214 protein-coding genes and 1 pseudogene (2 of these 215 running past the window's edge) are annotated in these 230686 nt (G+C 45.5%); 187 read left to right on the forward strand and 28 right to left on the reverse strand.

The window, feature by feature from the left end; all coding sequences use genetic code 11:
* The 10 genes from essC to MKZ12_RS11905 all read left to right on the forward strand — a co-directional run.
* Positions 1-3691, forward strand: the 3' portion of a protein-coding gene (essC, locus tag MKZ12_RS11860; RefSeq protein ID WP_339260510.1) for a type VII secretion protein EssC. 314 nt of this gene lie to the left of the window's left edge; only the last 3691 of its 4005 coding nucleotides appear in the window; its start codon lies beyond the left edge, outside the window; its stop codon occupies positions 3689-3691.
* 16 nt (positions 3692-3707) lie between these two features.
* Positions 3708-4538, forward strand: a complete 831-nt coding sequence (locus tag MKZ12_RS11865) for a hypothetical protein (RefSeq protein WP_339241715.1) — start codon at positions 3708-3710, stop codon at positions 4536-4538.
* Positions 4539-4544: 6 nt separating this feature from the next.
* A complete protein-coding gene (locus MKZ12_RS11870; protein ID WP_339241716.1) occupies positions 4545-5093 on the forward strand; it encodes a WXG100 family type VII secretion target in 549 nt (182 codons plus the stop codon).
* Between the two features lie 184 nt (positions 5094-5277).
* Complete coding sequence (locus MKZ12_RS11875; RefSeq protein ID WP_017689071.1) at positions 5278-5553, forward strand: WXG100 family type VII secretion target; 276 nt, start codon at positions 5278-5280, stop codon at positions 5551-5553.
* 158 nt (positions 5554-5711) lie between these two features.
* On the forward strand, positions 5712-7787 hold the full coding sequence (locus MKZ12_RS11880; protein WP_339260513.1) for a hypothetical protein: 2076 nt from the start codon (positions 5712-5714) through the stop codon (positions 7785-7787).
* A 28-nt stretch (positions 7788-7815) separates the two neighbouring features.
* Positions 7816-8568, forward strand: coding sequence for a vWA domain-containing protein (locus tag MKZ12_RS11885; RefSeq protein WP_076330724.1), 753 nt, complete (start codon positions 7816-7818; stop codon positions 8566-8568).
* 10 nt (positions 8569-8578) lie between these two features.
* Positions 8579-9421 (forward strand): protein phosphatase 2C domain-containing protein, encoded by an 843-nt coding sequence (locus MKZ12_RS11890; protein WP_339260515.1) that lies wholly within the window; start codon positions 8579-8581, stop codon positions 9419-9421.
* A gap of 186 nt (positions 9422-9607) precedes the next feature.
* On the forward strand, positions 9608-10414 hold the full coding sequence (locus MKZ12_RS11895) for an SDR family NAD(P)-dependent oxidoreductase (RefSeq protein ID WP_339241720.1): 807 nt from the start codon (positions 9608-9610) through the stop codon (positions 10412-10414).
* A 153-nt stretch (positions 10415-10567) separates the two neighbouring features.
* The gene (gene hrpB, locus MKZ12_RS11900) at positions 10568-13087 is read left to right on the forward strand and encodes an ATP-dependent helicase HrpB (protein ID WP_339260517.1); all 2520 of its coding nucleotides are present in this window, start codon (positions 10568-10570) and stop codon (positions 13085-13087) included.
* Between the two features lie 1066 nt (positions 13088-14153).
* Complete coding sequence (locus tag MKZ12_RS11905; protein WP_339241724.1) at positions 14154-14756, forward strand: general stress protein; 603 nt, start codon at positions 14154-14156, stop codon at positions 14754-14756.
* A 173-nt stretch (positions 14757-14929) separates the two neighbouring features.
* On the opposite strand, the gene MKZ12_RS11910 is transcribed toward MKZ12_RS11905, so the two are convergent.
* A complete protein-coding gene (locus MKZ12_RS11910; RefSeq protein WP_339260519.1) occupies positions 14930-15331 on the reverse strand; it encodes a DUF202 domain-containing protein in 402 nt (133 codons plus the stop codon).
* A gap of 67 nt (positions 15332-15398) precedes the next feature.
* On the opposite strand from MKZ12_RS11910, the gene MKZ12_RS11915 reads away from it, so the two are divergent.
* From MKZ12_RS11915 to MKZ12_RS11940, 6 genes are all read left to right on the forward strand, one after another.
* Entirely contained in the window at positions 15399-16547 is a 1149-nt protein-coding gene (locus tag MKZ12_RS11915) for an acyltransferase (RefSeq protein ID WP_339260521.1), read from the forward strand.
* Positions 16548-17050: 503 nt separating this feature from the next.
* Positions 17051-17425, forward strand: a complete 375-nt coding sequence (locus MKZ12_RS11920) for a helix-turn-helix transcriptional regulator (RefSeq protein ID WP_036609188.1) — start codon at positions 17051-17053, stop codon at positions 17423-17425.
* Between the two features lie 2 nt (positions 17426-17427).
* Complete coding sequence (locus tag MKZ12_RS11925; RefSeq protein ID WP_339260522.1) at positions 17428-18435, forward strand: Gfo/Idh/MocA family oxidoreductase; 1008 nt, start codon at positions 17428-17430, stop codon at positions 18433-18435.
* Positions 18436-18699: 264 nt separating this feature from the next.
* Positions 18700-19140: a ribonuclease gene (locus MKZ12_RS11930; RefSeq protein WP_339260524.1), complete on the forward strand. Its 441-nt coding sequence runs from the start codon at positions 18700-18702 to the stop codon at positions 19138-19140.
* 418 nt (positions 19141-19558) lie between these two features.
* Positions 19559-20848 (forward strand): MFS transporter, encoded by a 1290-nt coding sequence (locus tag MKZ12_RS11935; RefSeq protein WP_339260526.1) that lies wholly within the window; start codon positions 19559-19561, stop codon positions 20846-20848.
* Positions 20849-20982: 134 nt separating this feature from the next.
* Entirely contained in the window at positions 20983-21675 is a 693-nt protein-coding gene (locus tag MKZ12_RS11940) for a helix-turn-helix domain-containing protein (protein WP_339260528.1), read from the forward strand.
* A gap of 214 nt (positions 21676-21889) precedes the next feature.
* On the opposite strand, the gene MKZ12_RS11945 is transcribed toward MKZ12_RS11940, so the two are convergent.
* Positions 21890-22456: a TraR/DksA C4-type zinc finger protein gene (locus MKZ12_RS11945; RefSeq protein ID WP_339260530.1), complete on the reverse strand. Its 567-nt coding sequence runs from the start codon at positions 22454-22456 to the stop codon at positions 21890-21892.
* 202 nt (positions 22457-22658) lie between these two features.
* On the opposite strand from MKZ12_RS11945, the gene MKZ12_RS11950 reads away from it, so the two are divergent.
* The 59 genes and pseudogenes from MKZ12_RS11950 (at position 22659) to MKZ12_RS12240 (ending at position 74871) form a co-directional block, all read left to right on the forward strand.
* Positions 22659-23036, forward strand: coding sequence for a DivIVA domain-containing protein (locus MKZ12_RS11950; protein ID WP_253434023.1), 378 nt, complete (start codon positions 22659-22661; stop codon positions 23034-23036).
* 42 nt (positions 23037-23078) lie between these two features.
* Positions 23079-23513 carry an Rrf2 family transcriptional regulator gene (locus MKZ12_RS11955; RefSeq protein WP_339241736.1) on the forward strand — a complete coding sequence of 145 codons (435 nt, stop codon included), beginning with the start codon at positions 23079-23081 and terminating at the stop codon, positions 23511-23513.
* 36 nt (positions 23514-23549) lie between these two features.
* Positions 23550-24050 (forward strand): metallophosphoesterase, encoded by a 501-nt coding sequence (locus MKZ12_RS11960; protein ID WP_339260532.1) that lies wholly within the window; start codon positions 23550-23552, stop codon positions 24048-24050.
* A 252-nt stretch (positions 24051-24302) separates the two neighbouring features.
* On the forward strand, positions 24303-25217 hold the full coding sequence (locus MKZ12_RS11965) for a sugar phosphate isomerase/epimerase family protein (protein WP_339261382.1): 915 nt from the start codon (positions 24303-24305) through the stop codon (positions 25215-25217).
* The gene (locus MKZ12_RS11970; RefSeq protein WP_076330735.1) at positions 25214-26386 is read left to right on the forward strand and encodes a Gfo/Idh/MocA family oxidoreductase; all 1173 of its coding nucleotides are present in this window, start codon (positions 25214-25216) and stop codon (positions 26384-26386) included. The genes MKZ12_RS11965 and MKZ12_RS11970 overlap by 4 nt, the downstream gene beginning before the upstream one ends.
* Before the next feature lie 235 nt (positions 26387-26621).
* Complete coding sequence (locus MKZ12_RS11975) at positions 26622-27719, forward strand: Gfo/Idh/MocA family oxidoreductase (protein WP_339260534.1); 1098 nt, start codon at positions 26622-26624, stop codon at positions 27717-27719.
* 331 nt (positions 27720-28050) lie between these two features.
* The gene (locus MKZ12_RS11980) at positions 28051-28431 is read left to right on the forward strand and encodes a VOC family protein (RefSeq protein ID WP_339260535.1); all 381 of its coding nucleotides are present in this window, start codon (positions 28051-28053) and stop codon (positions 28429-28431) included.
* 316 nt (positions 28432-28747) lie between these two features.
* Positions 28748-29230: a hypothetical protein gene (locus tag MKZ12_RS11985; protein WP_339260537.1), complete on the forward strand. Its 483-nt coding sequence runs from the start codon at positions 28748-28750 to the stop codon at positions 29228-29230.
* Between the two features lie 176 nt (positions 29231-29406).
* A complete protein-coding gene (locus MKZ12_RS11990) occupies positions 29407-29988 on the forward strand; it encodes a histidine phosphatase family protein (protein ID WP_339260539.1) in 582 nt (193 codons plus the stop codon).
* A gap of 353 nt (positions 29989-30341) precedes the next feature.
* On the forward strand, positions 30342-30782 hold the full coding sequence (locus MKZ12_RS11995; RefSeq protein WP_339260541.1) for a hypothetical protein: 441 nt from the start codon (positions 30342-30344) through the stop codon (positions 30780-30782).
* Positions 30783-31141: 359 nt separating this feature from the next.
* A complete protein-coding gene (locus MKZ12_RS12000) occupies positions 31142-31591 on the forward strand; it encodes a hypothetical protein (RefSeq protein WP_339261384.1) in 450 nt (149 codons plus the stop codon).
* A 116-nt stretch (positions 31592-31707) separates the two neighbouring features.
* Positions 31708-32103: a contact-dependent growth inhibition system immunity protein gene (locus MKZ12_RS12005; protein ID WP_339260543.1), complete on the forward strand. Its 396-nt coding sequence runs from the start codon at positions 31708-31710 to the stop codon at positions 32101-32103.
* 176 nt (positions 32104-32279) lie between these two features.
* On the forward strand, positions 32280-32837 hold the full coding sequence (locus MKZ12_RS12010; RefSeq protein ID WP_339260545.1) for a shikimate kinase: 558 nt from the start codon (positions 32280-32282) through the stop codon (positions 32835-32837).
* A gap of 203 nt (positions 32838-33040) precedes the next feature.
* Positions 33041-33832, forward strand: coding sequence for a GNAT family N-acetyltransferase (locus MKZ12_RS12015; protein ID WP_339260547.1), 792 nt, complete (start codon positions 33041-33043; stop codon positions 33830-33832).
* Between the two features lie 253 nt (positions 33833-34085).
* Positions 34086-34463 carry a hypothetical protein gene (locus tag MKZ12_RS12020; protein ID WP_339260549.1) on the forward strand — a complete coding sequence of 126 codons (378 nt, stop codon included), beginning with the start codon at positions 34086-34088 and terminating at the stop codon, positions 34461-34463.
* 61 nt (positions 34464-34524) lie between these two features.
* The gene (locus MKZ12_RS12025) at positions 34525-35142 is read left to right on the forward strand and encodes a Type 1 glutamine amidotransferase-like domain-containing protein (protein ID WP_339260551.1); all 618 of its coding nucleotides are present in this window, start codon (positions 34525-34527) and stop codon (positions 35140-35142) included.
* A gap of 66 nt (positions 35143-35208) precedes the next feature.
* A complete protein-coding gene (locus tag MKZ12_RS12030) occupies positions 35209-35976 on the forward strand; it encodes a nucleotidyltransferase domain-containing protein (RefSeq protein WP_339260552.1) in 768 nt (255 codons plus the stop codon).
* Between the two features lie 193 nt (positions 35977-36169).
* Positions 36170-36802 carry a hypothetical protein gene (locus MKZ12_RS12035; protein WP_339260554.1) on the forward strand — a complete coding sequence of 211 codons (633 nt, stop codon included), beginning with the start codon at positions 36170-36172 and terminating at the stop codon, positions 36800-36802.
* A 133-nt stretch (positions 36803-36935) separates the two neighbouring features.
* Positions 36936-37478, forward strand: a complete 543-nt coding sequence (locus MKZ12_RS12040; RefSeq protein ID WP_339260555.1) for a GrpB family protein — start codon at positions 36936-36938, stop codon at positions 37476-37478.
* 196 nt (positions 37479-37674) lie between these two features.
* Positions 37675-38466, forward strand: a complete 792-nt coding sequence (locus MKZ12_RS12045; protein ID WP_339260556.1) for an HAD family hydrolase — start codon at positions 37675-37677, stop codon at positions 38464-38466.
* A 229-nt stretch (positions 38467-38695) separates the two neighbouring features.
* Entirely contained in the window at positions 38696-39271 is a 576-nt protein-coding gene (locus MKZ12_RS12050; protein WP_339260558.1) for a dihydrofolate reductase family protein, read from the forward strand.
* Between the two features lie 162 nt (positions 39272-39433).
* Entirely contained in the window at positions 39434-39757 is a 324-nt protein-coding gene (locus MKZ12_RS12055; RefSeq protein WP_339260559.1) for a hypothetical protein, read from the forward strand.
* 69 nt (positions 39758-39826) lie between these two features.
* Positions 39827-40372, forward strand: coding sequence for a GNAT family protein (locus MKZ12_RS12060; protein WP_339261386.1), 546 nt, complete (start codon positions 39827-39829; stop codon positions 40370-40372).
* A 1-nt stretch (position 40373) separates the two neighbouring features.
* Positions 40374-40775: pseudogene (locus MKZ12_RS12065) on the forward strand (NUDIX hydrolase).
* A 77-nt stretch (positions 40776-40852) separates the two neighbouring features.
* Entirely contained in the window at positions 40853-41836 is a 984-nt protein-coding gene (locus MKZ12_RS12070) for a phosphotransferase (protein ID WP_339260561.1), read from the forward strand.
* A 122-nt stretch (positions 41837-41958) separates the two neighbouring features.
* Positions 41959-42642, forward strand: coding sequence for a response regulator transcription factor (locus MKZ12_RS12075; protein ID WP_339260563.1), 684 nt, complete (start codon positions 41959-41961; stop codon positions 42640-42642).
* 11 nt (positions 42643-42653) lie between these two features.
* Positions 42654-43691, forward strand: coding sequence for a sensor histidine kinase (locus tag MKZ12_RS12080; protein ID WP_339260565.1), 1038 nt, complete (start codon positions 42654-42656; stop codon positions 43689-43691).
* A 161-nt stretch (positions 43692-43852) separates the two neighbouring features.
* Positions 43853-44632, forward strand: coding sequence for an ABC transporter ATP-binding protein (locus MKZ12_RS12085; RefSeq protein WP_339260566.1), 780 nt, complete (start codon positions 43853-43855; stop codon positions 44630-44632).
* Positions 44629-46557 (forward strand): ABC transporter permease, encoded by a 1929-nt coding sequence (locus tag MKZ12_RS12090; protein ID WP_339260567.1) that lies wholly within the window; start codon positions 44629-44631, stop codon positions 46555-46557. Before MKZ12_RS12085 ends, MKZ12_RS12090 begins: the two co-directional genes overlap by 4 nt.
* Before the next feature lie 14 nt (positions 46558-46571).
* The gene (locus MKZ12_RS12095; protein ID WP_339260569.1) at positions 46572-46901 is read left to right on the forward strand and encodes a YxeA family protein; all 330 of its coding nucleotides are present in this window, start codon (positions 46572-46574) and stop codon (positions 46899-46901) included.
* Positions 46902-47082: 181 nt separating this feature from the next.
* Positions 47083-47610 carry a YfiT family bacillithiol transferase gene (locus MKZ12_RS12100; protein WP_339260571.1) on the forward strand — a complete coding sequence of 176 codons (528 nt, stop codon included), beginning with the start codon at positions 47083-47085 and terminating at the stop codon, positions 47608-47610.
* 34 nt (positions 47611-47644) lie between these two features.
* On the forward strand, positions 47645-48040 hold the full coding sequence (locus MKZ12_RS12105) for a VOC family protein (protein ID WP_339260573.1): 396 nt from the start codon (positions 47645-47647) through the stop codon (positions 48038-48040).
* A gap of 52 nt (positions 48041-48092) precedes the next feature.
* Positions 48093-48632 (forward strand): helicase, encoded by a 540-nt coding sequence (locus tag MKZ12_RS12110; RefSeq protein WP_339260575.1) that lies wholly within the window; start codon positions 48093-48095, stop codon positions 48630-48632.
* Between the two features lie 54 nt (positions 48633-48686).
* Positions 48687-49343, forward strand: coding sequence for a DUF4367 domain-containing protein (locus tag MKZ12_RS12115; RefSeq protein WP_339241786.1), 657 nt, complete (start codon positions 48687-48689; stop codon positions 49341-49343).
* Positions 49344-49373: 30 nt separating this feature from the next.
* Positions 49374-49856: a DinB family protein gene (locus tag MKZ12_RS12120; RefSeq protein WP_339260577.1), complete on the forward strand. Its 483-nt coding sequence runs from the start codon at positions 49374-49376 to the stop codon at positions 49854-49856.
* 54 nt (positions 49857-49910) lie between these two features.
* Positions 49911-50450: an AAA family ATPase gene (locus tag MKZ12_RS12125; protein WP_339260578.1), complete on the forward strand. Its 540-nt coding sequence runs from the start codon at positions 49911-49913 to the stop codon at positions 50448-50450.
* Between the two features lie 54 nt (positions 50451-50504).
* Complete coding sequence (locus MKZ12_RS12130) at positions 50505-51299, forward strand: AAC(3) family N-acetyltransferase (RefSeq protein ID WP_339241793.1); 795 nt, start codon at positions 50505-50507, stop codon at positions 51297-51299.
* 38 nt (positions 51300-51337) lie between these two features.
* Positions 51338-51817 (forward strand): DinB family protein, encoded by a 480-nt coding sequence (locus tag MKZ12_RS12135; RefSeq protein ID WP_339260580.1) that lies wholly within the window; start codon positions 51338-51340, stop codon positions 51815-51817.
* A gap of 82 nt (positions 51818-51899) precedes the next feature.
* Positions 51900-52838, forward strand: a complete 939-nt coding sequence (locus tag MKZ12_RS12140; RefSeq protein WP_339260581.1) for an acetamidase/formamidase family protein — start codon at positions 51900-51902, stop codon at positions 52836-52838.
* Between the two features lie 48 nt (positions 52839-52886).
* Positions 52887-53468, forward strand: coding sequence for an HAD-IA family hydrolase (locus MKZ12_RS12145; protein ID WP_339260582.1), 582 nt, complete (start codon positions 52887-52889; stop codon positions 53466-53468).
* A gap of 379 nt (positions 53469-53847) precedes the next feature.
* The gene (locus MKZ12_RS12150) at positions 53848-55242 is read left to right on the forward strand and encodes an extracellular solute-binding protein (protein ID WP_339260583.1); all 1395 of its coding nucleotides are present in this window, start codon (positions 53848-53850) and stop codon (positions 55240-55242) included.
* Between the two features lie 42 nt (positions 55243-55284).
* Positions 55285-56691: an extracellular solute-binding protein gene (locus MKZ12_RS12155; protein WP_339260585.1), complete on the forward strand. Its 1407-nt coding sequence runs from the start codon at positions 55285-55287 to the stop codon at positions 56689-56691.
* 122 nt (positions 56692-56813) lie between these two features.
* Positions 56814-59726 (forward strand): extracellular solute-binding protein, encoded by a 2913-nt coding sequence (locus MKZ12_RS12160; RefSeq protein ID WP_339260586.1) that lies wholly within the window; start codon positions 56814-56816, stop codon positions 59724-59726.
* A gap of 72 nt (positions 59727-59798) precedes the next feature.
* Entirely contained in the window at positions 59799-60704 is a 906-nt protein-coding gene (locus tag MKZ12_RS12165) for a sugar ABC transporter permease (RefSeq protein ID WP_339261388.1), read from the forward strand.
* Between the two features lie 3 nt (positions 60705-60707).
* On the forward strand, positions 60708-61571 hold the full coding sequence (locus tag MKZ12_RS12170) for a carbohydrate ABC transporter permease (protein ID WP_339241806.1): 864 nt from the start codon (positions 60708-60710) through the stop codon (positions 61569-61571).
* 17 nt (positions 61572-61588) lie between these two features.
* Positions 61589-63028, forward strand: a complete 1440-nt coding sequence (locus tag MKZ12_RS12175; RefSeq protein ID WP_339260587.1) for a gluconolactonase — start codon at positions 61589-61591, stop codon at positions 63026-63028.
* Positions 63015-63638, forward strand: coding sequence for a Yip1 family protein (locus MKZ12_RS12180; protein ID WP_339241810.1), 624 nt, complete (start codon positions 63015-63017; stop codon positions 63636-63638). The genes MKZ12_RS12175 and MKZ12_RS12180 overlap by 14 nt, the downstream gene beginning before the upstream one ends.
* A gap of 21 nt (positions 63639-63659) precedes the next feature.
* Positions 63660-66314 (forward strand): DUF5696 domain-containing protein, encoded by a 2655-nt coding sequence (locus MKZ12_RS12185; protein WP_339260588.1) that lies wholly within the window; start codon positions 63660-63662, stop codon positions 66312-66314.
* A complete protein-coding gene (locus MKZ12_RS12190) occupies positions 66311-67210 on the forward strand; it encodes a sugar ABC transporter permease (RefSeq protein ID WP_339241813.1) in 900 nt (299 codons plus the stop codon). The genes MKZ12_RS12185 and MKZ12_RS12190 overlap by 4 nt, the downstream gene beginning before the upstream one ends.
* A 32-nt stretch (positions 67211-67242) precedes the next feature.
* On the forward strand, positions 67243-68256 hold the full coding sequence (locus MKZ12_RS12195) for a carbohydrate ABC transporter permease (protein ID WP_339241815.1): 1014 nt from the start codon (positions 67243-67245) through the stop codon (positions 68254-68256).
* 95 nt (positions 68257-68351) lie between these two features.
* The gene (locus tag MKZ12_RS12200) at positions 68352-69902 is read left to right on the forward strand and encodes a glycoside hydrolase (protein WP_339260590.1); all 1551 of its coding nucleotides are present in this window, start codon (positions 68352-68354) and stop codon (positions 69900-69902) included.
* Between the two features lie 144 nt (positions 69903-70046).
* A complete protein-coding gene (locus tag MKZ12_RS12205; protein ID WP_339260591.1) occupies positions 70047-70517 on the forward strand; it encodes an NUDIX domain-containing protein in 471 nt (156 codons plus the stop codon).
* A gap of 103 nt (positions 70518-70620) precedes the next feature.
* Positions 70621-71397: a class I SAM-dependent methyltransferase gene (locus MKZ12_RS12210; protein ID WP_339260592.1), complete on the forward strand. Its 777-nt coding sequence runs from the start codon at positions 70621-70623 to the stop codon at positions 71395-71397.
* A 59-nt stretch (positions 71398-71456) separates the two neighbouring features.
* Positions 71457-71645 (forward strand): hypothetical protein, encoded by a 189-nt coding sequence (locus MKZ12_RS12215; protein WP_339260593.1) that lies wholly within the window; start codon positions 71457-71459, stop codon positions 71643-71645.
* A 3-nt stretch (positions 71646-71648) separates the two neighbouring features.
* Complete coding sequence (locus tag MKZ12_RS12220; RefSeq protein ID WP_339260594.1) at positions 71649-72281, forward strand: methyltransferase domain-containing protein; 633 nt, start codon at positions 71649-71651, stop codon at positions 72279-72281.
* 90 nt (positions 72282-72371) lie between these two features.
* Positions 72372-73310, forward strand: coding sequence for a hypothetical protein (locus MKZ12_RS12225; RefSeq protein WP_339260595.1), 939 nt, complete (start codon positions 72372-72374; stop codon positions 73308-73310).
* A gap of 182 nt (positions 73311-73492) precedes the next feature.
* The gene (locus MKZ12_RS12230; RefSeq protein ID WP_339260596.1) at positions 73493-73939 is read left to right on the forward strand and encodes a GNAT family N-acetyltransferase; all 447 of its coding nucleotides are present in this window, start codon (positions 73493-73495) and stop codon (positions 73937-73939) included.
* 45 nt (positions 73940-73984) lie between these two features.
* Positions 73985-74284 (forward strand): hypothetical protein, encoded by a 300-nt coding sequence (locus MKZ12_RS12235; RefSeq protein WP_339260597.1) that lies wholly within the window; start codon positions 73985-73987, stop codon positions 74282-74284.
* Between the two features lie 62 nt (positions 74285-74346).
* Entirely contained in the window at positions 74347-74871 is a 525-nt protein-coding gene (locus MKZ12_RS12240) for a GNAT family protein (RefSeq protein WP_339260598.1), read from the forward strand.
* 457 nt (positions 74872-75328) lie between these two features.
* Here the strand turns inward: MKZ12_RS12240 and MKZ12_RS12245 are convergent, their stop codons facing one another.
* From MKZ12_RS12245 to MKZ12_RS12255, 3 genes are read right to left on the reverse strand one after another with little or no spacing between them, the layout of a single operon-like run.
* Entirely contained in the window at positions 75329-76294 is a 966-nt protein-coding gene (locus MKZ12_RS12245; RefSeq protein ID WP_339260599.1) for a substrate-binding domain-containing protein, read from the reverse strand.
* Positions 76287-77885, reverse strand: a complete 1599-nt coding sequence (locus tag MKZ12_RS12250) for a response regulator (RefSeq protein WP_339260600.1) — start codon at positions 77883-77885, stop codon at positions 76287-76289. Before MKZ12_RS12250 ends, MKZ12_RS12245 begins: the two co-directional genes overlap by 8 nt.
* The gene (locus MKZ12_RS12255; protein ID WP_339241837.1) at positions 77882-79693 is read right to left on the reverse strand and encodes a sensor histidine kinase; all 1812 of its coding nucleotides are present in this window, start codon (positions 79691-79693) and stop codon (positions 77882-77884) included. The genes MKZ12_RS12250 and MKZ12_RS12255 overlap by 4 nt, the downstream gene beginning before the upstream one ends.
* A 242-nt stretch (positions 79694-79935) precedes the next feature.
* Here MKZ12_RS12255 and MKZ12_RS12260 point away from each other — a divergent pair, with 242 nt between their 5' ends.
* The 30 genes from MKZ12_RS12260 (at position 79936) to MKZ12_RS12405 (ending at position 107741) form a co-directional block, all read left to right on the forward strand.
* Positions 79936-80958: an ABC transporter substrate-binding protein gene (locus MKZ12_RS12260; RefSeq protein WP_339241839.1), complete on the forward strand. Its 1023-nt coding sequence runs from the start codon at positions 79936-79938 to the stop codon at positions 80956-80958.
* 85 nt (positions 80959-81043) lie between these two features.
* Positions 81044-82555 carry a sugar ABC transporter ATP-binding protein gene (locus tag MKZ12_RS12265; RefSeq protein WP_339260602.1) on the forward strand — a complete coding sequence of 504 codons (1512 nt, stop codon included), beginning with the start codon at positions 81044-81046 and terminating at the stop codon, positions 82553-82555.
* Between the two features lie 4 nt (positions 82556-82559).
* Positions 82560-83603 (forward strand): ABC transporter permease, encoded by a 1044-nt coding sequence (locus MKZ12_RS12270; protein ID WP_339241842.1) that lies wholly within the window; start codon positions 82560-82562, stop codon positions 83601-83603.
* Positions 83593-84567 (forward strand): galactofuranose ABC transporter, permease protein YjfF, encoded by a 975-nt coding sequence (gene yjfF / locus MKZ12_RS12275; protein WP_339241843.1) that lies wholly within the window; start codon positions 83593-83595, stop codon positions 84565-84567. Before MKZ12_RS12270 ends, yjfF begins: the two co-directional genes overlap by 11 nt.
* Positions 84568-84679: 112 nt before the next feature.
* Positions 84680-85732, forward strand: coding sequence for an ABC transporter substrate-binding protein (locus MKZ12_RS12280; RefSeq protein WP_339241845.1), 1053 nt, complete (start codon positions 84680-84682; stop codon positions 85730-85732).
* A 220-nt stretch (positions 85733-85952) separates the two neighbouring features.
* Positions 85953-87017, forward strand: a complete 1065-nt coding sequence (locus tag MKZ12_RS12285) for a polysaccharide deacetylase family protein (RefSeq protein WP_339260604.1) — start codon at positions 85953-85955, stop codon at positions 87015-87017.
* A gap of 187 nt (positions 87018-87204) precedes the next feature.
* On the forward strand, positions 87205-87732 hold the full coding sequence (locus MKZ12_RS12290) for an AAA family ATPase (protein WP_339260606.1): 528 nt from the start codon (positions 87205-87207) through the stop codon (positions 87730-87732).
* Between the two features lie 64 nt (positions 87733-87796).
* The gene (locus MKZ12_RS12295; protein ID WP_339261389.1) at positions 87797-88282 is read left to right on the forward strand and encodes an N-acetyltransferase family protein; all 486 of its coding nucleotides are present in this window, start codon (positions 87797-87799) and stop codon (positions 88280-88282) included.
* A 12-nt stretch (positions 88283-88294) separates the two neighbouring features.
* Positions 88295-88825, forward strand: a complete 531-nt coding sequence (locus MKZ12_RS12300) for an AAA family ATPase (protein ID WP_339260607.1) — start codon at positions 88295-88297, stop codon at positions 88823-88825.
* A gap of 51 nt (positions 88826-88876) precedes the next feature.
* Positions 88877-89344, forward strand: a complete 468-nt coding sequence (locus MKZ12_RS12305; RefSeq protein WP_339260608.1) for a DUF2691 family protein — start codon at positions 88877-88879, stop codon at positions 89342-89344.
* A gap of 396 nt (positions 89345-89740) precedes the next feature.
* The gene (locus MKZ12_RS12310) at positions 89741-90619 is read left to right on the forward strand and encodes a class I SAM-dependent methyltransferase (protein WP_339260609.1); all 879 of its coding nucleotides are present in this window, start codon (positions 89741-89743) and stop codon (positions 90617-90619) included.
* Between the two features lie 37 nt (positions 90620-90656).
* Positions 90657-91013 carry an NIPSNAP family protein gene (locus MKZ12_RS12315; RefSeq protein WP_339260610.1) on the forward strand — a complete coding sequence of 119 codons (357 nt, stop codon included), beginning with the start codon at positions 90657-90659 and terminating at the stop codon, positions 91011-91013.
* Between the two features lie 26 nt (positions 91014-91039).
* Complete coding sequence (locus MKZ12_RS12320; protein ID WP_339260611.1) at positions 91040-91537, forward strand: GNAT family N-acetyltransferase; 498 nt, start codon at positions 91040-91042, stop codon at positions 91535-91537.
* 145 nt (positions 91538-91682) lie between these two features.
* A complete protein-coding gene (locus MKZ12_RS12325) occupies positions 91683-92162 on the forward strand; it encodes a hypothetical protein (protein WP_339260612.1) in 480 nt (159 codons plus the stop codon).
* Positions 92163-92247: 85 nt separating this feature from the next.
* Complete coding sequence (locus MKZ12_RS12330) at positions 92248-92706, forward strand: GNAT family N-acetyltransferase (RefSeq protein WP_339260614.1); 459 nt, start codon at positions 92248-92250, stop codon at positions 92704-92706.
* A 59-nt stretch (positions 92707-92765) separates the two neighbouring features.
* Positions 92766-93209, forward strand: coding sequence for a GNAT family N-acetyltransferase (locus MKZ12_RS12335; RefSeq protein WP_339260615.1), 444 nt, complete (start codon positions 92766-92768; stop codon positions 93207-93209).
* A gap of 84 nt (positions 93210-93293) precedes the next feature.
* Positions 93294-93569, forward strand: a complete 276-nt coding sequence (locus MKZ12_RS12340) for a hypothetical protein (protein WP_339260617.1) — start codon at positions 93294-93296, stop codon at positions 93567-93569.
* 24 nt (positions 93570-93593) lie between these two features.
* Positions 93594-94061: an NUDIX domain-containing protein gene (locus MKZ12_RS12345; protein WP_339260619.1), complete on the forward strand. Its 468-nt coding sequence runs from the start codon at positions 93594-93596 to the stop codon at positions 94059-94061.
* A 42-nt stretch (positions 94062-94103) separates the two neighbouring features.
* The gene (locus tag MKZ12_RS12350) at positions 94104-94637 is read left to right on the forward strand and encodes a GNAT family N-acetyltransferase (RefSeq protein ID WP_339260621.1); all 534 of its coding nucleotides are present in this window, start codon (positions 94104-94106) and stop codon (positions 94635-94637) included.
* Positions 94634-95272 (forward strand): hypothetical protein, encoded by a 639-nt coding sequence (locus MKZ12_RS12355; RefSeq protein WP_339260622.1) that lies wholly within the window; start codon positions 94634-94636, stop codon positions 95270-95272. Before MKZ12_RS12350 ends, MKZ12_RS12355 begins: the two co-directional genes overlap by 4 nt.
* Before the next feature lie 49 nt (positions 95273-95321).
* Positions 95322-96350, forward strand: a complete 1029-nt coding sequence (locus MKZ12_RS12360; RefSeq protein ID WP_339260623.1) for an alpha/beta hydrolase — start codon at positions 95322-95324, stop codon at positions 96348-96350.
* A gap of 289 nt (positions 96351-96639) precedes the next feature.
* Positions 96640-97827 carry a glycoside hydrolase family 5 protein gene (locus MKZ12_RS12365; RefSeq protein ID WP_339260625.1) on the forward strand — a complete coding sequence of 396 codons (1188 nt, stop codon included), beginning with the start codon at positions 96640-96642 and terminating at the stop codon, positions 97825-97827.
* A gap of 205 nt (positions 97828-98032) precedes the next feature.
* On the forward strand, positions 98033-98572 hold the full coding sequence (locus MKZ12_RS12370; RefSeq protein ID WP_339241872.1) for a GNAT family protein: 540 nt from the start codon (positions 98033-98035) through the stop codon (positions 98570-98572).
* 464 nt (positions 98573-99036) lie between these two features.
* Positions 99037-99843 carry an aminoglycoside phosphotransferase family protein gene (locus tag MKZ12_RS12375; RefSeq protein WP_339260626.1) on the forward strand — a complete coding sequence of 269 codons (807 nt, stop codon included), beginning with the start codon at positions 99037-99039 and terminating at the stop codon, positions 99841-99843.
* Between the two features lie 234 nt (positions 99844-100077).
* Entirely contained in the window at positions 100078-100959 is an 882-nt protein-coding gene (locus MKZ12_RS12380; RefSeq protein ID WP_339260627.1) for an AraC family transcriptional regulator, read from the forward strand.
* 22 nt (positions 100960-100981) lie between these two features.
* Positions 100982-102253 carry a sugar ABC transporter substrate-binding protein gene (locus MKZ12_RS12385; protein WP_339260629.1) on the forward strand — a complete coding sequence of 424 codons (1272 nt, stop codon included), beginning with the start codon at positions 100982-100984 and terminating at the stop codon, positions 102251-102253.
* A 92-nt stretch (positions 102254-102345) separates the two neighbouring features.
* The gene (locus tag MKZ12_RS12390; RefSeq protein ID WP_339241882.1) at positions 102346-103251 is read left to right on the forward strand and encodes a sugar ABC transporter permease; all 906 of its coding nucleotides are present in this window, start codon (positions 102346-102348) and stop codon (positions 103249-103251) included.
* A complete protein-coding gene (locus MKZ12_RS12395; protein ID WP_339260631.1) occupies positions 103251-104075 on the forward strand; it encodes a carbohydrate ABC transporter permease in 825 nt (274 codons plus the stop codon). Before MKZ12_RS12390 ends, MKZ12_RS12395 begins: the two co-directional genes overlap by 1 nt.
* Before the next feature lie 5 nt (positions 104076-104080).
* The gene (locus MKZ12_RS12400) at positions 104081-106636 is read left to right on the forward strand and encodes a hypothetical protein (protein WP_339260632.1); all 2556 of its coding nucleotides are present in this window, start codon (positions 104081-104083) and stop codon (positions 106634-106636) included.
* Positions 106637-106670: 34 nt separating this feature from the next.
* Positions 106671-107741, forward strand: coding sequence for a glycoside hydrolase family 88 protein (locus tag MKZ12_RS12405; protein ID WP_339260633.1), 1071 nt, complete (start codon positions 106671-106673; stop codon positions 107739-107741).
* Between the two features lie 171 nt (positions 107742-107912).
* Here the strand turns inward: MKZ12_RS12405 and MKZ12_RS12410 are convergent, their stop codons facing one another.
* Positions 107913-110189 (reverse strand): FAD-dependent oxidoreductase, encoded by a 2277-nt coding sequence (locus tag MKZ12_RS12410; protein ID WP_339260635.1) that lies wholly within the window; start codon positions 110187-110189, stop codon positions 107913-107915.
* Positions 110190-110340: 151 nt separating this feature from the next.
* Here MKZ12_RS12410 and MKZ12_RS12415 point away from each other — a divergent pair, with 151 nt between their 5' ends.
* From MKZ12_RS12415 to MKZ12_RS12470, 12 genes are all read left to right on the forward strand, one after another.
* Entirely contained in the window at positions 110341-111108 is a 768-nt protein-coding gene (locus MKZ12_RS12415) for a helix-turn-helix transcriptional regulator (protein WP_339241892.1), read from the forward strand.
* Positions 111109-111305: 197 nt separating this feature from the next.
* The gene (locus MKZ12_RS12420; protein WP_339241894.1) at positions 111306-113126 is read left to right on the forward strand and encodes a histidine kinase; all 1821 of its coding nucleotides are present in this window, start codon (positions 111306-111308) and stop codon (positions 113124-113126) included.
* 26 nt (positions 113127-113152) lie between these two features.
* Positions 113153-114004, forward strand: coding sequence for a helix-turn-helix domain-containing protein (locus tag MKZ12_RS12425; protein WP_339260636.1), 852 nt, complete (start codon positions 113153-113155; stop codon positions 114002-114004).
* Between the two features lie 170 nt (positions 114005-114174).
* Positions 114175-115491, forward strand: coding sequence for an ABC transporter substrate-binding protein (locus MKZ12_RS12430; protein ID WP_339260637.1), 1317 nt, complete (start codon positions 114175-114177; stop codon positions 115489-115491).
* A gap of 289 nt (positions 115492-115780) precedes the next feature.
* On the forward strand, positions 115781-116662 hold the full coding sequence (locus MKZ12_RS12435; protein ID WP_339260640.1) for a sugar ABC transporter permease: 882 nt from the start codon (positions 115781-115783) through the stop codon (positions 116660-116662).
* Between the two features lie 17 nt (positions 116663-116679).
* Entirely contained in the window at positions 116680-117576 is an 897-nt protein-coding gene (locus tag MKZ12_RS12440; RefSeq protein WP_339241901.1) for a carbohydrate ABC transporter permease, read from the forward strand.
* Between the two features lie 196 nt (positions 117577-117772).
* On the forward strand, positions 117773-118321 hold the full coding sequence (locus MKZ12_RS12445; protein WP_062833964.1) for a glutathione peroxidase: 549 nt from the start codon (positions 117773-117775) through the stop codon (positions 118319-118321).
* A gap of 71 nt (positions 118322-118392) precedes the next feature.
* Entirely contained in the window at positions 118393-119250 is an 858-nt protein-coding gene (locus tag MKZ12_RS12450) for an AraC family transcriptional regulator (protein WP_339241903.1), read from the forward strand.
* A 136-nt stretch (positions 119251-119386) separates the two neighbouring features.
* Positions 119387-119635: a hypothetical protein gene (locus MKZ12_RS12455; RefSeq protein WP_339260642.1), complete on the forward strand. Its 249-nt coding sequence runs from the start codon at positions 119387-119389 to the stop codon at positions 119633-119635.
* Positions 119636-119788: 153 nt separating this feature from the next.
* A complete protein-coding gene (locus MKZ12_RS12460) occupies positions 119789-120388 on the forward strand; it encodes a nitroreductase family protein (protein ID WP_339241906.1) in 600 nt (199 codons plus the stop codon).
* 215 nt (positions 120389-120603) lie between these two features.
* Positions 120604-122235, forward strand: a complete 1632-nt coding sequence (locus MKZ12_RS12465) for an S-layer homology domain-containing protein (protein ID WP_339260644.1) — start codon at positions 120604-120606, stop codon at positions 122233-122235.
* A gap of 165 nt (positions 122236-122400) precedes the next feature.
* Positions 122401-123312: an NAD(P)/FAD-dependent oxidoreductase gene (locus MKZ12_RS12470; protein ID WP_339241910.1), complete on the forward strand. Its 912-nt coding sequence runs from the start codon at positions 122401-122403 to the stop codon at positions 123310-123312.
* Between the two features lie 135 nt (positions 123313-123447).
* On the opposite strand, the gene MKZ12_RS12475 is transcribed toward MKZ12_RS12470, so the two are convergent.
* Positions 123448-123657: a hypothetical protein gene (locus tag MKZ12_RS12475; protein WP_339260646.1), complete on the reverse strand. Its 210-nt coding sequence runs from the start codon at positions 123655-123657 to the stop codon at positions 123448-123450.
* 255 nt (positions 123658-123912) lie between these two features.
* On the opposite strand from MKZ12_RS12475, the gene MKZ12_RS12480 reads away from it, so the two are divergent.
* The 5 genes from MKZ12_RS12480 (at position 123913) to MKZ12_RS12500 (ending at position 127119) form a co-directional block, all read left to right on the forward strand.
* Complete coding sequence (locus tag MKZ12_RS12480; RefSeq protein WP_310334611.1) at positions 123913-124266, forward strand: DUF3243 domain-containing protein; 354 nt, start codon at positions 123913-123915, stop codon at positions 124264-124266.
* 289 nt (positions 124267-124555) lie between these two features.
* A complete protein-coding gene (locus MKZ12_RS12485) occupies positions 124556-125122 on the forward strand; it encodes a hypothetical protein (protein WP_339260649.1) in 567 nt (188 codons plus the stop codon).
* A gap of 157 nt (positions 125123-125279) precedes the next feature.
* A complete protein-coding gene (cyoE, locus tag MKZ12_RS12490) occupies positions 125280-126137 on the forward strand; it encodes a heme o synthase (protein ID WP_339260651.1) in 858 nt (285 codons plus the stop codon).
* Positions 126138-126407: 270 nt separating this feature from the next.
* Complete coding sequence (locus tag MKZ12_RS12495) at positions 126408-126890, forward strand: tetratricopeptide repeat protein (protein ID WP_339241920.1); 483 nt, start codon at positions 126408-126410, stop codon at positions 126888-126890.
* 31 nt (positions 126891-126921) lie between these two features.
* Positions 126922-127119 (forward strand): hypothetical protein, encoded by a 198-nt coding sequence (locus MKZ12_RS12500; protein ID WP_339260653.1) that lies wholly within the window; start codon positions 126922-126924, stop codon positions 127117-127119.
* A gap of 48 nt (positions 127120-127167) precedes the next feature.
* Here the strand turns inward: MKZ12_RS12500 and MKZ12_RS12505 are convergent, their stop codons facing one another.
* Complete coding sequence (locus MKZ12_RS12505; RefSeq protein WP_339260655.1) at positions 127168-128043, reverse strand: LysR family transcriptional regulator; 876 nt, start codon at positions 128041-128043, stop codon at positions 127168-127170.
* A 165-nt stretch (positions 128044-128208) separates the two neighbouring features.
* Between MKZ12_RS12505 and MKZ12_RS12510 the strand changes: the two genes are divergently transcribed.
* The 4 genes from MKZ12_RS12510 (at position 128209) to MKZ12_RS12525 (ending at position 135283) form a co-directional block, all read left to right on the forward strand.
* Positions 128209-129156, forward strand: coding sequence for a DMT family transporter (locus MKZ12_RS12510; RefSeq protein WP_339260656.1), 948 nt, complete (start codon positions 128209-128211; stop codon positions 129154-129156).
* Positions 129157-129342: 186 nt separating this feature from the next.
* Entirely contained in the window at positions 129343-130374 is a 1032-nt protein-coding gene (locus MKZ12_RS12515) for a LacI family DNA-binding transcriptional regulator (protein ID WP_339260658.1), read from the forward strand.
* Between the two features lie 246 nt (positions 130375-130620).
* Positions 130621-133167 (forward strand): glycoside hydrolase family 2 protein, encoded by a 2547-nt coding sequence (locus MKZ12_RS12520; RefSeq protein WP_339260660.1) that lies wholly within the window; start codon positions 130621-130623, stop codon positions 133165-133167.
* Between the two features lie 205 nt (positions 133168-133372).
* Positions 133373-135283, forward strand: coding sequence for an AraC family transcriptional regulator (locus MKZ12_RS12525; RefSeq protein ID WP_339260662.1), 1911 nt, complete (start codon positions 133373-133375; stop codon positions 135281-135283).
* A 136-nt stretch (positions 135284-135419) separates the two neighbouring features.
* Here the strand turns inward: MKZ12_RS12525 and MKZ12_RS12530 are convergent, their stop codons facing one another.
* A complete protein-coding gene (locus MKZ12_RS12530) occupies positions 135420-137414 on the reverse strand; it encodes a beta-galactosidase (RefSeq protein ID WP_339260664.1) in 1995 nt (664 codons plus the stop codon).
* A gap of 169 nt (positions 137415-137583) precedes the next feature.
* Between MKZ12_RS12530 and MKZ12_RS12535 the strand changes: the two genes are divergently transcribed.
* Positions 137584-138447, forward strand: coding sequence for an AraC family transcriptional regulator (locus MKZ12_RS12535; protein WP_339260666.1), 864 nt, complete (start codon positions 137584-137586; stop codon positions 138445-138447).
* Positions 138448-138583: 136 nt separating this feature from the next.
* Here the strand turns inward: MKZ12_RS12535 and MKZ12_RS12540 are convergent, their stop codons facing one another.
* Entirely contained in the window at positions 138584-139255 is a 672-nt protein-coding gene (locus MKZ12_RS12540) for a hypothetical protein (RefSeq protein ID WP_339260668.1), read from the reverse strand.
* 43 nt (positions 139256-139298) lie between these two features.
* The gene (locus MKZ12_RS12545) at positions 139299-139820 is read right to left on the reverse strand and encodes a hypothetical protein (protein WP_339260670.1); all 522 of its coding nucleotides are present in this window, start codon (positions 139818-139820) and stop codon (positions 139299-139301) included.
* A 228-nt stretch (positions 139821-140048) separates the two neighbouring features.
* Between MKZ12_RS12545 and MKZ12_RS12550 the strand changes: the two genes are divergently transcribed.
* The 5 genes from MKZ12_RS12550 (at position 140049) to MKZ12_RS12570 (ending at position 144094) form a co-directional block, all read left to right on the forward strand.
* The gene (locus MKZ12_RS12550; RefSeq protein ID WP_091016984.1) at positions 140049-140726 is read left to right on the forward strand and encodes an SOS response-associated peptidase; all 678 of its coding nucleotides are present in this window, start codon (positions 140049-140051) and stop codon (positions 140724-140726) included.
* A gap of 203 nt (positions 140727-140929) precedes the next feature.
* Positions 140930-142060: an NADH-dependent flavin oxidoreductase gene (locus tag MKZ12_RS12555; RefSeq protein WP_339241941.1), complete on the forward strand. Its 1131-nt coding sequence runs from the start codon at positions 140930-140932 to the stop codon at positions 142058-142060.
* A 137-nt stretch (positions 142061-142197) separates the two neighbouring features.
* Positions 142198-142965: a DeoR/GlpR family DNA-binding transcription regulator gene (locus tag MKZ12_RS12560; RefSeq protein WP_339260671.1), complete on the forward strand. Its 768-nt coding sequence runs from the start codon at positions 142198-142200 to the stop codon at positions 142963-142965.
* 21 nt (positions 142966-142986) lie between these two features.
* The gene (locus MKZ12_RS12565) at positions 142987-143445 is read left to right on the forward strand and encodes an OsmC family protein (protein WP_339260673.1); all 459 of its coding nucleotides are present in this window, start codon (positions 142987-142989) and stop codon (positions 143443-143445) included.
* Positions 143446-143503: 58 nt separating this feature from the next.
* Positions 143504-144094: a DUF2062 domain-containing protein gene (locus MKZ12_RS12570; RefSeq protein ID WP_339241946.1), complete on the forward strand. Its 591-nt coding sequence runs from the start codon at positions 143504-143506 to the stop codon at positions 144092-144094.
* Here the strand turns inward: MKZ12_RS12570 and MKZ12_RS12575 are convergent.
* Positions 144072-145001, reverse strand: coding sequence for an AEC family transporter (locus tag MKZ12_RS12575; protein WP_339260675.1), 930 nt, complete (start codon positions 144999-145001; stop codon positions 144072-144074). The genes MKZ12_RS12570 and MKZ12_RS12575 overlap by 23 nt on opposite strands.
* A 215-nt stretch (positions 145002-145216) precedes the next feature.
* Between MKZ12_RS12575 and MKZ12_RS12580 the strand changes: the two genes are divergently transcribed.
* The 13 genes from MKZ12_RS12580 to MKZ12_RS12640 all read left to right on the forward strand — a co-directional run bounded on the left by MKZ12_RS12580 (position 145217) and on the right by MKZ12_RS12640 (position 161385).
* Positions 145217-146299, forward strand: coding sequence for a lactonase family protein (locus MKZ12_RS12580; protein WP_339260676.1), 1083 nt, complete (start codon positions 145217-145219; stop codon positions 146297-146299).
* Between the two features lie 377 nt (positions 146300-146676).
* Complete coding sequence (gene hxlA, locus MKZ12_RS12585) at positions 146677-147309, forward strand: 3-hexulose-6-phosphate synthase (protein ID WP_036670570.1); 633 nt, start codon at positions 146677-146679, stop codon at positions 147307-147309.
* Between the two features lie 4 nt (positions 147310-147313).
* Complete coding sequence (hxlB, locus tag MKZ12_RS12590; RefSeq protein ID WP_339260678.1) at positions 147314-147877, forward strand: 6-phospho-3-hexuloisomerase; 564 nt, start codon at positions 147314-147316, stop codon at positions 147875-147877.
* Positions 147878-148143: 266 nt separating this feature from the next.
* Positions 148144-148503, forward strand: a complete 360-nt coding sequence (locus MKZ12_RS12595; protein WP_062833989.1) for a helix-turn-helix domain-containing protein — start codon at positions 148144-148146, stop codon at positions 148501-148503.
* Between the two features lie 500 nt (positions 148504-149003).
* Entirely contained in the window at positions 149004-150806 is a 1803-nt protein-coding gene (pepF, locus tag MKZ12_RS12600) for an oligoendopeptidase F (RefSeq protein ID WP_339260680.1), read from the forward strand.
* A 109-nt stretch (positions 150807-150915) separates the two neighbouring features.
* Positions 150916-151431 carry a DUF2500 domain-containing protein gene (locus MKZ12_RS12605; RefSeq protein ID WP_339241954.1) on the forward strand — a complete coding sequence of 172 codons (516 nt, stop codon included), beginning with the start codon at positions 150916-150918 and terminating at the stop codon, positions 151429-151431.
* Between the two features lie 233 nt (positions 151432-151664).
* Positions 151665-153158 (forward strand): rhamnulokinase family protein, encoded by a 1494-nt coding sequence (locus MKZ12_RS12610; protein ID WP_339260682.1) that lies wholly within the window; start codon positions 151665-151667, stop codon positions 153156-153158.
* A 2-nt stretch (positions 153159-153160) separates the two neighbouring features.
* Positions 153161-153922 (forward strand): DeoR/GlpR family DNA-binding transcription regulator, encoded by a 762-nt coding sequence (locus tag MKZ12_RS12615; RefSeq protein WP_339260684.1) that lies wholly within the window; start codon positions 153161-153163, stop codon positions 153920-153922.
* A 243-nt stretch (positions 153923-154165) separates the two neighbouring features.
* Complete coding sequence (locus tag MKZ12_RS12620; protein WP_339260686.1) at positions 154166-154894, forward strand: (Fe-S)-binding protein; 729 nt, start codon at positions 154166-154168, stop codon at positions 154892-154894.
* On the forward strand, positions 154891-156411 hold the full coding sequence (locus MKZ12_RS12625) for a LutB/LldF family L-lactate oxidation iron-sulfur protein (protein ID WP_339260688.1): 1521 nt from the start codon (positions 154891-154893) through the stop codon (positions 156409-156411). The genes MKZ12_RS12620 and MKZ12_RS12625 overlap by 4 nt, the downstream gene beginning before the upstream one ends.
* Positions 156401-157126, forward strand: coding sequence for an LUD domain-containing protein (locus tag MKZ12_RS12630; RefSeq protein WP_339260690.1), 726 nt, complete (start codon positions 156401-156403; stop codon positions 157124-157126). The genes MKZ12_RS12625 and MKZ12_RS12630 overlap by 11 nt, the downstream gene beginning before the upstream one ends.
* Positions 157127-157339: 213 nt before the next feature.
* On the forward strand, positions 157340-157894 hold the full coding sequence (locus MKZ12_RS12635) for a glutathione peroxidase (protein ID WP_339260692.1): 555 nt from the start codon (positions 157340-157342) through the stop codon (positions 157892-157894).
* A gap of 317 nt (positions 157895-158211) precedes the next feature.
* Positions 158212-161385, forward strand: a complete 3174-nt coding sequence (locus MKZ12_RS12640; RefSeq protein ID WP_339260693.1) for a bifunctional cytochrome P450/NADPH--P450 reductase — start codon at positions 158212-158214, stop codon at positions 161383-161385.
* A gap of 200 nt (positions 161386-161585) precedes the next feature.
* On the opposite strand, the gene MKZ12_RS12645 is transcribed toward MKZ12_RS12640, so the two are convergent.
* Positions 161586-162008, reverse strand: coding sequence for a hypothetical protein (locus tag MKZ12_RS12645; protein ID WP_339260695.1), 423 nt, complete (start codon positions 162006-162008; stop codon positions 161586-161588).
* Between the two features lie 124 nt (positions 162009-162132).
* Here MKZ12_RS12645 and MKZ12_RS12650 point away from each other — a divergent pair, with 124 nt between their 5' ends.
* Positions 162133-162477 (forward strand): hypothetical protein, encoded by a 345-nt coding sequence (locus MKZ12_RS12650; protein WP_339260697.1) that lies wholly within the window; start codon positions 162133-162135, stop codon positions 162475-162477.
* 72 nt (positions 162478-162549) lie between these two features.
* On the opposite strand, the gene MKZ12_RS12655 is transcribed toward MKZ12_RS12650, so the two are convergent.
* From MKZ12_RS12655 to MKZ12_RS12685, 7 genes are all read right to left on the reverse strand, one after another.
* Positions 162550-164205, reverse strand: coding sequence for a hypothetical protein (locus tag MKZ12_RS12655; protein ID WP_339260698.1), 1656 nt, complete (start codon positions 164203-164205; stop codon positions 162550-162552).
* Between the two features lie 23 nt (positions 164206-164228).
* Positions 164229-165557 (reverse strand): extracellular solute-binding protein, encoded by a 1329-nt coding sequence (locus MKZ12_RS12660; protein WP_339260700.1) that lies wholly within the window; start codon positions 165555-165557, stop codon positions 164229-164231.
* A 39-nt stretch (positions 165558-165596) separates the two neighbouring features.
* Entirely contained in the window at positions 165597-166436 is an 840-nt protein-coding gene (locus MKZ12_RS12665; protein ID WP_339260701.1) for a carbohydrate ABC transporter permease, read from the reverse strand.
* Positions 166437-166441: 5 nt separating this feature from the next.
* Positions 166442-167356 (reverse strand): sugar ABC transporter permease, encoded by a 915-nt coding sequence (locus MKZ12_RS12670; protein WP_339243034.1) that lies wholly within the window; start codon positions 167354-167356, stop codon positions 166442-166444.
* A 116-nt stretch (positions 167357-167472) separates the two neighbouring features.
* A complete protein-coding gene (locus MKZ12_RS12675) occupies positions 167473-169032 on the reverse strand; it encodes a response regulator (RefSeq protein ID WP_339260703.1) in 1560 nt (519 codons plus the stop codon).
* Entirely contained in the window at positions 169004-170821 is a 1818-nt protein-coding gene (locus MKZ12_RS12680) for a sensor histidine kinase (protein ID WP_339260705.1), read from the reverse strand. The genes MKZ12_RS12675 and MKZ12_RS12680 overlap by 29 nt, the downstream gene beginning before the upstream one ends.
* Positions 170822-170938: 117 nt before the next feature.
* Positions 170939-172228, reverse strand: a complete 1290-nt coding sequence (locus MKZ12_RS12685) for a Gfo/Idh/MocA family oxidoreductase (RefSeq protein WP_339260706.1) — start codon at positions 172226-172228, stop codon at positions 170939-170941.
* Between the two features lie 127 nt (positions 172229-172355).
* Between MKZ12_RS12685 and MKZ12_RS12690 the strand changes: the two genes are divergently transcribed.
* The 18 genes from MKZ12_RS12690 (at position 172356) to infC (ending at position 191658) form a co-directional block, all read left to right on the forward strand.
* Complete coding sequence (locus MKZ12_RS12690) at positions 172356-173258, forward strand: AraC family transcriptional regulator (RefSeq protein ID WP_339260708.1); 903 nt, start codon at positions 172356-172358, stop codon at positions 173256-173258.
* Positions 173255-173701, forward strand: coding sequence for a RidA family protein (locus MKZ12_RS12695; protein ID WP_339260710.1), 447 nt, complete (start codon positions 173255-173257; stop codon positions 173699-173701). Before MKZ12_RS12690 ends, MKZ12_RS12695 begins: the two co-directional genes overlap by 4 nt.
* Positions 173702-173709: 8 nt before the next feature.
* A complete protein-coding gene (locus MKZ12_RS12700) occupies positions 173710-174300 on the forward strand; it encodes a GNAT family N-acetyltransferase (protein WP_339260711.1) in 591 nt (196 codons plus the stop codon).
* A gap of 14 nt (positions 174301-174314) precedes the next feature.
* Entirely contained in the window at positions 174315-175127 is an 813-nt protein-coding gene (locus MKZ12_RS12705) for an aminoglycoside phosphotransferase family protein (RefSeq protein ID WP_339260712.1), read from the forward strand.
* A 72-nt stretch (positions 175128-175199) separates the two neighbouring features.
* Positions 175200-177419, forward strand: a complete 2220-nt coding sequence (locus tag MKZ12_RS12710) for a class I SAM-dependent methyltransferase (protein ID WP_339260714.1) — start codon at positions 175200-175202, stop codon at positions 177417-177419.
* Complete coding sequence (locus MKZ12_RS12715; protein ID WP_339260716.1) at positions 177416-177994, forward strand: histidine phosphatase family protein; 579 nt, start codon at positions 177416-177418, stop codon at positions 177992-177994. Before MKZ12_RS12710 ends, MKZ12_RS12715 begins: the two co-directional genes overlap by 4 nt.
* Before the next feature lie 60 nt (positions 177995-178054).
* Positions 178055-178717, forward strand: a complete 663-nt coding sequence (locus MKZ12_RS12720) for a 3'-5' exonuclease (protein ID WP_339241992.1) — start codon at positions 178055-178057, stop codon at positions 178715-178717.
* 22 nt (positions 178718-178739) lie between these two features.
* Entirely contained in the window at positions 178740-179114 is a 375-nt protein-coding gene (locus MKZ12_RS12725; protein ID WP_339241994.1) for a hypothetical protein, read from the forward strand.
* Between the two features lie 186 nt (positions 179115-179300).
* Positions 179301-180299: an ABC transporter substrate-binding protein gene (locus MKZ12_RS12730; RefSeq protein ID WP_339260718.1), complete on the forward strand. Its 999-nt coding sequence runs from the start codon at positions 179301-179303 to the stop codon at positions 180297-180299.
* Between the two features lie 161 nt (positions 180300-180460).
* On the forward strand, positions 180461-182068 hold the full coding sequence (locus MKZ12_RS12735) for a helix-turn-helix domain-containing protein (RefSeq protein WP_339261392.1): 1608 nt from the start codon (positions 180461-180463) through the stop codon (positions 182066-182068).
* 84 nt (positions 182069-182152) lie between these two features.
* Positions 182153-182470, forward strand: coding sequence for a hypothetical protein (locus MKZ12_RS12740; protein WP_339260720.1), 318 nt, complete (start codon positions 182153-182155; stop codon positions 182468-182470).
* Positions 182471-182761: 291 nt separating this feature from the next.
* Entirely contained in the window at positions 182762-185128 is a 2367-nt protein-coding gene (locus MKZ12_RS12745; RefSeq protein WP_339260722.1) for a putative PEP-binding protein, read from the forward strand.
* 116 nt (positions 185129-185244) lie between these two features.
* Positions 185245-187182 (forward strand): LTA synthase family protein, encoded by a 1938-nt coding sequence (locus tag MKZ12_RS12750; protein WP_339260723.1) that lies wholly within the window; start codon positions 185245-185247, stop codon positions 187180-187182.
* A gap of 246 nt (positions 187183-187428) precedes the next feature.
* Entirely contained in the window at positions 187429-188436 is a 1008-nt protein-coding gene (locus tag MKZ12_RS12755) for an LLM class flavin-dependent oxidoreductase (RefSeq protein WP_339242002.1), read from the forward strand.
* A 101-nt stretch (positions 188437-188537) separates the two neighbouring features.
* The gene (locus MKZ12_RS12760) at positions 188538-189290 is read left to right on the forward strand and encodes a metallophosphoesterase family protein (RefSeq protein ID WP_339242004.1); all 753 of its coding nucleotides are present in this window, start codon (positions 188538-188540) and stop codon (positions 189288-189290) included.
* A gap of 101 nt (positions 189291-189391) precedes the next feature.
* Positions 189392-189715, forward strand: a complete 324-nt coding sequence (locus MKZ12_RS12765) for a (2Fe-2S) ferredoxin domain-containing protein (RefSeq protein ID WP_339242005.1) — start codon at positions 189392-189394, stop codon at positions 189713-189715.
* A gap of 399 nt (positions 189716-190114) precedes the next feature.
* Positions 190115-191047: a manganese-dependent inorganic pyrophosphatase gene (locus MKZ12_RS12770; protein WP_339242006.1), complete on the forward strand. Its 933-nt coding sequence runs from the start codon at positions 190115-190117 to the stop codon at positions 191045-191047.
* A gap of 119 nt (positions 191048-191166) precedes the next feature.
* Positions 191167-191658 carry a translation initiation factor IF-3 gene (gene infC / locus MKZ12_RS12775; RefSeq protein ID WP_339242008.1) on the forward strand — a complete coding sequence of 164 codons (492 nt, stop codon included), beginning with the start codon at positions 191167-191169 and terminating at the stop codon, positions 191656-191658.
* A 185-nt stretch (positions 191659-191843) separates the two neighbouring features.
* On the opposite strand, the gene MKZ12_RS12780 is transcribed toward infC, so the two are convergent.
* Complete coding sequence (locus MKZ12_RS12780; RefSeq protein WP_339243037.1) at positions 191844-192668, reverse strand: protein-glutamine gamma-glutamyltransferase; 825 nt, start codon at positions 192666-192668, stop codon at positions 191844-191846.
* Between the two features lie 271 nt (positions 192669-192939).
* Between MKZ12_RS12780 and MKZ12_RS12785 the strand changes: the two genes are divergently transcribed.
* Positions 192940-195687: a PAS domain S-box protein gene (locus tag MKZ12_RS12785; protein ID WP_339242010.1), complete on the forward strand. Its 2748-nt coding sequence runs from the start codon at positions 192940-192942 to the stop codon at positions 195685-195687.
* A gap of 49 nt (positions 195688-195736) precedes the next feature.
* Here the strand turns inward: MKZ12_RS12785 and MKZ12_RS12790 are convergent, their stop codons facing one another.
* Both MKZ12_RS12790 and MKZ12_RS12795 read right to left on the reverse strand, forming a co-directional pair.
* On the reverse strand, positions 195737-195949 hold the full coding sequence (locus MKZ12_RS12790) for a hypothetical protein (protein WP_076249592.1): 213 nt from the start codon (positions 195947-195949) through the stop codon (positions 195737-195739).
* A gap of 118 nt (positions 195950-196067) precedes the next feature.
* On the reverse strand, positions 196068-196823 hold the full coding sequence (locus MKZ12_RS12795) for a hypothetical protein (protein WP_339260725.1): 756 nt from the start codon (positions 196821-196823) through the stop codon (positions 196068-196070).
* A 607-nt stretch (positions 196824-197430) separates the two neighbouring features.
* Here MKZ12_RS12795 and MKZ12_RS12800 point away from each other — a divergent pair.
* The 15 genes from MKZ12_RS12800 to MKZ12_RS12870 all read left to right on the forward strand — a co-directional run bounded on the left by MKZ12_RS12800 (position 197431) and on the right by MKZ12_RS12870 (position 218473).
* The gene (locus tag MKZ12_RS12800) at positions 197431-199125 is read left to right on the forward strand and encodes a M3 family oligoendopeptidase (protein WP_339260726.1); all 1695 of its coding nucleotides are present in this window, start codon (positions 197431-197433) and stop codon (positions 199123-199125) included.
* 250 nt (positions 199126-199375) lie between these two features.
* Positions 199376-200527 (forward strand): iron-containing alcohol dehydrogenase, encoded by a 1152-nt coding sequence (locus tag MKZ12_RS12805; protein ID WP_339260729.1) that lies wholly within the window; start codon positions 199376-199378, stop codon positions 200525-200527.
* Positions 200528-201092: 565 nt separating this feature from the next.
* Positions 201093-202262, forward strand: coding sequence for a glucose-1-phosphate adenylyltransferase (locus MKZ12_RS12810; protein ID WP_339261394.1), 1170 nt, complete (start codon positions 201093-201095; stop codon positions 202260-202262).
* 26 nt (positions 202263-202288) lie between these two features.
* Complete coding sequence (gene glgD / locus MKZ12_RS12815; RefSeq protein ID WP_339260731.1) at positions 202289-203392, forward strand: glucose-1-phosphate adenylyltransferase subunit GlgD; 1104 nt, start codon at positions 202289-202291, stop codon at positions 203390-203392.
* Between the two features lie 499 nt (positions 203393-203891).
* A complete protein-coding gene (locus MKZ12_RS12820; protein ID WP_339260732.1) occupies positions 203892-206324 on the forward strand; it encodes a glycogen/starch/alpha-glucan phosphorylase in 2433 nt (810 codons plus the stop codon).
* A 263-nt stretch (positions 206325-206587) separates the two neighbouring features.
* Positions 206588-207457 (forward strand): AraC family transcriptional regulator, encoded by an 870-nt coding sequence (locus MKZ12_RS12825; RefSeq protein WP_339260733.1) that lies wholly within the window; start codon positions 206588-206590, stop codon positions 207455-207457.
* A gap of 41 nt (positions 207458-207498) precedes the next feature.
* The gene (locus tag MKZ12_RS12830; protein ID WP_339260734.1) at positions 207499-207957 is read left to right on the forward strand and encodes a VanZ family protein; all 459 of its coding nucleotides are present in this window, start codon (positions 207499-207501) and stop codon (positions 207955-207957) included.
* Between the two features lie 371 nt (positions 207958-208328).
* Positions 208329-210020 (forward strand): alpha-glucosidase, encoded by a 1692-nt coding sequence (locus tag MKZ12_RS12835; RefSeq protein WP_339242026.1) that lies wholly within the window; start codon positions 208329-208331, stop codon positions 210018-210020.
* 96 nt (positions 210021-210116) lie between these two features.
* Positions 210117-210809 carry a metal-dependent hydrolase gene (locus tag MKZ12_RS12840; RefSeq protein WP_339242027.1) on the forward strand — a complete coding sequence of 231 codons (693 nt, stop codon included), beginning with the start codon at positions 210117-210119 and terminating at the stop codon, positions 210807-210809.
* Between the two features lie 238 nt (positions 210810-211047).
* Entirely contained in the window at positions 211048-212403 is a 1356-nt protein-coding gene (gene dctA / locus MKZ12_RS12845) for a C4-dicarboxylate transporter DctA (RefSeq protein ID WP_339260736.1), read from the forward strand.
* Positions 212404-212780: 377 nt separating this feature from the next.
* Complete coding sequence (gene treC / locus MKZ12_RS12850) at positions 212781-214502, forward strand: alpha,alpha-phosphotrehalase (RefSeq protein WP_339260737.1); 1722 nt, start codon at positions 212781-212783, stop codon at positions 214500-214502.
* A gap of 28 nt (positions 214503-214530) precedes the next feature.
* Complete coding sequence (treP, locus tag MKZ12_RS12855) at positions 214531-216549, forward strand: PTS system trehalose-specific EIIBC component (RefSeq protein WP_339260738.1); 2019 nt, start codon at positions 214531-214533, stop codon at positions 216547-216549.
* A 414-nt stretch (positions 216550-216963) separates the two neighbouring features.
* Complete coding sequence (locus MKZ12_RS12860; protein WP_339260739.1) at positions 216964-217815, forward strand: chemotaxis protein; 852 nt, start codon at positions 216964-216966, stop codon at positions 217813-217815.
* Between the two features lie 99 nt (positions 217816-217914).
* Entirely contained in the window at positions 217915-218193 is a 279-nt protein-coding gene (locus tag MKZ12_RS12865; protein WP_339242037.1) for a YkgJ family cysteine cluster protein, read from the forward strand.
* 76 nt (positions 218194-218269) lie between these two features.
* On the forward strand, positions 218270-218473 hold the full coding sequence (locus MKZ12_RS12870) for a hypothetical protein (RefSeq protein WP_339260740.1): 204 nt from the start codon (positions 218270-218272) through the stop codon (positions 218471-218473).
* 139 nt (positions 218474-218612) lie between these two features.
* Here the strand turns inward: MKZ12_RS12870 and MKZ12_RS12875 are convergent, their stop codons facing one another.
* Both MKZ12_RS12875 and MKZ12_RS12880 read right to left on the reverse strand, forming a co-directional pair.
* Positions 218613-219926 carry an MFS transporter gene (locus tag MKZ12_RS12875; protein ID WP_339260741.1) on the reverse strand — a complete coding sequence of 438 codons (1314 nt, stop codon included), beginning with the start codon at positions 219924-219926 and terminating at the stop codon, positions 218613-218615.
* Positions 219927-220003: 77 nt separating this feature from the next.
* Positions 220004-220708: an O-methyltransferase gene (locus MKZ12_RS12880; protein WP_339260742.1), complete on the reverse strand. Its 705-nt coding sequence runs from the start codon at positions 220706-220708 to the stop codon at positions 220004-220006.
* Positions 220709-220845: 137 nt separating this feature from the next.
* Here MKZ12_RS12880 and MKZ12_RS12885 point away from each other — a divergent pair, with 137 nt between their 5' ends.
* Complete coding sequence (locus MKZ12_RS12885) at positions 220846-221742, forward strand: LysR family transcriptional regulator (protein ID WP_339260743.1); 897 nt, start codon at positions 220846-220848, stop codon at positions 221740-221742.
* Between the two features lie 61 nt (positions 221743-221803).
* On the opposite strand, the gene MKZ12_RS12890 is transcribed toward MKZ12_RS12885, so the two are convergent.
* Both MKZ12_RS12890 and MKZ12_RS12895 read right to left on the reverse strand, forming a co-directional pair.
* A complete protein-coding gene (locus tag MKZ12_RS12890; protein WP_339260744.1) occupies positions 221804-222523 on the reverse strand; it encodes a YoaK family protein in 720 nt (239 codons plus the stop codon).
* Between the two features lie 85 nt (positions 222524-222608).
* On the reverse strand, positions 222609-223487 hold the full coding sequence (locus MKZ12_RS12895; protein ID WP_339260745.1) for a prolyl oligopeptidase family serine peptidase: 879 nt from the start codon (positions 223485-223487) through the stop codon (positions 222609-222611).
* A 256-nt stretch (positions 223488-223743) separates the two neighbouring features.
* On the opposite strand from MKZ12_RS12895, the gene MKZ12_RS12900 reads away from it, so the two are divergent.
* Both MKZ12_RS12900 and MKZ12_RS12905 read left to right on the forward strand, forming a co-directional pair.
* Positions 223744-224487, forward strand: coding sequence for a GTP pyrophosphokinase family protein (locus MKZ12_RS12900; RefSeq protein WP_062834047.1), 744 nt, complete (start codon positions 223744-223746; stop codon positions 224485-224487).
* 6 nt (positions 224488-224493) lie between these two features.
* On the forward strand, positions 224494-225729 hold the full coding sequence (locus MKZ12_RS12905) for a multidrug effflux MFS transporter (protein ID WP_339242052.1): 1236 nt from the start codon (positions 224494-224496) through the stop codon (positions 225727-225729).
* 94 nt (positions 225730-225823) lie between these two features.
* Here MKZ12_RS12905 and MKZ12_RS12910 read toward each other — a convergent pair whose 3' ends face one another.
* Positions 225824-226420 (reverse strand): hypothetical protein, encoded by a 597-nt coding sequence (locus MKZ12_RS12910; protein WP_339260746.1) that lies wholly within the window; start codon positions 226418-226420, stop codon positions 225824-225826.
* Positions 226421-226687: 267 nt separating this feature from the next.
* Between MKZ12_RS12910 and MKZ12_RS12915 the strand changes: the two genes are divergently transcribed.
* From MKZ12_RS12915 to MKZ12_RS12930, 4 genes are all read left to right on the forward strand, one after another.
* Positions 226688-227680, forward strand: a complete 993-nt coding sequence (locus MKZ12_RS12915) for an iron-hydroxamate ABC transporter substrate-binding protein (protein WP_339260747.1) — start codon at positions 226688-226690, stop codon at positions 227678-227680.
* A gap of 165 nt (positions 227681-227845) precedes the next feature.
* Complete coding sequence (locus MKZ12_RS12920) at positions 227846-228466, forward strand: flavin reductase family protein (RefSeq protein WP_339260748.1); 621 nt, start codon at positions 227846-227848, stop codon at positions 228464-228466.
* Positions 228467-228706: 240 nt separating this feature from the next.
* Complete coding sequence (locus tag MKZ12_RS12925) at positions 228707-229861, forward strand: type III polyketide synthase (protein ID WP_339242059.1); 1155 nt, start codon at positions 228707-228709, stop codon at positions 229859-229861.
* 108 nt (positions 229862-229969) lie between these two features.
* A protein-coding gene (locus tag MKZ12_RS12930) for an MMPL family transporter (RefSeq protein ID WP_339260749.1) crosses the window boundary here: on the forward strand, positions 229970-230686 show its 5' end (the start). Its footprint extends 1509 nt past the window's final position; 717 of the gene's 2226 nt are visible here — the first part of the coding sequence; it begins with the start codon at positions 229970-229972; the stop codon falls past the right edge of the window.

The raw sequence follows: 230686 nt of genomic DNA on the forward strand, positions 1-230686 counted from the left end.
AATGTATCTTGCCCAACTGGACAAACACCGGGAAGAACTGAAAGAAGCTCAGGCGGAGCAAGTGAAGAGCCTGTATGAAATTCATGGGGATCCGGGTGTGTGCCTTCAAGTGGTGAAGAACCGGAACAGTTCCTTGTGGGAGCGTTCACCAGAGGATGATGATTTCCTTCAGGTGCGCATTGGTACGGGAGAGATTCCATTCCGTATCAAACTTCAGGTTCCACGGATTGATGGTTATGAGAAGGATGAGCTAATTGAAGCCGCCCATGAACTTGCGGGTGAATTCCAGACGGTACCGGATGCTTCCATTACATTGCCTTTGTTCCAATCGAAGGTTATGGGACTGGTCGGTGATCGAGAGGAAGTGCTTGCTTCCCTGCGAGTCATCATCTCACAACTGACGGTACGTCACTCCCCGGATGAACTGAAGCTTGCTGCTTTCTATGAAGAAAAGGACAGCAAGGAATGGGATTGGCTTCGCTGGATGCCCCATATCTGGGATGAAGACCAGGGACAACGCTATATGGCCGACAGGCACAGCGGTGCGCATCAATTGGCGGACAGCTTGTTTTCCGTGTTGAACCGGCGCCGCAACAATAAGGAAGACCGCTACAAGAAAAGCATACAAACGCCGTGTTACGTTGTGATTCTCTCCGATACGCAATTAATTGAAGAAGAACCGTTGCTCCCACTGCTACTGGAATCGGCTCAGGACATCGATGTATGCACCATCATACTGGCTAATCGCAAGGAGTCTCTACCAATGCATTGTCAGTTGATTATGGAAGCCTCCAAAGGCAAAGGGGTATATATCAAAAAAACGGAAGATGCGGATGTTATTCAACAAACGTACAAGCCTGATGTGATCTCGAAGGAAATGGCAGAGGCGCTTTCCCGTTATATGTCACCGATCCGGTTAAAACGGTCATCTGCATCAGATATCCCGCAAGTGCTTCCGTTATTCGATATGCTGAGCACATCACGCGTGGAAGATCTGGATGTGGTATCCAGATGGGGGCAGACGAGATATCCGGACACGCTGCCCGTACCAATGGGTGTACGAGCTGGAGGCAAAAAAATAGCGATAAACCTGCATGACAAAATTGAACGTCAGGGTCATGGTCCCCATGGTCTGATTGCAGGTACAACCGGTTCAGGTAAAAGTGAAGTCATCCAGTCCATCGTAGCTTCACTGGCTGCTGAATTCCATCCGCATGATCTGGCCTTCATGCTGATTGACTACAAAGGTGGCGGTATGTCCAATACATTTGTTGATCTACCTCATGTGGTAGGGACAATCACCAATCTGGATGGAAATCTGATCGAGCGGGCGAATATCTCACTTCGTGCCGAACTGGTCAGAAGGCAAAAAATATTAAATGATGCGGGAAATCTCCAGCACATTGATGAATACTATAAAATTCTGCGTTCCAGACATGAGCAACCGCTCCCGCATCTCGTCATTATCATTGATGAGTTTGCTCAATTGAAACGGGACCAGCCAGAGTTCATGGATGAACTGATTAGTATCGCGGCCATTGGCCGAACACTTGGGGTTCATCTAATTCTGGCAACCCAGAAGCCAGCCGGTGTTGTGGACGATAAAATATGGAGTAATTCGCGCTTCCGGATCTGCCTTCGCGTACAGAGTGAGGGAGATAGCAGGGACATGATCAAGATTCCAAATGCTGCCTGGATTACGAAGCCTGGTCGTGGATATTTTCAGGTGGGTAGTGATGAAGTATTTGAAGAAATGCAATTCGCCTGGAGTGGTGCACCGTATAACCAACAGGAGGATTCAACGACGGTATTGCCTGTCATGGAAGTACGCCTAAACGGTAAGCGGGAGCCCCTGTTAACGGGAGAGCGCAGAGCCGTTCTCAAAGGTGAAGATGTTCCGAAACAGCTTCAAGTATTTATTGATTATGTTGCTCAGTCTGCAGCGGATGCGGGCATCCGTCGGTTGCCAGGACCATGGTTGCCACCTTTACCAGAAACACTGGAATGGGAAGGTCTTCAGGAATGGCAGGAAGAAGAGAATCGGGATCTGCTGCTTGATGGTGGGGCAAGTGGTCTGAAACCCCTGGTTGGTTTGCTGGATGATCTCCCCAATCAGCGCCAACAACCGCTCGCATTGCCTGTGGATCAAGGCCATCTGGTCGTTTACGGCATGCCGGGACTGGGAAAAACAACATTTGTTCAGACCTTGCTTATGTCTCTGGCCCGTTCTCACAGAACTGAGCCTTGGCATGGTTACATTATCGATATGGGCCGCATGATGAAGGACTTTGCAGGACTACCACAGATCGGTGGCGTGATGATGGCGGAGGAGGAAGACCGGATCAAACGGTTATTCCGTTATATCCTCAAGCTGTCAGCACAACGCAAAGATATCATCTCGGAGGCGGGTGTTAAAACGATCTCGGCCTACCGACGGACAGCTCATGCGGCTGTCCCGCAGGTTGTGGTGGTTATCGATGGTTATCTTTCATTCCGCAATGCCTATCCGGAAGAAAATGAACTTCTGGAGACGATCCTGCGTGAAGGCGGAAGTCTGGGGATTACCTTTGTACTTACTGCGAATCGGGTAACAGATGTATTTGAGAAATTCAGAAGCAATATTCCCAATGCGGTTTCATTTGAGTTATCTGATCCAAGTGATTATTATTATGCCGTGGGAAGACCTTCCAAAGCACCAAGCCAACTTCCGCCAGGAAGAGGTCTGGTCAAAGGGCAAGTGCCTCCGTTGATGTTCCAGGCGGCATTACCTTCTTCCGGGGCAGATGAAGGCAAACGTTCATCGGCATTGCGCCGCACGATCGCTGAGATTCGCCAAGGCTGGACAGGGGAAGAAGCACCTCAAATTGCTCCGCTTCCGGAAGAGATCAAACTCAAGGATCTGCTCATTCAGATAGGATCATATGGTCAGGCATGGGATACATCATCTGTAACTGTCCCTGTAGGACTGCTTACGGATGATCTTGAACCATTCCAGCTTAATCTGCGTGAAGGTCCACATTTCATGGTGACGAGTCCGATGGAAGGCGGAAAAACGACATTTTTGTTGACATGGATGTTATCACTGGCTTATCATGCTTCTCCAGAAGATGTACAAATATACACAGTAGATATGCGTTATGGCGCAGGTGGGCTGGGGGAAATCAGCAGTTTGCCCCATGTCCGTGGACATGTATCGCGAGAAGAACAGCTTGCACCTGTGATTCAACAGTTGTACGATGAAGTTCTGAAAAGAGGCGAGATTTCCGGTGGACCGGAACTTGTGCTTGTTATCGATGATGCGGACACCTTGTCCAAACAGCTAAACGATTTTAATGTAAAAGATCAATTGGGAGCGATTGTTCGTCAAGGAAGGGATCGTGGTGTACACGTGATTCTGTCCGGGGTTCCGGCAGACTTCCCGACCTTCGGTTCGGATTGGGTAACGGATGTGAAGGCTTCCCAGAGCGGAATGCTGTTCGGGACTTTAGACCCTAACGATCTCTCGTTCTTCCGTATACCTTATTCGGAATCCGGAGGTAGTTCAGGTGGGCTGAAGGTACTGCCTCCAGGTCAAGGTTATTATGTAAAACGTAAATATTCCAGGGTTAAAGGTGCAGTTCCATGTGATGACAGCTGGAAAATGACCGATTGGATTTCTGAAATTCGTGACCGATGGCATGTTGTAGTTTGAGGGGAGGTGGCTCATAATGTTGACGGTTCATGATTCTAAGCAAAAGGTAGTCACGTTGCAAACAAAAGAACTTTTTTTCCTGGCGGGTATTCTCGGTTCAGACCGACTGCTTGGTGTGGAAGATCCGTTTCGCGGCTATATGGCGGAGGATATCGCGATGGAGTGGGAGCGTGTGAAAACCTCCCTGCTTGACAAAGGATATCTGATTCGGGATCAGGATACCGATGAGCTGATCATGACACCGACCGTTTTCTCCAGGGTAGCCATTGCCGGATTGTCCGACAGAGCTTGTTGGATTCGATACACGATCAACGGCAAGTCGTATGAAAGTTATATACATTGCACGGATGAGCGGGTCGTTGAAGTTTCCCGTGTTGACGACGTACCGGACTCGTTCCGGCTTAGCGATCTGGGAAGTGTTCGTGAAGCCATTGATGTTCTGATAGAGCGGATGAAATGGAGCGGCCATTCTCCTGCGGAGAAACCGGCACTAATGTGCTCCAAGAAAAAATTTTATGATGTCATGAATGAGCTTGAGAACAGCGGGGTACAGACCGTAGCAGATGAACTCGCACAGGAGACAAGTGATCCTGAGGGCTCGCTTGCGCTGGCACGCTGTCTGGTGGGTAAGGAGTCAGATGGGGAGCTTCGTTTGCTCGTATGGAATGAAGACGGGTGGAAGTCGCAGTCTGCAGCATTTGCTGCAAGTGCGGTATCCAATTGGTTGTTCCGGATGAGCACTGCGGCTTCAGATGATTGGCTAGTTGCAGCACTGACGACTAGAGAACAGTTTCACGAGATGCTGCTGGACTGGCTTAAACAGCCTGCAGGGGAAGAGGAAAGGTGATGGTAAATGCGCATTCGTGTGGAACCGGATGTGCTTCGGGCACTGAGCAAGCAGATTCAGTATGCAGCGGAGCAAATACAGCAAAAGATGACAGTGTTGGATCAGGCGATTCATTCGCTGGAGTGGGAGGTTGAATCCCGCGCAGCGGTGATGAGTGAATGGAATCACAGTAAACGACTGGGCGAGGATGCGCTTCGTCGATTAATGGACTTAAGCGTACAGCTGGGACGCAAAGCATTGTTATTCCAGCAGGCAGACATGGAGTATCGTTCCGTGCTGAGTCATGTGAACACAGCCTATGGTAATGCGGTCAATATGCTGAATGTTCTTCAGAACAATCGTACAGGAGAAATCATGCCTGCACATTCTGCAACTGTAGCTGTAGTATCCGATCCCCTTTCCGCAATGGCGGCCGTATATCGTGTACAGGATGCCGCACCGCCTGATGGCTCCCCTGCTACATTGGTTCAGGCCATGCAGCCTGAGCCGGTAGCATGGAGATTCACTGATCCTTCCTTTCGGGGAAGAAGAGGAACCGAGCCTGTGGTTTCCTGAAAAGGGTGAATAAAAGTAACAGCAGGAAGTGAATTTTTTTGTAAATAGGCTGTTAGGAGAAGTTTCAAGGACTGAAAATGGGGTAAATAGGATTAGGTCCTTCGACTTTTGTTCGATCGATCCTGGTATAGTACAATTTGAACAAGTCAAAATTTAATTGCACAAACCAAGGAGGAATTTACCAATGGCAGGACGTATTTTAGTTACCCCAGAGCAGCTTGATCAGGTTTCCAACCAATTTAAACAAAGCGGTGAGCAAAGTCAGCAAATCGTATCCACATTGACTCAATCCATCACAAGCATGGAAGGACAATGGGAAGGTATGACAAAGCAACGCTTCTTCCAGGAGTTCCAAGAAGCTAGCAAACAAATGCAATCGTTCGTTCAAACGCTGAACAGCATCAGCGCTGAACTTACAGCTATTGCTAACAAATTCCGTACAGCTGACCAAGCTCGTTAATCTGCTTTACATAGATCAGGCCGAGTTGAAGTCTGAATTCGCCCTGAATCATTGGCGGGTAGCAAGCTGAAGATGTACAACTACAGCAAAAACCGGGCGTTGTCACAACACCCGGTTTTTGCTGCAACTATGACACTAGGACAGAGAGAGGGATAAGCATGTCTTTTCAACCGAATCCCGGGGATGAAGTGGTGATTAACGACATTGCCTATACGATTGGGCAACATCCGGCTGCGCCGGGTCTAGCTTATGCCCAAGCTGGAAGGCAGGGGATTGTTTATCAGTTGTTACCCCGAAACGGTTCCCTTCATGGGGCCAAAGCACTAAAAGTATTTTTTCCTAAATTCCGTATTCCAGCTATGGTATATCAGTCTGAGCATATGGAGTCTTATAGTGAACTGCCAGGTTTGCAAGTATGCAAGCGTGATGTGCTCACTCCGGAAAGAAACGGAGCGCTCATTGGAAAACATCCCGATCTGTTATATGCGGTGTTGATGCCATGGGTGCAAGGTCAGACCTGGTTCGATGTGATCAGTGATCAGAGACAGTTGACGGCTGAGGAGAGCCTGAAGCTGGCCAGAGCGCTTGCTGGGACGGGTTCGGCCATGGAACAACGTGGACTAGCTCATTGCGATATGTCCGCTCCCAATGTAATGATTCCGTTTTTTTCCGAAGTGGAGAACCTGGGGAAGACGTCTGCGGTAGAACTTGTGGATGTCGAGCAGATGTACGGTTCCAAGATGGATCGTCCGGATGCCCTGCTTGCCGGGTCACCCGGTTATGCAGCCCATCGCACAGTGCACAGCGGTTTGTGGAGTTCATATGCTGACCGATTTGCCGGAGCTGTTATCATTGCTGAAATGTTAAGCTGGTCGGACCCTGTGATTGTAGAGAAAGCGTGGGGCGAAAGTTATTTTGACCAGCATGAAATGCAGACGGTGAGTGAACGGTATTATGCAATGCGGGAGTCCCTTGAGAAGCGTTGGGGTTCCAAACTGTCCGATCTGTTTATTCGAGCTTGGGAAAGTCACGATCTGAGCAGTTGTCCAACGTTTGGTGAGTGGTATGTTGCATTGGCTGCGGTAGACGTGGATCAGGCCAATGCGGCAGCTGCTGCATCGTCGGAAGAAGAAGCTGGCAATCCGTCCGAAGCGGATGGGATTCTGAAGGAGAGCTCAGAACCGGTAAGTGAACCTGGGAATACGCAAGAGGGGGACATTCCCCAAACGCCGCACTCTCCCGATCAGGAAGCGATTGTGAACCGTCTGTTCTTACAGGCAAGATCCTTGGAGGATGAAGATAAACCAGCTGCTGCACTGGAAGTGTATCGTTCGCTGTATCATTTCATTCCTCATAACAGCGCGATGCAGATGGAAGTGGAGGCTGCAATCAAGGAACTGGACGCCAAGCTTAATCCAAAAGAAGACACAGATAAGCCTGTACCTGTGCCATTCTACCGATCCAAGAAGTTCATGATTTCTTCCGCTGTGCTTATTGTATTGCTGGCAGGTGGTGTTCCAACGGTCAAAATACTGGCAGATCAGGCAGAAGTGAAGCAGAAAGAACAGCAGGAAGCTACACGACTGGCAGAGGTCAAGGCTGCGGAAGAGGCTGAAGCTGCAAAGGCAGCTGCGATCAAGCAGCAGGAAGAGCAAGAGAAGCAAAAGGCCGCAGAAGCTGCAAAACTGGATGCTGAGGAAAAGAAAAAGCTTGCTGAAGCCAAACAGAAGGAAGCAGAAGCGAAGAAAAAAGAAGAAGAACGCAAGGCATTACAGGCCAAGTACGACAAACAGGCGAAATATGAGGCCTATCTGGTGAAGCAGGAACAGCAGAAGAAAGAAGCTGCCAAGAGAGCACAGCAGGAGAAGTACGATAAACAGGCAAAATATGAAGCTTATCTCGTCTGGAAAAAAGAGAATGATGCCAAGCTTGCAAGACAGGAAGCGGAGCGTAAAGCGGCAGCTGAAGCTAAACGTCAACAGGAGATTGCTCAGAAAGCCGCGCTCAAGAAAAAGCGTGCCGAGAATGTGGTCACGTTGATTGCTCATTACAATAAAACGTATAACGCACAAAAAGGCAGAAAAATTGAAAATGCGGAAGCGTATGCCCGTGATTTTAAAAATCTATACAATACCGATGCGGCTTATTTCAAAGGAGTTGGCAAAGTGGCCGCTCGAATGAGTGCCATTAACAAATTCCTGAGCAACACCAGTTATACGTTGCCTAACTTATAAAGTAATTGACGGAGGTGACTCATCCTAGATGAACTACACAATTCAAGCATCACAGCGTACACCTGCACTCATTATCTATTTAATTGATATTAGCGCCTCCATGAACATGGTTCTGGAAAATCGTCGGCGGATTGACGTCGTCTATGATGCCTTATCTCTCGCGATACGCCAAATGGTATTTCGGTCCACCAAGGGAAATCGTCTGACACCTCGCTATCGCATAGCCATATTGGCTTACAGCGATGATGTATATGACTTGTTGAACGGCATCAAAGGAATCGACGAGATCGCTGCAGTTGGATCTTTGCCTGACCTGACCCCGAAACGGTTCTCGGACTCGGCAAAGGCTTTTCTGCAGGCGGAAAAGATTCTCCAGGCCGAAATTCCGAATATGCAGGATTGTCCTGCTCCACTTGTATGCCACATGACCGATGGGGTAGCCACAGGTGAAGATCCCGAGCCCATTGCGAAAAGAATCATGGGCATGAGTGTACCTGATGGCAATGTGCTGGTGGAGAATATTTTTATATCCGATCATCTGCTGGAAGGACCGATTGCTGAACCTAGAAGATGGAAGGGAATCTCTTCCGAAACAAATCTACAGGATGAGCATGGAGAGAAGCTGCGGAATATGTCTTCCGTTTTGCCTGAAAGTTATCGGGAAATGCTTGTTGAAGCTGATTATTTGCTTGCACCCGGTGCACTCATGATGCTGCCAGGTACATGTGCAGAATTGGTATCGATTGGATTCCAGATGTCCGCTGCTACGCCTGTGAGATAGGAGGGGAATCATGAGAGCAATGCGTTTGGCAACATTGTCTGCTGGAGATAAGGGGGGCCATGCCGAGCAGCGGCATGGCAACTTTCGCTATGTGAGTGTACAGACGGGAGAACAGCCACTAACTCGCTATCAGGGCACATTTAAGTGCAGATATGGTTATGGAAGGGCGGCTGAGACGGTACATCAGGGAGATACCGGACAGGACTTTGCTGCGGTGCGTATGAAAGGAAATATCTGTAATTTCGTGCTGTGTGATGGGGTAGGCATGAGTTATCTGGGAGACTTTGCAGCGCGTTTTCTGGGGAATGCTTTACTGGATTGGTTGGAAACGACGCAACACCCGACAGAAGAGGGCGTTGAGCGACTGCTTCGGGATCTGACCCTTCCTGCATCTGAGCAGCTGGAGAAATTACAGCCGCTGGAAAGCTCTCCTTTGTTGCTGCGTGAAGTGTTGATGGAAAAGCGAAGTCGAGGCAGCCAGGCCATGTATGTGTGTGGACGGATTGAGCTTACGGGAGGCGGTCGCAAAAGTCGGGTGTGGCTTGCTTGGCAAGGAGATTCCCGTATTCGCCTGTGGCGGAATGGCCAGGAAGATTCTGAATTATTTCAGACTCACTGCAAGACCAATGAGCGTTGGTCTACACTTGAAGGCCCTCTTGGTGGTAAGCCGCACATCTACGAGACCAAAGGGTCCGCCAACGATTCACTGCGTCTTCAGTTATATACGGATGGATTAAACGACTTGGATGCGATTCAGGCCTATGTCCCCGATGAACACATTCAGGTACTGCTGGATGCTACACATACCGGCGGTCTTGAAGATGATGCCGCTTTCATTGAGCTGGAATGGTGAGCGCCGGATATCAAATTGTGCATTGATCCGAATGATGCTGTGACTTTGTTGAAGTCCAAACGTGAAAAAACTTGTTGGTGTTGATTTAAAAGACACTCTTTTTGGGTAATCTTGTGAAGAATTGGCTAATGATAGCTTCAACGTACATTCTTACATAATTGCTAAAATGAAGGAGTGGAATGGATAATGACACAACATAACGGCAAGTCACGGTTTCAAGGTAAGGTTGCGATTATTACCGGAGCAGGTTCCGGTATTGGGAAGGCGACTGCGGTCAAGCTGGCAAAAGAGGGTGCACATGTTGCATTGTTTGATCTGGTGAATGATCGGATCTCGGAAACGGAAGCAGAGATTAATGCGCAGCACCCGGGTGCGGCAAGAGCATTTGATGTTGACATTTCCGACCCGGCACGTGTGGAAAAGGCTGTGCTGGAAACCGTTGAGTTATTCGGCGGTTTGGATATTGTTTTTGCCAATGCGGGCATTAATGGTGTATCAGCACCCATTGAGGAAATTTCGGTTGAAGATTGGCAGCAAATTATCACAACCAACTTGAACGGTACATTTTTCACCGTAAAATATGCTTTGCCTCACGTGAAGAAACGGGGTGGCGGCAGCATTATCATTACAAGTTCGATTAACGGCAATCAACGCTTCTCAAGCTTTGGCATGTCGGCGTACAGCACATCCAAGGCAGGACAGGTTGCTTTTGCAAAGATGGCTGCGCTTGAGCTGGCGAAGTTCAAGATACGTGTGAACGTGATCTGCCCAGGAGCGATTGCGACGAATATTGATCAAAGTACGGTCAAAACGGATGATCTGCAACAGATCATTATCCCGATGGAGTTCCCGGAAGGACAGCAGCCGCTTGCGGACGGACCGGGTCAGCCGGAACATGTTGCCGATCTGGTAAGTTTCCTTGCATCGTCCGAATCCAGACATATTACCGGAGCAGAGATCGTCATTGATGGTGCAGAGTCATTGCTCAGCTAAGTGAGCATTCTGGAGAATTTTCATTTATACTAAGGCGTATCTTAGGGTGTGTCTGCGATAGTCGTTCCTCTGGAACGGCTTTTTTTGTTATAATGCTAACATTCGAATAGAAATACTGAAAAGCAGTAGGGTACATTCATTAGGAGCGATTATATGCATATAGAGTTACCGATACAAGAGGTTATTCCGGAGTTAAGACAATTATTTCGGGATCAAGATACAGGGGTGTTAATTGCAGAGCCCGGAGCGGGAAAAACAACTGTTGTACCGCTGGCTTTGCTGGAGGAGCCATGGGTCGCGGGACGGAAAATCATCATGCTGGAACCCCGAAGACTCGCCGCGCGTTCGGCTGCATCAAGACTGGCAGCTACGCTTGGGGAAAAAGCGGGGCAGACTGTAGGATATCGTGTGCGCATGGATACCCGGGTGAGCCAAGGGACACGTATCGAAGTTGTGACGGAAGGGGTATTGACCCGAATGTTGCAGCAGGACCAGGGTCTTGAGGATACGGCAATGATTATATTCGATGAATTCCATGAGCGTCACTTACATGGAGATTTGGGTTTGGTTCTGGCACTGGAATCCCGAGCGATGTTACGTCCGGATCTGAAATTGCTGGTCATGTCGGCTACTTTAGATCCAAATCCTGTCTGTGCATTACTGGGCGAAGGTACAAGATCGATTCATTGTCCGGGACGTACGTTTCCGGTGGATACACGATATGTGCCAAGACCGGTATCTATGCCACTGGAACAGTTCACAGCTCAGACGGTCAAGAGGGCATTAGCCGAACAGGAGGGGGATGTGCTTGTTTTCCTTCCTGGCGCAAAAGAGATACATCGTACAGAACGGGAGCTATCGAATGCTTCTCTGCCTGCACATGTGAACGTCTATTCTCTTTACGGCAGCATGCCCGTAGAACAACAGGATGAGGCCATACGTCCTGCGGCTGAGGGCACGCGCAAAGTTGTACTGTCCACCTCCATTGCGGAATCCAGCCTCACCCTCGCTGGAGTGAAGATTGTGGTGGATGCAGGGCTGAGCAGAGCATCGGCATTCTCGCCGCGCACGGGTATGAGCCGGTTTGTCACCCTGCCGGTGTCCAAGGCGTCAGCCGATCAACGGCGGGGTCGTGCGGGGCGAATTGCCCCGGGGGTGTGTTACCGGCTATGGAGCGAAGAGGTTCATGGGGGGCTGCCTGAGGCAGCTCGCCCGGAGATCACCTCCGCGGATCTTGCGCCGCTGGCGCTGGAGCTTGCCGTCTGGGGTGTCCAGTCCCCAGCAGAGCTGCAATGGCTGGACACCCCGCCTGACGCCGCCTACGGCCAGGCACAGGCGCTGCTGCGCCAGCTGGGCGGCCTGGATGACGAAGGCCGCATCACGCCCTTCGGGCGGCGGATGAACACGCTCGGCGTGCATCCGCGACTGGCCAGCATGTTGCTCCGCGCGGCGGAGCTTGGGCTGGCCAGCTACGCCAGCATGCTGGCGGCACTGCTGCAGGAGCCTGCGGGCCTCCGCAGCAGTGGCAGTGCAGGCGCGGGCACGGACCTGCGCCCGCGCGTAGAGGCGCTGCTGACTGCGGACAGCAGCGGCAAGCCGCAAGCGGCAGCGGCTGCCCTAGACGGCGCGGCCGTGCGGCGCATGCTCCAGGAGAGCCGCCAGCTGCGCTCGGCGCTCGGCCCGGCGGCCGATCCGGTACGGCCGGATGAAGACAGCTGCGGATTGCTGCTGTCCTTCGCCTATCCGGACCGGATCGGGCAACGCCGGGAAGACGGCCGCTATCTGCTGAGCAGCGGCCGCGGTGTACGGCTCGTAGCGACAGAATCGCTGAGCCGTTCAGCGTATCTGGTCGCAGCCGAGGCAGACGACCAGGGCGCAGATGCGCGTATCCTGCTGGCTGCGCCGTTGCAGGAGCAGACATTGTTACAGGCAGCTCAGCACCTGCTGCACGATGAAGTGCAAGTGGCCTGGGATTCCAATACTCGCAGCGTGCGAGCGCATAAGAGACTTCGTATTGGAGCCCTTGTGATGAAAGAGAGCAGTATTGCACAGCCACCTGAAGATCAGGTGCTGGAAGCACTGTTGGCCGGAATACGGATGGAAGGGCTGGATTGTCTGCCATGGACTAAAACGTCCAGACAACTTGCGGACAGGCTGCGGTTCCTGCATCTCCATCTACCTGAGTGGCCCGACCTGATCGAAGATGATCTGACCGAAGAGCTGGCTGAGCATCTTACACCTTATCTGACAGGCATGCGATCGGCAGCCGACCTCAAGAGATTGTCGATGCAAGATGTATTGCTTGGTGGTCTGAGCTGGGGGCAACGACAACAACTGGACGATGAAGCTCCGACGCATATACAGGTGCCCAGTGGATCGCGTATTCCCGTGGACTACAGCCGTCCCGAGGCTCCTGCTCTGGCGGTGAGATTACAGGAGATGTTTGGACAACAGGAGACACCGCGTATAGCTGGTGGGCGAGTCCCAGTGACCATTCATTTGTTATCGCCGGCTCAGCGACCTGTACAGGTCACACGAGATTTGGCCAATTTCTGGCGTGAGACCTACTTTGACGTCAAAAAAGATCTGAAAGGACGTTATCCGAAGCATTACTGGCCGGATAATCCACTTGAAGCGGTGGCCACTAATCGGGCCAAACCACGGGGGAAATAGATGAATGATTTCGTTTTTTTAGATATCAACACCGGGTTCCCGAAGGGTACGTGTACGTTTCATCAGGCTTAGATTCGGATGAACCACAACAATCCGTATTGTAACTGATCGAATCATACTCTACCTTAACTAAGTAATCACCTTCTAATCAGGATGTGTCTCCAAACTCGCTGAGTGCATATTGTACTGTCTTTGTGCCCAATGCTACGTCACTTTGCCTTTTGTTCTATATTACGTCGCTTTTCCTTTTCTCTACATGCTGCGTTACTTTGCCTTTTAAGCCCATGTTGCGTCACACTCGCTTCGCGTGCCCTCGGTTCGCTTGTGGCAAACTTCCGGCATAGAACGATATTTGGGCAAAATCTGCTTTTTTAGAGGTTGAAGCACGTCCCGGTGTGTTTTCAAACCTAAAGAGAGTCGGGAGGGGCACTGGATGGATAAGATGTTTTGGAACCGCCATCCTTCAACCTATGATCGATCGACCATGAATCGGAGGCTAACGAACCTGTGACGTCTTATTCAGTGATTTGAAGCGCCCGCAACATTCTAAGGAATCTGAAACACGTTATAGTTGAACAACAAGCCATTTAGAGCGTCTTTTCCAGGTGATTTTGATAAATAACGTGTCTCAAGTTCGTTACAAAATAGAATGTGGACCAAAAGGCCAAATAAGACGCCCTCAGTTCCTTAGAAAATTTCCGTAGAACATCTCTTGGAACATCCCTTTGGAGATCTTCTTAGAAAATCTCCAGAAAAATTGTCTTTAGATTCACCAGAGTTACACAGCCTCTACTTCAATATGATTTGGCCCCGGTCATATTCTGCAATGTATCACCAGAACATGGATTGGAGCGCTAATGAACCTGTGACATCTTATTCTGCGATTGGAAATGCCCGTAACATTCTAAGGAATCTGAAACTCGCTATCGTTGACACTCTATAGTTGGTTGAATAACGAGCCGTTCATTGCTATTAACACATACTATATTGCCTTGCAAGCGTTTGAAAGAAAATAAGGCGGGTAATAACATAGCGAACCACTCAATCAGATGAGGAGGGATTCATTATGCAAAAGAAAATCGTAGGTGTGTTTAATACAGAACGTGAAGCATCGCAGGCTATCGAGGGTCTGAAAGCACAAGGATTTACTTCAGACGAAATCTCCGTTGTTACCCAGGATCGGGATGAACTGAAGGCGATTCGGGAAGAGACAGGTACAAAAGCCCCTGAAGGCGTGGCTGCGGGTGCAGCAACAGGTGGTGTACTTGGTGGCGTAGCCGGTCTGCTCGCAGGTATCGGTGCACTGGCTATACCCGGCATAGGACCCATTCTGGCCGCAGGCCCTATCGCAGCAGCATTTACCGGTGCAGCTGTGGGTGCAGGAGCTGGAGGACTGGTTGGTGGCCTGGTAGGTCTTGGTATCCCGGAAGAGGACGCTAAACAGTATGAGGAGTATGTACAGAACGGCAAAATTCTGCTTCTCGTAGACTCCACGGATCGGGACACCGATGTGTACGATGTGTTTAGCAGCAACAGCCAACTTAATCGGGACAGAGCTCAAGTTCATGGTACAGAAGTACCTGCTGAACGTCCAGATCTGGATATGGAAGAACGCAGATTGGATGCCCAGAGCAAGGCCGCTCGATTGGGTAACAATACATTCTTGTAATCTTCCTGCTGAGCTGGTTGATAAGAGATCGAACCTAATGAGTTAATACCTGCAAAATGGAATGAAATAGATGATCCACAAGATGGTCATTAGCCGGTTTCCTTAAGGGAAGCCGGCTTTTGTCCCTGTGTTGCATGTTTGAGTCAATAATGGGGGTTGGTGTTTTTACCCAGTCAAGCAGGGAATAACAATACATATAACAGTACAGCCAAAGCGAGTCCTATGACCAGTAGCATCAATGTGAGAAACCGAATTAAGCCGGTCGATGCTTCAAACGTCTGCTCATTAATTTGAGTACGCTTCCGATGATAGGCTGCTGCCGAATACAGAATGATGGATATACCGCCAATCAGAGATGTGATACCTGTAATAATCGCGGCAATATGTGCTAGTCGATCATACGCCGAGGAGTTGAAGCCGAATCCAGCTGCAAGAAAGCCGATGCCTGCCATGGCAATACCCGTGCGTACCCAGGCCAGAAAAGTTCGCTCGTTAGCCAGGTGCTGTTGGACATATTTGGAATCGATGGTGGTTATGTCTGTGTCTGTTCTAGAAATGTGAATCACCCCGCTCATTAAGATATACGGCTTCATTGTACTTTGTTTTTATTGTAAAACCAAGCAAGAAAGGACGGCTGAATGTATGCCTCGCAAAGAACGAATTACAGAAATAGAGAGCTTGCGGGGAATCGCCTTTGGAGCGGTGGTTCTCCAGCACTCCATTGCACATTACTCTTTGGTCCCGGAAACGAGACTGGAGGATGGCGTGTTGCTGGCCATACTGCTGATGCTCTCCAAATTTGCAGTTCCTTTATTCATATTCATAACAGGTATGGTGCTTTTTTATAACACGGGAGACAAGCTGCATTATGGCAAGTTTATGAGAAAAAGAGTAAATGATGTTATCGTGCCTTACCTGATCTGGTCACTCATTTACTTTACACTTGCACCACGAAGCTGGACCGGTTTCGGATGGAATGATATCCCCGATCTAGGATTGAAGCTGATTACGGGCAAAACGACTTCACACTTCTGGTACATCATTATGCTGATCCAGTTTTATCTGTTATTTCCGCTCTTCTTGCGTGCAATTCGTTATGTATATAACCGATATGAGGCCAAGGGACGCATGATCGCATTATTGATTTCGGGTGTGGTGTATCTTGTGCTTGCGGATCAATTAAGAAACATCGCCAAGTTCATGGAACGACTGAATATCCCGGTACTGACAGATGCTTTTACAACGTATGCAGATCGCAATTTCCTCTATTTCTTTATTTATTTTGTGCTCGGTGCAGCAGCGGGGTTATCCGTTCAGCACTGGAATGAATGGATTTATCGATTGCGCTGGATATACTGGACTGTGTTTATTGTTCTGGGTCTTCGGTTTACTTATTTATTAATGCTGGAGTTTCAAAAGCCGGAGGGCATCAAAATTACGTTTTACACGGTCAGCCTGATCCGCCCTGATATGGCACTCTTTCTGATTGCGTCCATTATGGTCATGTACCAGCTAGCCGGGAAACTGCACAACCTTAGGGCTACACGATTGCTAGGGTGGATTGGTGGTGTATCGTATGGCGGTTATCTGATGCATATGTTGATGCTTCGGTATAGCTATATTCCAGATGAATTGTTCTATGTTGCGATGGGCTGGAACCCTGTCGTTCGCATGATCATTACTTGGTTGCTCGCTCTTGCATTATCCTGTGTACTGACATGGCTCATCTCTCGCGTAAGCTGGGGGAAATGGATTGTGGGAGCCGTGCCAAAATCTGTCCACAAAAAATGAATATATCATCATATGAAAAATTCTCAACAGAATCGCAGCAGTACAGATTGTACAGGATATATGCCGGTACAGAAATAAAGAACTCAGTAATATAGGCAACAGAGAACCCATTAATGCAGGCTACACAGGATTCAATAATAAAGACAACAGAGAAACTCAGTAATACAGGCCACTCAGGATTCACGTATGCAGGATAAAGGATTCAGGAGTAACTATGTATGTAACAGCCTTTGCTCAGTCTTATGATTAAAATTCGATTGAACGAATCGCTAAGTTCCTGAAATAAAACAAACTTTTGAGTATGAATTAAAATTTCAATGCATGAAAAATTCACAATAGAAAACCTTTTTTCCTGCTCCCACAAGTCATTCCGTATTCTCACGATTTCTTGCTCGTCCTCTATGAAGATGGATAAAGGGGAGACCAAGCGGAGAAAGATGGCAGAACCCGAACATAAGTTTTATAATACTAGATATATAGGTTCTGATAGGAGGGAAATGAACGTGGCCTTTATGATTGCACAGCGGGCATTTATCAAGCTGTATTTAATTACGATGGTTGAACAGCACAGGGGATATGGTTATGAGATGCTGGAGGCGATGAAGCAGGAGTTCAAAGACTACGGTTATGTTCCACCCCAGAGCGAGGTATATCGGGCACTGCATGAACTGGTACAGCAGGGGGTATTTTATCGAACGAAGAAGCTGAAGGGCAATGATCCGAAGGTCGATTTTCAGGAAATCGTTCTATATCATTTCACGGATGATGGTGCGGAGAAAGCTGAGTTATACAAGAAACAGGTCAAAACGGATCTGGATCGTTGTCTCGGCATGTTACACAAGGCAGAAGAGGACAATTACGGTACGAAAGGAAGATGAGCATGAACAGACAGTTACAGTGGGGGGTACTCGGTACGTCAACCATTGCCAAAAATGCAGTCATTCCGGCGATCCAGCAGTCCGAACGCGGTGAGGTGTTAGCGATTGCCAGCCGCAGCAAAGAAAAGGCGGAGTCCCTTGCCAAAGAACTCGACATTGCCAGATCGTATGGCAGTTATGAAGAGCTCATCGCAGATCCCGATATCGAAGCCGTCTATATTCCTTTGCCTAACCATATGCACAAAGAATGGACCATCAAAGCGGCACAGGCTGGCAAACACGTGTTGTGTGAGAAACCAGCTGCCCTGAATGCTGATGAATCGGCAGAAATGATTGAGGCGTGTGAGCAGCATGGCGTTCTTTTTGCAGAAGCGATTATGTATCGATATCATCCCAAGCACAGACGTGTGCAAGAGATTATAGCCAGTGGAGAGATTGGTATCGTCAGAGCCATCCATGGCAACTTTACCTGTAATACCGCTGATGACAAGGAAAATGTAAGGTTCAAAAGAGAGATGGGCGGCGGATCCTTATTCGATCTAGGCGTATATCCGATCTCTGCAGCCCGGATGTATCTGGGACAGGAACCCGAAGCGGTGACGGTGCACGCTCTATTCTCGGACGAACATGATGGCGTCGATATGATGGCGTCGGGACTGGTAGAATTTCCGAATTCGGTCGCTTTAACTTTTGACTGTGGCATGTGGGCTTCAGGACGAGCGGAGATGGAGATTCTCGGGACGGAGGGGCGGATTGAACTGCCCAAAGTGTTTGGCTGGGAGAACAGTGATATTCCACCTCAGATTATTGTGCACACCGATTCTGTCAGCCGTGAGGAACGTGTATCGGTATCTAATTCCTATGTGCTTCAGGTGGAGACGTTTGCAACGGCTGTGCTTGAAGGAGCAGCACTACCTTTCAGTCCGGAAAATACCATTCAAAACATGCGGGTAATTGATGCGTGCCTGGAATCGGCTCGGACTCGTCAACGTGTTCAACTGATCGATTAGGTCAGGTCCTTTTAAATATATCAGAACGTGCAGACTCCATCTTCAGGGATGAGAGTCTTTTTTTATGTCACAAAATGTTATAATTATAATATTTTACAATTTAAACGTTCGAATTTGATATTTCTACCAAATTGATGTGATATAAATAGTCATGAGATGACTTGTTTACTATAATCTAGCAGAACGTGCAACTAGACAGTTACCGTTTGCAGTACGCATATCGAGACAATGTTCATCTACTTTGAAGGTTTGGGAGGCCAGATTATGAAAAAGTTGTTATCGACCGCTTTACTGGCATTCTTGTTAACGTTTGTTTTCTTCACAGGTTCACAGTTCACCCCAGCCCCACAGCAGAAAGCATCTGCTGCAACATGTACCATCATCAATACGTTTACCGGTGTGGCCAACTATTTGAGTGCAAACGGAACGTTGCCATGTAACTTTATTACCAAATCACAGGCCACAGGACTCGGCTGGGTAGCGTCACAAGGGAACTTGGCTGTAGTGGCTCCTGGGAAAAGCATCGGCGGAGACGTATTCGGCAATCGGGAAGGGCTACTGCCGGCGGCCAGTGGACGTACATGGCGTGAAGCGGATATTAACTACACATCCGGCTTCCGTAATTCCGATCGGATTGTGTACTCCAATGATGGACTCATCTACAAAACGACAGATCACTATGCATCATTCACACGCATGAAATAGAGGAAGGAGCAGTCGTGAACACCGTGATTCTGGATGGAGGATGGACCAACTACCGAATCAGCGAGGAACGCACATGGAGTATGAAGCAGGACAGGTGCGTGATCTGATGATGGAGGTACAGGCGGAACAGTCTGGATTTATATTGCGTGTTGAGAAGTAGCAGCAAATAAAGGAGTTTCAGATACATTCATTCCAGCAGGCAGACCACATGTGGTCTGTTTTTTTGTGTTGTAGCAGATTGTTCAAAAAGGTTGTTCAAAAAGCCCTTGTGTTGATTACGATTGATCTGAAAGCAGAGTGAGATTTTACTTTGCTCACCTAACGTTAAAATTATTTTCACGGAGGTATTGATTTCTGCATAACTTACGTTAAAATAAAATTAACATGAAAAATATTTTAACGTTGGGGAGTGGAATTCGTGAACGATAACACAGCAGTTGGCAAACAAGGTATGGGTGAGCTAATACGAATCAGACCGTATATGCAGTTTATGCTTAGTAAAGTAGTATCCAGATTTGGTGATTCCATTGATTCGATTGCATACAGCTGGATGGTGTACATTCTGACCGGTTCAAAAGTGCTGATGGGGACATTGCTGGCGGTGAATTTTTTGCCGAGTATCTTTCTGGGTCTGTTCGCCGGGGCTTTGGTAGATCGCATGTCTCTCAAAAAAGTAATCGTGATTACGAATACCGGTCGCGGGTTGTTCGTAGGGATTACAGCGCTGCTGTTTGGATTGGGTCAACTTGAAGTCTGGCATCTGTTTGTCATTACCATTCTGAATTCTTTGCTGGAATGCTTCACTGTTCCTGCAGAAGTGTCCAGTGTCCCCAGATTGCTTCCCAAATCGATGTTGCTCTCGGGTAATGCCATGTCCTCTTCCGCAACCAGAGTGGCTGAACTTGCAGGACTTGCATTGGCTGGTGCGCTAATTGCCACAATAGGTATTGCTTGGACGATCCTGATTGATGCGGGGTTGTTTGCGCTAAGTGCGTTAATAATGAGCCGAGTGGGCTATCCTCAAGGTTCATCATCCGCTAACAATGAAGATAAATTATTATCTGAAAAGGATTCTGTTCCATCCAATAAACGTAGTATATTCTCCGAAATGGCGGAAGCTTTTCATTTTCTCCGTAAACATACCTTATTGTTAATCGTTTCCTTCCTGTTTGCATTCGTTAATTTCTGTCTGATGCCCTTCAATGTTCTCCGCACACCCTATGTTATTGAAACGTTGCACGCTGGCGCTTGGGGATTAAGTCTGCTTAGTGGGCTGATGGTGGGAGGCATGCTGTTAAGTGGTGTGTGGTTGACTCAAAAAGGGGCACATTATCGTAAAAGTGTGCTGGTGATCAGCGGTATTGTCATGCTGGGTCTCAGTTATGCCATGACGGCACTACCCGCCTATATGACGTCCTTCCAATTGCCCGTTGCGGCTGCCTTTTGTCTTCTGATGGGCATGGGGATTCCACTGGCTACGACCCCTCTAGGTACCTATCTAATGGAAGTTACTCCTTCGGAGATGCTAGGCAGAGTGTATGCTCTTCAGAGTATGCTCGTCGTGAGTGTCGCACCACTTGGGAGTCTGGTTTCGGGAGCACTTGCAGATTGGATGAGCATGCCTGTTCTGTTTATCGTCTTTGGGATTATGCTTGCCATGTCCGCAGGTATGCTGTTATTTAGCAAAAGCTTTCGGAGTGCGATGTGAAGGATATTTAGAAAGAACCTGATCTGATTATGTGATAACATGTCATCGCCGGCTTGCTTTGACCGAAGTCCTGACGCAGCGGTATAATAGAGATATCGATGGACAATAGGTACCCCGGAAATGAGGATACAGGAATGGAGCACAAGGTTCTTTCAACCATTGAAGAAATTAAGATCTACTCCGATCCGTATCGGATACAGATTATGAATATGTTTAACAGGCAGGGCAGACCATCCACTGTCAAAGAAATTGCCGACCAGATGGGTGAGGTTCCAGCCAAAGTTCATTATCATGTAAAAAAGCTGGAGAAAATTGGTCTGCTGACGATCGTTTCCACGCGTGAGATTAATGGCATTATCGCAAAATACTACGAACCATTCTCCGGAGAAATCCATCTTCGTCATGAAGATGAAGACAATGAGAGCTCACCACTGAAACAGGTGTTTCGGTCTGAAACACTCAAATTATTAAATGAGATGTTCGAACAGAGTCGTCAGCGATTCATGCATCAGGCGGAAAACGAAGATCGGATGTTTCTCTCGGACATGACGCTGTATGCAACTCGTGAGGAAGTAGAGGAGTTATATAACAACATCATAAAACTCTGTCAACCCTATACAACAAAAGAGAATCAACAAGGGGAACAAGAGGTCTTTCAATTATTTTCTGCCCTCTCTAAACCTATAATGCAGACACCTGCTTCAAAGACAGATGTTAAACAGAATAAGAAATCTTCGTCGGGTAAGGGTAAATCAACTTCGAAAACGTCTAGCTCTGTTGCTAAGGGTCAGAAATCTGCATCATCTGATCGTGAATCAGAAGAATAAACAGACGTATGCATGAGTTCAATGTTAGTTATACCTCGAAGACAAGTAAGCCTTATGTGCCAGACATGTTGGAGATAACAAGAAAAAGCCGCCATAGGCGGCTTTTTATCGCATGATACGAGGGAGAAACGGTCGTGTGATGTGTATTGTATTGAATTCATTACAACATTAATTTCATGAAGGCACATAACCGTTTCAGTTCGCTATCATGTTATTACATGTTCTCATCATAGTCTTTTACATCACGTTTGGCAGCGGTTGCGGGTGAATTGGAAGTACCGTATTCTTCGACCGCTTCCCAAGCATCTGCGTTGTCGAACTTGCCGGCGTTCTGCTGTCTTCCTTCGCCAGCACCACTCGGAGGCATGGTCATGACTTCTTCTTCAATGGGCCGATCGTTGCTGGTCTCCCGGTTAGGCGTGTCATCAATACAGTAAGCGGTATATGGGATAGCTTCAAGGCGTTCAAAAGGAATATCTTCTCCGCACGTTACACAGGTTCCGTATGTACCTTGTTCCATACGTTCCAATGCATCGTTCACTTGATTGAATTCGTCTGTTAATGTATCGTCGATCGCCAGATCACGGCTGCGTTCAAATGTTTCCGTACCGGCATCTGCCGGATGATTATCATAGGAGGACAGCTCACCAGTTGAATCTTTCAGCGACTGGGCCGGAGCACCGTCTTCCATGCTGGATTCAAAATGGCGCTGCAAGTTTTCACGTTGCTCCAAAAGGGCCTTTTTCAATTCTTGGTGTTGATCTTTGGTTAATGTACTCATAAAAAACACGCTCCTTTTCCCGTTGTGGGGTGTAGTGAGTCTTTACCCCAATTGCATGAAAAGCAATCATTTTCGAGAGGAATAGGGCCGTAGCGTTTTATATCTGACGAATAATGTGTTATAAAAAATAGAGAGAGAAAATGCCGCATGTTCTTCACTGGATAAAGGAACCACGGCTTGGCTTATAATGGAGGTTGTCAATATGGATGAACATATGAAACGAAGATTGGATAAACAGAAACAATTGTTCAAACAATTGGGAGTACAGCTTGATGCGTTATCGATTCATGAAAAACAATTTAATTATAAACTTCGTGGTTATGATCCGGATGAGGTAGATGCTTATCTCGACTTGGTCATCAAAGATTACGAACGTTTTTATGCCAATATTGCAGATCTGATGGACAAATGGCAAGAACAGCAGTTAACGATTCGAGATCTCAAATCATCCGCGAAGCCGGTGGAAGATCCAACCAAGATTGATCGCAAACAGCTGGATGATATTGTGAAACAACTGGAATACAGTGTGCGGCAGCTCAAGATCAGAGCACGTCCCGAGAAGGATCTGTTCTCTGAATAAGCTCAGCAACTCTAGGATTATATTAAATAAAGGTGGTTAATCATGAGTACTCATTTTTCGGTCAGTGTGCATTGTTTGTTGTTATTGTCACTCAGCGCGCCTGAACGAATCACGTCTGCACATATTGCAGGTAGCGTGAATACCAACCCGGTCGTCGTCAGACGTATTCTGGGCGGGCTGAAAAAAGCGGGATTAGTGAACTCTTCTCCTGGAACAAGAGGTTTCTATCTGGCCAAGCCGGCAAGTGAAATTACGTTAGCCATGATCTATCAGGCTGCCAAGGACGAAGGTCCATTATTTCCGATTCACGGCAACTGTAACCCGGATTGTGAAGTGGGCTTGCATATAGACAGCTTGCTGACCAATCTGTATCAGGTTGCCGAGGAGAAGGTGGAGCAATTCTTTGCATCGATTACACTTGAAGATATGGAACGTTCCAGTTCCCAGATGCAAGCTGTGTCATCGCAGACAGAGTAGATTTTAATCAGAGGTAAAGGAAAGGTGGGTTGTGATATGAAAAAAATTGTTGTCATTTCTGATACTCATTGTTCACGTAAATCACAGAAGTTACCTGCCAGGCTCGTTGATGTGCTTGCGAGTGCTGATCTCATTCTTCATGCGGGTGACTGGTCGGATTGGAGCGTATACCCATTGCTTAGCGAGTATGCGCCTGTTGAAGGGGTAGCTGGCAATACAGACCCGTCCGAAATTGCTGAAAAACTGGGGTATTCCCGTATTGTTGAAGTGGAAGGTCTTCGTCTGGGTCTTGTGCATGGGCATCTGGGATCAAAAGGTACGGAGCAAAATGCAATTCATACCTTTGCAGGTCAGCATGTGGATGCTGTGATCTACGGACACTCGCACATCCCGGTGATGCATACCGTGGACAACACACTAATATTTAATCCTGGGTCGCCTACGGATAAACGTTTTCAGAAGCAATACTCATTTGGCATCATGACAATAGATCAGGGTAAAATACAGGCTGAGCACGTTTTTTTTGATCGGGATTAGAGAGAGAGGATTTCATCCTATATATAGTTATGGTACAAGGCATCTTTGAACAGAATTGAATTCTGTTTCAGGGATGTCTTTTTGATATGCGATCACATCATTCTCTTGGAAGTTATCTCTGAATGGGGAATGTGCTCTGTTCGTTATCTGTCATTCATCTGTTGCGGTTTTCCCCTATGGTGACGTTCAGTGGAGTGATACAATGCCTTTACGACATAAAATGAATACGTTTACATAAGGAGATGGAGCATGATGAAACTGTCTGTATTCACTGTGGCTACCCCTGATCTGAATGCAGAAGAACTGGCATCTGCTGCGGCAGCAGCAGGGATTGATGGAATAGAGTGGCGTTTCCGCGGAATTCCTGAGGATGCCATGTCCGAAGAGCCGTCTTATTGGAGAAATAATCGATGCTCGGTAGATCCAAGCCGTTGGCAGGAACAGGTTCCTGTTTTTCGTGAAGCTGCGGTAGGGCAAGGCAGGAAATCTATTGCACTCGTACCGTATCTGAACTGCGGAGATATTTCTGCCACCGAGCAGGCGTTTCAGGCTGCGGCTGGGTTGGGAGCATCCATGATGCGTGTGGGTGTTCCTGGATATGATCGCAAGACCCATTATTCTGAGTTGTATCGCAAAGCCGTTGATTACCTGAGTGAAGTACAGGATTTGGCCAAACAGTACAACATCAAGGCAATTGTAGAGACACATCATCAGACGATTGCACCGACGGCATCGCTTGCCTATCGTCTTGTTGAGTCGCTCGACCCACAGCATGTGGGTGTGCTGTACGATCCAGGCAACATGGTGCATGAAGGCTATGAGAATCATCGGATGGGGCTTGAGTTGCTAGGTCCATATCTCGCTCATGTGCATGTGAAGAATGCCGGGTGGTTTGAACCCGAAGTTAAGGATACGCAAAAGGATAATGTAACTGAGAAGAATAGCGGATTGACTCTGAATACAGCATGGAAATGTCAATGGACTCCCCTGACTGAAGGCATGGTCGATTGGGTACAGATGGTGCGGGATCTTCGTGCCGTCGGGTATGACGGATATTACGGAATTGAAGACTTTAGTGGGGCCTTGAAATCCAAGGCGATGTTACAGCATTTTGCAGACGTTTTTGCCGAAATTGAGCGTCGTGTGGACGAGGAGGAGCAGTCATGAGTATCGTACGAGTAGCGGTGATTGGTATAGGCAACATGGGGGCAGCTCATGCCAGAACATTGGTTGCCGGAGAAGTACCGGGTGCAGAATTGGTCGCTGTATGTGATGTAAGAAGAGAAATGGAGAGCTGGGTATCCAGTCATCTTCCGGCTACGGTCACCTATTGGCAGGATGCAGAGCAGATGATGGCTTCGGGTACGATTGATGCGGTCATTATTGCAACGCCGCACTACGATCATCCCGAACAGGCGATTCAGGCTTTCCAGCATGGCTTGCATGTCATGATCGAGAAGCCAGCCGGTGTGTATACGAAACAGGTACGCAAGATGAATGAAGCGGCCGCAGCCAGCGGTAAAGTCTTTTCCATGATGTACAACCAGCGGACCAACCCACTCTACATTAAACTAAGAGATTTGATCGCTTCGGGGGAGCTGGGTGAGGTACGGCGTACCAACTGGATTATTACGAACTGGTACCGATCCCAGAGTTACTATGATTCCGGCGGCTGGCGGGCAACTTGGGCAGGCGAAGGTGGAGGTGTACTGATTAATCAGGACCCGCACCAACTGGATCTGTGGCAGTGGACCATCGGCATGATGCCGGTAAGAATGCGTGCGTTCTGTTCGTTTGGCAAGTATCGGAACATTGAAGTGGAAGATGATGTAACCGCTTATGTGGAGTATGAAAATGGAGCAACAGGTGTCTTCGTAACGACTACGGGCGAAGCACCAGGTACGAACCGATTTGAGGTTAACGGAGACCGGGGTAAAATCGTCATCGAAGATGGAAAGCTTACGTTCTGGCGACTTCGTGAATCTGAGCCGGAATTCAATCAGCGGTTTACCGGAGGTTTTGGACAGCCGGAATGCTGGAAATGCGAGATTCCAATTACAGGTGTGGAAACGGGGCACCCGGGTCTGATTCGTAACTGGGTGGATGCGATTCGTACAGGCGCACCCCTTATTGCTCCCGGTGAGGATGGTATTCACGGATTAACATTATCGAATGCAATGCTGCTGTCTACCTGGACGGATAACTGGGTGGATCTGCCGATCGATGAGGATCTGTTCTACGAGCATCTGCAGGAACGCATTGCGGGTTCCACGACGAAGAAAGACAAGGCATTCAGTGGCAGTCAACCTGCTGATCTGAGTCAGACGTTTAAATGAAGATGAAAACCTGAAAAAGCGAAGCGTTCGCCTAAAAGCTTTCTGAAAGAAAGCTACATCGGAAGCATACGCTTATCCCCGGATTTTCCCCTATGGAAAAGAGAATCGAAAAATCTGGGGATAACAGCGATTGGAAGGTAATTATGTCGTCGTAGTATCAGTGTAGATAATCTTTAGTTCAGCTTATATAGGCGAGTTCATTGTAAACAAAATTTTATAATAAGGATGGGATGACATGGCTAAAGACGGAATGTTCTATGCACCGAAAAGTGTTACCAAAGAGGTCGTATGTGGTCCGGGTGAGTTCACGATTGCTGCTGTTGCGCTGGATCATGGACACATCTACGGCATGGTTGGGGGATTGTTGGAGGCAGGGGCTACCCTCAAGTGGGTATATGATCCGGACCCGATGAAGGTAGAGGCATTTCAAAAGCAGTTCCCACAGGCTCAAGCCGCTGGATCTGAAGAGGAAGTGCTTGCAGATAATGAGGTGTTATTGGTGGCAAGTGCAGCGATCACTTCAGATCGTGCGCCGCTTGGCATGAGAGTGCTGGCCGCAGGCAAGGACTATTTTACAGACAAAGCCCCATTCACCACGCTGGAGCAATTAAAGCTTGCACGAGAAGAAGTGAAGCGAACAGGCAAAAAGTACATGGTGTATTACAGTGAACGACTGCATGTAGAAAGTGCGATCTATGCCGGACAACTCATTGAACAAGGGGCAATCGGCAAAGTCGTGCAAGTTATGGGTACAGGCCCGCATCGACTGAATGCAGGAGGAAGACCTGACTGGTTCTTCAAGCATGAGCAGTACGGCGGCATTCTCTGCGATATAGGAAGTCACCAGATCGAACAATTTCTGACGTTTGCATCATGTACGGACGCTGAGGTAGGGTTCAGCCGGGTGCATAACTTCAATCACCCACAGTTCCCGGAATTGGAAGACTTCGGCGAAGCTTCGCTGATTGGGGATAACGGTGCTTCCGGTTACTTCCGAGTGGACTGGTTCACACCGGATGGTCTGGGCACATGGGGCGATGGACGTACCGTTATTCTGGGAACGGACGGTTATATCGAGCTGCGGAAGTATATCGACATCGCAAGGGAATCTCAGGGGGATCAAGTGTACTTGGTCAATCATGAAGGAGAGTACCGCTACAATGTAAAAGGAAAGGTCGGTTACCCGTTCTTCGGCCAACTCATTCGCGATTGTCTGGATCGCACCGAGACAGCCATGACACAGGAACATGCCTTCAAAGCGGCAGAACTCTGCCTGATTGCACAACATAAAGCCATGAGCGAGCGTGTGGTTTGGAGTGGTGGAGCGAAGTAAATGCTTTGTGTGAAGGAACGCAAAGTGAAGAAAGTTTGATCACTGAAGACTATCGGTGATTCTTCTATTGTTGAGTGAGGAAAGAGCAGCCCAAATGTTAATCTGCATCCAAAATGTTAGTTATGGCTAACATGTGGGACAGTTTACTCGGGCTGCTTTTTTGAGTACGTTGGTGACTTCGCAGATGGATTATTATGGGTTATATTATATGTAGTTCGGATATTCGTAAAAAGGAGAGATATTTACGAAGTTCGTAGATATGATGTATCAGAAACCAGTGCAACTTATTATACCAACAATTTATTCGAGTTTTCAGGGGAGGTTAATATTAATGAGAAGTCCAATTGCAAACAGGGTAGATACAATCTTTATTCATGTAAGAAACTTAGAGAAGTCTGTATACTGGTACAGCAAACTTCTTGGAATTGAAGTGAAAAATGAAATCCAGGGACCAATTTATACCTTCGATATGGGACCTGGACGTTCGGGGATAACACTTGATAATCATTGTTTTGATGAGATATACGAACTGAAAACGTCGAATCAACCCTTATTTACTTTGAGTGCGGTTGATATCAATGCAGCATATCAGTTTGTGAAAGAATTGGACGCAGAGATTGTAACTGAAATTCAAACATACCCTGATTTATCGGATTTCACATTTAAAGATCCCGATGGAAATATACTAATGATTTGTACTTGTTTTAGTTAATGCCGAGATAGATTTGAATTAAGTAATTTTGGAGAAGGCACTGTCATCTGATAACACGATATTCACGCATTGGGTAAATCACCCCCTCGGTCTGGACCGGAGTTAAAGTGGATTCGATCGGAGAAATTTCGGCTACAAGGAAGCGGAAGCCGTCGGACTGCAGATCTCCCTAAGATCGATAGGAATCTTAGGGAGATCGATGTCGTGAATATACAAACGTTATATGTAATCGAGGCAAGTGAATATAATAATTTTCAAAACCTTAGCTTTATAAACATGAATGATCGTTCTCATCTTTATTAAGAGGGTGTGTATAATGAATGAAACAGGTGGAAGTTATGTGACATACACAAAACAACACGAAGAAATAGTTAACAGTGGTGCTGTAGCCATTAATGAATTTTTGACTAATGCTAATTCTGTTGAGAAACGGAGCTTGTTGTTTTGTTTAGATAAATATCTAGATCCTTACTTTGGATATAACTTAACTTACTTCGATGAGATTATTATAGTATTGGAGATGCATTTGTTCGTCGATCATAACAAGGAAGTTAAAGAAGATATTTTTCAACTAATTACTGATTTTTCGAGGAATTCGTTGGATTATTTAGCAGACAATATAGAACAAATTAATTCTGAATTACTTCCAGATGCGATTTATGCTTTAGGTTTAACCTTTAACAAGAAATATTTATCGTTAGTAAATAATTATGGAAACCACCAAAACGAAAGGATACGAACAATAGCCAAAGAAGCTATTGAAACAATTAAATCTACAAATAGTGGGAGTATTACGTAGAAGGACCTAAATGTGTATAACAACGTATTTACGCGGCGGATCTAACAGCCCTTGGTCTGCAGATTCTTTTCGAGGAAGTGGATTCAGCAGATAACCCCTTCGAGTTTCGTGAATACAGGAACTTTAGGTGAAAGATCGGCAGTACCTTAAAAACATAAAATGAAAGAGGAAAAAGTATGACATTGATAGGACTTATAAGACATGGAGTAACAAACTGGAATGATGAATACAGGGCACAAGGACAAGTCGATATACCTTTAAATGATGAGGGACGAAGACAAGCTGAATTACTATCTAAGAGAATGGAGAACGAGGAGTGGGATTATATTTATTCAAGTGACTTATCAAGAGCACTCGAAACAGCAGAAATGATAGGAAGGATTAAGAATGTTGAAGTGAGAACTGATCCACGATTAAGAGAAATGAACTGCGGTCTTATTGAGGGAACAACTGAACAAGATAGAGTTAGTAAGTGGGGATACGGATGGTCCAAACTAGATCTTGGTATAGAATCAAACGCTGAGATAATCACAAGAGGAATGGAATGCCTAATGGACATTTCTGAAAGACACCCCGACAAAAAAATATTGATAATAAGTCATGGAGCACTAATTGGACTGACTTTAAAGAAACTAATTCCGCACATCGATACAGAAGAACACCTCCATAATACATCGGTAACAATTTTAAATAAAGACCAATTCAGATGGGATTGTGAACTATATAATTGTATCAGTCACTTAAACGTTGAATATTAGGAATAGTATAAAAACGAAGAAGGCCAATTAATTATCTAACATAATATTTACGCTGCGGACATTCGTCCTTGGCCCGCCATTCGCCGGACTTCCGAATACAGAAACATTACCCCCCCTTAAAAATGTTAAAACCGTGCAACCAATTAATAACAAATAATAAATATAGGTGAAAGAATACATTTACGACGTAGCAGTTGAAAACCAGGATGAACGGAATATTAGAAGGTGTACCATATAACAATAAATTTCCAAATCGTTAGTTATGCCCCTTGGTCATCAAGAGGAAAACCAGAAAAACGGATTCATAATAAAGTGCAAACTAAAGAATATTTTTTTGCGAAAGAGAGGATCAAATGAATTATCATTTTGGTTTTTCATGGAAGGGTCTGCTAATCTTTTTATTGCCAATGATGCCAAATATATTTTATTTTTTAATTCCTACGTCAGATATATCAGGAAACCATGCAAATAGTCATTTGATTTTAGATGTTTTGGAGCACGGAAGTCAGGCGATATTTTTCTTTCTTCTGATATTTGTTGTAAGAGAACAAGCATCGGAAATGCGATTTCCATATATAATTGGTATGGCAATAATGTTGATTTTTTATTATGGGCTATGGATATTGTATTTTACAGGCAACGCAAACTCGATTATTTTTTTGGGGATGGCCGTTCTCCCGGTACTATATTTTATCTTAGCTGAGATTTGGCTTCAAAATTATCTGGCTATTATACCAACAGTACTTTTTGGTATTGTGCATGTCATTAATACATATTGGTCTATTGCGAATTAAAGGGAGGACAACAATCCTCTTAAATTTTGATTGTGCGTTCAGCATGTAACGGATTTGATAGCAACAAAAGAGAGAACCAAAAGATAAAACACGTAAAGACATATTAAAGACATAAAACACACAAGACATATAAGGATGTGAAATCGAAGAAGAAGGGGTAACGTTTAACAATGCATTAATGCTTCGTCGCTGACGCTTCTCGGTCTTCAAAAGGGATTTCGGAGAAGTGGAATCAGGCGACACAACTGTATCATCGCGGCCGTCCCTTGGCGGGACTTATGTCGGTGGGACGTCGTGGATACAGGGCGTTAGGCGAAACCGATGCAAGTGTGATAAAGATAATAAAGGAAGTGAGTCATTTGGAGTATTCTGATTTGTTCAATTTAAAGAATATTTATCTCGATCAAATATATGAATCTGAGGAGAACACCCTTAGATTACTCTTCAGTCGAAGTAGAACTAGTGAAACTCCTGAAACGATAACAATTGGGGAAATTGAAATTAAAGATATATATTCGATTGATGCAGATGAAACATTACCTTTATTACAAATTGATTTTGAATGGTACATTGGATATTCAATTCGAAATGAAAGTTACACTTCATGGGATGATTATGAAGAATTTGAGGGCAAGATCTTTAGGATCTATAGTAAATCTAGATACTTAGACTTTATTAAAGTAGGAACATTTGCTTCTGAGGATTACCCAGGTCCCTTTAAGCATTATGGCATCGCATGTCTTAACCATATCGTGGATGTTATATCAGTTTCTGAACCAATTATTAAGGAAGTTCAACGAACTAAATAAAATTAATGAATGTATCTCAAGAAGGCATGGGGCTCAGATAATATTATGTTCACGCTCCTGGCCAATTGGCCCTCGGTCCACCAAGGAGATCTCAAAGAAGAAGAGAGGGTGAAACCATGCTTCAAATAGATCTAGCCAATAACCTTGAAGAGCTTGAAGGTGAATATTGGAGTGAACCGAATTTTGTTTCTTCATTAGTAATTCAAGTGCATAATTTAAGAAAGAAACCTCTTCGTGATTTGAATGATGAAGATTTAAGACTATTGATTGGGCAACGAATGAGTCTAACTTTTCTTATACCTCTAGCCTTGGAGAGATTAATACAGAACCCATTAAGATCAGGGGAATTGTATACAGGCGATTTATTTTGTTCAGTACTCAAGGTAGGGAAAGAATATTGGAAAGAGCATAAAGAATTAAAGAACGAAGTAGATGAAGTAATTAGAGCATATGAAGAAGCAAGAGAGACATTAGAAGAGCACATAAGTAAGTACAGAAGCGATCATTTTTAAGTAGATTCAAGAAACACGGTACTCCACATAACATAATATTCAAGCAGCGGCTCCGCTGGAGCCTTGGTCTGCGGGAAGAATTCAGAGAGGCAATTCAGCAAAACTCCTGTGGGGTTCATTGAATACATAAACGCTATAAAAATATGGCGCAAGATATTAAGAACAGGGGGATAGCTATGAAGTTCATACTGATCTTTGGCCCACAGGCCGTCGGGAAGATGACGGTTGGTCATGAATTAACGAAAATAACGGAATTGAAATTGTTTCACAATCACATGTCGATCGAGCTGTTTCATCCCTTTTTTGGTTTTGGTAGTGAAACTTGGAGGTTATCAAGTATCGTAAGAAGAGAGCTTTTTGAATCGTTCGCAAGCAGCAACCAGTATGGACTTATTTTTACTTACCTTTGGGGGTTTGATCTTCAGAAGGACTGGGAATTCGTCAAGCAAACATGTAACTTGTTTGAATCGAAAGGGGCAGAAATTTATTTTGTTGAATTAGAGTCAGATATAGAAGAACGATTAAAACGAAATAAAACGGCGTTTAGACTTGATCAAAAACCAACAAAAAGAAATGTTGAATATTCTGAAATGGACTTAATCAAAACGATGGAAGAACATCGACTCAATTCTAAAGAGGGAGAAATTACTAGAGAGAACTATTTGAGAATCAATAATACAAATTTAAGTGCAGATGAAGTCGCAAGATTAATTAAAGATGAATTTAATTTATAGTACGTGTGAGTAATTCAAGAAGGCGCCAACTTTATAACAATATATTCAAGTTGCGTCTCCTTCGGAGCCCTGGTCTGGAATGGATTTCGAAGAGGAATTTCAGCAGACAACCTCTTTAGGGTTCATGAATACAGGAACGTTAACTGATCTCGCCCAGGAGTAATTGTATAATGATATGAGGATCAAGGAAGGGGATAAATTGAATGATATTGAATTTGGAACTAGCAGATAGGTTAGAAAAATCTGAAATTAATTATATGGTTGATCGAATGACTGCAATTAGAGAACGAGAAGGAAATCCTGAGGGAATTGAAATTAAACGATTCGCAGAGAGCACAGCGTTTTATAGTAAAACCATGCCCTGGGGTCTATTTAATAATGTTAAGGGCAGAATTTCTGAAGATGTTATTGAAGATATCTTAGACTTTTATCATGAGCGGGAGCGGAATTTTGAGATTCAAGTCATCCCCGGTAAGATAGATCAAAAAGTAATGAAAACGCTCCATAATAAAGGCTTTTATCAAACAGGATTTCATACAACGCTTTTTTGTGAACCTGGGAATCTAAACTCGTATGATAATCAGAAGCTGGACATTCGTGAACTACACGAAGATGAGTTCGATACATATGCAGAAATTCATTGTTTAGGTACAGGATTGTCTCTTGATGGGAAAGAACACGTAGCTGCAAATAACCGAGTATTGTTTTCCCGTCCGGGATGGCACTATTATCTGGGGTTGGATCAGGGGAAGCCAGTTGCAGTAGCTGTGATGTATATAGATGACAATGTTGCTTCATTAACATTTGCGACAACACTGCCGGAATATAGAAATAAAGGATTTCAAACAAACTTATTGCTTAGACGAATTCATGATACCTACAAGAATTGTAATCTCGTTGTTAGTCAGTGCTCATATGGTTCGCAAAGCCACAGGAATATGGAAAGAGTAGGTATGAGAATCGGATATACCCGGGCAACGTGGACTAGGGATTAATTGTAATAGGGAGATCAGGCCGGCATCGTTCTACTGAGGGCATTCGCCCTTGATTCGCTAAGTAGTAATTCCAATAAGTATATTCAGGCGATACATTAAACCAGCTAAGTCTAACGACACGTTCCCTATGGTCACTTAAATTGAATGTCAGTAATGCCAAACTTTATCAGCAATACCCTAAAGCCAAAACCGAAGAAATTGAAGGACAAGTATAAAGAAGAAAGATAATAAAACTTAATTGAAGGTGATAATTATGAAAGAATGGGACTACAGTAAGCCTTGGTTCCATGGTTCTCCAATGCTCTTAGATGAACTACTAGTCGGAAGCACAATAACTCAGGATCGAGAGTTAGCAAGAATCTTTTCACACAAACCTTCTATTGTTGCTTTGGATGAGCACGGCACAAGACTCCATAATGGTAAGTTATGTGGATACATTTACATACTTGATGAAGAAATTACAAGTGAGGATGTATACCCACATCCAGCAACTACAATGAATCCTGGTGAAGAATGGCTCATCAAAAGAGGATTAAAAGTACGAAAAATAGATGAAACAAAAACAAGAACGGAAGAACAACTTTCAGAGGAAGAGGAGGTAGATTTATTGGATAAGCTAAAAAACAGATAGCGAATAGTTTGTTCGTAGAAGAGGCTGCTGCGTATACTATTAGTTAAGGACGGGGATTTCTATGAGTAGATTGTTACTAACCTCTTGTGGTTTTTATACTGAAGATATTAAAAATCAATTTTTGGAGTTTATTGATGGAGATATTTCTAAATTAAGAGTCTCAATTATTACAACAGCATCCCCTTCAAAAGAAACTAATAGATATGCACAAAGAGCATTGCAAGAGTTTAAGGACATGGGATTTCAGCATATCCATTTTGTAGATATTGAATTTGATGATCCACAAATTCTCCTACATAGCGATGTTATATATATCAATGGTGGAAATCCATATACATTATTGTATTACGCTAAGAAAAGTGGTGCTGATGAAATTATCAGAACACTGGCCGCACAGAATGTAATTATCGTTGGAGTAAGTGCAGGAACGCTATTATTGGGACCGAATATTAAGTTAGTGGATTGCTTTACTCCACAGATGAACACAATGAATTTAACGGATTTGAAGGCATTAGGAGTAACCGACAAGCTTATTTTTCCTCACTATGATCGAGATGACCTATTTAAAGATAGTACTAATAAAACAATTGAAGAGAGAATAGTAGAATTTGAAGCCAATGAGAACTGTAAGGTGACAAGGCTTAAAGATGAAGAATATATCTCAATCTTAATAAAATAAGAACATTGAAAGTCGTAAATTCAATATAAGTAGCTCGAAGGAGCCCATTGTTTAGGAGGAGTCTACATGATATTAGAAAAAGTTATAAATAGAATTGCAATACAAAGTGAATATAAGGATTTGGTTGATAAGTATGTGGATCATATCCTTAACGAATTCAAAGATAAGATTCATAGCATTTATATGTGTGGCTCGATTCCCAAAGGAACCGCTCAACCTTTTAAGTCAGATGCAGACTTTACTATTGTATGTGCAAATCCCGAAGATATTGATTACGAAAGATTGTCCATTATGAAAGACAGGCTTTTGGAAGAATATCCATTCGTCACTAAGATGGATACGATCATTTGCTCGATTGATGATGTATTAAGTAGACCAAATGATTGGGGGTTTTGGATTAAGATCATTTGTGTTTGCCTACATGGGGAGGACATTGGTGAAAAAGTACCCCCGATCATAATTTCTCCAGAATTCATTGTAGACTTGAATACAGATACCAAGGATGAAGTAGATCGTGTACGTCGTTCACTTTCTAATGTTAGTGATCACTCATTGAAAACTAGATATATTAAAGGTTACTCTAAAAGATTAATTCGTGCATTATACTCTTTGATTTTAGAAGATACAGGGATATGGGAAGATGAAATCTTTAAGATGAAGGATGCCATAATAAACTATTGCTCGATTGACGGCGCTTTAGTTGAGTATCTGTATGCTTGTTACTTGGATAGCGATGTATCTGTTAAAGAGTTTCTGGAAATTGCAGATGAAGTATATAGCTACTTTGAGAACGCCTTAAATACAATGGCTGCTTCCAGGGCTTCCTCGGGTTAACAACATTTTGACGATATTGGTCACTCTGAGAGGCGATTTCGTCGTATAACATAATATTCAAGCAGCGGCTCCTCACGGAGCCTTGGTCTGCTATATATATATTGAAAGCGCTTTATAAAAACCATTCAACTAATGTTGAACGTTATGAATACAGGAACGTTAGTAAAATAATGGTTAGTGAGAGGAGAATGAAATGCATATTAGAGGAGTAATTCTTGAGGGGTACTCAAATGCCGGGAAGACTTCAGTATTAAAAGCGATTAAACGATATCAATCACAAGAAGAAACCTCAGAACGGAGCGTAGTTATTCTTGGAGAACATTATTCTCAAATTTTGAATAATAAACATGGAGAATATGTGAGTCTAACGCGAGAAGAACACATTGAGTTACTTAAAGAGCGGGTTGAAATGTTAAAGAAACTTAACGATTGGGCAATTCAACTTGGTCCTGCATCTAGAGCATCTAGGGGACTATTTTATGTGCTGGAGAGATTTCACTTAAATCATAGAGCTGCATTTGCAGATTCGGATGTGGATGAGATCAATAAAATAGAAGAACAGCTCGAGTCTTTAAACGCCAAGTGTATTTTGCTTACAATCTCGCCCGAAGTCGTAGAAGAAAGAATCAAAAGCAGACAACCCGAAGAATGGATCTATAAAACAGAAGAAGAAGTAAGATCGTCGGTAAATGAATTATTAAAAGTCCAAAATGTATTAAGACATCAAGCTCAAATCTCAAGAGTGCCAACACAAGAAATCAATACAGACGGTAAGGATTGGGATGAGTATGTAAGGGTAATCATGGAGGGCAACGACATTGCCTAACTGAATGTTCAAGCATCGTCGCTAGTGCTCCGCACAAAACGTAAAACTAAACCAGAAGGAGTGATCATTTGATTATTATGATTAATGGGAACATTATCGTAAACATTCGTTTTTTGCGGGGGGGATCTCAAGGATGCGTATAAAGTCAATAATTATTGAAGAATACAACAATGAATGGCCTGTAATGTTTTTTGATCTGAAATCTATCTTAGAACATAAACTCGGGGATCTAGTACTTAGAATCGAGCACGTTGGTAGTACTGCAGTACCTGGACTAGCGGCAAAACCTATTTTAGATATTGATGTGGTAATTGATTCTATGGCTTTGCTCCCAGATGTAATTCAAGGATTAGAAAGTTTAGGTTACGATCATGAAGGAAATTTGGGCGTTGAGAACAGAGAAGCTTTTGCAAGGAAAGATGCAAATGTTCCCTATAGTATAGTGAAAATAAAGAAACCTGAACATCATCTATATGTTTGTAATAAAGAGAGCAAAGAGTTATTAAAACATATTTCATTCAGAGATGCATTAATTAGCAATTCCGAATTTGTAGTCGAATATGCCAATCTAAAGCAAGAACTTGCTATTAAATATAGAGAAAATCGTCAGTCTTATACGGCTGGGAAGACCGAATTTGTAAATAAAGTACTTAATGAATGTGGAAAGAATTTGTAGGTAGTTCATGGGTCATGGTTATAAAAAACACTTTGCATTTGCCCTGGATCATTTATAAGAAGTTCAAAGAAATCGGTATAAGGCGATACATTCAACGGGCTAAGTCTATCGACCTATTTAAGCCGCTTGACGCTTGAACCTCAGGAAATGCACAAACATTAGATGAAAACCCGATGAATTATGAGGAGGCATTTCATTGAAGTATTCTACAGTTGTTTTAGATTTGGACGGTACATTTTTAAATTCTAAAAACCAAGTCTCTGAAAGAAACTTTGAAGCCGTACTTTCCTGTTATCAGAGGGGGATGAGAATAATCTTTGCAACAGCACGCCCTCCTAGAGCTGTAAAGTTTTTTCTTCCTAAAGAGTTGTTGGATATTGGAGCGTTTGTGTATTATAACGGAGCACAAACAATATGTAATAAATCCAGGACCGAATTTTATGAATCAATTCCATCTGATTTAACTTCCGAAATCATCGATTATTGCTTACATCATTATCCGCAACTCGATCTGACAATGGAAGTAAAAGATGAATGGTTTGGCTTACGCCAATATGACTATACTACCACAATGAATGCAAGGTCTAACCCAATAGTTAAATCATTGAGAGAATTAAAACAATATGAAGCTACAAAGATATTGCTCTCAGGCAAACATCAGATTCCAGGACTTATTTCTAAGTTTGGACAGCAAGTAAATATACTGATTACGGATAAAAATCAACTGATTCAAATAATGCCACTTCAAGCATCGAAAGAGTTAGCAATTACTAGACTTTGCAATATATACAATGAAGAACTGGATTCATTGATTGTATTTGGTGATGATCACAATGATGTAGGATTGTTCAAGTCAGCTGCATATGCAATAGCAATGGGGAATGCAGTAGTTGAATTGAAAGATATTGCAGATGAAATAACAGAAACTAATGATAACGATGGAGTAGCAATAATCTTAGAAGGATTGTGTGGGAAACAGAAACTCTAGGTTTCATCATCTAACACAACATTCGCATTCAAGCCATTGGGCTCTTGATCTGGCAGAAATATATTGAAGATGAATGATATATATATACATCTATTCCCCTAAGATAAGAGCTATCTAAGTCGGCTTGGGTCGTGAATGCAGGAATGTTAGATGAAATCAGTACAAGAATAAAAAAACATGGTATCTTGTAGTCAATACATTACATCATATTAACAAAGGAGATCTGAAAATGAGAAAACTCGTTTTATTTCTGCACGCTTCACTTGATGGGTTTGTAGAAGGACCGAACGGTGAAATGGACATTGGCTGGGTTTCCTACGATGCTGATTTGGAGAAACACGCGCAAGAAGTTTTGAGTACTGCTGACACAGTCCTTTGGGGACGTGGAACTTATCAGATGATGCATAGTTACTGGCCATCTGTGTCTTCAGACCCATCAGCTTCGCAGTATGAACGGAATCATGCCGAGTGGATCGAAAAGACAGCCAAAATCGTATTTTCCACAACGCTGGAGAAAGTGGAATGGAACAATTCCAGACTGGTGAAAGAAGATGTCGAGGAAGAGATTAGGAACCTCAAACAGCAGCCAGGCAAGGATATGGTAATCCTCGGCAGTCCAAGGTTTGCGCATCACATGATGGGTCTTGATCTAATCGATGAGTACAAAATCACAGTGTCTCCTGTCCTGATCGGTAGCGGGTTGCCATTGTTTCAAGGACTCCAAGAGAAGACCAATCTTAAACTTATTGAAAATAAAACTTTCAAGTCGGGAGCCATTGGTCTCTGCTACCAGACGGTTAGATGACTAGCCTCGTAAAGTAGTTTGCATCACCCAATCAGTCAACGGGACTTACTAACAGACCGATAGTTAAAAATGCAGTTTTAATCTAGTGATGCGTCGTGAATGCGCAACGTTATGCAAAAGGCCAAGAAACGTATCAACCATGAAAATCAAAGGACGAAAGTAATGAATAAGAAGACATATCTTGTAAATATAGCTTATCTAATTGACTTAACTGACGATGAATATAAAGAAATCGATGGGGATTTGACTCCTGTACTAGAGAACGAAATTACAATAAGGAAAGATCTGAAATTACAATGGGAGAGTAGTTCCTCTGTGTATCTCGATCCAGAAGTAATGAATTGCGGAAGGTGTGCAAAATGTAATTCATGGGCAACGGATAGAGAGAAACCAAATCATATGGATGAACTTAATAATGGAGCAGTTATTGAAGGGCAATTACTTTGTGATGAGTGTTTGCCAGAGGAGCATCGCTGGGCTTTTTAAATCATGGATAATGTTAGTAATTCGCAGAAGTCCATCTACAACAGAAAATCATGGAAAGGATGATTAATGTTGTCATATATTTTTGGTGACAGGATAACACTTAGAGATTATCAAAATGAAGACTTAGAACATATTCGAGGATGGGTAAACGATCCGGATATTACCCATACCTTATCTGATCAATTTTTATATCCTCATTCGAGGAATGAGACGGAGTCCTTTTTTAGAACAATGGTTGAAGGTAAGTCGAGTAATAGAAGTTTTATTATAGCGTTTAGAGAATCACTCGAATATTTGGGTCAAATAGATCTATATAGGATAGATTGGAAGAATCGATTTGCATATTTGGCTATCGTTATAGGGAAAAAAGATCAATTGGGAAAAGGTTATGGTAGTGAAGCAATAAAAGTACTACAGAAATTTGTCTTCGAGGAATTAAACTTAAATAGGTTAGAGCTTGAGGTATACGAATATAACGAGAGAGCATATAAAAGTTATGTTAAATGTGGGTTTAAGGAAGAAGGGAGATCTAGAAATAAGATATATAAGAAAGGTAAATATTGGGATGTTATTTGTATGAGTATTTTAAAAGATGAATTTGATAGGAGGAATTAGAATGAAATTTATCGTGTCTGCAAGTGTAATCGTTCTCAATGAACATAATGAGATTTTACTCATGAAAGGTCGAAGAGGCTGGGAAATGCCTTAAGGTTGTGTTGAAGAAGGAGAGACTATTAGGCAGGCAGCAGTTCGCGAAGTGAAAGAGGAGACAGGGATTGAAATTGAATTAATTAAATTTTGTGGGTTGTATCAGAACATAACGCGTGGCGTATGCAACAATATATTTACTGGAAAACCGATTGGTGGAGCTTTAACTACGAGTGATGAAAGTGAAGAGGTGGGTTACTTTACTTTAGAAGAAGCTGGGCAAATGATAACATGGGGAAATTTCTATGACAGAATTCATAATGCATTAGATGAGAAAAGCCATCCATTTTTGATTGAATTTTCAGAATAAGGGCATCCATAAGATCTCAATACATTAAACGTATCGGGTTTGCTCCCTCGGTCCGGCAATAGAAAAGGAGAATCATTTTGCTCGGTAATGAAATACTTTCTCAATCAGCTAATTCATTTGGATTTGATACTAATTCGTTAAAGTTCGTAAGCAATTCTTGTAATGAAGTATACAGGTTTAATAGAGGGGATAAGGAATATTTTTTACGTTTATCAGAAAAACCAGTTGAATTTGAACTTAATATTAAGGCAGAAGTCCATTGGGTACGGTATTTAGTTGAAAGAGGCATTCATGCATCATTGCCAATCCAGACTTTTGAAGGTGAATTAACTGCTGTATGTAAGCACTATGAAAAGTGCTATATTGCGACTGTGTTCGAGGGAGCCCCTGGCATTTTTTTCGATAGCAATCCAGAATTATGGGGACCAAGCTTGTTTAAAACATGGGGCGAAACAATGGGGGCAATGCATCGGTTGACCAAATCTTATGATCCTGGCGATTTGAAATACAAAAGGATGGAATGGGATGTAGCGGAAATAAACAATCCACATTTACATTTTGGTAATTATCAAGTACTCCTCAACAAACTCAGAACAATTGAAACAGAAATGAAAAATCTGCCTAAGGGCAAAGAATCATATGGTCTGATTCATTATGATTTTCATCCTTATAATTTTCTTATCGATCAAGGAGAAATAACTGTTTTTGATTTTGATGATTCGTTGTATGGATGGTTTGCACTTGATATTGGAATCGCCGCTACTCACGCTGTTTGGTGGGGTTCTCATTTCAAGGCTTGGAGATCGAAAGATGAATTTGCAAAGCATTTCTTAAATGAGTTTCTAGAAGGTTATATCAAACAGAATAACATAGAGCAAGAATGGATCCAGAGGATCCCTTTGTTTATGGAATATAGAAATATTAGTTCCTTCTTTTGGTGGCTTACCAATTGGGATGGGAATGAAGAGAATCTTAATGATAGTCAAAAGAATGCTATTATTGAAACGGTAAACCGTATTGAAAGTGGCAAACCTCTTGATGGATGTGACATTCAATTATAGGTTGTGAGGGCTGACGTAAAGACTCACCTTAAACTCGCTCCTTTCTTGGTCGGTGATGTTTTAGATAAACACCATTTGACCCAAGATCGGGGCTACTGCGATATAAGATAAGGAGGTAATACATGAATATGAATATCTTCATTATTGAGGATGACCTTCTTCTCCTGGAAGCACTTCGAGAAGCGTTAAGTCAGTGGTCATATGAAGTAAGTTACCCAAGTGATTTTTCTCATGTGATGGATTCCTTTGTTGATCATTCGCCACACTTAGTGATTATTGATATACAGCTTCCCAAGTTTGACGGTTTTCATTGGTGTAGAGAAATACGTGCCGTGTCCAAAGTTCCGATTATCTTTCTTTCATCCAGAGATCATCCGACAGATATGGTGATGGCCATGAACCTAGGGGCGGACGATTACGTTCAGAAGCCTTTTCATATGGATGTACTTCTAGCCAAGGTTCAGGCTATTCTTCGTCGAGCGTATACGTATGAAGAAGTGTCCTCCGATGTAATGGAATGGAACCAAGCAATTATTGATTTGAAAAGTTGTGAAATACATAAGGATGGGAAGACGATTGGCCTGACAAGAAATGAGTTTTTTATTCTTTCGATTCTAGTAAGGTCCAATAATAAGATCATCTCACGTCATGAACTGATGAAAAGGCTCTGGGATGATGATCAATATGTGAATGACAATACACTCACTGCCAACATCACAAGATTACGGCAACAGCTCGCTTCTCTCCATTTAGCCGAAGGGATTGTAACTAAAAAAGGTCTGGGGTATATGGCCGTTACGCTTTAGGAGGTTTCTCATTGTTCATCGCTTATCTTGTTTATAAAAAAAGTTGGATCGGCTTAATTGGGTTACTGCTGCTGCTCACCAATGCTTTGATACAATTTGACGCCGGTATAGATGTGGAGCCGCATTCACTTATCTATTTGAATACGTTGTTTCTAACCATCTGTATTGTTTTTTTGATCTGGAGATATAAGAAGGAAACAGCCTACTATAAGTCTTTACATACCCTTACTAACGATGTGGGAGATGACTGGTTTGAAAACATTCCCCAACCCCAAAGTCGTTTTCCTGACGAGGTGATGTATACCTTTCTGCAAAATATTCATGAGCATGATCTGAACAAACGTCGTGCGGATCAGTTAACCCAACGAATGGAACATGATGACCTTTCCTCATGGGTTCATGAAGTGAAAACGCCGCTTACCGCAATGAAGATTATCCTTGATGGCCACCGTTCTAATGAGTTAGCACAAAGGTTAAATTCACCCTGGTTGAGAATGCATTTATTGATCGACCGGCAGCTATATATTTCACGATTAGCTAACTTGGACTCAGACTTGCTCCCGGACAAGTTGAAAGTGCAAGATTTGATAAGAGAAGAGGTGCGTGAGCTATCCACATGGTGTATGGAAAAAAATATAACCATCGAGGTTATGGGGAATACCGGTGCTGCCGTGTATACGGATAAAAAGTGGTGCGGATTTGTGATGAGGCAGCTTTTAACAAATGCGATTAAATACAGTCCAACCGATGGAAAAGTATCTATCCATATTGATTTCCAAGATAATAAATATGTCACTGTCTCCGTTAAAGATGAAGGGCCCGGCATTCAAGTACATGACCTGCCACGTATATTTGATAAAGGCTTTACTGGAGAAAATGGAAGGGTTCAGCACACAGCCACCGGTATGGGGCTCTATCTTGCCAGAGAAATAAGCAAGAAGTTACGCATTCGACTTGAGGTTGCTACGACTGTTGGCGAAGGTACATCGATTGGGATGGTATTCTCTAGTGACAATCCATTCGAACGAATTAGACGATCACCGATTTAATAAGCAATGAAGCAGTTAGGAGATGTAAACCTGACTGCTTTTTATTTTGGCAAAGTGACAAAAATATCACATTAGATCTTATTTTATCACCTAAAGCTTACGACCAAGAGACACAAAAGAATTACACTGTGTATAGAACAACTGGATTGGAGTGTAATGGAATGAAAGATCAGATCACACCGAAGACCGTTTTACTTGCTGAGGGACTACGTAAATCATATGGTTCAAAAGGAAATGCCCAACAGGTGTTACAAGGCATCAACCTTCGCGTGACAGAAGGAGAGTTTGTTGGCATTATGGGACCATCTGGCTCAGGCAAAACCACGCTTCTCAATACATTGGCTACTATTGACCGTCCCACGGATGGCGAAATTTTCATACAAGCGTACGAGATTTCCAAAATGAAGGACAGACAGCTTTCAGATATTCGTCGTCAGCATTTAGGTTTTATCTTTCAGGATTACAATTTGCTTGATACGTTAACGGTCAAAGAAAATATATTACTGCCGGTGTCTTTAACCAAAATCAGTAAAATGGAAGCTGAACATGACTTTAATGAGATTGCAGAGATTTTAGGCATTAAGGAATTAGCGGATAAGTATCCTACTGAAATCTCAGGCGGTCAAAAGCAGCGTACCTCTGCGGCACGAGCGTTGATTCATTCGCCTTCGCTTGTTTTTGCGGATGAGCCTACCGGTGCTCTGGATTCCAAAGCAGCCTCTAATCTATTAGAGAATTTACATGAGATCAACCAGTTACGGCAGGTGACCATTGTTATGGTTACACATGACCCGCTGGCATCAAGCTATTGTAGCCGGGTCGTTTTTCTGAAGGATGGCAAGGTTTTTGCTGAATTGTACCGGGGAGAGAAAACGAGAGAATCTTTCTTCAAAGACATTCTGGATATGCAGGCTGTTCTGGGAGGGGGTAGCCCGAAATGAACATACGGAAACTGGTGATGCGCAGCATGCGGAAAAACATCAAGATGTATTATCTTTATTTTTTTGCGATGATTTTCAGCATCAGCTTGTATTTTATTTTTTCTACTCTGCAAAATGATCAAACCGTTATGGAAACCGTTCAAACCAGTGTAAACTTCTCAACGGCTTTTCAGATCGCAGGCATACTGCTTATCCTCATCACCATTGTTTTTACGATGTATACGACACATATCTTTATCAGAAGGCGAAGTCAAGAAATTGGATTGTATCAGTTCATTGGCTTGTCCAAGGCTTGGGTCGCTCGAGTACTCATCTTGGAGCACACTATACTTGGCCTAGGAGCTCTCTTGATCGGAACATTCGTTGGAACTATGCTCTCACGACTCTTTCTCTTGCTATTAATGAACCTGTTGGGGCTAGATGCCAAGTTTGGCTTAACCTTCTCAGGCCAGGCTCTTATTCAAACGATTGCTGTATTTACCTGCTTGCTGGCGGTTACAACCTTACAAAACATATGGACAGTATATCGCAGTACATTGTTGCAATTGTTTCAGGCTAATCATCAAAATGAAAGTTTTGTCAAACGTCCAAGCAGTGTGTCAGCCATTTTAGGGGGAGCCGGAATAGGTCTGATCGGGTTTGGTTATTATGTGTCCACCTTTATTGGATACAATGCAGATGCGCTAATTTTGATAATGTTAATTGTTCTCGTCAGTACCATACTTGGAACCTATTTGGTCTTCCATACAACCATAAGCTGGATATTCTATGTCTATCGGAAAAGGCAGAAGGGGAACCTGGGCTTAATGAATAGCCTTTCGGTAGCATCTCTAATGCACAGAATGAAAGGTCACGCCAATTCATTAACGTTAATCACAATCTTGTCAGCGATGACCATTACGATGATTTCCCTGTCCTATTCCTTATATTATTCCATGGAAAAGGATGTAAGATTGGCGATGCCTTTTGATTTTGCAATGGAAAATATGCCGGAGGAAGCCGCTGTGATCACAAATAAGTTAGAAGATGCGCAGATTGAATTTGAGTCTCATCAAGTACATGCCATTCGATTTGATGGCGCATGGGTGGATCAGAATCAGAATTCAAAACCGAGCCATCGTAACAGACCATTTTTGCTTTTCTCAGCAGAGCAGATGGCACAGGTTGGATTAGATCTGGAACGTCCCCAAGACGGTGAAGCCATCTATCATAGCAAGCGAGCCATTTTAGAAGGAATGGAGATTTCATCTCCCTGGGAAGTACAGTACGCATCAAATGATGAAACCAATCTGCTACCTGTCTCCAAGTCTGAGCTTAATAATGTGATGAATTACATCCTTCATGGCGACCAATTAGTTGTCTCTGAAGATACCTTCGCGCGAATGAGAGACAGCATTCAGGAGAATGAGTCCAAAGAATTAGTAACATTTGAGGTGTTTAACGTATTGGATACGGAGAAAACAGATATCGCGTCGAATATCTTTCGAACGAGCGTAGACAGTGATCTGTTACTCAGGGACTTTTATTCAACATACGAGGGATCACGTCAAAACTTCGGGCTGCTCATTTTTATTGCTGGATTTTTAGGTTTGGTATTTATCCTTTCAACAGGAAGTATTTTGTACTTTAAACAAATGACCGAGGCCGAGCAAGAGAAACCTCAGTACAGAACATTGCGACAACTCGGTTTTCAAATCGACGACATCATGAAAGGCATCATCCGTAAACAGCTCTTTGTTTATTTGATCCCTCTGGTCATTGGGCTAACTCATGCTGCTTTTGCCTTGAAGGTGGGTACTATACTTATTGCTGCAAGCATGCTTAACCCAATCCTCCTCAGTATGGCAGCGTATATCGTCATCTATTTAGTGTTTATGATTGTTACGATTCGGTATTATGAAAATATGGTTATCCATGCTCTATAGAAAGGAAGAGATTGATGAAAAAAAGAATTCTTATTTCATGTTTCGTTGCTATTGTTATGATTACTGGTCTCTATTTCTTCATGCGTGAGCCATTTGATCGTTTTAATCCAATGATGAAAGAGGAATATGTATATGTTAAGGTCCAAGCTGAACCTGTAGATGATGACGGCAGATATAAGTATAAGGAGCAGGGGGTCACCGAAAGTGGTGAGATGAAACTAGTGGTATTCAGCACTAGTACCAGACTCAATCAAGGTACACTTTTAAAAGTGCTCGCCAAAGGTACCTATACAGCAGACTATAAGTTTATCAAAGAGCTTGAAATGCCATCGAATTTGAACTGAGTTTGGAACTCTTCGTATCAGGTGAAATGGTTAAGGGTACAGATATGAGAGAAGTTCAATAGAAGAAGCAGCCTGATAATAAAGGTTGCTTCTTTTTCGCTTTTACACTTCGCAAATGGAACATTGTGGGTTATATTGGATATGATTTGGTTCTATAGTAGGAAATTGGAGGTACTCAACTTTGGATGAAAATATACGTTTTCCGATAGGACACTTTGAGCCAAGTCTTAACTTCTCTAATGAGGACCGAATTCACATTATAGGTCAAATTCCCGGAATTACGAAGACCTTAAAAGAGATTACACAACATCTCAATGATGATCAACTCTGTACTCCTTATCGTGAAGGCGGTTGGACAATCACACAGATTGTGCACCACCTTGCGGACAATGATATGAACGCTTATATCAGGTTCAAGAGAGCATTAACTGAAGAGGAACCGATGGCAAGCTCGTATCGAGAGGATTTATGGGCATCATTACATGATTACAAGAGTATGCCCATCGAAGAATCAATTTTGCTGATGGAGATACTGCACAAGCGATTTCTCGCTCTACTGTATGGTTTACATCGGGATCAGTTTAGACGAAAACTCGGAACAGAAGTGTTAGGTACAATTACACTGGATATCGCGATTCAAAGATTTGTATGGCACGGGCAGCATCATATTGCTCAAATTAAATCTTGTATAACATCGCAAGGGTGGTAGGGTCTTATACATATCTCAAGTGTGGAGGTAATATATGGGGAATGGAAGGATTCTGGGCATAGCATATAATGTAATTCCAGTGAAAGACCTTGATGTATCAGCCGCTTGGTTTGTAAAACATTTTGCATTTAACATTCGCCACCAACGCGAAGGATATTTGAGTTTATTTCGGGGGAGTCGCCCAATATTGGATTTGATCCAAAGCGATCATGAAACACGAGCGACATTTGAAGTGCATCAGAAAAAGAGATGGGTCATTACATTTTTCACTGATGACATCGGTTCTTTACATAACTATCTAACATCAGAGAATGTGAAAGTAGGGGCTATTAGTGATGAGGGACACTATGGGAAGTTTTTTGTGTTAGAAGATCTGGACGGCAACTTATTTGATGTGTGGGAACACCATGATTGTGAATTGAATTTTTAATGAGGAACTTTGGTCAGCTGCTATCATTAACCGAGGGATTTGGGGGATACGAATGTTGATTGAAGACGAGAAAATATATCCTGACTGTTCAGTTGAAATAAGAATAGTAGAAGTTGGCGGCTTAACAAAGCCACAGCTTATTCAGAAACTGGACCAACACTCTATTTTATTGAATAAATATGGAGAACAGTTGTTACATGATGAGAGATTTATAGTTTCGAGTGTAAAGCAAAGCTTGCAAACGGTTGAGTTGACCGTCAGACAACTTGGATTTTCGGAGGGTGCTACAACTCTCCAGTTATTTCGAATAGCAAATGAACTTGGATTGGAATCTTGTCCGGTTGAGTTAGGACCTTATCTAAGACTGCAATATTTGGATCAGTCCGAGATAGGTTCTACCAACATTTCAGAGGAGAAAAAGGCTCCGTCTGGCTCCCTTACCATAGCCTCTGAAGCCCTTACGGAGGATATAGATTTTCCAAAAGGTTTTTATCTCAGACGAATAAACGACAAGTTATGGTTACGAGGATATCTTGCGGACCATTTGCATATTTGGAGTCCTCATGATCGCTTTATCTTCTGCAGGGCTTAGCTTCTATTGTGTGAAGATCGAAAGGTATTTTGAAAGAAAAGGAGTGAAAGACCAATGGATATCAAAAACAAAAGCGGAGATGTGCTTGGAAAAATTCAAATTGAATCCTTACGCAAAGATCGTGCGATTGACCGGATCGTCATTGACTTAAAGCCTGGTGAGGGGAAGGCGATTTATACCGCAGATGCTTCAGAGAACCAATTCACGCAACAGACCAATTATGCAGCCATTCCATGGGAAGACGGGTTGGAACAATTGCAGAAACTTTATTCTCCATGGCAGCCGAAATTTCCGATTGATTCTGATATCGATGCCATTCATGTATTTTATGGATTTGATAATCTAACTCCGCAAGAAATTGAAGAAATGGTTGAGGAAAGTAACAGGTCGGGCACCAATGTAGTGATACGAGATTTGAAACCCAATAAGAGGGTTGTGGGCATCAGCATCACGTATCAAGAATACGGTGGTTATACACTTAATATTTTCGGGACTACAAAGAGCCGAATCGCATTGCCTGATCATGGTGGTGCTACGGTTAAACAAGCAGCCATACGTGGCGTCCAAGCATTTTTTATTGTCAATAACGAAACTTCCCAATTGATATGGATCGAAGAGGATGTGCAGGGGAAGGCATTACAATACGAGATCAATGGAAGAAATATGTCAGAAGATCTTGTGATGAAGATTGCGAAATCAATGAACGGATAAATTTTATATTATTTTGAATGAGGTGAAGTGATGAGTTACAAAGCTATTCTCATAGACCAAATGAACGCCTGTTATCATGACAAGAGCTGGTTTATTCCGCTTCATGATATGTTGACAGACCTCAATGCGGCGGAGGCCACTTATTCAATGAATGAGGGAGAGCATTCCATTTGGGCGATCGTCAATCATCTTATTTTCTGGAATGAGAGGTGGCTTGAGAGATATATTGCCGAACAGGTCGACGGGCAGCATTCAGTGAATAATGAGGATACATTTGACATAGATCCGTCTAACCTGAACGATGCGGAGTGGCGCAAGACATTACATAGACTGAAAACCGTCTTTGGTGATTGGAACAGGGCACTCGAAGATAGCGAAGAACATAAACTGACACGTGAAATCCCTTCCTATTTTAACGCGCCATGGTGGGGAGTTGTATCGAATCTATGTATTCATAATGCCTATCATATTGGTCAGATCATGCTGCTCAAAAAATCAATGAAACACACGTAATACACGCTGTATTACATTTATAAAATTATACTTAAGCAAAGGAAGGTGACTATCATGGAAAAAGGCAAAATTATATTTTTGAACGGTGTAACCAGCTCTGGTAAAACTTCAATTGTAGAGGCGATGCAATCATACGATGATCCGTTTTTCTATGTTGTCGCTAATGATCTTTTTGAAAATACGATCGGTGATAAACATCTTCAGACGGATTACTGGAAGTATCTGAGTGAAGCGATTGTAATGATGTATCATACGGCAAAAGTATTCTCAGACCATGGCAAGCATGTTCTGATCGATGGCATACTTGTGGAAAGACCGGAGCTCGCGCCGCATTATGAACAAGTCAAACAGATATTTGAAGGCTATCCACTGGATATTGTGGAGTTATATTGCCCCCTCGACATCTGCCGTCAGCGGAACATTGAACGTGGGGATCGCAGAGAAGAGCAATCGGATGAGCAGCATCAGATCATGGCCAAAAACATTAACTACAGGTACTCCATTGATACAAGTATGAACACACCGGAAGAATGTGCAGAGAAGATTATTGCAGCGTTGTTCAAGTCCCATCATGAACCATTGAAAAATATGTAAAGATGCTATTACAAGGCTGTAGTGGAATCGATACGGGTGAAATGAGGAATCACAATGGAATTACAAACAAAAAAGACTATAGTTAATGATTTAAAGTCAATGGGGATAAGGGAGGGTATGACGATAATTGTGCATTCCTCCTTTAAAGCAATTGGTAATGTTATAGGCGGACCGGTAAGTGTTATTTTAGCTTTGGAAGAAGCTGTTGGAACCAATGGAACCGTTGTCATGCCGACTCAATCAGAACATCTTTGTGAACCTTCAGAGCATGACGCGAAGCTGTCCTCAGAGGAGGTTGATTTCATCAAAGACAATATGCCTACTTATTATCCTGATCTAACACCAACCTCGTATATGGGTATCATTCCTGAGGTGTTTCGGAAGCAAAATGGTGTGTTACGAAGCTCACATCCGCACATGTCTTTTGCTGCCCGCGGGAATGAGGCAAAACAGATAACGGAAAATCATAACTTGCATTATGCATTAAATGAGGAATCACCGTTAGGAAAAATCTATAATTTGAGTGGACATATTCTGTTACTTGGTGCACCTACAAATAGTAACACTTCTTTGCACCTGGCCGAGTATAAACAGCAGAATACATTTGTTAAGCCAAAAGTCTGGGGAGTAAAAATGCTGTTGAATGGAATTGAACAATGGACTACATACGATGATATTAACAATGAATCAGATGATTTTGAATTGATTTTTAATGAGTTTAAGATCCAGACTAATGCTGTTACCGAAGGAATGGTAGGGAAAGCTGTGAGTTATTTGATACCCCAGAGAGAAATGGTTGATTATGCTTTGGGATGGATGAATCGGAACCGAAGAGAACCTATAGAGTAATGAATCATTTCAAAGAGAAAGAAGGGGGAAATGTAATCATGACCAAAGAGATTGAACTTTTGCTTCAAACTTTTGAAGAATGGACGCTCTTTGTCAGAACGTTGACTAATCTTGAAGAAAAGATCTGGAATTCCAGCTTGGAAGAAGGGAAGTGGACGATAAAATCAATCGTAAGTCATATCATGTTATGGGATCAATATTTTTACAAGGAAGCGATTGAGAAGATTGCTCTGAGGCAGCCTGTTATGTTGAAACATCTGGATTTTGATGAGTTTAATCGCAAAGCTATTGAGTACGGGAAACGCACAGAGACATCCGAAATCGTAAATAAGGCTATCACGTACCGCTATAAAATTATGAATGACATTCGAGGGTTATCGGAGGAACAGCTTCATCAGACGTATTTGGATGCAGAGGGTAACGTATTTTATATTCCCCAATATCTTAAAGATTTTATATGGCATGACCAGCATCATATGGAACCGTTGAAAAAGTATCTTACCAGCCTTGAAGCGTAAAGGATTTAGCAAGCGGTGGCGGCATGGAATACAGCATGTGGCGTGCTTTGAATATAATATGTATCCCAAACCAGGGAGGGACATGATGACCATTTATAAGATTGAATTAACTCAGGGAAATCTAATCGGTTCATTTACCGATGAGGTAACTCCCATGTTGAGCGTGAAATCTGGGGATTCCATTCGGTTTCAGACACTGGATGCGGGCTGGGGAACGGGTGTGAGTTATGCGGAACGCATGAAACCTTTTGATCGACAAGGTGAAAAAGATGGAGGGCATGCATTAATCGGTCCGATCTATATCGATGATGCCAAGAAAGGACAGACGTTGGAGATTGTTTTCAATGAGATTGTACCCGGTCAATACGGGTTTACTTCCGCCGGCGGATATCCGAACTGGCAGAACCAGAAATTACATCTAACAGAGGTTGAAGAACTGTCGCTGAACTGGACACTTGATCGCCACACGATGAGTGGAACCTGTGAAATAAATGGGAAACCCTTCACGGTATCTCTCTCACCGTTCATGGGAGTCGTGGGCATGCCACCAGAGTCAAAAGGAATTCATACGACTTGGCCGCCTCGTTATAGTGGAGGGAACATCGACTGCAAGGAACTGGTGCAGGGAAGCAAATTATACTTACCTATCCCCGTAGACGGAGGTTATCTCGCGATTGGTGATGGTCATGCACGCCAGGGAGATGGTGAAGTCAGCTGTCAGGCGATTGAATGTCCAATGGAACTTGTGGATATCACCATCAACGTAATTGATAATCTAGCTCTGACCAATCCTCGTGCACATACGCCATCCGGCTGGATTACCTTCGGTTTTCATGAAGATCTGAATGAGGCTACCGTTCAAGCATTAGACGGCATGTTAAATCTGATGGGTGAGTTGTACGGACTAGATCGAGTGGGAGCGATTGCACTTGGAAGCGCGGTAATCGACCTGCGTATCACGCAAATTGTGAATGGCGTGAAGGGTGTGCATGCTGTCCTTCCCCATGATGCTTTTCAATAACTTGAAGTCTGTTATACGTCGTATTAGATGAACTTGGGAGTCGATAAAATGAGAGGCAGACCACAGATCGTTCTAGATATCGCAGGTGTTTTGTTAAGTAATATGTCATTGACGTGCTGGAAAGATATGATTCAGGAAACCAACCTATCGGCAGAATCCCTGAAAGTACATTTTACAGGAATCAAGCGACAGCTCTGGACAGGAATAATGCGAGAAGAAGAGTTCTGGCAATCGTTGAAGGAGGCGTATCCCGAATTATCAATAAGCCGAGCGAAGGAGATCTTGTATAGCTCAATTGTTCCTTTACCAGCGGCTCGATACCTTGAGCGATGGAGTGAGTTTGCCGATATCCATCTGCTCAGCAATCATTGTAAGGAGTGGATTGAGCCGAATCTTAGCCGTTTAAGCTCATTCACCACAAGTGTAACCATCTCTAATCAAGTGGGTTTATGCAAACCTGAGATTGAGATATACCAACGGGTCCAAACCTTCCTGGCAGCTGGAGAAGAGGTTCTATTTGTAGATGATCAAGAGAAAAATTTACATTCGGCTAAGCTACTTGGTTGGAAGACTCTACTGGCTGACGAAGAAGGAGATTGGGTTAATGAAGTTGAGTCATTGCTAATCTAGGAGGAACAGGATGCAATTTCCACTTCTGCATAGGAATTAAGAAGCTTAGCCTTCGAAAAAATAGAATTTAATATCCCATCTGGAGCCCTATGCAATAAAATTCAATTTTATAGCATAGGGTTTTAATATTAACCTCCTTTAAATGTTTTAATATCCTTAAATTGTAATTATATTAACCTTAATAATCAAATTAAACTAAATAATAACATAAATAGTATTGACCATAGGCTTTTCCCAATACTATAATGAAATGGGTTTCATGAAAGCCGTTTCATTATCACTCAGACAACTTAGTAAGCGCTTTCTATTTGAAGCGTGCTTGCAGGTTTTCAAGTTCCCGATTCATCTTTATCTAACTTTAAGGGGGAGTGTGTGTAAGATGAAGTTTATGAGACAGAAGCGGTTTACCTTTTTGGTGATGCTTACCTTGGTGGTAACCGTAATCGCTGGCTGTAGCGGTGGAGCGGGTACACCAGCTGAGGTTGTTAACAAGTCGCCAGCAGAAGAAAACAAGCAAGTCGCAGCTGAGCCTGCTGAAGAGAAGCAGGAGCCGGCCGTCGATCTGAAGGGCAGAGCTGTTCGAATATCCAATTGGTGGGATGCGGCTCCCAAAGGAGACTCGGAGGCAGATGAACGTGCCCGTGAACGAATCCAAAATGTAGAGAAGAAATACAACGTCAAAATCTCTTATCTAAATACAGACTATGGAGCAACGTCAGAGAAAATATCTTCATCCGTGATGGCGAATGAGCCTTTTGCTGAAATTGTGCGTGTGCCTGACGGTAATATCTGGGGGTTGATGCAAGGCGGATTTCTGACACCGCTGGATGACTATTTGAAGGATACGAAAATCCAGCCGGATGTCATTGATTCCATGCGGTTTGGCAGTGATAACGTATTTGGTTTGACAGGGTGGTATACCCCGAATGACAGCGGCATGTTTTATAACAAACGTCTGTTTAAAGAAGCTGGATTGAAGGACCCGCAACAGCTAATGGAAGAGGATAACTGGAACTGGGATACGATGCTGGAAGCGGCCAAGAAGCTGACCGTAGACAAAAACGGGGATGGCAAGATGGATCAGTATGGTCTGTCAGGTGCGTATTATGTGCTGCATGAAATGCTCATCGGAAGCAATGGCGGCAAGATGTACGATGAGGCAACGCAGAAGGCAGCGTTTGACTCACCCGCATCTTTGGAAGCGCTTAACTTTCTGTACAGCCTGTATAACGATCACAAAATCGTGAAGGCTAACGCAGGCAATGACTGGGAGGACCCGTCCAAATATTTCTCAGAGGGCAACATTGCGATGTATCCTGGCGGTTTATGGGAAGTGGAAGGGCGCATTCTTGACAAGTTAAAGGATGACTGGGGGTATATATACATGCCTAAAGGGCCCAAAGCATCTACCTATCTCGATACGGTAAATAGCACAGAGAGCTTTGTAATCCCCAAAGGTGTTAAGGATGCAGACGTCATTGTGAAAATTTGGGAGGAGCTTCAGGACTTCGATAACTGGCAGGAGAATCATCGTCTATGGTTGGAGAACATTTTGCCAGATGAAGCTTCTATTGCGAATGCCATGAATGACAACGGAGAGGTTGAACGGGTTTATGGCGCACGTGCCGGGGGATTGGGTGTGAAGGAAGCTCTTGGCAGTGTAACTGAAAAGTTTGTGAAAGGTGAGGTTACACCATCCACAGGCGTTGCACAGATTATTGGACCTGCACAGGCTGGCATTCAGAAGGTGTTAAAGGGAGAGAAAAGCAAGTAAGGCGTAAGCAAAGCAGGATCATTTACTTGAGGGAGGCAGCCCATGTTAAAAAAAATGATGATCAGCAAAATCATGTTGTTTGTTTTGTTTGCCGCATTCATTACTCTTTTGTCTGCATGCACGGGTACAAGTGAGAAGCCAGCCGAGCCGGTTGCTCAGCCAGCTGAAGTCGAGACGAGCACAACACCAGCGAAGGAAGAAGAAGTGGAGGAGGCTGAGCCAGCCCCGGACCTTAACGGACGTGTCATTCGAATCTCTCACTGGTGGGATGCGACACCAAAAGGTGATTCGGAATCCGATGAGCTTGCGCGGGAACGGATCAAAATGGTGGAAGAAAAGTATAACGTGAAGATCAAATATCTGAACACAGAATACTGGTCCACTTCTGAAAAGCTGTCTTCCTCCGTGCTCGCTAACGAGCCTTTTGCGGAGATTGTCCGAATTCCGGATGGATTCATCTGGGGACTCATGCATGGCGGGTTTCTGACACCGCTGGACGAATATCTCAAGGATACACGGGTAGAGCAGGATGTTATTGATTCGATGCGCTTTGGGGGTGACAAAATCTATGGCCTGGAGAGCTGGTATTCGCCAAATGATAGCGGCATGTTCTATAACAAACGGATTTTTAAGGAAGCTGGATTGAAGGATCCTCAGCAATTGATGGATGAGGATAACTGGAACTGGAATTCGATGCTGGACGCGGCAAAAAAGCTGACCGTAGACAACAATGGTGATGGCAAAATGGATCAATACGGCCTCGCTGGCGCGCATTATGTGCTGTCCGAGATGCTGATCGCGAGTAATGGCGGCAAGTTATATGATGAGCAGACGGGTAAAGTCACGTTTAATTCACCGGAAGCTATGGAAGCGCTTAACTTTCTGCACAGCTTGTACACGGAGCATAAAGTAGTTAAAGCGAATGGAGGAAACGACTGGGAAGATCCCGCCAAATATTTTGGGGAGGGCACGATTGCGATGTATCCAGGCGGGCTCTGGGAGATTGAAGGCCGCATTCTCGATAAGCTCAAGGATGAGTGGGGTTATGTGTATATGCCAAAAGGTCCACAAGCCCAGTCTTACCATGAACCTTTTGGTCAGACCGCAGCTTATGTCATTCCAAAAGGGGTGAAGGATGCAGATGTCATCGTAAAGATTTGGGAAGATCTGCAGGACTTCGATAACTGGCAGGACAATCGCAGACTCTCCCTAGAAAATATTTTGCCGGATGAAACGTCCATTGCCAATGCCATGAACGATGATGGCAAAGTGCAGCGTTTGTTTGGCGGACGCTTCGGTGGTCTGGGTATCAAGGATCAACTGGATAGCGTGACTGAGAAGTTTGTTAAAGGTGAGATTACGCCTTCCACGGGTGTTGCTCAAGTGATCTCCAAAGCTGAGGCTGCGGTGAAAAAAGTGTTAAGTGGAGAGCAGGAAAAGAAAAAATAACGCTTGGTAGTTAAACAGCAATAGGGCGGCCTGATGATTGTTTTCGAGTGGGGTTAGTCGAAGCACAATATACGGGCCGCACCTCATTGCTTTCACGAAAGTCATCTAAAGGGGGGCATTGGGTGAAGTTCACATTATCCCGAGTGACGATCGTTGTCGTCACACTAATGCTCGTCGTGGTGTATGCGATATCCAGTTCCGGTGCGAGTGGCAATGCCAAGACCGGAAGTCGATCATCAGATCCGAGTCGTGTCATGCCGATATCTGAATCTGCTGCTGAGGATAGCTATGATATGTATCTGAAGCAATTTCAGAACGAGAAGCGGCCTGCGAGGGACATTGTCATCCATGGGGCTGATTACTCAGCTGCCGAAGGCATGAACCCGCAGATGATCACGGAGCTTGGCGGCGAGGTAGGCGAGTTCATAAGGACAGAGGAAAGTGGATCGGTGGAGTGGAAAGTGAATGTTCCTGAATCAGGAATGTATCATATGTCATTACGCTATTACCCAATTCAAGGGAAAAGCTCTGCTATCGAACGGGAATTGTGGATTGATGGAAAGCTGCCGTTCAGCAGTGCTCGTAACATGAGCTTTCACCGGGTATGGGTCAACGAAAAACCGGAAATCGAACAGGACAACAGAGGCAATGACCTACGTCCGCGCCAGGTTGAAGAGCCAATGTGGCAGGAGTCGATCCTGAGAGATAAAGAAGGCTATTATGAAGAGCCTTATCAGTTTTATTTTTCAGAGGGGAATCATTCCATCAAGTTGGTCTCTACACGTGAGCCGGTGGTGATTGATACCATCAAACTGCATCATTACGAAGCTCCGCCATCCTATGCAGAACTCAAGCAGGAGTATGAGACTAAAGGATACAAGGAAACAACCGGGCATTTGATCAAGGTTCAAGGGGAGAAGGCTTCATATAAGTCATCGCCGACACTATATCCCATCACAGATCGCTCCAGTACATCGACAGAGCCGTATGATGTTTCCAAGATCAGAATGAACACGATTGGTGGAAACAACTGGCGGGTGCCAGGACAATGGATTGCATGGGAGATGGATGTACCAGAAGACGGTTTATACAAGATAGCGATCAAGGGCCGACAAGAACTGCTGAGAGGCATATATTCAACTCGCTCATTGCAGATTGATGACAAGGTTCCTTTCCAGGAAATGATGCAAATTCCTTTTTTCTATGACGCCGATTGGCAGATGAATGTGTTGGGCAATGAAGAAGAGCCTTATTTGTTTTATTTAACGAAGGGACAACACGAACTGCAGCTTGAGGTCAGTCTCGGGGCCATCGCACCGCTAATTCGTCAGGTTGAAGCCAGTGTGCTCGAGATCAATGCGATGTATCGAAAAATTCTGATGATCACGGGCAATGTACCGGACCCGTATCGTGATTATCAATTAGACAAACAGATTCCGGATATGGTGGATGTGTTTCGGGAACAGAGTGATATTTTAACTGCAGTCTCTGAAGAGTTAATTCGTTTGACAGGGGAGAAAAGCGACAAAACAGCCATTTTAAATAAAACCGCCTATCAGCTTGCTGATCTGGCCGATAAACCCGAAACCGTTCAGAAGCGGCTTGGTCAATTCAAAATCAATGTCGGCAGCGTCGGCTCCTGGCTTCTTGAAGTGCGTGAGCAGCCGCTTGAGATTGACTATCTACTGCTTGCCTCACCTGGTGAGAAACTGCCCAAAGCGAATGGGTCTGTGTTCAGTAAAACAGGACATGAGGTGTCATCCTTCCTTCATTCCTTTTTCGAAGATTATGACACCATTGGCAGCACCGCCGATGAAGACAAGTCGGTGACCGTCTGGATTGGAACGGGCCGCGACCAGGCACAGGTACTGAAAGCGATGATTGATGATACGTTTACACCGCTGACAGGCATTAGCGTTAATCTCAAGCTGGTTAATGCAGACGTGTTGCTTCGTGCCTCGCTTGCAGGAGAAGGTCCGGATGTAGCCATGCAGGTTGGCAATGATGTGCCGGTGAACTTCGGGATGCGACACGCGGCGGAGGATTTGTCCACATATCCAGGCTATAACGAGTTAATCAAGCAGTTCAGGGACAGTGCAATGGTTCCATATCAGTTTGAAGACCAGGTATTCGCGCTTCCGGAACAGCAGATTTTTAACATGTTATTTTATCGTAAAGATATTCTGGAGCAGCTTGATCTGGAGCCGCCGCAGACGTGGGATGACGTGTATGCCATGATCCCGGTGCTGCAGAAGCACAACATGGAGATGGCGCTGCCGTTGGCTCAGACAACTGGCGTACCCGTGTTGGAAGTTAATCGGGCGTATGCCATGCTGCTGTATCAGATGGGCGGCTCCTTCTACTTAGACAAGGGTGCCAGAAGTGGTATGGATACGGAGACTGGACTGGAGGCGTTCAAGGAATGGACGGATTTCTATACCAGTTACAAGCTGCCACTGACCTTTGATTTTCCCATGCGCTTCAGAACGGGGGAAATGCCTGTGGGCATCATGGACTATACCTTCTATAACTACTTGTCTGTATCTGCGCCAGAGATTAAAGGTCTGTGGGAATTCATCCCGGTTCCAGGCCTCAAGCAGCCCGATGGAAGCATCAAACGTGATGTGGCAAGCGGTGGTACGGCGACGGTGATGCTCAAGCAGTCGAAACATAAAGATGCGGCATGGGAATTCATGAAGTGGTGGGTAAGCAAGGATGCCCAGGTTCGCTTTGGACGGGAAATGGAAGGTCTGATGGGTGCTGCTGCGCGCTATCCAACGGCGAACATCGAAGCTTTACAGGAGCTGCCTTGGCCGATCCGTGATTATCGCAGTCTGGAAGAACAGTGGGAGTGGGTACAAGGGGTACCTGAGGTTCCCGGAGGTTACTTTACAGGTCGCCATCTGGATAACGCATTACGTGAGGTCGTCAATAACGGTACGAACTCAACCGATGCTTTATATGATTACGTTCAGGAAATTAATTACGAAATTCAGCAGAAACGAAAAGAGTTTAAATTGGACGGAATGCGCTAGGGAGGGACTCTTTTGCAGAAGGTAAACATCGTGACCGAACCCGGTTCTCAGCCCAAGCGCACGCCTGCCGGCATGCCGGGAAGATGGGAGCTCTTTGTCAGAGATATGAAGCGGGATAAACATCTTTATATTCTTTTATCGCCATATATGCTGTTATTTCTGCTATTCACCGTGTTTCCAGTCATCATTTCGATCTTTTTCAGTTTTACCAACTTCAACATGCTGGAGTTTCCGCAATGGGTCGGCTGGGAGAACTATTCCAAGCTGCTCTGGAATGATGATGTGTTCTTGATAGGTCTCAAAAATACGATTATTTTCTCAGTGGTTACTGGCCCGATCAGCTACATAGCCTGCTTTGTATTTGCGTGGCTCATCAATGAGCTGAATCCGAAGGTAAGAGCGTTTATGACACTAATATTTTTTGCGCCTTCAATTTCGGGCAATGTGTTTTTTATTTGGCAGATTATTTTCTCCGGGGACTCCTACGGCATTATGAACGGTTTTCTAATGAAAACGGGCATTCTGTATGAGCCGATCCTGTGGCTTCAGGATCCGAAATATATGCTTGCCATTATCATGCTTGTGCAGCTATGGCTTAGTCTGGGAACGAGCTTCCTTGCATTTATTGCCGGTCTGCAAACGATGGATCGTACGTTATATGAAGCGGGAGCCATCGATGGGGTGCAGAATCGCTGGCAGGAGCTGTGGTATATTACGCTTCCTTCGATGCGCCCTCAGCTGATGTTTGGCGCCGTTATTCAGATTACTGCATCTCTAGCGGTTGCCGAAGTGGCCACTGCACTCGCCGGTTTCCCGAGTGTGCAGTATGGGGCACATACGATTGTTACGCACTTAATGGATTACGGAACGATTCGTTTTGAAATGGGTTATGCATCGGCCATCGCAACGGTGCTGTTTGGTCTGATGCTGGGCTCCAACCTGCTTGTTCAAAAGCTTTTGAAGAGAGTGGGGGAATAGCCGATGAAGATAGCCCTGCTTATGAAACGAAAAATCAATCGATCCTGGCAGGTCGATATTCTGCTGTTCCTGTTGCTTGGCGGATTTGGCGCATTTATGGCGGTTCCGCTCATCTATGTCATCAATAATGCCTTTAAACCGTTGGATGAACTGTTCATTTTCCCGCCAACCTTGTTTGTACGGAACCCGACGTTTGAAAACTTCTCCGATCTGTTTCAGGTCATGAAAAATTCATGGGTTCCCTTTTCGAGATACATTTTCAACACCGTATTTATTACAGCAGCGGGTACGTTTGGCCATATAATCCTGGCTTCGGCAGCGGCATATCCGCTGGCGAAACACAAGTTTCGCGGTCATAAAGTTTTGTTCACCGTTATTGTGCTGTCGCTGATGTTCTCGCCACATGTAACAGCGATCCCGAACTATATGATTATGTCAACTCTCGGATGGCTCGACTCCTACCAAGCGATCATTATTCCGGCCTTTGCTTATCCGCTTGGCTTGTATCTGATGAAACAGTTTATGGAGCAGATTCCGGATGCGCTGCTGGAGGCGGCAAAAATGGATGGCGCAAGCGAGTATCGGATTTTCTTCCAGGTGGTTATGCCGCTCGTCAAACCGGCCTGGCTTACACTGCTCATTCTGATGATGCAGATGTTGTGGGGTACGGACGGTGGAAGCTTTATCTACAGTGAACAGCTTAAAACGATGCATTACGCCATGGGACAGATTGTGCAAGGCGGAATTGCCCGAGCAGGAGTAGGGGCTGCTGTAGCTGTCATCATGATGACGGTGCCGATTGTTACATTTGTATTGTCACAGAGCAATGTCATTCAAACGATGGCATCATCCGGCATGAAGGATTAAGGGAGAGGGTGTTAGAGATGAGAGTGAAATCATGGCTGATCGTTCTGGCAGCTTCCCTGCTGATTGCCGGACTCGGAACTAACCAGGCTCATGCGGCACCGTATGAGGGATATACCTATAACTACTGGGGGAATGCAGTAAAGTCACCGATTGCTTTTCTCCCTTCCAGAGTCATTACAGGTGAGGAGGCCGGAACTGGGACGTGGCAGTCCCCCCTGGATATATATGCTGCGAAGGATGGCCTGCTCTACGTGCTGGATTCAGGAAATGCGCGAATCGTTGTGTTAAACGATAAATGGGAGACGGTACGAGTCATTCAGCAGTTCGAGCATGGCGGCAAACAGGATAGCTTCCTGAATCCAGAAGGGCTTTTTGTTACGGAGGCGGGCCAAATCTACGTAGCGGATACCGAAAACAAACGAATTGTGGAGCTGAATCAGGACGGTACATTTGTGCGTGCCATCGGTGCACCGGAATCGGATGTGCTCAGCGAGACGTTTGAATATTTCCCGCGAAAAGTCATTGTGGACAAAGCCGGGCGAATCTATGTGGTTGGCCGGGGTGTCTACGAAGGCTTGATTGAGTTTGATAGTGACGGGCGTTTTACCGGATTCATGGGTACAAACCGTGTGCAGTTTGATCCGGTCGATCTATTCTGGAAAACGGTATCCACCAAGGAGCAACGGGAGAAAATGATTCGTTTTATTCCGCTGGAATTCAACAACGCCGATGTGGATGATGGCGGTTTTATCTACACAACAACAGCGGATAAAAATACAACGTCTGCGGTCAAAAGGCTGAATCCATCCGGAATCGATGTGCTCCGGGTTAACGGAGAATTTGCGCCGGTTGGGGACTTGAGCATGAATCGTTCCTCTTTCATTGATATCAAAGTGTCGAGCAATGGGGTCTACCGTGCACTGGACTCCACGCGTGGGCGTGTGTTCACGTATAACGAAGACGGCAATTTGCTGTATGTCATTGGTCAACTGGGCAATCAGGTAGGCACGTTCAAAAATCCGGTGGCGGTTGAAAGCTACGGTGATGCCATCTATGTGCTGGATCGTGACCTGGGCCGGATCACCGAGTTCAAGGCTACCACCTTCGGAAGCCTGGTGAACGAAGCGAACCGTCTATACAGTTCGGGGAAACATACAGAAGCCGCTAAGCTCTGGGAAGAAGTATTACGTCTGGATGCCAATTATGAAATGGCCTATGTCGGGATCGGCAAGTCGATGCTGCGGGAAGGGAAATACAAGGAAGCGATGACGTATCTGAAGCTCGGTAATGATCGGGAGTATTACTCCAAGGCACTCGCGAAGTATCGCAGGGAATATATGCGAGAATATTTCGGCATGTATATGACAATAGCCATCGGATTGCTGATCGGAGTAATCGCATGGCGCCGCATCACTAGAGCAAAAAATGAGAGGAGGATCGGAGATGTCGCTAATTAAGGAACTCAGGTATTCTCTGCATGTCGCGGTACGCCCTTTTGACGGATACTGGGATTTGAAATATGAAAATAAAGGCAGGCTGCGTGTGGCACTCCTGGTACTGTTTGCAGTCACCGTAACGATGATTGTAAAACGTCAGTACGCGGGGTATGTCGTGAATGACAATTATCCGCTTTCGCTGAACAGTATCAATGAGTTTAAGTATATCGTGCTTCCTTTTTTGCTCTGGTGTATTGCCAATTGGTCGCTGACCACGCTGATGGATGGGGAGGGCAAGTTCAAAGATATTCTGATTGCGACCGGATATGCGATGCTTCCGCTTATTCTGGTCAACATTCCGAATATTTTGCTGAGTAATGTCATTACGCTGCGTGAATCCTCCTTTTATTATTTGCTGGATTCGTTCGGTATGCTCTGGTTTGTGTGGCTGCTGTTTATCGGAACGAAGACGGTACATCAATACTCTGTGTTCAAAACCATTAGTACGATGCTGCTCACACTCGTCGTGATGGGCGTCGTTATATTTCTGGGCCTGCTTTTCTTTAGCTTGATCCAGCAGATCATCAGTTTTGGCTACACCCTCTATCAAGAGATCACGCTGCGCGAATAGAAGAGGAAGGAGGTGCCGGAGATGAAAAGAAGACGTACCGCTATCGTAGCGGTCATGCTCATAAGCAGTCTTTTAATCACACAAAGTGTGAATTACGCGGAGGGCGAAAGACCAGCGACTTCGGAGCAACAAACAACTTCAGAGCAGCAACAAACGGCAGATTCTCAACGTGCTGGAACTGATACACCTGAAAGTACAGATCAGGCAAAGAGCAGCGCATCAGACGTGGCAGCTACGCCAAATGCTCCAGATGCAAAGGCTGCGAACAAGTCCAACCCTAGCGAGATGACGGTCCCTGAGGGCATGGAAATGGTTGCTGAGAACGAGCAGATGATTCTGTATTTGCACCCGGAGACGACTGAAATTGCGGTCAAGGATAAGCAGAACGGGGCAATATGGTTTTCCAATCCGCAGGATCGCGAGCAGGACGCCATTGCGACGGGGTACAACAAGTCTCAGTTGAATGTGCAGTTTGAGCTGACGTATTACGATAATACGGGTAATGCGCTGAAATACGATAATTTTACGCATAGTGTACAGAGTGGTCAGTTTGAGATTGAAAAAGTAGAGCATGGACTCAACATCGTATATACGCTTGGCGAAGTCAAAAGTGATCTCGAAGCGATCCCAAAATATATTAGCGAGGAGCGCTTTAACACATTGATTCTCGCTAAGCTGGAGGAGAAGGACCAGAAGGAGATTGAGAAGCGCTTTCGTCATGATGAGCAGAACAAACGTTTTGAGAGACGGGACTCCTCTCTGAAGGGCGTTGGTTTGTCAAAGGTCACCCGGATTTTTGACTCCATCGGCTACGATGAGGCTCAGATCGCGATCGACAAAGCCGCTTACGGGCAGGAAGAGAGCGGGAGTGCCAATGTAGTTGTTCCCGTTCACTATCGGCTCGAAGATGCACACTTGAGGGTATCCATACCTGAGAATGGCATTGAATATCCGGAAGCGATGAAAATTCAATCCTTGTCCTTGCTGCCTTTTTTCGGAGCCAGCGGGCCTAAGGAAGAAGGCTACAGCCTGGTGCCTGACGGGTCGGGTTCCTTGATTTATTTTAATAACAAAAAGACGTATGCATCACCTTACAGTACAGCGCTGTATGGAAGCGATCATGCCATCAACCAGCTCACACAGATTCAGAAGGAGCAAAAGGCGAGAATGCCCGTATTTGGTATGAGTTACGGAGACAAAGGATATCTCGCTGTCATTGATAAAGGGGATGCTGTTGCATCCGTGGAGGCGGATATTAGCGGCAGATTGAATCAGTACAACACCGTGTATCCAAGCTTTGCGCTGAGCAGTATGGAGGAAGTTACCCTTACGAATGGCTGGCGTTCCAGCACAGTCAAACGGTTTCAGGCGCAGCCTTTTCACAACGAAATAGCTGTCGTTTATGATTTCCTGGATTCCGAAGATGCGAGTTATTCGGGAATGGCTTCCAAGTATCGGGATTATCTCATCGGGCAAAAGAAACTCACACGTCTGGCGGATGATACCACACTGCCTTTCTACGTGGAACTGATCGGTGGCATTCCCAAGAAAAAGTTTTTTCTCGGGATCCCGTACAGTGCCTACGAGCCGCTGACCACATTTGAAGAGGCACAGGAGATTGTAAAAGAGATGCAAGATCTAGGTGTGCAGGATATTCAGCTGCAATACACCGGATGGTTCAACGGAGGGGTGCATCACGATCTGCCCAAATCCATCCAGGTTGACAAGAAACTTGGAGGTGCAAAGGGTTTGCAAAGCCTTCAGGCGTACATGCAAGAAAATGGCTTTGGTTTATACCCGGATGTATCGTTTCTGGAGGTGTTCCCGGAGGCTGACGCTTTCAAGAAATCGTACGCATCACGTCAAATTACGGGCAAACTTGCGCAAGTTTTTCCGTATCGCATGTCCACGTTTATGCGGGATGAAGAGTCTCCTCCGGGCTATGTTATTACTCCCGAGGCCGTACCGGGCATTGTAAACGGATTTATGCAGGACTATGCACCGCTCGGGCTCAATGCCATTTCTCTTCGCGATTTGGGCGATCAGCTTAATTCCGATTACAACCGGGCCAACGTGATCAACCGTGAGCAAGCCAAGCAGGTTGTTGTGCAGCAGCTTGAGCAGGTGAAGGGTTCCTCAGATGTATCCCTTCTCCTGGAAGGAGGCAATGTGTACGCAAGTCCCTATGCCAGACATATTGTGGATACACCGATGAGCAGCAGTGGCTTTAATATCACGGACGAGACGGTTCCCTTTTTCCAGCTGGTCTATCACGGCTACATTCAATACACAGGCCAAGCATGGAATATGGCAGAGGATCAGGATTCTCTCAAGCAGATGCTGCGAGCGATTGAAACCGGCTCAGCGCCGTATTATACGTGGTTCCACGCTGATCCGTCCGCGATCAAGCTGACGGGCTTCGACGAGTTATATTCGGCCGATTATCGACGCTGGATTCAGGAGTCGGCTAAGCGGTATGCCGAGCTGAACGAGGTGCTGCATGACGTGCAGAATCAATCCATTGTTAAACATGAAAAGCTGAGCGATGGTGTCTATCAGACCACTTTTGAAAAAGGAAAAAAGGTCATTGTGAATTACAACGATGCTGCTGTGAAGGTGAACGGTGTAAGTGTGGCAGCGAAGAGTTACCAGGTAGGAGGTGACACACCGGAATGAAAATCAAAAAATTATCATTGGAGCAAAAAAACAGATATTACGGTTTGTACTTCATCCTGCCCTGGTTCCTCGGTTTCCTGTTTCTGTTCATGGTGCCGCTGATCTCATCGTTCCGTTACAGTCTGAGCAATCTGCAGGTGTCTAATGAAGGTTTCAGTCTGGAGTATATTGGTCTGGGCAATTTCCGTGAGGCATTATTCTCACATGAATCCTATGTACGCATGTTGACGGAATCGGTGCTGGATATCGTGGTAAATACACCGTTAATCATCATTTTCAGCCTGTTCTTTGCCGTTATTCTGAATCAGAAGTTCCATGGCAGGGTGCTGGCAAGAGCAATCTTTTTTCTGCCCGTGATTCTGGCTTCGGGCATTATTGCAAGCATCGAAAACGGCGATCTGATGCAGTCTGTCGTACGTAATGCAAACGATATGACTGGCGGTGGTCTATCCGTCATGAAAAATCTGGATCTCACCATTATGCTGCTGGAGTCCGGTATGAGTCCGATTCTTGTTGAATATTTGACAGGTGCAGTAAGCCGGATATACGAAATCGTCAGCCAGTCTGGTGTCCAGATTCTGATCTTCCTTGCTGGCTTGCAGTCGATCTCACCTTCATTGTATGAAGCCGCCAAGATCGAAGGATCAACGGGATATGAAGCCTTCTGGAAAATTACATTTCCCATGCTAAGCCCTCTGATTCTCACGAATCTGGTCTATACCATTGTGGACAGCTTTATCCGTGATCAGACGAGCCGACTTGTGGTGGATACGGCCTTCAAGAGCTTTAATTTTGGACTCAGTGCGGCGATGTCCTGGATCTATTTTGCCGTCATTGCACTGATTCTGTGGGTAACCACCGCAATTGTATCCCGCAAGGTCTTTTATCAGAATTAGCAATGCTGGAAAAAAGGAAAAGGAGGTCTGACATGAAGACAGAAACCGCAACAGGGCAGCCGTCTGTGAAAAAGGAATGGCTACAGCGCTTGGGATCCGCGGCGTACTGGTTTGAAGCGATCAAAAAGTGGGCATGGATTCTGGTCCGGTTTGTTCTGATCTTTGGCATATCATTTGTCATTCTCTATCCCATTTTATTGAAGATATCCATATCATTCAAAAGCATGTCCGATTTGTACGACCCAATGGTGATCTGGATTCCGCGAACCTTTACGCTAGAGAACTTCAAGCTAGTCTTTACAGCTATGAATTACCCTAGCGTGCTGATGAATACCTTGTGGTTATCGTCAGCGGTGATGCTGCTGCAGACAATAACCTGTGTCCTGGCCGGCTACGGGTTTGCACGAATCAGATTTAAAGGCAGCGGGTTGTTGTTTGCTGCGGTGATTTTTACCATTCTGGTACCGACACAGACGATTATGATCCCGCTGTATCTGAATTTCAAAAACTTTGATGTGATGGGGCTGATTGAGCTGTTTCGAGGCAGTCCTGCCAATCTGATCAATACGTACTGGCCGTTCCTGATCTCGGCTGCCCTGGGTATGGGTGTCAAGACCGGACTGTATGTGTACATTTTCCGCCAATTTTTCAGAGGCATTCCACGGGAAATCGAAGAGGCAGCTTATGTGGATGGAGCAGGATACTTTAGAACGTTTGGCCGAATTATCCTGCCAAATGCGATCCCATCCATGGTTACCGTCATGCTGTTTTCGTTTGTATGGCAGTGGAACGATTCATTTTTCACAAATATGTATCTGAACGAACCTAAGGTGATGTCGTCGATGATGTCATCGTCCGGGTTCACCATTGCAACTTATTTGACGGGTGGCGGTCAGGCTGCTGCCTCATATACGCAAGATCCGTTTTTCATGTCGATGATGATGAACACGAGTGTGCTGATGGCGATTCTACCGCTAATTATTATTTATCTGTTCGTTCAGCGTCATTTCGTAGAGAGTGTGGAACGTTCTGGTCTTGTAGGATAACGGGGAAGTGGGGGCTGCCCGGCTAAACGGGCAGTCTACTATTGGTATTGTTGGCAATACAGTTGGCTGTACAGGTCAGGAAGAGGGGAAGAAGAATGCAGATCAATACAAGAGAAACACAAACGAAACTGGATAAGAGGGTAACGATTGACGGGGAGATACGTTATCAGGGTATAGACAACTTCGGGGCTTCGGATGCGTGGTCGATGGAGCCGCTCGGGAAGTATTGGAGTGAAGAGAACAAAGCCCGGGTAGCCGATCTTTTATTTTCCAGAGAACAAGGAATCGGATTATCTGCATGGCGTTTCAACATTGGTGCAGGCTCGGCGGAAACAGATCAAGATCGGATTCCCGACCCGTGGAGACGAGCGGAAGCTTTCAAAACGTCGGAGGACGGTGAATATGATTGGAGCAAGCAATCAGGTCAACAGTGGTTTCTTGAGGCCGCTCGTGATCGGGGAGTGGAGACACTTATCGCTTTTGTGAACAGTCCTCCGGTATGGATGACCAAGAATGGTCATGCTCAGCCTGATCCTGGAGTTGGTTCGACCAACCTGAGAACAGGGTATGAAGGCAAATTTGCAGCCTATCTTATGGATGTATTAACGCATTTCGAGCAGAAAGGATTTCTTTTTAATTATATCAGTCCGATCAACGAGCCGACCTGGGACTGGAATCAGGCTTGGCAGGAGGGCAATCGCTACAATAACGATGATCTAAAAAAAGTCATTCTCGAATTATATCGTCAGCTACAGCAGAGCGATCTGCACACGCGAATCAGCGCACCGGACGGTGTGGAGATCACTTCACTGCTGGATGATGAATATTATCGCCAGTTTGCGGGCAGCGGAACCTATTCCAGCGGTGCTAATCAGCTCGGCACGGGCAAGTACCGGGAATACATAAAAGACCTGATTGGCGATCCTCAGATGAAGGAAGCGGTGGGCAATAAAATCGCTTCGCATTCCTATTGGTCTGATTACAGTAATCCCGGAGATGATCGTCTGGTGAGACTCAGGCAGCTGCTTCATCACAACCTGAACCATTATGATCCAGACAGCAAATATTGGGTTACTGAATACTGCATACTCGGAGACTACGGACCTGGACGTGATTTAGGCATTGAATCCGCTCTGCATGTAGCGAGAACAATTCATTTTGATCTAGTTGAGGCTCATGCTGCGGCCTGGCAATGGTGGACGGCTGTCTCCAAGGTGGATTATAAGGATGGGCTGATCTATACGGATTATAGTGAAGCTGGCGATGAGCAAAATATTCTGACCTCGAAAATGCTGTGGGTACTCGGCAACTACAGCAGATTTATTCGGCCTGGAGCGAAGCGAATTGAACTCACCGGGCTTGGAGAGGAAGCCGACAGCGGACTACTCGGTTCTGCCTATATTCATGAGGAAGAGCAAACGGTAACGGCTGTTTTTGTAAACCATGGTCAATATGACAAGTGCATTCAAGTGAGTCTTCAGGAACTCGGCTTAAATGGTCCAATTACCACAATGAAGTCTTATGTGACCAGTGCTGAACTGGATTTAGCCTGTCAGGAGACGGTTATAGCCGGAGAAGAGATGCAGTCATTTATCCTTACCATTCCAGGAGAATCAGTTGTGACCTTTATGGGAGGTGTGGAGTAAACAGCGAAAAAATAAATAGTGAGGTTTCACTCAATATCGCCCATGATATAATGAGGTTTGATACATGCAGAAATGTGTTATTAAGCTAAATTCTGTCATGGGCTTTTTTTACAGCCTGCAAATGCACGATAAGAGGAGAAAAAAATGAATATTCGCACGGTCGCGTTGGCCATTTTTACATGTAATGAGGATCAGATCCTTGTGCAAGCATTTCAATCCCCAGGAAGTTCAACCACGTTCTATCGTCCTGTGGGTGGTACAGTTGAATTCGGAGAAAACAGTCAGTACACATTAATGCGAGAAATAAGAGAAGAGTTGCATCAAGAGATTGAACCTCCACAGCTGATTGCTGTAATCGAGAATATTTTTCAGGTAGAAGAGACGGGGCATGAAATTGATTTTATCTATGAAGCAAAATTCAAGAACACTGACATGTACAGTAAGATAGAGCTTCAAGGCATAGAAGGAAAGGAATCCTACCGAGCCGTGTGGAAGTCCATTGGCGATTTTAATGAAGGAAAAGAGGACATCAAGCTGGTACCAGATGGATTATTGGCTCTATTAACCGGGAAAAACAAAGACGCTCAGTCCATAATTCATATCAGGACAAGGTAGCATTCAATATGTATTGTAACCAAATCTCTTCATCTGAAAAAAGAGGGGAATAGTTTAGTCAATGTATATCGGGAGAATGACAATAGAAATCGGAGGATACGACATGGAAAATAAGGAAACATTTAATCTTGTAGTTCAAGAATATGATCGATATAGACCCGTCTATCCAAGTGAAATGTTTGAAGATATTTTTACATATTTACAGATCAACAAAGAAGATCCCGTTCTGGAGATTGGGTGCGGAACAGGACAGGCGACCAGTGGATTGGTGAGCAAGGAATATACCAATATCACGTGTATTGAATTAGGCAGTAATCTGGCTCAGTTCACCGTAGACAAATTCAAGTCCTATCCCTCGATTCAAGTGATCAACACTCCTTTTGAGGACTGGGATGACGAAGGAGAGCGCTATTCCTTAATCGTGTCGGGAACCGCCTTTCATTTTATCAGACCGGAAATCGGTTACCGTCGGGCTTGGGAGCTGTTAGAGGATCGAGGTGGCATCGGCCTTTTTTGGACGATTCATGTTCCGAACTTTGAACCGCTACATACTGAAATTCGTTCCCATTACATCGCATTAGCCCCTCATCTGGATGATTCTCACTATCCTTCCCCAGATGAAGTTATCCAGGAGCGTAAAGAAATAACAGAACAATCCGGCTTGTTCACGGATATTGAGGTGAAGGAGTATAACTGGATCCAGACTTGTTCCAGCGAAGAATATGTCGCGTTGTTAAATACAAATTCCAAGCATCAACAGCTGGCTGAGGATGTGCGGCGTTCACTTCTGGAACGCATCAAACACTCCATTGATGCTGCAGGTGGAACGATAGAAAAACAACATAAGGTTGCTCTTTATCTAGGGAAGAAAAAGGTCTAAGGATATTTGTGTCTAAGGATATATCTTTATCATTCCATTGCAAACAGGAGGAATAAAATATGAGTGACTTGCGTTCAACATATAATATTCAAACGGCGGTGTTAAGTTTTCAAGAGGAGTTGGAGCGGTTAAGGGTTCAGGCGGTCATGGGGTGGAGCAAAGAGTTCCGCAATCTGGAATGGTATGGTTTGAAAAACGGGATGCGTGTATTGGAGGTCGGAAGCGGACCAGGGTACATTACAGAGTAGCTATTGAACAGTCTGCCTGACAGCGAGCTTACCTCGCTTGAGATTGATCGTTCACTGCAAGCACAAGCCAAAGAACGGCTGAAAGACATCCCTTCCATGCGGTTAAAATTTGTGGAATCGTCTATATACGGAATGGATCTGCCGGATGACTCTTTTGATTTTGTCGTGGCAAGATTGATCTTTCTTCATTTGAACAATCCTAACGAAGCCGCACAAGAGATATATCGTGTACTGAAGCCTGGCGGCCGCCTTGCCATTATTGATGTAGATGATGGTGTTTTTGGTGCAGTGAATCCTGATGTCCCTGCATTGCATACGGTATTAATGAAAATTTCGGACTATGTGGCACAACACGGCGGTAATCGTTTAATTGGCAGAAGCCTGCCACGTCTCCTTTCTGAGAGCGGATACATCGATGTTGACATTGACTCCGTGCTTCAACATAGTGATCTGTTAGGCATAGAAGGGTTTAAGCAGCAGTTTAATCTCAATCGGTTTGTCCATTTTGCTGAAAAAGGTGTGATCAGTTCGGAGGAGTTTGCCCAACTGCAACAAGCCTCTGATGCGATAAATCATTCGCCGGAAGCCTATGCCATGATGAATTTCATTACAGCTTGCGGCACGAAGCCTCTGTAAGAGCTGTGTACGTTCGAAATAAGGTTTACCTGCTCGGTGCATTAGTACTGTCTATGACAGAATAAGCTTCCTAAGAGACGGAGGATGGGAATGAATATCGCTCAAGCTTTCCAGGAGTTTGTAGTTCAAGATGATCATCAAGGCATGATTGATTTGCTGAAAAAATATGAACAATCCAGAAGATTGTCTGTCCATGAACGAGGCTGGGTCTACTGGAATATTTCTGATGGTTATGCCTTGTTAAGAAAGTCGGAACTGCTTTTTGCGAATCACCGGGAATTCTTCGAATGGGGGAAAGAAAACCTCGCCCCTGAGCAATTACACTGGATCGTTTCGGATTCGACACAAGCGTTATCATTGTCCTTGGGAAACTATTTTGATCATTGGATCGATTGGTACCATTATGCTTGTGATCATGCACCCAAGCTGGATACCAACCGAGGTGTTCGATTCGAGAGCCATCGGGCTTTGGGTGGTTCGCTTTGGGTTTTGGAGAGGTACAGTGAAATGGACAGTGTGCTTGAAAATATGAACGAGCTCATAAAAGAAGATGAGACATGGTCCAATACTCTTTTTGCCCGAATTACATACAACAAACAGCGTCTGACTAGGCTTTATCATGCTGGGGATGTTGTCGGAGTTCAAGCTCTTGTGAACGAAACGATGGATTCGATTGATGACATCAATGTTGGAGCACTGCCCATTTCAAGAAAAGACGAAGTGGTCGGTAGTTGGGAGGATATTAATGTCTCCAGAAATTCACAGAGAGATATCAACATTGCGTTGAACAATCTGGCCTGTATTTTAACGGATATTGAAAGGTATGAGGAAAGTATGAAATTGTTCATGCAGATACAGGAACGTGATCATCGCATGAATGCATATGGTTCTTCCAAATGGATATATTCGATCTGGAAAACAAGAGGGACTGAGGCAGTTAAAGATGCATTATCAGCTAATGCATCTTATGAACTAGCTGACCTCATCAAACATACTCCTGAACTATCAGAGATCAAAGGTTTAGCATGAGGTGATTGAAGTGGTAAGAGGTTTGCATAACAATGTGAAAGGAGTGATGTGATATGAGAAACAATACGAATCTGAGTAGAAGAAACGGAGTTGCCAGAGGTGTGTTTGTCTAGCACAGAGGAATCAAGGAAGCGTTTCGAGGGATTCCTCTGTGTAATTTTCACAAGGAGGAATTTCAAACTATGATTCATTTAAAACGTGTCTCGGTAGATAATTGGTATCCATGTACCCAACTGAATGTAACTGAAGAACAGAAAAAAAGTTTCCCCGCGCCGGTTGTATATTGGATTGCTGAATCCAAGGTAGTTGAAGACTTTCAACCCATGGCCATCTATTTTGATTCGGAATTAGTTGGATTTGCGGTGTACTCAGATCGGCCGGATCATGAGGATAACTATTGGCTTCTTGCTCTAATGATAGATACCAAGTATCAGGGCAGAGGTTATGGAAGAGAAGCCCTTAGGAAGTTGATTGATCTAATGAAAGAATCGCTGAAATGCAAACGCATCATGATTGGACACAGGCCGGAAAATGATATTGCCGGAAAGCTGTATGACTCTTTTGGTTTCCACCGAGTAAGTGAAGGTCTGATTGGTGGCGAAGTTGTTCGTCTTCTAAGATGCAGGTAGTGCCAAAATACATGCGATTCGGATTGTAGAGGAGGTAGCTTGTCTTTGAAGCATTTACAGAGTATTTTCTCATTACTCTTTATCATGTTAGGCATTGTGATTATTACAATCTCGAAAATGATTGAAGAGGTAATTCCGAAGCTAGGGTATGCAGCATTCCAGTCAGCAGCAGCGGGTAGTTATACTCCGAGTGATTATCAAGTGAATTTTGAACTGAATTATTGGATAGGTGCGATATGCATTTTGGGTGGAGTTATCTGTATAGTAGCTAGAATGAATTGGGTTCAGAACTCCATACGTGAAATGAATGCAAGAAACAAAGAGTTTGATGAAACTCATCATTAGGATGACACGAGAGAACTGAAATAAGTTATGATATGACATAAAAAAAGAAAGGGCAGATCAACATGATTACATTCCAATACTTTGAACCGGAAGATTTTGATCAACTAATCGAATGGAGTGGAGATGAAGCGTTTCTGCTCCAGTGGGCTGGCCCGCAGTTCCATTATCCACTTTCCAAGGAACAGCTAGCAGAATATTTGCATGGTGCGAATGATAAGAACACTTCGAATAAGTTCATTTATAAAGTGATGGATGAAACGACTCAGGAGATTGTGGGCCATATTGCTCTTGGCGGTATCGATCGATATAATCGTTCAGGACGTATCGGTAAGGTGCTTCTTGGCAAGCCCTATCAGGGTAAAGGCTATGGAAAGCAAATGATCGATGAGGCACTTCGAATTGGATTTGAAGAGGAGAAGTTACACCGGATCAGTCTGGGTGTATTTGATTTTAATGTCTCAGCCATCCGATGTTATGAAAAAGCGGGCTTTGTACGAGAAGGACTTATTCGTGATGCGAGAAGACATGAAGATACCTTCTGGAATCTGATCGAGATGAGCATATTAGAGGACGAATGGAAGAAATAGCTTCTCAAAAGGACTTATCGTACTTGAGAGGAGGTTTACCCACCCGTCATGCTGAACATACTGAAAAAGTTAACTTTTTGGTTTGTTATTTTCTCGCTAACCGTATGTTTCATTAATCTATCAGGGAACGATGATAAGAATATTCTGATTTATTTAACGAATCCTATAAATCCGTTGCTGAATGACTGGTTAACCAAAATAAATACAAATCCAGAGACGACTTCATTTTTCAGGCCATTAATATACTTATTCCATTTGATTTTTTGGGGAGGAGCGGGGTTCATCCTCGATCGGGTCATTATGAAGCTTAAGCGTAATAGTTAGATATGAACAACTCTCAGGCAGAGGTCATCTTTCTTGAGGAACACTTGATGAACGGATGTAATAACTACGTGTACGAAAATTTAAATGGGGGATGTTCGCTTGTCATCTGAATGACAGGCAGACATCCCCTTAATTATTTACTTCCTTCCTGATTGATTACAATGATCCCCGTATCAATAAATTCCTGCACGGGCAAACCGTCGCTTGCGAGTAACAAGGTCTCCATCATTTTGGCACCCCAGACTCCCTCATTCTGTGAAATAACGGCAGACAATTGACCGTTGAGCAACCCGTTTTCACTGGTCGGGCTGTCTCCGAACGCGATCAAATGCCGGTTAAGTCCTTTCGCTTTCCAGATCAGGGTAGAGGCAGAGACGGAAACAAAATCGAGTCCGATAATCGCATTGAAGTGAGGGTGAGCTTGAATCATATTCTCCATATCGGACATGGCGCGATCTTCATTCCCTTGATGATAACGAACCTCCAAGATTTCGATGTCTGTTTCACTGCGGATGTAGTCGATGAATCCATTAAGTCGCTGCTGCAAACCTTGCATCTCCTCCAAACCATTCTCGACAAGAATCATGCCTTGATTATGCAGAAGGTCTGTAGTCGTCATCGCGAACTGCTGGCCAGTGCGATAGTTATCAGCGCCCACATAAGCGATTCGATGACTGGATGGGACATCTGACTCGAATGTAATGACAGGAATACCGGCAGCTTGAGCTGCATCAATTACGGGTGTAAGTGCAGCAGCATCCACAGGAGATATAGCTATTCCGTCCACATGCTGTTTGATCATATTCTCCATGATACGGATCTGTTGTTCAGTATTGGCTTCATCAGGTGCGTTTACAATTAATGTGATATTGTGTTTGCCTGCATACTCCGTTGCATCCTTCGTGATCATCTCATAGGTTGGATAGGTCATTGGATAAATAATACCGAAAGTTTTACTCGCGGCAGATTTCTCGACAGGTGAAGTTGCAGGAACTGATGCGGCCATTTGCTGTGGGCGAATGTGTGCCGAACCGGATGAAATGATCATCGGGAACAGCAGTATGAGTGTAAGTAAAAGCGCAATTTTAATTTTACTCATACATCGGCTCTTTTCTCATATCTGATGGTCTGGCCTGCGATTCCTCGGTCCCTTGCGTTCGGTATTCTCTTGGTGTAAAACCTGTTGTTTTCTTGAATATATTAGAAAAATAGTGAGAATCGTTGTAACCGACTTTGTAAGCAATCTCAAAGGTTTTGTTGCTGGTCGTTTTCAGCAGCTCTTTGGCTTTACCGATTCGAATCCGGGTTAGATACTCCGTTATCGTTTGACCCGTTTCCTGACTGAAAATCTTGCTTAGATGACTTGGACTGATTCTGACGTGTGCAGAGATCATCTTCAGCGAGACTTGTTCGTTACTGTATTCCCGGGATACATAGGCTTTTACCTGATCGATGACATCACTGTATTTTCCGGAGCAGGCTGCTCTTCTCTGCCATAACAGGTTAAGCAGGGAACATAGATATTGGGTGCAATCCTCCCAGCACGTAATTTTCCGGATCGTCTGCTGCAGGGAAGTGATATTCTCATCCGAATGGTCACTCATGCGGAACAGCTGATTCGCAAGCCGAAACGACTCGAGCGTAAGATCATTCAACAGATAGAAGCCATACGATGAGGACTTCCAGTCGAAGGACTGTAATGGAGCGGCAAACTCCTGCACAAAAGGGTCACGCAGATTGGGGCTACCGATTTTGAGAAATTCAAGAAACGAATTCCTGTCGAGAAATAGAGTCGTTTGCTCATCCAGGTTAATTTCAGTTAGAGTAGCTCTGTTCTGAAGGGTAAGCCGGGTAATATATTTATCCTCCTCCGCTTCCAGATACGAGACATGAATGCCCTGCAGCCGCTCTTGTTGACTGCCAATACCCAGAATAATATTACATTTGAACATATGCTCCAGCTCCATACGAACCCGCCCACGAAGCTGCTCCAGATATGCGGATATGTTCTCAGCGTCATTATACTTGAGCAGAAGCACGATCTCCGTCCGGCTTCGAATATAAGGAAGATGTTCTACGTGGGGATCACGAGTTTCCTCCAGTACGGGAATCAGCTTCTTCATCATGGATTCCGAATCCGGGGAATCCTCTGTTAATCGAACGTCGATAATGACAATGGTGTAATACCTGGCTGAGAGAGGAAGTGCGAGTTGTTTGGCTGATTCAATCGCATCGGTTGTACCGATGAGTCCCCCACACAGATCGGCTAGCAGTTTTTCTTTGGTGATCGTTCGGCTTGTCATGCGCTGTTGTTCTTCATCCATTTGTTTGCTGACCTTATGAAGCATCTGGATTAGCTCTGCTGCGCTAATGGGCTTTAGACAGTACTCAGTTACACCGAGTCGGATGGCCTCCTGGGCATAGCTGAATTCATCATGACCGCTCATGATAATGATTTTGATATCAGGTTGCTGATTGCGAACGATGGAGGTCAGTTCCAGTCCGTTCATAAATGGCATTTTAATATCCGTAATCAGAATGTCCGGTGCCCATTCATGAATTAAAGGTAATGCAAGCTCGCCGTCGGGTGCATCCCCGCAATAGCGAAAACCTTCCTTTTCCCAATCAATGCAGCTCCGTATATTCTCCCGAATCCCAATTTCGTCATCCACAATCATGACCTTTTTCAACGGTTAACCTCCTTGCTTTTGGGGATACGAATCATAAATGTGCTTCCTTCCATATACGTACTGTCCATTTCAACGCCATAAGCTGGTCCGAAATAGAGTCGAATCCGGTGATGTACATTGAGCAGACCGAATCCGCCTTCCTGCTCGTCATCTTGGGGGGAACGAGAACCCGCCGGTTTCTCCAGCTCTTCACGTAATTGAGCCAATCGATCCGCAGACATGCCGATTCCGTTGTCTTGTACGGTGAGAATGATGCTATTTTCCTCAATATATCCGTGGATGGATATACGCCCTTGACCACGTTTGTTTTTGATCCCATGGTAGAGCGCGTTTTCAACTAGGGGCTGCAAGGTCATTTTCAGAATGGGATAATCCTGAAGCTCACGGTCAACGCTGATCTCGTAGGTGAGAATATCGTGATACCTCATCTGTTGAATGACCAAGTAACTCCTCGCATGCTCAAGCTCGGTTTGAATGGATACCCAGTCGAATCCTTTGTTTAGACTCAAACGAAAGAACTTCGAGAGGGCCTGCACAAGTTTGATTACATTTTCTTTTTTCTCTGCTTCAGCCATCCATAGAATGGATTCCAACGTGTTATAGAGAAAGTGAGGGTTGATCTGAGCTTGCAGCGTACGTAGTTCAGCTATTTTCACCTGTTCATTCTCTCGAATACTCTTTTCGATTAATGTTTTGAGCTTATCCAGCATCACATTGAAGCTTTTGCCCAGATCAGCAATTTCGTCTGAGCCGTGTGGTGTGACTTTGGCCTCCAAGTAACCGTTTGCAGCTTTACGCATCTTGTTCATCAGAATCCGGATGGGAAGAATCAGTCGATTATTCAGGAAAAAATATAATGATATTGCAAAGAAGGCACTTAACAAAACCGTGATGATGATCAATTGGCGAATGCTATTGGCCTCTGCAATGATTTCCTGATAAGGGGCTACCCCGATCATTTTCCATCCGGTCTGTTTGGAGGTGCTGTATACAACGAATTGCGGCTTGGAGCCTGCGGACAGGATAAAGCTGTCATGTTGCAAATGTAAGGGGATTGATCGGATCTGATCCATCATGCTTATGGATGCCGGGGTGGCATCCGGTCTGAAAAGAGTATTTCCGTGTTGATCACTGATGTAGAAAAAACCTGAATCCTTAATGGGGGTGCTCGTCAAAAAATCATCAATAAACGAATCATTCAAATCAATTACGATAAATCCGATGACCTCATGCGTGATTCGTTCCTTGACGGTAGTTATAATTGAAAGCGCATTCTGTTTAGGGTAAGCAAATCCATCCAGCCTGTTATATTCGGCATGGGCTGCAGAATGAGGGATGCGTAGAATGGCATCCGGATACTGTATCAGATACTTGAAGTACGGGTTACGTAGCGGATTCCGTTCCAGCTTGAACACGCCTTTTCGTTCACTTATGCCTTTTCCATAGAAATTCACAAATGAGATATTAAGTACCTTGTCATACTTGTAAGTTTCTCGATATAGATTGTAGGTCTGAAGGATGGCTTTGGCTTCCGGGTAGGACTCCGATTGAGAATAAAGGTATTGAAGCACTTGTGGATTCTTGCCCAGTTCGAGCAACCGTTCCGTATCCTCAAACAAGATATCAATGTTCCTGGCAAGCTGGTCGGCGACCAATTGTGTCGAGGCCTTGTTATGATTGGATACGACCGTATAGGATTTGTGGTAAGAAATCAATCCAACCACGATCAGTGGTACTGAACTGAGGATGATAAACATGCTGAGTAATTTAAGCCTTAGGCTTGAAGCAATCCACTGAATGAGTTTCAACGTATTCCACTCCATCTGAAGGGATCGAAAATGTACCATTAGTATAACATGATTTTTAGATATTTAAGAGAATCGCTAAATACTACACCATTAAACAAAGAAATTACACATTTTGGATCTCTGTTTTTGAAATTGCTAAATTATTACATTAAAAAAACAAGATACTCCATATAAGCTTGAAATGAAAGCGTTCTATAATGTGATCACACCACAAGGTGAAATGAAAAAGGGAGGATCACAACATGCGAACCAAAAAAAAGTGGGGACTTGCCATAACATTGGCTATGGTGATGCTGGTTAGCACGGCATGCAGCAGTACCAATGGAGGAGCAGGCTCCGATAATGAAACTTCAACAAATGGCAATGGGGGTACACCTGCCAGCGCCAAAACAATTACGCTCGGTTTTTCGCAGGTTGGTGCGGAGAGTGGCTGGCGTTCGGCGAATACCAAGTCGATTCAGGAGTCAGCCAAAGAAGCAGGCTATGATTTGAAGTTTTCGGATGCGCAGCAGAAGCAGGAAAATCAGATTAAAGCCTTGCGATCCTTCATCCAGCAGAAGGTGACGGTGATAGCTTTTTCTCCTGTTGTGGAATCCGGTTGGGATACCGTATTGAAGGAAGCGAAGGATGCAGGCATTCCCGTAATTTTGACGGACCGTGCTGTGGATTCCCCGGATAAAACCCTCTACAAAACCTTTATTGGCTCCGACTTCGTAGAAGAAGGACGCAAAGCAGGTCAGTGGCTTAATGACCAATATAAGGACACACAAGACGAGATCAATATCGTAGAATTGCAGGGCACAACTGGCTCCGCACCAGCGAATGACCGTCAAGAGGGCTTTATGGAATTGATTGCTTCCAATCCAAAGCTTAAAGTGATCGCTTCACAATCGGGAGACTTTACACGTGCCAAAGGCAAAGAAGTCATGCAGGCTTTCCTCAAAGCACATAAAAAAATCGATGTTCTCTACGCACATAATGACGATATGGCACTTGGTGCAATTCAGGCCATTGAAGCGGCAGGACTGAAACCAGGCGTAGATATCACTATTATCTCGGTTGATGCCGTGAAGGATGGGATGCAGGCTGCTGCTGATGGCAAAATCAACTTTATCGTGGAATGTAATCCGTTGTTAGGACCTCAATTAATGGAAGCGGTTCAAGCGGTAGTGGACGGGAAAGACATCGAACCCCGAATCGTGACAGATGAGACAACGTTCACATCGGAGCAAGCCAAAGAAGCATTGCCAACACGCGAATATTAAACGCAGATTCGTATAACACCGAAAAGTCATTTTTCGACCAGGCTGTCGCTAAATGACTTTTTTCCATAACAAAGGAGAGGGTTATATGGCCGAGCAAGCGCCCATTTTGCAAATGACAGGTATCACCAAACAATTTCCCGGCGTTAAAGCGCTGTCCAGCGTCAGCTTTCGTTTGTTTCCGGGCGAGATTCATGCCTTGATGGGTGAGAACGGAGCGGGAAAGTCGACACTTATTAAAGTTCTGACTGGCGTTTATTCCATTGATGAGGGAACGGTAACGATGGGTCATCGCGAACTTTCCATTTCCGGTCCGCTCGAAGCACAGAAGGCGGGAATCAGTACCGTTTACCAGGAGGTTAATCTCTGCCCGAACTTAACAGTTGCTGAGAATATTTTTATCGGGCGAGAGCCGATGCGATTTGGCAAAATCAATTGGAAGCAAATGAACCAAGATGCAGAGAACCTGCTGCGAGACAGATTACATCTGTCCATCGATGTTAAGGCCCCTTTACAGAATTACTCAGTCGCGATTCAACAACTGATTGCGATTGCAAGAGCACTCAGCATCTCAGCCAAGGTGCTCATACTGGATGAACCTACATCCAGTTTGGACAAAAACGAAGTTCAGCAACTGTTTCGAATTATGTACAAATTAAAGAGTGAAGGTCTGGCCATTCTTTTTGTTACTCATTTTCTAGATCAGGTATACGAAATGTCGGATCGTCTAACGGTGCTCCGTAATGGGGAATTGGAAGGAGAGTACATAGCCGCAGAACTTCCACGCATGGAACTGGTGCTCAAGATGATCGGCAAGGAGCTTGAAGTGTTAGAGGAGCTTCCGAAGGAAACGGATGCTGCCCAGGCGGAGTCGGGCGAACTGTTAATTACCGCCAAGGGGCTTGGACGGAAAGGCGCAATTGAGCCGTTCGATCTGGATATCCGTAAGGGAGAAGTCCTGGGCTTGGCTGGATTATTGGGGTCTGGTCGGACCGAGATCGCTCGCCTCTTCTTTGGTGCAGATCGATCGGACGAAGGCAAGCTGCTTGTTGTGGATACAGGAAGCATGGTCAAATCGCCACGTCATGCGATTGATCAGAATATTGCCTTTTGCTCCGAGAACCGTAAAACCGAAGGCATCATCGATGATTTGACCATCCGGGAGAACATTATTCTGGCTTTACAGGCGACACGCGGCTGGTCTAAACCGATCTCACGCAAGAAGCAGGATGAGATTGCCGAAAAGTACATCAACCTGTTAAATATCCATCCCAAAAATCCGGAGCATTTAATTAAAAATCTGAGCGGCGGTAATCAGCAAAAGGTGTTGCTTGCCCGGTGGCTGCTGATGAACCCGGATCTGTTGATTCTCGATGAACCTACGCGGGGCATTGATATTGGTGCAAAGACTGAAATACAGAAGCTGGTGCTCTCTCTGTCGAAGCAGGGCATGGCCGTGCTGTTCATTTCTTCTGAGTTGGAAGAAGTGATTCGTGTCAGCCAACGGATTGCCGTACTTCGGGACCACAAAAAAGTGAAAGAACTCAGCGGGGAACAGATCCATCAGCAGCAAATTATGAAAGCAATGGCAGGAGGTTAAAGAGATGGCGGGCAAGATGCGTAAACATCATTTGTTTTGGCCGTTATGTATGCTTGGTTTACTTTTAATCTTTAATTTGCTGTACTCTCCGGATTTCTTCTCCCTTGTCATGCGTGAAGGAAATCTGTATGGCAGCTTGATTGATATTCTCAACTTTGGAGCGCCTTTGATTCTGGTATCCATCGGCATGACACTGGTCATTGCGACCGGAGGCATCGATTTGTCCGTGGGCTCCATTGTCGCGATCTCCGGTGCCGTGGCTTGTATGAGTATCAGCAGAGGAGTAGACCAGAGTTCCTTGGGGCTTGTACTGGGTGCTCTTGGATTATCAATGGGGCTTTCCCTGATCTTGGGTGTATGGAACGGGGCGCTTGTTTCGGTTGCCCGAATTCAGCCCATTATTGCGACGCTTATTCTAATGGTGGCCGGACGTGGGATTGCACAATTGATTACGAGTGGACAGATTATTACGGTATCCAATGCCAACTACGCCTATATCGGAGCCGGTTCGCTTGCAGCATTGCCTTTTTCCATCTTCATCGTATTAACTGTCCTGATTGTGGCCACTCTGTTGACGAGAAAAACGGCACTGGGACTGTTTATCGAATCGGTCGGAAGTAACGCGAGCGCGAGCCGACTGGCAGGTATTCGTTCCAAAACGGTTATTCTCACAGTTTATGTGTTCTGTGGACTGTGTGCCGGTATTGCCGGGCTTATTCTCAGCTCGAATGTATCCAGTGCGGATGGAAATAACGCGGGTCTTTGGTATGAACTCGATGCCATTCTTGCGGTAGTCATCGGGGGTACTTCGCTCAATGGAGGACGTTTCTATCTCATGGGTACCGTCGTTGGAGCGTTGATTATTCAAACCTTAACAACAACGATCTATATGATTGGCGTTCCGCCAGAAGTTACGTTGGTTGTTAAAGCTTTTGTTGTATTAGCCGTATGTTTGATTCAATCTGATTCATTCCGCAATTCCATGGTGATCCGTTGGAAAAAACGGAAATATCCAGCCGAACAGGGGGTTAACCGCCATGTTTCTTAATCGTAAGTATCTCCCGGTCTTTGTCACTTTCGGCTTGCTGGCCGTGATGTTTGCCATAGGGTCTTTCAGGTACACTGGATTCTTCTCCACACAGGTGCTGCTTAATCTTCTCATTGATAACGCATTTCTGATTATCACGGCAATTGGCATGACCTTTGTCATTGTATCGGGGGGAATCGACTTGTCGGTTGGTTCAGTCATAGCGCTGACAACCATTATTAGCGCAAGTCTGGTGGAGAAGCAGGGCTGGTCACCTGCCATCGTTATACCGTTGGTGCTTGTGATGGGTGCATTGTTTGGCACAGTTATGGGGGCGATCATCCACTATTTTAAAATTCAGCCCTTCATTGTGACGCTGGCCGGCATGTTTTTGGCGCGGGGGCTGTGTTATGTCATCAGTCTCGACACCATTACGATTACGAATCCATTTTATACACAGGTAGCACAGGCGAAAATTTCCCTGCCAGGGGGCAGCTTTGTCTCCATTAATGTGATTATTGCTCTGATCATTCTACTGCTTGCGATCTACCTGGCACATTATACCCGGTTCGGGCGCAACGTTTACGCCCTTGGTGGAAGTGAACAATCTGCGCTGCTCATGGGATTGCCGGTTGCACGTACCAAAATCCTGGTGTACACGTTCAGCGGTTTGTGCTCCGCGCTTGCCGGTGTCGTCTTCACCTTCTATATGTTATCGGGTTATGGATTACACGCCATGGGTCTTGAACTCGATACCATCGCGGCTGTTGTCATCGGAGGTACCTTGTTAACAGGTGGTGTGGGGTACGTGGCGGGAACCTTTATTGGTGTATTGATCCAGGGAGCTATCCAAACTATAATTAGCTTCGAAGGCACGCTCAGCTCGTGGTGGACCAAGATTGTGATTGGCCTAATGCTGTTTGTTTTTATTTTGTTCCAACGACTGCTTAGCGGGCGGCGAGTATCCTCGAAATCACTGCATTAAGTGGATCGAATGAAATGATATGATATTGGACGCAAATACCGAACAATGAAATGACCATATGTGCCCTGCATCGGTGGCTGCGGAAACTAACATGGAGATGGGGGATGCGTGAATGAGAAGACATGTGAACGGGTTGTGCTTGTTCATACTGCTGCTGCTTGTCGGCTGTACAACACCTGAGTCTGAATCTGTGCCTCCGCCCATCTCGTCTAACAACTTGGAAACTCTCCCATCTGTTGAGGAATGGATGGAATCAGCGGTAGCAAGGGATACCTCTACGAAACCAATTGTCTTGGGTTTTTCACAACTGGGGAGAGAGAGTGCCTGGCGTCTGGCCAACTCCATGTCTATTCGTACTGCCGCGGCTGAATCGGGAATTTCCCTTGTGATAAAAAATGCAGAACAGTCTCAGACGAAACAGTTCGAGGCTGTTCGGTCGTTCATCAGGCAAAAGGTGGACGTCATTGCCATTGCACCTGTCGTGGAATCGGGCTGGGAGAGTATTCTTCAGGAGGCCAAGGATGCAGGCATACCCGTGATCATCGTAGACCGGTCAGTCGATGTCCAAGACACTTCACTTTTTGTGACAACGATTGGATCTGACTTTTATGAGGAAGGTGTGAAGGCGGGGAAGTACATTCAGGATCGGATGCGAAATCATCCGGGTACGATACGAATTGCCGAACTGCAAGGCACAAGTGGTTCTACGCCTTCCATCCAGCGTGGCGAGGGATTTAGAAGCATTTTCGACACCAGAACAGACATCATCTTCTCACAAAGTGCTCCTGCCGATTTTACGGAGGCCAATGGGAAACAAGTTATGAAAGGTTTCCTTCAGGTTCCGGAAGAAGAAAGACCGCAGGTTCTTTTTGCCCATAATGACGAAATGGCTTTTGGCGCCATTCAAGCGATCGAAGAAGCTGGGCTGAAGCCGGGAGAGGACATCATCATTGTCTCGGTGGACGGCTCCCGCAAAGCACTTGAAATTCTGGCGAGTGGGAAAATCAACGCCGTCGTGGAATGTAACCCGCTGCTTGGTCCTCAGCTTATGCAGGCTACCAAAGAAATTATCGCAGGACGTACACTTCCGAAGCGCATGGTCCCCCCGGAGGACATTTTTACACAGGAGAGTGCTAAACGGGAGATGTACAATCGGCGATTTTAGAGTACGCAAAAAATAGAACATTTTGGATAAAATAGAATTTACTTTAAATCACCTTATCGTTTATACTAAACTCACCTTGAACTAAAGTCTTATCTATGAGAAAGGAGGCTGTGGTTTACCTTTAATTGAAAGCGCTTTTTTTCGAGGGTTGAACGTTGATAAAGAGAGGGAGTGTAGTAGTAAGGTATTATGCTGTGAATAAATATGAGGAGGTAATATTATGTTCAAAGGAAAGCTGGTAAAAGCGGTAATATCTCTCGCACTCTTCAGTACATTGTTCTCCATTCCTGCAGTGCCTGATGCTCGTGCTGCGGACGCAGCCTGTCCAAATGGTTATGTAGGCTTGACGTTTGATGATGGCCCATCTGGAAATACAACAAACATGCTTAACGCATTGAAGCAGGCTGGTTTACGGGCAACGATGTTCAATGTTGGACAAAATGCGCAAAACAATCAATCTCTGGTTACTGCACAGGTGGCAGCTGGCATGTGGATCGGCAATCATTCCTATACACATCCGAATATGACTACGTTAAACAGTTCTCAGATGTCGTCAGAGATTACACGGACACAGCAAACGATTCAGTCCATTACTGGAAGTTCACCTAAATTGTTCAGACCTCCTTACGGTGCGACTAATGCAACCTTGAAATCCGTTGTGAGCCAAAATGGCTTGACTGAAGTGCTGTGGAACGTAGATTCCCAAGACTGGAATGGCGCCAGTGCAAACCAGATTGTAGCGGCTGTGAACACCATGAAAAGTGGTGATGTCATTCTAATGCATGATCAGTACCAGACAACACTTCAGGCCATTCCGCAGATTGCACAAAATCTGAAGAATCGCGGCCTTTGCTCCGGCATGATCTCACCGGCGACAGGTCGGGCAGTCGCACCTGATGGAGGCACCACCAATCCTCCAGGTACTTCAACAAAAGTGGAAGCTGAGAATATGACCAAAGGTGGTCAGTACACCGGGAATATAAGCTCTCCTTTCAATGGAGTAGTGCTGTATGCTAACAATGATTTGGTTAAATACACGCAGTATTTTGCAACGGGCACTCACAATTTTTCACTTCGTGGGTCTTCAAACAATGCCAATATGGCTAGAGTGGATTTGAAGATTGGCGGACAGACCAAGGGGACCTTTTACTTTGGAGGAAACAGCCCTGCGGTGTATACGCTCAATAATGTTACTCATGGCACAGGAAACCAAGAGATTCAGCTGGTTGTAACCGCAGATGACGGGACATGGGACGTGTACATTGATTACTTGGAAATAAACTAATTATCGCAGGGTTAATTAAAAAATGTACAGAGATGAAATCCCATTGGAAGCCCAATGGGATTTCATCGTGTTTTTGGACATTTTGTAATACAAAAGTGGAAGGGAAACATTTATAATGGATGAAATGTGGACAGGGAAAATTTGGTGTGTATTGAAACCATTTGTTTATTAGGAGTGGATTGATCCAATGATCATTATGATTAACGGCGCGTTTGGTTCGGGGAAAACTTCGGCAGCAAAAGCACTTCAACCTTTAATTTTCAACAGTATGATCTATGATCCTGAAGAAATTGGTTATATGCTCAGAAAACTTCTCCCGGAGAATTATAGAGAGGAGAATGAACGGACGGATGACTTTCAAGATATCGAGCTGTGGAGAATACTAACCGTAAAGACAGCAAAAGAGGTTAAACAGAAATATAACAAACACTTGATTATCCCCATGACCATCTATAAAGAGGAAAACTTTCAGTACATCTATAACGGGTTGAGAGAGATTGATCAGGACATTCATCATTTTTGCCTAACGGCTACAGAAGAGACGATATATCATCGTTTGGCGAAACGAGGAGATGAATATGGAGGCTGGCAGTATCAACAAGCGCCCAAGTGTGTTGAAGCTTTCAAGGATGAACAATTCCAAACCTACATTGTTACCGATCATCTGGAGACCAGTGAAATCATAGAACTCATATTGAAGAAGGTCCTAAAATAAAATGCGAAGTTGTATGGGAAGATCTGTATAACGAACAGAAGAGGATGGATGGTAATTGACGACAGTGACTTTTGAAGAGGTAACCGAACAGCATCTTCCTGAAATTAGAGTGATTTATAACTATTATGTAAGGAATACAACAATTTCGTTTCATACGGAGGAATTAGATCTTAATCAGATTAAATCCTCTGTGATGAACCAGGATGCGCGGTATAAAACTTACGTAATTTTTGAAAATAATCAAATGGTGGGCTATGTTCTGATCACCCAATATAAGAGTAAACAGGCTTATGACATCTGCGGAGAAGTCACTATATATTTGAAGCCCGATATTTTGGGAAAAGGCTTGGGCAAACAAGCCCTTCGTTATATTGAGAAGGTTGCAAAAGAACAAGGATTCCATACCTTGATTGCGACAATTTGCATGGAGAATACAAGAAGTAAATCATTATTTGAGAGAAATGGGTATGAACAATGTGCTCTGTTTAAAGAAATCGGATATAAGTTTGATAGAAAACTGGATATTGGAAGTTTCCAAAAGATACTGTAAGGAGATTATTAAATGGTTAACAACCTATATATTATATCTGGCCCCCCTGGAGTAGGGAAATCTACAACTTCCAAGCTGCTGGTGCAGACTTTAAATAAAAGTGCATACATTTCTGGAGATGCGGTTAGTCACTTGCCGGTCAAAGGACGAGGTAAACCTTGGCTTGATAAAGATACAAATGACTTAACGTGGAAAAATATATCCAGTCTAGTGAAAAATTTATTGGACTATAACTACGATGTAGTTTTGGACTATGTTTCCTTTCCGGAGGACGTTAATGGATTAATAGCAGATTTGGAAGCCTATAATGTTCGCATAATCTATGTTGTATTGATGGTGGATCATCAAACCATTATTCATAGAGACTGTCTAAGAGCAGAAGAACATCAAATGAAAGAAAGAAGTGTGCTTCTGCTGGATGAGTTTGAAAATCATCTGAATTTGAGCGCAGATAACAAACTGTATACTCATCATTTTACAGAAGATCAACTACCTGAAATAATAAATGAAATTATAAATAATGAGAAGTATCGGGTGAGATAACAGCGCTTTTTACTAGGCTGCAAATTGTAAAAATGATAAGAGGGTGAACCATTGAACAGAGGAATACGTTTTAGAATACCAAATGCCTATGGTTGCTTTCTTGGGGAGATTTTAAAACCAATAGGAGTATCTAATTTCGATTGGTTTATTGGTGGAGAAGAATCCTATTTCATTGAGGACGATACATTAGGGGATGATCTTTTTCCGGATATGATTATGGGTATGAATGGAGAAGAATTACAAAAGATTATTGACAACAACGAGTATTATTTAATATTTGCGAATTTAAAATCATTTCCAAAAGGTGCAAAAATCACAGATGTAATTACCTATGAAGATTATATGTTGAGTGACTGTCAGCTGGTTCTTCTTGTAGTGGATAGTATCTACGTCACGGTTTATTGTAAAGACCCGGAAAAAATCGAGGAAATATATAATCATATAAATAGACAGGGATTTAAATCTCTGGAATATGTAACGGATGAGAATGATATGAGGACAACACTATCGGTCTGGTGAAGGAATAACTGGTTTTGGAGCAACTGTGTAGAGGAGAGGATAATATTATCACTACATACGTTGATATGCATTAACATAGTTACATCATGAATGTGAGCAAGCGCTAACGAACCTGACACGTCTTATTCGGGAATTTGATAAGCCCTCCGAAATCTAAGGAATCTGAGACACGTTATATCCGTATAAATAGCCTTTTGTAGCGTTGTTGTCAGGTGATTTTGGGAAAAAAGATGTCTCAAGTTCCTTATAATTTTCAAAGAGGACCTGAAGGCTCAATAAGATGTCCTGTGTTCCTTAGAAAATTGCTTGAACTTGAAGACACACTCTAATCATTTTCCTCAATGATATTTGACTGTTTATGAATACGATTACATCTTATGAAGGAGGAATCTCACCTTGTCTGATTACTATTGGGATGACCAAATGGAATATCTGAGAAATACGCGTTGGTTATATTATAACGATGATTATCTCGAATTTTTGGTTCAACGTGTATGGAAGATTGAAAATCCAGTAGATCTTATCGACTATGGGTGTGGTTATGGCTATCTTGGGTTGAAACTGCTTCCTTTATTACCCGAAGGATCAACCTATACCGGATTAGACAAAGGCAAGGAATTGATTAAACAGGCCAGAGAGATTTTCTCAAAGACCTCTTATCAAACGACTTTTATTGTAGATGACATTGAAACAGTAAAAGTGAAACGTCAATACGATGTTGCAATAAGTCATGCCTTCTTATTACATATGACAGAGCCTATCACCGTTCTTCAGAAGATGATCGAAAGTGTAGTAGATGAGGGTAGAATGATATGTTTTGAACCCCATTGGATCGCTAATATGTCAAACTATGAATTACATGGACTTGATCAATCCAATATTATCCAGTTAGGTATTCTCCAAAAATTATTCGAGGAGGATAGCAAACGGAATGGTAAAGACGGAAATATCGGTATGAAGCTTCCAATCCTGCTTAGCCAACTTGGGTTGAGAAATGTAGAATGCCGGGTGAGTGACAAGGTTAACTTCTTAGATCAAAACATGGCAGGTTCAGATAAGCAAAAGCTTTTTCAAGCATTAAAAGAAGAAGGACTGGGACAAAAACCCAATGCCAGGCAGGAAGTTGTTACTCCATTGGTTGAAAGAGGACTTCATTCAGACGAAGCGAATAGACAATATGAAGCAGAGGATGTGTTTGCTAGGGAGTTTAATGAGAGCTCATGGTTAACCTACGCTCCGAACATGAAAATTACATCGGGAATCGTAACGAGATAAGCCTATAGTTTCTAATACTCATAAGGAGGTGCAGAGGATGATATATAGGAGAAAAACCTATGTTATTGCTACTTCTTTTGTAGAAGAGTTTAATGCTCTATTTAATTATATTTTGCTGCCATCCCAATTGAAATACGGATCAAGACTTATTGGAAGATGGCATACACCCATAGATGATGAAACCAGTGAGATTTTTGCGATGTGGGAATACGATACCCTTGAACAATACGAAGAGATTGAGAAAAATATAAAATCAGATACAGAACACGTAAAGCGCGTTCAAGCTCGTTTTGATCAGATCGGAAGACATCGGTATAAAGAAGTATTTCGAGAAGAAATTAGGCAAGCATTTTTCACATCGACAGTAGATCGCGAACAAACGATTTTGAAGTGAAAAAATGAAGAAGGAGATGAGAGAAAATGGAGACAGAAAGACTTATATTTCGGAAATATACCAAAAATGATTTTGATTTACTTTTTGAGATGACACGTGAGCCAAATATGATGAAATTTATAAGACATGGAGGACCCTGGACGAAGGAAGAAACGATGCAAAGCCTGGAAAAGTTCATCAACTGGAATAAAAACGATAAGGGGCTGTTCCTTGCATTCAATAAAGAGGATCACAAGTGCATTGGAACCTCTGGACTGATTCCGCAGCTCATTGAAGGCACGGACGAGCTTGAAGTTGGTTACTGGGTTATGGAGCAATACTGGGGAATGGGTTACGGATATGAACAAGCTAAAGCATGGAAGGAATATGGCATGGGCCACTTGAAACAGAGACGGTTGATATCGTTGATTCAACATGGCAATGTGGGTTCTATGAAAGTCGCGCAAAAGAATGGCATGAAACACGAGAAGGACGTAGACATCATAGGAAAAAAAGTAGCGGTGTACTCGATTGAGGTGAATTGAAAATGACTCCTTTTCCTGAAATGGAAACTAAAAGATTGTTGTTAAGAGAAATTAAACAGAGTGATTCCCAAGACATTTTTCATATTTTTTCTAATGAACGATTCCAAAATGGTCACATCTATGCATTGTTGAAGAAAGATTATGTATGAGAATTCGAATTATTGGATCTTGCGGTAGTGGGAAATCAACATTAGCCAAAGAATTATCGGATAAATACGGTATTCCTTCCTATGAATTAGATAATCTAATCTGGGACAGAAGCGCCGAAAATCTGAGATACCCTGAAAGTGTGAGGGATGAATCCGTCCAATCTATTGTCAGTTCAGAGGCTTGGATCATGGAAGGAGTACAGTACAAAGATTGGACTTTACCATCCATACAAGAAGCAGATTTAATTTTTGTATTAAACCCAAATGTGTTCATTAGAGATTATCGGATTATAAAGAGGTTTGTATTCTCCAGAATGGGCTTGCGAACGTGGAATTACAAGCAGTCATTCAAGGATTTATGCAAGATGATTGTGAAGTGGAATCATCAATATAATATAGATGCAGCGATAGATGTGATTAACGAAAATAACAAGACAGCAATGATCACTAAGAATAAAAAACAGTTATACAGTTGATTGAAGATTATTTGGAAGTGATTTTAAGTGAGAGTGAAAAGAACTTTAGAATGAATCAAAGCGTGTCGAAAGAGGAGATTCAGAGGTGAATATAAAAGTTCAACCCGTTACACGAGAGAATTGGGAAGAGGCGCTGAAGATATCTTTGTATGAACACCAAATCTCATTAGTTCCATCTGTTATTGAGGGGATCGCTTACGCCTATATAAAACCGTGGGATGAAGCATTTGATCCTTACGTACTTGAGATCAATGGGAAGATATTGGGTTTCTTTTATCTGAGTTATACTCCAGATAGTACGGATAATTATTGGATTGGTGGTTTTCAAATCGATAAATCTTATCAGGGCAAAGGAATGGGAAAGCGCGCTATAAGAGCCATTCTAGACTACATTACGAAACAGCATCCGTTATGCAAGGTTATTTCATTAACGGTTGCACGTGATAACGAATTAGCACAAAATTTGTATAAGAGTATGTCCTTCATTAGTGAGAATAGAACCAATTTAGATGATGAAGTGATCTACAGGTTGGCAATAAGGTGAAAAATTCTAATCGTGCAAAGAATACATGTGATGATTTTCTAAATGAGGTGACTTAAACATTGAATAATATCAATCATGAGGGTGAATTACAAATCGTATTTGGTAATCATGAAGAAGACTATAAAACCGTTTGTAATAACTTATATAACTATAATGTCTCTGAAACAAATGGGTTATTAAACAAGCCTGGACAAACTATAAATCTTTTTTTACGCGACGAGACAGGTAAGGCAGTGGGTGGGATCTTCTGTGCTACATATTGTGAAACATTATATATTGATAATTTTTGGATAGATGTGGAACACAGAAAGAAAGGATACGGAAGATCTTTAATCATGCAAGCAGAAAGCATGGCTTCTGAATTAGGATGTAAGCTTGCACACACAAGCACATTTTCATATCAATCTCCTGAATTCTACAAGACGATGGGATATAAAGTCTTTGGATTAATTGATGAGTATCCTGATGGAATTGTTCAATACTTCCTAAAGAAAAGATTGTAAGACGAAAACTTAACGTGGCATTGGACGTAACGCAGGGTGACTTTGTAGAAACAAAAGGATGGCGCTCAGAATGGGGAGTGGAACTTGAAACAACTCATCTCTGCTGCCTGGATTGCTAGAAGTGTAAGTCCTTCTCTTACTTCGAACACCTTATATAGCTACCACTGGCGCATAATGAAAAGCATCGAGGAAGAAGAAGCTGAAAATAAAACGTTTTATGCTTTGGGTATGGGTGTTGGACGAGGGCAGTATATCTTTGTTAACCAAAAGCGAGGATTGGTTGCGGTATTCACAACAATTATATCTGATGATTGTTTGTTACCGCTTCAGTGGTTTAACCAATATATTTTGAAAGAGTAGTCATGTTGTAATTGGAGGGATACCATGAGTCAATGGTTTGATCTAGATGAACTTGATCCAGAGTTAATCAAATTTGCAGTGATAATCGCTAAATATAACCATAAATTCATCATTATCAAAAATAGGAAAAGAGGAGGTTGGGAGATCCCAGGAGGCAACAAAGAAATTGGGGAAACCATTTTACATACGGCGAGTCGAGAACTCTATGAAGAGACAGGTGCAGTGCATTTTGAATTGACACCTTATGGCGTATATGAATGGAATGGGAGCTTTGGTATGGTCTCTTATGCTGAGGTTAGTTGGCTTGATAGCTTACCCGAGTCGGAGATTGATGAAATAAAACTTGTGGACGTATTGCCTGAAGGGATGAGCTTCGGAGATATGTTTTATCATTTCTTGGATAGATGGGATGGACTTGATAACCATGAGTTAAAAAAGTACACCATCCAAATAAATCATTTAAATGAATTGCCTGTAATTAAAATAAGCTGATTTATACTGTAGGAACTGAAACTAAAGGAGATGGCAAAGACCATGATAACATATAGGACTTTGACCCTTGAAGATGTCAACCAGTTGGGGGATATAGACCGTTCGGAACATATTGATCTCATCTATGAAATGAGAGAGAACGAATTGGTAGAGCTAAAACAAAATCATGAGTGCTCCAACTGGGATGAAAAGCTTTTGGAGGAAATTCAAAATCGATACGTCTTCGAATTAGAACAAGGTGGCATGGCATATGGCGCATTTGCTGAGGAGCGGTTAATTGGATTTGGAGTGCTGGCACATCAACTTAGAGGAAGTGAGCAAAATCAATTACAAGTTGACTTGATGTATGTCTCACGCGGCTACAGAAGACAAGGCGTTGGAAAACGTATTCTAAACCAATTAGGTGAAGAGGCTAAGAAACGTGGGGCACAGTATCTGTACATCTCATCCACAGAAACGAGATCAGCGGTATCCTTTTACAGAAGCCAGGGCAGCCAGATTACTAGTGAAATGGATCAGGAACTTTATGACAAAGAGCCGAAAGATATACACATGATAAAGGAGCTAGGCACATGACAACAACAGTAGGCATACTTGGCACGATTCATAATCCTGAACTCAGGGAGCGTTATCATTGTTCGCTTTCTCTTTACAAGAATGTGATAACTGAGTTTAAGCCAGATCTCATTTGTGGTGAAGTTCATCCACAGAGTTGGTTGAGATATCAGAAGGACCAAAATGATAGAGGATACTGGGGAGAACCGGCAAGCGAGTTTTGGGATATGGTATTTCCTTTGTGCGAAGAGCAGGACATTCCATTTGTGCCTATTGATTGGTTTGAATTGGATGTGTGGAATGCATTTGATCCATTTAAAGGTTATTCGAGTGAGGAGCGCAAAGAACTCGAACAGCGGGATGATGACTGGTTTGCGGAACAAATGGACACGTATCGGTTTGGGGAAATTCCTTTTAATTCAAAGGAGTTCGATCGTATAACCAAACAAAAATATGTATGGTTAGGGCAGATTAACCCGAAGGCACAGAACTTTCGCTGGGTTGTCCGTAATCAGATTATGGTTCAGAGAGTCAAAAATACAATTGAAGCTCATCCAGGGAAACGAATCCTCTGTATCATAGGAGCCGATCATAATTACATTTTTCAAGAAGAACTGATGAACGAATCTATTGAATTGTTGTATCCGCTACGCTAGAGAAAGCGTCAGTATAAATAGATTTAAGCCCGTAATTAAGGAGCATTATATGTGCAAAAAAATCCGTAAAACACTTAAGTACAGCTTATCGAGTATCATTTTAATGATTATAGTTGCTTTGATATTTCCCACATGGACACCCCAAATTAAAGGGGAGAACAGCATCAGCATGTTAGAGCAGATCGAAATCAACGGTGCAGGTCACGAGGTCATGATCAGGGGAGTTGACCGGAGTAATCCTATCCTGATTTTTGTGCATGGGGGGCCGGGATGCTCGGAGATTCCTTACGTTAGGAAGTATCAGAAGGAGCTTGAGCAACACTTCACTGTAGTCCATTATGATCAACGTGGGAGCGGAAAGTCCTATCACTTTTTTGAGGATTATTCGAATCTGACAACAGATGTATTAGTAGATGATTTGTTAGCGTTAAGTGATGTTGTATCTAAGGAGTTAAATCAAGAAAAGGTTATATTAATCGGTCATTCATTTGGTACATACATCGGGATGAAAGCTGCGGCTAAGGCGCCAGCTCAGTTTCACGCGTATATTGGCATTGGGCAGATGGCAGATACGCTTCAGAGCGAACTGGAGAGCATGGAGTACACGTTAGAACAAGCGAAACAAGCCGGTAATGAAGCGGATGTTGAAAAACTGGAGCTAGTTCGTGGGTCGATTGAGCAAGGAAATGATCTTACACCTAGAATTCTTTTGCAAAAGTATGGCGGCGCTGCCAGACTTATCAATGAGAATAGAGATTATATCTCAGGATTCCTTTTGAATCCCGAATACAATGGATTGGATATGATTTGCTTTTATTCAGGGATGTTCAGTTCGCAAGACATCTTACTAAGGGAAGTATTTGATCAAAATTTACCCGATATTGTGGATCATCTGGATATTCCTATTTATTTTGTGATGGGTAAATATGATTATATGACCACTGCGAATGCAGCACGTGATTATTTCAAAGTACTCGATGCACCGATCAAAGATTTCGTTGTATTTAACGAATCGGCGCATTACCCACAGTTTGAAGAGAAAGATAAATTCTTAAATTGGTTAATTGAGCTATTTTAAGATGCATGGAGAGCAGCAAGATCATATTTCGATGGTTGATTTTGATCAAGAACATATTCAAGCAATTAAATGAAACGGATAGATGGATTATTTTGTAGTAAATCGTCAAAAAAGAGCAATAAAGATATATCTTTATTTTCCATAAATGTGTTATTATGTTGGTGGAAGACGAAAATTTCATTTGTTTGATCGATAGGGAAGGAGGCGCGAATTCTCGAATCATTCAATCTGAATCAATAGATTAACTGCACTGCTTGTTAAAAATAATAGAATAAGCGGAGGTATGGTTATGTTCAAAAAATGGAAGAAATTCAGCATCAGCAGCTTGGCGCTTGTGTTAGTGGCTGCCGTGGCCTTTACCGGATGGAGCCCAAAAGCATCAGCAGCGGACGCTTCGCAAGTGGTGGCTGAAATGGGTGCAGGTTGGAATCTGGGCAATCAGCTGGAAGCAGCGATAAATGGCACACCGAGTGAGACAGCTTGGGGCAATCCTACGGTGACTCCGGCGCTGATCCAAAAAGTGAAAGCTGCGGGCTTCAAGTCGATTCGTATTCCCATCTCCTATTTGAACAACATTGGAAGCGCTCCCAATTATACAATTAATGCGGCATGGTTGAATCGAATTCAGCAAGTTGTAGATTATGCCTACAATGAAGGTCTGTATGTCATCATCAATATTCACGGCGATGGTTACAATTCTGTACAGGGTGGATGGTTGCTCGTGAATAGTGGCAATCAGACTGCCATTAAGGAAAAGTATAAAAAAGTGTGGCAGCAGGTGGCTACCAAGTTTAGCAACTACAATGATCGTCTTATTTTCGAATCCATGAACGAAGTGTTCGATGGCAACTATGGTAATCCGAATTCGGCGTATTACGCTAATCTGAACGCCTACAATCAAATTTTTGTGGACACGGTAAGGCAGACCGGAGGCAACAATAATGCCAGATGGTTGCTGATTCCAGGCTGGAATACCAATATTGACTTCACCGTTGGTAATTATGGCTTTGTGCTCCCGACAGATAATTTCAGATCCTCGGCCATTCCTAGTTCGCAGAAAAGAATTATGATCTCGGCACACTATTACTCTCCATGGGATTTCGCTGGTGAGGAAAACGGTAATATCACGCAGTGGGGTGCAACGGCTACGAATCCTGCGAAGAAGTCTACTTGGGGACAAGAGGATTACTTGGAATCGCAGTTCAAGTCCATGTACGATAAATTTGTCACTCAAGGCTATCCTGTAGTGATTGGTGAATTCGGTTCAATTGACAAAACATCGTATGATTCAACCAACAATGTATATCGTGCAGCATATGCCAAAGCAGTTACAGCAAAAGCCAAGAAATACAAAATGGTTCCGGTTTATTGGGACAACGGGCATAACGGTCAACATGGATTCGCCTTGTTTAACCGTCAGAATAATACCGTGACGCAACAAAACATCATTAATGCAATCATGCAAGGTATGCAATAATAGACGAACTAGCTTAATCTATGCAAGCAAACGGCGTGTTCCTGAAAAAGGGACATGCCGTTTTTTTGTTGCGGGAGGTGATATCCACAATATTTCCCAATGCATTTTACATAAGCCATATATAGAATTCATCAAATCCCACAATACCTTTTATATACTTAATTTGCTCGATATAGCGAACTCAAAGGACTAGGTGGTAGACAGAATGTTAAAAAAACGTGATTTGCAGGAATGCCATTCATTGTACAGTTTGATGATGGACCCCGCAGTTTCGCCTTACGTTCGTTATCTATGTCAATCGTATGAAGAATATCTATTTCTTACGAAACAATTGATGGCCGAAGAAGAGCAGAAAACAGTGATTTCCCGAACGATCTTGAATGAGACAGGACAGCCGATTGGTACCATTGATCTATATCATATCGAGCAGCAAACGGGTTTCTTGGCCACATGGATTGGAGCCCCGTATTTTGGTAATGGATACAGCCAAAGAGCGAAATCAGCCTTTTTGGTTGAACTGTTTCTGGAACATGCGATTGAAACGGTATTTATGAAAATTCGAAAGCAAAATATAAGATCCAGAAAAGCGGTAGAAAAACTGCCTTATGTGAAACTAGCCAATGATGTGTATCCCGATGTATACCAATTCATTAATGCCAAGGAACAGATCTATGATCTGTATCATGTGGAACGATCGACTTTTTTTGAACATCATATGGATCTGCACCATGTAGTGGCAACGTAACATATTCAGAGAGTTTACTACAGCGGCGTCAGTGATGACGGCGCTATTTGCTATGATGAGAGTGAAGTTGGAAAACACTTGAATGTAAAATGCAGGAATATGGAATGGAGAATCGAAAGACATGGAGTAGATCGTGCGGATGTAACATGATGGACGGATCATAAAAGGAGGCATGAAATGAACAATATCAACAAAATCTTGGGTGTAATTCTCATGCTTGGCAGTGTGTTTATTTCGACAATAGAGAGAATCTCAATACGAGTATCTGTCGCAATAGTAGAAGCAGGATATGCTTCGGGAGGGAGAAACGTGCCCCAATTCGCTCAGACGAACGAGCTTCCAACAGGTTTACTCGTATACTTCATGTTTTTGGTTGGTTTTATACTATTAGTCGCGGGATTTCCGGGGAGTTATAAGAAGAGTCGTAATCGCAACCATACCCAAGAAAGATAGTATTAGGAGGGATGAGAGTGGCTGAACAGGAGGAAGTGTTATCGGGAGGTAATGTGAATCAGGTTGTCAGAATCGGAGAGACGGTTCGCAGGAGTTCCAGACCTGATCCTTATGTGCAGGAGTTGCTGGTGCATCTTGAAAAAGAAGGCTTTTATCAGGCTCCACGATATCTCGGTGTTGATGCGGAAGGAAGAGAAATGCTCTCGTATCTTGATGGACACGTTCCTGGCAATGATTATCCCGAGATTGAAGCGTACATGTGGTCAGATGAATCGCTTAAGGGAGTTGCAAGACTTTTGAGAACCTATCATGATGCGACTGTTTCATATCTAACTGCCGCTCAATCCAGCAATGCCTATTCTGATATGGAGCAACATGAGGTCGTGTGTCATAACGATTTTGCATTATACAACGTGGTATTTAAGGATGGCGTGCCACAGGGGATTATCGACTTTGATATGGTCGGCCCGGGTCCACGTCTGTGGGATATTGCCTATACATTATATACTTGCGTTCCGCTGGCGAGTTTTTCACCCCCAACTCAGATGCGTGGTAAGGAGGTTATCCCTTATTGCAGTGAAGTGCACGCAACCGTTCGGAAGGAACGCATTGAATTATTCATGAGCACATACGGAGTGGCTGTACCGCCGGATTTGAAGCAATGGGTGTTGTCTCGTATTCGTTTCTTGTGTGAGACATTGGCTAATCGTGCGGCTGACGGAGATGTCGCTTTTCTGAAGATGGTTGAAGAGGGCCATCTGTCCCACTACGAGAAAGAAGTTATTTTTCTGGAAAAACATTGGGATGAATGGATTTGAAAAGTAACGCTAATGGACCGCGTGATAGCCTATGGCTGTCAGCGGTTTTTTTGTCGTCTACGTCCGTTCCCTATGAATTCCTTTCTAATCATTTTCAACAATTGTGATCAACAATACAGCAATATTGTTCGGATTAGATTGAAATAACTGTGATACAATTCATTGTAAAGCGCTATCATTGTAAATTATTAAACTATATTGCTATTTATATTCTGGGAAGGGAGATCTTTATTGATGCTAACCATACACACCCCGACGAATATTGCTTTACAGGAAAATGAAGTTTACGTGCGATCAGAAGCAGATAACTTTCAGGATGAATGGCCTGTTCATACGCACAACGGGTATGAGATTCATTATTTTATCCAAGGAGATGCGACCTTTTTAATCGGTGATCGAATATATAAGCCGCTGCCTGGAGATATGTTTATATTCAGAGGGGGTGTGCCTCATCGGATCAATCCTTCAAGAGAAATCGTATACAAGCGAAGTTTCGTCAATTTTACGGAATTATTGTTACTGGACATGCTTGCTGTGAGTCAATTGGAGAATCTGATGTCCATATTCCGGCATCCCAATGGATTGCTGGTGCATTGGTCCCTGGAGGAGCGTGAACATATCACAGGTATATTTAAGGGGATCAAGGAGGAGATGGATGCAGGAAATACAGGACACAAAACAATGGTCAAATTAAGTCTTACCCAATTGTTGTTGCGGATTTACCGGAAAACGACCAGTGAGCAATCCGCAGATCCTATTTTATTTTCTTCCCAGAAGCAGACAAGTGTAAGCCGGGTTCTTCATTATTTAAACCAGAACTACACGGAGAATGTTTCACTGGATGATCTGTCCAAAACACTCCATTTGAATAAATACTATATATGTCACTCTTTCAAAGAGACGACGGGATATACCATAAGCAATTATGTAATACGGAAAAGAGTTGCAGAGGCCAAAAAATTATTACTGTCTACAGATGCACCGATTTTGTCCATATCTGAGACGTTAGGCTTTAATACACCTGTATATTTTAGTAGGGCATTTAAACAGTATGTGGGTGTATCGCCACAGTTGTTCCGCAAAAATGAATTGCTCAACGAAGCCAAAATTCATTAAACCCTTCCAAGGAGATGTTGATATGACGAGAAGAACAACGTTTAAGCTCATCACTAGCCTGGTAATGGTCATGTTACTCATCGTGCTGACTGCTTGCGGAAATACAGGTAACAATGCTGATTCGAAACAATCAACGCTGGATTTTCTGTGGTTCTCTGATGGGAAAGAAGGAGAAGTCATTAAGGAAATCATTAAAGAATATGAGCAGACGAATACCAAGGTTAAGATCAATCTGATTGAAGTTGGTTTCAAGGACATGCAAACCAAATTAAAAACAATGTTATCGGGTGGAAAGCCACCTGCCCTAAGCCGGGTCACGGATACCGGATCATTTGCTAATCAGGCGGTTGATCTTACACCCTACGTGGACAGTGCCAGTCAATTCGAGGATCAATTTATCGACTCTCTTAAACCTTATTATGTTATGAATGACAAGCTGGTGGCTGCGCCTATGGACGTCACAGCGAATGGACTTATTTATAACAAAACCTTATTTGATAAAGCGGGCGTCAAGGTACCTACTTCACCCGATCAGGTATGGACGTGGGAAGAATATATCGCTGCATTAAAAGAGGTTATGGACAAAGGTGGAGCACGATATGGCATGGTATGGGATGTCACTCCGCATAGATGGTCCACTCTTTTGTACCAGAATGGTGGAAGTATCTTAACAGAGGATGGCAGTGCGGCGGCCATTAACAGTCAAGCCGGAATCCGTTCGATGGAGATGTTCAAGCAACTTCATCAAGATGGAATTATGCCTGAATCGGTATGGCTCGGAGGGGAGAACCCGAACAACCTGTTCCGTTCCGGGACGGTGGCTACCCACTGGGCTGGAAACTGGATGATTAGCAATTACAAGGATATCACCGATTTTGAATGGGGCGTCACCTATATGCCGAAAGGAACACAACGTTCATCCGTGCCCGGCGGGAAGTTTCTCATGGCTTTCAAAGGCAGTGGTTATGAGCAGGAGGCAGCAGAATTCATTGAATATTTAACCTCCAAAGAAGTGAATTCCAAATATAATCAGGAATCATTGTTTATGAGTCCACGGAAGGACAGCTCCGTATTAAATTATGAATTTGGAAAGGAGATGTTTGAAATTTTCTCGGATGAACTGAAGAACAGTTCACCTCTTGCCGCGAATGACTGGTCTAAGCAAACGCTTATATCCAAAATTTCAACGGATTTGAAAAATAACATTATGGACGTTCTGTCAGACAAGGCAACTCCGCAGGAGGCTTTGGATCGAACAGCCCAACTGATTAACGAGGCTATCGGCAGTCAATAAACCTAAATTCATTACAATAATTCGCATAACGGAGGCTTAACGATACCTGTGAGCCTCCCTTTCGAATGAACACATAAGGAAGGGGCAAGCAGATGAGTGAAGGACAACGATTAAACAGGAATACGCTGGCAAAACAGAACAGGAAGCTCGTTATTGCTCCTTATCTGTTTATACTTCCCAACCTCCTGATCTTTGGAACGTTTATCGTATTTCCCTCTTTATTGGGTCTCTATTATTCTTTCCATGTCTACGATGGATTGAACCCAATGAAATACAACGGGCTGGAGAATTATATCAAAATCATAGGGGATCGGGAATTTTGGTCGACCATTGGACGAACGGGGATTTATGCAGCAATTGTTGTCCCTCTAATCTATGCAGCAGCATTAGGCATTGCATTGCTGCTTGCGCGCGAGATTAGAATGCGGGGGTTCTTCAGGGCCGTATTTTACTGGCCGACCATGATTTCTTACATTATCGTAGGTTTGACCTGGAAGTGGATTTTTGGAGATTCATTCGGCATCTTGAATCATCTGTTAACGGTGGTTGGTGTGGAACCTGTAGGCTTTCTAACCTCTCCCTTTTGGGCAAATACGGCTGTGATCATCGCAACGGTTTGGTCTCGTGCAGGCTTTTTCATGGTCATTTTTATCGCAGGCTTGCAGGCCATACCTACGGATTATTATGAAGCTGCCCGCTTGGACGGCGCAACGGGAACAAAGGTATTTCGCTATATTACCCTCCCACTTTTGAAGCCTACCAGCTTACTCGTTGTTATGCTATGTCTGATTGACGCATTCAAGGCCTTCCCACTTATGTTTGCGCTTACAGGCGGTGGGCCGGGCAAGGAAACCACCTATATTGTTCAATATATCTATGAGATTGGCTTTAACAGGCAGGAGCTTGGGCTAGCCAGCGCCATGTCGGTGATACTGTTTATCCTTATTGGCGGATTCTCAGCTCTGCAATTCCGTCTATCGAAAGGAGGGGCTACGTGATGGTAATGAAACCTATGGTCAAAATTGTCATTTACAGTATGTTAAGTGTTGCCGCAGTAGTGTGGCTCCTGCCTGTTCTGTGGGTCGTAATTTCTGCCCTGAAAACGAATAGCGATCTGTACAGCTTTCCTCCAAAGTTGTGGCCCGATCCAGTCACCTTCGAGCATTTCAGGGAGGCATTCAAAAAAGGTAATTTTGGCTTGTATTTTATGAATAGTACAATCGTAACTTTGAGCTCAACGCTGCTGTTGTTGCTGATCAACTCCATGGCAGGCTTTGCACTCGCGAAGTACCGCTTCCGCGGAAGCTCGATCATATTAATCGCTTTTATCTCAACCCTCATGATTCCGATTGAGGTCATTATGATCCCTATATTCAAGGTACTGAGTGCACTTGGGATGTATAATAGCCTGCTCGCGATTATTATACCACCAGCAGCAACTCCGACAGGTGTGTTCCTTATGCGGCAGTACTTGCTAAGCGTACCGGACGAACTGCTGGAAGCTGCCCGGATGGATGGAGCCGGTGAATGGAAAATTTACTGGAGCATTATTCTTCCCATAGCGAAGCCGATTCTGGCCGTGCTTGCGATCTTCTCCTTCATGTGGAGATGGGATGATTTTGTATGGCCGTTAATTGCTATTAGTGATCCATCGAAATATACGATTCAGCTTGCGCTCTCTAATTTTATTGGTGAATACAACGTAGATTGGGGCAGTCTCCTGGCCATGTCCGTAATCACGATGCTTCCGGTACTGATTGTTTTTATGGTTTTCCAGCGTTATTTTGTCAGCGGTATGATTACTTCAGGAATGAAAGGATGAGTTGAATGTCAGATATTACCCGTGACGGCACGGATACCTTGAATTATAAACCTATGAAATTAGGCCACCATCAGGTCATTAATCATTGGATCATCAGCGGCATATATACGAAGCCTGTTGCCTTTGTTCCAACAACGATGGAGGGAGATATTAATGATTGGCTTATCGATGGCTTTGCTATCCATGAGAATCCATGCAGAAAAGAATTTGTAGAACATAGGAGAACGCAGCCTGTGAACCGATTTTTTGACCAATGGAGTGAGTTTCCTAGCCCGGGAGACAGCTTCGTTGGAGAAGAAAACGGGAAGCCGTGGACACTGTATTCTCCCTGGAATAATCCACGGGTGGAGCAATCCGGATTTTGGTTTGTACCGACACATCTGCGCAGTTACGCCGCGACAAGGTTGATTTCTTCGACTGCTCATACCGCCTCTTTGCGGATCAAGACCTATGGCAGTCTGACATTGTGGGTGAATGGGGAAGTGGTAACGGATTTTGCGCCACTCATGCGTAACAAGGAGCAGGAAATCGTTATCAAAGCTGAACTTGTAGCCGGAATCAATGAGATCTATGTCTGCTGGGAGGATCTCGCTGAGCGGGATACCATGTATGCTTTTGCGGTGGAATACCTGGGAGACGAAGAATTGGAAATTTCCTTGCCTATTGCTCCTCATTTGGCAGAAAACGTGAAATACGCAGAACAAGCCCTTGAACAGGCTTATTTTCCTTCGGATCTTTTTAGAGGGGAGCAGATTAAGCTCAAGCTGCCGCTTCCCTTACCAGACATCGTTAGAGAAGTTGATATCCAGTATGGCAATTTCTTTGATGGCACCGAAAACAAGACAATACACATAGTCGAGAAGGAAACGGATCTGGTTCTGGCACACACCAATGAAATTGGCCATCATTACGTATACTTCACGCTGACGATTTCGGTTTCAAACGTAGCATTGACGAAGAAGTTCGGCTGTCAATCCTACGATACCAATTATGATGAAGCTGCTCAGCAAGCTACGGATATGGAAGCACGCAAATCTCTGGCTCTGCAATGTATTGCTGAGAAGGGCAGTCGTAACATTCATACGGCTATAGCCATGTTAAAAACAAATGGCAGTCTGCAAGAAGCGGAGAACATGCTGCTTGAAGGTGTGGAGGGGATCGAGCAACGAAAAGATTGCAGTGACTTCTATCTGGTGGGGCTGTTTCGTCTTTGGAGAGATGAACGAAATAGCGGTCTGTTCAGTGAATTGTTCTGGGATCGGGTAAAAGCAAGTATTCTGGGCTATCGATATTGGATTGATGAACCTGGTGATGATGTGATGTGGTTCTTCAGTGAGAACCATGCTCTGTTATTCCATACCAATGAGCTGTTAGCCGGACAACTGTTCGGGACTGAAACGTTCAGCAACAGTGGTGAGTCCGGTGAAGTTCACCGTCAAAAAGCGGAGCAGCGGCTTAGCTTATGGTTTGAGCGCTTTTTGGATGAAGGATTGGCAGAATGGAATTCAAGTGCATACATTCCTATTGATGCAGTGGGGCTGCTACATATCTATGAATTTGCCCATAATGAGCAGCTCAGACAGCAAGCGAAAAAGGCAATGGACCTGCTATTCTATTATATTACCGTTCAGATGCATCAAGGCGTCATGTCCACAACTTTTGGCCGCAGCTATGAGAAGGAACTGCTGGGTAGTTATGCAGCGGGAACGACTTCCATGTGCTGGATCGGTTATGGTATCGGCAATGTTAACAATTATTCAATCAGCAATGTTGCTTTGAGTTTATCGGATTACATTCCACCAGCAGCTTATCAGGAGCATCTGTTGCTTGGGGGAAATCAGCAATTGGTGTTCGCCAATGAGCAGGGCAAGGGAGGTTACGCCAAGCTCTATCATCATCGGACAGAGGAATATGCTCTTTCCTCCATCATTCGCTTTCGTCCAGGCAAGCCAGGTTATCAGGAGCATGTCAACCATCTGTCTCTGTCTCCTGAAGCGCAGATATGGGTGAATCATCCGGCAGAAATATACAAGCATGGAGATGGTCGACCTTGCTTTTGGGCTGGAAACGGGATATTGCCTGACGTTGTTCAGCATGAGGGGATCGCTCTGATAATGTTTGATATTCCGGCAGACCAGACTGCGGATTGGACACATGCTTATTTTCCTGTGAGCTTTTTCACAGAATGGGTGCAGCATGAGAACTGGTATTTTGCCCGTCTGAATAAAGGATATGTGGCGCTATATGCAGCCAACGGGACGAGTATGGAGACCAACGGGGTGACAAAAGAGCGTGAGCTTATTTCTCCTGGATTGCGTAATGCCTGGATCATCAGAGCAGGAAACGAACTGCAATTTGGATCATTTGGCCATTTTATAAATTCAGTTCGTTCCTCCAGCCCGCACTTCGACAGTACATCCCTGACGCTTAGCCTGACCGACTCGGTATACGGTTCCATTCAGTGGGGAATGAACAAGCCTTTTCTTATTCAAGGAGAGGAAATGGTACATGACGGATATGGCGTAAGGGGACAGTTGCAGTTACAGGACATCAAACGTTGATGCTGAGCAATAAATCTAGGGAGTGAAAACAATCATGCCGAATCAAGAAGTTCTTCTGGAGAAAATAAGCAGGGTATCCGATGCGATGAAATCGATGAAAAATACAAGCATCAACGAACAATTTCCCATTGGACTAATCGACATCCACCTATGGGAATGGCCGCAAGGTGTCGGCCTTTATGGTCTGCTTCAGTTCTATGAAGCCACGAAGGATGCCGAAGCACTAGAATTTCTCGAATCATGGTACAATGCAAGGCTGCTGGAGGGGTTACCAGAAAAAAATGTGAATACCTGTGCTCCGCTGCTTACGTTGATTTCACTATGCGAACTGACCGGAAACAAGGAATATGAACGTGTCTGTGAAGAATGGAGCAGCTGGATTATGGACGAACTGCTACGAACCGGAGACGGTGCATTCCAGCATATGATCACAGGAGACGACAACGATGGCCAGATTCTGATCGACACCCTTTTTATGACGGTATTATTTCTGGCCAAAGCTGGGGTGTATTTTAAGAAAACAGCCTATGTGGAAGAAGCCAAGCGGCAATTCCTTGTGCATATTAAATACCTGTACAATAAACAAACCGGGCTGTTCTATCACGGCTGGGATTTCAACGAAAATCATAATTATGGCGCAGTTCACTGGGGAAGAGGCAATGCATGGTATACGGCGGGGGTTATGGATTTTCTGAATATCATCCCCATTGAAGATGGGCTGAAGGCCTATCTGTTGGATACAGCGAACGCTCAAATTAGAGCGCTTAGCAAGCTTCAGAGTGAGAACGGGATGTGGCACACCGTATTGGATGATCCTGAATCGTACCAAGAAACCTCCGCTACGGCAGCGATGGGATACGGGATTCTCAAGGGAATCCGGTACGGATACCTGGACGAGTCCTATCGCGATACCGGTACGAGAGCACTTGAAGCAGTGCTGCGGCAAATTGATGATAACGGAGTTGTACAACAGGTATCCTACGGGACCCCTGTGGGACAGGATACCCAGTTCTATAAAGATATACCGATTAGTCCGATGGGCTATGGACAAGCTCTTACGTTGTTTATTTTGATTGAGGGATTGCGGGTTCCAGCCACCGAATAAAATAAGGCGGGCTTGTGTGGAGGATAGGGATACCGATTCCTCTATCCTCCTTTGCTTGAAAGGGCACTTATTTGTTCTATCATCCTATGAATATTCTCTACTTTAAAGGCATTGGAATAACCCCCTGGAATTCATAAGAATACCAGGGGGTTATTTTAATGTGTTTTGCGTTTAGCTCTTGCCTGTCAACGTTGACTCCCCATAGGCCCGAATCTCGATCAACTCCGCATACTTGCTGCCATTGGTGGTATCAATGTTTACCCTAAGCGCTTGTGTATGCACAGCTGTATCCAGACGATGAATGACTTTCCTTTTGCGGTTCTCCGCTGCACTTACGATCTCAATCCACTCCCCAGACCGACTCAATACCTCCACCCGATAATCACGTACAAGTTCAGGCATGACGCGGAATGTTGTCTGATGGTGATGCAGATTAACCAGATCCTCGTTCACATCATCATTAAAGGTCAAGTGCAGTTCAGCCAAGGCTTGAGGCTCTTCCCATGTGAGTTGCACCCATTCCGGCTTGCCAGACTGCATCGGCTGGGACATCCACTGCTGTGGCCCGCCGTAAGGGCGATGGTAACCGTTGACTGTGTTTTCTGGTAAATAGGCCGTTGTCTCAGAAAGGGTACGACAGCAGAATGGCTGACGCGCCAACCCCTGCATGGACCATAATACAACGGGCTGATCCGTGGCATGATCCTCCAGATTTTTGGACACATGGTTCTCTTCTGTTCGGAAGAAAATCAGCACCCCGCTGTGTGCCTCCGTGGAATGGTAGAGGGTGACGTCTTCATTCGCCCGGATAATAATAAATGCATTCTGCGGTTCTTCCGGTTGCCATTCAAGCGGAAGCTTCACCCACTGCTTGGTTCCCGTTGCAACATTAACGGTTGCCGTAACTTGTAACGTATGGGGGACGTAATTCTCCTTACGCCCCGTATCCCACAGCTCTACCGTCAGCACGGTATCGCTGGATGCATCCAGCAGCAGCTCCAGGCCGCTGAGCATAGGCTGCACGGGCAGCAGCAGGGCAACATCCGCACCCAGCGGGTACGTCTCCCCAGGCTGCTCAAGAGCGATGCCCGTCAGCGTGCTGGAGGCTGAAGCCTTGGCACACCGGGCCAGATCCAGCTCATCGCGGCTGCGCACCCCGATGATGGAAGCGTCCTGCCGCAGCAACGTCTGCTGCAGCGCCGCCAGATGCCTCGCGTACAACTCGCGCGGCGACACCCCCATGGCCGCGCAGAGCGCTGCGCCCGTACCCGCGGCTTCGCCGATGACCGCGCATGTGGCCATGACGCGCGTTGTGCCGAAGGCGACATGTGATGCGCTGATGTCGCGTCCGGCCATGAGCATATTCCGCACATTCGCGGAATACAGCGAGCGGAACGGCACGTGATACACGCCATCGGCATGCATATGCTTCGAGCCGCTCGCTTCGGCATACATGCCCTGCGGGGGATGCAGGTCGATGGACCAGCCGCCAAAAGCTACGGCATCCGGGAACTCCTGCTGGCTGATAATATCGTTCTGGGTGAGCACATGGTCACCCGTGAAGCGGCGGTACTCCCTTTTGCCAGGAAGAGAACCGATCCACTCCAGCGTCATATGATCGGCATCGAATTTCCCGGAGTTCTTGATATAGTCCCAGATCCCGTAGATCACGGACCACAGCTCATCACGGATCAGCTCATTGTCGTGTACGGTATCATGTTCACCGCCCCATTCAATCCACCAGTAATGACAACCGGAATCCCCGCTGCGAATGACCCGGCGAATTGGAATACTCGTCTGTGTGATATCCTTGGCAAAAGAAGGTGGGATATAACGGACGGGTGCACCGGTATCCTTGGTGTAAAAGAGCAGTGTACTGCCCAGCGTGATCTGATCGGCAACCTCAGGTGCCCATTCTTCACCATATTCGCTGCGGGCTTCCCGGCCGAGCGCAAACTTGGCACCTGCCAGAAAACCAACCAGTCCATCGCCTGTACAGTCCAGATAGATCTGACTCTCAAATCGGATTTTGCGCTCAGAGCCCATCATCCACCCGGTAACAGAGGTGATCATACGTTCTTCGCCATCCCCTGTGGCCTCAACTTCATGGACATCCGTGTTCAGATACAGGCTGATGTTGGATTCAGCTCGGACGGCTTCCAGAATGACCAAGTCCCAGAGATAAGGATTGCCCTCCGGATTACGATATTGATTCTCTACAAATAGTTCCCCCATGATGCCTGTCTCGCGGGCATAACGGTTAATCCCGTGGGCGGTAGCGCCGCAGACCCATACGCGTACTTCGCTGCTGGAATTGCCGCCAAGTACGGGGCGATTCTGTATCAGTGCGACCTGTTGGCCCAGCCGGGCAGCAGATATCGCAGCACATACGCCCGCAAGCCCGCCTCCGATGACGGTGATATCCGGTTTAACGAGTTCGTGCTTCATACAAACACCTCTCTCATGAATATGGATGAGCCTAAGCTTAGATTTCATATTTCATATCTATAATTTCATATTAGTTCTATATATTTACTTTTCAAATACACTATATTATCATCGAGCATATACTTTATTTCATAACAAAGGCAGGTGTGTCATGGAGCTTCTTAATCACATCTACTGGAAGAAGAAAGCTACATTTGCGCTCGCAGAAGATATCTACGACGCTTGGGTGGTTTTTGCCGTTGAAGAGGGAGTATTCCGTTACGAGATTGATGGACTGACAGGAGAGGCGGGGTTTGCTGATCTGGTGTTGTGCCCACCCCACGTTGCTTTTCGCAGAGAGACGGTAACCCCGCTGACGTTTCACTATATGCAGTTCTCTTGTAACACCACAGACGGGGAGAACCTTCTGCCGCCAATTGGAAAATCTCTAATTAATGATACAAAGCGTCTGGCTTCAACATATGCCTACCTTCGTCAGGCGAGTGAGGACAACGATGAGGCTTCAACAGGATGGAAAACCCATTTGATGTTGGATTTGTGGCGGCTATATCAATGGGAGCGCAGACAGAGTGGGCTAATGGAAACGAAGTTCACGGAGGATGCTCTGATGGCTGAAGCGGCAGCATTGTTGGAAGAGTGGGCAGGAGAGGCAGTTAGCCTGCGAACGTTGGCCGAACATCTGGCATTGAGTCCAGTCCAGCTCACCCGAAGGTTCCGGGAGGCCTTTCAAGAGACACCCTCCGATTATCTGAAGGCGATTCGTCTCAAAAAGGCAAAAGCCTTACTGGCAGATAGCCGTCTGACCCTTACGCAGATCGCCGAGAGATGTGGATATGAGAACGGATTTTATCTGAGCCGTGTATTTTCGTCCACCATAGGAATCAGCCCCTCGGAGTACCGGAGACGACATCAAGTGTGAGATGAAGGTTCCAATGAACCAACCAACCAATCAACCATCGATTCATTCGTTCTTTCACCAATAGAACATATCTGTGCATTTCACTTGGATACAAGCCACGAATAACACATATCCATGCAAATCATTCGACTCCGGCTGTAAATGGCAGGCAGGTGCTATAATGGGGTCATTAATTACAGGGGAGCGAGCACATAAGAATGAAGAAGCCAAACTGGAAGCGTTGGTTGCCACAGCGGCTCAGATACCGTCTGTTTGGTGCATTTGTGGTGTTGATTCTCTTGCCGTTCAGTGCATTGAATGTCTACAATTATCAGCAGATTGAATCCCTGGTTGAGCAGAAAATCAGTGAACAGAGCCATGAGCAGCTGGTGCAGATGTACCGCTCTCTGGAGGATCAGATGAGCATTGCGTTCAAAACGCTCATTTTTCTGGAACAGGATTCTGCGGTAAGAAGTGTGCTAACTTCCCCGGACAGTCGTACGCCGCTGGAGAACAAGTCACTGGTGGAAGAAAAGTTCAAGATGATTAACAACAGTTTCTTTCTATATAATCCCTCGGTGTACTTCACTCTGCTGGATTTTTATGATAGCGTTTACACTTCGTATTTGCCAAAAACAGCACTGGCTTATGGCCCTTATCTGGAGCAATTCCGCGAACGTCTTGGAGAAATATCCATTCCAAAAGGGGGTAAAGATTCGCACCCGCTTCAACCGGAAGAACTTTTCTATCGCTGGGATGCACGGGATACCAATCCTGTGCTCCGGGAGTTATCCTCCAGCCCGTATCTGTTGTCGCTGTATGCCTATATGAAAGATAGCGGTGGGAAACGGTACGGATTGGCTCGGATCAGCATTGATTACTCGTACTGGTTCCAAACGATGTTGAAAGATTCACAAACTAATCAGGAGTATTATCTTATTACAGGAAGTGGAGAGACCATAGCCAGATCATCCAAAACAGCGGCGCTGTCCCCGGAAGTTACACGTGAAATAGCTTTGCATCCGGCACAGGCTTATCTGACTGACCCAGCCTCGGATACGCTGATTAACTACGTGTACATTGAATCACTGGACTGGTATATGGTGAATCGCATTCCGCTGTCCATTCTGTTTACAGAGATATCTGAGCTTAAACAGCGTTACTTTCTGACCTTTTTTGGCTTCACAGGCGCATTTGTAGTGATGGCCTTTATGATCTCGGCTACATTTACGCGCCCCTTGTCGCACTTACAGAATAAGATGAGAGAGGTTGTCCGCAAAAACCTCAAGATTCGTATTCCCGAAGGCCGCAGTCGTGGGGAAGTACTGGAGCTGACGCGTACCTTCAATACGATGCTGGATGATGCCAATCAGATGATTAACAGACTTAAGGCAGAAGAACGCCAGAAGGAAGCGGTACATTTTCACATGCTCCTCGCCCAGATGAATCCGCACTTTCTCCTGAATACATTGAATACAATGAAATGGAGTGCGATACGCAGCGGGAATGAGGAGATCTCCGAGATGTGTGTTTCCTTGGGCAAACTACTGGAGGTCAGCCTGAATTCACAGGTCGAATTGGTATACCTGAAGGACGAGATTGAACTGGTTCAAGCCTACCTTCATATTCAGCGGATTCGTTACCGCGATAGCTTTGAGGTGACTTGTGACTTTGACGACAAGCTGGAGTATGCGCTGGTACCCAAGCTGAGCTTGCAGCCCCTTGTGGAGAATGCCATTCATCATGGTGTGGGACCAATGGAGCAACTTGGACAAATCCGCATCGGGATATATAGGCAAGACACAGGAATGCTGATGCTGGAGGTAGCAGACAACGGAATTGGTATGGAGGAATCCCGGCGTCAGCAGACAACCCGCACGCGTCCGGGGATTGGTCTGTCCAACCTCAGGGAACGATTGCGATTACTGTTCAAAGGCCAAAGTGAACTTGAAGTGATTGATACCAAACCGGGGACATTAGTGAGGTTCAGCATTCCTTTTTTATTGTCGACGCCTTATGTACAGAAGCGATCAGACTAGCCGACTACTGGAGAGGGGAATCTGGCATGTGGAAGGTATTACTTGTAGAGGATGAGGTATTTGTACGAGAGTCGGTGCGAGAGATTATTTCCTGGGAAGAGCTGGGCTTCACGGTCATCGGAGAATCCGGTAATGGAACCGAAGCGCTTGCCATGATCATACAGGATGCACCTGATCTTGTACTAACCGATATTGTCATGCCGGGTATGGATGGTCTGGAATTACTCAAACAGACGCGTCAGGCCGGGTTAAAAACCAAGTTTGTGATGCTCACCTGTATGGGGGAGTTCGAGTATGTACGCCGTGCAATGGAGTACGGGGCTTCGAATTATATTCTGAAGCTGTCGATGAGTGTGAATTCGTTGCGTGATACACTCCGTAAGGTAAGTGCGGAACTGGGAGCCTCAGCTGAAGCCCGGACAGAGACAACGCATTATGAAGAGCCATCATCCACACCAGTTCTAACATCTACGCCTGCATCGACTGATTCTCTAACCGTCTCTTCCGCGCCGCCGTCTGCAATCGATCTTCCATTTACACCTGTGCGTGAGCCGGTTGTTAAGCATCCGGAGATTAGCAAAATAATTGAGTATATTGGGCAGCATTACGATCAGGACATTACCGTCAAATCCATGTCGCGTTACGTGATGATGGGGGAGAATTATGTGAGTGCTTTGTTCAAAAAGAAAACTGGCCATACCCTGATTCATTATCTGCATGGGGTACGGATGGAGAAAGCGGCGGAATACTTGCGTGAGACAGACCTTCCGGTACAGGAAATTGGTTACCGGGTAGGGTTCGGAAGCGATAATTATTTTATCAAAATATTCAAGCGTTGGACCGGTTGCACGCCCAGTCAGTATCGCCATCGCTCGTGACTCACAGGATGAATAGAAGGAATATGTGTACTCGAGTGTCTAGGTAAGGTAGGGTAAATCCGTATTTTTGTTCCATTCGAATCATGGATATGTATCTTATGAACCCAGCAAGGTCCCTGCTACGATGTTATGGAAGGTATCACTTCAATTCAGGGAGGTCATGTGACCAGATGAGAATCAGAAAAGGATTAACAGGGTTCATCGTTGGTGTGCTGATGCTGGGCTTGCTTGCTGGTTGTGTTGGTAAAAATGAGACGAACGGTGGAGATAACGGGGGTGGAGCAGCAGCGGGAAAAGTGAAGCTTACCATGTGGGGCGCAGTGCCGCCGGAGAATGGTCCGCAGGAAGTTGTGGATACCTGGAATGCAGAGCATCCTGACATTCAAGTGGAATATGTGCGGTTTGTGAATGACGACGACGGTAATCTGAAGCTGGATACGGCACTGTCCACCGGTCAGAACGTTGACCTATATGTCAATTACACTCTGACGAATCTCGATAAACGCATTAAGGGCGGGACGGCATTGGATCTCGGTGAGTTCAAGGACTACAACATTGACGAGAAAATGGGAGAAGACGCGGCTTCGTGGAAAGTAGACGGTAAATATTACGGTATGCCAACCAAGAAAAATGCGGCCTTTTTCGCCTTAAATATGAAAGCGCTTGATCAAGCGGGACTGAGCGTACCCACAGCCTGGACTTGGGATGAAGCCCGAGAATATGCACTCAAGCTGAAGAATGTTGGTTTCAAGTACGGTTTAGTACAGCATACCGCTTCCTATGTGGACCCGCTCGATTCTGTACTGGTCAAGAACGGTTATGTTAAGGCAGACGGAACTTCCAATCTCGACGATCCGCTTGTTACCAAATGGCTGGAGACTTTGAATGGAATGATGAAGGAGGATGCAACTACACCTCCACTCGGCGAACAGCTGACTTCCAAAATGCCCGTGGAGAATATGTTCCTTGGTGGTGAGTCCGCCATGATTAACATTGGGGAGTGGCTGATTCGCACGTCGAACAACATGACCGAGTTTCCACGTGATTGGAAAATCGCCTTTGCTCCGGTACCGAGATTGGTTGCACAGGAAGCAGATATGGTGAAGAGTGGAGGGCTTGGTGACTTTATCGCGATCAATTCCAAGTCGAAAAATAAAGAAGCCGCATGGGAGTTTCTGAAATGGTACGCCGATGGAGGGATGATGCCGATGGCTGCCGGTGGACGTCTGCCGTCCTCGAATGCGGTTGATCAACAGACGGCTATTGATCATCTGCTCGGTGATTATGCCGATTCTTATGACAAAGAGTCACTGGAGTTTGTGTTGTACGGTGACAAGACACCTACATTTGTCCGCAGCATTGCGCAAGAGGTAGTCGATCTGCGTGCACAGGAGTATGAAAAGTTCTTCCTTGGTAACCAGACTGCTGAAGTTACGGTACAAAACATGGTCAAACGCCATAATGACTGGCTGAAGCAGAATCAATAGAAGGCAAAAGCAATGAGTCCGAAGGCCGTCCCCAATGGGGCGGTTTTTTTCTTTTCTATATAAGTACTGGACCAATAGATGAATAGACCCAAAAGAGCATTAGAGGTATGACATGAGCTAGGGCTAACCCGACTAAAGGAATAGAACAATTCCATGTTATTTTCATATCGAAGGTCACTGCCAAAATACATAGTTCTGTGATACCAGGAAAGAGGTTATGTTCCTTAAAAGTGAAAGGACATCTTGTTATGCTTAATTCCAGAACAGATGTTAAGGAGTGGGGGAGCATATGCATAAATCCTGGATGAAACGGCAGAGCAGGCTCGGGTATTTGTTTATTGGGCCCAATATGATTGGCGTGCTGTTGTTTTTTATTATACCTGCTGTCTATTCATTCTATCTCATGTTCACCGATTACAAATTCATGAGCCCGGAGACACATTTTGTGGGGCTGGACAATATCCGCCGTATGTTGAATGATGATCTGTTTGGGGTAGCACTGCGAAATACATTTGTATTTCTGTTAGCGGTTCCAGTATCGATGGGGTTGGCATTTATCGTGGCTGTTGCATTGAACAAGTCGGTGTACTGGCAAAAAACACTGCGTGCCCTCTATTTCATGCCCTATATCACCAGCGGCGTTGCGATCGCCTTTGTCTGGATGCTGCTGTTCCAGCCAACATCGGGGCCGATTAACGGTTTTTTGCGGGGGATCGGTATTACAAATCCACCTGGCTGGTTATCGACAACTGAATGGTCCATGTATGCGATTGATATCATCTGGATCTGGTTCATGCTGGGGTACAACATGATTATTTATTTAGCAGCTCTGCAGGAGATCCCGGAGGAATTAGTTGAGGCTGCAAAGATTGATGGAGCCCGCCCTTGGCAGACCATTCGTCAAGTGATCTGGCCGCTTGTGAGCCCAACGACCTTTTTACTGCTGATAACAGGACTGATTATGACGATCAAAAACTTTGGCATTATTCAGGCGATTACTCAGGGTGGGCCGGGAAACAGTACAACAGTGTTGTCACTTTTTATCTACCAGAATGCCTTCCGCTATTACGAGATGGGATACGCTGCTGCTATTAGCTGGGCGCTCTTTGCCATCATCATGGTCTTCACAGTATTGCAGTGGGTTGGACAGAAACGTTGGGTTCACTATTAAGGAGGGAAGGGATCGTTATGGAGAAATCAATTGCCGCAAACGCGAAGCCCACAGCTCCGCATGCACCTAAAGGTAAATTCCGCATGGAGTCCTTAACCCAGATTCGAAGAATCATACTGACACTTCTGATGTCCGGGTTTGCTTTGCTGATGATTATGCCGTTCATCTGGATGATTAGCACGTCGTTCAAATCTCCTGCGGACGTATTCACCTATCCCATCCAATGGATACCCTCCAGCCTGAACTGGGAGCATCACATTAAGGTCTGGAGCGGAGCGGATACCTTTGCTACGTATTATCTGAACTCGTTGAAAATATCACTAATTAGCACGATCGGAGCTGTATTTCTCTCGGCGTTTGCAGCTTATGGCTTCGCAAGAATTCAATTCAAAGGACGGGAGACACTGTTCCTCATCTATCTCTCGATGATGATGGTGCCCCCGCAGGTGCTCTTTGTGCCCAAGTTCCTCATGTTCGAATGGGTCGGCATCTATAATACGCATTGGGCCCTGATCCTGCCTGGAATGTTCACGATCTTTGGGGTGTTTATGCTTCGGCAATTCTTCCTGTCGGTGCCATCGGAGATTTCGGAAGCGGCATTCATCGACGGTGCAGGTCACCTACGCATATTCTTTAGATTGATTCTGCCCTTGGCGAAGCCAGCGCTGGCTACACTTGCGATCATTGATTTCTCCTGGCACTGGAATGACTATGAGAATGCGCTTGTGTTTCTCATCGACAAAGACCTGTATACCGTGCCGCTTGGTCTGCAGAACTTTATTCTGGAGAACAACGTGGATTACAACGGCATGATGGCCGCTGCCACGGCAGGTATTATACCGATGATTATCGTCTTTTTGGTAGGCCAGCATTACATTATTCAAGGCGTGGCTGGAAGTGCCGTGAAGGGCTGAAGCTGTTACCAATGTTCAATGTGTTCTCTTAATATAACCCTTTTGCTGAACGAAGTGATCTTCGCGGCGGAAGGGTTTTCTGTCGAAAGGGAGAATAACGATCTTTCCGCAATACAATAGTTCAAACTTCGTATATAATTAACAATGAACTATGATGCTGAATGACTACATAACTATCGCGAGGTGCACTAGACTTATGCCAACCATCTACGACTTTACCGTAACCAGAACCAGTGGAGAGCGTTTCCCACTCTATCAATATGAAGGAAAACCTGTCCTCATCGTAAACACGGCAAGTAAATGTAAATATACGCACCAGTTTGATGACATGCAGAAGCTGTATGATCAGTACAAGGATCAAGGACTTCAGATTATTGGTTTCCCATGCAACCAGTTTGCAGAGCAAGAGCCTGGAAGCAGTTCGGAAGCAGAATCCTTCTGCCAGATTAACTATGGTGTGAAATTTCCGATGTTCTCCAAATTGGACGTGAATGGAGAAGCGGCGCACCCGCTCTACGACTTTTTGAAAAGATCTGGACCTTTTGCTGGCTTTGATGAAACCGATATACAGGCCAAACTATTGAAATTGATGGTGGCTGATAAAGCGCCAGAATGGTTACATGGAGATGCAATTAAATGGAATTTCACGAAATTCCTGATTGATGCAGAAGGTCGTGTGGTTAGACGCTTCGAACCGATCGACTCCATTGACGAGATTCAAGAGAGTATTAAACAGCTTCTATAATTTCACTTTGATATCTCATACAGGGGCATGACAAGAATCGTTTCCCTCTTCCGAACAGGAGGTGCATGAATATGCCGAGCATGATGCAATTTAGTGCTTCACTGGAGTATAGTTATCGTTCCACCAGTGTATATAATCCGGGCAAGTCAGATGGATTCCATTCACATCCACATTATGAGATTTATTATTTTCATGATGGAGAATGTACTTACATTATAGGAGACCGGGTATACAACCTGAAGCCAGGTGATCTGGTGTTAATGCACGGCTTGACGCTTCATCGACCACATCCGAAGCCTGGCAGTACTTATGAGCGAAGCACATTGCATTTTGATCCGTCTGCCATACGAAGTAGTCTGCATGCTGACCGCATAGTTGAGGTCCTGAGGCCATTTGAAGAACTCAGAAATTGCCGGGTCAATCTGACGGGGGATAGCCGTTCTGAATTTGAAGCTCTATTGCATGATCTTCATCGTCTGTCTCAGAGTCAGAGCCATTTCAGACAAGAGCGCATGAATGTCAGACTGTGTGATCTGTTATATTTTGTAGCAGAGATCTGCCAGGGTGATGTCGAAGAACAACTTCCCTCATCGGAGAAGGAGCGGCATGTCCAGCATATTATTCGTTATGTCGATACACATTATATGAAGGATATTGGTCTGGATGATTTGGCACTGGAATTACATCTTTCCAAGCCATATCTGGCAGGCATGTTTAAGGAAATGACAGGTTTGACGGTATTCAAATACCTGTATGACCGTCGTATCAATCAGGCCAAGCTTTTGTTTCAGTTCCAACCAGAGATCACGGTGACGGAAGCTAGTCGATTGTCCGGTTTCAAACGACTTTCGCATTTTAGCCGGATGTTCAAACAAAGTGTGGGATGTTCGCCTGATCTGTACCGTACCCAATTGCATCGTCAATCATAGAAGTCTTCTGTAAGCTGACCAGCTTGTCTGGTTGGCTTTTTTTGTTGATTTTCGTTCGCGGAATGCGTATCACTGTGTTTAGAGCACACGCAGAACAGGTAAAGAAAGGTAATGAAACCACAGGAGGCGATTATGAATGAAACAGCGCACACCGGATCAGAATAACAATGATACCCGTCAGGAACAATCCCATGACAATCCTGAACAATATAAGACAGAGCACGAAAGTCTGCTTGACCGTTATGAAGAAGAACAGACTGTAGATCCAATTCCGATGGAAGATCTGAATATGGAGGCTCAGGAAGAGAAGAACAAGGATCAAACCAAAAGCAACTCGTCGACCGAAGAGAAATACCGGGCGGATTATCGCAAAAAAGGCGAGTGAAGCATAACAATAATGGCTGTTTGAGGAAAAAATTGTGAAGTATTATCAGTGAATGTATATTAAGTGAAAATAAATTAGTTTGTTGACTAATGTATGTTACTATATTATAGTTACTATGTTGGCAAATGAAAAAAATTTGGGAGGCGAATAAGAATGACTACTTTTTTTGATGCGTTGAAAAACAGAAGATCTTATTACGGAATCAGCAAGGAATCTACAATTTCGGATGCTAAAATCCAAGAAATCGTAGAAGAAGCAGTGAAGTATACACCAACTTCCTTTAACTCACAAACATCCCGTGCGGTTGTACTGCTCGGCGAACAACATGATAAATTGTGGAATCACACAGAAGAAATTTTGCGTGAAGTGGTAGGTAATGAAGAAGCTTTCAAATCCACAGCAGAGAAAATGACTGGATTCCGCAGCGGATATGGTACGGTTCTCTTCTTCGAAGATAACAATGCGATCGCACAGCTTCAACAGAATTTTGCAGCTTATGCAGATAACTTCCCGATCTGGGCGAACCAATCCAACGGTATGTTGCAACTGGTAATCTGGACGGCTCTGGAACAAGAAGGTCTGGGTGCATCTTTGCAGCACTACAATCCGTTGATTGACGAAAAAGTGAAGCAAGAGTGGAACATTCCTGAGAACTGGAGATTGATCGCTCAGATGCCATTTGGTAAACCAACGGCAGCACCGGGTGAGAAACAATTCCAACCGATTGAAGAGCGCGTAAAAGTACACAAGTAAATCAATTTCATAATACCTTTAGCTGCTTTAATCAAGGCTAGATATAGATCAAAATGTTTCAATTTGTCTATATCTAGTTACATAAATTCATTTTAATGAGTTATGAAATTGATTTAAGTAAGCTTCGCATTTCCCAACATTTAACCACATACGGCCTCGCTTCAATTTGATACGATGTTAGTTGATCGTAATCCAATGAAGCGAGGCTTTTTGATGTGAATAATAGATTAATAGACATGACGAATCAACGTATGTGGAAGATAGCTGTATGTGGGTTATTAACACTTGGGTCGGTGGCTGGGTACAGTTCTGGCGTTCAGGCTGCAGCCGTGCAGCAACAGTTTCAGGATACCCGTACGAGTTATGCCAAGGATGCCATTACACATTTGGTGAACAAAGGCATTGCTGCCGGTACGTCAGAGACTACATTTGAACCGAAGAAAGCCGTCACTCGTGCAGAATTTGCGACGTTTGCGGTGAGATTGCTAGGTTTGAAGCCCGTTAAAAATAATATCAATCCTTATCAGGATATTAGCATAAATGCCTGGTATTACGGCAACGTTGCTGCCATGACGAATCTTTTCATTTTGGAGGGAAAGGGTCAGGGAACGTTCCAGCCTAATGCGTCCATTACGCGCGAAGAAGCGGCTGCTCTTCTTGTTCGGATGTTAAAACAACAGCCCGTAGAGACGTCACTTTTATCTTCAACGTATTTCGACGCAGCGGATATCTCGGACTGGGCACGTCCTTATGTGCAGACGGTGTATCAACTTGGATTGATGCGGGGAAGTGGAGGCATGTTCCGACCGCATGATCAAGTAACGCGCGAAGAAGCTGCGGTCATGCTTGGTGCGATCTTACAAAAGAAAACATGGTCTGAACAGTTACAGCGTGGAGATGAACTCGGCGTTCAGTTGGGCTGGCAATATAATTCCACTACCGCTGAATTCAAGAAGCAGGTGGAACAGTCTGAAGTGAATACGCTCGTCCCACGCTGGTTTTTCCTGAATAGCAGTATGAAAGTAACGGATCACACGGACCCTGCATTGATCTCCTGGGCATCCGCCACTGACAGGCAGTTATGGCCATTGCTTGGGAATCGTTCTGATTCGGCACTTACCCATCAGATGTTATCCAGTTCAGCCAACCGAGCGGCAGTGATCTCACAGGTAGCTTCTTATGTCAAAACCTATAAATTGGACGGCATTAATGTGGACTTCGAGAATGTTGATCCTGCGGATCGTGAAGGGCTGACGGCATTTGTCACCTCCTTGACGGCTACGTTGCACGCACTGGGTGCAGTGGTGTCTGTGGATGTATCACCAGATCTGGGTACAGATTGGACGGATGCATTTGATTATGCCAAACTGGGCGCTGTATCGGATTATATGGTGCTAATGGGATATGAGGAACACTGGAACGGTGATCCGATAGCAGGATCCGTGGCGTCTCTTCCATGGGTGGAAAAGGCACTGGATACCATGCTCTCCGAGGTGGTACGTGCCAAAACCATTTTGGCCCTTCCGTTATATACACGAGACTGGTCTTCAGTGGATCCGGCAAGTAGTTCTTGGGACATTACATTCTCAGAACAGGGAACACGTGCGCATGCTATAGGATCTGTAAGACGATGGGATGCAAGTCTGGTTCAATACCTTATCGGGTACAACAGTAATGGAATGCCAAGATATATATGGGCAGAGGATAGTCGTTCGTTATCAGCCAAAGTGCTGATGAGTGAGCAACGGCAAATTGCTGGACTGGCATACTGGTATATGGGTGGCGAAACAGCCGATGTATGGAACGCCATTTCGAATGCATCACGATTTGAATCTTATAACTTCTAAGCAATCATGAATCTTATAGACTTAAACGAACCGTGATACAGGCGGATGGTTTGGGTCTGTTTGTTTTGGTATAAGATAAGCAATATGAGGAATCGTTTAAGCTTGGCTGAACGGTTTAATGTATATAAGGACAAAATATAGATATAGTTTAGGAGGAGAAGGAGCATGCGAGAGGTTGATTGCATAATTGTAGGTGGAGGGCTCGCAGGGCTTCAGGCAGCCATTCAGCTTGGGCGTTATTCAGCTCATCAGGTGTTGGTCATCGACGCGGGAGAAGGCAGATCAACCCTGTGTCGGACGTACCATAATATCCTGGGTTTCCCCGATGGGATATCCGGTGAAGAGCTCAGAGCCCGAGGCAGGATGCAGGCAGAGCGGACAGGTGTATCTTTTGAGAAAGATCGTATTGTGCAAGCAGGCCGTCATGGAGAGAAGATTCAATTGTTAGGTACATCCGGCGTTGAATATAGGAGCAAAACGGTGTTATTGGCAACGGGGCTATCGGATCGAGTTCCGGATATTCCGGGATTAACCCCGACCCTTGGCCGAACAGTCTATGTCTGCCCCGATTGTGATGGTTATGAGATTCAGGATCAACGTACGGTGCTATTGGGGTCTGGTGAAGCAGGTGCCCATATGGCAATGATCTTAATTCAGCGTACAAATGATCTGTTATATATCAATCATGAGCAGACCGCCATATCTGCAGAGCTTCATCGCAGCATGAAAGAGGCGGGCGTTCGTTATCTGGAAGCGGCTGTTCAGGAAGTGCAACAGATTGAGGATGGTCATATCACCGGTGTTCTGACCGAAGATGGACAGATCTTTGAGTCTGAGCGAGGCTTTATCGCTTTTGGAGGCAATCGGGTACACTATGAACTGGCGGAGCAGCTTGGAGCTGTGATCGCAGATAATAAACATGTAGAAGCTGATCCGCGCAGCTTGCAGGCAGCGACGAATGTGTGGATAGCCGGGGATCTGGGACTGCACGCAGAACAAGCAACCGTTGCGATGGGTGAGGGTTCCATTGCCGCGATCTGGATTCATAAGGCGTTACAGCAGATGGCAAACGATTAAATGTGGATTTCATTATCCAAATAAAATTTCAGTTTGAACAATTAGAACATCATTTTTCCATGACCCAAAAAGACCTCCCAAGCCATGAATAGGCGGGAGGTCTTTTTGGGTTAACTTCATCTGGAAAAAGGACAATCATTTATCCGATGAATCTGTTGACTTGGAAGAAGCCTTCTCGTCCTTCGATTCATGGGAGAAATCCTTCCGAATGTTGTCCACGATATCGCCAACCACACCTTCGATCATGTCGGTTGGTCCGGGATTATGTTTATCTGGATGGATAACGGTATTCACGCCTGGTTCAAGTTCATCCTTTGTTTTCTCAGGTTTGGTTTTATCACGCATGGGAAATCCCTCCTGGTTCGATATTATATAAGGTGTAAGGTGTTCTTTAACATATCCAAACACCGTTACACATATGTAAACGATTAACCGCTGTAGTTCTTTTGAAACGCGTACTTGCTCTTATCATAGAAGATATATACAAAAGTGAACGTGCTGATTAAACTTCTGCAATACGTTTATATTATAGATAACCAGTTGATTATAGAGTCTAAAGGTTAAAACCAATAAACAACTAATATACAGGAGGTTATTCAGATGAATGAACAAAATCATGTAATCCATAAAGATGGTCAGGTTTCAACGGACAAGGTGGACAATGCAATCGAAAAGATTGCACCGGAAGAGAGAGAACAGATTTTACAGAACTTTGATGCATTCAAAGAATATCTGGGTAAACGAATTGCGATGGGCGAGTCTATCGGATTAAGTGAAGAACAGATGGCTAAAATTGCCCAGAAAGTAGCTGACCATCTGGCTGCGAACGAAGAGCCTCGTAACCGTGAAGAAAAGTTGCTTCAGGAACTCTGGAATGTCGGCAAGGAAGATGAACGTCACATGCTGGCTCATATGCTCGTTCGTTTGGCGCAAGACTCCACAACCAATCATTAAGATTAATATACATGCTTCAGCATATTCATGAATAAACATAAGAATCTTGTACTAGTCAAGAACCCCTGAATGACGAGACTTCAGGGGTTCTTATCTTTTTCGGAAACTGCAGACAGGAGTAATGACGTTCATTGTAACTATTTTTAATCTGGCTGATACTTTTATATTCACTGTTCCAAGTATGATAGGAAAAGAGAGAATGTTGGAATTAATAGTTCACTTGAGCGTTTGATAAGGAAGACTTCCGGTTAAGGAATAGTAACGTTCATATTAAGGAGAGATGTTACCTATGAAGAACGCGGCAAAACAATGGAAACTACGAATGATCGGTGCAGTTGTTGCTTTACTTGGCATGATTGTGCTGACTACATATTTGCTTACCCCTGCGAATGCTCAAGAAAGTGCAGATGCCCAACAGCCTTCTGACAAAGAAGCACAGGTTGCGAACTCCGAGATGTTTACAGCCTATGTTGAAGGTATGCACATGGAAAACGGCAAATTGTTTATGACAGTGGACAAGATTGGCTGGTATCAGGGTGAAGAAGCTGATGCGATTTTTGCACAGCGCAATCCGGAAGCGGGTATAGATGGTGCTCCAGATGGTTACTATATTGTTAATGATAGCAAAGAGCAGGAACAGGTTGAGGTTAGTGCCAATGCTGAAGTGTTGATGCAGTTGTATGATCGAGACGGTACGATGCAGGGCGCAGACATTCAATGGAATGAACCTGTGACATTATCCAAGTTCGAATCGTTGTATGAGAATACCCGTATTCTTGACCTGTCCGTATTCCCATATCATCTGACGGTGCAGGACGGAAAAGTGACCAAAATTGTACAGCAGTACATCCCATAAAATGAGAAGAAATTCATCATTCAAGCATTCCTCCGGTTCATTGGAACGGTGAGGGATGCTTTTTGGTTATGACAAATTCATGAAAGCGATTGTAATTAATGGTAGGTACATGTATCATTATTGGAATGGCGTTTTTACATAGTTCAGGAGGAGCCTCATGCTTAAAGACATGATTGCATTAACTAAACCCGGACTTCTACGGCTAAATGTGTTTGCGGTGGCGGTAGGGTTCTGGGTAGCTTCAAAATGGGATATCGCATGGTTATCTCTGCTCTTGGTCGTGATTGGATCAACCTTGGTTATTGCTTCAGCTTGTGTAATCAACAATTATTGGGACCGTGAATTGGACCAAAAGATGGAACGCACCAAAAAAAGGATGGATTACATTAACCATCTGAAGCCAGGGTTTGTACTTGGGTATGGCCTTGTCCTTGGTGTTGTTGGACTAGCAGTGCTGTATCTCCTGGTGAATCCGTTATCAGGCTGGATGGCATTGCTTGGATGGTTCGCTTACATCGTGATTTACACGATGTGGTTGAAACGCAGTTCAACGTGGAGCACTTCGCTCGGCGGAATTGCTGGAGCGATGCCACCTGTCATTGGTTATACATCTGTAACCAATGAAATTGATGCGGGAGCCTGGTTACTGTTCGCGCTATTGTTCCTCTGGCAACCACCACATTTCTGGTCATTGGGTATTCGCCGGGTAGAGGAATATCGTGCTGCGGGGTTCCCCTTGTTGCCTGTCGTTAAAGGGGTGAAACGCACCAAGTTTCAGATGATTCCTTATGTTTTTCTGCTGCTTCCTGCTGTGTTCCTGTTGTATTACTACGACTATGTTGGTCTGGTATTTCTGATTGTATCTCTGCTCGGTGGACTGATCTGGTTCGTGCACACACTTAGCGGACTGAAGACACAGGATGACGAGAAGTGGGCAAAAGTAAACTTTCTGATCTCAGTGAACTATCTCATGCTTGTATTTATTGTGATGGTCGCGAACACGACTTGGTCATAATCAAGTGCTGAACAGAACGTTTTGAGAAAAATTTCACCTTAAGCTATATAAATTGAACTGAACCTGGTTGTTCTGTCATCGGAGTGTCCAGCGGAAATATGCTTTAGTTCATTTTATATAACAGCCTGCACCGGATGAAAAAGCACACGATGGAATAGGTTTTGGACAACCTTCAGTTGTTGAAACATATTCTTAAGTGTGCTTTTTTGGTATAATAAAACAATTGAATCATATATGTGGAAATTATAATGCAAGATGGGAAGTGACATTATGAGTGATTTGGAGCAAGCCGTACGATGGAGGCAAGAAGGCAAGGTGCAGGAAGCGATTGAGCTTCTGCAAGAGATTACAGGGCAGGAACCCGAGAATGCAAATGTTTGGTATCAGTTGGCTTGGGCACATGATTCACTTGGGTTAGAGCGAGAAGCTGTCCCGCATTATGAGAAGTCACTGAGTCTTGGGCTTTCTGGTGAGGATAGAGCGGGTGCAATACTCGGACTAGGCAGTACATACAGAACGCTTGGACAATACGAGCAGGCAAAGGCTTGGTTTGAAAAAGGGCTGAAAGAATTCCCGGCGTACCGGGAATTTGAGGTGTTCTATGCGATGGTGCTCTACAATCTGGGTGAACATGCAGAAGCGATGCAAAGATTGCTCGTGCAACTTGCAGATACATCTAGTGATAAGAGAATCAATGACTATAACCGAGCAATCCGTTACTACGCAGATCAGCTGGATCGGGTGTGGGAATAGATCGAATACGCAGAGAAGGAGATGGATGAATATGAACTCCAATCAAGATCTGAAACAGGTACATGAAAGGTTAGATCAAATTGAGCAGAAGCTGGATCACCTGGAAGGCAGCCAGCAGAACAAACGCTCACCTGGCGTAAGCTTCCTGAGTGGCTTTGGCATCACGATTGTGGTGATATTTGTACTGCTACTAATCCTCGGTGTTATCCAATTTGTGAGTAATGGATAGGAGCAATTGATTTTAACGAAAAACGTAATGATTTTCTGAATGTACTACTTACATAGTCGTACCGAGCCACAGCTGCACCTCTTCAATGAAACGCCGCGTAGCTGGTGATAGATTGCCCAAAGCGGGGCAGGCCATGCCGATCGTGCGGTACGGATCTCCTGCGAGCGGCACGAGTGCGAGCGCATCAGTATGATTTTGAAGTACCATTTCCGGCAGAAGGCTGATGCCGAGACCATTACGGACCATCGCCATGATGGCTTGATCTTCGGCTACTTCATAGACGACATTAAGCTTGGCCGCATGCTGCCGGATCAGTCGTTCAATCTCGTTATCCCCGCCCCACTTGGGCAGAATAAAGGGTTGCTCCAGCAGAACATCAAACGAAACAGACTCCTCTGAGGCGAGAGGATGATCGAGAGGCAGGATGCACATCATCCTGTCTTTTTGTAATGGGATCGTCTCAAAAGGGGAGGAATCGCCAAGGGACAGGAATCCAAGGTCGATGGCACCTCCAGCCAGCCAACCCTCAATCTCAGCATAATCGCCCTCCCACAGCTTGATCTCAATTCCTGGATGACGCAGGCGAAATTGTTTCAGGATGCCTGGCAACCATTGCGTGGAGACACTTGCGAAGGTGCCGATCCGCACGGTACCAATCTCGGCGCCGCGAATGAGGGATATCTCCTGGTTCATGAGTTCCGTCCAGCGCAGAATCTCACGTGTATATCCCAGAATGCGTTCACCTTCAGCGGTAACCCGTACGCCGGAGCGGCCACGATGGAGGAGTGAAAAACCACATTCAGTCTCGAGACTTGCGATGGCATGGCTGACTGCGGATTGGGTGACATTCAGCGCTTCTGCCGCTTTGGTGAGACTGCCATATTCCACGACCGTATTCAATATTTCATATTTGATGAGTGACATGAATAGTTCCGTTCCTTCCCATTTTGGATACATGAGTTTATTTCATATAATCTATTATAAATATTCATTTTTATAATGCAAAGAGATCGTATATACTTGCCAAGGCGAGTTAGTTTGACGCACGATCACACAGCTCAGAATACATAGAATGAAGGTTGAAGCAAGATGAATGGTGTACAGGTTAATCAAGGTCAGGCAACGAGAAGAGCGGACATCCAGATGCTGCTCGCAACGGTCATTTGGGGATCATCCTATCTGTTTATGAAATCGGGCCTGGAGTCCATGCAAGAACTGAATCTGGTCGCATTCCGTTTTGGAATTGCCTTTATTGCGGCAGGGCTTCTGTTTCATCGGCGGTTGTATAATATGAATCGTGGCACACTTGTGGCAGGGGCCGTTATGGGGACAGCGTTATTCGCTGCATTTGTATTTATCACCTATGGTGTGCAACGAACAACAACATCCCAAGCGGGATTCTTGATAAGTTTGGCCGTTATTTTTGTACCGATCCTGACAACGATCCAGCATCGCCGTATGCCGGACAAACGATTGACGCTCAGCATCCTCGTGGCAGTTACCGGGCTTGGCTTGCTGACGCTTCAACATGAGCTGAGTCTGCACACGGGAGATATTCTGTGTATACTTGCAGCACTGGTGTATGCCATCTATATTATGATTGCTGGCAAGTACACACCGAAGCATGATCCGTTAACGTTGGGAACCGTCCAATTGGGCGTTGCAGCGATGTGGGGAATTGCAGCTACATTCATGCTGGAGACGCCACGTATGCCCGATACGGCTGAATCCTGGGCAGCGATTCTCGGCTTAGGTGTATTATGTAGTGGCTTGGGGTATATTTTGCAGACGCTCGCACAGCGTCATGCTTCACCGACAAGAACAAGTCTGATTTTTTCACTCGAACCACTGTTCGCAGCGGCCTTTGCATTTACCTTTCAAGGAGAATCGTTAACGTTGCAAGGATATGCAGGAGCAGCGCTGATGTTAGTCGGTGTTCTGATCACAGAGATCAAACTTCCACAGCCTATCTTCTGGCGCCGAAAACGCTCGGTTTTACAGTCGGAACTCGGCGATCAGGGAGCACCAGGCATATAATTAAGGGACAAGGTTCTTTCTTCATCTTCTACAGAAGGTGGGGAGAGGGCTTTTTTTGGTTTGTCGTTCACGTTGCGTAAGAGATAATTGACGACCTAACAAAAAACAGAATAACATAACCTTGTTTTGTTGATTTTTGTTTTTTATGCTACACTGAATGAAAATTAGGAAAAACGGGTGAGTAGTATGGCCAAAAGAGTAACGATGCAGCAAATTGCGGATGCTGCGGGGGTGTCCAAATTTGCAGTGTCCCGTGCGCTGACAGGCAAGCCTGGTGTGAGTGAGCATACACGCGAGATGATCGTCAGAACGGCGGGTCAGCTCGGGTATTTCAGAACTGAACCGAAGCGTTATGCACTGGAGACACAGATGTCATTGGAGATGAAGCCAGAAGCGAAGCGGCAAGGCACCATATTGATTTTGTTTCCTAACATTCGTTCTCAGAATCGATCCTCCTTGTACTGGGGGCCTGTTTTTGACGGCATTTCTGAGAGGTTGAATGAGAAGGGAATGGATATTTTAACACTGACGGAACCCTCTTCAGATCGAATGTTCTCGGTTCTTAATCCCGAAGCAATCAGTGGAGTCATTACCGTGGGCACCATCTCGACATCGGTATTGCTGGAAATTTACAGACTGCGTATTCCACTGGTCATGGTAGATCATGAAGACCCCGCCGTATACGCAGACTCGGTTTTTACGGACAATATGAAATGTATGAAAGAACTCGTTCTCATGCTTGTTGGAAAAGGGTACAGAAGGTTCCAGTTTGCCGGGCAACTGCCCGATGCGGCAAGTTTCAGAGAACGCTGGCTTGGATATCGTACGGTGCTGGAAGAGAAGCAGGTGGCAGGGAAACAGCAAGAAGGTTTGCTGGGCGCGGAATACGAACAGATTCGGGGCTCCATTGCCGAAATGAAGCTGGAGGACATCCCTGAAGTCATTGTGTGTGCGAATGATCATACGGCTGTTATCGTGCTTGAGGCACTCCGAAGCCGAGGCATTCAGGTTCCTGAACGCTGTGCCGTGACTGGGTTTGACAATACGCAGACAGTTGAACCCATCCTTGCTTCAGTGCATATCAACAAAGAGAATCTGGGCACCAGAGCGGTAGATCAGCTGTTGTGGCGGATTCAGCATCGGGACGAACCTTATGAACGCAAGTTGATCTATTCGGAATTAATTATTCGAGATGAATATAACGCCAGTTTAGAGTGATATGGTAGGACGTATTGAGTCATTGTAAAAACAAGCATCCAGGTAAATAAGTTAAGTGAAGGGACATGGAGCATTAGAGCTTCATGTCTTTTTTGTTATGCAGAAACTATTTAACAAATTAAATAACAAAACAGATTGACTATAAGAACCATATCGTGTTAATTTTGTTTTGTAAGTTATTTGTTTTTATACTAACAAAACATAACAAAATATTGGTTAACAACTCTAACAACAATGGAGGCTGTCATGAGCACAATACAATCACATGTTTTTCAGAATTGGACATTCAAGGCTTGCGAAGATCAAGAGTGGATGCCGGCTCAGGTGCCCGGCTGTGTGCATACAGATTTGCTGAAACTGGGCAAGATTCCAGATCCTTTTTATGGAACAAACGAGAAGGAAGTACAGTGGATTGATAAGATAGATTGGGAATATCAGACGGAATTTGACGTGGCCGAAGCGTTGTTCTCCCAGGAACATCTGGAACTGGTGTTTGATGGCCTGGATACATATGCGGATGTGTATGTGAATGAGGTGCATGTGTTGTCCGCAGATAATATGTTCCGAGTATGGAAGGCAGATGTAAAAGCTGTATTAAAGGAGAACGGCAATAACCTTCGAATACGCTTTCGGTCGCCGATTCAGGAAGACCTGCCGAAGCTGGAGAAGCTCGGATATGCGTTGCCTGCATCCAATGATCAGTCCGATGTTGGCGGACTTGGCGATAAGAGAGTAAGTATTTTTGCCCGTAAAGCGCCGTATCACTATGGTTGGGACTGGGGTCCGCGTTTTGTAACGAGTGGGATCTGGCGTGAAGCACGCCTTGAAGGTTGGACACAGGTACGAATCAATGATGTGTATATCCAGCAAAACGAAGTAAGCGCTACCTCAGCTTCATTAACGGCTGTTGTGGAAGTCGAGACATCACAAGCGGTAGATACGATTATTCGTATCGGCGCAGATGGACAGAGATGGGAAAGATCCGTATCGCTACAACCCGGAACTCAGACTGTGGAGATTCCAATCTCCATTGATGAACCGAAACTGTGGTGGAGCCGTGGGCTTGGTGATCCGCATCTGTATACTTTCCTTGCTGAAGTGCTTCAAGGTGAACGGGCTGTTGCTGAATCTACAGTGAAGACAGGGCTTCGTTCCATTCGTTTGGTACGTGACAAAGATGAAGCGGGAGCCTCCTTTTACTTTGAATTAAACGGCGTTGCGGTCTTTGCCAAAGGGGCAAATCATATTCCTAATGATAGTTTCATCACCGAAATTACCCGTGAACGTTATCGTCATGAGATCGTATCCGCAGCCGAGTCTAATATGAACATGCTTCGTGTGTGGGGTGGCGGGATCTATGAGCAAGATGACTTCTATGAACTGTGTGATGAATACGGCATTCTGGTATGGCAAGACTTCATGTTTGCATGCAGCATGTACCCGGGAGACGAAGCGTTCCTGAACAGTGTGAGACATGAGGCGATTGATAATGTGAAACGTCTGCGCAACCATCCAAGTATTGCACTCTGGTGTGGGAACAACGAGATTGATTCGGCTTGGGCTCACTATGTTGAGAATGGTGGCTGGGGTTGGAAAAAGGAATTTACTGCCGAGCAGCGTGAGAGCATTTGGGCCGATTACGAAGCCATATTCCATGATCTGCTGCCAGAAGTCGTTGAAGCGTATGCTCCAGGTGTGGATTACTGGCCTTCTTCACCACTTGTATCCCTGTCAGGGGATGAGAAGCAACATGCTCACCCGTCCACAGCCGAAGGTGATATTCACTATTGGGGTGTATGGCACAATGTAGAACCGTTCGAAAACTACAACGTGCATGTGGGTCGTTTCATGAGCGAATACGGATTTCAGTCGTTCCCGGAGTACAAATCAGTCCGCACGTACGCGGAAGAAGAGGATCTGGCGCTGGAATCAGAAGTCATGCTCGCCCATCAGAAGAATGGGGCAGGCAATCGTCTGATCAAACAATACATGGATATGTACATGCATGAATCGAAGGATTTTCCATCGTTCCTGTATATGAGTCAGGTACTTCAAGCGGAAGCGATGAAGACCGCGATTGAGGCGCATCGTCGCCGTAAACCATTCTGTATGGGCACACTTTACTGGCAAATGAATGACTGTTGGCCTGTGGCTTCATGGGCAGGAATGGACTATCTTGGTCGTTGGAAAGCATTGCAATATTATGCGAAACGCAGCTTCAGCGATGTGTTGGTATCCGTAGATGGAACCAAGGAAGATACGACAGATATATATATCATCTCGGATCTACTTGAGCCAGTGAAGGGTCAATTGCAGGTTAGACTGATTGGATTCGATGGCACGGTGTATCGTGAAGAAAATCATGAAGTAACAGTGGCTTCGAACTCGGGTCAGCAGGTGTTATCCCTAAGCCAGGCTGAATGGCTGGAAGGACATGATGCAGCAACAACGTTGCTGCGGATTGATCTGAAGCAGAATGACGCAGCGGACATTGTGCAGGAACATTACTTTGCACCATCCAAAGATCTTGCGTTGAATCCTGCACACATCAAAGTAACTGAAGTCTCGGATGAGGCTGGTGCCCATCTGGTGCTGGAAAGTGACGTGCTTGCCAAACAGGTATGGATCGCTTCAGAAGCGGAAGGTGTATTCTCGGACAACTTCTTCGATCTCATTCCTGGCATCCCGGTGAAGGTGCAGTTTACTTCCAGAGAAGGGCTGCAATCTGCCGATGCGGCTTCCAATACAGGACTCATTCAGGTTCGTTCCATGGCTGACTTTATCAAACGATAATCAGGCTTAACATCAGGACGGTTGAGATCTCTCATAAGAGGGATTTCGACCGTTTTTATTTTTGCGGCATCCAGCAAAAACGGAGGTAGGCTTCAAAGATGATGCCATCATTGCTATAATTGATAATCATTATCAATTGATAAGTGGGTTTGTAGTCACAATGCTATGAATTGTACATGATTGGCACTTAGGAAAGGGAGTCTATATGGGAATTCAGAATGACATCAAGCTGTGGGATCAGGTACAGGTTCGCGTGCTTGATGTGCGTCTTATATCACTGGAAACCAACGAGTTCATACGTAATTATGTGTTACCGACCAGTGCATTTGTGTATGTTCAAGGCAGGGGGCAGGCGTGGCTGGATGAAGAGGTATGGACCACAAGCCAGTTCTTGCTGCTGCACGGAGGAAAAGGAAGGCGTCTGACCCTTGAAGCGACCGGGGTGACAGAGGTGCATCTGATTTTATACAAATCCACGCTGCCATCCAACGTGCTGGTGGAGTACCGAATGATGCTGAACCAGCGCAATCCGTTCGAAGAGTCCTGGGCGACAGCCCCGGATCATGCACTTGAGCTGCGCGAGCTTGTTCGGAATATACATGAATGCTGGTCAGAGCAGGAGCAAGTGGGCAAAATTCAGGTCAAAGTGTATTTCTTTCAACTGGTACAGATTGCATTGTTACAGCGGAGTCGCATGCTTAACGAAGTTCAGCAACCTTCGCTTACCGATCAGGTTTTGCGATATATCAAAGCTCATTATCGGGAATCGATCTCGCTTGATTCGCTTGCCCAGTCCTTGAGTTACAGTCCGCAATATGTATCACGCAAATTCAAGGAGCAGACGGGATGTACACCGACAGAATATGTGATTCGGTTACGAATGGGTGAGGCAAGGAGTTTGCTTGCATCCACGGAAGCTTCATTACAGGAGATTGCTGCGTACGTGGGTTATATGGACCCGTTCTATTTCAATCGCATATTTAAAAAAGAGACCGGCATTACACCGGGACAATATCGGTTGAAGCAACAGGAGCATTCGAAATCAGTTTCAAAAAGTGCATTATATGCAACAAATGAATCCATTGTAACAGGCCGGAAGGAACGTTATCCTTTAATTGATGATGATAATCATTATCAATATATTGGAGATGAGGAAATCCATATGTTTAACCATTTCAAATCAGCGATTATGTCGCTTGCGCTTGTACTCACATTGAGTGCTTGTGGAACAGCCCAGCAGGGGGCAGAAACATCCGAGGTCGCGGCTGAACCCGAACAACCGGCAGTAGTAGAAACCAAAATGGTCAAAACGACCTTTGGTGAGGTGGAGATCCCTGCACATCCAGAGCGAGTGGCGGCTATCGATTATCTGGGAACTGTGCTTGCTCTTGGTGTCAAACCGATCGGTGGGGGGCAATTTCTGATGAACAGTCCCTATCTGGAAGGTCACATGGATGGTCTTGCAACGATAGGGGATTCCGTTGAACAATTGATGGAGCTGGAACCGGATCTCATTATTACATTGAATCCCGACAAGGCCGCGTATGAGAAATACAGCAAGATTGCACCAACGGTTTCGATTGCATCCATCACTTTCCCCACACTGAAGGACGAAGTAAACTATTTCGGTGAAGTCCTAGGCAAAGAAGCGGAAGCAGAGAAATGGCTGGCTGATTTCGATGAGGAGATTGCCAAAATCAAGCAGAAGGTTCAGAGCGTTGTCCCAGCTGGCGTTACATTCTCCGTGATGCAGGAATATGATCGCCAAGTTTTCATTTTTGGCAATCAGTCAGGCCGGGGAGGACGTAATATCTATGAATTGCTTGGTTTGCAGGCACCAAAGAACATTCCATCCGAGTTGATGCAGGGCGCTTATCATGAATTTTCGATAGAATTGCTCTCCAAATACGCGGGAGATTACATTGTTCTGACCAGCAATTCTCAACTGAAAGACCTTCAGGCAGATCCAGTCTGGGGTTCATTACCTGCTGTCAAAAATGGAAGAGTGTACATATGGACAGAAGAACAATCCTGGTTCCGTGACCCCATCGCCTTGCTGAAACAGACACAGGATCTGGCTGAATGGATTATTGGACTTCATACACCGTCTAAGTAAGGAACGGTCGTCCTGCCCACAGTTAAAGGCCCGAGTGCAACGCAAATGCACAGCGGGCCTTTTTCGTTTCATGAAACCATGTATTTTTAATTCATGATGCTTATTGTTTGGAATCATGGAATCTTGAAATCTTGATTTATTGAATTTCCAGGATCTCGATCGCATAACCGTCCAGCTCGAGATGAGGTCCTTTCGGTTTCCCGTCCAGTGCACTGGTATATGAAGCATGGAGTTCAATGGAGGCAGGTTCGGGGCTCAGATTCAGAATAAAACGGAACGTTCCATTCGGACCCGAGCGGGTGGTCACCTGTACGCCATGTGACAAAGTCTGAATTCCGGAAAGGTCACAGCCTTCTGCGATGCTTCGCAATAACTGGCTCAAGTACGCTTCTTCCGGCTGGGTTGCCACATAGTAAACCTCACCTTTACCCCAGTGATTCCGGGTCACAGCGGCACTTTCGGCATAAAATTGATCGGCATACACAGCGACCTGCTGCGCCGTGTCCAGTTCCAGTACATCCACCCATTGAGAAGCAGCATAGAGATGACCTTGGTCGTCACGAATCTGAACGGTATCCCCGCCAACAGGATCATACTCCGTAACCCGCACACCACTACAGTTAGATAACAGACCTGGGAGCGGTGCCATGACACAGACGTTATTGTCGTTCTTGACACCCGTGCGATGGGTTAAGACCAAGATGCCTCCGGCTGCTGCAAAGGATTGCAGACATTCTGCTGTAGTCTCATCCAGCAGGTACAGATGCGGAGCAATGATGATTTTATAGCCATCCAGTGGCTCCGAAGGGTGTATAACATCCGTACTGATGCCCAATTTGGTCAACGCGCGATGCCAGACCTTCATATTTTCGTAGTATTCCAGTCCTTCGGCTTGTGGCTGAATTCGAAGGGCGTTCAATTGATCATGCGAATGCAGAATCGCAACTTCATTATGCAATGTTGAACCCTGTAGTCGCTCACTGAGTCTGTTCACTTCGGTACATAGCTGTTGAAACTCCTTGAAACGTCGCCCCGGAACATTGCTGTGATCAATCAGCCCATGCCAGAACTGCTCCGCTCCCACAGGTGCACTCCGCCAGCGGAAATGCACAACCGCATCGGCTCCACGAGCAATCGTCTGCCAAGCGTAAGCACGCAGGAAGCCGGGCTGCGGTGTACGCCACATCGGAAACCAGCATCCCGGAGGGCCACTCAGCTGCTCCATGATCCAGAAGTTGCGGCGTTTAATGCCGCGTGTCAGATCCAAAGAGAGCGCGCCGCTGTATGGTGCGGTATCTGTTTTGTTCGGTGAAGGGTTCGGATAATAATCAAAAGAAGCGAAGTCCAGCTCCTGACCGATTTTATACTGATCCGCCTTTTGCGGATAACTGTGAAAATTATGGGTGACCAAATGCGCAGGACAATTGCGACGAATAATCTCGACCTGAATATGTTGAAATTCCACAATGGAATCCGATTGAAAACGGGAGTAGTCCAGCAGGAATGAAGGGTTCTGGAACGAGGAGCCTCCATACGGCGGCGTAACCTGTTCCCAATCGCTATATTCACCACTCCAGACGACAGTCCCCCAAGCTTGGTTTAGCTGATCCAGACTGTGGTAGCGAACACGAACCCATTCACGAAAAGCTTCGGCACAAGCGGCGCACTGACAATCCGTGAAGCTGAATTCGTTATCGGTCTGCCAGCCGATGATTGCCGCATGTTCAGCATAGCGCTCAGTCAGTTTTTGCACAATTCTTGCACTGTATGTTCGCATACTGGGACTGTTATAACAGCGATGACCCCGAATGCCTTCGTGATATGGTTGACCATTTGGAAGCAAAGGCAGGACATCAGGACATTTTTCCGTAAGCCAGCGTGGGGGTGTCATGGTTGGTGTACCAATTACAATTTGCAGTCCTTGACGATGTAAGGTATCAATCGCTTGATCAAGCCATGCCCATTCAAATTGTCCATCAGTGGGTTCCATTCGGCTCCATGCGAACTCACCCACACGCACAATGCGCACTCCGCTGTCAGCCATTAAACGGGCATCCTGTTCCCACAGGGAAGGATCCCAATGTTCTGGATAATAATCCACGCCCATTTGCACGGGAAGGTATGTATTCATATCGTTGTTCTCCTTTAGTATAAGCATCATGATCTTGTAAATTTTGCATGAGTCTATTTCATTGTATACTGGATAATAACAAGGGAATATAACAACATGTTGCGACAGGATATCATGATCTTGCTATTTAGTATCTCCATATCCTATAAGTAACCAGGGGGTTGAACATATGCGAACACATTGGTTTATGCCTGAGCCGGGATTCGCCGGGTACACCTGTTATCCGCTGGCCTATGGAAGATATCTCGATCCAGAGCATGAGGAGCATCGTCCAGACGGGATACGGGAATACAATCTGCATCTGATTTTCAGTGGACAGGGATATGTCAGAACAGAACAGGGAAACGTGCGGTTGGTTGCTGGACAAGGTTTTCTATATGCACCAGGACAAGCTCAACATTATTATGCTGATCCCTCGGATCCTTGGGATGTCAGATGGATTCATCTACAAGCCTATGATCTGGAGCGATTGCTGGACCTCCGCAGTCCAGACAAGGTTTGGCTGTTTTCATTTTCAGGATTCGAACGCTTCGAGGCGCTGCATGAACAATTATGCCAGCTTGGTAGACATTATGAGAGTGTACATGAACCCAGATTATCTGCTGTACTATATGAGTTACTGGTGGAACTTACAAGAAATTCGGAGTCGCTGGCGGGGACTTCTATACTGAGTCATCAGGATACGATTCGTTCAACGGCCGATTACATCCGTCGTCATTGTACGCAGCCGCTCAGTCTTGCCGACATGGCAAATACCGCGGGATACAGCGTGTATTATTTTAATCGCATGTTCAAAAGCATCATGGGGGTTCCCCCGGGCCGATATCTGCTGGATTGCCGTATGCTGGCGGCGAAGAAAAGTCTGGCCGATTCAGATCTGACAGTGAAGCAGATTGCTTCCCAATGCGGATTCACGCACAGCAGTTACTTTATTCGTATGTTCCGTACTTACATTGGAATGACGCCGCAGCAATTCAGGCTGCTCTATAGATCAGGTAGTGGAGAGGCAGACGCCATATCAGCAGAGGACTGAATCCACATTAAACTCAAAAACCGTGCTGCCCAGTATGATGAGCGGCACGGTTCTCTTATGCTTATGTATGACTGAACAGTAGAGGGGATTAGCTGCCTGACGCAGATGAAATAGCGTTGTGTTTGCCGTATAATAGTTATTGGTTCTTTTGTTCATTCTGAATTTCTTGCAGATCCGTAAGTTGTAGTGAAAGGTCATTCTCTGGGTTTGCGCTCACAATGACTTCTGACTGAGATTGTTGCTGGCCGGGTTGATTCGACTTGCCGGCAGGTTTGATCACGTAGAGACTCTGAACGGAGTTGAGCAGGCTGGCGGGGGTGTCTTCATACGTTTCTAAGAAAAGTACATAGTCTCTGGCAGGGATCAGCTTGAGGTTGTCATCATTAATAATCTCGGTGTTGCCCAATTGTCCGCCAAGTTGCTTCACTTCAATGTTCTCCCCGGCCTTGTAAATGCCCTTATAGGATTCGACAATCTGAATGGTATGGATCGTATAGATTTTGTCAAAAGAAGACGGCTCTCCACCCGGATCGGACGTGGGGGTCAACTCGTTTTCATTCACAGCATCGGTAACGTGTACGATATCGTTCATAGCCTCCACACGAGTCTCAATAACACTACCCTTAACAATGGTGTTTGCTCTCTCGGACAGGTCGCCAATGCTGGCATAACTCGGGTAATCTTCAGAAGCAATAATGGTCATGGATGCATTCGACGAGGAAGCAGCAGGTGTAACAGAAGAACATCCAACAGCAGATAGAATGAAAATGGAAGAGAGAAGCAGTATTAATACTCGATTTTTGTTCATGGACAGGTATCCTCCTTGGATTTTGGGATGAGATCGTAATGGATTAGTACTTGGATCTTACGTTATTGATATCAAAAGTCTGAGGTTTGGTCATGGAATTGCGGTTGCGGGAGTATGACATAATGGAAGGGCTTGTTGTTGTTGGGTTGTCACCGAGCCAGATGGAGTGACCGAGTTCGTGGACGAATACGCTTTGAATGAAGTTGGATAAGTTGGTCGCGTCAGGGGTGATGGTGGATGCATTGAGTTCGATGCGGAAGCTTACGACTTGACTGCCGGATACAGAGGCGTAGTTGACACCATACGCTGTGTTATTAAAGTTTCCTACGGTGATGGTATTAGGGGAATTACTTGTTTTGGTGAATTGAACTTTGGCACCGGCATTGTTCCAGTTCGCAAGGGAAGCGTCCATAGGAGTCTGCCATGCGGAGGTGTAGTTATACGTGCGAATGGGGATGGTGGTGCTGGGATAACCGTAGGTCAGAAAGGTCGCTGCATAGATGGTACTGCCGAACATCGCAATTGCCGAGAACAACATGATGCTCATCAAAAACTTCCTTTTCATACTAAAAACCTCCAATAAATGTATTTTAATCTCTATTATAGTAACAAGGAATAGTTAGATTGGAATGAGTCCGAGGTCATTGTTTTTGTCGTGAAAAACATGAAATAACGCTTGTTCAGACCCTGATGGTGTCAAAATAAGTCATTTTCTGTTCAATATGCATGCATAATTTCCCTGAAGTTACAAACAATACATCCAACTTCTCACAGGGAAAGGTAGTGCTTGAATATGTGCAACCGTTTTTCATTGGCAGCCGATTTGGACGAAGTCAGAGATCATTTCAAGATTCAGCGAGTGATGTATTATTACAAAAACCGATACAATATCAGCCCAACCCAGCATACGCCGATTATTTTACATCAGGATGGCGAGCGTGTATTGGATGAGTTTCGGTGGGGGTTCATACCATTTTGGGGTCGTGATGCCGTTAACGCGAATCTCATGACGGTGCATGAGAATCCTTCCTATTACAAACTGGTAGAGACCAAGCGCTGCGTTATTCCCTGCAATGGATTATATTACTGGCGGCAAGAGGGCAAGAAAAGTTATGCAGTACGTGTTGTCATGCCAGATCGCGGTCTGTTCGGCATTGCTGGGTTATACGAGGTGTGGAGAGATACACGTAAAGAGCCGCTTCGTACCTGCACGATGCTTATGACAGGCGCGAACATGGTTACACGCGAGTTTGGCAGTAAAATGCCGGCGATCCTCTCGGAAGAAGAGATCAATACTTGGCTTGACCCGGCGAATACACGGGTGACTCAATTGTTACCGCTATTGAAATCGTATAATAGTACAGAGATGAATCTGTATCCAGTCACCCCAATGGTCGCCAACGATGAACACGACTGTTACGAGTGCGTAGAAGAGATGGATCAGAAGCTGGCTTACGTTCGGAGTTTCTGAACATCCATTGGATAGAGTGAAGGACTTGGGATAGAATGAAGAAGATGAAGGGGCCGAGAGTCTGGAGACACTCTGCTCTTTTTTCTTTCTGAAAATGAAAAGTTGCAATTGCAGTCAAACGTAACTATAATCATTACAGTAAGTGAACGCATATATTCATATATCTATTAAAAGAGATATTTATAATCAGGAGGGAACCACGAATGAATCCAAAGTTTAACCAGATGTTTGAACAAGTTTCACTGCCGACTGGTATTACACTGAAAAACCGTATCGTGCTCGCTCCCATGACTCATATGTCCTCGAATGCGGATGGTACCATATCCGACGCTGAACTCGCCTATTATGCACGACGCACCGGTGGGGCTGGCATGTCGATTACGGCTGTAGGGCATGTAACCGAGTATGGCATTGGTTTCCCCGCTCAATTTGGTGTCTATGATGATCGCTTCATTCCTGGTCTGAAAAAATTGGCTGAAACCATGAAACAACAAGGCTCCGTAGCCGTATTGCAAATTTTCCATGCGGGCCGTCTGACGCCTGAACAAGCTGTACCTGCGGGTCAAGTAGTTGCTCCTAGTGCGGTTGCGAGTGAGCGTCCAGGTTCGCCTGAACCAAGAGAATTGACGGATGCCGAGATTACTTCCATTATCAAAGACTTTGGTGAAGCGACACGTCGTGCAATTGAAGCCGGATTTGATGGTGTTGAGATTCACGGTGCGAACGGTTATCTGATCCAGCAATTTTTCTCCCCGCATTCCAACCGACGTGAAGACCGCTTTGGCGGAAGTGTGGAGAAACGTCTTACTTTCCCGCTTGCTGTCGTGGATGAGATTCAGAAAGTGGTTGCCGAACATACCAAACTGCCGTTCATCATTGGTTACCGTTTCTCCCCGGAAGAACCGGAAACACCGGGACTTACAATGGAAGATACGTATGCACTGGTGGATGCATTAAAAGATAAAAATCTCGACTACCTGCACGTTTCCCTGAACGAATTCTGGTCCAAGCCAAGACGCGGCGAAGCCGATACACGTTCAAGAATGGAATTCATCCTGGATCGAGTGAACGGCAAATTGCCTGTGATTGGCGTAGGTGCGATTCATACGGCTGATGAGGCCGCTGAGGCCCTTCAAACGGGAGTACCTTTGCTTGCCATTGGACGTGAACTGATTATTGAACCGGATTGGGTCGAGAAAATCGAGAGCGGACGTGAAGAAGATATTGCAACGATTCTGACGAAATCGGATCAGGAACGTCTGGTTATCCCTGACGGGTTGTGGAATGCAATCATCCACACACCGGGTTGGTTCCCTATGGCAGAAGATAAATAATATACACTTCAGAACTGGAATGGAGGGGGCGAAAGCTCCCTCCTTTTGCACATGATCCAAATTCTCCTTGTCATCGCACTGTGGTATGATGGATGAACAGGATCAACTGGATAATCAACGGTTTGGAGTGAAGGAATATGCTCGTAGCTGAACGGTATGAGAAAATAGTGGAATGGGTGGATACGCAAGGCAGCATGCGTGTAACCGAACTTAGTGAGCGCTGCGGGGTGACGGAAGAGACGATACGTCGTGATCTGGACAAGCTCGAACAGGCGGGCAGGCTCAGAAGATCCCATGGCGGGGCGGTCAGCGTAAAATACAAGGAAGAGTTACAGTCGGAGGTTCCGTACCCGGAACGGGCTGTAGCCCATGCAGAAGAGAAGCGCAGAATTGCAAGCGAAGCGGTGAACATGGTGGAATCCGGCGACCGGATCGCCCTGGATGCAAGTACAACGGCGTGGTATATGGCGGCAGGATTGCCGAATATTCCACTGACGGTATTAACTAATTCGATTAAAGTGGCCGCAGAGCTGAGTAACAAGGAGCAGATTCGTGTGATTGCCACAGGTGGGCAGTTGGCTTCGAAGTCACTGTCTTTTGTAGGACCGCTGGCGGAACGTTCGCTTGATGCGTATCATGTCGATAAAGTGTTTTTGTCTTGTAAAGGGGTGCATCTGACTAAAGGCATCAGTGAATCGAATGAATTACAGGCCTTGGTGAAGCAGAAAATGATCCAGATTGCGGATGAAGTCATATTACTTGCCGATTCCAGCAAATTTAATATACAGGCATTTACCAGAGTCGCTGAGATAAGCAGTGTGGCGAAAGTGATTACAGATCAGGGTGTAGATGAAGAGCAAGTTAACGCATTAATCGAGCAAAATATTACGTGTATACGTGTGTAAATCAGAAAGGAATGAAGTGTCATGAAACATCCTTTTCATCTGAAAGCGGTATGGAATGGTGGACGTAACAGTGAGGGAACAATCGATGCAGGTGGATTAAAAACGGTCATATCGATTCCGCAGGAGATGGGCGGACCCGGTACGGGAACCAACCCGGACGAGATGCTGCTGGGTGCAGCCTCCACCTGTTATCTGATCACACTGGCTGCAATGCTGGAGCGTTCGGATATTACGCCGGATGAATTGACGCTTGAATCGGAAGCAACGGTAGATGTTACGAATAACGTATTTACGTACGAACGGATCGTACATAGACCCCGGATTGTACTCAGCCAGGATGCTTCAGAGGCGGATATGACCAAGGCTGAGCGCTTGGCGCACAAGGCTGAATCATCCTGCATGATCTCCCGAGCAGTGGCAGGTAATGTCCAGATGGAGACACAACCGGTCATTATTACTACAGGAGCTAACGCGGTGTGATATACTGAAGAATAGACGATTCAAGTTGTCATTTGAGTAAACTAAGGAGTCATTCGGTATGAACACACAGAAGCGCAAGACTAACCGCTGGGTACGTTTAACACGTGCTATGAAGCTGAATTTTCTCAAATTGTTACGTGCTCCCGGAGGTGCCCATAAAGTATCCACCGGATTTGCCATAGGGTTCGGATTGGAATTGATCGTGATCTCGACCGCTTCCCTGATCTATCTCATATTTTATCCCATTGTACGACTGTCTGGCGGTTCGATGCCCGCAGCGATTGTTGGTAATGTGATTGGTAAACTTACGTTTTTACCTATTATACTAATGCCGCTCGCGAAACAAATTGGTTCATGGATTTTGCCTGCACACAGCATGGGACAGGGACTGGTACATGAGAGTGCTTTCATGGAGCTGTTTCGTGGAAATTGGTCGGCCGTGAGCGAATTGTTGCTTGGTGGGCTGGATATTCTGGCAGGTATGTCCGTGTTCGGTGTCATTTTGGGCGTGATTTCGTATTTTGTCGTAAAATTCTTCTACGTCAGAGCGCTTAACCGGCGTTATGAACGCCGGCTGGAGAAACGCCGACAAGCGGATATCGCTTCGGTATCCCCTCCAGTGTTAATCAGGAAGCCATCACAATCATAATGGGCAGCATGAACATGGATGCAGCAGTTGTCCACAGAATACAGCGGGATACAAACTGCGGGGAAGCATTGAACTGTTCAGCCAAAATAACGGCGTTCACTGCGGTGGGCATGGATGCGAGGATCAGCAGCACATTGAACAAGGTACCCTCGACCTGAAGTGCGGTAAGAATCAGCCAGGAGAGGATCGGCGCAGCTGCGAGACGCACCACAAGTCCGGTCCAGAAGGCTCGGCGTACATTGGGCAACCAAGGTACCGTTGCCCCTTTGGGTCTGAGCATCTGTGCCCCAAGAATGGCGAGAACGACAGGAGAATAGCCCGCAGCCAGCATGGCAATCCCTCCATCCAGTGCTTCAGGCAGGCTCATATTGGACGCACGCAGCGCAATGGCGATGCCAGCAGCATAGATGGATGGCATGCGGAAAACGGACAGAATCGCATTTTTGACGGTGAATTCGGATCTTGCGGCAAAAAAGATACCTACCGTATTAACAATGATCATCTGTCCAATAACGTAGACGGAAGCCTTGTCCAGTCCAAGCTGACCAAAGGCAAGCAGTACCAGCGGGAGCCCGTAATTCACACAGTTCGTAAATGTGGAGACAAGGGTAAGACCCGCTTTTTCGCTTGCACCCAGATGAAAAACCCGGCTTAACAGCTCGGCGAGTGCCCACAGGGCAACTAGATTGATGAGGGAGAACCAGAATGTGCTGGTCACGTCCGTCCAGGTAATCTCTGCATGCAGCAATGTATTGAAGATGAGCGCAGGGCTCAAAATATAAAGGGAAAAGGTCGAGAGCGACCGGGTATCCCAATTCTTGAAGCGTTTTAACAGAATACCACCGATCACGGGAAGTGATATCGGCAAAAATACATGGTATAACGTGAGTATGAATGAGTGAAGCAATGCAGTTCAGTCCTTTCTCGATGAAAAACCAATCTTATCATAGCAGAAGATGAACTCCATATACATGGATTTCAGGATGATCATGTTGTAGTAATCGCCGTGCTTAACTGAGGATTTCCCTGATGTGCAGCGTCAGCGGATTGCTATTTTGATATGGCAGATTTATTATAGAAGAGGTGCAACAAGATTACATACACATAGAGGAGGAAACTGTAATGAGTGAATCAAAACGCTTGCTCGTACTTGCTGGCTCTTATGCCGAAGCGGAAAATGAGGGCATTTACGCATATGAATTGAATGAGGATACAGGCAGCTTGTCCAAGCTTGATGGCATTGCTGGCGTGAAAAACCCAACGTTTGTCAACGTGGATGCTGAAACAAACAAACTGTACGCGATTGGTGAAACTGCGTCAGCTGAAGGCAACAAAATGTCTGAAGCTGTAGCTCTGAGCATTGATCCTTCTACAGGAAAATTAACATTGCTGAACCGGAATGACTCCATTTCAGCTCCACCATGTCATATCCAGCGTGATCCTTCCGGCAAATACTTGATTCTTTCCAGCTACCACGGTGGCCTGGTAGGTCTGCAAGCCTTGACGGATAACGGTGAAGTTGGAGCGCTTCTGGATGAGAAGAAACATGAAGGCCAGGGTGCGCATCCTGAGCGTCAGGACAAGCCACACGTACACTCCGCATTCTTCAGCCCGGATGGCAAATACATGATGGTACAGGATCTGGGTGCGGACAAAATCGCGATCTATTCCATCGACGCAGACAAGAATGAACTTGTGCCGCACAGTGAAACCAAAACACATGCGGGAGCAGGTCCACGTCACTTGGCGTTCCACCCGAATGGTCAATTCGCTTATGTGATCAACGAAGTGGATTCTTCGATTACGTCGTTCCAATATGATGCAGCAGCGGGTACGTTGACTGAATTGTCTACTGTATCCACATTACCTGATGGATATGATGGCAAAGAGAATACAACAGCAGAAATCACCGTTTCCAATGATGGACGTTATGTATATGGTTCTAACCGTGGACATGACAGCATCGTTGTATTTGCAGTAGATGCAGACAAAGGTCATCTGACACTGGTTGAGCATGTATCTGCTGAAGGAGAGCATCCGCGTCATTTCGCTCTGACACCTAACGGCAAATTGCTGATCGCAGCCAACCGCGATACCAACAACATCGTGTCTTTCACAGTGGATCAGGAGAGCGGACGTCTGAAATACACAGGTCACAGCACAGGTGTATCCAAGCCGGTATGTGTGAAACCAGTATACTTGTAAAAAATAAATTTCTAATACCAGCCTTGGCTGGATTGAGATGATAATGACCCTGCCATGTGGCGGGGTCTTTTATATTGAACATCCAACGTGATAATTAGGTTGCTGTTCTGCTATAAACAGTGCTGTAAACGGATCTGAACAAAGGATTTATCTTGTTATATAATTCGTTTAACAACGAATAATTATCAATAGTATCGCCCAAGTAACTACCCCACTTCAAAGTGCGTACTTCCTGAATGGATAGTCAGGGTCTACAATGAGTGAGTAGCCAAAACAAACCCTGCATGCATCTGAATAGACGAATTGGTGCAGGCTAAATATCTGATTATTATTTTATAGGAAAGACTCATACTTGAACAACAAAGGAGAAATAAATGATGAAATTGCAATTGGCACTCGACTTGGTAAACATCCCTGAAGGTATCGCACTGGTTAAAGAGGTTGAACAATATATTGATATCGTTGAGATTGGTACACCAATCGTTATTAATGAAGGTTTGCACGCGGTAAAAGCGATGAAAGAAGCATTCCCTAATCTGCAAGTTCTTGCAGACCTTAAAATCATGGACGCTGGTGGTTATGAAATCATGAAAGCTGCTGAGGCTGGTGCGGATCTGATCACTGTGCTTGGGGCAACCAATGACAGTACGATTAAAGGTGCAGTAGCAGAAGCGAAGAAACAAAACAAACAAGTTCTTGTAGACATGATCAACGTGCCTAACCTTGAACAACGTGCTCGTGAAATTGATGCGCTTGGCGTAGATTACATCTGTGTACACACAGGTTATGACCTGCAAGCTGAAGGACAAAGCCCGTTCGAAGATTTGCAAACGATCAAAGCTGCTGTGAAAAATGCAAAAACGGCTGTCGCTGGTGGAATCAAGCTGGAAACATTGCCAGAAGTAATCAAAGCACAACCGGATCTGGTTATTGTAGGCGGCGGTATCACAGGACAAGCAGACAAAGCGGCAGTTGCAGCTGAAATGCAACGTCTTGTTAAACAAGGGTAAGCGAATGAGCAAAACACAATATGCAGCGGACATCTTGAAGGAGCTGGAACGCACGTTAAGCCAGATCGATGATGCAGAGATGCAAGCGATGGCTGAACATATTCTGGCTGCAGAACAGATTTTTGTAGCAGGAGCAGGCCGGTCAGGATTGATGGGAAAGGCTTTTGCCATGAGACTGATGCAGATGGGGCTTCGTGTATATGTGGTGGGCGAGACCGTTACACCCGGGATCAGCTCGAAGGACTTCCTCTTGCTGTGCTCTGGCTCAGGAGAGACAGGCAGTCTCGTAGCTATGGCTAAGAAGGCTAATCAAGCAGGAGCACCTGTCGGCCTGATTACGATCAAGCCAGAGTCTACGATCGGTCAATTGGCAACTACGGTAGTGCGCCTTCCGGCTTCAGCCAAAGAGGACACAGCGACTTCCGGAGCGGAAGTAACCATCCAGCCAATGGGCTCGCTGTTCGAACAGGGACTGTTAATCGGCATGGATGCTCTCATCCTTACGATGATGGAAATGAAGGGCATGACCGGAGCGGATATGTTTGGCCGCCACGCCAACCTGGAATAGGGAATAGATGAAAGACCGGAATCCTTTAATTATGAAGGGTTCTGGTCTTTTGTGCGATGTACAGGCATTCATTTGTTTAGATTTATCCGTAATTTTCACTTAAACTTTGCATCCCGACCAGGCTGTAGTAGAATTAATAGATAGCTGTATCGAATGAATGTACTTATTACATCATGCATGGAGCGGAAAGCTTACCTTATGTGAAGTATTCCCGTGATATGCGTAATATACGCGATATAAGATTGAAGATGAGGGGGCTCGGAGCCATGGCAGCCGAAGTCAAGGAACGGATTAATCTGAAAGAAATCAACTGTGAGAAGGAATTGACCCTTGCGGTGATCGGTGGCAAATGGAAATTGATTATATTGTGGCATTTGGGTCTGGAAGGCACCAAACGTTTCAGTGAACTGAAACGCCTAATCCCTCATATTACCCAGAAGATGCTGACCAACCAGCTTCGTGAGCTGGAGGAAGACAAACTGATTGAGCGTAAGGTGTATGCAGAGGTTCCGCCTCGGGTGGAATATACGTTGACAGATCACGGTCAGAGCCTGATGCCTGTACTGCACGCAATGTATAACTGGGGTAAAAATTACGGTGAAAATGTAATCTGGAAAGAAAGCTAAATAATAAGATTTTGAACAAACCGCTGGTTAAATGGATGCTTCCATAACCAGCGGTTTTTTAGTTACTTTTAAATTTTGGTCAGAGGATCAATAGTTTACTCCAAACGCAGTGGGCAGAAATAGCTTGAAGAAGCGGAGCTAAAAAGCTTTCTGAAAGAAAGCTACATCGCAAGCATATACTGGCTTTTATCCTAGATACCCCTTTTATATAGATGGAACTAAACATTCACATGAGAACGTAGAGGACAGAAAGAATCTGAAGAAGCGGAGCGTTCGCCTTTATCACCAGATTTTCACCTTTTAAAATTGAATCAAAAAATTAGGGGATAACAGCGATCGGAAGGTTGTTCTGTCATCGGAGTGGTAAGTGTGAATATTCTTTAGTCCCATCTATATTCCCCTGAACCAAAAGTCTCATTATTTGCAGATGTCATGTATACATAAACCGATTATGATACGATGAGAGATATTGGAAAATGCAAGGAGGATGACAACTAAAGATGGAAAAAATACGTACACGTGCTGAGGTAGATCAGGAAACCACATGGGATCTGAGAGATTTGTTTGTAACCGATGTAGAGTGGGAGCAGGAACTTCGATCACTTCCTGAGGCTGCTGCCCAGATCGAAACGTTCAAAGGACGTCTGGGCGAAGGCGCTGAACAATTGCTGGCTTGTCTGGATGCTCGTGAAGCTTTGCAGGAGCGAATCGGCAAGACGGCTTCTTATGCCCGCTTGAAGCACTCAGAGGACAGCACCAATCCGGTGAACATAGAGAATTCAGCTAAAGCAGGAGATATCCTATCGAATCTGTCGTCATCCTTGTCTTTTGTTAATTCGGAGATTGTTGAACTTCCGGATGGAACGGTAGAGCGTTATATCCAAGAACTTCCGGGATTGGAGCCGTATGCGCGCAGTTTGGAGCGTTTGATTCGGGAAAAATCACATCGGCTTACGCCAGAGACCGAGAAGGTACTCGCTTCACTCGGAGAGGTACTGGATTCGCCATACCGTATCTATCTGCGCGGTAAACTGGCAGACATGACGTTTGACGATGCTCTCGATGGAGAGGACAATAATCGTCCACTGTCCTGGTCATTCTATGAAAATAATTATGAGATGTCGTCCGATACCAAGCTGCGCCGTTTTGCTTATGCTGCATTCAGCTCGACATTAAATGATTACAAAAATACGTTCGCAGAAGGTTATGCAACCGAAGTGAAGAAACAGGTTGTTTTATCCAGGCTGCGAGGTTATGACGATGTTACAGATATGCTTCTTAGCCCACAGCAAGTGAGCAAAGAGATGTACAATAATATTCTGGATATTATCCAGCAGGAACTCGCACCACATATGCGCAGACTGGCGGCTCTCAAGAAACGTGAGCTTGGTCTGGACAAGCTGATGTTCTGTGATCTGAAGGCCCCGCTGGATCCTGAATTTAGCCCTGCCATTACATATGATGAGGCGTGCACACTCATTCGAGAAGCGCTTGATGTGCTTGGGCCGGAGTATGGCGAGATCGTAGAGCGTGCATTTCGCGATCGCTGGGTGGATTACGCAGATAATGCAGGCAAATCCACAGGGGCATTTTGCTCTTCTATATATGGTTCGCACTCCTATATCTTAATTTCTTGGGCGAACAATATGCGCGGAGCATTTACACTTGCCCATGAAGTGGGACATGCAGGCCACTTCATGCTTGCGGGACGTTACCAACGGCTCACGAATACAAGGCCATCACTGTATTTCATCGAGGCACCATCGACCATGAATGAAATGCTGCTGGCAGATCATCTATTGAAACGTTCCGATAATCCGAGAATGCGTCGCTGGGTCATTTTGCAACTCTTGAACACGTATTACCATAACTTCGTTACACATCTGCTGGAAGGTGAATTGCAGCGCAGGGTGTATGCACGCGCAACCAATGATGAGCCCATTACGGCGAAGACGTTAAGTCAGCTCAAAGGAGACATCCTTTCCGAATTCTGGGGACCTGATCTGGTAATCGATGAAGGGGCCAAGCTCACGTGGATGAGACAACCTCATTATTATATGGGTCTATATCCATATACCTATGCGGCAGGTTTGACCGCTTCCACAGCAGCTGCACAACAGATTAGGGAAGAAGGGCAGCCTGCGGTAGATCGCTGGCTCGAAGCACTCAAAGCCGGTGGAAGTCTCACACCGCAGGAGTTAATGAAGCTCGCAGGTGTAGATATGTCTGGACCTGAGCCGATTCGTTCTGCGGTTGCTTATGTCGGCAGTCTGGTCGACGAACTTGAACGTCTGTATTCCTGATCTGGTTCATATAGTATACGGACAAGGCAGAACGGGTTGTCTGCATGCACCGCCCTCCTTGCGTGGGGGCGGTGCATCTTATTTTGCAAGGGGAAAGGAACGATGATGAATGGCGTTAACGAGCGTGTCCTCATCGATGGGCCGATTAAGCGTGGACGGCTTTGGTGTGTTTGACGACATGAATGGAGTACCGGGGTTTGAAGGCAATCAGGGTGGTTTCTTTTCGGGATTGAATGAGTTTGGTGCCATGGGTGCGTTTGTTTCCATTTTTATTGGTGCCGTATTTCTTATTGTTGCGGGTGTGATTGTATATGCCATCATCTCGGGGGTACGCACGTGGTCCTCGAATAACGCTGCGGCCTTGTTAACCCTGCATTCAGCGGTGGTGGCGAAACGAACGGAAGTCTCAGGTGGTAGCGGGGATAGCAGTGCGACGACCCGGTATTATGTTACATTTGAATTCGACAATGGCGAGCGCATTGAACTGATTGTTGGTGGAAACCATTATGGCATGTTGGCTGAACATGATCGAGGGATGCTGACGTATCAGGGGACACGATTCAAGCATTTTGAGAGAGATGTGCAGCCCCAGTCGGGCGTTAACAAAGGTCAGTTTTATACGTGAAAATAGAAATGCGGCTCCTCCTACTTGGGAGAGAGTCGTTTTTGGTATGCCCAAAAGAAAGAAAAATCGAAGGGTATTCAAACGCTTACAATGGTGATATACTCGTAAAATAAAGTAAAACAGTATTAAACAAAAACAAACAAACAATAAATACAGAATAAAGTACAGAGTGCGGACTGAATCAAGAGATATCGTATGGAAATAGAATTGGCTCGAAAGGTTGGTGAAGCGCAGTGAGTGTTTTGGCTTATGATTTGGGCGCTGGCAGCGGGAGAGCGCTATTGGGACATCTGAATGATCATGGGATCGAAACAAGCGAAATTCATCGGTTCAAGAATGAACCCGTGAAGGTTGGCGAGCGGATGCACTGGGATATTCTGCGATTGCATCATGAATTGTTGCAAGGGCTTACACTTGTGAAACAGCAGGGAGACAAGCCGGAGAGCCTGGGGATCGATTCCTGGGGCGTTGATTTTGGTTTGCTTGGCGGTCATGGTGAGCTGCTGGGTAACCCGTATCATTACCGTGATACACAGTTTAACGGCATGATGGATCAGGTACGCCAAGAGTTGAGCTCTCAGCGAATCTTTGAACGTACAGGGATTCAGTTTCTTAGCTTTAATACCCTGTATCAGTTGGCAACCCTTCAACGTAGCGGTTCTCCGCTTCTTCATGAAGCAGAGCGGTTTCTCATGATTCCGGATTTGCTTCGATACTTTCTGACGGGAGAAGCCGTGAATGAGTTCACCAATGCTACGACAACACAATTGTATAATCCCTCACAGGGTCAATGGGACGGTGAGTTGCTGAAGCATATTCGCATTTCGGAGAAACTCTTCGGTGAAGCGGTGATGCCAGGCACCCGTGTTGGACAGTTGCGCAGCAGCATCTGTAACGACCTTGGTCTTTCTTCTATACCTGTGATCGCCGTTGCGGAGCATGATACGGGTTCAGCCGTTGTGGCTGTTCCTGCAACGGAACGTTCATTTGCTTACCTGAGCTGTGGAACCTGGTCCCTGATGGGTACCGAGATAGATCATCCTGCGATTAGTACCGAGAGTCTGGCATTGAACTTCACGAATGAAGGCGGGGCGGGCGGAACATTCCGTCTGCTCAAGAACATTATGGGTCTGTGGATTTTGCAGGAAAGCATGCGGGAGTGGGAGCGTCAGGGGCAGGAAATTAGCTACAGTGCGTTATTGGCAAAGGCGGAGCAGGCACCTCCATTTGCCAGTTTATTTGATCCGGATGATGAACTGTTCATGCCAGCAGGAGATATGACAACCCGAATACGCCAGTATTGCCGTGATACAGGACAAGTGATACCAGAGGATCAGGGGGCTATTGCCCGGGCAATTCTGGAGAGTCTTGCATTGAAGTATAGAAGAGTTCTGGGATGGACGGAACAATTATCGGGACAGTCGTTCAACGGATTGCATATGGTCGGTGGAGGTATCCAAAACCGCCTGTTATGTCAGTGGACTGCGAATTCCATTGGCAAGCCGGTATGGGCGGGTCCGGCAGAGGGAAGTGCTATCGGGAATATGGTTGTGCAATGGATGGCGAGCGGAGCGTTTAAGGATATCTGGGAAGCTCGCAAGGCCATTCGTGATTCATTTCCTGTAATTGCGTATGAGCCGCAGGACGGATCAATCTGGGAAGAGGCTTACGGCAGATTTCTGCGTGTGACGGCTTCATCCACTTCACAAGCGGGGAGTGAGATGTAAACATGTTGGCAGCCGAGCGGTATGACCGGATTGTAGAGATGGTGAATGTTAAGGGCAGTATGCGTGTATCCGAGCTTAGTGAACGCTGTCGGGTGACGGAGGAAACCATCCGGCGAGATCTGGATCGTTTGGAACAGGCAGGACGACTGCGTCGCTCTCACGGTGGTGCCGTGAGTGTGAAGGAAGATCAGCCCGAGATCCCTTATCGGATCAGGGAGACAACCCATGCGGAAGAGAAAAAACGGATTGCACAAGCGGCTCTGGCGATGATTAATCCGGGTGATCGCATTCTTTTGGATGCCAGTACAACGGCAGGTTATATGGCAGCAAACATGCCTGATTTTCCGCTGACCGTCTTGACTAATTCCATTCAGGTAGCGACTGAACTTAGCAGTCGTGACAAGGTTGAGGTTATCTCAACGGGAGGCCAGTTGGCATCTCGCTCGTTGTCTTTTGTAGGGCCACTCGCGGAGCGTTCTCTGGAGACGTATCATGTGGACAAATTGTTTTTGTCCTGCAAAGGCGTACATCTTGAAGGTGGCGGAATCAGTGAATCCAATGAACTTCAGGCAAGGCTGAAGCAAAAGATGGTTGGCATATCCGATCAGGTCATCTTACTTGCCGATGCCAGTAAATTTGGTGTCCGTGCTTTTGCTCGGGTATCCGGATTAGATGCAGTCCATACGATCGTTACCGATCAGCCATTGGAGGTAGAACAGACAGAACGTTTGAGCGGATACGATATCGAGATTATTACGGTTTAAGCTTTGAATTTATTAATATAAATTGAACTTAACATTTACACGAAACGGAGAGGACAGAAATAACTTGAAGAAGCGAAGCGTGCGCCTTTATCCCCGGATTTTATCCTTTAAAAAGTAAATTAAAAAATCTGGGGATAACAGCGATCGGAAGGTTATTCTGTCATCGGAGTGTTCATTGTAAATATTCTTATTCAATATTTTTAGTCAATTCATCTACTAATCAGTTAATAGGAGCGTGTACTTATGAAGGTCTCCTTATTCATTACCTGCCTCAGCGATGCCATCTATCCCCGAGTGGGGGAGGCCATGGTCAGATTGCTCGCCGCTCATGGCGTTCGGTTGGATTTTCCGCCGGTTCAGACCTGCTGCGGTCAGCCATCCTACAATAGCGGGTACTGGGATGAGACTCGGGTAGCGGCCAAGACGATTCTTGAAGCGTTTGACGACAGTGATTTTGTAGTCTGTCCTTCGGGATCGTGTACGTATATGATTCATCATTATCCCGAACTGTTCGCGGATGAACCGGTGTGGTTGGAGAAGGCAAAACGATTGGAAGCCAAAGCCTATGAATTCACTCAATTCCTCGTTCAGGTACTCGGGATAACCGATCTGGGCGCACATTTTCCACACAAAGTAACCTATCATCCATCCTGCCACGGTAGTCGTCTGCTGGGTGTAAAGGATGAGCCGATGGCATTACTATCCCAAGTAAAGGGACTGGAATTGGTTCCCCTGCCGTTTGCTGAGGATTGCTGCGGGTTTGGTGGTACCTTTGCCATCAAAATGTCCGATATTTCAGGAGCGATGGTGACGGAGAAGGTTGATCATGTCAAAGAGACCCAAGCCGAAGTACTGGTGGGGCTAGACATGGCCTGTCTGATGAATATCGCAGGTAATCTGCGTTATCGGAATGAACCGGTGCGTGTGATGCATCTGGCGGAACTATTGTATGAGGGGGTGCGAATTGGATGAGCCAACCGGGAGTTATGGATACGACGGTCAAAGAACGTGCCGGACTGGCCTTGAATGATGATTTTCTGCGTAAGGCGGTCAAATTCACAACAGAACGATTGCGTAACGGTAAGAAGTCGGCCTCAGAAGAACATGGAAACTGGGATGAGTGGCGGGAACGTGGACGTCAGATTCGTCTGCATACCATTGCGCACCTGGATTATTATTTGAATGAATTTGTGAATAACGCCCGTGCGAACGGGGTTCATATTCATTTTGCAGATACATCGGTGGAAGCAGCGGCGATTGCACTCGATATTGCGGCTCACAAGCAGGCGTCTACGGTGGTGAAGTCCAAATCGATGGTGTCGGAGGAAGTACATCTGAATCATGTGCTGGAGTCAGCGGGCATTGAAGCGATCGAGACCGACCTGGGTGAATACATCATACAGTTGGCAGGCGAGGCCCCCTCTCATATTGTCATTCCAGCCATCCATAAGAACCGCTATCAGATTGCAGAGTTGTTATCGAAGGAAGCGGGTGAAATTCTGGAGCCGGATACGACGGTACTTGCCGGATTTGTTCGCAAAAAGCTACGCGAGAAATTCCTTGAGGCGGATATCGGCATGACGGGCTGTAATTTTGCGATTGCAGAGACAGGTTCCATGGTTTTGTTCGAAAATGAAGGTAATGCCCGTATGGTATCCACTGTTCCCAAAACGCAGATTACACTGATGGGCATGGAGCGGATCATCCCCTCGTGGACGGATCTGGAGGTCATGGCAACCTTGTTGCCACGCTCTGCAACAGGTCAGAAACTGACGATGTATATGTCAGGCATCACAGGTCCTCGCCGTACAGCGGATGCGGATGGACCGGATGAAATGCACATCATTATCGTGGATAACGGTCGATCCCTTCAACTCGGTGATCCCGAGTTTCAAGAACTGCTAAATTGTATTCGCTGTGGTGCTTGTTTGAATGCTTGCCCGGTATATCGCCATATTGGGGGCCATGCCTATGGTGGAACCTATAGCGGACCGATTGGAGCGGTATTGACACCTGCACTCAATGGCAACATTGATGAATGGAATGATATTGCGGGTGCTTCGAGTCTGTGTGGAGCCTGTTATGAAGCATGTCCAGTTAAAATTCCGCTACATGATATGCTTGTTTATCTACGCAGGCGTAAAGTGGAAGACGGTCATGGCAACAAAATGGAGAGCATGGGCATGAAGGGCTTTGCTGCCGTTGTTTCCAATTCCAAACGCTTCAGTGCGGCCATACGTCTGGGACAGATCGGGCAGAAGGCAGTTGTGCGCAACAACGGCATTTCTCTCAAGCTGGGTCCACTTAAAGGCTGGAACAATTATCGGGTTGCGCCAAGTCTCGCCAAGAAATCCTTCCGGCAACAATGGAACAAGCTGGATCAGGAACTGAACGAGAAGCAACAAGCTATGGATTCTTCCGTTCGCAGCCGTATGGAGCAGATTATTCGTGAACGAGAAGAAGGGGAGGGGAAGAAGCATGGTCACTGAACATCAGCAATGGCTTGCACAATTGGAGAAGAAGTCCATTGAGAAACAGGAGCAGTTCATGAATGACATTGCTTCGAAATTGAGAAGACCAAGGCAACGCCAAGCGCCGACCCAACCCTTTCGGGGAGCACCCGACTTTTGGACGGAATTGGAATGGGATGAAGAGAAGCGTATTCAAGCATTTACGGATAACTTTGTAAGTGTAGGCGCACACATTGCACGGGTTCAGAACATGGAAGAAGTATCTCAATTCATTGCTAACAAATCGCATGAACTGAGTGCCAGATATATCATTCGTCAGAATGAACAGGCGCTAAAAGATCTCGGATTGGAAGAACAGTTACCGGAGGTACAGATCTCCGTCTGGAATAGTCAAGCGGATGAGAACTGGAAGGCTCGGGCAGCTGAGGCCGATATTGGTGTGGTCATGGCGGATTATGCAACTGCATACACAGGCTCGGTTACTGTACTTTCTTCACCGGAAAAAGGTCGTTCCGTCAGTTTGCTGCCTACAGTACTTATCATCATTATTCCAGTAGATCGGCTGTACACCAGACTGGGTGAAACGCTTGATCGATTTGACGAGGTGGGAAGAGAGAACCTCCCTGCAGGTATCCACTTTATTTCAGGCCCAAGCCGATCGTCCGATATTGAAAATGATCTGACCATTGGGGTACACGGACCAGGTATTGTATATGGTTTGATTATGGGTTAACGGTGAGTTGAGCTTGATGGCGCAACATGATTTGGAAGACTGTCCAAGATGTAGCACATAGCTGCTGAGGACAGTTTTTTTGTTGAATTTTTATAGTTAAAAACTATCAATCATATGCTTATTATATATTTCACCTATTAATAGGGTGGGTGTATAATTCTTCTCAAGAGAGAATTCATGTGAGATATGAGAGAGAAAGAGGAGGCGTTGTGAATGAGTATATTTTATTACCAGGTTCCGTTTATGGATGGCCATGCGGGTGATTTGTCTGCTTTTAAAGGGAAAGTACTGCTTATTGTGAATACAGCAAGTCGGTGTAGCTACTCCCGGCAATTCAATGAACTTCAACAGATGTACGAGAAATATCGTGAACAGGGGCTGGAGATTCTGGCTTTCCCATGTAACCAGTTTAACGAGAGAGAACCTGGTAGTAGTGCTGAGGTTGCAGAATATTGCAGAAGTCAGTTTCAGATTTCCTTTCCGATCTTGGAGAAAGTTGAAGTCGCAGGGCAATCGATGCATCCGTTGTTCCGTTATTTGACAGAAAAAGCGCCGTTTCAAGGCTATGATCTGGATACCCAAGAAGGACAGTGGATGGACACTTTTGTGAAAGAGAAGCATCCCGAATTGTATCAAGGGAACGGGATCAAATGGAATTTCACCAAATTCCTGATTGACCGCAGTGGCAATGTTCATGGCCGGTATGAAACGACAGTTGCCCCATTGGAGATGGAGTCTGCTATTCAGATTCTGTTGAAGAATTCCTAGTTATAATGTAATCCCTGTCCTGAGGTCCTATGACTTTGGGACGGTTGAAGATTGGAACTGGAAATGTTAGGGTAAAAGGAGATAACGAGTTCTCCATTTTTTTTAATCAAAAATGACCAATATACCATTTCGGTCAGTCAGTTCTTTTTTGGGTTTAACAGTTATCTGGATGAAATATGAAATTGTGCAAAAAATAACTTAAGTCTGTTGAATTGAAGGTTAAGTGCGATCCGAAGGTAAAGTGCAATTCCTCATGGAATCAAGTCATTATTTTTTAGTTGTCAAAACTCTTAACTTGGAAAGAAGGAGTGAGCGTCATGCCACCAATTTCAGTGCCTCAACCGAAAACATTTGGCCCACTGGGCAATTTGCCGCAATTGAACTTTGAAGAGCCGGTGCAATCGCTGGTGAAACTGGCTGAAGAATATGGACCGATCTTTCGTATGGAGTATCCTGGACGAAGTGAATTGTATATTTCAGGTCACGAACTGGTCGCCGAGGTAACGGATGAATCCAAGTTTGACAAACGTGTGTGGGCACCCCTTGCCAAGGTTCGTGCTTTTGCAGGAGATGGACTATTCACGAGTTGGACCGAGGAACCGAATTGGAAAAAAGCTCATAACGTACTGCTGCCAAGTTTCAGTCAACGTGCCATGCAGGGATATCACAACAAAATGATTGATCTGGCGGTACAGCTGGTTCAGAAATGGTCACGATTAAATCCGGATGAAACGGTTAACGTTCCGGATGATATGACACGTCTTACACTCGATACGATTGGACTCTGTGGGTTCAACTATCGGTTTAACAGCTTCTATCGGGAAGAACCACATCCATTCATTACCAGCATGGTTCGTGCACTGGACGAATCCATGAGTTCATTGCAGCGACTGCGTCTGCAAGACAAGTTGATGATCACCAAAAAGAAACAGTTTGAACAGGATATCCGTTCCATGTTCTCTTTGGTGGATCACATTATTGCCGAGCGCAAAGAGAAACCACAGGAAGGCGCGGATGATCTATTGTCCCACATGCTCAGCGGCAAGGACCCGGAAACGGGAGAAACACTGGATGATGAGAACATCCGTTATCAGATTATTACATTCCTGATTGCTGGACATGAGACCACAAGTGGACTGTTATCCTTCGCTGTTTATTATCTGATGAAGAACCCGGATACACTGGCTAAGGCCCAAGCAGAAGTGGATCAGATTCTGAAAGATCCGGTTCCAACGTACAACCAGGTTCGCAATCTGAAGTACGTTCGCATGGTTTTGAACGAAGCCTTGCGGTTATGGCCGACGGCCCCGGCATTTTCTCTGTATGCCAAAGAGGATACGGTACTTGCGGGTCAATATCCTTTGCAAAAAGGCGACAGCGTCAGTGTACTTATTCCCAAGCTGCATCGCGACCGTGAAGCATGGGGAGATGACGTAGAGGACTTCCGCCCGGAACGGTTCGAAGATCCGAGCAAAGTGCCGCATGATGCCTACAAACCTTTCGGTAATGGTCAACGGGCCTGCATTGGTCAGCAGTTTGCACTTCAGGAAGCAACGCTGGTGCTGGGCATGGTGCTCAAGCATTTTGACTTCATCGATCATTCCGATTATCAATTAAAGGTGAAAGAAACGCTGACGCTCAAACCGGATAACTTCACCATTCGGGTACGTGCGCGTGGAGGCCAGCCCGTCATGGCCGTGCCAGGTGTAGCGGTCGAAGAACCGAAGCCAGTTGCCAAAAGAACAGAACCGGATGCTGCGAATGCTCACCACACACCGATGCTTGTTCTATACGGTTCCAATCTGGGAACGGCGGAAGGCATAGCACGTGAGATTGCGGATACTGCCAGATATCAAGGTTTCCGGAGCGAGGTTGCTGCGCTTGATGATCGTGTTGGCCAACTGCCGAAGGATGGCGCCGTTATTATTGTCATTGCATCCTATAACGGTCAGCCGCCTAGCAATGCGAAGATGTTTGTCGAGTGGATCGAACACGCGGATGCCAATGAATTCAATGGGGTGCGTTTCGCCGTTCTGGGATGCGGTGACCACAACTGGGCCAGCACCTATCAGCGTATTCCGCGTCTAATCGATGAACAGTTATCTTCTAGAGGAGCAGAGCGGTTATCGCCCTTGGGTGAGTCCGATGCAAGCGGAGATTTTGAGAAACAGGTGGGGGATTGGACAGAGCAATTATGGCCGGATCTCGCACGAACAATGGGACTGAAGCTAAACACAAGTTCCAATAGCGAACGCAGCTCACTATCAGTACAGTTTGTCAGTGGGCTCGCCGTAACACCGCTTGCGGATACGTATGATGCTCATGTGGCAGAAGTACTCGAGAACAGAGAGCTTCACGACGCGGGTAGTGAACGGAGTACACGTCACCTCGAGATCAAATTGCCTGAAGGCATCACCTACATGGAAGGGGATCATCTTGGCATTCTGCCACAAAACCCACAGGAGTTGGTGGAACGTGTACTCCGTCGGTATGGATTCACGGGAACGGAGCATCTGGTTCTCGATGCATCGGGTAGAAGTGCCGCACATCTGCCGCTGCATCAACCGGTTAACCTGTATGACCTGCTTAGTCACAGCGTTGAGCTTCAAGAAGCCGCAACTCGTGCTCAGCTCAGAGAAATGGCAGCATACACGGTATGTCCACCGCATAAGAAGGAGCTTGAAGCGTTGCTTGATGAATCTGTGTATATGGATGAAGTTCGGAATAAACGGATCTCCATGCTGGATTATCTGGTGAAATATGAGGCATGTGAACTGCCGTTTGAGCGCTTCCTTGAATTACTGCCTTCACTGAAAGCCAGATATTATTCGATCTCCAGTTCACCGCGTGTTCAGCCCGATCAAGCGAGTATTACGGTGAGTGTGGTGCGTGCTCCGGCATGGAGTGGACAGGGAGAATACAAAGGCATTGCTTCCAACTATCTGGCTAACCTGAAACCGGGTGACGAGATCGTCATGTTCACGCGGACACCGGAATCCGGTTTCCAACTGCCGGAAGATACACAGGTTCCCGTCATCATGGTAGGGCCGGGTACAGGCGTTGCCCCATTCCGTGGTTTTATACAAGCAAGACATGTGTTGAAGGAACAAGGTCAAGAGCTTGGCGAAGCACATCTATACTTTGGATGTCGGAATCCCGAGCATGATTATCTATACAAAAATGAATTGGAAGCAGCCCAGCAAGAAGGGCTTGTCGAGCTTCATACGGCGTTCTCCCGAGTGGACGGAGAAGAGAAATGTTATGTACAGCATTTGATGAGAGACGATGCCCGGCATCTGATTCCTTTACTTGAAAAGGGTGCGCATCTGTATATCTGCGGTGATGGCAGCAAGATGGCACCTGATGTGGAAGCTACACTCCAGCAGGCATACGCTGAACTTCATGGCAAATCCGCGCAGGAAGCAGCAGATTGGCTTGATCACCTTCAGCAGGAAGGTCGTTATGCCAAGGATGTATGGACAGGTATCTGATGTACACATGTGAAGGATCAGTTTGATCCGTAACTGGCTGAGCGGTGAGATACAGAAGCAGTTCTGTGCTCACCGCTTTTTGACATAAAATGATTCTTCAGCAGAGAAGTGGTTGCATGGGTTATAATGAAATATTGGAAGGGAGCACCCGTATGGTAGGCGTTCGGGAACCATTGTATGGTTTGCGAAAAGAACCAGCTTTATTTCCGCCTACAAGGTCGTCTCAGTTTTTTTCTTCCAGTGTTAGGTCGATAGATCGACTCGACGCTGGAGAGAGGGAATAGAATACGGGAAGGGACTCTGCCTTTTCCCTGGAGTTCAAGATAATCCAGTCCCACGCCTACCAGTCTGATATTGTTAAATGCATTCCAGGAAGGGAACGTCGTGCGGATTCCCACTCTGACGCCTCGCCGTGTTCGAGGAATATCAAATACCCGAATGGAATTCAGACTGAGCGGAATGAATAACTGACGGTTTACTTTGATAAACTGCCTTGGATAGACACGACGAATACGTCCCGGTTCCAACCCGGAGAGTGGAGTATTCAGTTCTGCAAGGTGCCCCTGGAGTTCTGCCAGACGCTGTTGAAGTGTTTTGCCAGTATGGAGATGCTGCCAGCTCATAAGAATTCCTCCGTTCGCCATTTGTACCTAGTATATGAAGGCAAGGGGTAGGAAGGTGTACGTTTGATAGCCCATGTTCGTTACGGCTAACGGGGTTTCATTTTATAATAGAGGAGTGATTCAAGTGATCGTTGAGATGTATAAAGACCTCATTCAGGATGAGCGTGGCAATTATTATTTGGCAGTACAGATGGATGGCAATGAGCTTACGCTTGTTAATGCATTCGTCGAAGCAGCATTCACGCCTGAAATGATCTATAATGAAGAGTTTCGTGCCAAGCATAAGGAGATGGAAGGCGGGTTTGTAGGCAAAATTGCAATGGACCTGTTAAGACATGATGTGGTCATGGGGATGAAGCAAATCGACCGCAAACTGTTGAACCTCTCGGATGTAGAACAGCATTTCACGATAAATTATATTGATACAATAGAATTTTATCGTCACCCGGCGTGGAACCGGAAAGTGTAGAAATAAAGAAATACAAGAGCGCAAGTGCAGGGCAGTAAGCCTCCGAAACTTGCGCTTTTTGCATAACAACAATTAACGATACGCAGGATGGATGATGCCAATATCGCGCTCGGTTCTGAACCCTCCGTCAACGTAACGCTGCATTTCATTTCCTTTGATCCGAATTGGGATGCATTCTCCTTGGTAGAAAAGCTCTCCCTCGACGGTGCGAACGGTCATTCCGATGACGGCTTCCAGATGTCCACTACAGTCGGTTACAAGGCGAATTCCTGACGGGCCGTCCAGATGAACATTGCCCTCCTTATATACGGTCATGCGATCCGGGGTGTTCACCAATTCATATCCTATTCCACAGACCTTACGGCTATAAGCCGTATTGCCAGATACGACCTCACCATGATCCATATCGATGGGGAGCAGTCCGGTAAACCAGAGCCTATTCGATCCAACAGGCATAATTCCGCATAATCGCTCGACATAATCAAGGAGACAGAGGATGGAAGGTGAGTATGTCTCGGTAAAACCTTGTTCTCCGGTCCACGGGCTGAGTACCTGACCAAAACGTTTATCTTTGGACAGAGCAGACAAGATAGGCTGCATAACCCAGGTTAGCTCCACATATCGATGATGATACTCAAATGCGTGTGGTGCCCGGATTAGACTCAGAAAATTGGATGCGCCTCCCCAGCTGTTATAGGAGGAAAAAGGATCGAATCGGGGATCATCCATTGAGATCGATGTAAATGGGTATTTAGCGAAAAACTTGCTTGTATTCAACAGGTACCGCCGTAGTAGGTTATCGAACAATTCACGGTTGCCCACCTCGCAGGCCAACACGCGGAGCAGCACATCGGATTGCACTCTGACGAATTGGTCATTGCGATCCCGATCATAGAAGAACATATCCTGTTCGTCGTAACAATAGCGAAAGAGACTTTCCAGGCTGGACTCGGCTTTGGCTTTCCAATCCGTTCCGGACTCCCCCAGCTCCTCAGCTATGCGGGATAGATACATGCGCTGACAATAAATATTAGCAGTCAGATCCGGTGCCAGAAAGGGCAGAATCGGAGAATCCGGGTGGTAGGCAGAAGCTTCATTCATATAAGGTGTATCTGGAACATGCCAGAATCGGGGGGATAAGTCATGTCCAGTGTCAAACGTACTGAAAGCTTCTACACAGCCGGTCCCTCGGGTATTACGGTTTCGTGCAATCCATTCATCGTAACGAACCATAGCCTTGTACATGGTGCTCAGGAAAGGTGACTGCTTGCCATCATTGTCATGAAGCTGATAGTGGTTCCATACACTGCGTGCCAGTGGAGTGACCAACTGGATTTGCCGGAAAGAAGGCCCGGTAGCCGTAAGTTTATACGGAAGCAATCCATCATCTCTTTGCTGCTCGGCTAATGCGAGGTACGTTGTTTCGGATATGGAAGGCAGCAGGCGAGACAGTAACTCCGCATTGATGGTACCTGTGCTCTCTAACCAACATCCCAGATAGATGCCGCCTTCTTGTAAAATGGGATCGCTGTCTCCAATGGGCAGGATGCAAGCAAGCAATTTTTGCACTGCTGCATAATACGTAGCTTCCATTCGTCCGCCCGATGCTGCAAACCGGACACCAGACGCATGCCATTCCTGTAATAACTGCTGATCTTCCGGTTTAACAGGCTGAACTTGATCCATGATCGACATGTTGCGTAGACGATTCAGTATCTCTTCTGTCATATGTTCCTCCTCACAGCTTCTGCTTATTGATTCGACTCAAAGATGCGAACGGTCCCGTTATAGAAGTCGGAGACAGCCTGTTCCACACTTTTTCGTCCAAATCCGATCTCCTGATTCGTCGTCTGAGCTAATTTGGAGAATTCTGCAAATCCCGGCGGGTTGTAGCTTACGTCAAAAGGTTCAGTCTTCGTAGCTTCGGAGACAAGATTTGTATAGTTATAGACAATCTCCTCCACAGGGCCTGCACCTTCCTGAAGAAGAGTACGATTGGCTTCCGTAACAGGCACGCCACGGTCATTACCGAGGATTTTGGCTGCTTCCGGATCATGAATCCAGAAGTCCATTAACATTGCCACTTCCTTCGGATGTTTGGTATTCGCGTAACCTGATAATCCCTGACTGGATTCAAATACAACACCCGTTCCTTTAGGGCCTCGTGGTACAGGGAGCAAGACCAGAGGATCTTCCGTCAAGCTCTGGAATGCAGCGAGCTGGTTGGAAGGCAGGAGTGTCATAGCTGCTTTGCCTGTGATCAACAGGGATTTACTAGTATCATCATGCGGGTTGGAAACCTGCAATTCCGGTGTGACTACACCGCCGGATGCCGAAGTCTTCTCCCAATATTGGAACCATTCCAGAATGTCTTCCTTGGCGAATCCGAGTGTACCGTTTTTCATGTCATATAGTTGTTTACCCCTTTGTTTGAGAAAAATATCCATCCCATCGACGGTGAAATTATAGGTTCCATAGAAGCCGTCCCCGAGTTTGTCGGATAACGCCTTGCTGATGGTGGCATAGTCCGCCCAGTCCCAATCCGAAGCTGGCAAAGGCACGCCGGCTTTCTCAAAGAGTGCCTTGTTAACAACAATTCCTCGTGCGTTCGCACCGGCAGAGATATGTTGCAACTTCCCGTCGAGACGTCCGTATTCGATCATCGTTTCATCCATACCGTCGAGATTCAGTTCGTTGCCAACATAGGGGTCCAGGTTAAGCAGGACATCTTTTTGGGCATAATCAACGACATTTCCACCGAGGAAAAAGATATCCGGTGCTGTGCCTGATGCCAACTGGGTATTTAGCTTGTCGAAATATCCAGAGGAGGGTGCAAATTCACCTGAAATTTTAATATCCGGATGTTTTGCCTGAAAGATCTTCAGGGCTTCATTCGTAATATCTGCCCGTTTCTGGTCACCCCACCACATGATGCGAAGTTCGACCTGTCCGCCCTCGGTAGTTCCATTGTTATTACCGTCGCCTGTATTATTAGTAGCACCTGTATGGTCTGTTCCAGAGCAAGCTGTTACGAATAACAAAAGTGAAGTGATTATACCGATCATGAAACGTTTGAACATGGTGAATCCCCCTGACTATGGATAATGAGAAACGTGTTGTTACTTCAGACCTGTTGTCGCAATGCCTTCAAGGAAATAACGCTGAAACAGTAAAAAGATGATGGTCACGGGAAGCAGTGACAGGGTAGACATGGCGAGCAATGCTCCCCAATCGGATTGTCCTGAGGGGTCAAAGAGAGACCGGATGCCCAGTTGCACGGTGAACAGATCAATTTTGCTCAGATAGATCATCTGGCTGAAAAAGTCATCCCAGCTCCACAGGAAGGTGAAGATCGCTGTTGTAATCAGTGCCGGAATGAGCAGAGGCACTACGATTCTGAAAAAGATCTGTGATTGTCCGCAACCGTCAATGGTTGCACTCTCGTCCAGTTCCCGCGGTATACCGCGTATGAATTGAACCATGAGCAAGATGAAGAAGGAATCCTGCGCGAGCCACTTGGGCAGAATCAGCGGGAAATACGTATTAATCCATTGAAGCTCATTATAGAGAATGTACTGGGGCACCAGAGTAACATGGTAAGGCAACATAATTGTGATCAACATCATGCTGAACCACAGGCCTTTGAATCTGAACTTCAATCTGGAGAAAGCAAAGGCTGCAAGGGAACAGGAGATCACATTACCCAGCACACTCATGACCGAGATCAGAACGGAGTTGCCGAAGAAACGGCCAAAGGAGATGCCCTGCAGACCTTTCCAGCCATTAATATAGTGCTCCAGCGTGAAGCTGGTTGGGAAAAGACTGCCACTGGTGAAAATGAGATGGTTCGGTTTAAACGAACTGAGAATTAACCATAGTACAGGATATAACATCAGCAGACCGAAAAGTATAATGGCGGCATGCCTCCCGGCCTGAACCAGTTGTCGTTTGATTGGCATATGCATTACCTCCCTTCCTGATTATCCCCGTAGAACACCCAAAATCGGGATGTAACAAAGACGATTGCGGTGAATACGCCGATAATGACCAACATGATCCAAGCCAGAGCCGAAGCATAACCCATATCAAAGAACGAGAAACCTTTCAGATACAGGTACAAGGTATAGAACATTGTTGCGTCGAGTGGACCCCCGCGGCCATCTCCGATCACGTAAGCGGGTGTAAACGCCTGGAATGAATTGATCATGCTCATGATCAGGTTAAAAAAGATAACGGGGGAGAGCATGGGCAGGGTGATTCCGAAAAATTGACGTATCTTTCCCGCTCCATCGACATCGGAAGCTTCATACAAGTCTGCCGGGATCTGTTTCAGACCCGCAAGAAAGATGACCATGGCAGACCCAAATTGCCACACGGATAGCGTGATGATGGTATAAACCACATAATCCGGATGTGCAATCCAGGACGGACCAGAGATGCCAAACCAGCTTAGAAACTGGTTGACCAGTCCGTTCCCCTCAAAAAGTTGACGCCAGACGATTGCGATTGCGACGCTACCGCCCAAGAGGGAAGGGATGTAATATACGGTCCGGTAGATGCCGAGGGCTCGAATTCCTTTGTTCAGCGCCATTGCCACCATTAGAGCAAAGGCAAGCCTTAGAGGAACGGATAAAAAGACATAATAAAATGTCAGCCCGAGGGACCTGCGAAAGGTATCGTCCTCGGTAAAGATGTGAACATAGTTGCTAAGTCCAGTCCAAGTTGGTGATGACAGCAGATTGAATTTGGTCATGGATAAGTATAGGGACGCAATCATCGGTCCCAGTGTCAGACAGAAGAGTCCGATCAGCCAGGGCAGAAGAAACAAGTAGGCTGTGGTATTCTGCTGACCGTATAAGGGCTTGGTCTGTTTTTTCATCATGTGCCTCCCTTCTGAATCGATAAAATTCATGGTTAACCCCTGTGAATCCGCTTACAACATGTGTCGTTCTATGGGTAACCACATCATACCGGGGAAGGGGAGAAGCTTGAATCTTATTTCTTCGGATCATGATTATCGATTTTTTCGGAATGCTGCAACCGATAGTCTGAAGGACTCATGTTGAACATTCTTTTGAATTTCGAACTGAAATAACTTGGCGAACTGAAACCTGTCAGTTCAGTAATATCCCATACCGTTAATTGAGTATCCTTCAGCAGTTGCAAAGCATGTTTCATCCGAACACCCGTCACATATTGAACGAAAGAGGTACCTGCCCCTTCCTTAAACAATTCGGAGAAATAGGTAGGGTAATAGTTGAATCGTTCAGCGAGTAACGTCAACGTGAGCTCCTGCATGTAGTTCTCTTCGATATATCGCTTGGCTAACTCTATAACCGTCCCATCCCCATTTTCCGAAGGAAGTTGTTGACCCAGGAAGTCTTGAGCCCATTGCATTAATAAGCGTTCTGCTTGATCTGGCGTCTTAAGCCACAGTATCCATTCCGGGGCCATTGGAAAATCCATCAACAGTGAAATTTGAAAAATAGTTCTTGTCATTCGGGAAGGAGAGAGCTGGAATGCCTCGTGAATTTCCTTATGGATGATGCTGCGGAAGGAGTCCAGTTCTCCACGAATGAGGCAACGATGCAGCGTGCGTGTCGTTTCTTCAGGCAGTAATGGACTATAGTCTGTTCCAGCCTGAGGGTTCAGCCCGCTGACAGCCCGTTCAGCTGAATTCCATGCCAAAAGGGAATGGATATAACCTTCTTTCCAGTGCTCAAGTCCGGATACAGAAAGTCCCATCCCAATCTTGAGTTCCATGGAAAAAACGGATGCCGTATGTTCCGTGAGCTGTTGGATGAATTCATGCTGCATACCATCTTGTACCATGAAATGCATGATGCCTGCGTGTACCGAATCATGAAATACCTGGACATTGTCTGAATCAGACCGGGCGATTTCATAACATACCATCTCGAAAGGAAGATGCATCTGCTCGGGTAATCGATCTTCTCGAAGATCCGGCTTGTCCGAGTGACTTATACTCGCGGTGATGAAACAGACCTTCTGATCCTGCCATGATTCGAGATGGAACAATCGGAGTCGTTCTGGCATAGAGGAAGGCGGTAGGCGATTACCTTTGACGAGATCAAGAAGGAAACGTTCCTTCATTTCCCGGTAATACTGAGAGAGTCGCCAATGCAGCAATTCAGAGTCGCCTCGAATTTTACGTTGTTCATCCAGATCCGCTTTGATTTTGCCTAATGTGGCTTTCAATTCATCCCGGGTTACTGGCTTCAGTAAATAATCCATCACCTGGCTGCGGACCCCCGCTCTGGCATATTGAAAATCTTCATAACCCGTGATAATGATAATCTGAATGGAAGGGTTATAACTGCGGCAGACATCCAATAGTCTAATGCCATCCATGACAGGCATATTCATATCGGTAATCAGCAAGTCAAAATGTTCAGTCTGTAAAAGTTCATCCGCTTCGATCCCGTTAGACGCTTCCCCTGTTATGACAAAGCCCATGCCGTGCCAATCGACTTTCAATTTTAATCCTTCGCGAACTTCGATCTCGTCATCTGCGATTAATACGTTGTACATCATATTCCTCCTGTACGGGTAGAGTCAGTTCAATACATGCACCACTGCTCTCATCGTTCTTCATATGAACCGTGAACAAGGCACCGTAATGCAGGCGGCAACGAGCAATCACATTGCCCAGTCCAATATGCCAGCCTTCATTAAGCAATATGGATTCCAATGAGGGGGAAGCATCAGGGTGATGCATTTTATGGATTATCTCTGTTGGAATACCCGGTCCGTTGTCGGAAACGCGGATATGCAGACGATCATCTAGCCGATTGATTCGAATCTGAACCTGAGCTGTTGTCTGATGCTGGAAGCTGTATTTCACTGCATTTTCAATAAGTGGCTGTAGTATAAACTTGATGATGACCAAGGCGTTCAGTGTGCCTTCCTTTGTTATCGAAATGTTGAGCTTATGACCGAAACGAGTCTGTAAGATGGAGATATAACGCTGCACATAATCCAGTTCTTCGGTTAGGGGAACAAGATCGTCATTGGTGTTAATGGAGAAGCGCATCATTTTACCCAAATCCTCAATGACCTGAACCGTATCTTCCGTTCTACGCTGAATGGCAAGACTGCTTACCAGCTCCAAGGTATTGAACATAAAATGTGGATTAATCTGTATGAGAAGTGCTTTATACTCTGCTTGTTGGCGAAGCAGCTTCAGCTCGAATTCATTCTGGATATGCTGCCGCAGCTGACTGATCATATAACGGAAGGTAAAGATGACATAACTGATCTCACTCTTTACATTTTTATCTGGAGGCAGAAGTGAATCCGCCTGGTCAAAAGCACCTCGTTGAACCTGTCTCATCGCCAGCACCAGTCTGGTCAAAGGTTTGGTTACGCCGTGGGATAACCATGCGGCCGCCAAGAGGGAGACTAGAATTAGGACCATTGTCACCACCACAATCGTGCTTTGGAGCTTATGGAGAGAGAGATACATTTCCTTTTCAGGTGCCAGACCTGCCAACATCCAGCCGGTACGGCCCAGCTTCTTGAATACAAGGATGTCTCGCTGTCCTTCCTGGTTAGTGAGATATGCCACACCGGATTTGAGCGGGCTGTTTCGAAATCGATCGATCTCTGCGGTAGCTACAGCACCTAACGTGTCTACCTGCTGTGACAGAATGGGATTTCCTTGCTCGCCCAGTAGAAAAATAGTGCTATTCTCCGCCAGATGTATACGCCGGAGCGGTTCCAGAAAGTAGGATTCACTGACATTCACCTTCATGACATTCTGCGCTGTAGCATGATGAAAGGTGCCAATAGGCATCAGCAGACTGACCACCGGATTGCCATGATCTCTGACACGTTCATGTTGATCGGTGTGTGCAGGTAACCAGCGTTCCCCCAATGTATAGAAATTCGTGTACCAGGATTCTTGTACAAAGGCAGGGTCATATGTTACCTGATTCTCGCTGCCAATTCGCAGTCCATTCCGTCGATAGATGGATACATCCGAGATACTGGTGTAACTGTTGGTTGCCTGCGTGAGGAAACGGCTCATCGCGAGGTTGGCCAGCATCTTTTCTCCTTCCGGAAGGTTAGGATCACTGATCGCGTTATCCCAGTTTTTGCCCATATCACTATTGAAAACAAGTGAGGCAACATCATAGATCTGCATCTGTACCATGTCTACGTATGAACCGTATTCCTCCATTTTCTCAAGAGCAGAGGATTCGATATAAGAGCGAATGACCGTGCGTGATTCCTTGAAGAGCAGGTAGGAGAGTGTGCCAAAAGCGAGGACAAACAGGACAACGATAAAGGCAATCAGGCGGTTTTTTAAAGAGAAGAACATGGATTTCCTCCTTCTACCGAGTCGACTTGAGCGCAGAGTAATTATAAAAATATAAAAAAGACTGCGTGATATGCGCAGCCTTTAAAGAATTAATAATGTAGTGAAGACCTGGGAGACTTAGAAACGAACCAGATTGTTGACGTTGATAGGCAAACCCGTGGCGATGGCGCGATTGGCCGCAATGCCCGTCAGAATGGATCTGGCACCGTCCACATGATTAGCTGCGCGATGGAACGGATCTTCTACAGGCTCTCCGAACAGATCATTCAGCAGCACTGGGTCACCACCGCCGTGTCCACCTGCTTTTTCCTCCACTTCAACCTCATATGGCGCACCGAACATCGGAAGGACCCGCAATGTTTTACCGATCAATGCACCTTCTTTACTTTTGTCACCTAATGAATTGACATAGGATTGCTCCACAATGTTCATCTCAATCCGGCCTTTGGTGCCGTTAATGGCAATACGGTAACCTTCCCATGGCTGATAGGCAACGAGGGAGTACGTCAGAATGGCTTTGCTCCGATACTTCACAAGCACACCCATCGTATCCTCAATGTTAATGCCATCCCCAAATACGCTTTGATCCCGCTGATAACCATCTTCTGATTCGGCATCCAGATACATGGACTTCATATGAGCATCCGAATCCAAATGCAGTGCAAATGGATCTTCCTTCGCAATCGGGTTGCCGGTTGCTCGATTGTAGAACTGCGTTACACCGCGTTCTTCTGCGTTTTCTCTGCCGTAATACATCAGATCACCGAATGCAAACACGGTCTCCGGTTGCGAACCAATCCAGAAATTCACCAAATCGAAGTGATGGGTGGATTTGTGCACGAGCAGTCCGCCGCTATTACGCTTGTCCCGATGCCAACGGCGGAAATAATCTGCCCCGTGGCGGGTATTCAACAGCCATTCAAAGTGAACGGACGTGACTTTTCCGATGGTATCATCCAGAATAAGTTCCCGAATCTTCGTATGGTGCGGCGCATAACGGTAGTTAAAGGTAACCCTGACGTTCTGGCCAGTGCGCTTGACTGCATCCAGGATGTCCTGGCATTTTTCCTCATCGATCGTCATTGGTTTCTCGGTGACAACGTCACAACCCAGTTCCATCGCGCGAATGATGTACTTGTGATGGGTACGGTCAACGCTGGTTACGATGACATAGTCAGGCTTCTCGTTCTCAATCATCTGATCAAACTGATCCGCAGGATAGGTGGGTACCTCGGGATAATCGTACTTTTCCTTCAACAGTTGATTCGCGTAGTTCATGCGGACTTGATTTATATCACAAAAGCCGACAAGCTCGGAAGTATCCCTGTAATCCCGGGTTAATGCACCATAAAAGAATTCCGCACGGCCGCCGGTTCCGACTAATACATAACGTTTCTTGCTACTCATGTCTATCGCCTCCTTGAATATAGCTTTAGACTATAACAAGGGAGTACTTCTTTCGCCGCATTTTATGCGTAACCGCTTTCAAATGCCGCATATTTTGCTATAATTTATGGAAAGGAGAGAGGCCGACATGACAGAACCTTTCAGTGCAGATTTTCATGATCCCACGGATTTACTACATATTGAATATGATCGTCGCATTGGATATTTCTCGATGACGGATGACCACCTGCATGATCATTATGAGTTGTATTACCTGTTGTCTGGCGAGCGTATCTATTTCATCAAGGATCGGACCTACCGGGTAAAGGCTGGTGACCTGGTGTTTGTTGACCGGAATACGGTGCATAAGACCTTGGAGAGTGGCATGCCCGACCATGAGCGGATGGTGCTGTATTTGAAGCCTGAGCTTTTTGCAGCCATGGCTATTTCAACGGAGTTAGTTGAAGCCTTGAAGGAGCCCTTCTGCTGGGAGATCCCTATTATAAGGTTTCCTTCACAGGTCACGGAGGTATTGCAGCGCATGGTTAGCGAAATGGTCGATGAGATGCTTCGTCCCCAGCCGGGAAGCAACCTATTGCTTCGTCACCGGGCTATTGAATTGTTGCTGCAAGCCTATCGTAATCAGCATCTGGGCAGGTTATGCTCCGATGATCGTGAGCCGGTTCTTCATCCCAAGACACAGGCCGTTGTTCGTTACCTGAATGAGAATTATGAGAAGCCACTGACACTACCGGAGGTGGCGGGTATGTTTCGCATTAGTCCGCATTATCTGAGTCGATTGTTCAAACAAACGACGGGCTTTACCTTCAGTGATTATCTGAATCTGTTACGGGTGAAGGAAGCACAGCGTTTGCTGCGGGAAAGTGAGGCATCCATTACGGATATCGCCTGGCTTGCGGGATTCAGTAACTTCTCTCATTTTGGCAAGATGTTCAAGCGTACTGTTCAGGTATCACCAAGAGTCTATAGGCAGGAATATAAGGAATCAGGTTCCGTGAGGACCATAAAAGAGGGAGAGAATATACGATGATTGAAGCAAGATTAAATGAACTGGGGATCATTTTACCACAGGCCAGCGCGCCCGCAGCAAAATATGCGAATGCTGTTATTGTTAATGGAATCATGTACGTATCCGGTAAAGGACCAGATATCCCCGAACGTGGCAAACTGGGATCAGACTTCACAACTGAGCAGGGATATGATTTTGCCCGGAATGCCGGACTGGAAGTGCTCGCTGTCGTTCGAGATGTGCTGGGTTCACTGGATCGGGTGAAGAGAGTGGTTAAAGTACAGGGTTTTATCAATGCGGCCGCTTCGTATCAGGAGCATCATAAAGTGCTAAATGGATTCTCGGATCTGATGATGGAGGTATTTGGGGATCAGGGGGTACACGCTCGTTCGGTATTCGGTGCCGTATCTGTGAGAGACAACTTGCCCTTGATCATTGACTCCATATTTCAAGTAGAGGAGTAGATCTAACCATGACAGAATCGTCTTCATTTAATCCAATTATGCTAACGATTCCCGAGAGCTTCCAAACGGAACGCCTCACGATTCGTGCCCCGCAGTGGGGGGACGGTGCGGCAGTCAATGAAGCGGTCCGTGAAAGTGCGGAGCAGCTGCGGTTGTGGTTACCTTTTGCGGAGAAGATCCCGTCATTGGAAGAGTCCGAGATGACTGTTCGCAGAGCAAGACTGAAATATCTGGAACGTACCGACCTGATGCTTCATCTGCGAGACAGACACACGGATGAATTGGTAGGCAGCAGCGGGTTACATCGCATCGACTGGAATGCACGTTGTTTCGAGATTGGTTACTGGATTCGAACTTCACGAGCTGGTGAGGGGTTGATGACGGAAGCGGTGAAAGGCATTGAGCAATTTGCCATTACGCATCTGGAGGCGAACCGTCTGGAGATACGCTGTGATGCGCGTAATGTGCGAAGTGCCAAAGTAGCTGAAAGGGCGGGTTATACACTGGAAGGCACACTACGCAAGATGCGGCGGAATAGTACAGGTACTTTGGTCGATTATATGGTTTTCTCTAAAGTCAGAGGAATTGAGTTCGAGTAAAAGGGCGGGTAGATATGGAGCGAATTGGTCAGGGAAGAACTGCGGAAATCTATGCGTATTCGAACGAGCACATTATGAAGTTATATCGAATGGATTTTCCACTCGAAGCGGTCCAAAATGAATTTAGAATAAGTGAGTTGGCGTACAAGAAAGGACTACCCGTCCCACAAGCAATATCCTTAATAGAACATACTACGCCGCGTGCGGGCATTGTCTTTGAACGACTTCAGGGGAATACCCTGTTATCCCTTATTATTCAGCAACCTGAATTACTGGAGCAGTTGGCGTTCATGATGGCTGACTGTCATTACAGACTTCATTGCGAACGAGATGATGAAGGAACACTTCCCTCACAGAAGCAGATTTTATCCGGAGCAATTCGCAATGTTCGATTATTATCAGAGGGTGATCAAGCGCGAATCCTCTCATACTTAACAATATTGCCTGATCAACAGCAAATCTGTCATGGCGATTTTCACCCCGATAATGTTATGCTCAGTGATGCTGGCGATCAATACTGGGTTATCGATTGGATGACTGGTATGTCAGGAGATCCTGCGGGTGATGCGGCTCGAAGCTGGGTAATATTAATGAGCAGCACTTTGCCGGAGAATACAGAGCCTGCTGTACGAATGGGGTTTGAAACGGCTCGTGAGTCGCTGGTTGAATATTACATGCATCATTATATGCAACTGTCCGGGATTACACGTGAATCAATCGAATCCTGGATACTTCCCGTTGCTGCCGCGCGTCTTGATGAGGATCTGCCTGCTCAAGAGGTGGAGCAGCTGCTCAAGTTGGTTCAGGAACGACTTCGTCTGTTATAAAAGTTAACTTTAAGATTATTTACACAGACACTACGATGACAGGTAGGGTAGAGAACGAGAGGGGACGAATTCATGCTGCAATCATTAATGGCCATACAATCATACAAGTCAGGTAACACGCCGGAGGCCCAGCAGCCGTGGCTGCAACTGCTGGCAGCAGCAGAGAAACCCCATATTAACCTCGAACGCATTCATTCCATCGCGGAACTTGAGGGAACGAATCCGGTGCTGGATTACACCGAGCGTACACTGCGTGTGCTGGAGAAGCTTCAGGTTTCTTTTTGGGTGCGAGAAATTCTGGAGGAGGTTCTAATCTGGTCAGAGACAGCGAAGGCCGGATCACGTGAGCAGCGGCGTGTATGGCAGAAGCAGGGCGTTAATCTGTTTGTGCACAATGTGGGGTCCGCCCAGTTATATGATCTATACGAAGGGCCAGAGCATCTGGATAATGACATCAGTAAGAGCGGGGGAACGAGTATAAATCAACCTGGTTCTCTGAGCGATGCCTTAAGTAAGAACGCGCATATAAGCAAGCATGCTGTGTTGACTTCACACACACCAAGGCATGAGGTTATTCGTACTCTAATTGCTACGCATGGACTTATTGGTCAATACATACGCGGCGAGATTCCATTTGCCGAGAATGCTCCGCTGCACGACTTGATCGCCAAAGGATGGCTTACTGCAGAAGAACTGCACACCATTCTGTTGGCATTAAATGAGTGCATTATTGCAGCCGTTGATCCAGCGTTATGGGTTCATGTTCAGGCTGAGGTAAAGCGAATTGTAGGCTGGATTATTGCTGGACCGGATCATGAGGACTGGAGCGTGAAGGAACGGTTATCCCGATTAAGAAGTTCATCCATCCGGCAGGGAGAAGCTATGGATACGGCTTATGCCAAACTTCAGACGGAACTGGATGTGGAACAGATACTGGCTCCGCTGGCCCATCGTACCCTGTGGTATGTAGAGTCGGCCATGCAGGATTTCTCGTTGCAGGAGATGGTGAAAGTGTTCCTGTTGACGCTACGTAGCGAGAGTATGACTCCAACATCCATCGAGAAGCAGTCTGATATAGTCCGCCATATCAGCTTCGAACCATTGATGAATACGATGTATTACGACTACAAAGGGGTCAAGAAGCTCAATATTTACAAGAAACGAATGATTGAAAAATATTTGGAACAATACACGTGGGAACAGATTGCGGCAGGGGAGCAGATCGTCTATCCCCATCTAACCCATCGCATGGAGCGTCATGTGGATCTGCCGGATACATTATTCGTGACCTTCGAATTTTCCCCCGCTGCCGAGAAGCTCATCGCATTCTGTATTGAAGCGGAAAAGTCACCATTATATGAGAAGGCTGTGCTGCTGTTATTTGACCTGTTCGGATTGCGGCGGGATGCCTATGACCGGTTCCACAACGAAGAAACGTATTTGTCCGATATGAACAGCTCAGGTGATTATAAAAAAGTACTGCTCGACTATATTGTCGGTAAACGGGTACTTGATATTGGTCCAGGTGGAGGGATTCTGCTGGATCTGATTGAGCAGGAAAAACCGGAAGTGGAGCCGATCGGTATCGATATCTCAGCCAATGTCATTGAAGCGCTGGAGCGCAAAAAGCAGCGCGAGGGACATCGCTGGCAAGTGATGAAGGGCGATGCCCTGCAACTGGAGCAATATGTGCAGCCAGGCTCCGTGGATACAGTTATTTTTTCATCCATTCTGCATGAGTTATATTCATATATTGAACTGGACGGTCGAAGATTTAATTCCGATACGGTTGTAGCAGCGCTGAGAAGTTCATTCCGTGTGCTGTCACCTGGAGGAAGAATTCTGATTCGGGATGGCATCATGAGTGAACCGGTGGCACGAAAGCGCCGGATTCGTTTCCTGGAACCGGATGGGATGCGATGGCTGGAGCGGTATGCAGAGGATTTTCAGGGACGTGCAATTCAATATGATCGGATCTCCGACAATGAGGTCGTCATGCCAATCAACGATGCGATGGAATTTCTCTACACCTATACGTGGGGGGAAGAGGCATATGTACATGAGATACAGGAACAGTTCGGTATCTTTACGCCGACCGACTATAAGAACTGTATTCTAGAAGCGCTGGGCGAACAAGCCGAAATGATCACCTTCGAACATTTCCTTCAGGAGGGTTATACGGAAGCACTTGGAGAACGAATGATCTTCATGAAGGAAGATGGTTCCCCTGCGCCTTTGCCAGACAGTACCTGCCTGATTGTCATTGAGAAGAAGGGGTTGGCGGATGGATGATGAGCGAGGCCAGTACGTTTTTGTATTTTGTCAGACATGCGGAGTCTAGGTATGTTGAAGGACAAGAGCGCGAGCGTGGGCTTACAGAACAAGGTCATCAAGATGCAGGGACGGTTGCCAGTCTGCTCCAAGGGGAGCAGATTCAACTGTTCTATTCCAGCCCGTACAGGCGAGCGGTGGATACAATTCAGATTCTGGCAGATCGGTCAGGTGGAATTGTGGTGACAGAGGAAGATCTGCGTGAACGCCAGTTGTCGAGTTCGGATGTAACGCACGATAATTTTCGTGAAGCCAAGCAGCGGTTATACCGTGATCCTATGTATGCGTATCCTGGTGGAGAGTCTGGTGAACAGGCTCGCTCTAGGGCAGTAGCGGTGATCGATAGAATTCTGGATAAACATGCGGGTCACAAGGTAGTCATCGGAACCCATGGAGACGTGATGACGCTTATTTTTCAACACTATGACGCTTCCTACGGTTATGATTTCTGGGAGAAGACTACGATGCCGGATATCTATAAGTTGCAGTTTGATGGTACGCACATGTTGGTCCAGGTAACAAGATTGTGGGAGTGACAGGTAATATATGAGAAATGCATTAAGCGTGATGAGAGTAGAGAGGTGTGAGTTGAACGGATGAAAATGACGCTGTTACCTGATACATACTTTATTGAAAATCTAAGCGTATCCCCATTACAGGATAGAATGTACTGCATATTTGATCTCGAAGGTACGGGCATTAATCCTGTGGTGGAGAGTGTGACACAATTTGGTGCGATGCATTACCAAAGAGGTCAACAATGTAATACAACATTTTCTTCACTTACACGGGCGGACAAACCTATACCAGAAGCTGTGGCCAAATTAACAGGCATTTCGAATGAGGATATGGTAGAGGCTCCGTCGTTTGTAGAAGCATTTCAGTCCTTTCAGGAATTCATTGGTGATAGCGTTCTTGTGACCCAAGCCGGATATGAATATGATCTGCCCATCTTGAAGCGACATTGTGATGAGTATGGTCTCCCGATGTTCACTAATCTGGTATTGGATACAAAAGCGATGTTCACGTACATTCATCCTGAGATTAACGAGGTCGTCTCTACGGATTTTCTGATTCGGTATTACGATCTGAATACAGATGGAGTTCACAGGCACAATGCTCTGGCAGACTGTGGTGTGATCGCTGGTATCTTTGAATGTATCCTTAGTGAATACGAGGAACTTCAATTGAATCATTTTACAGCTGATCCCAAGCGCATGATGAAGCGTTTTGTTATACCTGAGATGTATCTGACATAATGAAGAACTGGAGGGGAGATCGATGAGCAGAACAGATGTGGAGAAGCTGCTGTCGGAACTTAACGAAGGACGGATTCTGACTCAGCAGACATTCGAAGGATTGGATGTAGAGGTTTATCTGGATGACAGGGATGCCTCAACGTTTGCTGACGAGTGGATGCAATCCTTTGAACGATGGGCTCAAGCTACTGCTGTGGCTGAAGAAGAGGTGCTGCGCGCATGCAGGGAACAGGCGTTCAAACAAACGTTAGCACTCACTGGCGAACCTGAGTTAGCGGGGTATGTGAGTGATGATCTGGGTTTAATTGGCGCTGCACTGTTACAGGATATGGTGAATGATATCTTTGTGAACAAGCTGCTGGAAAGTTATCGTCAAGGTAGGTTGCCCCTGCGATAAGCGGGGGAAGAGCCACGTTGGCTCTTCTCGTTTGTATAAAAAAATAGCATCAAATGTACATTGTGAGTCGGTTGAAGCATGAGTTACAATTCACCTAAGCAATAGATGAGAATGATAATCATTATACGTTATGTGTATATCATTCTCACGATTATATCTACAGATCATATAGGGGTGAAGGGTATCATGGTAGGTTTTATTAAAGGTATAAAAGGGTGGACGATCACATTACTGCTCATGGGTCTGGTGATTTCGGGATGTAGTACAAATACCGCTACCAATGCGGAACAGACTCCTGCAACTGAAAGTGCAGCTTCGGGAGAAAATACTTCTGGAACCGAGACAGAGCCTGCGACACGAGTTGTTCAGGATGAATTTGGAGATGTAACGATTCCGGTTCAGCCACAACGAATTGCTGGAATCTATGTAGAAGATTATCTGAAGGCGCTCGATATTACACCTGTCGTGCAGTGGTATAATCCGATGTGGGGTGTGCAGGAGTATTTAGGAATGGATGTGCCGCAATTTGATACTACAGGCAGCATTGAGGCCTTGTTGCAATATGATCCGGATCTCATCATTGTGGATGGGGGAGCGGACATGGAGAAATATGAGATGTATTCCAAGGTGGCACCAACGTATCGCTTGCCTGAGGAAGTACTGCAGGACTCCGATCAAATGTTAAAAACCATTGCCGATGTTGTAGGTAAATCAGACAAGGGTGAAGAAGTTGCTGCGGCATTCGGGGCCAAGATTGCAGATGCCAAATCGAAACTGAAGGAAGCGGTCGGGGACGAGAGCGTCGCAGTGGTCCGGCTGAATGTTAACGATGACACACTGGCACTGTTCGGTGTGAAAAATCGATTGACCGGATTTATTTATTCAGAGCTCGGTCTAACACCGCATCCTCTGGTTAGCAAGATGGAGGAATATCAGGAAATTCTGTCTGAGGAAGCCATCCCGCAGCTTGATGCGGATCATCTTATCATTTTCCCTTCTAATGGAGAATGGTCATCTCCCGAGAACAAGGAAGCTTTGAAGGTGCTTGACAGCAAGTTGTGGCAATCCCTTCCAGCGGTTAAAAACAATCAGGTGTACATCATGGAAAGATCACATTGGCAATCAGGTGCAATTACAGCGAATTCCATGAAAATTGATGATCTCTTGGAAAAGATGACTCCATAGTATAATCCTATAAGAAAGAAAGTTCTTCAGCGAGGGTTGAAGAGCTTTCTTTTTTCGTATACACTATTTTGAATGATAATAATTCTCAGTTAAGGACGATGAACATGTGCCCCACGATAATACAATGGATTCCCAAGCCCTGGCTGTGCACGCTTCAACATATGGAGTACATAAATCACGATAAATCTGAGATCGATAAACGTTTGCTACATAAAAAATCGTCTTCACACTCCATATTTGTTGTTACGTCTGGAAAGGGTTCGATAGTTTACTCCGATCGGGAATTTCATTTGGAAAAAGGAATGATTATGTTTGTTCCAGCGGGAACACCGATTAAGATAGAAGACTCTCCTTGGACAGAAAGTAATTTGCAATATTATAAGCTTGATCTGGTGGTGGCTGAGGTGAAAGAAGATATTTCAGGCCATTCGCCTACGATAATCACGACTGAGCAGCAAGAGTTTCTTAAAGGGATTGAAGATCAAGAAGCGCCCCCTCTTATTCAGCTGAGTTACAGTCCGTGGAGTTCCTGTCTGGAGGCCTTGGAACAAATACTGCGACAACAGGTCACTGGCGATTGGCTGAAGCAATGGGAGGTACAGCTTCGTTTCCAAGAGTGGTTCCGTGCCTTGCTTCGCCAGAGTGATCCCGAAACTGATGCACCAGATGACCGTGCCCGTCTTCAAAGTTCAATTCGTTATATTGACGACCACTATGATCTGACGATAACCGTGGACGAGCTCGCGGCAGATATTGGTCTAACCAGAGCCAGCTACACTCGGCAATTCAAAAGGATGACAGGCAAGCTTCCGCTTGATTATGTGAATACGGTTCGGCTGGAGCGCTCGAAGCAACTATTGCAGCTAACGGATGATCGCATCCATGAGATTGCACAGAATGTGGGATTCAGCAGCGAGTATTATTTTGGTCGCCGATTCAAGCAGTATGCTGGTATTTCACCTGGGTTATATCGTCGTCATCACCGTCAAGAGGTTCGTGTCTTTGCTCCGTATCTGGAAGACTTTGTGTTGGCCCTGGGGATAAAGCCTGTGTTGCAATATTCACATCACTCCTGGGGTAGACAGCATTATTTGGGATTGGATGATGTGCCCGAATTCGATGTAAGCCAGCAGGATGCTCAATTCAGTGCGGGTATTGTACCTGACTTTATCATGCTGAATAAGGGATATGATCGATGGAATCTGGACCGCTTTGAGCAAGTAGCACCTACGTTTTACGTAGATCATCTGGGAGAGGATTGGCGTTCCATTCTTAGATCAACAGCCGATGTGTTGGGAAAGGTGAATCGGGTTCAAGATGTAATTGGTGCGTATGAGGACAAGGCATTGGAAGCTAAAGGACGTTTAACACGTTATATGCGTGGTCAAACGGTGGCGTTTTTGCGTATATCTGCGTCGGATATTACTCTCTATGGGAATCAGCAAGGTTACGTGGGCCCTGTAATTTATCAGGATCTTGGACTAACTCCGCATTCCCGTGTGCAGCAATGGACAAGACATGAGCGCAGGATTTCCATTGGATTGGAGCAGTTAAGCCAACTTGATGCGGATCACTTGTTGATTACTTTTGATACTGGGGATTCTGCTGAACCAGGAGTTGAGCGCGAACTGCTCGACCGGGATGAATGGAAACGTCTGCCTGCGGTGAGGAACGGTAATGTGTATGAAGTGGATTTCATGTCATGGATGAACTACGGTGTGATCTCCCATGGGAAGAAGATTGAGGATGTATTGCGGTTTATGGCTTGAGGAATGGGAGCTAAAACTACAAACAAGCTGGTTTCAATAATTAAATTAAACTCGAAGAAAAATGAATAGGAGAATAGACATCACATGCAGAAAAATATCTGGGCATCGCTTTTAGTAGTAGCTGTTATTGGAATGGTTCCTGTTACAGAGGTACCGAGGACTACGGTTGCCGAATCGCATGAAATCTTGCCTGAAGATCTTCCGGAAAGCTTAAGATATGATTCCGAGCATCCAGATGTAATTTATGTGAGGGATTGTGGGGTCTACGAGAAAGTTGATTCCAGTTTAGTAGACTACGGTGAAGAAGATGTTGTAGTCGATGATTTACAAAAGGTAACAGATAAAACAAATGTAATTGTTGCTTATGAAGCAACTTACGTCAAAAAAGGTGAATGGGAATAAAACATATGACGTTTGAGGTAAGTGAATACAAAAAAATGGGAAGCTCCTTCAGCTCAGGCTGGAGGGGGTTCTTTTTGTTTAGCACGATAAATGAACCAATACAACTACTCAAAAGGCTTGATTCATCTCATTTTAGTGTAGCGTTTACAAAAAAACAGGATAACGAGCACAAAATGCAAAAGCGGATGTCCTTGACTGAAAGATTACGACATACCATTAGAGTGAAGGCTAATCTGTAAAGCAGGATGAAGTCTTCAAGCATAGCCATGAATGGCGGATGGGAGAGCTGTAATGACAAAACGGGTAATTCTGTTGGAAGAAGGTACGGCAGAGATGAAGGGGCTAATGGGCAGTATAGGGGCTGATCTTGCGGAGCTAAAGCATGCAGGTTGGTCTGTCCCGGCCGGATTTGTAGTCACAACGGAATGCTGTCGCGAGTTCTGTACCCGTCTTGGACATCTTTCCGGTGAAGGAGAGGAAGAGATTGTGAACGCGATCCGGCACCTGGAACAGCAAACCGGTAAATTCTTCGGACATTCGGAGAATCCGCTTCTGCTCGCGGTACGTACTGATCGTGATCAATCATCAGATGCTGCCATACATCCATTGTTAAGTGTTGGTCTAAACGATGTCACTGTGGAAGGACTCGCACGTCATACCGGTAATCGGTTGTATGCACTCCAATGTTACCTTCATTACTTAAAGGAATATGGACAGTTGATACATGGAATTCCGTCTGAATTTTTCACAGAAATATCGAGCAACGTCAAGGATGGGGATGAAGCGGAGCTTGAATTAATCATTACCGAATTTAAATATTTAATTGAAGCGAAGGGTCGCAGCCCTTTTCCACAGGATGTCCAACTTCAATTCAATGAAGCAGTTCGTGCGGTATATCATTCACAGCGTGTTCAAGCATCCAGATCTCAGAATGAGATCATGCGTAAACCAACTTACTTTTCTTCGGAGCCAGGCGCTCCTGTTCTTATACAAACCATGATGCATGGGAAATGTGGAGACTCAAGCGGGACCGGAACAATATATACACGTAACCCACTTACAGGAGAGAAGGGAATTATTGGACAGTATTTTTTAACGGGAAACACCGATCTAACGGATCACGGTCTGGAGCGGCTAAGAGATAACCAATCTGAGCTATATACACGTTTGCTGGAGATAGGCAGCCAGTTGGAGACGCGTGAGGGAGAAGTGCAGGAGATTACCTTTGTAGTTGATTCCGGCGCGTTGTATGTTGTGTACACCCAGCCCGCCCGATTATCTTCTACAGCCTTACTGAGGAGTGCTGTGGATTTTGCCCATAAAGGACTCATTACCAGGGAGGAAGCACTGTTGCGTATCCAACCTGGGCATATCACGGAAGTGCTGAAGCATTATACAGATTCGGGCAGAGGAGAGAGCATTGGAAATCTTCCCACACAGATCCAGCTAGGAACGAATGATGAGCATGCAACCTCTAAGAATAACTCAGCTTCACCTTCTTCATCCGATCTGCAACTGCTGCTCGAATGGGCTAATGAAGTGAAAGAGTTGACGATACTTTCCAATGCGGATCGACCGCAGGATGCCATAACAGCACGGAAACTGGGGGCGGAGGGAATCGGGTTGTGCAGGACGGAGCACATGCTGTTGTCACCTGCGCGGCTACCTTTTGTACAGAAAATGATTCTGGCTGATAGTGAATCCGAGCGCAGGAGAGGGTTGGAGCGTCTGTTACCGATGCAACAGTCTGATTTTGAACAGCTGTTCGAAGCGATGGATGGATTCCCGGTAACTATACGTTTGCTCGATTCGCCGCTGCATGAATTGCTACCGGATCTGGGCGTGTTGGAGAAACGACGTGAATGGTTACAAGCCGATGAGCCGCAGAAGCAAGAAGACCCCCAGAGTGAACTGGAGGAACTGGAGCGCGTCATTCGCAGAGTCAGTGAATTGCACGAACACAATCCGGCACTTGGGCAACAGTCTTGTCGTCTGAGTACCGTGTTCCCTGAAATTATGGATATGCAACTTGAAGCAATATTCCGTGCAGCAGTGAAAGGCATCCGTCAAGGCTGGTGGGTACGCCCCGAGATTATGATCCCGCAGATCGGTCATGTGCATGAACTTCAGGTGTTGAGAGATCTGGTGGATCATGTGGCTGACCAAGTGCTAGGTGAGGAGAGACGGCATTGTCACTATAGAGTTGGGGCGATGATCGAAGCTCCGAGAACGGCGCTGACGGCGACTCACATCGCTCGACAGGCAGACTTTTTCACATTTGGCACGGATGAGCTCACAGAGATGACGTTTGGATATAGTCGTCAAGAAGCCGAGAAGCGATTCCTTCAACGTGATACGGATTCTCGTACAGTAACGAATAACCCATTTCATGTGCTCGATATTGAAGGAGTCGGGCAACTGATAGAGATGGCGGTAGTCCAAGGGCGAATTCGAAAACCTCATTTGAAAACAGGGATCTGCGGAGAAAATATGGCGGATCTGGAATCGATTACGTTCTGCCACCGTATTGGAATGGATTACGTAAGCTGTCTGCCTGAACAGATCCCTTATGCACGAATTGCAGCTGCACAAGCAGCCATTGAGGAACAGAGAGAGGTTACGAACACACAGAATGCAGATATATCCACCATTGCGTAAACACGCAGCCTATCTTGCACGGAACTTCCATGGAATAGCAAACAGAAAACTGTTATACTGAAATATGCGTTTTGTAAAGGGAACGTAAAATTTCAGGGTAAGGGTTGAAAGCGACCATGTATAATTCCAATAATGAACGAACTTCATCACGGACTTTATTCGCCGTGTTATTCATTCTTATGTTGTTGAAGCTGTCACTGTTGAGGTATTTCTTTTTCCAGGGTCTGTCCGGCATTGGTCTGTTGACTGACGCATTAGGTGCATTAGCGTTGGTATGCATACTGGATCTGATTGTGCCCAAAGGCTGGAAGAGAACCGTTTATGGGGGATTCAATATTTTGTTTTCTCTGCTTCTGTTCGCGGCAACGCTGTATAACGTTCATTTCAGTTCGGTACCCACATATACCGTGCTAAGTGAGTTAGGTCAGGTTGCGCAAGTGCGGGGCAGTATCGGACCTCTGGTACGACCGGAGCACTTTCTGTTTTTTGCAGACATCGTATTGGCACTGCCAATATGGTTGATTATGCGCAGACGTGCAGGTGGGCGTAACCGCAGCAGTTACCGCGATAGCGGTCTGACGTTCGGCAGAGTTCGCAGACGTTACTGGGGCAAGCTCGGTGTTGCGCTTACCGCTGCATTCTGCATCGTGTTGTCTGGCAGTTTTATTGTCAAAGGTGAAACGATTGATAACGAACTGGTTCGCGCCGAAAATCTCGGTTTTCTGAACTACCAGGTCTCATCTGCTATTATGACAAGCAAAGAGAATGAGGCCATTGCGAATGGCAACATTAACGAAACGATTGCCAAGATCAATGACTTGGTTAGCAAGTATCCATATCAGGATAAACCGAGTGACGGCTCAGCCGTGAAGGCCAAATATTTTGGTCAGGCCAAAGGCAGTAATCTGATTGTACTGCAACTGGAGTCCTTTCAGAATTTTCCAATTAATGCTTCATTGGACGGTCAGGAATTAACGCCGGTATTGAATGATCTGGCGAAAGAAAGCTATTATTTCTCTCATTTCTTCCAACAGATTGGACAGGGAAACACATCAGACGCTGAATTCATGTCGAACACGTCTATCTATCCAACCGGCGTTGTCCCCATGTCGGCAGGGTATAGTGACCGCGAATTGCCAAGTCTTCCAAAATTACTGGGCAAAGAGGGATATGAGTCCGAGACGTACCACGTCAATGACGTTACCTTCTGGAACCGGAACAAGATGTATCCGGCCCTCGGATTCACTCGTTACTTCGACAAGCCGAGCTTCGAGAATGACAAGTTTAATGATTTTGGACCATCAGATGAAGAGTTGTACCGTGTAGGTGTGGAAAAAATGACTGCGCATCAGGCTGCAAATCAGCCGTTCTATGCTCAGTTCATCACGGCATCAAGTCACTCGCCGTTTACGGTTCCTGCCGATCGTGCACGAATTACGATTCCCGCGACGATCACAAACAAACTGCTTCACGATTATCTGCAGTCGATCAACTATACGGACTATGCCATTGGTCAACTCATTAATGAGTTGAAGGCCAACGGATTATGGGATAACACAACCCTAGTGCTCTACGGAGACCACTTCGGTCTGCCTGCTGACGAAGAGATTACACAACAGATTCAGGCTAATCTCGGTGTCCCTTATGACGGTAAAGTAAGTCGATTCAACATTCCGTTAATGATTCACACACCGAAACAGAGCAAAGGGCAAGTCATTGAGCAGCCAGGCGGTCAGCTGGATATGTTGCCAACAATCATGAATCTGATGGGCGTTTCGCTCCAGGACGAGAAGTTCACTGCCTTCGGACATGATCTGCTCAACATGGATCATAATGCCTTCGGTATCCGGTATTACTTGCCGACGGGGTCATTTGTCAACAATGACATCATGTTTATTCCGGGTGCAGGGTTTGATGATGGAACAGCTTACTCACTCAAAACGTATGAGCCGATAACGGATTTGGAACCCTATCGTGCCGACTATGAACATGTGCTCAGCCTGATGAAACTGTCTGACGAGTATGTGAAGTTGTTACCGAAACGTGCGCCATAACTGAGTTTTTCTGAAAGAGATTAGATCTCAACGCTACATCCAAACGTCACCAGTTCAAAACTGGTGGCGTTTTTTGCATGTTTCTTACACAAGTGTGGTAATAAAAGAGGATAACTAAGTTTGAAACTGTAATAATTAATGTTACAATGGAACAAGCAAGAATGAAGTGAGCAATAGCGTGTAACATCCGCAAGAACTCATATTCATAGAGATCAAGAACCTAACAGATGAGAGGATTGAATATATATGAAACTAAGTGTACTCGAACACGGACATATCAATGAAGGACGGAGTGTGCAGGATACGCTGCAGGAAACGGTGAAACTCGCGCAACATGCGGATCAATTGGGATACTCCCGCTTCTGGATGTCGGAGCATCACGGTAGTGGTGCACTGTCTTTTTCCAGTCCTGAAGTGATGATTGCACATGTTGCTGCACATACGGATCACATTCGGGTAGGTTCCGGTGGAGTCATGTTACCTCATTATAGTGCCTATAAGGTTGCGGAGAATTTCCGTCTGCTGGAAGCGTTGCATCCGGGGCGGATTGACCTTGGAATTGGCAGAGCACCAGGCGGAATGCCGATTGCCAGCAGAGCGCTGAACGAAGGCAAATCATCGAATGTACAATTCTTCCCACAGCAGATTGCGGATCTAGGCGGATACTTCCACGAGCAATTGCCTGAGGATCATCGGTTTGCGTCTCTGGTAGCCGGACCATCGGTTCCAACGGTACCCGAAGTGTGGTTGCTAGGTTCCAGCTCCGAAGGTGCGAGGATTGCAGCTGCGCAAGGGACGTCGTATGCGTTTGCCCAATTCTTCGGTACACCAGGCGGCGAAGAAGCAATGAAACATTACCGTAGACATTTCAAGCCGTCCATCCTGAATGACAAACCCCATTCCATGATCGCTGTCTCGGCGTTCTGTGCAGAGACAGAGGAAGAAGCGGCTGAACTGGCGCGCAGCAATGAACTATTCTTCCTGCGACTCGGACGGGGACTTGAACAGAGTTCCTTCCCATCCCTGGAGACGGTGAACAACTATCCATTCACAGCGATGGAGATGGAACAGATCCGTCAACGTCGTTCTTTTTCCATCGTGGGTACACCGGATCAGGTGAGAGACAAAATTACCGCTATGGCTGAACGTCATGAAGCGGATGAAGTCATTATCGCGTCAGCGATCCATTCGTTCGAAGCACGTCTACGCTCATTCGGCTTGATTGCAGAAGCCTTTGGACTCAAGCAGGACTAATAATCAGCAAGCGGGAATAACTACTCTGAACAGACCGGAATTTTGCTCTTGCAAGGTTCCGGTTATACTCTTGCTTGATCAGGGAGAGGAGAGAGATTCATATGCGCAGATGTGTCATTAGTGATATTCATGGCTGTTACGATGAAATGAATGCATTGCTTAAGCTTGCAGATTATAATCCTTTGCAAGATGAGTTGATTTTGCTGGGTGATTATGTGGATCGCGGTCCAAACAGCAGGCAGGTCATCGAACAGATTATGCAGCTTCAGCAACGGCACAATATTATAGTGATTAAAGGCAATCACGATGCCATGATGGTCAAGGCGCTGACTCAGGATGTTGAGCAATATGATCAGCATTGGATTCGTAATGGTGGATTAAACACGATGGCAAGTTATCTAGATCTGGAGCTTACATATGATGAGCAACAGATCGATTGGGAAGCTTATGCTGAAGCCAAACAGTGGATACGTACACATTATGAACATCATCTTCAGTTTCTGGATCAGCTTCCGCTGGTGTACGAGATACCGGGTTATATTTTTGTGCATGCCGGGATCAACCCGGATATCGAAGATTGGAGAAACCAGTCCGAGCGGGACTTCATTTGGATTCGGGAACCATTCTATTCCAGACCAACGGCGATTAGAGAGACGGTCGTATTTGGACACACACCCGTGAAGCATTTGCATGATGAGTCAGGCATTTGGTTTGACCCGAGCGGAGACAAAATTGGCATTGATGGTGGTTGTGCCTATGGAGCACAATTGAACATGCTGGAGATTAACGAGGATGGCAGTCTACAGACCTTTTTTGTACGGCAAGGGCAGAGCGTGGAAGAGTCCGAGATTTAATATTTTCGTTGCGTATCAGGAATTCATATGCTAATTTATAAGGTTGTACGATGGAATAAATAGGATACATATCATATCGACTTGAGGGGAATGAACCAAGTTTGGCTATCTATAATCTGGATCAACTGCAACATCACATTTTACTCTGTAATGGTGGAACATGCATGCGTAACGATGGGGAAGAAGTAACTCAGGCGGTACGGGACGAGATTGTTAAACAGCAGGCGGGAGGATTCATCCATACGACTCGTACCAAATGTAATGGTCAGTGTGACAACGCATGCGTGTCGATTGTGTATCCACAGGGTGACTGGTATGGCCAGATGACACCGGATTCAGGCAGAGCACTCGTACAGGCCTTGTGCGAAGGCGAGAAACTGGAGAAACACTTGATTGCGAATGTGGCCAAGACCTCTGTGAAATAGAATTACAGAGAGGATATTATTTTTTTCTAAGATGACTTACCTGAGAATGATTTGCAATTAATTCGCTGTAACGGGATTGGAATTAAGCCTTATAAGCGCTATAATCAGTAGGGTATGATTAAAATATGACATGTATTATTCTATATAAGTTCAACTAAACGTTTTACACGAGAACGGAGAGGACAGAAAAAAGCTGGAGAAGCGGAGCGCTCGCCTAAAAGCTTTCTGAAAGAAAGCTGCATCGGAAGCGTATGCTTATCACCGGATTTAACCTTTAAAAAGGGAATCAAAAAATCTGGGGATAACAGCGACCGGAAGGTTATTCTGTCATCGGAGTGGCAAGTGTAAACATTCTTTGGTTAAACTTATATAAATGAGAATTGACGGAGGGCTATAAATATGGAAAAAGCGTTAATCTTCGGTCACAAAAATCCCGACACGGATACGATCTGTTCGGCAATCGCCTATGCGGATCTCAAAACAAAATTGGGTCAGGACGTTGAAGCTGTTCGTCTCGGCGAAGTCAATGGTGAAACCCAGTTTGCACTGGATCATTTCAAAATTGAGGCACCGCGCCTGATTAAAACAGCTTCAAATGAAGTAAACAAGGTTATTCTGGTTGACCACAACGAGCGTCAGCAAAGCGTAAGCGATATTGAGGAAGTGACTGTCGTGGAAGTTATCGACCACCACCGTATTGCTAACTTTGAGACAAGCGGACCTCTGTATTTCCGTGCAGAGCCTGTAGGTTGTACTGCAACCATTTTGAATAAAATGTACAAAGAAAACGGCATCGAAGTGAGTGCGCCGATTGCTGGTCTGATGCTGTCTGCAATCATTTCTGATTCCTTGTTGTTCAAATCCCCGACTTGCACAGAGCAGGATGTAGCCGCTGCGCGTGAACTGGCTGCCATTGCTGGCGTAGATGCAGACAGCTATGGTCTGGACATGCTGAAAGCCGGCGCGGATCTGAGCCAAAAAACAATTGCTGAGCTGATTTCCCTGGATGCCAAAGAATTCGTAATGGGTCAAGCCAAAGTGGAAATTGCACAGGTTAACGCTGTAGATGTGAACGATGTTCTCGTGAAGCAACCTGAGCTAGAAGCAGCCATTGAAGCGATCATTTCCAGCAAAGGTCTCGACCTGTTCGTATTTGTCGTAACAGACATTCTGAACAACGATTCTGTGGCTCTGGCATATGGCGCATCCACCAAAGCTGTGGAGAAAGCCTACAATGTGACACTGTCTGATAGCAAAGCGCTCTTGAAAGGCGTAGTATCACGCAAATCACAGATTGTACCGGTTCTGACGGAAGCATTCAACACGTTATAAATCGGACAGATTGGCGTATTCATACGCTGATAGGTATTACAAATAATAGCAACGACATCCTAGCCTGCTCTGATCGGTACATGATCAGGACAGGCTTTTGATGTGGAGGAGGAAGAATCATGATCAAAAATGAAAAAATCAAAGCAGCCGAAGTACAGCTTACCGGATTGAATGGTGAAGATCTGGGCGTGATGCCCACAAAGGAAGCCCTTCTACTTGCGAAGCAGCATAAAGTAGATCTGGTGTGCTTGTCCTTGATGACCAGTCCGCCGCCATGCAAGCTGATCGGTGCAGGAGCAGCCAAAGCGGAAGCGCAGCAGGCGAAGAAAAAAGCGAGTAAATCCCCTGATAAACGGAAAGTAAAAGAAATTCGTTTGAACCTTGCAATGGAGGATCATGACCGGGATACCAAGCAATCTCAGGCGGAACGCATCCTGAAGAAAGGTGATTCGGTAAAACTCGTCATCCAGGTGCATGGAGCCAAAGAGGGAGCTGCTGGCAAGGAATGGGCAGAGCAACTGAGCAAATCGCTGGCTGAATTCGGTAGTAAAACGACGGGTGTCCAGGTAAGTGGTAAACAGGTTGTCGTGCAACTGGACCCCCATGCGTAGATTGCCAGACGATTATTGAGATAACACATAGCAAGGCCAATGTGAATGCAGTAATGATTATTCGAATGTGAGAAAAGCCCAATGAATGGCAGGGTAACTGCTGTACCATTGGGCTTGTTAATCGTCACTTGGATTGATATATCAGGGATGCAACTCAAGGCGAAATCCGTTTCTGTATCATTAATTCAGCTGCGTAAATAACGACTGCCCCCAAGACGTACATATAACTGTCCGGGTAATACAGGTGTAGAAGCAGCGGCAACATTATTCGGGTTGTTCTTGGCGAATCGAGATAAATAAAAGAAGTCCGGATAAATAACCATATCCATTAAGTAAGCAGAGACCCGGCTACCTGGAACGCGGAACTGATTCAGGGTACGTATTATTTCTCCGCCGCTTGCAATGCCAATCCCATGGCCATAATACCAGTCCTCGCGCAGCATAATCGTATTCTCTCCCTGCCATTCGGGGGTTTCGGGAGAAACATCCGGATTTTTGAAATACAGTACATCTCCTGGAAGCGCGGTTTCACTACCATTTTTTTCGATCAATCGCAGGTCGCTGTCATAATGCCAGTCAAAGAGCAGCAGATTTCGAAACAGCGAATTAAAAGCATCTTCACGAATGCTTCCCAGCACGCCACCATACAGCACAATGACCGTGGCTGTTGCACATTCAAAGGCATACAAGTGCCCATTCCTCCAAATATCCCGGATGCCGTCAGCGGGTGTTACGTTCGGTTTAAGCTCGAATCCACCCTCTGCATTTCGATTCCAGAAGGCAGGATTACATCTGGATTTTTCAAAGGATGCAAAATTCACCCCGCTTCGATCCAGTCCTTCTGCTGCATTCACGAGCGAGCCTCTCAAGTCCCATTCAAATCGAAGATGATCCATGGATTGGTAAACATATCTCGTTGGACGATCCTGAAGTTGCTGTAACCAGTACCATTCAAAATCAGACCATTCCGAGCGGTTCAGCAGGGCGGGTTGATTTGCGACAATGATCATCATTCATAACCTCCATTCCTGTTTGAATATTCAACATTGTATTATCAGTAGAGCACGGGTATTGTGTAGTATATGACGCGATGTGTTCGAATTGGTATGTACATATTGAATGTCCCGGCATCCAAGCTTAAAAATGTCGTTTCCTGTGAACATTTTGTGTGACCTCGTTTATAAATCATGGCATTTGGGGTAGTACTCTATAGATGAAGTTATGTTCAAGCGGGTCTATTCATACGGAATACAATCAGATTCTCATAAAGGAGGACACGTGATGTCGAAATCCATTACAGAGAGCCGATCTCTGTTCGAACAATTGTATACACACGCACCAATCGGCATTGCTGTCGCATCGCATGTAAATGGAAAGTGGTTGCAGCTTAATCCTGCATTTTGCGAGATGCTTGCATATAGTGAAGAAGAACTGCTCGATACTTCGGTCGTACATATGATCTGCGAAGAAGATCTGCACATGGAGGAATTCCGCAGCAAGTTCTGGGAAATGACCCATAAAACAAGGGAGATGTACGAGACGGAGGTTCGCCTGAAACGCAAGGACGGTTCGTTATTATGGGCAACCATTAGAGCTTGCATCGTACGGGATGAAACGAGTGGTGAACCTTTGTATCTGCTCGTACAAGCTGCTGATATTACGAAACAAAAAGATGCAGAGGAAATCCTTATTGTGCAACGTAAGCAATTGGAGGAGAGCAGTCGCATCTCGAGGCTGCTGGCAGAGTCTTCACTGGACCTGATTGCAATACATGATGTCGATTCCAGTCGTACATTTAAATATGTTTCGAATGCATGCAAGAGCATGCTCGGCTATGAGTTGGAAGAAGTGATAGGTAAGCCTGGAACATTCGTTATCTGTCCGGAGGATGTGCCCTTGGTTGAAGCGTATATGGAAGAGCAGAGAAGGGGTCTGGCTCCCAAACGGCTCAGTTATCGCCTGCAACATAAGGACGGATCTACGGTGTGGGCAGATACCATTACACATTATGTCTATGACAGTGCAGGTGAATTGTTAGAACTCGTCGCTGTAACCCGGGATATCACAGCCAGCCAGCAACAACAGTTAAGCATGCAGGAGTACAGATCATTATTTGACTGTAATCCCCTGGGCGTGGCTTCTCTTGATCTGGAAGGCAATCTGCTGAAAGCCAATGTGGGTCAGGAACAGTTGACGGGACACAGCAAGGAGGAGCTGCTGAGCCGACCTTTTGATCACCTCATTGATCCTGTGGATCTGGAGAAGACACGATATCATTTTGAGGAAACGGTGAAGGGCACGGCACAGAGCTATGAGATAGGCTTGATTCACAAAAATGGACAGCGAATTGAAACCAATGTGATTAATGTTCCTATTATACTGGAGGATAAAGTTGTAGGTGTCTATGGGATTACCAGTGACATTACGGAGTCCAAACGTTATGTCGAGGAAATCGAGAATCTTAGTTATGAACGGGCATTGATTTTGAATGGCATGTCTGAGGGTGTTATTGGACTGGACCTGGAAGGGAATCTGAACTTTGCTAATCCGGCCGCTGCGGAGATCATGAACTTCTGTCCAAGTGAAATGAACGGCAAACCTCTTGAACAGATGATGATTCAGATGCAGAGCGAAGGAATCCCTTACCCATCCAAGGATACACCAATTCTACAGGCTGTTCGTGAGGGACGAGGTCTGCCGCGTACCGAATCCGTTTTTTGGAGACAGGATGGGTCCAGTTTCCTGGCGGAGTTCCAATTGAAGCCGATTATGGATCAGGGTAGAACCCGTGGAGCCGTTTTGGTTTTCCGTGATATGACATCTGTGAAGGACATCATACGTGCCAAGGAAGCAGCAGAGCATGCAGACCGAGCGAAGTCCGAGTTTCTGGCTATCATGAGTCATGAGCTTCGAACACCATTGAATGGCATCATGGGCATGGCCCACCTATTAATGGAAACCGAGCTGGATGATGAACAGAAAGGCTTTGCAGAAATCATGATTGATAGCGGCGAATCTCTTTTGTACATTTTGAATGAAATCCTGGATTTCAGCAAAATCGAAGCAGGCAAAATGGATCTTGAGCGCGCACCTGTAGATATTAAGGCGATGCTGGGTGGAGTGATTGAACTGTTTGCGCTGAAGGCCTCAGAGAAAAATATTGAACTCTTTTGTGAAGTGTCGGATCACATTCCTGAGCGAATTCGGGGGGATGAGACACGAATTCGGCAGGTGCTGATTAATCTGGTGGGTAACGCTGTTAAATTCACAGAGCAGGGTCGTATTCAGGTGAGCGTTGGTGCTGATTTTTCAGATGAGCATGGTCGGGACAATCTGATGTTGACCTTTAAAGTAAGAGATACAGGAATCGGTATTCCAACAGAAAAGCAGCATCAGTTGTTCCAATCCTTCTCACAGCTTGATCCGGCCATCAATCGCAAGTTTGGCGGGACAGGACTGGGGCTTGCGATCAGCAAGAAACTGGTGGAATTAATGGGTGGAGCGATTGGCGTACAGAGTGAGATCGGTGAGGGAGCAGAGTTCCAGTTCACCCTCGTAGTGGAGCGCTGGCAAGAAGAAAGTAGTGACCCGATCGAAATTACTGAGAATGATGAACTGCAATTGGATCGAGCCAGTCTTGCCCATGACCTCAAAATATTGATTGCTGAAGATCAAGCGGTCAACAGCCACCTGTTGGAGGAGATGCTGCGCAAGTTTGGCGGAGTATGTGATATCGTTGAGAACGGTGCACAGGCCGTTGATTCATTGAACAAGGTTCAATATGACCTGGTGTTCATGGATATTCAAATGCCCGTTATGGATGGGATTGAAGCGACCTGTCGAATCAGACAGAGCCATCCAGAGATACCGGTTATTGCAGCGATAACTGCTTTTGCAGGTGCGAGTGACCGCGAGGAGTGCTTGAAATGCGGGATGCAGGACTTTATTAGCAAACCGTTCCATTCCGCGGAGATCAGCCGTGTATTAAATACATGGGTTCCATATATTCGCTCTCAAAGGGTAACGTAACAGAAAAATAACCTGTGCCTTGAATTCAAGGTACAGGTTATTCTGTCATTTACGACCAGCCTCCGATTAACCCGGAGAGGGTTACGCATTCGTCATCTTCCAAATCTGCAATCAGAGTGAGTTCTTCGTTGTCTTGTGGATCAACGGAGAATAATTCACGGCGTCCGTCCTCATGCACAATAATGACTAACTGCTGGCCGCCCTTTGTATCAAACTGGTACTTAACTCCAATACCAGGTAGTGGGCATTCGCGGATATTCATGAAACCTGTCACCTCTTTAGCTTTGCTGAATAAAAAATTAACCGTTCACACAGTACGGATGTATTCTACTATCCATAACACCGTTTGGCAAGTCACAAATAAAATTGGTGTGAAGGAATTAATTTTTTCCGCGATGTGATCCTGCACTATGTCTCTGTCTGGCTCGTTTGCGACGAACCAAAAACCAAATGAGCAGAGCAACGATGAATAATAGGCCATTGACTGCAACGATGATGATGTTCCGAATGTTGGGGACCTGTACAGTCAGATCCAGTTTATTCATCTGGAGGGGGGAAACGTGCCAAATGAGCGTTTTTCCGCCATCCTCTACCTGATCCGCATTGGAATCAGCTGCCTTGATAGGCAAAGACAACTTAAAATCAAAGTTAACATCTTTTAACAAGAGGTTCTTAAGAAAGCTAGGCACCTTGTTAATCTGATTTTTGATCTCACCATCCGGCATGGATTCCATGAGGTCGGCTTCTGCTGTAATGTGCATCTTGGAAGTGAAGAAGCCGGGAGAAGTTGATTGTTCAACTTTGATCCCTTGTGGTAACTTGGACGTATCAAAGCTGGTTTTATTGCTTTTTTCATAATGGGTGGTCGCTGTGAGTTGCTTCTGATCTCCCTGTTCCGAAACCTCTGCCTGGAAGTTATTTCGATTCAATGCATCTGCGATCAGAGGCATGAGATTGTCTTGTCCAATCTTTCCAAGAGCGGAGTTCTTTACGTTGAGATTGAGATCCAGATCCGTTGATCCGTCCATATTCACCGTTAGATGGGCTTCTCCATCCGCACAGGCGGATAAAATAGATAACATAAGGACTAGTAGAACAGTAAGCATTAGCTGACGTAAGGGGATGCGAGTCGACATGTCTTTCAACCTTTCTGCATAAAAATCCAAATTCCATTTCATAGAAGTATAGTATACACCGTAAGCATGGCGGATGAAACTTTGAACCCTGCAGTGAGGTACGTATGATATAGTGCCCTGTGGGAAATAATCAATATGTTAAAATTGAAGATTTCGTATTTTTGTCAATGTTCGGTCAATTCAAACGGTGTTTCACCGTGTACACTAGTAGTAGTGTGATGAATATACGGAAGCAGGGAGGTTACATTCATGACATATATCATTATTATGGCCGTTATTATGGTCGTGGGCATGGTCGGAATGGGCTGGTTCTATCAGATTATGGATAAAGACCAAAGCTAGTATTTTTTAAATGTGAAAAGAAGAGAGACAACCTATAAGCTGGCTTCGCTAATGCGAGGCGGGCTTATTTGTGTTTGAAAGTTTTTTGAAGAAATGACCTTACATTAGCACGTAATATATGTAGTCAACAATGTTGTACAAATTTGACCGATGGACAAATATTTTTCGTAAAGATGGGATTTTTTAGCTGCTCTTTTGTATAATAGGGGTTAGTTTAACTCGGGATACTCTCGAGATTCTGCCAAACAGGAAAGGGTGTACATAAATGAAATTTAGTGAGTATACGTATACACGTCCGAATCTGGAACACATCAAGACATCTTTCCGTGAGCTGCTAAGCGGTTTTGAAGCAGCGACAACGGTTGAGGAACAGAGTGGGTTCATGGATCAGATTAATGCGCTGCGCAGTGACTTTGAGACGCAAGCCCAACTGGTCTACATCCGTCATTCCATTGATACCAATGATGAGTTTTACAAAGCGGAGAACGAATTTCTGGATGAAAATGCACCCATTGTGCAGGAATATATTACGGATTTTTACCGTGCACTGGTTAACTCGAAATTCCGCAATGAATTGGAGCAAAAATGGGGTTCACAGCTGTTCCAACTGGCGGATCTTTCACTGAAAACATTCAGCCCGGAAATCATTGAAGAACTCCAGAAGGAGAACAAACTTTCCACAGAATACAATCAGCTGATCGCTTCGGCCAAAATTCCTTTCGAAGGTGAAGAGCGCACGTTGCCACAGCTTCATCCATTTGAACTGTCCACGGATCGCTCCATGCGTGAGCGGGCTTCGGAAGCCAGATACACGTTCATGGCTGAGCATGAGGCTGAATTCGATCGTATTTACGATGAACTGGTTAAAGTGCGTACACAGATTGCGAAAAAACTGGGATATCCAAGCTATGTGGAACTCGGCTATGATCGCATGAATCGTACGGATTATAACGCAGAGATGGTAGCCAACTTCCGGGCCCAAGTTCGCGATTATATTGTACCTGTAGCGACCAAGCTCAGAGAGCGCCAGCGTAATCGGATTGATGTGGATACACTGTATTATTACGATCAGGGCTTCAGCTTCAAGACAGGTAACCCGACACCTAAGGGTGATGCGGAATGGATTATTGAGAATGGTAAAAAAATGTACGCTGAATTATCGCCAGAGACGGATGCATTTTTCCAGATGATGACCGACAACGAGCTTATGGATCTGGTCAGCAAAAAAGGTAAACAAGGCGGCGGATATTGTACGTTCCTGAACGATTACAAAGTGCCATTTATCTTCTCCAACTTCAATGGTACATCCGGTGATATTGATGTATTGACGCATGAAGCAGGTCATGCTTTCCAGGTGTATGAGAGCCGCGATTTTGCAGTGCCTGAATACAACTGGCCGACATATGAATCGGCTGAGATTCATTCCATGAGTATGGAGTTCTTCACATGGCCTTGGATGCAATTGTTCTTCAAGGACGATACGGACAAATACAAGTTTGATCACCTGTCTTCCGGTTTGTTGTTCATTCCGTATGGTGTAGCTGTGGATGAATTCCAGCATTTTGTATATGCGAACCCGGATGCGACACCAACGGAGCGTAAGCAGGCATGGCGCAACATTGAGAAGACCTATCTGCCACACATCAATTACAAAGATAATGCTTATCTGGAGCAGGGTGGTTTCTGGCATAAGCAGGGTCACATCTTCTCATCGCCGTTCTATTACATTGACTATACGTTGGCACAGATCTGTGCATTCCAGTTCTGGAAACGCAGCAACGAAGATATGAAGTCCGCATGGGCCGATTACCTGACATTGTGCAAAGCGGGAGGAAGTTTGTCCTTCACAGGATTGGTTGAACTGGCTGGATTGAACTCACCATTTGAGGACGGTTGTGTTTCCTCCGTAATTGGAGATATTGAGGCATGGCTTGACGGTGTGAACGATAAGGCGCTTTAAGCCTTCGTAAGGATAAGGATGTTTCAATGAAAGTACCTTCGTAAGGTATAAGTAGTGGATATAGCTTTAAGATTGATAGGCAAGACGGCTTGGATACCTTCGGGTGTCCGGGTCGTCTTTTTTCATTACGGGTAAAAATAAAACTCAGTGTAACATTTATCGTGTTCATTGTGATTTATTTCACTATATCTGAAAACGGATTCAGTTACAATGTAGATAGTAAATCAGGGGTTACAGGAGGCTGGTTCAGATGGCAACACATGCATATTATGTTCCGCCCGTGAACTTGATGGGTAGAGGTTGTTTACAGGAAGCAGGCCAGATGATTGGACAGATGGGTATCTGCAAAGCACTGGTCGTGAGTGATCGTCAATTGATAACTTCAGGCGTTGCAGAGCAGGTACTGTCTATATTAAGAAAATCAGGGTTAGACTATGTCGTATATGATGAGGTTCAGCCTAATCCAACATGTCAGAATGTACATGACGGACATCGATTATTCCAAGATCATGGCTGTGACGCCATTATATCGATAGGCGGAGGTTCACCACAGGATGCTGCCAAAGGTATTGGCATTGTGGCTACCAACGGTGGGCATATCCGTGAATATGAAGGATTGCATCAATCGAAACATAAGTCCGTGCCACTTGTAGCTTTTAACACAACGGCTGGCACATCGAGTGAGGTGACAATGAACTACGTGATTACAGATGAGGAACGTAAAGTAAAGATGGTGATGGTGGACCGTAATAGTCTGGTCTCCCTGTCGGTTAATGATCCGGAGTTGATGCTCAGCAAGCCAGCAAGTCTCACAGCGGCTACGGGAATGGATGCCTTAACCCATGCCGTGGAAGCGATGGTGACGCCTGGTGGATTTACAGTGACAAGTGCGACAGCTGCAGCAGCTGTTGAATTGATCTTTGAATATTTGCCAAGAGCCGTGAGGGACGGCAGTGATCTGGAAGCGCGGGAACATATGACGTACGCATGTTTCCTTGGCGGGATTGCTTTTAATAATGCGGGTCTAGGTTATGTCCACGCGATGGCGCATCAACTGGGTGGCGTATATGATCTGCCGCATGGGGTATGTAACGCCATGTTACTCCCCTATGTGGAGGAGCTGAATGCCAAGCATGTACCCGGCAAATTCCGTCATATTGCCAAAGCGATTGGTATGGATGTGAAGGGTAGAAGTGATGAGGAGTGTTCCGATTACGTCATTGAGGCCATCCGTCAGCTATCGAAGGAAGTTGGGATCCCTGAGAAACTGTCTGAGCTGGGGGTGAAAGATCCGGATGTGGAACTGCTTGCCGATAACGCGATGAAAGATGCCTGTGCACCAGGCAATCCCTATCAACCGTCCAAGGCTGAAGTGATGGAGCTATTCCGCAAAATTATATAGACTTTTTCAGAAACGGATATATCAAAGTACGATCCTATTGATGTTGAGGATCACGGATTATCCAATTCAAAAATAATAGACAAAATGAGCCGAGATCGAAAGTCGGCTTTTTTGTCGTGTAAACTCGATATTTTTACTTATTTTTCCACTTAATAATTGCACAAAAACTAAAGGATTTTGCTTCTCTATTATCGAATACAATATGAATAACAGAGGCACGAGAAAGGGTAATCTTACCCGAAACTTGATGTCGATGTTTTCCAGTAAGATTCCCCAGTCCGTTTCGTGTTTAATGTTAAATAGGAGTATTCTATTTCATTGCTCACGAGCTACATCTTAAGTTCTTCATTTAACATTCACCTCTGTAAGTCAGTCAAGGCAATTCTACACCGCATCATCTCTATCTGAGGCTTCACAATCAAACAAGTTCAACTGCAATAAGACTCATCCGGTTACACATCTGTACAGCATGCTCCTAATCATGACAACAGTGTCCACACAACAGAATATCGATTATGGGCTCTGAAATGAATCAGAACGAATGCACGTGGAGGAGGCTGTAATGATGGCGAAAAAAGAAGTTGTAGCGATGCTACTTGCCGGAGGGCAAGGGAAGAGGTTAAAAGGATTAACGAAATCACTGGCTAAGCCGGCAGTATATTTTGGCGGTACGTACCGAATTATTGATTTTCCGCTAAGTAACTGCTCTAACTCGGGTATTGATACAGTGGGCGTATTAACTCAATATGAACCACTTGTCCTGCACTCCTATATTGGTATCGGCAGTGACTGGGATCTGGACCGTAAAAATGGCGGAGTATACGTACTTCCTCCCCATGAACGTGAAGACGGAAGCAGTTGGTACCGTGGTACAGCAGATGCCATCTTCCGTAACCTGAACTTTATTGAACAATTCGATCCTGAGCACGTGCTCATTCTGTCAGGGGATCATATCTATAAGATGGACTACGAAAAAATGCTCCAGTATCACAAAGATAAAGATGCGGATTGCACCATATCGGTCATTGATGTCTCATTGGAAGAAGCCAGCCGATTCGGGGTGCTGAACACCAACGATGACTATAGCATCTATGAATTTGAAGAAAAACCTCCTGAACCCAAGAGCACACTCGCTTCCATGGGTATCTATCTCTTCAAGTGGGATGTACTGAAACGTTTCCTGATCCAGGATGAACAACAGGCATCCACCTCCTATGACTTTGGTAAAGATATTATTCCTTTATTGCTTGAAAACGAAAAATCCTTATATGCATACCCATTTGAAGGTTACTGGAAAGACGTAGGTACCATTCGCAGTCTGTGGGAATCCAATATGGACCTGTTGGACGAAGACACACCGTTTAATCTGAATGATCCGGACTGGCGTATCTTTACACGTAATCCGAACCAACCTGCACAATACATCTCACCTTCGGCGAAGGTTCGCAATTGTATTATTAGTGAAGGCAGTATTGTGCACGGCGAGGTCAACCATTCCGTCCTCTTCTACGGGGTAGACGTTGGGGAGAACAGCGCTGTTATCGATTCGGTCATCATGCCAAGAGTGAAAATCGGGCAAAATGTGCGCATTTACCGAGCTATTATCGCAGAAGGATTGGTTATTCCCGATGGAACACAGATTTCGCCTGCACCGGAAGATGATAGTGATATATTGCTCGTGGATCAGGAAGAACTGGAACGTCAGCTTTGCCAAGGAATAACCAGCAAGGCCTAATTGAAGTCAAAAGGACGGTGCATGCGATGAAACAATTGATTGGAGTTATTAACCTTGACCATGAACTTGAGGAATTGAAGGAATTGACGTACTTTCGCTGCGGAGCCGCGGTGCCTTATGCCGGGCGTTACCGTCTGATCGATTTTGTTCTATCCAATATGATGAATGCAGGGATTGAGAGTATAGGTGTATTTGTACGGCGAAAATATCGCTCGTTGATGGACCATCTTGGTGATGGGAAGCCTTGGGATCTGGATCGTAAGCATGGGGGCATGTTTATTTTGCCACCAGACTGGAACGATCCAACAGACACATCACAGGGGGATTTGCAGCATTTTCATAATAATTTGGACTTTTTCCACAGAGGTGCAGGACAGTATGTTGTGCATGCAGGTAGTCGCCATGTGACCAAAGCAGACCTCCAGGATGTCTACAGGTATCACATTAGCAAAGGAGCGGACGTTACACTGGTCTGCAAAAAAGTGGATCAACTGCTGCCTGAGCATGATGCCTGTGTCAAAGTTGACCATGACGGGAACGGTAATGTGGTGGACATTCACCAAAGCGCTAATCACCCGAATATATATACAGAAATTTTCATCATGGAAAAAGAATTGTTCTTGCGCCAGGTGCAACGATGCATTGATCATGGCGAGAGCCATTTCTTCCGTGATGTGATTCAAAAAAATCCGGATGGATTGAATATCGCTGCATACGCATATGATGGCTATCACGCAGTCATTAATTCCATTGACAGTTATTATCGCAACAGTATGGATCTGCTGAACACAGGGCAATATGAACAACTGTTCAAGGAAGATCCGATCCAAACCAAAATCAAATATGAAGCGCCTGCCAAATACCTGGATACCGCGAATGTTAAACATTCCCTCCTTGCCAACGGTTGCATTGTGGGTGGAGAGGTGGAGGACAGCATTCTGTTCCGTGGTGTACAGGTGGCCAAAGGTGCCAAAATCAAAGGTTCCATTATCATGCAGAAATGTTACATTGGTGAAGGGACAGTGCTTGAGAACGTCATTTTGGATAAAGACGTGAAGTTGACCGGAGGACAGACGCTGATCGGTGACCGGTCGAATCCATACATTTTAGCGAAAAGCACTATTATCTAAAGCCCGCACGCAACCGATATCTTCTATAAATATATATAAAATAAAAATCCTGTAGGATGGATTTAAGGTTCGTAGACGAAAGTTGTTTGGTAAAGAGCGTAGCAGTAAGTGAAGGGGACGAAATCGATTCTGAAGAAGCGTATATTGTCTCCAAATTTCAACCTTTTACTATATAAATTAAACTTAAACATTTACACAAAACGGAGAGGACAGAAAGAACCTGAAGAAGCGGAGCGTTCGCCTTTATCCCCGGATTTTTCCTTTTAAAAAAAGGAATCAAAAAAATCTGGGGATAACAGTGATCGGAAGGTTATTCTGTCATCGGAGTGGCCAGTGTGAATATTATTTAGTTCAATGTATATAGGTAATCGAGAAAATTTGGAGACAACAGCGATCATAAGAACGATTCGTCACCGTAACGGCCACTTTGCACAATGTTGAGCAACGGAGTGTATGAACCGCCACCATCCTGCAGGGTTTCCCCGGGAGGAACCTACTTTTGTTTGACAACAAAGAAACGTTCAAGAGTATCTTTACACGGAATCTGGTCAGCAAATTGGGCAAACCGATTGAAGAAGCCACACAGGAAGACGTGTACCATGTACTGGGAAGCATGATTCGTGAATATGCAGGACAGGATTGGGCAGCGTCGAATCAGGGGTTCAAGCAGCGCCAGGATAAACAGGTCTATTACTTCTCGCTGGAATTCCTGATTGGACGTCTGCTCGGCAACAATCTGCTGAATGTAAACGAGTTGGAACTCGTCCGTGATAGTCTGGCGGAGCTGGGTTTTTCCTTGGAAGAGGTAGAAGAACAGGAGGCGGATGCAGGACTCGGTAACGGAGGTCTGGGACGACTCGCTGCCTGTTTCCTGGATTCACTCGCATCACTCGGATATGCAGGACATGGTTGTGGCATTCGATACAAATACGGTTTGTTTGAGCAAAAAATCATCAATGGCAATCAGGTAGAGCTACCCGACAATTGGCTGGATAAGGGCAATGAATGGGAAGTCCGCCGTCCAGACAAAAAAGTGGAAGTGCAGTTCTGGGGCCGGGTAGAAGCTCACGAGCAAGATGGGGAATATCAATTTGTTACCAAAGATGCCGAAGCGGTTGTAGCCATTCCCTATGACGTGCCTGTCATCGGTTATGGTCAAACGCATGTGAACACATTGCGGCTATGGAGTGCTGAACCGAAGCGTGAGACTTCACTTGACACCCCATCGAACTACTACGGTTATCTGGATTATAGCCGTTCCGTTGAATCGATCTCCGAATTCCTGTATCCGGATGATTCCCAGTACGAGGGAAAGCTGCTGCGGTTGAAGCAGCAATACTTCATGTGTTCAGCAGGTGTACAGAGTGCCTTGCGTACGTTTAACAAGCTGGAGCTACCGTATGATCGTTTGCCAGATAAAGTGGCCTTCCACATTAATGACACACATCCAACTTTGGTTATACCGGAACTGATGCGCATCCTGATTGATGTGAAGGGTTATGGTTGGGATGAAGCATGGGACATCACAACGCGTACTGTATCGTATACCAATCATACAACACTGAGTGAGGCGCTTGAGAAATGGCCTGTAGCCATGATCAGCAAGCTGCTGCCGCGAATCTACATGATCATTGAAGAGATCAATAAACGCTTCTGTGGCATGCTGCTGGATCGGTATCCGGGAGATCAGGATCGTATAGGGCATCTGGCGATTGTTGCGAATGATCAGGTACGCATGGCGCATCTGGCGATTGTAGGCAGTCATAGCGTGAATGGTGTTGCTGCATTGCATACCGAGATTTTGAAAGAGCGCGAGATGGCTCCGTTCTATGCACTGTATCCAGAGCGTTTCAATAACAAAACCAATGGGATTACCCATCGCCGTTGGCTGATGCATGCCAATCCGAAACTATCGGATCTGATTAGAGATACCATCGGTAACGAATGGATTACAGAGCCGGGCAAGCTGGACCAGTTAGCTGGCTTTGCGGATAGTGCATCATTCCAGGAGCAGTTCCGTTTGATTAAGCGGGATAACAAAGAGCGGCTTGCTGCGTATATTCTGGACCATACCGGGACATCAGTGAACCCCGATTCCATTTTTGATGTACAGGTGAAGAGACTGCATGGGTACAAAAGGCAGCTGTTAAACATTCTGCATGTCATGCATCTGTATAATCGACTTAAGAATGATGCTTCATTTGATATGGTACCGCGTACGTTCATCTTTGGTGCCAAGGCAGCGCCGAGTTATTATTTTGCCAAGAAAATTATCAAGCTGATCAATACCGTCGCTGATACGGTGAATCGGGATTCGGCCGTGAATGACCGCTTGAAGGTATTTTTCCTCGAGAACTATTCCGTCTCTCTTGCAGAGAAAATCATTCCTGCTGCGGATGTTAGTGAACAGATCTCAACCGCAGGTAAGGAAGCGTCCGGTACGGGCAACATGAAGTTTATGATGAACGGTGCTTTGACGATTGGCACGATGGATGGAGCCAACGTGGAGATGGCAGAGCAAGTCGGAGAGGAAAATATGTTCATCTATGGACTGCGTGCAGACGAAGTGCTTGAGTATTATCGTTCTGGCAGCTATCGTCCTAATGAGATTGTGCAGCACGATGAACGCATTCGCGAGGTCGTGGAGCAATTGGTGCATCCAGGTGCATTCTGTTATCGTGACGGGGAGTTCTGGGATATTTATGACTCCTTGTTAGCTCATGGTGACGAATACTTTGTATTGCGTGATTTTGCTGCTTATGCAGATGCGCATGCTGCCATTGACCAAGCGTATCGGGATATTCCGGGCTGGACTCGAAAAGCGATATTAAATACGGCGCATTCCGGTATATTCTCCAGTGACCGTACCATTAGTGAGTATGCCACAGATATCTGGGGTATTCATCCCGTGTCCGGAAATTGGAAAGGTTGAGCATAGATTTCTAGACAAATAGGTCCCCTTGTTCACAAGAGTGATCTCCACTGATTAATCAATCAGAGTAGGGGTATCTCCTTGTAGAGCAAGGGGATTTTGGCATACAGTGTTTCATAGTATCATTCAACTTGAAGAGAACCGCAACTCGCGTATCTTTCATCGAACAAGTTCGCACTCAAAATCAAAAAAAAGATCTGATTCTCAGTCATACTACATAAGAAATCGTTTGATAATTCGAATGAGATAGGGGACACGATGTTATGGATCATTACACACGAATTCAGCTTGCGATTGAGTATTTGGAGCAGCATTTGCAGGATGATTTTAATATCAGAGAGACGTCTGCTGCTGCGAGCTTTTCGGCGTTTCATTTTCAACGTTTATTTCAGGCGATCACCGGATTCACTGTACTGGAATATGTGCGCAGACGAAGATTAACGGAAGCTGCCGGGATGCTGCGGGGCTCGTCGGAAGGCATATTGGATATTGCGATGAACTTTGGCTATCGATCTCAGGAGGCGTTTACCCGTGCATTTTCAGCCTACTTTGGAATGACACCCGCGAAGCTGCGCAAGTTGGAAGCGGATCAGTTGTCTCTTTTGAAGATGCAACAGAGCATTGATTTCAATGATTATCGAACTTCGCTTAATGGAACATTCCATATGAACACACCCCGTCTGGTCACACGGGAACCGAACTGGATTGCCGGCTATGAATATAAGACCAACCTGAATGACAATCAGCATTATGCTGAAATACCTGGATTTTATCACGATTTTGGTGTGGAACAGAGATTCATGGCGATCCCGGAGAGGACACGCGCTGATATGGCTTATGGTGTGGCTTGTCATTTTGAAGAGGATGGAGCATTTTCTTTTATTGTGGGTGAAGAGAGCAGTGGAGCATCTCAGGTGCTTGAACCCGGTTTTACCTCGATTGAAATTCCGGGAGGATTGTATGCAGAGTTCACCGTGGAAGGCTCAGGGCAGGATATCAGGAAAATGATCTATGGCAGTTGGCTGCCACAGTCGAACTATGAACGGAGGGAAGGACCAGACTTTGAAGTGACGGATGTCTGGAAATCAACTCCTGAACAATTGGACATGAAGATCTATATCCCGTTAAAATAGACCTACCGCTTCGCGGAAAACAAGGTCGGAGGATAGAGGGAATGAACGAAAAGTCGTGGCTCCACTCCAAGTGGATACTTGCAACGGTTGGTTTCATGGCAGTGTTATACGTATTGATCATGGGCAATTTACTGTTTGTCAGTGGACGAACGCAAGGCATGTATTATCAATATAATCTCGTCCCCTTTGAGACCATTCGGCCACTTCTATTGGAGAGGGAGAGGTACCATACAGATGCCTGGGTCAAGAATTTGTTCGGCAATATTGTATTGTTCATTCCACTGGGCATCTGGATTCCCTGGTTGTTTCGGAGGTGTCGTTCGTTCCTGACCTTCACATCCACAGTTGTTTTGCTTCTGCTTGGTGTTGAAGTCATCCAATTGATAACACGTGTAGGTTCGTTCGATGTGGATGACATTATTCTGAACACAGTCGGTGCCTGGATTGGTTACGCCGGATTTAAGCTATTCTTATTATCACCAGGAAAGACTCGGAATTGAGCCGCAGATCGCGGTCCATGACCGAGTCTTTTTGCATAAGAACCCTTTCATATGTTTACAAGGGAATCATTTCGGATAAAACATATTAACGGCTTATTTATATCGTATACAGAGATTATATATATAAATTGAACTAAACATTTACACGAAACGGAGAGAACAGAAATAACCTGAAGAAGCGAACGCGTTCGCCTAAAAGCTTTCTGAAAGAAAGCTGCATCGGAAGCATAGGCTATACCTGGATTTTCTCCTTATTGGGGTAATTCATAAAATCTGGGGATAACAGCGGTTGGAAGGTTGTTCTGTCATCGGAGTGTCCAGTGTAAATATCCTTTAGTTCAATTTATATATAGTACAAAGATGAAAGCGAGGTGGGCGATATCGTTTGGTGGAAAGAGAGTGTGGTATACCAGATTTACCCGAACAGCTTCAACGATTCGGACGGAGATGGGTATGGCGACTTGCAGGGGATCTGTGAGAAGCTCGATTATTTGGAGAATTTGGGCGTGGATGTGATATGGCTCTGTCCCATCTACGATTCACCAGGACATGATAACGGATACGACATACGTGATTATTACGCCATTCTGCGAAAGTATGGCACGATGGAGGATTTTGATCGACTCTTGGCAGAGGCACATAAGCGTGGTCTCAAGATCATGATGGATCTGGTGTTGAATCATACGTCGGATGAACATGCCTGGTTTGCCGAATCGCGGTCGTCAAAGATGAATCCGAAGCGGGATTATTATATTTGGCGTTCAGGCAAAAATGGCCAGGTGCCGAATAATTGGGAATCCTATTTTGGAGGTTCAGTGTGGAAGCATGATGCCGAAACGAATGAGTATTATCTTCATCTATACTCGGAACAGCAACCCGACCTCAACTGGAACAATGAGCAGATGGCGGAAGAGATGTATGAGATGGTTCATTGGTGGCTGGAAAAAGGGGTAGACGGATTCCGTTTCGATGCAGTGGCGCATATCGCCAAGGCAGAGGGTCTGCCAAGTGCCCACAATCCGGACAATCTGCCAGTGGTTCCGGCATATCAGCTCTTTTCCAACCTGGAACAAGTCCATTCGATTCTGAAAAAGCTGAATAACATGATCCTGAAACCATACGGACCTATGACGGTTGGCGAGACTTCGGGACTTGGGCCTGAGCAAGCGCTGGCTTATGTGGGGACTGATCGTGATGAACTTAATATGGTATTCCAGTTTGAGCATATGTTCATCGATGCCAAATCTTCCGGAATTGGTAAGTGGAACTACAAGGAATGGAAATTGACTGATCTCAAAGAAATCATGAGCCGGTGGCAAACGGTTTTGCATGGTAGAGGCTGGAACGCCAATTATATGGGCAACCATGATCAGCCACGCCCAGTCTCCCGTTTTGGTGATGACGGTAAATATCGAGTGCGTTCTGCTCAGATGTTGGCCACGTGGATGCTTACACTTGAAGGAACACCTTATATCTACCAGGGAGAAGAGATCGGCATGACCAATGTCGCTTTTCCGAATATCGAGCAATACCGGGATATTGAGACGAAAAATTATTATAATCATTACATTGGTCAAGGGAAGTCTAAGCATGAAGTCATGCAGGCGATTTGGCTGAAGAGTCGCGATAATGCCCGTACGCCAATGCAATGGGATGATACGGAACACGCTGGATTTACTCAAGGTCAGCCCTGGATACAGGTGAATGATAATTATCCTGAGATTAACGTAGCTGATGCCGAAAGTGATCCACAATCCATTTTGCATTATTACAGAAAGCTGATTGCACTTCGCAAACAACATAAAGTGCTGATCTATGGCGCGTATGAACTACTGCTGCCGGATGATCCGGATATCTATGCCTATACACGAACGCTGGATGATGAGCAGATGTTGGTCATTTTGAATTTCCGTGGGCATGAACCTGAGATGGAGTGGCCTGAAGGGTGGGATGCGGAGCATGCCAAGCTGATCATCAGCAATGTCAGCAGACGTTATTCTACCGATGAAGGTGCCATTCAGCTTCAACCATATGAAGCAAGGGTATATCGTAGGAAGCAGTGAGACGGAAGTTATCCATTTTTGCGTTGGTGAAGAGCTATGATTTATAATCAATAGTGGTTTCAAAATAATCAAAACATATGTCGGGAGGAATCCGAGTTGTTGAATATTACGTTCCATGGTCACTCCAGTGTACAGCTGGGCACAGAAGAAAAGTCACTGATCATTGATCCCTTCCTGCGTGGCAACGAGCTTGCCGTCACGAAGCCTGAAGATATCAAGACCGATGTTGTATTGCTGACACATGCACATATGGATCACATCCTTGATGCTGAACCTATCGCCAAAGCGAATAACGCCAAAGTTGTGGCTATTGTGGAATTGGCTACATATATGTCCTGGAAAGGTCTGGATACGCTCGGCATGAATATGGGCGGAACGGTGGACCTTGGCTTTGCTCAAGCCAAAATGATTCAGGCATTCCATACTTCCGGGATTGTGCTGGAAGAAGAACAACGGATTATGTATGCAGGTTTGCCTGCTGGATATATCATTACAATTGGTGGTAAAACGATTTTGCATGCAGGAGACACGAGTCTCTTCGGGGATATGAAAATGATTGGTGATCGTCATGACATTGATGTAGCTTTCTTGCCGATCGGTGGACATTTCACCATGGGACCTGAGGATGCGCTGCAAGCGGCCGAATGGTTCAATGCCAAACTGACGATTCCGGTTCATTATGATACATTCCCGGTGATTCGTCAGGATGCGGAACACTTCGTGCAACAGCTGGCTGCAAAAGGGTTGGAAGGGCGTGTGTTGGCCCCGGGAGATTCTCTTACCCTGTAAACCACATTTAACCCCTGTTCAATAATAATTGTATTTTTGGATAAAGACGAATATCACGTCAAGATAACTGACGCGATATTCGTCTTTTTTCGGTTTCAGGTTCAATTTTCACCGATAGAGTTGGTACAAATGACAAAAACATTGAAATTCCATTGTTGAACTCTGGTTTGGAATGATATAAAAAGTTACACGGAAACCAAACGGAAATCCGAATTGACCGCAAACAGGGGGAGCGTTCATGTCATTTGTGAAATCACTTTTTTTTCAAATTATTGTCGCGGTAATCATCGGGATTGGGGTAGGCATCCTGTGGCCGGATCTGGGTAGCTTGCTGCAACCGCTCGGGACAGGGTTCATCAAATTGATCAAAATGATCATCGCACCATTGATATTCATGGTGATTGTCACAGGCATTGCCAAGATCGGAGATCTGAAGTCGGTAGGTCGTATCGGACTGAAAGCCATCGTGTGGTTCGAGATTGCAACTACAGTGGCGTTGGTGCTTGGATTGGGGACAGCCAATCTGCTTCGCCCAGGTGCAGGAATGAACGTAGACCCTTCAACCATAGACGCGAGTGGCATTGAAGCGAAAACGAATGGTTCCGAGTTACCGCACACGGTAGACTTTATTATGAATATTATTCCGACAAGTGTTGTGGATGCCTTCGCACAGAATGCACTTCTGCAAGTACTGCTCGTAGCCTGCCTGTTCGGGGTTGCGCTGGCAGCAACGGAGAGTAAGGCAAAAGAAAATGTACTGACGCTGATTGAGAACTTGCTCGGCATTGTGTTCCGCATCATCGGTTATATCATGAAACTTGCGCCGATTGGTGCATTTGGAGCCATGGCCTATACGGTAGGTGCCTATGGGGCTTCCACATTGTCGTCCTTTGGTCTGTTGATTCTGGCCTGTTACGGTGCAGCGCTGTTGTTTCTCATCATGTTGGCACTCGCTGCCTGGTGGATCACCGGGCTGAATTTCCTGCAATTTGTGAAGTATACCCGTGCTGAAGTTATGCTGGCGATTGGAACAGGATCATCGGAAGTGGTGATGCCACGAATGATGGACAAACTAACCAAGGCGGGATGCGATCGTGCGGTTGTGGGTCTTGTGGTGCCGACGGGGTACTCGTTCAATCTGGATGGCGCTTCAATCTATTTATCATTGGCAACGGTATTTGTAGCTCAAGCCGTAGGGATTGAACTGACATTGATGCAGCAGATTACGATTCTGCTGGTGTTAATGTTAAGTTCCAAAGGTATGGCAGGAGTACCTGGCTCCGCATTTCTGGCCCTGTCCGCAACGGCAGTAGCCGTCAATGCTTTTCCGGTAGCAGCGGTTGCTCTGCTGCTTGGTGCAGACCGTTTTATGGATACAATGCGTGTTTTCACAAACCTGATGGGCAACTGTGTTGCAGCATTCGTGGTTGCAAAATGGGAAGGTTTGTTGGATCAAAAGCGAATGCGTGCCGTGCTCTCTGGGGAGATCAGTGCTGCTGAACTGGAAAGAGAAGAACAAGCTGCGCTCTCCTTACTGAAGTTGAATCTGCAGGACAAACAGGGGAAAGCTTCCGTTTCACCAGAGATGTCATAAGAGGCGTGGCTCCGCTGTGGTGATGAAGTCAAGTGACAGCGACCCTATGATAACAATCCATTACAAAAGTAAAAAAACAGCAGAGTACATTTAAAAAGTTCAACCAAGTTCAACCAAGATATACCGTCTGTTGCCCACACCACTTGTGGGGAGAACAGACGGTTTTTTTTTGTACCAATACAGATATCATGGAGTTCACGAACGCTGATTCCAAAATAAATGTTACAGAGGAAAGGTTTATGGGGAATGTGTAGAAGAGGCGAAGAATAACCATATTATAGTTTCAACTTGTATATACATGTTTAGTTATGTAATATAGATATGAAGTTAACCGAGAACATCACATGAGAGCATTACAATTTATTGGAGGCGTTAACATGAGTTCTAACAATACAACTCCGTCATCTTGGTGGAAGACATCAACGGTGTATCAGGTCTATCCGAAGAGTTTTAATGATACAACCGGATCGGGTACCGGAGATATTCGTGGATTAACCGAGAAGCTTGATTATTTGCAGCATCTGGGTATCGATATTGTGTGGCTGCAGCCGGTATATGTATCCCCGCAACATGATAATGGATATGACGTAGCGGACTATTACCGGATTAATCCGGATTATGGGACGATGGAGGATTTTGACGAGCTGTTGAAAGGTCTGAAGGCTCGCGATATGAAACTGATGATTGATATCGTGGTGAATCACTCTTCGACCGATCATGAGTGGTTCCAGCAATCCCGCTCTTCCAAGGATAATCCGTATCGCGATTATTATATTTGGAAAGATCCTGCCCCGGATGGCGGTGTGCCGAACAACTGGCAATCCAAGTTCGGTGGACCTGCTTGGCAGTATGATGAACAGACGGGACAATATTTCCTGACTTTATTTGATAAAACGCAGGCAGATCTGAATTGGGAGAATGAGGAAGTGCGCAAAGCAGTACGGGATATGATTAAGTTTTGGGCTGAAAAGGGTGTAGATGGTTTCCGTATGGACGTGATCAACCTAATCTCCAAAGATCAGCGTTTCCCGGATGACGATGGCAGCGTATCACCTGGTGATGGACGCAAGTACTACACGGATGGACCGCGTGTACATGAATATATCACCGAGATGTACGACGAAGTATTCGGACCGTACAACATGGTGACCGTAGGAGAAATGTCCTCCACAACACTGGAACATTGTATCCAATATTCGAACCCGGCTTCCCGGGAGTTTTCAATGACGTTTAACTTCCATCACCTGAAAGTGGATTATCCGAATGGTCAGAAGTGGGAACTGATGCCGTATGATTTTGAAGCGATGAAGCAGCTCTTCAGTGAGTGGCAGACAGGCATGCAGGCCGGTGGAGGCTGGAACGCGCTGTTCCTGAATAACCATGATCAGCCGCGAGCACTGTCCCGATTCGCTGATGATGGTGACTATCGTGCCGAGAGTGCCAAGATGCTCGCGACAACGATACACGGAATGCAAGGTACGCCTTATGTATACCAGGGTGAAGAGATCGGAATGCCGAATCCAGTCTGGAATGACGTTAGCGAGTTCCGCGATATCGAATCGACGAACATGTACCGCTTGCTTCAGGAAGAACGAGGGAAATCAGCGGAGGAAGCGTTCGAGATCGTGAAGGAGCGTTCCCGGGACAACTCCCGCACACCGATGCAGTGGAATGGAAGTCAGAACGCTGGCTTTACTACGGGAACACCTTGGCTGAAGGTGGATGAGCGATATCCTTCCATTCACGTGGAACAGCAGCTGGCTGACCCGGATTCGATCTACTACCATTACCGCAAATTGATTGCCCTGCGTAAACAGGTAAACGTGCTGATCGACGGTCTCTATGAACGTTTGGACGATGCTCACCCGGATGTATTCGCATACGCACGGACCAATGGAAGTGAAACCCTGATTGTGGTATCCAACTTCAGTAAACGGGACGTCACATTCTCGCTTCCGGAAGTGGTCTGGAATGATCACATTGCAGGCAAATCAGCTGAATTACTCATTGGTAATACAGAGGCGGCTCCTGCTCTGACGCAGGAAATCTTGCTCAGTCCGTATGCATCCTATATGTGGCTTGTACCACAACAGGACTAATCATATTTTATAAATAGGAAGTGACACTATGGCAATTGATAAAAAACAGGTTGAGGAGATCGTCCGGGCAGTCGGCGGCAAAGAGAATATTGAAGCTGCAACACACTGTGTTACACGACTCCGGTTTGCCTTGTATGATGAGAGTAAAGTAGATACCGATAGCCTGGATCAGAATGATCTGGTTAAAGGACAATTCTCTTCCCAGGGACAATTCCAGGTCGTTATTGGGCCTGGTCTAGTGGATAAGGTCTATGATGAGATGATTCAGATTACCGGTGGAGATCGTTCTTCCAAGGATGATGTGAAGGCGGTTGCTGGTAAAAAGCAAAATCCAATTCAGCGAGCGATTAAAACACTCTCGGATATTTTCATTCCAATCTTGCCAGCGATCATCACGGCAGGTCTTTTGCTCGGGATTAATAACATTCTGACAGGTCCAGGTATTTTCTTTGATGGAAAATCACTGGTGGATGTCTACCCAGCCTGGAAAGATCTTGCGTCCATTATTAATACGATTGCAAGTACAGCCTTCACGTTCCTGCCGGCTCTCATTGGATGGGCAGCTGTAAAAAGGTTCGGCGGCAGTCCGCTGCTCGGGATCGTGCTTGGTCTCATTCTGGTACATCCCGATCTGCTGAGTGCATACGGTTATGCTGATGCCGTGAATAATGGCACAGTACCAACATGGAATTTGTTTGGTTGGGAGATTGAGAAGATCGGTTACCAAGGGCAGGTTCTGCCGGTACTGGTATCGGCCTATCTGCTTGCGAAGATGGAAATTTTCCTGAACAAAAGAGTTCATGATTCCATTAAACTGCTGGTCGTTGCACCAGTTACATTGCTGATTACCGGATTCCTGGCATTTACGATTATTGGACCGGTTACATTCGCCATTGCGAATGCAATTACATCCGGCTTGATCTATGTATACGATTCATACGCGGCGCTGGGTGGTCTGATCTACGGTGGTCTATATGCTCTGCTCGTCATCACCGGTATGCATCACACATTCCTCGCGGTGGATGTTCAGCTCATTGGTAGTCAGGGCGGTACGTTCCTGTGGCCGATGCTGGCATTGTCTAATATCGCACAAGGTTCAGCGGCACTTGCGATGATGCTTGTCCTGCGTGAGAAGAAAATGAGAGGACTTGCGGCAACATCCTCGGTGTCGGCCTTCCTCGGGGTTACTGAGCCGGCGATCTTCGGAGTAAATATCCGTTACCGTTATCCGTTTATCTTTGGTATGGTTGGTTCCGCAATTGGTGGTGTGCTGCTGACGATCAATAATGTTCAGGCAACTTCCATCGGTGTAGGTGGTGTACCGGGCTTCCTGTCGATTTTCCCGAACAAGTGGGGCGTCTTCTTCATCGGCATGGCGATCGTCTTGGTGGTACCGTTTGTACTGACGGTCCTTTTTGGCAGAGCCAAACTGAGAAAAGAAGATCGTAATGCAAGCAACGGAACGGATGCTGAGCCTACAGCGGCTACATCGCAATCTGCTTCGGCGGTTACCTCTTCCACTGCCAAAACTGAACCAAACCAGCGCACACGTAGTGCAGCTCAAGTAGGGGACGAAGCAGTAAATACGCTTGAAATTATGGCACCATTAACAGGCCAGGCCGTGTCACTGGAGCAAGTACCTGATCCGGCTTTTGCCGAGAAACAGATGGGTGAAGGTGTAGCCATTGAGCCTTCCGGCAACCTGGTCGTAGCTCCGTTCGATGCTCAAGTCGCTCATGTGATCAAGAGTAAACATGCCGTGATTCTTGAACACGCGAGTGGACTACAAGTTCTGATCCATGTCGGGATTAATACGGTATCCCTCAAGGGTGAAGGTTTCAATATGCATGTCGAAGCTGGCGAGCATGTAAAAGCTGGGCAAAAGTTGTTGGAATTTGATCGTAAGGTCATTGAAGATGCGGGATACCCGCTGATTACACCGATTATCATTCCAGATGGCCAAGATATGGTTGAACGGGTGGAAGTCACAACAGGTGATGTTACATCCAATCAGAATGGTGTGTTGAAGGTCCATCTGAAAGGTTAATTAAATATAACAACATGAAGGGGCTGCGTGATGTGCAGCTCCTTTTTGTGAGTTATTTTCATTCTGATCATGGTAAACTGTATATATAATGGAAGAATCACATTTTTGAAATACAGGTTCCTATATAGATTGAACTAAACATTTACACAAAACGGAGTGGACAGAAGGGACCTGAAGAAGCGGAGCTAAAAGCTTTCTGAAAGAAAGCTGCTTCGAAAGCATACGCTTCGCCTGCAAGCTTTCTGCAAGAAAGCTACATCGGAAGGTTGTTCTGTCATCGGAGTGTGCAGTGTAAATATTCTTTAGCTCATTTTATATAGTATGTTTTCTAATAAAACAAGCTTCAGGCATGTTCGAGTGGTGGCGTTCATATGGTGGAGTAAGAGATCCTAGCGATCGATGAGGAGGAGAGCCATGACACGTATTGCGGTGATGGTCATTCATGGGCTGGGTATGCGGAAGGATGGGTACGCGGACAAGCTGATTACTTCTTTGCATAAGGAATTGGACAAGGTGATGGTCTTGCCTGGAGCCTCCAAACAGATGCTGGATATTGAGCCCGTATATTGGGCGGATGTATTTGAGGAGCGGGAAGAGATGTTGTTTCAACAGCTCGTCAGCTCTCCGGGATTGAATTACCAGACGCTGCGACGATTTGTCATCCATTACCTGGCTGACGCGGTTGCATATCAACCTGTGGAAAATCAAGGCCATAACTATGATGCCGTACATCGAACGTTGAATCAGGCGATGCATACCCTTGCACAGCGTAACGGACCAGAAGCTCCGCTCTGTGTAGTTGCCCATAGTTTGGGTGCCGTAATCGCGAGTAACTTCTTCTATGATCTGCAATATCCGTCCAGTCGTATTCCTGAGGTTGTGGATGTGAGCTCGGCGTTGGAGCGGGGGGATACGCTTACTAATTTTTACTCGTTTGGTACAACCCTGCCTTTATGGAGTTTGCGTTACCATGACTTTAGTTGCCCAATTCAGGTGCCCTCTGCCCAGGTGAATCAGTATTATGCCGGACTGGAAGGGGAGTGGGTGAACTTCTACGATCGGGATGATATTCTGGGTTATCCATTACGCCCCATTGATCCGGCTTATGAGAAAGCGGTCAAAGAAGACATTGAGGTGAACTCTGGCGGCGTAGCTATGAGTTGGAACCCGCTAAGTCATGGGGGGTATTTTTCCAATCGAAGCATGAATCGGAGAATCGCGCAGGGGCTTGCACGAACCTGGACCTGGATAAATCGTTCAATATAAGAGATTATTGCTTCATCCAATACTCATTGATATTGAAAACCGGTCTTTTTGAACATGTATTGTAAGTACTATAAGTATTGAAATTAGGAGGGAATACGTATGGAATGCAGGACAGGCTGTGCCGCATGTTGTATCGCGATTTCCATATCATCACCGATACCGGGCATGGCTCATGGCAAGCCGGCAGGTGTACGTTGTGTGCAGCTTACAGATGATAATCGCTGCGGAATTTTTGGCCAAAAAGAGCGACCTGCCGTATGCAGTGGATTGCAGGCTGAGGAAGAGATGTGCGGTAGCACCGATCAGGAAGCATTTGATATTCTAACCTGGTTGGAGCAAGAAACTGCACCGACCGTCATTGCACCGAAAGTCGTTTGAGTGGCTTGTTTTAATTAAATAGGATAATTATACTTAATATGGAAGAAGGTAGATCTGGAGAGGAGATGCGAATACAATGGGGCTTGTTAAACGTTTTGTATTGGTTGTTGTGAATATGATCGGAGAGTTATGGATGGGCTTTTACCGACGTAACTCGGATTATTATGACCATCAGACTTCAGGGTCCAAGAGCAAGATGGGGTATTATGCATTTATTATTGGGGCAACGGCAGTTACGGTAGGCATTGTGGGCTGGATGTACAATCGAATTTATTCATAAGTCGTTATTTTGCTTATGATCGAACATGCCTAATGTCGCTGAAGTGAAGTCTGTACAAATAAAAGAGAGTATCCGCAGGATGTGATATCAAGAGGGTACTCTCTTTGGCATGGGAACAATCAGGCTGTTATTGTCCAGTTCATGCTTCTCTTGCGAGAGAGGCAGCCGAAGGCTTGGGTTCTCTGAACATTACGTAGTACATCAATGATGAAATGACATATAAACTGCCTGTGATGCTGAATGTGATCGCGTAACCCCAGTACGTTCCGTATGTGGTGACCAGATGGGATTGAACAGGGCCCATGGTAGCCCATCCAATCATGAAAGCTGTCTGCATCAGTGAATTGGCGATCCCGCGGCGCTTGTCCGAGATGCGATCCACCAGGATGGCTGAATGAATGGGATTGGCTGCATTCATCAACGCTTGTCTGAATAAGAAACTCAGTGAAGCGATGAACAGCAGGTTGGTGAAACCTGTTAATAGAAGGAAGGGCAGCGACATAACCTGGAAAATGACTACGGCTCGTACACTCCCGACCCTTGCGGCCAGGGTAGGACCAATTAGCATGGATACTATCGTCATAATCTGACCAAGTGCGATCAGCAGACTCATGCCACTCAGAGATACCGAGAAGCGATTGGTGAAATACAGATTTAGGTATGGGACAACCAGTCCTGAACCTAATCCGATTAATAACTGGGTGACTACAAACTGACCAATCAGTCGGGAATCTTTTTTCTTGGTGACTGAATCATTTGTGCTTACGGTATTTGTCAAACGTTCTTTAAGATCTGCATTGGGTTGAAGATCAGATTGCGCCGAAGTGGTTGTCTGCGGGACGGCCTTGTCCTCGGTTACAAATAACAGTGGAATGAATGCAGCGAGTGTTGCTGCACCACCAACAAATAATACCGTCTGAAGTCCCGTCACTTTGGCGAGTCCTGCCGTATGTAACAAATCTGCGAATACACCGCCACCTAGGCTACCAAGCACCTGGGAAGCAAGCACAAGGGATGAATAATAACTGAACATCTTCAGCCGCTGGCTTTTCTTGACGTTTTCCGCTAGATAAGGAATGGCCAGTACTTGGAATACACCAGCGAAAAGGCCGGAAAATACCGCGAACCAGATCAGTCCTGTAGCTGAATAATCGAAGGAGCGTCCGATCAGGAAGATTCCGCTGAACAACGCCCCGGTAATGAGCAGCCGCTTGCGACTGAACAGATCACCACATAGACCGATAGGAACAAACATAATGGCTGTTGCGAGTGATTGAATACTTACGATCTGGCCGTTCATTGTATCATTATAACCCAGCCCCTGAATGTACAGATTGTACAAGACAGAGAACATGCCATTTCCGATCTGATACAGAATGCTTGCCAGGAAAAAAAGTTGAATATTGCGGGACCAGCCGCGAATTTCAGCATGAATCTGTTGTAAAACTCTCAAGTGGTTCCCTCCAGTCTGCCTGTGCAGTCATTCCAGTTTAACAGGAAAGGGGAATTTGCGGAAGAATTGACCACTGTTTATTTTGGTTCAGGGTTATCCAACACACGAGCAATGACGAAACCATCGTAACCTTTGCTTCCCACCGTTTGCAGTGCTGTAGCTTCAAGCCGGGGGTGATCCGCGATTAACTGCAGGAATGATCGAACGCCTTGAACTCTGGGGTCCGTGCTGTCCGTGCGGATCACTTCACCGTCTCTGACGATATTGTCACCAATAATAAGACTTCCCGGTCGAGTCAGTCGCAGGGCCCATCTCAGATAATCGGGATTACTCGGTTTGTCAGCATCGATGAAGATCATATCAAACGGTTCCCTGTATTCTTCCTGAACATCGGGAAGGGTGGTCAGGGCAGGACCAACTCTCAGATCAACTTTGTGCATAAGTCCTGCACGTGTGATATTGGTTCGCGCCAAGTCCGCATGGCGTGATTCCGATTCAAGGGAGACGATAACTCCGTGTTCCGGCAGCGCTCTTGCCATCCAGATGGTACTATAGCCCCCTAATGTGCCGATTTCAAGTACACGGGATGCGCCTTGGATTTGCAGCAGAAGCTGGAGTAACTTTCCTTGATTGGGTGTTACGTCATGAGCGGGCAGTCCAGCTTCGGCATTGGTTTGCAATGTTTGCTCCAGCAGGGAATCGGAGGGGATCAGCAGATCGTTCATGTAGTCATCGACTTGGGTCCAGGTATGCTGGAGATCGGTTGTATTTGTATTTTTCATCTTCAATGTTCCTTCCTTGGTTCTTGTATTGGATTTCATAATTCAACTATAGCTGGAGTAATTGTATAAATAAAATATATATTATGTATGTTAATATAAATTTAAGTTATGTATTTGGTATGGAAGAGGTGTAACACATGAATCTGCATGGATTACGATTATTTCATGCCATCGTGAGATATGGCGGGGTCACTCGTGCCGCAGAGGAACTGAATATTAGTCAGCCTGCTGTATCTTCCCAGGTGAAAAAGTTTGAACGTGAATTGGGAATTCAGCTTTTTGTTTCGGAGGGGAGAAGGCTGGTGCTTACAGATGCGGGGGTACAATTAACAGGTTATGCAGAACGTCTATTCTTGCTGGAGCAGGATGTCGAGAATTTTGTGCAGGATTTTCGGGAGGGTAAGAAAGGACTGATCCGTCTTACAGCAACCTATTTGCCTTCGAATTTTCTGTTGCCGGCCTGGATTGCGCGGTTCAAGCAAATGCACGAGGATGTGGAGATTGTTGTGAGCACAACCAACACCCGGATGGCATTTGACCAGTTACTTCGCTATGAGGCAGAGATTGCAGTGTATGGTGGGAGTGGTATTACACATGTGGGTGTCCAATGGGACGAATTGTTTGACGATGAGATGTGGTTTGTTGTGCACCCAGACCATCCGTATGCGGGCAAAGAAATTGAGCTGCAAGAGATGATGGCAGAACCGTTCATCATGCGCGAAGAAGGCAGTGCTACACGTGAGCGACTCGTGTCCCTATGCACAACCAATAACCTGGCCGCTCCCCGCATTGCGCTTCAGTTCAACGGGCTGAATGAAACGATCAGTGCGGTGAAGGCAGGTTATGGAGCCAACTTTATATCTTCTTTGGTTGTGAAGGAAGATGTGCGGCAAGGTAAGCTAGCACGTGTGTTCGTTCGAGGAGTACAGCTGAGAAATACGGTTGCCGTATGTACACGAGCAGGGGAAGTGTTGTCACCTGCTGCACAGCATCTGGTCAAGTTTATTCGGCAAGAAGCTGCATTGATGAAATGAATAGTGCGATTGGAAAATGTGTTCAAAGGAAACAATCTACCACAAGCGAATCCTTTTTCGACTATTGGTCTTCACTTTGTTGTGAAGTTCCCCATGCGTGTAATCGGGCGTACAGGGTTACACCGCCAATGATCAGGACGGGAATCCAGACTGCGATCATGGGCACACGGTGGAATAGCAGTGCGGCTGCAATGACACCGACCAAATAGATGACAACAGCACCTGCACGAAGGTAGGCGTCTGTAGACAGGGCTGTGACTAACGATCGAATATTAGCATGACGCAGTCTTTTAAGAATGATTACGGTGTCCTCAACCACAGCGGCCAGATTATTGGTTAGCACGGTTGTTGAGATGCCAGCAATTCCGATTCGACGTGCCGCAGTTGTTTGCATTCCCATGGCTACGGCCAGGATGACAATTAACAGGTAGGACAGTTGTTCTGAAAATGGGCTAATCATGGCGATTGCAAACAGAAGGAGCAATATGCTTTCAACTGTAAATACGGCGGTAACCTTAGTAGACCAGCCATTTTTGGTCTGCACAGGTCCAACCATATGTGCTGCAATGGCATTGCCCGCAATAAAACCAATGAGAGCAAGCAGTGACCGGAGCACAACAAATTCCTGAGCTCGGGCAATGGCAATACCCAATAAAACAATATTTCCTGTCATGTTGGCTGTCAGCACATGCCCCAGTCCCAGATATCCGATCAGATCCACCATTCCGGCAGACATACAGAGAAGCAGCATGGCGTATTTTTGGAGGGTACTTTGATTCATTCTATCCGTCCTTTCAAAAGAAACGTAGCCCATCCAGTATACAGCCATAACCCATGCTTCTTCAAAATGAAATTCATAGCGCTGGCTAAGGTGCAGCGAGCCAATCAAACATATTGTTTACCGCAGATTCATGTATTTTCTCGTGAAAATGATGATCCTGCCCGCCATAAGCGTGGAATGTGACGTTTGCACCTCGGCGCTTAAGCCAGTGATACATTCGGGTTCCATGGCTATAATTCACCTGTGTATCCGATGTACCATGCATGATCAGCACCGGACAAGATAGTTTGTTCGCTTTGGATAAGGGAGAACGGGCGAGGTACGCTTCCGGAGCTGCGCGGGGGGAACCACCTAATACCCGCTTCAATGTGCGCCTCAGATCGGTTCGCTCATGGTAAGTGCGTTCCACATCGGAAACACCGCTCCAAAGAACTAATTTATGTACTTTATCCGGTCCATCATTGTAGGCAGTTGCCGTATGTACAGCATTAATGGCCCCACGCGAGAACCCCATTAATGATATCCGTTTCGGGTCGACAAAAGGTAAACGCTGTATCAACCGATAAGCAGCATGCACATCTTCGGCATCTTTTCCGCCGTACTCGTCACGACCTTCACCACCTTCGTTGCCACGATAGGATGGGGCGAACACGATATAACCTTGTTGTACAAACTGCTCAAGCCAAACGGTATTTACCCCGCCATAGCTGCCAAGTCCGCCGCGACAATAGATCAGCGCTGGCCACTGTTCCTGTGGGTGTGCGATATCAGGTATGTTTGCAGCAGGGTAGTCGCTGGCGAGTGGTTGCAGATGTAGAGAATTAAGTGTGGAAGTGAAGTCCGGAAAGGCAGATGAGACAGAGCGGGGATAAGAAGATTCATATGTCGTAATATGAGGTAATGAACAACCTCGTGGCAAGAATAAATAAGCTTTAACCCGAAGTGTATCGGATGAATACGTCACTTGATAGAGCAGGGTGATTCACCTCTTTTATTAGTCATGAACGGCAAATGAACGGCCCTTTGACAGGGATGCTTCTATATGATGCTCGTTTAATAATTTCCCATACCTTCCAAGCTAAATCGCCATCCCGAAGGTGAGAAATTCGTTTATTGGCTTCAGATGATTTATAATGGTTCAGGAGACATGTGGATTGACCGCTTGTCCTCATATTCATAAAACTAACTTTAGTGTGCAGAAAGAAAGGAAGAAAGCCATGATGAATGCTCCACATCCAATCGATCAATTCAAGAAATTTAAATATGAAATTACGAGATTTATGATGATCTATAAATTTGCTCTGGATCAAATGGAGACCAAAATTGAAGTATTGAAGGAAGAATTCCAGTCTCTGCATGATTACAGTCCAATTGAGCATACAAAGTCCAGACTGAAATCTCCTGAGAGCATTATGAACAAGATGTTCCGCAAAAATCATGAGTTAACGTTTGAGAGCATCAAGCAAAATATCAAGGATATCGCCGGGGTACGGATTACATGTTCCTTTATCTCGGACATTTATCGCATTAAGGATATGCTGTGCAACCAGAGCGATCTGCGTGTACTGGAGGTCAAAGACTACATCGAGAATCCGAAGCCAAATGGCTACCAAAGCCTTCACCTCCTGGTGGAAGTGCCTGTGTACATGTCCAATGGCGAGGAACGAGCATGTGTGGAGATTCAGATTCGTACGATTGCGATGGATTTCTGGGCGAGTCTAGAGCATAAGATTTTTTATAAATATAATAAGGATGTTCCCGAGCATTTGACGAGAGAGCTAAAGAGTGCGGCAGACTCCGCCAATGCACTGGATCAACAGATGGAACGACTTCACCGGGAAATTCAGGAGATTAAGGACGCCGAGAACGAGCGGGATGAAGAAGAACTGCGCCGTATCATTATTAACAACCAACAGTTCACACTGCCGTCCAACTTGCTCAAACTGCTGGGTAGCGGGGAGTAGTACTCGATGAAAAGTACAATAGCTTCATTGAACACGAATCCCACATCCCGTGTACGGATGGCTTTAATTCTGGGGACGCTGTCGGCCTTCGGGCCGTTGTCCCTGGATATGTATTTACCCGCATTACCTACACTGGCTGATGAGTTCGGTTCATCGACCTCCTATGCTCAACTCAGTCTGACGGCGTGTATGATTGGACTTGCGGTGGGGCAGCTGCTTGCCGGACCTCTAAGTGATGTACGTGGTCGGCGAACACCGCTCATTGCAGGACTTATGCTCTATACTATAGCTTCCATACTCTGCTTGGTTAGCCCTACGATGGGCTCTTTTGTTGTGCTGCGGTTCATTCAGGGTGTAGCTGGAGCGGCTGGGATTGTCATCTCGCGCGCAATCGTCAGAGACGTATATTCAGGCCCGGAACTTACACGGTTCTTTTCCCTGTTAATGCTGATTAACGGCGTAGCCCCAATTGCTGCACCGATCATTGGTGGACAATTGTTGACATATACGTCGTGGCGTGGCGTATTTATTTTGCTTAGCCTCATCGGTATATTGACGCTGTTGGCTGTTATTTTCGGCCTTGGAGAGACATTGCCCTCCAACCGCAGATCAAGCGGGGGATTGAAACAGACGTTGATTACGTTTCGTCAAATCGCAGGCGATCGTCAGTTTATGGGTTATGCGTTGACCCAGGGTTTCGTAGCGGCTGGTATGTTTGCCTACATATCCGGTTCACCGTTTGTACTTCAGAAAATATATGGGGTATCCCCGCAAATGTTTAGTATCTGCTTTGCCATCAACGGGCTTGGCATTATTCTGGCCAGTCAGGTTGCCGGCAGACTTGCAGGTAAGGTATCTGAAACCCGCCTGTTAATCGCGGGGCTGCTAACCGCGGCCCTGGGAGGCACATCACTGCTCATCGCCATTCTGGCGGGAGGTAATCTAATCTCTGTACTGATTCCGTTATTTTTGGTGGTATCCAGTGTTGGACTGGTCAATACTGCGTCCTTCGCTCTGGCGATGGCCAATCAGGAGAAGTCGGCAGGAAGTGCGTCTGCGCTTATTGGTGTGATGACGTTCCTGTTCGGTGGCATTGTCGCTCCGCTAGTTGGTCTCGGAGGAGAAGGTACAGCTGTGCCAATGGGAATCGTTATCGCGTGTGCGGATCTCGGTGCCTTGCTGATTTATTTCCTAATGGTCAGTCGGGGCAGGAAGCGTCAGATGGATCAGACGTTGAGTTAACGATACGGATTCTTTGATTAAAAGAACGAACAAGAGCCTCACTTGGAAGAAATCATACTTCCAAATGAGGCTCTTGCTGTCGCTAAGGACAAGTTTAGCAGAGCGCAAACAAAATCTGTGTATTGGACAGTATGCCTGGCGTGAGGAATGGATAGAAGTACCCCACTACAAAACCGAACAGATTGATGGCAGGCCACATCAGGTACACATCATTGTATGTGAAGACAAGGGACCATCGGTTATAGCAAAAGTTGGGCAGTGCACGTTCTTCGTTTTCTCGCGGTGCCGCTGCACCCGTCTGTGCAAATTGTACAGCTTGAGTGAGACTTTGCGGCTGTTGCTGGAGGAAGAGTGGAAGCAGACCCGGGCTGCTTTTGATCAGGTTATACAGAAAAAGCATCTCTGCGGGAGGCTGACCTACCGGACGCGGATAGGCGCTAAGCAGCGTTGGCAGATTGCCTTGTGCCAGTTGCGCAGGTACGCCCGGTGCTGTACCCGGAATGCCTCCAGGAATATATGGACCTGGTCCTCCGCCTGGAATGAATGGAGGATAGGAGCCTTGACCTCCAGGGGTACCCGGATACGTCTGACCACCCGGTATGCCGCCACCGCCACCTCCTGGGAATAGTGGAGGCAATTGAAAGGAGCGGTCTTCTCCATAACTTAGATAAGGACTATATTCGTAATACATGTATAGAACATCCTTCCTGTCGTCGTATTCTGCATTCAGCATATGGCGGCATCCGCCTATACGTGAATGCCGCCAAGAAGATTTTATATGCTTCGCTCGGACATAATCGAATTGACAATTGAACTGATAACAATTATCATTGTCAATGGAATTGGACAAATGTACATACGGGTATTATATGTATCAATAATAATATCATTGTTTTTGAACGTAGATATCTGTCCCAATACAGCCAATAAGGTTTCCATATTGAAAGGGGATAATAAAGTGTTTAAGAGAAATAAAAAGATGATCACACTTTTGATTACGGTGATGGTTATGTCCATCTGGTTAGCAGCATGTGGAGCGAAGCCGGCAGAGAACGGAGCAGCAGGAGAGAACGATACAACAACCGAGACAGAGACGCAAACAGAAGCCGCTACAGAGCGAACCATGACAGATGCAATGGGACACGAAGTGAAAATCCCGGCGAATCCGGAGCGTATTATCGCATCTTATCTAGAAGACAATCTGGTAACACTAGGTGTTAAGCCAGCAGCACAGTGGTCAGTAGCAAACGGCATTCAGGAATATTTGCAAAAAGATCTGAACGGTATTCCAACGATTGCCTTCGATCTTCCTTTTGAAGCGGTAGCAAGTTTCAACCCGGATCTGATTATTATTGGTTCTGAAAGTGTGGTTGAAGGAGAAAAATACGAACAGTACAGTAAGATTGCACCTACTTATGTACTTGGCGATGAGATCAATAGCGACTGGCGTAAAACATTGCTGAAAATCGGTGAGATATTGAATAAGAGTGATGAAGCACAAAAAGCGCTGGATGATTACGAAGTTAAAGCTACAGAAATTAAGGAAAAGATCAACAACGTTACAGGTGGAACGAAATCGGCAGCGGCCATTTGGTTGGTTAGTGGCAAGTTCTTTATTGTAAGTGACAATGTATCAAGTGGAGAAGTAATGTATAAAGAACTTGGCCTTCAAGAGCCTGAAGTTGTAAAAGAAATCTCTGCCAATGCAACAGGTAACTGGTCTTCCATCTCTTTGGAGAAGCTGGCGGAAATGGATGTAGACTACTTGTTCTTTGTGAATAGTGATGAAGGTACTGGGGCGGAAGCACTGAAAGATCCAGTGTGGCAAAGCATTCCGGCTGTGAAAAATGGTAATTTGTTTGAATTCACCCGGTCCAGCAGCTGGTTGTATAGTGGAGTTCAAGCGAACCTTCAAATTATGGAAGACATTCAGAACAGCATTGTTAAATAACAAATAGTCGATATGAAAAAGCATATTCCTACTCTCTGGTGCAATGGGCCCAGGGAGTTTTTTGTTAATTCGGCATTTTACGTTATATAATAAATATGAGTGTGTTAACGTGTTTTGAAGTGAAATGGACACTTATTACACGAGCAGGGAAGGGGATATTTACATATGTATACATTGGATCCACGCGAAATAACGGGAAGAGACAACTATAAACTGATGAGTGGTTCGGTGGTACCACGTCCTATTGCTTTTGTGACAACACGTTCAGATGAGAATGATGTGATCAATGCAGCACCTTTCAGTTTTTTCAATGTGGTTAGCTCGGACCCACCGCTGTTATCCATATCCGTTGCGCGTAAAGACGGCATGATGAAAGATACTGCACGTAATGTACTTGCTCATAAAGAGTTGGTCGTGCATATATGTGATGAAGCAATCATAGCAGAAGTAAATGAGACAGCAGCTATCCTTGAACCTCATGAAAGTGAGCTTGAGCGGACGAAACTGACTACAGTACCAAGTACAAAGGTCACCGTGCCGGGAATAAAGGAAGCCCTTATTCGAATGGAGTGTGAGCTGTATCAGCACATTCCCATTACCAACGATGATGGCAAACCGATGAGTGATTTGCTACTGGTACGCATAGTACAGTATCATTTCAGCGAACAAGTCTATAATCCGGACAAGGGGTATATCCTGATGGATCATTTGAAACCAGTCAGCCGACTTGCGGGTAATGATTATGCCAAGCTCGGAGAGAGATTTACCATAATACGCCCTGAATAGGTATGAAAGATCTTATATGTAATTTGTGAAAGGGTTTAATTTTGTAGATAAAGGCGGACAACACATGCGAAACTCGCATAGGTTGTCCGCCTTTCGTTGTGATATGAACATAAACGGGACAGGGAGTGAATAGACTTGTACTATAACCTGCACATTTTTATATGAACCTATTTGATATATAGGTCGTTTAACAAGCCCACTTTTGATGAGAAAGAAAAGATTATATAGGGGGTTAAGCTGATGAACCAGCTTGAGGAAACTACAGGGGCAAGTATTATGGGAATAGGAACGGCTTGGCCAGTCCACCGTATTGAGCAAAAGGATGTGTCTGCCCGTCTCGCACAGGCGCTGGAACATGAGCCGGATGCGAGACGATGGGCGAAACGAATCTTTAATCAGTGCGGTGTGGAAACTCGTTATACGTGTGAACCGAATCTGCTTGAGCCTGTTGATTCTTGCCGATACTTACCTTTCACGAGTAGGGAGGAAGTTCCGACTACATCCGAGCGCATGGGCAAATACAAAGCTGCTGCTGTTCCCCTTGGTCTGGAGGCGGCCGTACAAGCGCTTCAGGATGCGGACGTATCCTCCTCGGAAATTACACATCTCATTACAGTAAGTTGCACGGGCCAATTCCTGCCCGGACTTGATGTTCGGCTGATCCAGCAGCTTGAACTGTCACCGCAGATTAACCGGATTCCGCTGGTGTTTCAAGGATGTGCAGCGGGTCTGAAGGCGATACAACTCGCGAATTCCATTGTAACGACCGATCAGAAGGCCATGGTTCTCATCGTGTGTGTGGAGCTGTGCACGCTTCATTTTCAGCCATCTTCCAAACGGGACGACCTGTATGCTGCATCGTTCTTCGGTGATGGTGCATCTGCCTGTGTTATTGGTGCGTCCGGAACAGACCGTAATGAATGTTTTCGACTAGGGCGTGGGTACTCAACGCTGCTCCCGGATTGTGCAGAAGAAATGATCTGGGAAGTGGGCAATACAGGCTTTGACCTCTATCTGTCACCACAGATTCCAAAGCTGCTTGGTCTGCATCTTGGGCCAGAGGTTGAGCGACTTCTCGAGGGGGGGAGTTTACCTGAAATATGGGCGATCCATCCGGGAGGCAGAGGCATCGTGGATGCCGTTCAGAAGCTGTATCAGTTGACAGATGAGCAGGTCTCATACAGTCGTAACATCCTGCGGGATTATGGCAACCTGTCGTCTGTGACAATTCTCTTTGTACTTCAAGCCATCCGCGAGGATTACAGACAAAAAGAAGATTACTCGAGTGGAATAGCGCTTGCCTTTGGACCCGGACTGACCGCAGAATTACTCCCTTTTACATACATTCCTGTGCCCATGGCGAACAGAACACCTGTGAAGCAAGGCATCCATTAGTTCGCGAATCCGAGTGAAGGAGACATGCACCGCAAGTGGCTGGATGTGCGTACGATCTTACCGATGAACGTAATCGAATGACTAATCTGATCGCAGAGGAGCTTAGGTATGGCTTATCGCAGACTTGCTGCCTTCATCAGCCGATATCCACGGTTCATTATTCTCTGCTGGGTATTTATCATCGGGATGTCAGCGGTCTGGGCGTGGAGGTTGCCTGACATTGTCCAGGATCACGGATTGAGACGGGTTCACGGGGATGCGCAAGCCGTAGAGCTTGTTCTGGAGGACGAATTCGCTTCTCCTGCGAATCCGGTTATTCTGGTTTTTGAGAAAAAGGATAATACCTCGCCGTTAGCGTTCCGACAGTGGATCAGGGAGCGTCTGACACAGGTTCAAGTGTTGCCTGCGGTAAGCTCTGTCACGTTCCCGCTGGATGCTGGCGAAAGGGTGACGCTGCAAAATCACAGGGCATATGCCCTTGTGAAGATGGATGTGCCCCCACATCAGATGGGTCCTCCAATTGAGCAGTTGCGCGCCTTGCTGGCAACAGACGGTCCAGGTACGGTCCAATTGACCGGCAAGACCGTCGTACAACAGGATGTGAATCATCTGAGTTTTCGTGACCTGGAACGGGCAGAGATGGTGGGGCTGCCGATTGCCCTAATCGTTCTGTGCTGCGCTTTCAGGGGGTTATATGCCGCATTGATTGCTGTCATGATGGGCATCAGTGCTGTGATTACAGCGATGGGAGCCACAACGCTCCTTGGTTATCATCTGGAATTGTCCAACTTTATCATTAACGTTATTCCCATGGTGGGCATGGCA

It is taken from the genome of Paenibacillus sp. FSL R5-0713, assembly GCF_037973325.1.
GTDB lineage: Bacteria > Bacillota > Bacilli > Paenibacillales > Paenibacillaceae > Paenibacillus.

What these genes read in the sequence shown, in the direction of transcription:
- MKZ12_RS11865 (WP_339241715.1), top strand. Translation starts at nt 3,708, where the DNA reads ATGTTGACGGTTCATGATTCTAAGCAAAAGGTAGTCACGTTGCAAACA.
- MKZ12_RS11870 (WP_339241716.1), top strand. Translation starts at nt 4,545, where the DNA reads ATGCGCATTCGTGTGGAACCGGATGTGCTTCGGGCACTGAGCAAGCAG.
- MKZ12_RS11875 (WP_017689071.1), top strand. Translation starts at nt 5,278, where the DNA reads ATGGCAGGACGTATTTTAGTTACCCCAGAGCAGCTTGATCAGGTTTCC.
- MKZ12_RS11880 (WP_339260513.1), top strand. Translation starts at nt 5,712, where the DNA reads ATGTCTTTTCAACCGAATCCCGGGGATGAAGTGGTGATTAACGACATT.
- MKZ12_RS11885 (WP_076330724.1), top strand. Translation starts at nt 7,816, where the DNA reads ATGAACTACACAATTCAAGCATCACAGCGTACACCTGCACTCATTATC.
- MKZ12_RS11890 (WP_339260515.1), top strand. Translation starts at nt 8,579, where the DNA reads ATGAGAGCAATGCGTTTGGCAACATTGTCTGCTGGAGATAAGGGGGGC.
- MKZ12_RS11895 (WP_339241720.1), top strand. Translation starts at nt 9,608, where the DNA reads ATGACACAACATAACGGCAAGTCACGGTTTCAAGGTAAGGTTGCGATT.
- hrpB (WP_339260517.1), top strand. Translation starts at nt 10,568, where the DNA reads ATGCATATAGAGTTACCGATACAAGAGGTTATTCCGGAGTTAAGACAA.
- MKZ12_RS11905 (WP_339241724.1), top strand. Translation starts at nt 14,154, where the DNA reads ATGCAAAAGAAAATCGTAGGTGTGTTTAATACAGAACGTGAAGCATCG.
- MKZ12_RS11910 (WP_339260519.1), bottom strand. Translation starts at nt 15,331, where the DNA reads ATGAGCGGGGTGATTCACATTTCTAGAACAGACACAGACATAACCACC.
- MKZ12_RS11915 (WP_339260521.1), top strand. Translation starts at nt 15,399, where the DNA reads ATGCCTCGCAAAGAACGAATTACAGAAATAGAGAGCTTGCGGGGAATC.
- MKZ12_RS11925 (WP_339260522.1), top strand. Translation starts at nt 17,428, where the DNA reads ATGAACAGACAGTTACAGTGGGGGGTACTCGGTACGTCAACCATTGCC.
- MKZ12_RS11930 (WP_339260524.1), top strand. Translation starts at nt 18,700, where the DNA reads ATGAAAAAGTTGTTATCGACCGCTTTACTGGCATTCTTGTTAACGTTT.
- MKZ12_RS11940 (WP_339260528.1), top strand. Translation starts at nt 20,983, where the DNA reads ATGGAGCACAAGGTTCTTTCAACCATTGAAGAAATTAAGATCTACTCC.
- MKZ12_RS11945 (WP_339260530.1), bottom strand. Translation starts at nt 22,456, where the DNA reads ATGAGTACATTAACCAAAGATCAACACCAAGAATTGAAAAAGGCCCTT.
- MKZ12_RS11950 (WP_253434023.1), top strand. Translation starts at nt 22,659, where the DNA reads ATGGATGAACATATGAAACGAAGATTGGATAAACAGAAACAATTGTTC.
- MKZ12_RS11955 (WP_339241736.1), top strand. Translation starts at nt 23,079, where the DNA reads ATGAGTACTCATTTTTCGGTCAGTGTGCATTGTTTGTTGTTATTGTCA.
- MKZ12_RS11960 (WP_339260532.1), top strand. Translation starts at nt 23,550, where the DNA reads ATGAAAAAAATTGTTGTCATTTCTGATACTCATTGTTCACGTAAATCA.
- MKZ12_RS11965 (WP_339261382.1), top strand. Translation starts at nt 24,303, where the DNA reads ATGAAACTGTCTGTATTCACTGTGGCTACCCCTGATCTGAATGCAGAA.
- MKZ12_RS11970 (WP_076330735.1), top strand. Translation starts at nt 25,214, where the DNA reads ATGAGTATCGTACGAGTAGCGGTGATTGGTATAGGCAACATGGGGGCA.
- MKZ12_RS11975 (WP_339260534.1), top strand. Translation starts at nt 26,622, where the DNA reads ATGGCTAAAGACGGAATGTTCTATGCACCGAAAAGTGTTACCAAAGAG.
- MKZ12_RS11980 (WP_339260535.1), top strand. Translation starts at nt 28,051, where the DNA reads ATGAGAAGTCCAATTGCAAACAGGGTAGATACAATCTTTATTCATGTA.
- MKZ12_RS11985 (WP_339260537.1), top strand. Translation starts at nt 28,748, where the DNA reads ATGAATGAAACAGGTGGAAGTTATGTGACATACACAAAACAACACGAA.
- MKZ12_RS11990 (WP_339260539.1), top strand. Translation starts at nt 29,407, where the DNA reads ATGACATTGATAGGACTTATAAGACATGGAGTAACAAACTGGAATGAT.
- MKZ12_RS11995 (WP_339260541.1), top strand. Translation starts at nt 30,342, where the DNA reads ATGAATTATCATTTTGGTTTTTCATGGAAGGGTCTGCTAATCTTTTTA.
- MKZ12_RS12005 (WP_339260543.1), top strand. Translation starts at nt 31,708, where the DNA reads ATGCTTCAAATAGATCTAGCCAATAACCTTGAAGAGCTTGAAGGTGAA.
- MKZ12_RS12010 (WP_339260545.1), top strand. Translation starts at nt 32,280, where the DNA reads ATGAAGTTCATACTGATCTTTGGCCCACAGGCCGTCGGGAAGATGACG.
- MKZ12_RS12015 (WP_339260547.1), top strand. Translation starts at nt 33,041, where the DNA reads ATGATATTGAATTTGGAACTAGCAGATAGGTTAGAAAAATCTGAAATT.
- MKZ12_RS12020 (WP_339260549.1), top strand. Translation starts at nt 34,086, where the DNA reads ATGAAAGAATGGGACTACAGTAAGCCTTGGTTCCATGGTTCTCCAATG.
- MKZ12_RS12025 (WP_339260551.1), top strand. Translation starts at nt 34,525, where the DNA reads ATGAGTAGATTGTTACTAACCTCTTGTGGTTTTTATACTGAAGATATT.
- MKZ12_RS12030 (WP_339260552.1), top strand. Translation starts at nt 35,209, where the DNA reads ATGATATTAGAAAAAGTTATAAATAGAATTGCAATACAAAGTGAATAT.
- MKZ12_RS12035 (WP_339260554.1), top strand. Translation starts at nt 36,170, where the DNA reads ATGCATATTAGAGGAGTAATTCTTGAGGGGTACTCAAATGCCGGGAAG.
- MKZ12_RS12040 (WP_339260555.1), top strand. Translation starts at nt 36,936, where the DNA reads ATGCGTATAAAGTCAATAATTATTGAAGAATACAACAATGAATGGCCT.
- MKZ12_RS12050 (WP_339260558.1), top strand. Translation starts at nt 38,696, where the DNA reads ATGAGAAAACTCGTTTTATTTCTGCACGCTTCACTTGATGGGTTTGTA.
- MKZ12_RS12055 (WP_339260559.1), top strand. Translation starts at nt 39,434, where the DNA reads ATGAATAAGAAGACATATCTTGTAAATATAGCTTATCTAATTGACTTA.
- MKZ12_RS12075 (WP_339260563.1), top strand. Translation starts at nt 41,959, where the DNA reads ATGAATATGAATATCTTCATTATTGAGGATGACCTTCTTCTCCTGGAA.
- MKZ12_RS12085 (WP_339260566.1), top strand. Translation starts at nt 43,853, where the DNA reads ATGAAAGATCAGATCACACCGAAGACCGTTTTACTTGCTGAGGGACTA.
- MKZ12_RS12090 (WP_339260567.1), top strand. Translation starts at nt 44,629, where the DNA reads ATGAACATACGGAAACTGGTGATGCGCAGCATGCGGAAAAACATCAAG.
- MKZ12_RS12095 (WP_339260569.1), top strand. Translation starts at nt 46,572, where the DNA reads ATGAAAAAAAGAATTCTTATTTCATGTTTCGTTGCTATTGTTATGATT.
- MKZ12_RS12105 (WP_339260573.1), top strand. Translation starts at nt 47,645, where the DNA reads ATGGGGAATGGAAGGATTCTGGGCATAGCATATAATGTAATTCCAGTG.
- MKZ12_RS12110 (WP_339260575.1), top strand. Translation starts at nt 48,093, where the DNA reads ATGTTGATTGAAGACGAGAAAATATATCCTGACTGTTCAGTTGAAATA.
- MKZ12_RS12115 (WP_339241786.1), top strand. Translation starts at nt 48,687, where the DNA reads ATGGATATCAAAAACAAAAGCGGAGATGTGCTTGGAAAAATTCAAATT.
- MKZ12_RS12120 (WP_339260577.1), top strand. Translation starts at nt 49,374, where the DNA reads ATGAGTTACAAAGCTATTCTCATAGACCAAATGAACGCCTGTTATCAT.
- MKZ12_RS12125 (WP_339260578.1), top strand. Translation starts at nt 49,911, where the DNA reads ATGGAAAAAGGCAAAATTATATTTTTGAACGGTGTAACCAGCTCTGGT.
- MKZ12_RS12130 (WP_339241793.1), top strand. Translation starts at nt 50,505, where the DNA reads ATGGAATTACAAACAAAAAAGACTATAGTTAATGATTTAAAGTCAATG.
- MKZ12_RS12135 (WP_339260580.1), top strand. Translation starts at nt 51,338, where the DNA reads ATGACCAAAGAGATTGAACTTTTGCTTCAAACTTTTGAAGAATGGACG.
- MKZ12_RS12140 (WP_339260581.1), top strand. Translation starts at nt 51,900, where the DNA reads ATGATGACCATTTATAAGATTGAATTAACTCAGGGAAATCTAATCGGT.
- MKZ12_RS12145 (WP_339260582.1), top strand. Translation starts at nt 52,887, where the DNA reads ATGAGAGGCAGACCACAGATCGTTCTAGATATCGCAGGTGTTTTGTTA.
- MKZ12_RS12150 (WP_339260583.1), top strand. Translation starts at nt 53,848, where the DNA reads ATGAAGTTTATGAGACAGAAGCGGTTTACCTTTTTGGTGATGCTTACC.
- MKZ12_RS12155 (WP_339260585.1), top strand. Translation starts at nt 55,285, where the DNA reads ATGTTAAAAAAAATGATGATCAGCAAAATCATGTTGTTTGTTTTGTTT.
- MKZ12_RS12165 (WP_339261388.1), top strand. Translation starts at nt 59,799, where the DNA reads ATGCCGGGAAGATGGGAGCTCTTTGTCAGAGATATGAAGCGGGATAAA.
- MKZ12_RS12170 (WP_339241806.1), top strand. Translation starts at nt 60,708, where the DNA reads ATGAAGATAGCCCTGCTTATGAAACGAAAAATCAATCGATCCTGGCAG.
- MKZ12_RS12175 (WP_339260587.1), top strand. Translation starts at nt 61,589, where the DNA reads ATGAGAGTGAAATCATGGCTGATCGTTCTGGCAGCTTCCCTGCTGATT.
- MKZ12_RS12180 (WP_339241810.1), top strand. Translation starts at nt 63,015, where the DNA reads ATGTCGCTAATTAAGGAACTCAGGTATTCTCTGCATGTCGCGGTACGC.
- MKZ12_RS12185 (WP_339260588.1), top strand. Translation starts at nt 63,660, where the DNA reads ATGAAAAGAAGACGTACCGCTATCGTAGCGGTCATGCTCATAAGCAGT.
- MKZ12_RS12190 (WP_339241813.1), top strand. Translation starts at nt 66,311, where the DNA reads ATGAAAATCAAAAAATTATCATTGGAGCAAAAAAACAGATATTACGGT.
- MKZ12_RS12195 (WP_339241815.1), top strand. Translation starts at nt 67,243, where the DNA reads ATGAAGACAGAAACCGCAACAGGGCAGCCGTCTGTGAAAAAGGAATGG.
- MKZ12_RS12200 (WP_339260590.1), top strand. Translation starts at nt 68,352, where the DNA reads ATGCAGATCAATACAAGAGAAACACAAACGAAACTGGATAAGAGGGTA.
- MKZ12_RS12205 (WP_339260591.1), top strand. Translation starts at nt 70,047, where the DNA reads ATGAATATTCGCACGGTCGCGTTGGCCATTTTTACATGTAATGAGGAT.
- MKZ12_RS12210 (WP_339260592.1), top strand. Translation starts at nt 70,621, where the DNA reads ATGGAAAATAAGGAAACATTTAATCTTGTAGTTCAAGAATATGATCGA.
- MKZ12_RS12215 (WP_339260593.1), top strand. Translation starts at nt 71,457, where the DNA reads ATGAGTGACTTGCGTTCAACATATAATATTCAAACGGCGGTGTTAAGT.
- MKZ12_RS12225 (WP_339260595.1), top strand. Translation starts at nt 72,372, where the DNA reads ATGAATATCGCTCAAGCTTTCCAGGAGTTTGTAGTTCAAGATGATCAT.
- MKZ12_RS12230 (WP_339260596.1), top strand. Translation starts at nt 73,493, where the DNA reads ATGATTCATTTAAAACGTGTCTCGGTAGATAATTGGTATCCATGTACC.
- MKZ12_RS12240 (WP_339260598.1), top strand. Translation starts at nt 74,347, where the DNA reads ATGATTACATTCCAATACTTTGAACCGGAAGATTTTGATCAACTAATC.
- MKZ12_RS12245 (WP_339260599.1), bottom strand. Translation starts at nt 76,294, where the DNA reads ATGAGTAAAATTAAAATTGCGCTTTTACTTACACTCATACTGCTGTTC.
- MKZ12_RS12260 (WP_339241839.1), top strand. Translation starts at nt 79,936, where the DNA reads ATGCGAACCAAAAAAAAGTGGGGACTTGCCATAACATTGGCTATGGTG.
- MKZ12_RS12265 (WP_339260602.1), top strand. Translation starts at nt 81,044, where the DNA reads ATGGCCGAGCAAGCGCCCATTTTGCAAATGACAGGTATCACCAAACAA.
- MKZ12_RS12270 (WP_339241842.1), top strand. Translation starts at nt 82,560, where the DNA reads ATGGCGGGCAAGATGCGTAAACATCATTTGTTTTGGCCGTTATGTATG.
- yjfF (WP_339241843.1), top strand. Translation starts at nt 83,593, where the DNA reads ATGTTTCTTAATCGTAAGTATCTCCCGGTCTTTGTCACTTTCGGCTTG.
- MKZ12_RS12280 (WP_339241845.1), top strand. Translation starts at nt 84,680, where the DNA reads ATGAGAAGACATGTGAACGGGTTGTGCTTGTTCATACTGCTGCTGCTT.
- MKZ12_RS12285 (WP_339260604.1), top strand. Translation starts at nt 85,953, where the DNA reads ATGTTCAAAGGAAAGCTGGTAAAAGCGGTAATATCTCTCGCACTCTTC.
- MKZ12_RS12290 (WP_339260606.1), top strand. Translation starts at nt 87,205, where the DNA reads ATGATCATTATGATTAACGGCGCGTTTGGTTCGGGGAAAACTTCGGCA.
- MKZ12_RS12300 (WP_339260607.1), top strand. Translation starts at nt 88,295, where the DNA reads ATGGTTAACAACCTATATATTATATCTGGCCCCCCTGGAGTAGGGAAA.
- MKZ12_RS12315 (WP_339260610.1), top strand. Translation starts at nt 90,657, where the DNA reads ATGATATATAGGAGAAAAACCTATGTTATTGCTACTTCTTTTGTAGAA.
- MKZ12_RS12320 (WP_339260611.1), top strand. Translation starts at nt 91,040, where the DNA reads ATGGAGACAGAAAGACTTATATTTCGGAAATATACCAAAAATGATTTT.
- MKZ12_RS12325 (WP_339260612.1), top strand. Translation starts at nt 91,683, where the DNA reads ATGAGAATTCGAATTATTGGATCTTGCGGTAGTGGGAAATCAACATTA.
- MKZ12_RS12345 (WP_339260619.1), top strand. Translation starts at nt 93,594, where the DNA reads ATGAGTCAATGGTTTGATCTAGATGAACTTGATCCAGAGTTAATCAAA.
- MKZ12_RS12350 (WP_339260621.1), top strand. Translation starts at nt 94,104, where the DNA reads ATGATAACATATAGGACTTTGACCCTTGAAGATGTCAACCAGTTGGGG.
- MKZ12_RS12355 (WP_339260622.1), top strand. Translation starts at nt 94,634, where the DNA reads ATGACAACAACAGTAGGCATACTTGGCACGATTCATAATCCTGAACTC.
- MKZ12_RS12360 (WP_339260623.1), top strand. Translation starts at nt 95,322, where the DNA reads ATGTGCAAAAAAATCCGTAAAACACTTAAGTACAGCTTATCGAGTATC.
- MKZ12_RS12365 (WP_339260625.1), top strand. Translation starts at nt 96,640, where the DNA reads ATGTTCAAAAAATGGAAGAAATTCAGCATCAGCAGCTTGGCGCTTGTG.
- MKZ12_RS12370 (WP_339241872.1), top strand. Translation starts at nt 98,033, where the DNA reads ATGTTAAAAAAACGTGATTTGCAGGAATGCCATTCATTGTACAGTTTG.
- MKZ12_RS12375 (WP_339260626.1), top strand. Translation starts at nt 99,037, where the DNA reads ATGAGAGTGGCTGAACAGGAGGAAGTGTTATCGGGAGGTAATGTGAAT.
- MKZ12_RS12380 (WP_339260627.1), top strand. Translation starts at nt 100,078, where the DNA reads ATGCTAACCATACACACCCCGACGAATATTGCTTTACAGGAAAATGAA.
- MKZ12_RS12385 (WP_339260629.1), top strand. Translation starts at nt 100,982, where the DNA reads ATGACGAGAAGAACAACGTTTAAGCTCATCACTAGCCTGGTAATGGTC.
- MKZ12_RS12390 (WP_339241882.1), top strand. Translation starts at nt 102,346, where the DNA reads ATGAGTGAAGGACAACGATTAAACAGGAATACGCTGGCAAAACAGAAC.
- MKZ12_RS12395 (WP_339260631.1), top strand. Translation starts at nt 103,251, where the DNA reads ATGGTAATGAAACCTATGGTCAAAATTGTCATTTACAGTATGTTAAGT.
- MKZ12_RS12400 (WP_339260632.1), top strand. Translation starts at nt 104,081, where the DNA reads ATGTCAGATATTACCCGTGACGGCACGGATACCTTGAATTATAAACCT.
- MKZ12_RS12405 (WP_339260633.1), top strand. Translation starts at nt 106,671, where the DNA reads ATGCCGAATCAAGAAGTTCTTCTGGAGAAAATAAGCAGGGTATCCGAT.
- MKZ12_RS12410 (WP_339260635.1), bottom strand. Translation starts at nt 110,189, where the DNA reads ATGAAGCACGAACTCGTTAAACCGGATATCACCGTCATCGGAGGCGGG.
- MKZ12_RS12415 (WP_339241892.1), top strand. Translation starts at nt 110,341, where the DNA reads ATGGAGCTTCTTAATCACATCTACTGGAAGAAGAAAGCTACATTTGCG.
- MKZ12_RS12420 (WP_339241894.1), top strand. Translation starts at nt 111,306, where the DNA reads ATGAAGAAGCCAAACTGGAAGCGTTGGTTGCCACAGCGGCTCAGATAC.
- MKZ12_RS12425 (WP_339260636.1), top strand. Translation starts at nt 113,153, where the DNA reads ATGTGGAAGGTATTACTTGTAGAGGATGAGGTATTTGTACGAGAGTCG.
- MKZ12_RS12430 (WP_339260637.1), top strand. Translation starts at nt 114,175, where the DNA reads ATGAGAATCAGAAAAGGATTAACAGGGTTCATCGTTGGTGTGCTGATG.
- MKZ12_RS12435 (WP_339260640.1), top strand. Translation starts at nt 115,781, where the DNA reads ATGCATAAATCCTGGATGAAACGGCAGAGCAGGCTCGGGTATTTGTTT.
- MKZ12_RS12440 (WP_339241901.1), top strand. Translation starts at nt 116,680, where the DNA reads ATGGAGAAATCAATTGCCGCAAACGCGAAGCCCACAGCTCCGCATGCA.
- MKZ12_RS12445 (WP_062833964.1), top strand. Translation starts at nt 117,773, where the DNA reads ATGCCAACCATCTACGACTTTACCGTAACCAGAACCAGTGGAGAGCGT.
- MKZ12_RS12450 (WP_339241903.1), top strand. Translation starts at nt 118,393, where the DNA reads ATGCCGAGCATGATGCAATTTAGTGCTTCACTGGAGTATAGTTATCGT.
- MKZ12_RS12455 (WP_339260642.1), top strand. Translation starts at nt 119,387, where the DNA reads ATGAAACAGCGCACACCGGATCAGAATAACAATGATACCCGTCAGGAA.
- MKZ12_RS12460 (WP_339241906.1), top strand. Translation starts at nt 119,789, where the DNA reads ATGACTACTTTTTTTGATGCGTTGAAAAACAGAAGATCTTATTACGGA.
- MKZ12_RS12470 (WP_339241910.1), top strand. Translation starts at nt 122,401, where the DNA reads ATGCGAGAGGTTGATTGCATAATTGTAGGTGGAGGGCTCGCAGGGCTT.
- MKZ12_RS12475 (WP_339260646.1), bottom strand. Translation starts at nt 123,657, where the DNA reads ATGCGTGATAAAACCAAACCTGAGAAAACAAAGGATGAACTTGAACCA.
- MKZ12_RS12480 (WP_310334611.1), top strand. Translation starts at nt 123,913, where the DNA reads ATGAATGAACAAAATCATGTAATCCATAAAGATGGTCAGGTTTCAACG.
- MKZ12_RS12485 (WP_339260649.1), top strand. Translation starts at nt 124,556, where the DNA reads ATGAAGAACGCGGCAAAACAATGGAAACTACGAATGATCGGTGCAGTT.
- cyoE (WP_339260651.1), top strand. Translation starts at nt 125,280, where the DNA reads ATGCTTAAAGACATGATTGCATTAACTAAACCCGGACTTCTACGGCTA.
- MKZ12_RS12495 (WP_339241920.1), top strand. Translation starts at nt 126,408, where the DNA reads ATGAGTGATTTGGAGCAAGCCGTACGATGGAGGCAAGAAGGCAAGGTG.
- MKZ12_RS12500 (WP_339260653.1), top strand. Translation starts at nt 126,922, where the DNA reads ATGAACTCCAATCAAGATCTGAAACAGGTACATGAAAGGTTAGATCAA.
- MKZ12_RS12505 (WP_339260655.1), bottom strand. Translation starts at nt 128,043, where the DNA reads ATGTCACTCATCAAATATGAAATATTGAATACGGTCGTGGAATATGGC.
- MKZ12_RS12510 (WP_339260656.1), top strand. Translation starts at nt 128,209, where the DNA reads ATGAATGGTGTACAGGTTAATCAAGGTCAGGCAACGAGAAGAGCGGAC.
- MKZ12_RS12515 (WP_339260658.1), top strand. Translation starts at nt 129,343, where the DNA reads ATGGCCAAAAGAGTAACGATGCAGCAAATTGCGGATGCTGCGGGGGTG.
- MKZ12_RS12520 (WP_339260660.1), top strand. Translation starts at nt 130,621, where the DNA reads ATGAGCACAATACAATCACATGTTTTTCAGAATTGGACATTCAAGGCT.
- MKZ12_RS12525 (WP_339260662.1), top strand. Translation starts at nt 133,373, where the DNA reads ATGGGAATTCAGAATGACATCAAGCTGTGGGATCAGGTACAGGTTCGC.
- MKZ12_RS12530 (WP_339260664.1), bottom strand. Translation starts at nt 137,414, where the DNA reads ATGAATACATACCTTCCCGTGCAAATGGGCGTGGATTATTATCCAGAA.
- MKZ12_RS12535 (WP_339260666.1), top strand. Translation starts at nt 137,584, where the DNA reads ATGCGAACACATTGGTTTATGCCTGAGCCGGGATTCGCCGGGTACACC.
- MKZ12_RS12540 (WP_339260668.1), bottom strand. Translation starts at nt 139,255, where the DNA reads ATGAACAAAAATCGAGTATTAATACTGCTTCTCTCTTCCATTTTCATT.
- MKZ12_RS12545 (WP_339260670.1), bottom strand. Translation starts at nt 139,820, where the DNA reads ATGAAAAGGAAGTTTTTGATGAGCATCATGTTGTTCTCGGCAATTGCG.
- MKZ12_RS12550 (WP_091016984.1), top strand. Translation starts at nt 140,049, where the DNA reads ATGTGCAACCGTTTTTCATTGGCAGCCGATTTGGACGAAGTCAGAGAT.
- MKZ12_RS12555 (WP_339241941.1), top strand. Translation starts at nt 140,930, where the DNA reads ATGAATCCAAAGTTTAACCAGATGTTTGAACAAGTTTCACTGCCGACT.
- MKZ12_RS12560 (WP_339260671.1), top strand. Translation starts at nt 142,198, where the DNA reads ATGCTCGTAGCTGAACGGTATGAGAAAATAGTGGAATGGGTGGATACG.
- MKZ12_RS12565 (WP_339260673.1), top strand. Translation starts at nt 142,987, where the DNA reads ATGAAACATCCTTTTCATCTGAAAGCGGTATGGAATGGTGGACGTAAC.
- MKZ12_RS12570 (WP_339241946.1), top strand. Translation starts at nt 143,504, where the DNA reads ATGAACACACAGAAGCGCAAGACTAACCGCTGGGTACGTTTAACACGT.
- MKZ12_RS12580 (WP_339260676.1), top strand. Translation starts at nt 145,217, where the DNA reads ATGAGTGAATCAAAACGCTTGCTCGTACTTGCTGGCTCTTATGCCGAA.
- hxlA (WP_036670570.1), top strand. Translation starts at nt 146,677, where the DNA reads ATGAAATTGCAATTGGCACTCGACTTGGTAAACATCCCTGAAGGTATC.
- hxlB (WP_339260678.1), top strand. Translation starts at nt 147,314, where the DNA reads ATGAGCAAAACACAATATGCAGCGGACATCTTGAAGGAGCTGGAACGC.
- MKZ12_RS12595 (WP_062833989.1), top strand. Translation starts at nt 148,144, where the DNA reads ATGGCAGCCGAAGTCAAGGAACGGATTAATCTGAAAGAAATCAACTGT.
- pepF (WP_339260680.1), top strand. Translation starts at nt 149,004, where the DNA reads ATGGAAAAAATACGTACACGTGCTGAGGTAGATCAGGAAACCACATGG.
- MKZ12_RS12605 (WP_339241954.1), top strand. Translation starts at nt 150,916, where the DNA reads ATGGCGTTAACGAGCGTGTCCTCATCGATGGGCCGATTAAGCGTGGAC.
- MKZ12_RS12615 (WP_339260684.1), top strand. Translation starts at nt 153,161, where the DNA reads ATGTTGGCAGCCGAGCGGTATGACCGGATTGTAGAGATGGTGAATGTT.
- MKZ12_RS12620 (WP_339260686.1), top strand. Translation starts at nt 154,166, where the DNA reads ATGAAGGTCTCCTTATTCATTACCTGCCTCAGCGATGCCATCTATCCC.
- MKZ12_RS12625 (WP_339260688.1), top strand. Translation starts at nt 154,891, where the DNA reads ATGAGCCAACCGGGAGTTATGGATACGACGGTCAAAGAACGTGCCGGA.
- MKZ12_RS12630 (WP_339260690.1), top strand. Translation starts at nt 156,401, where the DNA reads ATGGTCACTGAACATCAGCAATGGCTTGCACAATTGGAGAAGAAGTCC.
- MKZ12_RS12635 (WP_339260692.1), top strand. Translation starts at nt 157,340, where the DNA reads ATGAGTATATTTTATTACCAGGTTCCGTTTATGGATGGCCATGCGGGT.
- MKZ12_RS12640 (WP_339260693.1), top strand. Translation starts at nt 158,212, where the DNA reads ATGCCACCAATTTCAGTGCCTCAACCGAAAACATTTGGCCCACTGGGC.
- MKZ12_RS12645 (WP_339260695.1), bottom strand. Translation starts at nt 162,008, where the DNA reads ATGAGCTGGCAGCATCTCCATACTGGCAAAACACTTCAACAGCGTCTG.
- MKZ12_RS12655 (WP_339260698.1), bottom strand. Translation starts at nt 164,205, where the DNA reads ATGACAGAAGAGATACTGAATCGTCTACGCAACATGTCGATCATGGAT.
- MKZ12_RS12660 (WP_339260700.1), bottom strand. Translation starts at nt 165,557, where the DNA reads ATGTTCAAACGTTTCATGATCGGTATAATCACTTCACTTTTGTTATTC.
- MKZ12_RS12665 (WP_339260701.1), bottom strand. Translation starts at nt 166,436, where the DNA reads ATGCCAATCAAACGACAACTGGTTCAGGCCGGGAGGCATGCCGCCATT.
- MKZ12_RS12670 (WP_339243034.1), bottom strand. Translation starts at nt 167,356, where the DNA reads ATGAAAAAACAGACCAAGCCCTTATACGGTCAGCAGAATACCACAGCC.
- MKZ12_RS12675 (WP_339260703.1), bottom strand. Translation starts at nt 169,032, where the DNA reads ATGATGTACAACGTATTAATCGCAGATGACGAGATCGAAGTTCGCGAA.
- MKZ12_RS12680 (WP_339260705.1), bottom strand. Translation starts at nt 170,821, where the DNA reads ATGTTCTTCTCTTTAAAAAACCGCCTGATTGCCTTTATCGTTGTCCTG.
- MKZ12_RS12685 (WP_339260706.1), bottom strand. Translation starts at nt 172,228, where the DNA reads ATGAGTAGCAAGAAACGTTATGTATTAGTCGGAACCGGCGGCCGTGCG.
- MKZ12_RS12690 (WP_339260708.1), top strand. Translation starts at nt 172,356, where the DNA reads ATGACAGAACCTTTCAGTGCAGATTTTCATGATCCCACGGATTTACTA.
- MKZ12_RS12695 (WP_339260710.1), top strand. Translation starts at nt 173,255, where the DNA reads ATGATTGAAGCAAGATTAAATGAACTGGGGATCATTTTACCACAGGCC.
- MKZ12_RS12700 (WP_339260711.1), top strand. Translation starts at nt 173,710, where the DNA reads ATGACAGAATCGTCTTCATTTAATCCAATTATGCTAACGATTCCCGAG.
- MKZ12_RS12705 (WP_339260712.1), top strand. Translation starts at nt 174,315, where the DNA reads ATGGAGCGAATTGGTCAGGGAAGAACTGCGGAAATCTATGCGTATTCG.
- MKZ12_RS12710 (WP_339260714.1), top strand. Translation starts at nt 175,200, where the DNA reads ATGCTGCAATCATTAATGGCCATACAATCATACAAGTCAGGTAACACG.
- MKZ12_RS12715 (WP_339260716.1), top strand. Translation starts at nt 177,416, where the DNA reads ATGATGAGCGAGGCCAGTACGTTTTTGTATTTTGTCAGACATGCGGAG.
- MKZ12_RS12720 (WP_339241992.1), top strand. Translation starts at nt 178,055, where the DNA reads ATGAAAATGACGCTGTTACCTGATACATACTTTATTGAAAATCTAAGC.
- MKZ12_RS12725 (WP_339241994.1), top strand. Translation starts at nt 178,740, where the DNA reads ATGAGCAGAACAGATGTGGAGAAGCTGCTGTCGGAACTTAACGAAGGA.
- MKZ12_RS12730 (WP_339260718.1), top strand. Translation starts at nt 179,301, where the DNA reads ATGGTAGGTTTTATTAAAGGTATAAAAGGGTGGACGATCACATTACTG.
- MKZ12_RS12735 (WP_339261392.1), top strand. Translation starts at nt 180,461, where the DNA reads ATGGAGTACATAAATCACGATAAATCTGAGATCGATAAACGTTTGCTA.
- MKZ12_RS12740 (WP_339260720.1), top strand. Translation starts at nt 182,153, where the DNA reads ATGCAGAAAAATATCTGGGCATCGCTTTTAGTAGTAGCTGTTATTGGA.
- MKZ12_RS12745 (WP_339260722.1), top strand. Translation starts at nt 182,762, where the DNA reads ATGACAAAACGGGTAATTCTGTTGGAAGAAGGTACGGCAGAGATGAAG.
- MKZ12_RS12750 (WP_339260723.1), top strand. Translation starts at nt 185,245, where the DNA reads ATGTATAATTCCAATAATGAACGAACTTCATCACGGACTTTATTCGCC.
- MKZ12_RS12755 (WP_339242002.1), top strand. Translation starts at nt 187,429, where the DNA reads ATGAAACTAAGTGTACTCGAACACGGACATATCAATGAAGGACGGAGT.
- MKZ12_RS12760 (WP_339242004.1), top strand. Translation starts at nt 188,538, where the DNA reads ATGCGCAGATGTGTCATTAGTGATATTCATGGCTGTTACGATGAAATG.
- MKZ12_RS12770 (WP_339242006.1), top strand. Translation starts at nt 190,115, where the DNA reads ATGGAAAAAGCGTTAATCTTCGGTCACAAAAATCCCGACACGGATACG.
- infC (WP_339242008.1), top strand. Translation starts at nt 191,167, where the DNA reads ATGATCAAAAATGAAAAAATCAAAGCAGCCGAAGTACAGCTTACCGGA.
- MKZ12_RS12780 (WP_339243037.1), bottom strand. Translation starts at nt 192,668, where the DNA reads ATGATCATTGTCGCAAATCAACCCGCCCTGCTGAACCGCTCGGAATGG.
- MKZ12_RS12785 (WP_339242010.1), top strand. Translation starts at nt 192,940, where the DNA reads ATGTCGAAATCCATTACAGAGAGCCGATCTCTGTTCGAACAATTGTAT.
- MKZ12_RS12790 (WP_076249592.1), bottom strand. Translation starts at nt 195,949, where the DNA reads ATGAATATCCGCGAATGCCCACTACCTGGTATTGGAGTTAAGTACCAG.
- MKZ12_RS12795 (WP_339260725.1), bottom strand. Translation starts at nt 196,823, where the DNA reads ATGTCGACTCGCATCCCCTTACGTCAGCTAATGCTTACTGTTCTACTA.
- MKZ12_RS12800 (WP_339260726.1), top strand. Translation starts at nt 197,431, where the DNA reads ATGAAATTTAGTGAGTATACGTATACACGTCCGAATCTGGAACACATC.
- MKZ12_RS12805 (WP_339260729.1), top strand. Translation starts at nt 199,376, where the DNA reads ATGGCAACACATGCATATTATGTTCCGCCCGTGAACTTGATGGGTAGA.
- MKZ12_RS12810 (WP_339261394.1), top strand. Translation starts at nt 201,093, where the DNA reads ATGGCGAAAAAAGAAGTTGTAGCGATGCTACTTGCCGGAGGGCAAGGG.
- glgD (WP_339260731.1), top strand. Translation starts at nt 202,289, where the DNA reads ATGAAACAATTGATTGGAGTTATTAACCTTGACCATGAACTTGAGGAA.
- MKZ12_RS12825 (WP_339260733.1), top strand. Translation starts at nt 206,588, where the DNA reads ATGGATCATTACACACGAATTCAGCTTGCGATTGAGTATTTGGAGCAG.
- MKZ12_RS12830 (WP_339260734.1), top strand. Translation starts at nt 207,499, where the DNA reads ATGAACGAAAAGTCGTGGCTCCACTCCAAGTGGATACTTGCAACGGTT.
- dctA (WP_339260736.1), top strand. Translation starts at nt 211,048, where the DNA reads ATGTCATTTGTGAAATCACTTTTTTTTCAAATTATTGTCGCGGTAATC.
- treC (WP_339260737.1), top strand. Translation starts at nt 212,781, where the DNA reads ATGAGTTCTAACAATACAACTCCGTCATCTTGGTGGAAGACATCAACG.
- treP (WP_339260738.1), top strand. Translation starts at nt 214,531, where the DNA reads ATGGCAATTGATAAAAAACAGGTTGAGGAGATCGTCCGGGCAGTCGGC.
- MKZ12_RS12860 (WP_339260739.1), top strand. Translation starts at nt 216,964, where the DNA reads ATGACACGTATTGCGGTGATGGTCATTCATGGGCTGGGTATGCGGAAG.
- MKZ12_RS12865 (WP_339242037.1), top strand. Translation starts at nt 217,915, where the DNA reads ATGGAATGCAGGACAGGCTGTGCCGCATGTTGTATCGCGATTTCCATA.
- MKZ12_RS12870 (WP_339260740.1), top strand. Translation starts at nt 218,270, where the DNA reads ATGGGGCTTGTTAAACGTTTTGTATTGGTTGTTGTGAATATGATCGGA.
- MKZ12_RS12880 (WP_339260742.1), bottom strand. Translation starts at nt 220,708, where the DNA reads ATGAAAAATACAAATACAACCGATCTCCAGCATACCTGGACCCAAGTC.
- MKZ12_RS12885 (WP_339260743.1), top strand. Translation starts at nt 220,846, where the DNA reads ATGAATCTGCATGGATTACGATTATTTCATGCCATCGTGAGATATGGC.
- MKZ12_RS12890 (WP_339260744.1), bottom strand. Translation starts at nt 222,523, where the DNA reads ATGAATCAAAGTACCCTCCAAAAATACGCCATGCTGCTTCTCTGTATG.
- MKZ12_RS12900 (WP_062834047.1), top strand. Translation starts at nt 223,744, where the DNA reads ATGAATGCTCCACATCCAATCGATCAATTCAAGAAATTTAAATATGAA.
- MKZ12_RS12905 (WP_339242052.1), top strand. Translation starts at nt 224,494, where the DNA reads ATGAAAAGTACAATAGCTTCATTGAACACGAATCCCACATCCCGTGTA.
- MKZ12_RS12910 (WP_339260746.1), bottom strand. Translation starts at nt 226,420, where the DNA reads ATGTATTACGAATATAGTCCTTATCTAAGTTATGGAGAAGACCGCTCC.
- MKZ12_RS12920 (WP_339260748.1), top strand. Translation starts at nt 227,846, where the DNA reads ATGTATACATTGGATCCACGCGAAATAACGGGAAGAGACAACTATAAA.
- MKZ12_RS12925 (WP_339242059.1), top strand. Translation starts at nt 228,707, where the DNA reads ATGAACCAGCTTGAGGAAACTACAGGGGCAAGTATTATGGGAATAGGA.